Consider the following 230,686-nt stretch of genomic DNA (forward strand, 5'->3'; position numbering starts at 1 on the left):
AAAAGCCCGTTACTAATGTGACGGGCTTTTTGCTGTCTGACGTTTAAAGTTTTAAAATATGAATTAGCGTCGCTGGTTCATAGCGAGTGGGAGTTGTTCTCTATTATGTGAGTCCGTTCCTGCACATCCATGTGCTTACGGCGCTTGCATGTCCTATGCGTCAGTAGCACACAACTCTTTGCCATCCTGGCATCGTTGCATTAGAAAATTCATGCACGTCATTGCTAGACTTCTATTCAGAAAAGTCCGTTATAGATGTAACGGACTTTTTTTGCCTGGCGTTTAAATAACACTTTCAAGCAAATCAAATATCTTTCTATATAGCTAACGAAGATCAATTTCCAACCTTTAATTACTTTAGCAAAGTGGAGTTGTTTAGAATTAAAGTGTCTAGATAATTAAGTGGAACATGCTCTGTATTGAGTTGATATTAATTTAATATTTGCATTCGGCAGCTTTTCTTTTTTATCAGTGATAAAATCTGCCTTATATTATTGAATAGTTATTAAAGATTTATTATGGCGATTAATTGGTTCCCAGGGCATATGCATAAAGCCCAGAAAGAGATTAAAGAAATTTTACCTCAAATTGATGTGGTGATTGAAGTTTGTGATGCTCGTTTGCCTTTTAGTAGCGAAAACCCGATGATCACGGAAATTCGAGGTGACAAGCCTCTAATAAAAATTTTAAACAAATCAGATTTAGCTGATCCTAAAGTTACTGAACTATGGCTTAACCATTTAGAATCTCAGCATAATGTAAAAGCTATTGCACTTACTACCGAGTCACCGTCAGTAGCTAAAACTATTCCTGCTTTAATTCGAAAATTGGTTCCTAGTAAAGATGAAGCAGGCAAGCAAATTAATGCTGTTATTGTCGGTATTCCAAATGTCGGTAAATCTACTCTATTAAACACGCTTGTTGGTAAAGCTAAAGCAAAAGTAGGCAATGAGCCTGCTGTAACCAAAGGTCAGCAAAGAATACGTTTAGAAGATGGTTTATATTTATATGATACCCCTGGCATGCTTTGGCCTAAAATAGTGAATCAAAATAGTGGCTACCGATTAGCGGTTACTAGTGCGGTTAAAGATACAGCCTTTGATCACGAAGAGATTGCCTGCTTTGCTGCCGAATACTTATTAGAAGCTTACCCTGAACGATTAAAAGAACGTTACAAGATTGAAGAGCTGCCTGAACAAGAGGTTGAGCTAATTGAAGCTCTTGGTAAGCGTAGAGGCTGTGTAAGAAGTGGTGGCCATATCGATTTCCATAAAGCCTCAGAGATTTTAATTAACGAGATCCGGGATAAAACTTTAGGCGGCATAACGTTTGAGACACCTGAAATGGTGGCTAAAGAAATAGTTCATTTTGAAAAGGTTGAAGCAGATAAAGTTGCCGCACGAGAAGCTAAAAAATTAGCACGTGGTAGAGGGCGCCGTAATAAGCGCTAATATGTATAACTTGCAAGGTATTAATATGAATTCAGAATTTGTTTTACACCCACAATTAGCAAATGATTGTTTTGTTATCACTGACTTTCCGTTGTCACGTTTACTATTATGCAATGATAGTGCGTATCCTTGGTTTATATTGGTACCTAAAATTGACAATGTTCAAGATATTTATCAATTAGATTGGCAAGACCAACAACAGCTATTGAATGAGTCTAGTATGCTTAGTGAAGTACTGATGCAAGAGTTTAATGGCGATAAAATGAATGTAGCTGCATTAGGTAATGTTGTACCGCAACTGCACTTTCATCATATTGTTCGTTATAAAACTGATCCTTGTTGGCCTAAGCCTATTTGGGGGCAACAAAAATTGACGCCGTACACTGATGCAGAGCTTATTGAAGTGAAAGAGCGTTTAATGTCTAAATTGGTAGCCATACTTGCTAGTTAAAACTAATCGAAACAAAGTTAATGCACTAGGATTTTCTTATCTCCCCTACTTATTGATTAAGTAGGGGAGATAAGCCGTCAGGGTTACTTGAATAAAAAGCCTAATCTATAGCAGTTATGCAACAGCTCTTTTATCTGCAGCAACCTCAATTAATGTTAATGATTGTTCCAAATCAGCCAATAGATCTTCAACATTTTCCAATCCAACAGATATTCTAATTAAGCTATCGCTGATGCCTGCGGCTAGTCGCTCCTCTTGTGTATAAGGCGAGTGTGTCATTGACGCAGGATGCTGAATGAGTGACTCTGCATCACCTAAACTTACAGCGATAGAAAATAACTTCATTCGATTAATAAATTGACTGCCGCCCGCTAAGTCACTATTAATTTCAAATGCAATAACGCCACCTGCTGCTTTCATTTGTTGGCCGATAAATTTATTGCCCGCGTGGCTCTTCAGTCCTGGGTAATAAACTTTAGATACTTTAGAGTGCTGTTCCAGAAATTCCGCAAGCTTTTGCGCATTACTACAATGACGTTCCATGCGAATAGGTAAGGTTTTTAGGCCTCGCATAATTAGCCATGCATCATGTGGACTAATAGTAGCGCCAATATCTTTTAATACAGTCATTTTAATATTCATGATCATTTCGCTACTGCCACAAATAATGCCAGCAACTACATCGCCGTGACCGTTAAGATATTTGGTTGCACTATGAACAACAATGTCGATACCGTATTTTTTAGGCTGTTGTAATACTGGTGTTAGAAAAGTGTTGTCGACAATTGAGATAATCCCATGTTTTTGTGCAATTTTTCCAATAGCTGCTAAATCGTATACTTCAAGATTGGGGTTTACCGGAGTTTCTAGAAAAATAACTTTGGTATTTGGTTTTATTGCCGCCTCAACTTCTTCTGGATTTGCCATATCTACAAAGCTAACTTCAATGCCCCAGCGTGTTAGTTGGTGGTTCATTAGAGCAAAAGAACAACCATAAACTGCTTTTGAAGAAATTAAATGATCACCACAAGATAAATTAGTTAACAAAGCTCCTGAAACTGCGCCCATGCCAGTTGCAGTTGCGGCAGCATCTTCCATATCTTCCATAGCTGCAACACGCATCTCTAATTGCCTGGTTGTTGGGTTGCCTAAACGACTATAGATATAACCATCAGCTTCACCTGCAAATCGGTCAGCACCTTGCTGTGCATTGTCAAAGATAAATGTTGAAGTTTGATAAAGTGGTGTAGCCAATGAGCCAAATTGTTCATCATTGATACGACCTGAGTGAATCGCTTTAGTTTCAATATGCTTACTATCAGACATGATTTTCCTTCTCTTTCAATATTATTGTTTTTGTTATAATCGCACTAACGCTAGCGGAAATCGCTATTGAATTTACTAATAATCAGTACAAGCAAAAAGATTGCCATGATTTATAGTCAATATAAATCAATAAGTTACGGAGTGTAGGTCTTTAGTTTGTCTATTGTTGTAATAAAAGTATTACGGTAGTGTGGTTGGGGAGCTAAGCCTATTCACCTCGTTACAATGTTTTAGTGAATTTTGACAGAAATTTAAGGAACTTAAGTTGTTTTTGCTTGTTGTAATAATTATGGTACATTGTAATTTATTTATTACATGTTGTTTAAAAGTATATTATGCGTATCGAAATAGCGTCAGAAGATAGAATTGGTATAAGTCAGGAAATTTTAGCTGCACTCACGTTACTTAAGCTTGATATAAGTGCTATGGAAGTCGCTACTCAACGCATATTCGTCCACCTTGCATTTACTGATATAAGCTTTGCTGATATTGAAAAAGCATTATTAGGTATTTTGGGAGTTAACAATTGTCGAACGATTGATTCATTACCAGCAGAAAGCCGAGAACGGCATCTCAGAGCATTATTAAATCGTTTACCTGATGCGATTATAGATATTGATGAAAGTGCCTGTGTGATGGCGTTGAATTTAGCTGGAGAGAAGTTGTTAATTGCCCATCAGAAAAGCAAAGGTGTAGATCCTATATCTGTGACTAAGCTAAAAGGCTCTCAAGTTACCAGTTTACTTGATATCGAAATAGAACAACCATTGCTTGATAAAGTGAGCTCGCAAAGTATTGATATTGCGGGGCAAAGTTATATCGCTGAAATTAGCCCAATAAGCGAAAATGAAAGTAATTCAGGGGCGGTAATATCGCTAAAATCGATAAGCCGCTTAGGTCGACAAATTGCCATTATACAAACCCGTGATGAGCAGGGCATCGACCATATCATTGGCCACTCTGCGAGTATTCAACTATTAAAAGAGCAAACAACTCGATTTGCTGAATTAGACTTACCTGTGCTGATTAATGGTGAAACGGGTACTGGTAAAGAGCTTGTTGCTAGAGCTCTGCATAATGCAAGTTATCGCCATCGTGCGCCGTTTCTTGCGGTTAATTGTGCGGCACTACCTGAGCATTTGTTAGAAAGTGAACTTTTTGGCTATGCCACGGGCGCATTTACCGGAGCGCAAAAGGGTGGCAAACCAGGACTTTTTGAATTGGCTGAAGGCGGTACGGTATTCTTAGATGAAATTGCTGAAATGTCGCCTTATTTACAAGCTAAATTATTACGTTTCTTGCAAGACTTTAAATACCGCCGTTTAGGCGGTACTAAAGAGTTGCATGCAAATGTACGCATTGTTAGTGCTACGCATCAAAACTTGTTAACAATGATTGCAAAGCAGCAATTTAGGGAAGACTTGTTTTATCGACTTAATGTCTTGAATTTAAGCTCGCCACCTTTACGAGAGCGTTCGGAGGATATTGCGCTATTAGCTGAACACTTTGTAATATTGGCAGCTAATCAAATGAATTTGCAACAGCCAATGATCGACCGTGCAGCAATGCAATTATTAGTTTCATTTCCTTGGCCGGGTAATATTCGAGAATTGCAGAATGTTTTGTTTCGCGCGGTTGCATTGAATGGAGGTGAAAATATTTCCTCTCAAGGCATATCTATTGCGCTTGCACAATTTACTCAAAATGAAACCAGTATTGACGCTGTTATTGAAAATGAGGTGAGTAACTGGGCGAGTGCGCAAGCGCAGTTCGAAAGAAAACTAATTACCGAATTATATCCACATTATCCTACCACACGTAAACTTGCTGAACGACTGCAGGTCTCGCATAATAAAATTGCTATGAAGTTAAGACAGTTAGATATTAAGTTATGAATGTTAATATCTAACTGCATTTTCAAGTGATTTTGGGATATAAAATATTATTTGTTTAATCTTCTAGAATTTTATAAAGAATTTTTTTAACGTTTTGTGGCTCAAATGGTTTGTCACACATTGCGGTGACGCCTTCTGTTAGGATATTTGCTAAGTGGGTGTCATTGCTTTCACTTGTTACCATCAACACTGGCAAGTGTGATTGCTCGCTTTCATTTCTTATATACTTGGTTAGCTCTTTACCATCGACTTCTGGCATATTGTAGTCAGTAACGACTAGGTCATACATATTACCTTTTAATAAGCTGATAGCTTCGCTACCATCGGCAGCTTCAGTGATTTTTAATAGGCCCAAGTTATTTAATACCCGTTTAATATGATTTCGAGCCAGGCGGCTATCGTCGACTAATAATACTCTAACTTCATGAACATCAAAATATTCTAGCTCAAGCTCATCAGTAGAAAGTAGGTCAATAGTTGTATCAATAGCGGTTGCTAAGTGATCGGGAGTAAAAGGTTTAGGTAGTAGAGCAATAACACCAGATTGCTTAAACTCTTCTAAATGCTCACGGCGATGCTCACTAGTCACTAGCATAAAAGGTGTGTCAGCAATGGTCGGGTTATTTCTAACTTTTTTCAACAAGTCAATCGCCGTACCGTCATCAAAATACATCGCACTGGTAATGAGATCTCGTGGGTGTGTTTCAGCGCTAGCATAAGCCTCTGCAATGCTTTTAGCCTCTGATACTTGGGTAATACCTTGCTGTTTTAGTTGCTTTATAATGATTTTTCTTTGTAAATCAGAAGGCTCAACAACCAGTAAGGATAATTCGTTTGGATTCATAATATGACTCATTATTGTTATCAGAAGAGTGTTTATCTAGCCACCAACAAACTTGACTTTAAAACCGTTTTTTTCAAGTATTAATTTTATCTCTTCGCGCTTATCACCCTGAATTTCGATAATTTCGCCAACAACACTACCGCCTGTACCACAAGTTTTTTTTAATTTTTTGGCCAGCTCTTTTAGTGCTTTTTCATCAAGGCCAAGACCCGAAATGGTAATAACGCCTTTACCTTTTCGTCCTTTGGTTTCACGACGTACTTTGGCAAAACCGTCTGATGCTGTTACCGTTTTTTCTGTTGATTGTTTAATCCTTCCTTGTGAGGTTGAATAAACCAAATCATCATTATTGCTAGCTGAACTGTTATCGTTATCAATAGTTTTGCCAAAAGCGCCGGCTAAATCACTAAGGCTAGAAAATGTTTTTGTCATAATAGACTCTAATCACCATATTTTAGATAAAATAAAACCACTACAAGAGTGGTTTTATTATACATGATTTTTCAGGTGAGAATATTAGCTTAAAGCTTACTTTCTAATTCAGGAAGAGCGTCGAATAAATCAGCAACAATACCGTAGTCCGCTACTTGGAATATTGGCGCTTCAGCGTCTTTGTTGATAGCAACAATGATTTTTGAATCTTTCATACCAGCTAAATGTTGAATAGCACCTGAAATACCAACGGCAATGTATAAGTCAGGGGCAACAATTTTACCTGTTTGGCCAACTTGCATGTCGTTAGGTACAAAACCAGCATCAACAGCGGCACGTGATGCACCAATAGCTGCGCCTAGTTTGTCTGCAATACCATCAAGAAGCTTGAAGTTATCGCCATTTTGCATACCACGACCACCAGAAATAACAACACTAGCAGCACCTAAGTCAGGTCTTTCAGATACTGAAAGTTCGTCGTTTACGTGGCTAGACGTACCAGCATCAGTTGCTTTATCTAAAGCAACAACTTCAGCACTACCGTCAGTTGCTACTGCGTCAAAACCAGTAGGGCGAACGGTGATTACCTTTTTACTATCTAAACTTTGCACGGTAGCAATGGCGTTACCTGCGTAAATAGGACGAACAAATGTGTCGCTACTTTCTACGGCAATAATATCTGAAATTTGTGCAACATCTAACAAGGCAGCAACACGTGGCATAAAGTTCTTACCCGTTGTTAATGCTGTTGCAACGATGTGGTCATAGTCAGCTGCTAATTCAGTAACTAACAATGAAACGTTTTCAGCTAGCTGATGTTCGTATGCTGCGTTATCAGCAACTAATACTTTAGCTACGCCGTTAACTTTGCTTGCTGCATCGGCAACAGCTTGACAGTTATAGCCAGCAACTAACAAGTGAATTTCGCCACCCATTGCCTGTGCGGCAGCAACTGTTTTTAAGGTATCAGCTTTTAATTGGCTATTATCGTGTTCGGCAAATACTAATACGCTCATGAGATCACCTTCGCTTCATTTTTTAATTTTTCTACTAATTCATCAATACTTTCAACAACAATTCCTGCTTGACGTTCAGCAGGTGGCGTTACTTTTAATAAAGTAGTACGTGCTGTTAAGTCAAGGCCAAAGTCAGCCGCTGGTTTAACTGCTAGTGGCTTACGCTTTGCTTTCATAATGTTAGGTAATGAAGCGTAACGAGGCTCATTCAAGCGTAGGTCAGTAGTAACAATAGCAGGCAAGTTTAGAGCAACAGTTTGTAAACCACCGTCAACTTCGCGTGTTACGTTTACTTTCTCGCCATCAACATTAACTGCTGAAGCGAATGTACCTTGCGCCATACCGGTAAGTGCTGCAAGCATTTGACCCGTTTGGTTATTGTCGCTATCGATTGATTGCTTACCAAGAATTACCAATTGAGGCTGTTCTTCTTCAACAACTTTTTGTAATAATTTAGCTACATGTAAAGAGTCTAAGTTTTGGTCTGTGTCGATTTGAATCGCACGATCAGCACCTAGTGCTAATGCTGTACGTAGTTGCTCCTGACATGATTTATCGCCAATTGATACTGCGATAACTTCTGTTGCTGTTCCTGCTTCTTTTAAACGAACCGCTTCTTCAACTGCGATTTCACAAAATGGGTTAATTGCCATTTTTACATTAGCAAGATCGACATTTGAGTTGTCTGCTTTAACACGTACTTTTACGTTATAGTCAATAACGCGTTTGATGGGTACTAATACTTTCATCGTTGCCTCTGATTGTGCTTGTTGTTGGTAATATTGGTTAAACTAAATAAAATTCAGCTTAACGCTATAATTATGGTTTGAAAGACTACTTGTAGATTACGTTTACGTCAACGTCTTCTGTCGATATCGTCAATCAAATTGCGCTTAAACAAATATTATCAGTAAATATTGCAATACAGGATAGTATTTACTTCGAAAATATCTATAATGTTGGATGTTATCAAACAGGTGTTTGAAAATCAAACGTGTGTTTGAATTCTTCATAAAAAATTGAATGATGGGAGATGTTATGGAACGCGAATCAATGGAGTTTGACGTTGTAATTGTTGGAGCTGGTCCTGCAGGCCTATCGACTGCTTGTCAATTAATGAAACTTGCACAAGAAAAAGAACAAGAATTAATGGTGTGTGTAGTAGAGAAAGGCTCGGAAGTTGGAGCTCACATACTATCTGGTGCTGTTTTTGAACCACGAGCGTTAGGTGAATTATTTCCTGATTGGAAAGAAAAGGGCGCACCTTTAAATACCGCTGTAACAGGTGATGATATTTATTTGTTTAATGGCGAAAATAGCGCTGTTAAATTACCTAGTTTTGGTGTCCCTAAAACTATGCATAATGAAGGCAACTACATTGTTAGTATGGGCAATGTTTGTCGTTGGTTAGCAGAACAAGCAGAAGAACTTGGTGTAGAAATTTTCCCTGGTTTTCCTGCACAAGATGTTATCTACAATGAAGATGGTAGTGTTGGCGGTGTTATCACTGGCGATATGGGGTTAGATGCTGAAGGTAAAGCAAAAGATTCATTTATGCCGGGTATGGAGCTAAAAGCGAAGTACACTGTTTTTGCCGAAGGTTGTCGTGGCCATTTAGGTAAAGAATTGATTGCTAAGTTTTCTTTAGATGCTGATAAGTCGCCGCAACATTACGGTTTAGGCTTTAAAGAAATTTGGGATATTGCGCCTGAAAAACATCAAGAAGGCTTAGTTGTACATTCTGCAGGTTGGCCTTTAGAAAAAGATACAACGGGTGGTGGTTACTTATACCATGCGGAAAACAATCAAGTGTTTGTTGGCTTAATCGTTGATTTAAATTACAGCAACCCGCATTTAAGCCCGTTTGATGAATTTCAACGTTATAAGCATCATCCAAAAATTGCCCAATATCTTGAAGGTGGTAAGCGTGTTTCATATGGCGCTAGAGCAATGGCAAAAGGTGGTTTTAATTCTCTACCTAAAATGACTATGCCAGGTGCTGTATTAGTTGGCTGTGATGCAGGTACGATTAACTTTGCAAAAATCAAAGGCAATCACACGGCGATGAAATCAGGCATGTTAGCCGCTGAGTCGATATTTGAAGCGCTAGCTTCAGGTGATGAAGGTGGTAAAGAACTGACGAGTTATACGGAAAAATATAAAAATTCGTGGCTATATGATGAGTTATATAATACCCGTAACTTTGGACCTGCCATGCATAAATTTGGCACATTCATTGGTGGTGCGTATAACACGCTTGATCAAAATTTCTTCGGTGGTAAATTACCGTTTAATTTTAAAGACGATACCTTAGATCATACCCAATTAAAACTGGCTAAGGATGTACCGGTGATTAATTATCCGAAACCTGATAATAAATTGAGTTTTGATAAACTGTCATCAGTATTTTTATCAAACACTAACCACGAAGAAGAGCAGCCATGTCATCTGAAGTTGGCTGATAGCAGTATTCCAATTAGTGTCAACTTGGCTAAATACAATGAGCCGGCTCAGCGATATTGTCCGGCAGGCGTTTATGAAGTTGAAAGTACCGACGAAGGCGATAAGTTTGTGATTAACTCTCAAAACTGCGTGCACTGTAAAACTTGTGACATTAAAGACCCTGCGCAGAATATAACCTGGGTAACACCTGAAGGTACTGGTGGGCCAAATTATCCAAATATGTAATTGGCTAGTAGGTTAAGTGTCTGCAGCACATCGTCACTCTTTCGCATCCATGCGATCATGACATACCGCTCATCCTGAACATAAAAAGCCTGCAATTGCAGGCTTTTTTGTACTTGTCATAAAATAAAATTAATTGGTTTCTATTAAATTGAATTCAGACAAGGCTGGAATTTCAAGCTGTAATCTATTTTCTATTTCATCTAACGCTATTAGTCGAGCACAGATTTTTTCAGCTTTAACTTCTAAAGCATTCGCTTGGTTGCTTATTCCTAGCTTGATGTCGTTAGCCATGGTTTCTATACGTTGATCAAACGTTTCAACACGCTGCTCACTACTTTGCTCTTCACGATGTGTCATTGCTTCACCGACGGCTATTAAAATAGTGCCAACTGAGTCTGAAACAATAGATTCTATTTCTTTTTCAAACTCACCTGCAAAAATTTCATCAAAGTCATCAAAGTCTTGTGGCGCAATATAGTAGCTGTCATCACTATGATTAAATCTGGCACGTAGACGCCATTTCATTTCATCAAATTTTTCTTGAAACTGTTGGTGTGATGCACTGTTTTCGCCGGTTAAGCCACTAATAACTTTATTAACTGCTTTTAAGCCAAGCTCTACACCTTCAATAGCAATTGAAACAATCGCCGGTACTTGCTCTCTGATACCTGCTGTGTATTCACTTAATTGTACTTGTTGCTCTGCATTTAATTTTACTTCACGACCATTTACAAATAGTTGGTGTTCGCCATTAACTTGCACATAGGTTTGTCCTTGACTAACAATACGAATATGAGCAGGGTCAATAATGACACCATGAGCAAAGTTGATGTCACATTGCTGTGCTTGCACCGTACCTATAAACATACCGATAAATAATAAACTGCGAGAAATAAATGTCATGGCATACTATACCTTTAAATAGTCGTAATAATTAGAGCAAAACAAGGGGCCAAAATGTTATGTTGTAATGATGGGGTTGACATGAATTTTTCGTTCTTTGTACACTAATCGGCTTGGGCCATATTCGCGACGAGTTTTGTCATGAAACTCACCAACGTTGAGCTCTACGCCATGGTATACTTTTTCAGTTGCTTCAACATAAACACTTATCATATATTCTTGCAGTACTTCTTCAAGTGACTCTTTTTCTAATAAGTACTTGCCCATGATTTTGGCATGATATTGATAAGTTGATAACACTTTAGTTAACATTGCTTGGTTAGCTTTATCTTTCGGAAGTTTTTTAAGTTTATTTGCTGCTGCTTGTAGTTCAGAAGTCTTACTAGATTCATGAGTAATTAAGTTATCAAGGGCCGAAATTTGTTCCAAGTATTGGTTTACTTTATCTTGAAAAGAAATAATCGTTGAACTACCGGCTGTTGCCCCTACAATACCTGCTGATACGGACTCTCCTGCGCGAATATAACCAGCAATAAGTTTACCATTCGCTTTTTCTTCTGTACCAACCCAGAGTGTAGAGGTAACATTTACGATATTGTGCATCAATTGATTTTCAATGCGTAAAGAGTCGCAAGTGATCTCAGCATACTGACTATATTTTGCGAATACCTTACCGCCAGCTTTAATGTTTGCACTCATGTTAATTTGCGAAACATCTAAGTCATCAACTTCTTGTTTTTTACCTATAATACCGGTACCTATAGTTATGTCACCACCTGCCTCTAAGGTAGCCGACTCAACAAAGCCACCAATAGATATATCACCCGTGGCATGCACTTTCATACCTTCACAAACATCGCCATCGATAATAATACTGCCCTGAAAATCTACATGGCCAGTGCTAATGTCAACATTTTTTATTTGGTAGATATTGTCAACTTCCATACCGTTTTCAATAATTCTAGGTAAGCCAACTAAAGTTGAAACTAAGATACTATTATTTTTTGAGCTTAAAGTTGTGCCATCTCCAACATGCATTTCTAAGTCTTCACCAGGTGTTGGCTCTAAAATATCGCCAATAACGGTGTAACCTTTAATACCATCGGTTAGAGGGATTTTCTGGGCTAGTGGGTCGCCAACTTTAACACAGATAATATCACCGAGATCACGCATATCAACACTGCCATCCTCACGTTTTTTCGGTTTTAAAATACGTTCTTGTGCACTTTCAACTAATAGCTTTATTCGAGAGTCCTTGCCATCGATTGGTAATTTCCCTTGCGATATTTCGCCTTTAACTGTTGAACCAGCGGGCTCTTTAGCAGCTTGTTTGGCAAGCTTAACTAATTGTTCTTTACTAAACCCTTTGCAAACGCCTGCATCTTGTGCTGCATTTAAAATGCCTTTTGCGCTCATGTGTTTACCACCGAGCGCGGTAGATACTTCTGCAGAGGCGGACATACTATCTTTTTCTATATTGATAGAAACAGTAGCATCACGACGTTCAAGAATTTGATACTTTATTTCGCGACCAGGCTGATTTTCCTGCAACGGTTTTAGTACGCTGTTTAGCTCGGCAATGGCATTTTTAATGTTGCTATTGTCGACATACAAGTTGCTAAATTCAGAGTCTTGAATTAACTCATGAATAGACACTTCAGTTAACGGTGTTTTCGTTTTAACTGGAGATAGTATTAAGTCTATATTATTTTTATTATTTGCTACTAAACTTGCCTTACTCACACGCATATAACTCCATTACGTTGCAAAAACAGCTATACCTTAAATATAATTTTCTTGATGGACTTTGATAAAGTTTGCGCTGCCGATTTTTGAGTAGTCAATTTTATATTCTTTATTGTCTAGTGCTTGCACGAATATCAGAGTTTTTTCTTCGCCAAAAACTTCAGCCATACTAACATCAACAACTTCTTGATAAGCTTTTTTAGCTTCAGAGCGCTTTTTAGGAATGATGCCTGTATACAAACCCATGCCGACATTACTTACAACAACAACAGGGTGAATGCCATTAACAATGAGTAGATCAATTTTTTTGTTTTTATGAATGATGGTATTTCGACCACTGGTTATATAATTTTTATCAATCAAAATATTCTCCTTTTGAGAGCTAATTACTTACAGATTATAACTGTTAAACGGTGTTTTTTCTGAAATTAACAGTTAATTACACCGAATATATAAAGATTTTAATTACTAAGCAATAGAAAAGCGATTCAGCATGGCATTATATCGCTTGAATTCACTTTAACTTATCATTATGAAGTATTTCATTACTTTCTATTAACATTTTTCTGACTAAGTTTAGACTACGTGCGCTAACACTTTGCTGAAAATGCTTTCTTGCTGCTGGGATGCAGTAATACCTTGCTTGTAAGTTATCTCTACTTCCCCACGCTATCCAAACTGATCCAACGGGTTTTTCTTTACTACCGCCATCGGGACCAGCAATACCTGAAACTGCAATGGCAAAGTCAGCGTCAGCACTTATCAAAGCGCCTTGCGCCATTGCCAAAACTGTTTCTTCGCTGACAGCACCATGCCGAGTGAGGGTTGACTCAGGCACATCAAGCATTTTTATTTTCATTTCGTTTGAATATGTAACGAAACCTGCTTCGAATATCTCTGACGCTCCAGCTATTGCGGTAATTTGACTAGCAATTAAGCCTCCTGTGCATGACTCTGCAACAGTGATTTTTTGCTTGGATTTTATTAACAGAGGAACAAGGTAGTCGGCAATGGTGGTATTTTCATTAGTACCACTTCCTAAAATGTAATCAGTTAATAAAGGCGCTAATTTCTCAAGCAATTGCGGCAGTAGTCTTTTACCTTTTTCACAATGGGTTATTAATTTTAATTCGAGAATTGGCATGGCAGCTCGAAAGCCAATAGCTATCACTTTTGGCCAATCGGGAAAAGTCTGATTAATTAACACTTGTAGGCTAGATTCACCGATACCAAAAAGGTGGAAACGTTGTATTTCTGTATAGTTAGGGCTAGAGAAGCTATTTTTTAATAGCGGTACTATCTCCTCTTTTAACATACAGGTTAGTTCACTCGGTACGCCAGGTGTGCAGATAATAATACATTGATTAAATTCGACACTAAAGCCGACGGCACTACCTATTTTATTAGCTATTACAGTGCTATTTTCTGGCAGGTAGGCTTGTTTTAAATTAGGTGTATTTAATATGGTTTGCCTTTTTTTAGCCCATATTTCAAGATGCTGATGAGCTTGCTTATGAAGGACTAAGTCAACACTACAAGCAGTTGCGAGCACTTGAGCTGTTAAATCGTCTACCGTTGGTCCAAGGCCACCGTTTATGATTAACACGTCTGACTCTTGGCTGAGTAGTGCAATTTCTGTGGCAAGTAAGTCTTGAGCATCACCAACAGTGACCTTTTTATCAATATTCAAGCCAATACCATTTAAATGCTTAGCAAATACCACTGAATTAGTATCAATGACGTCACCATTCATTAATTCACTTCCGGTTAGAAGTAAGCTTACTTTTGTCTTCATAGTGCAACTAATCTCGATATTATTTAGTCTCGTTATAGTAGCTAAAAACGGTTGGTATTACCTTGAATATAAAATGATATTTTTTATATATATTAATTTTAATTAGTTTTAAACCTTTTTGATTAATTGAGTTACTAACTAGTTAAACAATAATGATTCGATAGCAATAATCAAAATACTAGGAAATATTATGCGAACTTCTTTTATAAAATTAATTTCAACTACTAGCGTTATTACTTTATTAAGCTTATCAGCGTATGCAGACGTGACTGACGAAATAGAAAAATCGTTTGCTGTTAATGAAAACTCTTCATTTAGACTTGATAATGTTAACGGCTCAGTGCAAATATCGTCATGGGATAGAGCCGAGGTTAAAGTGGTTGCTGTCATCACTGCCGATAACCAAGACGATAGAGAAAATATTGTCGTAGATATGCAGCAAACCTCAGTTGGTGTTGCCGTTCAAACTCGTTATAAAGAACGCGAAAAATGGGGCAGAAACAGTAATTCGGGTAAAGTTGAATACACTGTTACAGTGCCAAGTGGTATCTCATTATCAGCTATTGATTTGGTCAACGGCTCACTGAAAATTGATGGCGTAAAAGGTGAGGTTAATGCAGAACTTGTTAATGGCTCAATTAAGGCGCACGGTTTAGCAAGTAACAGTGAACTCAGTTCAGTTAATGGCAGTATTAAAATTACTTATGATGAATTTGCAAAAGAGTTAGACCGCATTGATGTTGAAACGGTAAATGGTAGTATTAAAGTGTCAGTGCCTAAATCACTTAGCGCGACAGTTAATGCTGAAACCATGCATGGTAGTATTAAAACTGATTTTGGCTTAGTAGCTGAGAAAAATATGTTTACCGGAAAGCATTTAAGTGGTGATGTTGGTAATGGCGACATAAAAATCACCATGGAAAGTGTAAATGGCAGCGTTAAACTGATGAGCCATTAAATTATCTGTATAGTGTTATTCTATATGAACTGAAGCTAAGAGAGCCATTCGTTTAATAACTGAAGAAAAGCGAGTTATAACTCGCTTTTTTTAATTCCATTATTTGGCTAATATATTTCGCGATTTAAGCGTATAATGGAGGAAAGTGAGCTTTTCTGGATTTTCAATTGAAACAAGTTATAAATACTAAACGATTGATTGTATTTATTCGATACATAATAGCTTGTTGCTACCTTTCAATAAGCACCTCTCAAGCACAGGAATACATAATTGGCGTCGAAGATATTAGCTATTATCCCTTGTATGATTTCGCGCAAAAACCCTATAACGAAAGTTTTACCAAAGAACTCTTAAGTGCTTTTTTCCATCATAAAGGTTATCAATTTAAGTTTGTGGCATTACCATTAAAACGTTTTGATAAATGGTATACCGAAGATGCAATCGATTTTAAATTTCCTGATAATATCCGTTGGCGTAGTGAGCAATCTAAAAACTTAAATATTTCTTATAGTCAGCCAGTTATTCAGTTAGTGGCCGGTTCATATGTCTTAAAGAATAATAATAGTAAACCTGAAAGTATGACTAGCCTAGGCACTATTTTAGGTTTTTTTCCTACACTTTGGTATGACAAAATTAAGTCAGGGGCTGCTGAATTGGTTGAGGTTACTTCGCCTTATAGTCTTATTAAACATTTACTGCGTGGTAATGTAGATGTCACCAATATTGATAAAAATGTTATTAACTATAATTTGAAGTTGTTAGGAAGAAAAAGCAATGACATTGTTCTTAATGAAGACATTAAAAATGAGTCATATGCTTACCATTTTTCATCGATAAACCATCCCGAAATTATTAAGGAATTTGACGAATTCCTAAATGAAAATCCTAAAATCATTGCTCGTATTAAAACGAAATACAGCATAATAGAAGCAGACCCTACCAAATACCATAATCAATAATTTATAGAGAGTTTCATACGTATGACAGATCAAATCGAGTGTTATCATCGATCCTTCTTATTTGGCAAATGGTATCGAAGTGAACATGATGAAGCAGGCAATGCTTTTACTGAATATGCACAATTGTCAGACGATGGTCATTACGAGTTCACTTTTATCCAACATGATGATGTTGGTAATATTAGTGAGCAAACTGTTGAGTCTGGTGATTGGGGACTTGTTGGCGATATTCACTTTACTATCAGTAAAAGTGAATTTATTGATAAAGAGCATTATGCTGCAGACTTAACCCATGAAGATAACTATCATGCTTATCGCGTATTAACGTTAAATAGCCAAATATTCGAATATCAGCATATCTTAACTAATGAAGTGTTTATCCTACGCCGAGTTATTGATAATATCGCACTCAGTTGAGACCTAAGTTAAAGTCCACACACTTATTACCCGTTTATATTAATTATCTTGTTGAGAATTCGAATGAAGCAAATTAAAGCTGCCAGTTTAATTACTGCGATTAAAACACCGTTTAACGCAAAAGGTGACATTGATTTTAATACGTATGACCAATTAGTCGCTCAACAAGTAAAAGCTGGTGTTGATGGTATTGTTGTTGGTGGTACAACTGGTGAAGGGCACTTACTAACTTGGGAAGAACATTTAATTCTTATTGCCCACAGTGTTCATAAACACGGTAAAGACTTATTAATTATTGGTAACACAGGTAGTAATAATACGCGTGAAGCGATAAAAGCAACGCAACATGGTTTTGCAACAGGTATGGACGCAGCACTGCAAATTAATCCATATTATGGCCGCAGCTCTTTTGCTGGCGTTAGCGCACACTTTGAAAAAGTGCTCGATATTGGTCCGGCATTTATCTACAACGTACCTGGTCGAACTGGGCAAGATTTAACGCCAGACTTAATTGAACCGCTTTCAAAACACAAGAATTTCATTGGTGTTAAAGAATGTGCCGGTAATGATCGTATTGCTTATTACGAAGCGCGTGGTATTGCTTGTTGGTCAGGAAACGATGACCAATGTGCAGTAGGGCGTCATCAACATGGCTCACATGGTGTTATTTCGGTAACTTCTAATATAGTGCCTGGCTTAATGCGAAAATTAATGGATACGCCAAACGAAGCATTAGATACACGCATGCAACCGTTAATGAATTGGCTGTTTTGCGAGCCAAACCCAATTGCGATTAACACCACCTTGATGATGACTGCAGCGGTAGCACCTATATTTAGAATGCCTTATAAAGCATTAACTAAAGCACAACGTGAAGAAGGCTTAGCGTTATTAGCTGAGCTATCTCAAGATGAACGCGTTGGTGAGCAGTTAAATTTAATGACAGATGAAGAGTTCAAATATAGCTATTAGCAGTATTTATTTAGCTAGTAAGTTATTCTTTAAACGGTGAGCCTATGCTCACCGTTTTGCTATCTGAAAAACTTATTCTAAGCCTAGCTTTGTAAATTGTGGACGCAAATTTGCTGGTAATGCAAAGTTATGATCAATATTATGAATCGGACAGGTAAATTTAAGCTCAACCGCGCAAAGTTGCAAATCAACTTGCTGGTCTAGTACCTCACTGTGCTCTTTACTAGGCTCATTAACTATTGTTAGTCCGTGAAGCCTGTCGCCAAGTACGGGTAAACCTATGCTTGCTGCATGAATGCGAATTTGGTGCTTACGACCTGACTCAATATTAACTTTCAATAATGATAAGTCGTGCTTCATATCATAATCAATATGCGTAAAATGACTACAAGCGGGTTTACCACCTACTGCTGATCCAATAGTTTCTGGTTGTGGGCGTTGTTGGTGATTACCGTGAACAATAATCTGGTAGGTTTTTTCTAATTGATGCTGCTCAAACATCAGGCTTAACGCTCGCGCTGCTTTTTTGCTATGAGCAACCAAGATTAATCCTGTCGCTGCACGGTCAAGTCTATGTACAGAGAAAACGGCTCGTTCAGGTAGTAAGTTTTTTTGTGCCCAGCGGGTAATAGTGCAATGGTCGCTCCATTTCGAACCCTGAGATAACATGCCATAAGGTTTATACCAGACACTATATTCTACTAAGTCAGCTATTAATATTGCCGGAGTAGGGAATTGGGACAAAACAGTAAAGTCGTAATAAAAATGTAGCTTGTCACCAATATGTAGAGGTTTCTTTAGGCGGCGACAACGTTGTGTTGTTTTACCGCGACTATGCCACAGTGCGCCTTTATCAATCGCCTTTTTTATCTCGCCAACACTCAAATCACATTGAATTTTTAATGCTTCAATGATGCTAATATTACGATCAATGTTGATATGACATTCAAATTTTTTCAAAACAAGCTTACCTAATATTTTATTGCAGTTAGTTTACCAAATTTATTCAGTGAATTGGCACTTGAATCGATAACACTTACTTTGGCGCGGTAAAACGAAATTAAAATGTTATTATCTGTTATATTTTGCACAATTGAGCTTGGTTTTTAGTGTCATAGAACGATAAAATGGCGGCAATGGTAAACCTAATTGAGAGTACAAAATGCAACGTAATGAAGAATTATTTCCTTTAGATAATGTCGGTAACGCTTTGTGGCAAATGTTAGAGAGTGGAGATGATCTAACTATCGAAAGAGAATTTGAATTCTCAGTTATTTTTTCTGATCAAGAGCAAGCGTTAAAGTTTGGTCAATTGCTATTAGAGAATAATCAAAAACTCTCATTTTGCCCGTATCAAGGTGATGATGCCTTCCCATGGGAAATTACCGCTTATCCATTCATGTCGGCAACATATGAGAATATTGCCGCATATCAAGAGCTCTTAACCACAAGCTGTACGCCGTTCTCAGGTAAGTATGATGGTTGGTACTGTATAGACTCAACAAAATAAGTTTATTATCGATTTACCGAAAACTTAGGAAATCACATGGATGAACAACAATTTAGCCGACTAAAAAAAGTTAGTGCTAAATCATTTAATGATCAAAAAGCCTTGATAAAAAAGGTGTTAGCAGGGCGAAATATCGCCTGTCAGCAATGTGGAACACCGATTAGAGTAGTTCTACCTGAAGACAAGAAAACAACGGGGTTATATTGTGCTAAAGGTTGCACCAATATTGCTTTAGATTTCGTCCTATAAAATAGTGAAGGAGCTAAACGTTAATAAACGTCACGCTACTTCACTTTTTCATTAGTGGCTCACTACAAAAATGTTGCGATATCGTTGAGAGATTTTTTTGTCGTTGCGTGATGAGGCACAGTGGCATCATCGCTCGGGTAGCCGGCGATTAATAGCATATATGGTCGACTATTATCTCCTTGTCCACAGACTTTGCTTAGAAATGACATTGGTTTTGGCGTATGAGTCAGTGTCACTAAACCACTTGAATGCAAGGCATTAATTAAAAAACCTGTTGCGATGCCAACCGACTCATGGACATAGTAATTAGTATTTTTGTCTTCAGTCGACAAGCCCCCTTTCTTCTCACTAAATATCGCAATTAGCCAAGGCGCATGTTCTAAGTAAGGCTTATTTGCATCTGTGCCTAAAGGTTTTAAAGCTTCTAACCATTCATCGCCTGCACGTCCTTGATAAAAGTTTTGCTCGTGAATTTCTGCTTGCTCACGTATTTTCTTTTTTACATCAGTACTGTTGATAGCAACAAAATGCCAGGGTTGGTGATTAGCGCCATTTGGAGCGGTACCTGCCGCTTTTATACAATTTTCAATAACTTCTTTAGCAACAGGGCGGCTACTAAAACTTCGGATACTATGGCGTCGCTTAATGTTTTGATAAAAATCTTCTGAACGCTGTAGCATTTCTTCGCTAGAGTATTCTATATAATCGTTCAATGGTGAAGCGTCGTGGTCTTGCATAAATATTCCTATTATTATTTTTTATAGATTATCGATAACCAGCTTAAAAACGCAAGTTCGTACAAGTGTTACAGATATTTAATGTGTAGAAAATTCTGTACGGTAAGCAAAGTTGCTATGTAACATTCAAATAGGTGATGAAAAATTATTAGTGGTGTAAATGCTTTTGTTGACGTAATTTTTCTTGGTACTGTATTAACCCCTCTTTACGGCGAGTTGTTTCTGCTGCATAAATGCCAATAGAAAATGAAAAGAGCATAATTGAGATAATAAGCAATATATTAACCTTCTGAAAATAAGCTGAAGCCAGTGCAACAAGCAACGCGCCAACCACGCAATAACTTAGCACAATTCGGAACCATAAAATGGAAGATGTTAAAAAATGCTTAAATTGAATATAAGATTTCAAAGTATATAAATTAATGGTTAAGGTAACTAACAAGTATAATTTACAAAATTAGAATATATAACCTATTATCTATTCAATATTAATATAAGAAAGAGTCATAATTTCTATTCAACATTTGTCATTGTTTGTTGGTAGCCGAAAATGGACTGTTAGAATTGAGGTAGCTTAAAAATAAGGGGAAGTTTTTAAACTAAGTTTTCAAGTGGTTTTAGTATAGTTGTCGTGTATGAAAGCTAATAAATAAAAAAAGCGCCACCGGCGCTTTTTAAAACCTTAATTTATTGGCAATAAACTTAGCCGATAAATTTACGTGCGTTGCGGAACATGCGAACCCAAGGTGAATCTTCTTGCCATTCATCTGGGTGCCATGAGTTGGCTACAGTACGGAACACACGTTCTGGATGAGGCATCATAATAGTGACTCGACCATCAGTTGTTGTTAATGCCGTAATACCGTCAGGTGAACCGTTCGGGTTAGCAGGGTATGTTTCAGTTATGTGACCATAGTTATCCACATAACGCATGGCAACCGTACCTGATTCATTGGCAGCATCAATAGCATCGTCAGAGCTGAATTCAGTACGGCCTTCACCGTGAGATACAGCGATAGGCATACGAGAGCCTGCCATACCATCAAAGAAGATAGATGGATTTTCTTGAATTTCAACTAAACTAAAACGCGCTTCAAATCGTTCAGACTTGTTTTGCACGAAACGTGGCCAAGCTTGTGAGCCTGGGATAATTTCTTTCAGATTTGACAACATTTGACAGCCGTTACAAACACCTAAAGAGAAAGTATCTTCACGTTCGAAGAAAGCTTTAAACATGGCTTTAGCATCTTTGTTGAACAAAATTGATTTTGCCCAACCTTCGCCAGCACCTAATACATCACCGTATGAGAAACCGCCACACGCCACTAAACCGTTAAAGTCAGCTAAATCAGTACGACCAGACAATATATCTGACATGTGTACATCAATTGCCACAAAACCTGCACGATCAAATGCTGCGGCCATTTCTACATGAGAGTTAACACCTTGCTCACGTAAAATTGCGATGCGAGGATTTGTGCCGTTTTGCGCATCTTTAGCGATAAGTTCTGCAACAATGTCTTCATTAATGTCGAAACTTAACTCAGCGTTTAAACCTGGATCTTCCGTATCGTATTTTACATCGTGTTCTTGTTGTGCACATTCAGGGTTATCACGTAATGATTGCATTCTAAATGTGGTTTGGGCCCATAGCGTACGGAAGTAAGTACGAGAATTTTCTAATACTACAGCACCGTCACGGCTAAAACGTAGCGTATCTTCGTTATTAATACGGCCAATATCAGTACAACAATCTAAAATACCGTGCTCAGCTAATACCGAGTGGATAGCATCAACATCGCTTTCACGAATTTGAATAACCGCACCCAACTCTTCACTAAATAGTACATCAACATCATTACCTGACGTCGAAGTTAACTTAGTTAAGTCAATATCAACACCGGTATGGCCAGCAAATGCCATTTCAACAACCGAGGCAAATAAACCACCGTCAGATCTATCATGATAAGCAATAAGCTTTTCGTCACGCACTAAAGTTTGCATGGCGTTAAAGAAGCCTTTTAATGTTTCAGGGCTATCAACGTCTGGCGTTTCATTACCGAGTTGTTTGTATACTTGCGCTAAACATGAACCACCTAAACGGTTTTTACCTTTTGATAAGTCGATAGCAACAATGCGAGTATCGCCTAAGTCAGTGCGTAATTGTGGTGTGACGGTTTTACGAATATCTTCAACAACACCAAAAGCGGTGATGATTAATGACATAGGTGATGTTACTGACTTTTCTTCGCCATTTTCGTCCCACTTGGTTTTCATCGACATAGAGTCTTTACCAACAGGAATAGTTAAACCAAGCGCAGGACAAAGTTCTTCACCAATAGCTTTAACTGCTTCGTATAAACCCGCATCTTCACCCGGGTGACCAGCTGGAGACATCCAGTTTGCAGAAAGCTTAATACGGTTTAAGTCTCCGATATCAGTACCAGCAATGTTGGTTAATGACTCGGCTACAGCTAAACGAGCAGAAGCACCAAAGTTAAGTAATGCCACTGGCGTACGTTCACCTAATGACATCGCTTCACCGTGGTAAGAATCAAGCGCTGAAGCAGTAACACCACAGTCAGCTACAGGTACTTGCCAAGGACCAACCATTTGGTCGCGATTAACCATACCCGTTACCGAGCGGTCACCAATAGTAATTAGGAAAGTTTTTTCAGCAACAGTAGGTAAAGATAAAATTCTGTCTGCAGCATCACTTAGAGTAATATCAGCAACGACTAACTCATCACCAGTTGCAGCTTCAGTCGTCACGTCTTTAAATATTTTTGGCGTTTTACCTAATAATACATCTAATGGTAAATCAATTGGTGTGTCTAACTTGTCGTTGCCGGCAAAATGTTCATCAGTTACCGTTAAGTGTTCTTCTTCTGTTGCTCGGCCAACAACAGCATAAGGAGCACGTTCACGAGCACAAATATTTTTAAAGGTATCAAGGTTTTCATCTGATACCGCAATAACATAACGCTCTTGAGATTCGTTACACCAAATCTCATGTGGTGCCATGCTGCGCTCATCGTTTGGTACGTTGCGAAGTTCAAATACACCACCGCGCCCACCGTCTGAAACTAATTCAGGGAAAGCGTTTGATAAACCACCAGCACCAACATCGTGAATAAAGGCGATAGGATTTTGCTCACCTAATTGCCAACATTTATCGATAACTTCCTGACAACGACGTTCCATTTCCGGATTTTCACGCTGCACTGAAGCAAAGTCTAAGTTTTCCGCTGATTGACCTGAAGCCATTGAAGAAGCAGCACCGCCACCTAAACCAATGTTCATTGCTGGGCCGCCAAGGGCAATTAAATGTGCGCCGACAACAATTTCACGTTTTTGTACGTGTTCATCACGAATATTACCTAAACCACCGGCAAGCATAATCGGCTTATGGTAACCACGTACTTCGCTGCCGTTGAAAGAGTTAACTTCTTCTTCATAAGTACGGAAGTAACCTAAAATAGCAGGACGACCAAATTCGTTGTTAAATGCCGCACCACCTAATGGTCCTTCCATCATAATATCGAATGCTGAAACGATACGACTTGGTTTACCAAAGTCTGATTCCCAAGGCTGTTCAAAATTTGGAATACGTAAATTCGATACTGAGAAACCCACTAAACCAGCTTTAGGTTTAGAACCAATACCAGTTGCGCCTTCATCACGAATTTCACCGCCAGAGCCGGTAGCGGCACCAGGATATGGTGAAATAGCGGTAGGGTGATTGTGAGTTTCAACCTTCATCAAAATTTGAATGTCTTCATGGTTGTAACCATAAACATTCGTTTCAGGATGTGGGAAGAAACGACCGCCTTTGTTACCAACCATAACCGCTGCGTTATCTTTGTATGCACTTAAAACAAAGTCAGGGTTTACTTCATGGGTATTGCGGATCATTTTAAATAATGATTTTGGCTGTTTTACGCCATCAATAGTCCAGTCAGCATTAAATATTTTATGACGACAATGTTCAGAGTTTGCTTGAGCAAACATATAAAGTTCGATGTCGTGCGGGTTGCGACCCAGTTTACTGAAGTTTTCGAATAAGTAATTAACTTCATCTTCAGCTAATGCTAAACCTAAATTAACATTTGCTTGTACTAGTGCGTTTTTACCACCATGTTCAATATCGATCGCGGTTAATTCGCCCGGCTCAGCTGTGGAAAATAGACTAGTTGCTTGTGCCATCTCAGTGAAAACGGCTTCCATCATACGATCTGAAATTAAGTTATCTAACTGTACTTGTTGGTCAGCGGTTAATGTATCGCCAACAATGTAGTAAGCAATACCGCGCTCTAAACGAGAAACTTTTGCAAGACCACAATTGTGTGCAATATCGGTAGATTTTGATGACCAAGGCGAAATTGTACCTGGACGAGGTGTAACTAATAAAAATTGCCCAACAGGTTCATGTTCTTCAATTGTTGGTCCATACTTAAGAAGTTGCTGTAAAACTTGAGATTCTTCAGCGCTTAGTTCTTCTGTAATATGTGCAAAGTGGGTAAATTCAGCATAGATATCCGTGACGGGCAGTTGCAGCTCAGAGCACTGATTTAGTAGCTTGTTTACTCTAAATTCAGAGAGTGCTGGCGCACCGCGAAGGGTTTTCATCAACATCGACATAGTCTATTTCACCGGTTAGATTAATTAAGGATAAAAAACGCGCGTATTATAGATGAAACGGCTAAATTATAGAAATGATTTGTCTCGTTTTGGCTAATTTTTTAGTGCTAAAAATCATAAATATTCAAAAAGAGCTTTTTTAATAAATGAATTCACGTGACAATGGAGGCTATGATAAAAAAACAAATGAAATCATTTACTAAGAAAGCTGTTGGTAATCAACTATTAGCGGTGTTATTTCTACTATTCTCACTCTTGCTATCGGGCTGTAAATCGGAACCATCACCTGCTAGTTTGCAGCGTATTATTGATCGCGGCTACATTACTGTAGGTACGCTTTATGGCAATACCAGTTACTATCTTGACGCTGAAGGACCTGCAGGTTTTGAATATGAACTAGCGAAGAAGTATGCCGCCCATTTAGGAGTGGAATTAAAGATGATGCCGAGCTATAACCTCAACGACTTATTTGAACAACTGAATAGCGGTGAGGTTGATTTACTCGCAGCGGGGTTATCGGTAACGAACGATCGTTTGCAACAGTATCGTTTTGCGCCAAGTTATGATGACGTTAGCCAAAAGTTGGTGTTCAAGCAAGGGAATATCAGACCGAGAAAATTAAGTGATTTAACTGGCAGCTTGGCGATTGTTGCGGAGTCGAGTCATGTTGAAAACTTAACACGTTTAAAGCAATCTAGCCCTGAATTAACTTGGACAGTAAGCCATGAACTAGATAGTGAAGAATTATTACTAAGTGTACTAGCCGGTGAAATTGACTACACCGTTGTTGACAGTAATACCTTAGCCATTAATCGTCGTTATTATCCGGAAATTAGTATCGGATTTACTGTACATAAAGCTGAGCCCCTTGCTTGGATGCTTGACAAAAATAGTGATGATAGTATTTTGGCTAGTTTAGTCGAATTTTTTGGTCAAGTTCATCACAATGGTGTGTTATTAGCTTTAGATGATAAGTATTACGGCCATATTGAAGAGTTTAATTATGTTGATACACGGATGTTTATTAAGGCGATTGAGGGGAAGTTGCCTAAATATCAGCCATTGTTTGAGAAGTACGGCCAAGATATGGACTGGCGCTTATTAGCCGCGATTAGTTACCAAGAGTCACATTGGGAGCCTCATGCTCGCTCGTTTACCGGTGTACGTGGCATGATGATGCTAACCTTGCCGACGGCTAAACAAATGGGAATCAAAAGTCGATTAGATGCAGAACAAAGTATTCGTGGTGGTGCAAAGTACATTAAGCAATTAGTTGAACGAATGCCCGCGAGAGTACCTGAGCCCGACCGTTTATGGTTTGCCTTAGCTTCTTATAACATTGGTTTAGGACATTTAAATGATGCTCGCACCATAACCAAGCAACAAGGCGGTGACCCCGATCGTTGGGTAGAAGTAAAAGAACGATTGCCGCTATTAAAGCAAAAGAAATATTATAAGAAAACCCGATATGGTTATGCTCGAGGTGATGAACCCGTGAACTATGTAGAAAATATTCGCCGTTACTACGACACCTTGATTTGGATGGATAATCAAACTAAAAAATTAACACCTCAACCAGAGTTAGCGGTAAACGTTGTTGACGAGTAGCTAAAAATAATACTATTGATTGGAAGCTTGAATTTTTTTTTTATTTGTTTAGTAAAAATGTAATCAAATGAGGTGCTGTCATTAAACTGTCATTATTACTGTTTATGCTAACGAAGATCAGGAAACAGCACAAAAACATTAGATCAAAATAAAGTATGCGATTAGGCATACTAAAGAGGTAAAATGAAAACTAGAAAATGTTTATCAAATAATCAGAGAAAAAGAACATTACATCGCAATAAAGTAAAACTTGCTAACCGACGCCAAACGCAGTTCAGTGTTGAACAATATAGTAACGAAGAGTTATCAGTTAGTGACCGCAACTAGCTAATGCATTGCTAACTTCACTTACAAAAAAAATAAATTGTTAACTGAAAACTTTAGTGGCAAAGAGAAAAGGTTTGGATATTCCCCCGCTTTTAACCGCTATATGTGAGTAAATGGAAGCAATTTTTACTGGCATTTACCACACTGTTTTTCATATCTAGCTATTCCTGCAAAATTAAACAATAAAATGGTGAGAAAACTCCATTTTTTCAACAAACACCTTTACACTTTGATCATCAAATAAAATACTGAGAATATCTTTGTTGCTATCTAATAAAGTGACAATACGCATTAAAAAAATACTGTGGATTGATTGTCTAAATTTATTTATGGACTTATTTTCTGTATTAAATTGGTGTTAAAAATGTAGCACGTTATATAGTTTAGAGGTTATTTATACTTCGTTTGGCTAGATAATTATAAAGTAAGATGTGCTTTAAGTTTAGGATAGTTATTGTGTCATCTTATATGACAAGGTAAAGTAAAATTGAATATTATTCTATTTTGAGGTGTTACTATTTCTTCTTCAGTAAGAGAGCAAGTATTTAAGCTGTCAGATTTAGTGGGCGGCCCGTTAGATTTAGCTAATCATTTGCCATTTCGCGTCGCCGTCGTAAGTAACTTGTTAGCGCTTAATCGTGATCTGAGCATTTGCTGCTTATCTGATTTAGAGCAAAGAGAGATGCGAGTGTTACTTAATATTGGCTCGTACATGCCGATAAAGTCTGCTGATATAGCTTATCAATCTAGAATCGATTCATCTAATGTTAAGCATGCAGTGAAAGTGTTATTAGCAAGAAAGCTGATCAACGCAAAGCTCGATCCTACGAATGAAGACATTCAATATTTATCCTTAACTGCTTCAGGTACTAGTTTGTATAAAGAGTTAATCGAGATACTTGAGCCTAGAGCTCAAGCACTTGAGAGTGTATTGTCAGAAGAGGAAAAAACAAGCTTCTTTCAGAGCTTAGCAAAAATTGAAGCGAAAGCTGAACAATTACTTTCTCAGCAAGCATTGTCATTTGTCAACCAAGGTATTGAGATCCCAGCAGAGCAAATAGAATTGTTACGTTGGTATAAGAAAAGTCAGGAAAAATAGGATACATGCTCAGCGCCCGTCAAGTTTTTGTGGTTGAATTTTGTTCAAAATAAAAGCATTTTGATTGAGGTGATTAGCGTGTAGCCTGGTCATGCTAAACAAATACTACTCACAGTTCCTGCAACTCGTTTTTCGCAGAATCTTTTTTACAGTGGTTGTTGGAGGTTTTTACAGTGTTATCACCTTTTTATGTGCGGCTATCATATAAAAGGCTTCGCCTGGTATAAATGCCTAACAAACCGCTGTAAAAAAACTCGAAAGATCAACAAACCTTACATTTAATTACAGTCATGGAGTGCCTTATGACAATTGAACATGGAAGCTATTCCGTCACTCTTGATGGTAAAGTTCTGAGCGTTACTTTATCAGGTATGTTTAATGAGTTTGCGACAACAACCGTTTGCCAAAAAATTAAAAACCAAGTGGACAGTCTTAACAAAGAGAACTTTGGAATATTACTTAATTGCGCAACCTATGAAGGCAGCACGCGTGAAGCACACAAAATATCTAATTTGTTTCTATTATGGCTGAATAAGCAAACTTGCAGCGCTAGAGCTATCATATATAGTCAAAAGCTTTATTTTGATATTGTTAAAAATGAGCAGCCGGCGCTATTTGAATTGCTAAATCGCAAAGAGTTTTATGATCTAACTGAAGCAAAAGCTTGGCTAGCTTCACAGCTTTAAGTTACCCTGTTGTGCTTCTTTCAAGTAAAACAGCACCTGAATTATCATCACCTAATTTATCTTCGGGGTTATAAATAGGACAGCTTTTCATTGATAAGCAACCACAACCTATACAGCCATCAAGTGAATCTCGTAACTTTTCTAAATAAGCTATTTTTTGGTCTAAACCTTTTTGCCAATAACGGGATAATTGCTGCCAGTCATCTTTGGTAGGGGTTCTGCTGTCAGGTAATTTAGCAAATGCTGCTTTTACTTCTTCCAAACTGACACCCATTTTTTGTGCAGCTTTAATGACGGAAATTCGCCTTAATACTTCGCGCATGTAACGACGTTGATTACCTTGGTTTCGTAAACTTTTAATCAAGCCCAAGCTCTCATAGAAATGTAAAGTTGATACTCTAACGCCACAGCGTTTTGCCACTTGCCCAACACCCAAGTTTGCTTCTTCTAACATAAATATCCCTTTTAATTTATTTGAAAATAACGCTTTACCTCAAGAGTACTTGAGGTTTTATGCTTGATTTCAACATTAACACAGGAGACTAAATAATGAAAAAACTAGTGGATAAGAAAAATAGTAATAACGTTAAAGACAAACTAACGACCAATAAAAATATGGTATTACGAAGGTTTTTCCAAGTCTATAACACAACCTTGAGTAATAAATAACGCTACCTCATTAAGAGAGCTACTAAGAAACGATAATTGAAATAAATAAAAGGAAAGTATCATGTTGTATTTAGAGCATTTAAATTTAGTGGTTAGAGATATTTCTCAAGCTTTAGCATTTTATCAAGCAGCATTTCCACATTGGCGTATCCGTGGAGAAGGGCGTTCTACGTGGCGTGGAAAACCTAGGCGTTGGTTACATTTCGGTGATGATTACTTATACCTTGCACTAAGTGATCATGGCGAAAGTAATATTCGTGACAATAGCGGCTTTGAAGTTGGTTTAAGTCATTTTGCTTTCGTTACCGATGAGCTAGAGCAAGTAACACAAAGATTAGCTGATGCAGGTTTTATTGGTGAGAAGGGGGATGGGGCACCCGGAACTCGTAATAATACCTACTTTATTGATGCTGATGGTTATGAGATAGAGTTTGTTGAATATCTAACGAAAACTATCGAGAAAAGAAATGATTATTAATATACTTAATCTGAAACCTGGGTAATAAAAATGAAAAATATAATTATTTCAAAGTATTACTAAGTTTCAATCTATAATCGTAGAATTAGACTTTAACAGCGCTGCTGTAGCATTTTGCTTATCCTTCGTCAAAGTACCTTTTATAGCATTAAATTCGAATGCTATAAAAGGTAAGTAGTTAATATCCAGAGTATTAGTGGCAATGTCACAATTGATAGCAAGGTTGTAACCACTACTACACCAGCAGTGGTATCTTGATGCTTGTCTTGTTGTTTTGCGATTAGATAGGCATTCACACCGGTAGGGCTAGCACTTAAAATAACTAATGTAGCGGTTATTATTGCTGGAAATTGCCAGAGCAGTTGACAACTTATAAAGACTAAAGCTGGCAGCAAAAGTAATTTTAAAATGCTAGCAGAGAGTATAAACTTAACTTCACTACGAATATGATAAAACGCTAATGAGGCACCAAGTAAAAAAAGTGCCAAGGTAATTGCGGGCCGACCTAATAACAATAAGCTGTCATTGATCATGTTGGGTAGTTTAAATCCAAGTAAATTAACGATAAAACCACCGGTTATTGCAATCAATAACGGGTTATAAAAAGTTTGTTTTAAGAACAACCGCCAATTAAATTGTTTATCATTTGTCGCCAAAATACTGGTGAGCCCAAATAATAAAGCACTATGTAAACTTACGACAAGGAATATGGTCGGTAAAACTCTATCGCCAAGTACCATGAGAGCTACAGGCATGCCGACAATTACGTTATTTGAATAGCTGGCTGCTAAGGCATAAACGGCCGAAGCAGGAGCGTTAGCTTGTAACTTTTGATGAAAATAGAAATTGAAAGCCCACCCTAGCCCATAAACCAATAATACTGGCAAATAAAATGCCCCATAAATTGATAAATCTACCGTGGTTAAGTCAGCATTAGCTAACTGCTGGAACAAAAAAGCCGGTATCGCTAAATGAAAGGTGAATTTACTTAATGCGTCAATTTGTGCTTTGTTGAACCAATTTTTTTGGGCTGTTAAAAAACCAATTAAGCCAACCATCACTAATGGGCTAATAATTGAGATGATATTCATAAGGCTTTTATACCAATTTGGTTAAATTATTGCTCGCCAGACCTTGTTAAAATAGCTCAGTTAGCGTTGTTCTCAATCTTAATAGCTTACTATTACTTAATTGAGCGCCGTGCCCTGAAATATTTCTACTACGAATAGCAAGTTCATAAACTTAATCAAACTGGCGCTATTCACTTAGTATTGGCGATGAAAAGAGGATTATAACGCTATTTATTACAATAGCGTTTGATAATTTATGTGCGACTTAGTTATGAATACTGACTCTCAAAGAAACTTTCAATAATCAATTTTGCTGACTCTGCGTCAATATTATCTTTTTTAAGGTTACGATAACCACCTTTTGCAAAGAGTGCTTCTTTTGCGGTTGCTGTAGTTAATCGCTCGTCTTGAAATTCGACTTTAATACCAAATCGACCAGCAACACGGTTACCAAATTTTTTCGCATCAAGAGTCAGTTGTTGCTCGCTACCATCCATATTTAATGGCAAACCGACGACAATAAAATCAGGTTGCCATTCATTAATAAACTTAGCCATGCTATCCCAATGTGGAATACCATCATTGGCTTTAACTGAGCCTAAAGGTGAAGCTGAACCTGTTAACTCTTGACCAATAGCAACACCGATATATTTTTTACCAAAGTCAAACCCCAGTATCGTTCTTTCTCCAATGGGAGCTTTACTTACCATTACGCGTGTCCAATTTCGTTAGATAAATGTGCTAAATCAATACCTAGCATAGTCGTTGCTTTTTTCCAGCGCTGTTCAATTGGGGTGTTAAATATAATGTCGCCGTCAGCAGGGGTGGTTAACCACGAATTTGCTTTGATTTCCTCTTCTAATTGGCCAGGGCCCCAACCGGCATAGCCTAATGTCACCATATACTTTTCGGGTGCTTCCTCGGTACCTAAGGCTAATAAAATGTCTTTTGAGGTAGTGATCATCACCTCATCACTCAGCGCTAATGAACTATTCCAACCTGCTTGAGTACTGTGTAAGACAAACCCACGGTCTTGAGAAACTGGGCCGCCAGTTAATACTTGCTGATCTAACTCAGGTGACTCAGCTTTGTCTTCATCAATTTGTGTTAATAGCTCATTTAATGAAACGTTGATAGGTAGATTGATGATCAAACCCATCGCGCCTTCGGCATTGTGCTCACAAATATAGGTCACGGTTTTATTAAAATAGGAGTCGTCTAAACTGGGCATAGCAATTAATAATTGATTTTCTAAACTGTCCATAAAATTCCCCTGTCGCTAATAAAATAAAGTTGAAGAACGCTCTGTAAAGAGCGTTCTAATCTAGATTAGTTTAATTCTTGCGGGTAATGTTTTGTTCAATGGCGTCCATCAGTTTGCCACTAATATTTATTGGATATGCAGCTTCTATTTCACGGATACAAGTCGGGCTGGTGACATTGATTTCAGTAACTTTATCGCCAATCACATCTAAGCCAACAAAATATAAGCCACGTTTTTTCAATTCTGGAGCAATGGTTTCAGCAATTAGTTTATCACTGGCACTTAGTGGGCGGGCAACACCACGACCACCAGCCGCTAAATTACCGCGTGTTTCACCTTGTGCAGGAATACGCGCTAAGCAATATGGCATAGGTTCACCATTAACGATTAATATACGTTTATCACCATCAACAATTTCAGGCATGTACTCTTGAACCATAGCATACTGCGTTGAATGTGCTGTTAAAGTTTCGAGAATTACGCCAACATTTGGATCATTTTCACCGATACGGAAAATTGAAGAGCCTCCCATACCATCAAGCGGTTTGATGATTATATCTTTGTTTTCTTTATGGAATTCTCTGATTTTTTGATTGTTACGAGTCACCAATGTTTTTGGTGTTAACTCAGGAAACCAAGCAGTAAATAGTTTCTCATTACAATCACGTAAACTTTGTGGCTTGTTAACAATCAAGCAGCCTGCAATTTCTGCACGCTCTAACATATAGGTAGCATAAATAAATTCGGTATCGAATGGCGGATCTTTACGCATCAGTACAGCGTCTAGGTCAGCAACATTAATGTCTTCTTGCTCGCCCAACTCATACCAGTGTTCAGGATCATTAAATACTTTAACTTTTGCTGTTGTTGCCCGACAAACACCTTGTTCTAAATAAAGGTCTTGCATCTCCATATAGTAAATTTCATAACCACGGGCTTGTGCCTCAAGCATCATTGCCATTGAAGAATCTTTTTTTACATTGACCTCAGAGATAGGGTCCATAACAACGCCAATTTTTATGCTCATGTTTTTTCCTACTGTTATTTTTATAAATGCTAAGGCATTTTTGAATATTTACAGACAAGTAAATATCTAATTGTCTATTTAAGTCTACGGAGCAAGTTATGCTAAATCACCGTAACGACATTGTAGCGCGGTTATTGCGGTTAATGCTGCTGTTTCAGTTCTTAGTACCCTTGGTCCAAGTAAAACATCTTTAAAATCAGCGTTATTTGCACGATAAATCTCATCATCACTTAAACCGCCTTCTGGGCCGATGAGTAAACGCACACGTTGATTCTCTATCGGCAAGCCCATAATCGAATGTTGTGCTTTTGGATGCAAATTTAACTTCAATGCACTGCTTTCTTGTTCTAGCCATTGATCTAAATAAATCGCAGGTGCTACAACTGGGACCGTGCATCGGCCACTTTGTTCACAGGCACTAATAACTATTTTTTGCCACTGCTCACGTTTTTTCTCTAAACGTTCATCATTTAGTTTTACGCCACAGCGCTCAGTAAATATTGGCGTTATAGTATTTACACCTAATTCAACTGACTTTTGTAAAGTAAAGTCCATGCGTTCGCCGCGTGAAATACCTTGTCCCAAATGAATATTTAATGGTGACTCATTATTAACATGTTCTTTGGCCAATATTTCAATATCAGCACGTTTCTTACTAACGTTGCAAAGCTTTGCTTGATATTCAAAATAACAATTTTGTTCGCCACTTTTTTCAACGAGGCCATTAAAGAGGGTGATTAAATTACCTTCTTTAAGTCTAAGTACTCTAACCGTGTGACCAAAAGCGTCGTCACTCAATGGTTGTACTTGTCCAACAGTAAAACTTTGGTTTTGATAAATTCTAGGACTACGCATAAATATTATCCATGGTTATACTAGTTGCACATGATGAATATTTTAATTTTTCGTGTGCGCACAGATGATGAAAATCAATATTCGCTTATAATAACCTTGTTTGGCAAGGGAAGTTAGGCGTTAATTCACTTTGTTGACATAGCCAGTAAGTAAGGGCAATTTACTGCAAATTCAATTGTCTCTAGAAAAATAGTTCGATATGTTGTGATCTTTGCACAATATTTTGTTAAAGCTGCAGTAATAAAGTACCAGCTCATTACCTTCTGAACTAATGTCTCGCCTCAGAAAGTCAACACTTTACCAAGTACGATTACAGCTTATATTAAGGCCTAAGCTATATTTTTGGGAATAAAAAAGCCGCCCGAATGGGCGGCTTATTATTTGGGATTACAGAAAAGAGAGATTAGTCTGCTTGCTTAGTCATTTCCGCAGGCGCTTTACCACCACTAACGAAGTATTCTCGAGTTAATTTAATAACCATCGGACTTAACAACACTAGCGCAATAAGGTTTGGAATTGCCATTAATGCATTCATCGTATCAGCAAGTAACCAAATGAACTCTAATGAACCGATCGCGCCTACTGGCACAACTAATATCCAAAGTACACGGAATGGCATAATTGCTTTAACACCGAAGAAGTACTGTACACATTTCTCACCGTAAACACTCCAGCCTAAAATAGTTGTAAAAGCAAAAACAGTAAGTGCAATCGCAACAATATAGTTACCGTAAGGAATGGCTGTCGCAAAAGCATTTGATGTTAATTCAGCACCAGTTGAACCCGATGTCCATTCTCCAGAAACAACAATAGCTAAACCAGTAATAGTACATACAACAAGTGTGTCAATGAATGTACCCAACATGCCAACAAGGCCTTGAGCAACAGGGTTGTTAGTTTTAGCCGCCGCGTGAGCGATAGGAGCACTACCTAGACCAGCTTCATTAGAGAAAACACCACGTGCGACACCAAAGCGAATTGCAGCCCATACAGCAGCACCAGCGAAACCACCTTTAGCAGCTGTTCCTGTAAATGCACTTTCAAAAATTAATGCGAAAGCGGCAGGGATTTCATTGGCGTGTACGAATAATACAACAACACCCGCACTGATATAAAATATAGCCATTAGCGGTACAAGCTTACCAGCAACATCGCCGATACGTTTTATGCCACCCATAAGCACTAAGCCAACAAGTATCATTAGAATAATACCCGTCGCAACAGGTGCTATTCCAAAGTTACTTTCAAGAGCGTTGGCAACAGAGTTAGTTTGTACAGTATTACCAATACCAAAAGCTGCAATCGAGCCAAATAGTGCGAATGCGCCACCTAACCAGCTCCATCGGCTTGATAAGCCGTTTTTGATATAGTACATCGGGCCGCCAATGTGGTTGCCATTTGCATCAACTTCACGATAACGCACAGCAAGAACTGCTTCCGCGAATTTAGTAGCCATACCAACTAATGCAGTACACCACATCCAAAACAATGCGCCTGGACCACCAAGAAAAATAGCCGTAGCAACACCTGCAATATTACCAGTACCTATAGTAGCTGATAGTGATGTCATTAATGCATTAAAAGGACTGATTTCGCCTTTAGCATTCTTATCTGTGTCTGGAATTCGACCACTCCAGAGTAGCTTAAATCCTGTTCCTAAATTAATGATAGGCATAAAGCGTAAGCTAACCATTAAGAATAAACCTACACCCAGTATCATAATTAGCATGGGGACACCCCAAACTAAACTATTAAGACTGGAAATCAAACCCGTTAAAAATTCCATAATAACCTCATTGCTGTTGTAATTTTATTTTTTAGTACTAACTTTTATTGTTGGTATTTTTGTGATTATTCAACAAATCGAAAACATGTTTTTTCGTTTCCAATAAGAAACAAAGTAAATACTTAGGAAAAAATAAGCAACCTTTAATTACAGTTTATGTACATTATTTTACATAAAAATAAAAAAATGGAATTAAAACATAATCTTATTATTTTCGATAAAGCTGTTATAAATTCTGTTATTTTCTCTTTAATCAAATTTATTGCGTAATTATTCATGTATATTGCCATGGCAATATAATAAGGCAGTGTTTTAATGATCGTTTTTAAGCTGAACATGTACTATTGAATAATAAACAAATAATATAGATGAACAATGCTGCCTTCAAAATATAAGAAGGATATTTAATAGAATTAATTTCATGTTTTTGAAAAGAGAATGCTTATTTTAAATTTTAAATAAGCTTTTAAATTTTTTTTAAGACTAACACGCGCACTTGAGTTGTTGTATTTTATGGTTTTTTGTTAAAATTTGCGTGCTAGTCTGCAGTTACCCACAGAATAACGGCATCTTCTTCGCTCACTGAAATAACTAAATGCCCCATCGTGGCATCATAATAGACATTATCTCCTTTACTGAGAGTCATCGGCTCATAAAACTCAGTAAGTAGTTGAACCTCTCCTTCCAATACCAATAAAAATTCCTCTCCTTCGTGACGAACCCATTCGCCAAAATCTTCAAAACTTCTGGCATATACGCGGCTTTTATAAGGCATCATTTTTTTATTACGAAACTGTGTTGCAAGCAGTTCATGCTCATAAGTTGACGTTACGTGTGACTTCCCTGTACTTTTTAGTGTTATATCTCTACGTCCCGTTGCCTGCCTTGCTTTAGGTTTAGTAAATAACTGAGGGAGTTCTATATTAAGGCCTGCAGCGAGTTTTTGCATAACAGTAAATGTTGGTGATATTTGCTCATTTTCTATTTTTGATAAAGTAGAACGTGCTAAACCTGTGCGCTTACTTGCTTCTTCAAGAGTTAACTTATTGTTAGTACGAATCGCTTTTAATTGCGCGCCAATAGTAACCTTCTCAACTGCGCGAACATTTTCTTGGCTGTCAGCCACTACCATAGAAGGGTATATATCTACCTTGTTTTGCTCACTCATTTTATTTACGAACCTAAAAAATACTGATGACCTAATTGTTACATATCCTAAGCAGGCAAAAAACCCGAAACATCAAAAAATAAACAATTAATAAAATCAATGCTTAAGCCCTATTTTAGTGGATAAAATTTCCAATAGGAAATAAAGTTATTGAAATGGAAAGTTCTGGCTGCTATGTTTTAAAAACGTTGCGGGATTGATCGTTAGCATAAATATTCGGAGTTAGGTGTGGCACATAGTATTTTCGATTTATTCAAAGCCAATATTGAGCTATTAAGTTCATATACTTCTAAGCCTATGATTGCTGATAATTGTTTTATCAAACTGCTTACTAAACCTCCCGTACTTACTCAAACATCTAATATACAAGCTAATCCTTATAACTCATTGGCATTAACTGGCAAAAGTCATACCACTGATATTGCTTGTACATTGAGTTTAATACCTCAAACACCAGACCTTGCGAGTTCAGATAAAATTCCCGGTCTATTAAAGAAACTAATGTTTAGCCTCTTTGTCGATCAAAACAAGGCATTAAAGTGATTTAGGTATGGTGAGTAACTATGAAGAAACCATCAAAAGATGGTTTAGCGATAGATGTTGTTGCCTGTTAAATAATATTCAATGCCAATTGTGTTGGCACACTCGTTAAGCATTTTGATGTTTAGCGGTTTAAATAAAGGATAGTAAAGATGAAAAGTCATTATACGTCTCATGAACTAGAACAATTTTTTTCAGCTAAATTGCCTGAAACTGATGGCGCTATACAAGTGGCTATAGATTTAGAAATTAAACGTCAAGAACAGCAAATTGAACTTATTGCTTCGGAAAATATTGTTTCTAAAGCTGTAATGGAAACACAAGGTACAGTATTAACTAATAAATACGCAGAAGGTTACCCAGGTCGTCGTTATTATGGTGGTTGTGAACATGTCGATTTAGTTGAAAAATTAGCTATTGATCGTGCAAAGCAAATTTTTAATGCAAAATTTGTTAATGTTCAACCACATTCCGGTGCACAAGCTAACGGTGCTGTAATGCTCGCATTGGTGCAACCGGGCGATACCATTCTAGGTATGTCATTAGATGCTGGCGGTCACCTTACTCATGGCGCGCGCCCAGCACAATCAGGCAAATGGTTTAATGCAATTCAGTATGGTGTTAAAAAAGACGACATGCGTATTGATTATGATGAAGTGCTAGCATTAGCCAAAGCACATCAGCCAAAATTAATTATTGCTGGCGGCTCAGCTATTCCTCGTCAAATCGACTTTTCAAAGTTTAGAGCTATTGCTGATGAAGTAGGGGCGCTATTGATGGTTGATATGGCTCATATTGCTGGCTTAGTTGCGACAGGCAACCATCAAAATCCATTACCGTATGCTGATATTGTAACTACTACAACGCATAAAACACTACGTGGTCCACGTGGCGGACTTATTCTAACTAATGATGAAACCATCGCGAAAAAAATTAATTCAGCTGTTTTCCCTGGTTTGCAAGGTGGGCCATTAATGCATGTTATTGCTGCTAAGGCCGTTGCATTAGGTGAAGTACTTGAACCTGAATTTAGCGCCTACATTAAAAAAGTGTTGAGTAATGCTAATGTGCTAGCAGCCACTTTACAAGAGCGTGGTTGTGACATTGTTACCGATGGTACTGATACTCATTTAATGCTGGTTGACTTAAGACCTAAAGGCCTAAAAGGCAATGCGGCAGAAGAAAGTCTAGAGCGCGCAGGCATCACCTGTAATAAAAATGGCATCCCATTCGATCCTGAAAAGCCTATGGTGACATCAGGTATTCGACTTGGAACGCCAGCGGGCACAAGTCGAGGGTTTGGCAATAATGAATTCGAATTAATTGGCCAACTCATTGGTGATGTATTAGACGGACTAGCCTTGAATCCAGGCGATAATAGTGTTGCTGAAAAAGCAGCACTAGAACATGTCAAATTGCTATGCGAGAAGTTTCCTTTATATAGCTAATTAGCACTAAAAGTTGACGCGTTAATTGGCGCGTTAACGTAAATTCCTCGCCCTACTAAAATGATAATAAATCATTGTTGAAGGGAGCCATAACTTAATTTTGGAGTCAATCATGAGTACAGTAGAAAAAAATTATAAATTTGCCACTAGTCATGAATGGGTTAAAGATAATGGCGATGGTACGGCAACACTTGGTATTTCTAATCATGCACAAGAACTATTAGGTGATGTTGTTTTTGTCGAGTTACCGGAAGTGGGCGACGTAATAACTGTTGGAGAAAGCTACTCTTTGGTTGAGTCGGTTAAAGCTGCATCTGATGTCTACGCACCTATTTCTGGCGAGGTCGTTTCGGTAAATGAAGCGTTAGATGATAGCCCTGAAATGGTTAATGAAGCACCATTCACCGAAGGGTGGATTGCTAAAATTCGATTTGTAAACCATGCTCAACTAGATAAATTGCTAGGTAGCGATGCCTATTATGCAGGTATTGAAGAATAATTTTAGTCACCTTTTTAATTATAACGATAGATTAGCTCATAGAGGCTATTGGAGTAATCATGAGTAATGAAAGTTTATTAGCGCAATTAGGTGATGACTTAGATTTTATCGATCGCCATAACGGCCCAAACCTTGCTCAAAAAGAATCTATGTTAAGTGCGTTGGGTTTGGCATCAAGTGGTGACTTGATTGATGAAACGGTGCCAGAAAATATTCGTCTTCACCATCCAATGTTACTTGCTGATCCCTTGAGTGAAGTTGATATGCTTGCAACATTGCAATCTATCGCAAAAAAAAATATCGTCAATAAAAGTTTTATTGGACAAGGGTATTACGATACTCATGTGCCGAAAGTAATCTTACGAAATGTATTTGAAAATCCTGGTTGGTATACCGCTTACACGCCATATCAGCCGGAAATATCACAAGGACGTTTAGAGGCATTACTTAATTATCAACAAATGATCACTGACTTAACGGCTATGGAGTTATCTAATGCTTCATTGCTTGATGAAGCGACTGCGGCGGCAGAAGCGATGAGTTTATGTAAAAGAGCCGGTAAAAATAAAAGTAATAATTTCTTTGTTAGTGATGATGTTCACCCTCAAACATTAGATGTTATTCGCACTCGTGCTCGATATTTTTCTTTTGAAATCATTGTTGCGCCAAGTAGTGACTTAGATCAATACGACGTTTTTGGTGCGTTGTTACAGTATCCAGGTACAACGGGTCAAATACAAAACTTAGAGTCATTGATATCTCAAGCACATAGTAAAAAAACATTAGTTGCTGTAGCAACTGATTTACTTGCCTTGACACTATTGAAAGCGCCAGGTGAAATGGGGGCAGATGTTGTCATTGGTAGTGCACAACGATTTGGAGTGCCTATGGGCTATGGTGGTCCTCATGCTGCGTTTATGGCAACGAGCGAAAAATATAAGCGAACTATTCCAGGTCGTGTGATTGGTGTATCCATCGATACTAAAGGCAAGTCTGCCTTACGTATGGCTATGCAAACACGTGAACAACATATTCGTCGTGAAAAGGCGAATTCGAATATCTGTACAGCACAAGCTTTACTAGCCAATATGGCATCATTTTTTGCTGTATATCACGGACCTGATGGTCTGAAAAAAATTGCCCGTCGCGTAAATCGTTTAACTTCCATTTTAGCTAAAGGTCTAGAACAAGCTGGTCTCAGCCTTGTTCATGAACACTTCTTTGACACTATCACCATACAAACCAATGAAAAAACGGGAGCTATCTATCAGCGAGGACTCGATAAAGGACTTAATCTACGTCGACTTCCTGAGCAATTAGGTATTAGCATTGACGAAACGACTACTGCGGATGATATTGAAGCCTTATTATTTGCCATTACTGAGCAAGTGATAAAAGTAGCAGAAATAGAACCATTATTGAGCGAAGAGTTTCACTATATTCCAGAGCTGTGCCGCCGTAAAAGCGAGTTTTTAACTCATCCAGTATTTAATAGTTACCATAGCGAAACACGTATGTTGCGCTATTTAAAAAGCCTTGAAAATAAAGATTTTTCATTGACTCATGGCATGATCCCACTTGGCTCATGCACAATGAAGCTTAATGCGACTGCACAAATGATCCCAGTAACTTGGCCCGAATTTTCACGCATGCATCCTTATGCACCAAATGAGCAATGCTTAGGTTATCAAGCATTGTCAGACAGCTTAAGCGAAATGTTATGTAATATTACGGGATACGATGCTTTTTCCTTACAACCTAACTCAGGTGCACAGGGCGAGTATGCAGGACTAATTGCCATTCAACGCTATCACGAGTCTCGCGGTGATCATCATCGTAATATTTGCCTTATTCCAAGTTCAGCACATGGCACCAACCCTGCGAGTGCAGCCATGGTATCAATGCGTATTGTGATTGTTGCTTGCGATAATCTCGGTAATGTTGATATGGATGATCTGGCGAGTAAAATTGAACTCCATGAAGAACAATTAGCAGCGATTATGATCACATACCCTTCAACACACGGTGTGTATGAAGAGAGCATTAAAGAAATATGTCAACAAGTACATGATGCTGGCGGCCAAGTTTACTTAGATGGCGCCAATATGAATGCACAAGTAGGAATAACATCACCTGGTTTTATTGGCTCCGATGTTTCTCACCTTAACTTACATAAAACATTTTGTATTCCGCATGGCGGTGGTGGACCGGGTATGGGACCTATTGGGGTTAAATCTCATCTGACTGAATTTCTTCCTGGCCATTGTACCGAGAGCTCTTCAGGTGCAGTTTCGGCGACAGCTATGGGAAGCGCCTCAATTTTGCCTATCTCATGGGCATATATCGCGCTCATGGGAACTAAAGGTTTAACCGAAGCAACTGAGTTAGCCATTTTGAATGCTAACTATATTATGGAAAAACTAAGCCCGCATTATCCGGTGCTATTTCGTGGTCATAAGGGTCGTGTTGCGCACGAATGTATTATTGACTTGAGACCAATAAAAGAGTCATCAGGGATAAGTGAAGAAGATGTTGCGAAGCGTCTAATGGATTTTGGTTTTCATGCACCCACTATGTCATTCCCTGTTGCGGGTACACTGATGATTGAGCCTACCGAAAGTGAGTCGCTTGAAGAGCTTGATAAGTTTATTGATGCCATGGTTACTATTCGGCATGAAATAGCGAACGTTGAAGATGGTACATGGACTTTAGCGGATAACCCCCTTGTTAATGCTCCACATACATTGAGTGACTTAACCGAAGAACAATGGCCACGCGCTTATTCACGCATGACAGCATGTTACCCAAGCAGCACGCCAGATAAAGCCAAATTTTGGCCGTCAACAAACCGCATCGATAATGTTTACGGAGATAGAAATTTAATTTGTGGCTGTCCGGGTATTGATACCTACAGCGATTAATTTATATGCTCATTAGAGCACTTAACTAGAAGCAATAAAGTGTTTAACACTGAAGTTGTAGTAACTGTAAAAACAGAGGAAAGAAAATGAAAAACATGAAACTAAAGTTTGTATTACTCCCTATTGCTTTGGCAATAAGTCCAACATTTATGGCTCAAGCTGCTGATGCAGATACACAAAGCCAAATAGAAGCCTTGCAAAGACGTTTAGCTGAGCTTGAAAGTGCCGACAAGAAAGAAGAAGCAAGAAAAGAAAATTATGGTGTTACTGTTTATGGTAGTTTTCGACCAGCGTTAACCTATAATGACTTTGGCAATGGTGATAGTAGTACAGATGTAACTGATTTTTTCTCTCGTATTGGCTTTAAGGGCGATATTAAAGTAAACAATGATATTACTGCTTTTTATCAAGGTGAGTGGGATGTTGATGTTGAAGCTGATGCTGATTTTGGTGATGCACGTCTAGGTTTTGTTGGCTTAGAAGGTAGCTTTGGCCGTGTTGCTCTTGGTAAGCAATGGAGCCCTCATTACAATATCGTTGCTGAAGCAACAGATTTATTTAACAATCGCTCGAGCCCATTTGGTTATGATGAAGCAAGTCCTTTCCGAACAAACCAAATGGTTACCTACTCATATACTAGAGGCGGCTTTAAGCTAGATGCTGGTTTACAGTTTAACGGTGACACTGAAAATTCTGCTGGCGGTGATAATTCAGAAGCAAATAGCACTGAGCATGTTGATTCTGGTTCAATCGGTGTTAGCTATAGCTTTGGTGATTTTTATGTTGGTGCATCTTATTTAGATCAGCAGCTAGGTGACAATGACGAAAGAGATTTTCGTGCTGTTGCAGGTAGCTGGAAGGTAAATAAAGATCTTTATGTTGCTGTAACATACCAAGATATCGAACGTACTATGGGTACTGCTGTATATGACCAATCATCATTAGATATTGCTGCATCATACGCTTTAACTGAAAAATATACCTTCAAAACTTCTTATTTTGATTGGGATGGCGACGGTCAAGGCCGTACGTTTGACGGCTACAACTTTACACTTGAAAATCAACTCAATGATTCAGTTCGAGTGTTTGTTGAATGGTTAAGTCGTGATTTTGAAGGCGCTGATACACAAAAGAGTGTAAGTGTTGGTATGCGTTATGATTTCGAAGGCTTATTTTAATAGAAAATGTTAAAAATTAATGCTCGCGCATAAAAAAAGTGGCTGAAAAGCCACTTTTTTTTATTCGAAAGAAGCCCGAACCTTATGGCTTCGACAAGGTTAGTGTCGCTCTTCATGATGATAGTGTCGTGTATTGCTTAATCCGAGCTGAGGTTATTTCATCAGATATAAAAAAACCGCTCAATGAGCGGTTTTTTGTTTAGTTAACTCTTAACCGTTAGTTAAAACGATTAGATACCAGAAGAAAGGCGAAGCGCCTCCGCTTTATCCGTTTTTTCCCAGCTAAAGGCTGTGAAAGTATCATCACCAACAGTCATCTCAAATGGTTCGCGACCAAAGTGACCGTATGCCGCAGTTTGCTTATACATAGGGTGCAAAAGGTCCAACATTTTAGTGATACCGTATGGGCGTAAATCAAAATGTTCACGTACTAATTCAACTAAACGCTCTTCTGATACTTTACCTGTACCGAATGCGTCAATTGAAATTGACGTAGGCTCAGCAACACCAATCGCGTAAGAAATTTGAATTTCACAACGATCAGCTAAACCGGCAGCAACAATGTTTTTCGCAACATAACGACCAGCATACGCTGCACTACGGTCAACCTTTGATGGATCTTTACCTGAGAAAGCACCGCCACCATGACGAGCCATGCCGCCATAAGTATCAACAATAATTTTACGGCCTGTTAAACCACAATCTCCAACCGGACCACCAATAACAAAACGACCAGTAGGGTTTACATGATATTTAGTTTCAGGTGTTAATAGTTCAGCTGGTAATACGTGTTTGATAATATTTTCCATTACCGCATTGACTAGATCTTCTTGTTTAATATCCGGGTTATGCTGAGTAGATAGTACAACCGTATCAATTGCTACTGGCTTATTATCTTCATAGATAAAAGTAACCTGAGATTTAGCATCTGGACGTAACCAAGGTAGAACCCCTGATTTTCGGGCTTCAGCTTGGCGCTCAACTAAACGGTGAGAATAATACAAAGGAGCAGGCATTAACGTTGGTGTTTCGTTAGTCGCGTAACCAAACATTAAACCTTGGTCACCAGCACCTTGTTCTTCAGGTTTATTACGGTCAACACCTTGAGCAATCTCCGGAGATTGTTGGCCAATTAAATTCATAATGCCACAGGTTTCACCGTCAAAACCAACATCAGATGAAGTGTAACCAATTTCGCTAATAACGTTACGCGTTAGCTTTTCTAAATCAACCCAAGCGTTAGTTGTTACTTCGCCAGAAATAATCGCAACACCTGTTTTAACCATAGTTTCACAAGCAACACGTGCATTTTTATCTTTAGCGATAATAGCATCTAATACCGCATCAGAAATTTGATCGGCAATTTTATCTGGATGTCCTTCTGATACTGATTCAGAAGTAAAAAGGTGTGTAGACATAAACCCTCTGTATAAATTAATTGAAAAACAATAGCTGCTTTTAATAGCGACATTCTAACTGTTTAGTTAATATTTTCCTAGAGTTATTTACGCCTAGATGGCTAAACGTCTTTGTGCTGAGTCAAATTTATCGCAAAATCTCTGAATTACTCTCGTACTTAGCGCAAAAAATAAGCTTATGGAAATTTATGCAGTGAAAGTGATTGCTGCCATATATGCGAAAAAAGTTGCTGTTGTGAAATGCTATTTTGAGAACTATAAAAAGTAGCACTCCCTACATGAGTTGATAAATTTATGAGCTGGTGAGCTATTAATTGACGTTGTAATTGCTCAGTTACTGGCTGTGCTGTTTCCATGATCGTAATGTTATTGCCGCATATTTCATGAATTAAGCTTGTTACCAGTGGATAATGGGTACAACCCAAGACAATAGTATCAACACCTTTCTCTATTAGAGGTTGTAAATAAGCTGTTAGCATTAATTCGCAATCCAATGAATTTTTTTTATCTTGTTCTATAAGTTCGACCAAACCAGGACAAGCTTGAATATAAATTTCACTGGTATTGCTATATTGTTGTACTAAGGCTAAAAAACGTTGATTTTCAGCCGTTGTTTTAGTGACCAATATAGCTACTTTTTTCTGCTTACTCTGTTGAGCTGCTGGTTTAATTGCAGGCTCCACACCTATTACGGGAATAGCAAGGTTTTGGCGTAATTGATCAATTGCGCTCACTGTTGCTGTGTTACAGGCAACAACAATTGCTTTGGCATTTTTCGCTACAAACCAATCAGCAATGTCATTGACTCGTTGCTGAATAAATACTGTTGATTTTTCACCATAAGGCGCATTTAAAGTATCTGCGACATAAAGTAAGTTCTCATTGGGTAGCTGTTGCTTAATGCAGTGCATAATCGATAAGCCACCAATACCTGAATCAAAAACCCCAATAGGCCGAGAACTGGTATTTTGCTGCTTCACTAAATCGCTAGTGATAAAAGTGTGAGTGTTTGCTTTTGGCTGTGTGGGCATTAAGTCTACGTAGGTTAAGAGCTGAAGTAAGTTTGTCTGCGTTAAGTATATTATTAACAGGCAAACAAGGTCTATCAATTAATTATAAAGTTGTCTGTACTATTACATACAAGGCAGAAATGCATATACTTGAATGTGTTTTTCTAAATAATGTGCGGCAATATTAAAGATATTTTTTGAGAGTAAGAAAAGATAGTGACTTCCAAAGTGCCGCCGTTTACATTAGTTCTGAATATAGGGTGTTTACTCAGAGTTGCGCGGAAATATTGTTGAGATTGTTTGTCTTCAATTGAAGTAGGAAAAATTTTAAAATAAGTAGAATATTAGAAAGAGATATGACTTCCAAAGTGCCGCCGTTCACATTAGTCCTGAACATCGGGTGCTTTTCTAGAGAGTTGCGCGGAAATATTATAGATATTTTTGAGAGTAAGAAAAGATAGTGACTTCCAAAGTGCCGCCGTTCACATTAGTCCTGAACATCGGGTGCTTTTCTAGAGAATGCGCGGAAATATTGTTGATATTGTGTGTCTTCAATTGACGTAGGGAAAATTTGAAAATAAGTAGAATATTAGAAAGAGATAGTGACTTCCAAAGTGCCGCCGTTCACATTAGTCCTGAACATCGGGTGCTTTTCTAGAGAGTTGCGCGGAAATATTATAGATATTTTTGAGAGTAAGAAAAGATATGACTTCCAAAGTGCCGCCGTTCACATTAGTCCTGAACACCGGGTGTTCAGGGCGGAAATATCATTTTAACCGTAGGCTTCCCGATACGAGCCGGGCTTGCACAATAGCTAATAATCAACATCCTTAGTTAAAACTTATCGGCTCAGGGACATAGTTCACAAACGAACACTCCAGAAGACAAATTCATTATAGCTAATAATGTCAGCCGTATTAAGTCTTTTATCACTTGTAAGACCTGAATGCTTAATGCTTGAACAGATTGAAGTTTCTTTGAACAAAAATATTAAAGACAAAAATATATCAGATAAATGCTGATATTAATTAAGCACTTTTTGGTGAATTAACGGCTTGTTCTATAGTGGTTTGTAGCAATTCAATTTTGCTTTGCATTTTTTCACGTTCTTGCTCAAGTTCAGAGCGAGCTTGAATTAAGTCGTTGGCAAGGTTAAGCGACATCATTACCAGTGCTTGTTCGGGGCTCTTCATTACAGCACTTTTTTTAGTGTCTTTTTCTAAACGTTTGTTGATTTCTTCCGCCGCTTGTAAAAGCGCAGATTCATGACCAGCAGGACAAGCGATTTTTAATCGTTTGTTGGCAACATTAATTGTTACTGTGTGTTGGCTCATTACGTCACAATTCTCAAAACATTAACTTAGTTCATTGAGTAAAATACTCAATATAATTTTGCTGTTGGTGATTAATCGTTTACAGCTAACACTAAGAAAAGTAAATGAATACTAAAACTCAATGTACAATAAAGAGGAACTATAACGGTGAGTGTTACACTATGCAAGTGATCTCTATGGTTTTTTCTGGAATCGAAACAATGCCAATGTTACGATAGCGGCTAATATACACCCTATTGAAATTATATTTTTATGTCTGATAGCAGTTCTTTAGATTTTCCCTCTGCGCAAGCAATTTTAACCAGTGAAAGTGTTGAAGCACATGCCGCTGAAATCCACGGTGTACTTACCGGCCTTGTTTCGGCAGGCTTTGAATTTGAAAGCAGCGATTATATTGCCATGGTTAACGATATGCTTAATAACGCTGAAGGGCTACCAGTACGCGTTAAAAGCTTAATAAAAGATATGTATAGCGACATTTGGCAACAAATTCTTGATGAATCATATAGCTTTCAATTGATGTTGCCAGATGATGATGACTCCATCGTTGAGCGTGGTCACGCATTAAGTAAGTGGGTAGAAGGTTTTAATCTCGGTTTTGGTTTACAGCAAACTAAAACCACTACTTTTTCTGATGATGTAAAAGAAGTACTTGCCGATTTTGTTGAAATCGCTAATTTGTCTGATGAAATGGAAGAAGACGAAGATACCGAGCAAGCTTATTTCGAAATTGCAGAATACGTTAGAATTTCTGCCTTACTTTGCTTTACTGAATTGGGTGCTCCGCCAGAGCCTAAAGATAAAGAAGCAACGCTACATTAGCCATAAAATAGTTTACAGCTAAGTAATCAAATACGTACAGCTGAAGTACACTCTAATAAATTAATTTTACTAAAGAAATTATTTAGCTGTAGATAGACCACTATTAAATACTGACCAATATGATCAAAAATACTTTATTACCTGCTGCTGAGTTTTGTCAGCGTAGAAGTGATTTTATTACGAAAATGCCAGCTAATACTATCGCATTAATTTCTGCGGGAAAGGAAGTTACCCGTAGCAACGATACTGAGTACCCATTTTGCCAAAGTAAAAACTTTTATTACCTGACTGGTTTTAATGAGCCAGATGCAATTTTAGCGTTGGTAAAAGGAGAGGGTGTAGAAGCAGAGCAAAGTGTTTTATTTTCTCGTGAAAAAGACAGTTTTCAAGAAGTATGGCATGGCCGACGCGTTGGTCAACTAGCTGCAGTTGAAAACTATCAGTTTGATTTATGCTTTAGCTTAGCTGAAGTTAGTGAGCAACTTTTACCATTAATTGAAGGCAAAAGCTCGGTGTTGATTTGTCAGCAAGAGCATGGCGTATTTGAACAACAAGTGTTGTCTTGGTTAGCTGAGATCAGAAAGTTAGCTCGCACTGGTGCTAAAGCGCCAAAATCATTAGTAGATTGCAGTGAAATAATACATGAAATGCGTTTGCACAAGTCAGATGCCGAGCTTGATATTATGCGTCAGGTTAATGTTATTAGTGGCGCAGCCCATCAAAGAGCTATGCAGCGAACATCAGCTGGTAAGTTTGAATATCAAATTGAAGCTGAACTCTTGTATGAATTTGCTAGCAATGGTGCGCGTTATCCTGCGTACGGCTCTATTGTAGCTGGTGGCGATAACGCCAATATTTTGCATTACACTGATAATGATGAAGCCCTTATCAATGGTGATTTATTGTTAATTGATGCGGGTGGAGAATTAGCCGGTTATGCCGCGGATATTACTCGAACATTCCCTGTTAACGGTCAATTTAGTGTTGAGCAAAAAGCGATTTATCAACTGGTACTTGATAGTCAAAACTTAGCAATTTCAGCGATAAAGCCGAAGCAAACATTTGCTGAACTTAATCGTTTAGTGTGTAACTTTTTGACTCAAGCTTTATACGACTTAGGAATTTTAAAAGGCGACATAACGTTATTGTTAGCCCAAAATGCCTGTAAAAAATACTTTATTCACGGCCTTGGTCATTGGTTAGGGCTTGATGTTCATGATGTTGGTGACTATCACTCTAATCAGCAACGTGAGCAATTACGCCCGTTTGCGCCAGGCATGGTGATGACGATTGAACCGGGAATTTATATCCCACTCAGCGATAAATCAGTTGATGAAAAATGGCGTGGTATTGGCGTTCGCATTGAAGATAATATTGCGGTAACCGAATCTGGTTTTGAAAACTTAACTGTCAATGCTGCAAAAACTATTGCTGATATTGAAAAGGTGATGGCTAATTAGTGTTCCTTTGTGCGTAATCCATTGATTAAGCACAAAGTGATAACGCTGATAGCAAGTTAAACTTAGCGTCATTAACGACAGAAAAATAACAATAGGTTAACGATGAACAACAGTGAGCAAAACGCTAGTACTAGCAACACCAAAGATGCACAGCACTTTGACGTAGTCATTTCTGGTGGTGGTTTATCAGGTGCTTTAATGGCATTAAGTTTATCTAGCCTAGTTACTCATCAACAAACCCCTTTAAAAATCGCCATTATCGAAGCTAATCCGGTATTGACTGACCCGTCACAAAGTTTTGATGATCGCGTGTTAGCCTTATCACATGGTAGTGCTGCTTATTTAGAAAGTGTTGGCGCTTGGCAATATCTAAAAAACCATGCTGAGCCAATTAAAAATATTCATATTTCAGACCGTGGGCATTATGGCAAAGCGCGACTGTATGCTAAGCATCATCAAGTTGACGCCTTAGGTTATGTTGCTGAAATGTCATTTATTGGCTCGGCATTATTAAAAACCTTAGCGACTAAAAACAATATCACTTGGTTTGCCCCTGACAGTATTGCCAATGTGCAATGGCAACCTGAGCAAGTCAATGTAGAGTTAAATTCTGCTACGCAGTTAACTACCGCGCTATTGTTGGCTTGTGATGGTGCGCAGTCTGCGTGTCGAAAATTTGCTAATATTTCCACCACTAGTCGTGATTATCAGCAATCGGCATTAATCGCTAATGTTGCTACGGCAATTCATCATAAAAATATTGCCTATGAACGTTTTACTCAAACTGGCCCTATTGCCATGTTACCGCTTTCAACGTTGCCACAGTCAAATTCGACTAGTGTAAATGGTCAACAAAGCAGTGCAGGGCGTTGTTCACTGGTGTGGACACTAACGCCAGAGTTAGCCGAAGACATGCTAAATTTATCTGATGATGAATTTGCTGCACAATTAGAAAAATCGTTTGGCCGCTGGTTAGGTAATATTACTCAAGTAGGTAAGCGCGCGGTTTACCCATTAAAATTATTACAAGCAACTGAGCAGGTTTATCACCGTATGGCGTTAATAGGAAATGCTTCTCATACTATTCACCCTATTGCTGGCCAAGGTTTTAACTTAGGTTTACGTGATGTCAGAGATATGACTCAAGTGATAAAACAAGCATTAGCGAATGGGCAAGACATCGGCTCATTTAGTAATTTGATACAATATGCCAAATCTCGCCAGCAAGACCAAAAACAAGTGATCGGCCTAACAGATTCACTGGTTACCTTATTTTCTAATCAATTACCGCCGTTAGTTGTAGGGCGCAACATTGGTTTGAAAGTAATGAATTATTTACCTGTGCTTAAAAATGCCTTGGTTAAGAAAACTATGGGCTATTGATGTGTGGGCGATTAATACGTGAATTACTAGCAAATTACGAAAAGAAAATACAAGCGGCTCGCAATATTATGCGAGTTACTAGACATAAAATGAATGTGAAAAACAATGCAAAAATTTGATCTATTAATTGTTGGTGGTGGCATGGTTGGCTTAACGTTAGCATTAGCTATTCGCCAACAAACTGAGCTTAGCATCGCTATTGTTGATAATACACCTGTCGATGAACTGGGCAGCGAGCCTGAAGTGCGCGTTAGTGCTATTAATGCAGCAAGTCAACAAATGTTCAATAACCTCAATGTTTGGCAAGATATAATTGCACAACGTGCGCAGCCTTACCATGACATGCATATTTGGGATAAAGCGGGGTATGGGCAATTAGATTTTGCTTTAAAAGATGTTAGTAATTCAATGGCCACTAGTAACCTTGAACAGCTAGGCTTTATTATTGAAAATAAAGCCATTCGCAATGCCTTATGGCACAAAGCTGAACAAGACAGCGGCATTACCTTTTTTACTGATAACAAATTAGATCAGTTAAATTTTAGCGACAGCGAAGTGTTTGCTACTTTTGCTGCGAATAGTGATACGGACAAGCCACAAATGCCAGTGATGGCAAAACTTGTTGTTGGTGCAGATGGCGCTAATTCATGGGTACGTCAGCAAATGAATGTGCCATTAATATTTCGTGATTACGACCATCACGCCATCGTTGCCACTGTTAAGTGTAAGCAAGGGCATCAAAATACCGCATGGCAAGTGTTTCTAAAAAACGGTCCATTAGCTTTACTGCCTTTATATCAAGACAACTTATGCTCAATTGTATGGTCAACAACTCCTGAAGAAGCATCGCGACTAAGTACTTTGTCAGCCGAAGACTTTGCCAAAGAAATAACAGCGGCCAGTGATGGTAAGCTTGGTCAAGTATCACTGGAAAGTGAACGCTTTACTTATCCTTTAACTATGCGTTTTGCTCAAGAATTTGTAAAAGGGAGTACTGTTTTAGTTGGTGATGCTGCTCATACCATTCATCCATTGGCGGGGCAGGGAGTTAATTTAGGTTTGCTTGATGCCGCCGCATTAGCGCAAATAATTAGTCAGCAAGTGAGTAAAGAACAGCAAAAGGGTAGCCTTGATGATAACGCATGGTTAAGCGATAAGTCGTTGCAGCAATTCGCTCGCTGGCGCAAAAGCGAAGCGGCAGAAATGATCACCGCAATGGAAGCCATTAAGCAAACTTTCACGCCACAGCAAGGGGCAATAAAGTTAATACGTGGTTTAGGTATGTCACTACTCAATAATATCAAACCCGCTAAAGCCTTAATGATTAATCAAGCATTAGGTTTTAAAGGTGAGTTGCCAGAGTTAGCTAAGCCTATTCAACGGCAACAAAAGTAAGCTCTTTCCGCTATTTTAATTGACCATTCAGTCAAGAAAGCCCCACTTTTACCAGCTAATTTAAGTAAAATTAGCTGGTCGATACCTTCGTTAAGTTAATTCTTTACATCAATTTAAAATTTTTATTTGCCACAGAGGATGTTTGCATACTTGTTGGTGAATTATATTTTTAAAGGTGAGTTATTTGGAAATATAATTTGGAATATTTTTATTTGTCCATTTTAAATTTTTTAAAAGGCGTTTTATCTGTTGAATCAACAGCAACACACAGTTATAATCTTGGTCACTTTTTGTAAATCTTCCGTCTTTATCCTAGTTTTACATGAGTATATGTCAGTGGTGTGTTTCCTTAAAACACACTGAAACTACGATAAAGCAACTAACGTGAGTGAAACGAACGATGACAAATAAAACAGTATTACATGCTAAGCACATAGAAGCCGGCGCTAAAATGGTTGATTTTTACGGTTGGGAAATGCCTATCAATTACGGTTCTCAAATTGAAGAACATCATGCGGTGCGCACAGACGCTGGCATGTTTGATGTTTCGCATATGACCATTGTTGATGTTAAAGGTGCAGACGCACAAGCATTTTTACGTAAACTAGTTATTAATGATGTGGCTAAATTAGACGTTGCTGGTAAAGCGCTATACACAGGCATGTGTAACCACGAAGGTGGTGTTATTGATGACTTAATCGTTTATTTTTTCACTAATACTGACTACCGTTTAGTAGTTAACTCAGCGACACGTGTAAAAGATTTAGCATGGATTGCAGAGCAATCTGCAGGTTTTGATGTTGCCGTTACTGAACGTCCCGAGTTTGCCATGATTGCTGTTCAAGGCCCGCAAGCAAAAGCGAAAGTTGCAACACTACTTAACGCAGGCCAATTAGCAGCTGTTGATGGTATGAAGCCATTCTTCTCAGCGCAAGCTGATGATTTATTCATTGCAACAACAGGTTACACAGGTGAAAACGGTTATGAAATCGCTTTACCTGCTGACCAAGCCGCTGATTTATGGCAGCAACTACTTGATGCTGGTGTTAAACCTTGTGGCTTAGGTGCTCGTGATACTTTACGCTTAGAAGCGGGTATGAACCTATATGGTTTAGATATGGACGAAAATGTTTCTCCGCTAGCGGCGAACATGGCATGGACAATTAGCTGGGAACCAGAAGATCGTAACTTTAACGGTCGTGAAGTTATTGCGGCACAACGTGCTGCTGGCGACCAACCTAAACTTGTTGGTTTGGTACTTGAAGAGAAAGGTGTATTGCGTACCGGTCTTAAAGTTGTATCAGCAGAAGGTGAAGGTATTATTACTTCAGGCACTTTCTCACCAACATTAGGACACAGCATTGCCATGGCACGCGTTCCTCGCAGTGTCAAATTAGGCGATACTGTTGAAGTTGAAATGCGTAAAAAGCTAGTTAAAGTTCAAGTAATTAAGCCAAGCTTTGTACGTAATGGTAAGAAAGTTTTTTAACAACTTTGCGTTAAATCAACTTTCATTAGTTGCTTTGCAAACTAGCTTAAAAACACTGAAATTTAGGCTATAGTATGAACTGAGTGGCGCAGGCCAAACTTTGTACTATAGAGATTTACATAATAATTTAAAAATACAAATTAGGAACAAAATAATGAGCAACATTCCTTCAGAATTAAAATATGCAACATCACACGAATGGGTACGTAACGAAGGTAACGGTGTCGTTACTGTTGGTATCTCTGAGCATGCACAAGGCCTTTTAGGTGACATGGTGTTTGTAGAATTACCTGACGTTGATGATGAAATCAGTGTTGGTGACGACGTTGCAGTAGCTGAGTCTGTAAAAGCTGCTTCTGATATCTACGCACCTGTTTCAGGCAAAGTTATTGCTATCAACGAAGATCTAGAAGATTCACCTGAAACTGTGAATGCTGATGCATTTGGCGACGGTTGGTTATTTAAAGTGCAATTAGCTGACGAAGCTGAATTAGACGCATTATTAGATGCTGAAGGGTATGCAAACTCGATCGACGAAGACTAGTTTAACGTCGCTAATCGATTTATGCTGCATTGTCTACATGGATGTAGGTAGTTAGGTTAAGTTTGGAACAATTAGCCTGTGCCTAAAAGTCGATTATCTTAGTTAAGCAATATGTTTAAGCCTCGAAAATTCTTTTGAACATCGAGGCTTTATTTTAGAGTCTGTTGATCTTTCGAAATTTTTTTTGCAGCGATTTGTTGGGTATTTATACAAGGCAGAACCTTTACCATGTGGTTGTTCCACATAAAAGGCGATAACGTTGTAAAAATGTCTAACAAACACTGTCCAAAGGATTTGGCTAAAAGCTCTTTGTTGAGTAGTACTTGCTTAGAATGACTAGGCTACACACTACTCGCCTTGAATAAGCGTTTTTATCTCGAACAAAATTTAATCGCGAAAGATCAACAGATCCTATTTAAATATTTTTAATTACGATTAACTTACGTTAATCAGTAAACTATTTTATAGAGAAGCTGTTTTATGACTACTCAATCATTAAAAGACCTAGAGCAAAACCAAGACTTTATTCGTCGTCACATTGGCCCTAATGCCGAACAAACTCAAGCCATGTTAAATGATATTGGCGCAGAGTCTGTTGATGCGCTTATCGACGAAATCGTTCCTTCAGACATTCGCTTAGCAAATTTACCAGCGATTGAAGAAAGTAAAACAGAAGTACAAGCACTTGCTGATTTAAAAGCAGTGGCGAGCTTGAACAAAGTAAATGATACCTATATTGGTTTAGGTTACTACGGCACATTAACGCCGAACGTTATTTTACGTAACGTATTAGAAAACCCAGGGTGGTACACCGCTTATACACCTTACCAACCAGAAATTGCTCAAGGTCGTTTAGAGTCATTATTAAACTACCAACAAATGTGTTTGGACCTTACCGGTTTAGACTTAGCATCAGCATCATTGCTTGATGAAGGTACTGCAGCAGCAGAAGCTATGTCATTAGCTAAGCGCGTATCTAAAAACAAGAAATCAAACCTATTTTTTATCTCTGATGACGTATTCCCACAAACTATTGACGTTGTTAAGCAACGTGCAGAAATGTTTGGCTTTGATATCATTGTTGCGCCAGCGGCAGACGCAGTGGAGCATGATATTTTCGGTGCTCTTATCCAATATCCTGGTGCTTCAGGCGAAGTAACTGATATCAGTGAATTGATTGCTAAAATTCACGAGAAAAAAGGCATTGTTGCTGTTGCTGCCGATATCATGAGCTTAGTGTTATTAAAAGCGCCAGGCGAGCTAGGTGCTGATGCCGTAATCGGTTCAAGCCAACGCTTTGGTGTACCAATGGGCTACGGCGGGCCACACGCAGCATTTTTCACCACATCAGACAAATACAAGCGTTCATTACCTGGTCGTATCATTGGTGTATCAAAAGATACTCGTGATATGCCAGCATTACGCATGGCAATGCAAACACGTGAACAACATATTCGCCGTGAAAAAGCCAACTCAAACGTGTGTACTGCACAAGTATTATTAGCGAACATGGCAGCGTTTTACGCGGTTTACCATGGTCCACAAGGCTTAAAAACGATTGCTAACCGAATTCATCGCTTAACTGACATTTTATGTTTAGGTACTGCAACGAAAGGCTTAACCGCTATTCATGCAAACTACTTCGACACATTAACGTTCAACGTAGATAACAAAGAAGAAATTATCACACGTGCATTAGCTGCTGGTGTTAACTTCCGTACTGATGTTGACGGTCAAATTAGTATTTCATTAGATGAAACCACAACTCACAAAAACGTTAGCGGTTTATTTGATATTTTATTAGGCGAAGGACATGGCTTAGACGTTAGCGAACTTGATGAGAAAATCATCGCGAGCGGGCATTCTTCAATTCCTGCATCACTTGTACGTGAATCAGCAATTTTAACTCACCCAGTATTTAACTCATACCATAGCGAAACAGAAATGCTTCGTTATATCAAAAAACTTGAGAACAAAGACTTAGCATTGAATCATTCAATGATTTCTTTAGGCTCATGTACGATGAAACTAAATGCAACAGCGCAGATGATCCCAGTATCATGGCCTGAGTTTGCTAACATGCATCCTTTTGCACCAATTGACCAAGCGGTTGGTTACAAGCAGATGATTGATGAGCTAGCACAGTGGTTAGTTGAATTAACGGGTTACGACAAAATGTCAATGCAGCCTAACTCAGGTGCACAAGGTGAATATGCGGGTTTAATCGCTATTAGCAAGTATCACGAAAGCCGTGGTGACTCACACCGTAACATTTGTTTAATTCCTGCTTCTGCGCACGGCACTAACCCAGCGTCAGCCATGATGGTTGATATGAAAGTTGTGGTAGTTGACTGTGATAAAGAAGGCAATGTTGACATGGCCGACTTAACTGCGAAAGCGGAAGAGTTACGCGATAACCTTGCTTGTATCATGATCACATACCCATCTACGCATGGTGTATATGAAACAACGATTGCAGAAATTTGTAATATCATTCATGACAATGGTGGCCAAGTTTATCTTGATGGCGCAAACATGAATGCACAAGTAGGACTAACTTCACCAGGTTTCATTGGTGCTGATGTTTCTCATCTTAATTTACACAAAACTTTCGCTATTCCACATGGCGGCGGTGGTCCAGGTATGGGTCCTATCGGCGTTAAATCGCACTTAGCGCCATTCTTACCTGATCATGCATTAATCAATGTAGATGAAGAAACTAAAGGTAATGGTGCGGTTTCAGCAGCACCTTACGGTAGTGCTGGTATTTTATGTATCACTTACCTATACATTGCCATGTTAGGTAAAAAAGGTGTTACAGACGCAACTAAATACGCAATTACTAACGCTAACTACTTAGCAACGAAGTTAAGCCAACATTACCCTATTTTATATTCAGGTAAAAATGGCCGTGTTGCACATGAATGTATTATCGATTTACGCCCAATTAAAGCTGAATCAGGTATTACTGAAGTAGATATGGCTAAACGCTTAATGGATTACGGTTTCCACGCACCAACCATGTCGTTCCCTGTAGCGGGTACGTTCATGATTGAGCCAACTGAATCTGAATCAAAAGTTGAACTTGACCGTTTTGTTGAAGCTATGGTGTGTATTCGTAATGAAGTACGTAAGGTTGAGTCTGGTGAGTGGTCAAGCGACGACAACCCATTACACAACGCACCGCATACACTAGCGGATATTACTGATACTTGGGATCGTGCTTACTCGATTCAAGAAGCAGTATTCCCAGTGCCTGCGGCAGCAGCGAATAAATTCTGGCCAACAGTTAACCGTATTGATGATGTGTACGGGGACCGTAATTTAATTTGTAGTTGTCCACCTGTTTCTAGTTATCAAGACTAGTAACTAGTTGATATAAAATAAAAAAAGCGAGCTACGGCTCGCTTTTTTTGTGTTTGTATGTCAATAATACTATAGCTTATCTCATACGTTTTCGTGAAAGCATAATCTAATACTCATGGGGAATATCTGTAATGTCACAAATCATTTTTAACTGGGAAGACGAAATTGATTGTAAATTTACCAATGAAAAAATACCTGCTGATTCGCTCGGAAGAACTACCTTGGCAAACTTTTTAGATAGGCACCTTCAAAAGTATAAAGGCACTTCGTACGTATTAAATTTAAACGGAGATTGGGGGGCTGGGAAAACGTATTTTATAAAGCGATGGGCGAATTCAATTCATTGCAAACACCCAACGGTTTACTTTGATGCATGGGCTAATGATTTTCACAATGATCCTTTAGTGTTAGTTGTGAGCCAAATTGTTGAGCAAATAAGTAGTTTAATTGAAGGGAAAGGCCAAAAGGAAAAGAAAGATAAACTAGTAAAATCCACAACTAATTTATTCAAATCAGTTGCACCTGAGCTATCAAAATCACTAGTGAAATCTCTATTAAGAGTCGACATTGATGATATAAATGGAAGAATAGAAGAAACTCAAAACTCTGGTAAAGATCTTGAAAATATTGTATCAGCAGCAACTAAAGGGTTATTAAATCTTCACAATAAGCAAGCTGACTCCATTAAAGATTTAAAAAACCTAATTAAAGCAACGCTTGAAGATGTCATTACTAAAAATAATGAAGATAAAAATAAGCGCTGGTCTCCGATGTACATATTTATTGATGAGCTAGATCGTTGTCGGCCTAATTTTGCAATTGAGGTGTTGGAAGTTATTAAACATATATTTGATATTGAAGGGGTTGTATTTGTAATTGCTACAAATACAAATGAATTACAACATTCAATTAAATCAGTGTATGGAAGTGGCTTTGATGCAAATAAATATCTGATGAGGTTTTTCAATCGGACATATGAGTTACCTGCTCCTGATTTGTCTGGCTTTCTAAGTTCTTTACCCTCTTTCCAGTATATAATTGAGCGAATTGTTAATACAAATAAATTAGAAATTATTGATTGGAAGGAGGAAGCCATTATTAAGGTTGCGAGTAACCTATTTAATGCTCTTAATATTGATTTAAGGTCAACAGCTCAAATCTCAGATCGAGTATCAAGTGTATTAGCTATGAATCAGAGTGAAACAGGAGCCCTATGGATATTGGTTCTTGAATCTTTACGTGTCTCTCTTCCTAATTCTTATAAAATGATGGTTAATCAACAGCTTAGCTCTCAGTCTTATGAAGAGAATGGCCTTAGTCGAAAAATATTTATCCCCCTAAGAGAAAAAGCGAAATCGACCGAATACATATCAAAATCTGAAACACTAGAACAACATGAAAAACTATATGGTAATGATTTTTCTCATCATGTGAATAATAATCGTACAAAGACTCCTAAAGTTTTTAATATGGATGTGAGTATCAGAGAAATGATTACTAATATTCAAAAACATATAAAAGATCTGCAAATAAGTTCTAGACAAAGTCAGTCTGAATCTTTGATAGAGTGGTATATGGTTAAAACTCATAGCGATGTGAGGGTGTTTATTAATTACATCGAACTTGCTTCTCACCTAGAATAAAGCACTGTATGAATTTCAGTACCTGATATATCGAATTGAGTGTTATTGTCGCGGTGGCGACGGCACCCAAAGAGGGCTATACGCCGAACCCTCTTTGGAAACTCCCAGCGCTGCTAACAAACTATTATCTTCAATTAATAAAAGTGTATTCGACACTTATTTAAGTAATAGCGCTGAACGCACTGCGCTCCTTGCCATCCATGGCACCGCGCTTTACCGTTCATCCTGAACATAATCCATGCCCTACATCGCTTTGTTCATCATCCCTGATGAACATACGTGAACGCTTTTATTAATATCAGCGTTTGTTCAAGAAGACTTTGGTGACCGCAGCTTTTTTCGTATTCCTATTAGCGGCTTGGCTTGCTGGACAGTTTTAACGATCACTAAATCCCCGTCTCAGCGCTGAAATATTAATTTTTAACGGCAGTTTATCGAAGACAGCCATGGATGGCTGGAACTGACGTAGCGCAGGGACGAGCATTCGTCAGGAATCGATAACTGCAAAAATTATTATTTTAGTGTTAGCTGAGCAGGGCACAGCGGGGGATGCAAGGGGGAGATCTGTGTCTATCTCCCCCTTGCGTGTAGTCGGCACCCCGACGCCAAGCAGTTAATCAAACTCCAAGCAAACTATGGTGATCGCTAATCTTCCGTGATCCTCTTAATCTAATTATTCTCACGACCGAACAATGATCACCAAATTCCCATCTCAGTGAATAAAGACCTATTTTGATTAGCGTCAGTCAATTGGAGCCATGGCCGATCTTAGGTATCCATACCTTCGCGGCATTAGTGCATCCCTGCACGTCGACGTCGAGGGCTGCCGTTGTTCATGGATGATAAATCGGCAGGTATCGTGGTTTACGCTAGTTGATGGTTAAATGTTTTGCTGAGTAGGGCGCCATGGGGAGTCCAGAGGGGCTTTTGGCGTGCAACGCTCCTCTGGGTGTTGTCGCCACCGCGACGCCAAACAGAGAATAAAATCCCAAGCGGGCATTGGTGATCGTTAGTTTTCCGTGTTTCTCTGCTGGTAGATTTAGGCACTCAAGAGTAACGATCACTAAATTCCCGTCTCAGCGCTGAAATATTAATTTTTAACAGCAGTTTATCGATGACAGCCATGGCCGCTCATAGGCATCCATACCTTCGCGACATTAGTGCATCCATGCAGTCAACCCCGACACTAAGCAGCTAACTAAACTCTACATTGTTGATGGTTTCGCTCTAATTAATAGGGCATATCACAAGTAATACGCCTATTTGTATTGTGATATAAATTACTACTTAGAAACTAATTCTGCTTCTTTTAACTTTTTAATAAAACTGCTAACTTCTTCAATACCTGGGTTTTGTACTCTAGCAATTGATTCTGCAGCAACCTCAAGGCCGACTACTGTTGAACAGGCAGCGTGGTATTGTAATGCATCTCTAATCGATGCATTTAGTGAGTAAGATAAAGCAATTTTAGACTCCGTTTTTATCTTCTGAGTTTCTTTGTTTTTTAACTCAATTTTTTCTGTTACGGCTTTTTGCGTGCTATCAACTGACAAATTCGTTCTTTGTGCTAAATACATATTATGCTGCTCTCTGCGCAAAATAATATTTTTAAGTATTTCTGATCTACGGGCGTTGATCCCTGTAGTAATAACTTCAATTGCTTTGTTTGCAAAATAAGCTTGTTGAAATTCAGAGTTAATACCACTAAAGACAGCACCACCAGCTGAAAATGCTTGCGCTGTTGGCATGTGAGATAGCACCGCCCCAGCTCCAGAAAACAATGTTGATAGACTACCCCAAAAAACTTCGGTATCACCTTTTTGAGCAAAAAGAGCTCTCATGTAATCTCCGCACTTTTGGTTTGACGATGCTAAAACTCTATCTTGAACTTCATCACGAATTATTCCAAAATCAGCAATAAGTAATTTCTCATGATCAATACTACAATCAGTTTTGCTTGAACTAGAATCATTGGTAAAACCATAATTTTTTAGTAACTTACAATAATCTAATGTTCCAAAGCTATCGCTTTCATCGCTTAATGAGAATACTTTTGGTTCATAAAATATACTACCGGCCCCCGCTATATTTGTTCTATTACTATCTCTGTCAGTATAAATAGCTGAACAACCAGATGTTACTGCCGTTATTATCACAATATTTAGTAATTTCATAAAATCCCTCTCTAGAAGTGTCCTGGTTAAAAAGTGAACAGGTGTAAATCTAGCGTAGTTTGAGAATATTTCAACTATCCTGCTGCTTTTTGGGATTAGTGGGGAGTTTGTGTCAACATTGATATTGATCGGTTTGGTTAAATAAATGCGGGCAGGTTGAATTTAATAGTAATGTTGCATTGGGTATCCCAAAAAAATAATTGTTATGCGGGGGATGCAAGGGGGGAGATCTGTGTCGGTTACCTAAACTTATAGGCCTCTTGTGTGCATTCGCCTCGGCAACTGCTCTTCGATAATTGCTCCTGCATTATTCTCCTTCCGCACGTCCTGTGCTGACAGGTTGCTCTATCTTCTGCATCCATGCATCCATGCAGTCAAGCCCAACGCCAACTAGTCAGTAAAATTCCAAACGTTAGCTACTGTGGCAATTAACAGGACACTCGCTTTAAATTGAACTAAGAAAGTGTACTAAAAATTAGTCGTTAAACGCTTGCCGATAAATGTAGACAACAACCTTTTCCTGCAAAAGTTAACTGATAACCTGGCTCGCTATTGCTAGCAGATGGTGAAACTTTTTCTAACATGCCTTTTTCGATTAAAAAGTCCAACATGTTGGTAGATAGCTCGCCTAGTCGAGTCTTCGCGGTAATTTCCATTTTGGTCGCTACCCCCTTGAAAGAATACATAGCTTTGATGATTTTAGCCTCTGCTTCAGACAACTTTGGCATGCTGCCTGTGTATGATGGATACTGGTGTAATGGAAATTTACCTCGAATAGTTTTGTAAGAAGCTTGCATTGCTTTAATGTCATCCTCTTTGTTCTCAGTTAATTTAAAGGTATGAAAAACGCCAGACTCTTTACTTAAGTAATCTACTTTGGCTAAAAAGATTGGTAATCCACAACCTTGGGCAACGTGGTAAAAGCCTGTTTTCCATTTAGGTACTGCGCCGCGGGTGCCTTCAGGGGTAAATAAGAAGAATACTCTCTGCAACTTTTGGCTGTCGATAAAGTCTTTTATCTGCTGAACTTGGCCAACACCTTTTTCTGAACGGTCAATTGGAATAGCACCTAGGTACATTAGCCAAGTGCCTAACACTGGAACTCGGCAGATACTGTCTTTAATAGAGAAATATATTTTCACATCTTGTTGTATGGCGGCACCAAGTGCGTAGAAAAAATCCCAATTTGAAGTATGAGGTGCTGCAATGGCAACTCCTGCTCCTTCTGGCGCGTTTTCGCAAAGCTTCCAACCCGCTATTTTAAACCAAAGCGTGAAAAGAAACTTTAAGAAATATTTTGTGAAAATACCGTCGAAGATAGTTTTATCACGAATGATGAGTGGTTTTTTGGCCATAAGAATAGAGATTTTTTCGTTGAACATAGCTAATATTCTAGCATGTAAGCAGTAGAAAACATTGATATAGTGTAAAATTTTGTGGTGGTTTTTTTTTGTTCATCAGAGATTGATTTTAAGGGAAAAAGCGCTTTTGTAAGAGTCAGTAACCACGTAAATATTAGAGCTATCGTTTTATTGCGCGGTAAGCATCAATTATATGTTGAACGTTATTTTCTTTACTCTTTAAAGTAGCCTGTAGAGAGCCTTGCTGAATACGTTGATAATGGCTAATCGTTTTCTGCAAATATTTATCAACAACTTCAGCTTGTTTACTTGATGTTGACTGCCAAATTTTATTGCCAACGGCGCTTATTTTGTTGTGTTTTTTATCTAAACTCTCGTCTAATTTTTCACTTAGGGATGAAACTAGCAATATTTCATAAAAGCGCCGATTCTCTTCAATTAGCACTTCGTCTTTCAGGGTAAAATCAAGTTTGATTAACTTTTGACGTAATGAGAACTGGTGATGGACAGGGCAGAGTAAAAAATCAATATTCAAGTTTTTGTGTTGCTGATGAATCGCTTCAATGAATTTAATCATCAAATCACCACCAACACCGGCAATAATAATCAGGTGTTTGCCCTTGTATTGGGTTAGCGGCAGCTTCGCTACATCGAGGCAGTGAGTTTTCCAAACTGAATTCGGGTAAAAACGCTCAAGTTTTTTTTCTACATCAGCCATAAGTTCAGCAACGATATCGACAAAATGAACCTTGCTGTTAGCTTGGCTTGATAATAATGCAAAGCCTAATAAGCCATGATCACAACAACAATCCCAAATATGGTCGTATTGTGATATCACCATTTTTTCAATTTGCTGCAAACGGTTGCTGATTTTCAAGATAAGTCTCAGGTAAGTATTTTCTAATAATTTAAAATGGCAATATTGTATCGCTTAGTGGCAGCTTAATGGCATTGCAAATAAAGGTTGTCTGCTTATTGCTCATTTTGGGACTCTTCATCAAGAATAACGACTCTATTAACAGATATCATTTTTTTGGGCACCGTTGTGTAACCTAGCTCTTCGCTATAACCCACTTCTACTTGTGCAATAGCCTCAAGTATCTCGTAACCTTCAATCACCTCGCCAAAAACAGCATAGCCCCATGAGCGTCCAGGATCTAAATTGGTATTGTCATTGAGGTTAATAAAGAATTGGTTAGTTGCTGAATGAGCATCGTTGAGCTGTTTGGCCATTGCAATAGTACCTTCTTTATTTTTTAAGCCATTACCTGACTCATTAAAAATAGGCTCATCGTGTTCGACATCGAAATAGTTAGTCATAAAGCCACCACCTTGAATAAGGTATCCTTCTTCTACACGGTGAATAAGTGTTTTGTCATATTGTCCTCGGGTTACGTACCCTAAGAAATTATCAACCGTAATCTTTGCTCGATATCGGTCAAGTTCAATAACGATACTTCCCATTGAGGTTTCTATTCGAACTTTTGGAGATAAATTATTTGGCTGAATATACTGTCCCTTGGTATTGACGGCAAGTAATTGAAATGACATTAGTGCAGAGATAATAAAGATGAAAAGTCTGATCACGGTGACGCCTTTTGTTAAAATGCGATATAAAAAAATAATATTTTAACAGCTATTATCTTTGCTTATCAAAAGTATTTAAAAACGATTAAAATAGTGGTGATTCATGAGTTACAGGTTAATTATCTTCGCTATTATTGCTATATCACTCTATTTTATGACTTTATTTATCAACCTGAGTTGTAGCTTGTTAAATAAACAAAGAATAAAAAACATTAAAAACTTAAGCGATTACAAAACCATAACTGTCAGTTATATTTTGTTTTGTCAAAAAGTAAATAAATTAGTCATTGTTTAAAGTCACTTGCTTGTTTATATTGACAAAGATTTTACAAATATAGTTTTAAGGGATTAATGACAGTATCAACACAACAAGCACCATCAGTATCACACGGCTTTGAACTTCAACCCGGAAAAGTAGTTGATGTAGAAATTAACCATCCAGTTAAAGTTCGTATTAAAGTGCCGTTAATTGGCTACGAAATGGGCAAGTATATTATTTTGAAACACCCAGTTTCGTCGAGGCCAAGTGATTATCAAGATGTTCTAGTTGACGGTAATGTGGTAATAGTTCGTTATATTTTAGAAGGTGAACATGGGCAATGTTTTGCTTTTCGTTCGACAATAAAACATATCACTAAATACCCTGAAAGCTTTATTATTGTAAACTACCCTAAAAAAATTGAAAGCCGTCAATTACGCTTGCAACAACGCATTATTACCCATTTACCGGCAAGTATAATGGTTGACTCAGAAAATGGTGACCAAAAAAGTCTCCGTTTAAGTGGTGTTATTGGTGATATATCGACAAAAGGCTGTGGTTTCGCTTTTAAAGCCGATAACGCTAAAATAACAGTAAACAAACGCGATGTTTTTGTTTGTATTCAGCATCCTAATACTGGCGAAGTTAAAATCCCTGCCACTGTTTGTAATAGCCGAAATGAACAAGGCAAGGTAAGTGTTGGTATCAAATTTTTTGATGATGATGAACAAGTTGGTAGTTTACTTGAGCAACTATTCATTGATCAAAATATGCTGTAAAACACTAACCTTTGAGAGAGTAGAGTTTTCGTAAACCTGAATGCCGCTTAAAATAGGGTGTTCAGTCATAATGTTTTTACATATTTATCATAATTCGACTTATCATTTAGTCATTTTACAAACTAATAGAATGGCACCAATTGTTAAAGACAATTATCACCATTCTTACCATCTCAATTTATTCGTAATTTTTGCTTATAGTGCCAATTTAAATTCATCTGCGTCTAGAAATGCAGGGAAGTCATCTTTGAATTTGTTGAGCTTGCTAAAGTCGAGTTGTGTGGTAATTATTTGTTGTTGATTGTCAGTGGCGGCAACTATGGTTTCACCGGTAAAATCAATTATGGTTGTCCCTCCTGAATGAGCGGTATCAACACCATCTGCACCGACACGATTAACGCCAACTACAAAACTTTGATTTTCCATTGCTCGCGCTTTTAATAAGGTGTCCCAAATATGGCGTCGTGCTGCTGGCCAATTAGCAACATTAACCATCAGGTCGTAGTCTTGGCGGTTGCGTGACCAAACAGGGAAGCGCAGATCGTAGCAAACTAATGGCAGTATTTTAATGCCATTAATAGTGATTACTTTCCGTTCTTGGCCTTGTTCAACATGGTTTTGCTCTTTACCTAAACGAAATAGGTGGCGTTTGTCATAATGCTCAACTGTGCCATCAGCAAACACCCAATAAAAGCGGTTCGCCTTTTTATCGTTTTGGCTAACTAAAACACTGCCAGCAACAACACAGTTATATTGCTGGGCAATTTTTTTCAGCCACACTAAAGCAATACCGCCATTTTCAGGCTCTTGTACGTCTTTTCTGTTAATACAAAAGCCAGTTGAAAATGTTTCAGGTAGTAGCAATAAATCAACAGAAGTGTTTGCTTTAAAATAGTCTGAAATTAGCCGCTCTAAATGTTTAAAGTTCGCTTGTTGATCTAACCATTGAATATCGTATTGCACTGCTGCTATGGTTAAAGTTGACATAATATTTCCGCCGCTTTTAGTAAAGTATCGTCATTTTTTGCAAAGCACAGTCGAATGACTTTATTATTTTTATGATATTCCTGCCTTTGTTCAGCAGGGTATAGTGGGCTAAGCGGAATGGCTGCTACGCCTGCTTCTTTCGTTAACCATTGACAAAACTCACGGTCATTAAGCTCTGATATTGCTGAGTAATCTAACAATAAAAAGTACGTGCCTTTTGATGGCAGTAGCGTGAAACGAGAGCTTTTCAAAGCATTAGTCAGCACATCGCGTTTTTGCTGATAGAAGTTCGCTAACTCAGTAATATGTGATGGTTGCTCTTTAAGCATTTGCGCAATGGCAATTTGTGCAGGCGTAAATGAGCAAAAGGTCACGTACTGATGAATTTTTCTAAACTCGTTCATCAGTTCATTAGGCGCGGCGCAATAGCCCATTTTCCAACCAGTACAATGAAAGGTTTTACCAAAGCTAGAAACAACAAAAGCACGTTGAAATAATTCAGGGTAGCGCAATACACTTTCATGACGTAAACCATCAAAGGTCATGTGCTCATACACTTCGTCGCTGATGACATATAAGTCATACTTTTCAACTAACCCTTGCAAAGTATTCAGATCAGATTCACTTAATATAGAACCGGTTGGATTGTGCGGGCTGTTAACAATAATGGCGCGAGTTTTTGCATTAATGCTTTGTTCTACCTGTGACCAATTTATCGCATAACTTGGCGTATCAAGCGTGATATGGCGACATGTGCCGCCCGCAAGTTCAATCGCTGGTTCGTATGAGTCATAAGCAGGATCAAATATAATCACTTCATCGTTTGGCCTTACAAGTGCTTGTATAGCAACCCATAACGCTTCAGTAGCACCTGAGGTAATGGTTACGTTATTTAATCCATTAAGTTTTTGTTCATCGGTTAAATGTGTTTGATATTGTCGGTGTACCATATCGGCAATTTGCGTTAATAGTTCAGGCAAACCGTTTGACGGTGAGTATTGATTTCTCCCTTCACTGATCGCCTGATTAATTTTATCTTTTAAAAAAGCAGGTGTATCAAATTCTGGAAATCCTTGGGATAGGTTAATCGCCTGATGTTGATTTGCCATAACTGACATTTCGGTAAAAATACTCGTTTCTATATTGGGCATTTTGCTGGTAAAAGAAGATGACACAAAAAACTCTCTTAATTTAATTAATAGCTACACTTGATTCATTTAAAAGACAATGAACTGAATAAGAGGATGTTAAGGCTAACGGCTGATGAGTTCAATTGTTATCAACCGTTAATCACTTACTGGGTGTAAATGACTAACTAAATAAAATCAGTAAAAGGGCGTTTTTCAATAAGTGACAGCGATAAAATGCTATTTTAGTGTTACTAAAAATGAGGGCAGTTGAGTTGCAAGGGCGGCACAATGATATACCGCCACCAACAACCGCTAAATTTTTATTAAACAACTAGCACGCTCTCTTATCGCTGTGCTTTTCTAACTGTTACTTGGAATAAAGCGCGACTTCTTCGTCAAGAACACTTGCTAATAATGGACTTGATTCTGAGCGGGCAAAGGCGTCATCAATATTTTTGAAGCGTTTTTGCAGCACTTTGCGATAATTCGGGTGAGTAAAAATATAAAGTTCTTTATTGTTAATGGCTTCTACAACACGCTCACCGACAACATCCGGAGATAAACCGTTATCAATCACCGATTGCATATGCTTCGCCATTGGTGAATTGTTCATACTTTTAGTATTTTTTTCACGTTCACTTTTCAGTGCCTCAGGTTTATTACGGGTAGACAAATTAATCCGTGTTTTAACAAAGGCTGGGCAAAGTACAGAAACTTGAATGTTGTGTGGTTTAAGTTCTGCGTACCAACTTTCAGACATGCCAACAACGGCAACTTTAGTGGCGGTGTATGCGCCAGCACTAGGCACACCCACCATGCCAGCCATTGAGGCAACGTTGATTAACCAACCGCCTTCGCCGTGTTGTTTCATTAATGGCACCATGGTTTGTGTACCATAAATAACGCCCATTAAATTGACATCAAGCACCCAGCGCCAGTCTTTTTCGTCGGTATGTTCAATGTTGCCTGGCATACTTCCAACACCTGCGTTATTCACTAACATGTGCACTTTACCAAAGCGCTCAACAGCTTTGTTTGCTAAGTTTTCCCATTGGCTTAAGTCAGTCACATCCATTGTTACTGTTAATACGTTAATGCCTTCATTTACCAATGTTGTGCGTGAAATTTCAAGCTGACGGGCATCAATATCGCCTAAAACAACATTCATTCCTTGCTTACCCATTGCTCGTGCAATACCAAAACCAATGCCTTCTGCACCGCCACTGATGACGACTGTTTTACCTGCATATTGACTCATGTAAGTGACCTGTTCCTTGAATTTATTGTTGGTTATATACTCCCATAGCCAACAATAAATCAAAAATTCTAATTCTTGATACATGGTTATATGTATTAAGAATAGAGCAGAGGAACGTACACTTAATGTAAGTGATTAAAGTTGGAAAAACTGGCGTGGGTTAACTCAGTGAGATCTTTTCGATTGTTTTAAGCATAGGAAGCGGGGTAAACAGGGATTACTCACCAGAACAACGAAAGTAGCTGCCGTTGTTCTGGTATCCAGTTAAATTTAACTGAGTTGAGCTACAACTTTATTTTATGATCTTTCTTGATTGTTATCTTGCGTAATAAGTTTAGCGTTGCTAACCACCATTTTAATTGTGTTAAAAACTTCTGTATTTGGATAACCGTCAGCAATCAATTGATGTTGTAATTGAAATGATCGAATAGCATGTCTACTTTTAGGCCCCCAGATACCGTCAGGCTCGCCAGTTTCAAAGCCTAATGAATTAAGCAGGCTTTGTAGGTTTTTCATTTCTACAACGCTATAAGGCTGCACTTTATTTTTTTCTTTTGTTAAAAAATCAATGCCTTTAGCGCCAACTAATTCATTTGCTAATGCTCCGACAGAAAGCGCATAACTCTTTGACAGATTCCACGTCATGATGACATTAAAATTTGGATACAGTAAAAATGCAGGACCTTTATGGCCAGAAGGCAGGTAAAGTTCCGCCCGAACATCATAACTTGGCAATGCTTGCTTATTAGTTTGTTGAACACCTAGCTGCTGAAAATAACTAAGTGGGTAGTATTTATCAAAAGAGACTTTATCAAAGGCAAAGTTTTCAGGTAACTTCACTTCTCTGCCCCAGCGCTCTTTGCTTTGCCAGCCGATCTGGTTTAGGTAATTGGCGGCGGTTGTTAAGGCATCTACTTCGCTTTGCCAAATATCTACCTTGCCATCGTTATCACCATCAACGGCATATTTTAAAAATGCGGTTGGCATAAATTGCATATGGCCCATTGCGCCTGCCCAGGAGCCTTGTAGCTGATCAACAGAGACTTGTTCGCTTTCAATTAGGGTGAATAAGTTCAATATCTCTAGGGTGAAAAATTCACTACGGCGCTGGTCGCAGGCTAGGGTTGCTAGCGAGTTCAGTACTGACATTTTGCCTTTATGTTTGCCAAAAACCGTTTCCAAGCCCCAAAATGACACCAAATACTGCCGCGGAATACCGTACTCTTTTTCTAACTTGTCGAACAATTTCTTGTTTTGTTTTAATTTTTCTCTTCCCACGCGAACATGATAACTGGTAACTCTGGCTTTAATATATTGCTCAAAAGTTTGGGTAAACTCGGGCTGCTTTTTATCTAAGCTGATCACGCGTTTAATTGGTGAAATATTATCAATAACAGTGTTGGTTATATAAGATGAAAACCCTGCATTTTCAGCGCGTTCAGCTAAATTAATTTTACACTGATCGAAATTTTCATCGGCAATAGTTGCATTAGCAAAGATAGGAGAAAGTGCGGCGACAATAATAAGTTTTCGAAAATGAAAAAAGCGGCCTATTTGCTTAATAAAAGTGTGAGATGACTTCATGAATGAGTATTCCTAATTAACACTGAAATTTGAATAAGTAGTATGCACTACACCATGGCTAAATTTTACCTTGATGACAATAAATAAATCATGGTTTTCATTAAAATAAAATTAATTTCTAAATGTGAGACGTATCTCTGTTAGCCTTGAGAACATTACCTTTGGTGATAACAGCCTAGCCGTTTATTTATAAATGATATTAGGGCGTATGCAAAATACTTAGCAACTGAGTTAAGTTCTTTTGATAAAATATAAGCAGAATTCTGCATCTTGACGTAGTTTGGGTATATAATGTTGCTCGCTCTAAATAACGTTATAGGTACTGAGCAACAAATTTTCACTAGTTTGATGCCTCACATATGATGTTTATACGCAGACGTTATGGGGTTTATAAAACCGCGAATAACACTAAAATAAGAAACAAGCCCGAGTAGTATGGCATGCAGATATTAGAAAAAGATTATCAAGTCAATAGTGTCCGTAAAGCGATAGATGCGGGAGTTAACTCCATTATTGCCTTGCCTACAGGTGGTGGTAAAAGCATCTGTATATTGAAGTTGTGCCAGGCAATGCCTGATAAAAAAGTTGTGGTTAGCTTGAGAAATGCAGCCTTAGTTCCGCAACTATTACACACCCTTACGGTAAATGGTTTGTCTGTTAGTGTTGTTAAATCAGGCTATAAGTATGTAGCTGGTGGTGATGTTACTCTAGTGATGGAGCAGTCATTTGGCCGAAGAAAACACTTAAACATACAATGTGATGTGCTGTTACGTGATGAGTATCATGTTGGCTGTATGGGGGGCGTCTATATTGCCATGCGTGAAGAGCTATCTCCTGAATTAGTTATCGGACTGACAGCGACCCCAATTGACAGACTGGGTGTCTATATTGATCAGTCGATGGAATTGATTGAAGAAACCACCACTAAGTTGTTAATTGAGTCGGGTGAATTAGCCAAGCCAGTTTATAAAGTACCTCGTTTATCTCAAGAGATAGATTATAGCGCTGTGAAAATGTATCGCGGTGACTTTAGTGTCTCAGGCTTAGACCTTATATTATTAGAGCATTGCTCTCTTGTTGCTCAGCAAACTGTTGACAATGCGCTCTCTAAAGGTCGCAAAGTTATGCTATTTGCTAACTCGATTAACCATGTTGAAGCGCTGTCCGAAGCTTTTCATCTTCTCGGTATTAAACACGAGCGTGTTCATTCAAAGCGTTCGATTGATGATAATGATGAAAGTATCCGCCGCTATAAATCAAACGAAGTTAGGCTAATTATCAATATGTCGATGTTAACCATAGGCTTTGATGATCCAACCACTGACTGTGTTGTTTTAGCTAGGCCAACTAAAATATTACGGTTGTATTTACAGATTATCGGTCGATGTTTACGTGCATCAAAGGGTAAGAAAGATGCACTAATACTGGATTTAGCACAGTGTATTTCTACTCATGGCTTTGCTGAGGATTATCGCGATTTTACCCGAAAAACAGCCAAGTCTGCGGCAATCATGTCCGAACGCCTAAGTGTGACTAATATTGGCCAGTTTGTTGATGGTGAGTTTGGTTATAGTGAATCAATAGAGCGTAAAGTTATTAAGAAAAAGCCAACAGTTCGACGCATTAAATCCCGGCCTAAGCCTGTTAGTAGTAAGAGAGTTGTTGAGAAAGCGTCGAGTAAACGTGATGAAGCATTACTTAGGCTTAACCCAAAAATGGAAAAACTTGTGAGCACTATTGAACTCGTTAATGCCGTTTATGAACAGCAGAATGAAAGTTATAAAATGCTTGATGAAGCAGCTATGGTTAAGTTGGTTGCGTTAATGGGGTTCGCTTACAGTGACTCATTAGCTGACAATTGTACTAACTTGGTTGAAGGTTTACATGAGCAAAACAAATCTATTGGCGGCTTATTACAGAGAGTAAGCACCTTGATAACAGCTATAGCTAAAAAAGAACTTGTTGGCTAGTTAAAAGCTGAATTTATGTGTGTAAACCTAATTGGTATAATTAAAACATGAACAAAACTATCCCTAGCTGCCTCAAATGTGCATCTGAATATGTTTATCAAGACCAGTCACTATTCATTTGTCCTGAATGTGCCTTTGAGTGGAACCCATTAGAAGTTGCCGCAGAAGATATAATTGAGGTTAAAGATGCAAATGGCGCTTTGCTTAGCGAAGGTGACAAAGTTACCGTCATTAAAGACTTAAAAATTAAAGCGAGTTCACAAGTGATAAAAATTGGTACTAAAGCACTGATCAGGCGTATTAAAGATGCTAAAGATCATCAGCTTGATTGTAAAGTTGACGGTGTTGGTGAAATGATGGTGACCGCCAAATATGTAAAAAAGGCTTGAGTTAACTTTATTGCTTTTAAAAGATAGAAAATTGCTTATGATAGTAAAATGTTTGCCGATAAGTGATTTTTGTCATGTTATTTTCACCAATTGTACAGTTCGATAAATTCAAACAATTCAAACAAAATTTCGCTATGATCAAGCTATTTCTGCTGGCTTGTAGCTTATTGACTCCCTCCTTTGCCTATGGCGCTGATTTACCTAAGACAATTTCTGAAGAAATAGCTAACAAAACAAATGTCGAGCTTTATATTGCAGATTCCGGCATTCCTTGGGGAATGGCGTGGACACCACAAGGCGACATGTTTATTACCATGCGTGGTGGAAGCTTAAAGTTAATTAAAAGCGGGCAAAGTAATACAGTAAATATCGCAGGCTTGCCAAAAATATCAACGGGTGGTCAAGGAGGGCTGCTTGATATTACTTTGCATCCTGATTATGCCAACAACGGTTGGTTATATTTTTCCTATGTGAAAGCCGATAGCAAGGGCAATCGAAGTACCGCGATAATGCGAGCCAAGTTAAATGGCACTAATTTAAGTGATCAAGAAGATATTTATGTCTCCGATGCCTATAGCAGAAAAGGCTCTCACTTTGGTAGTCGGCTAGCTTTTGATAACCAAGGTTACCTGTATTTCTCTATCGGAGATCGCGGGCAAAGAACTATTAACCCGCAAAATATCACACGTGATGCCGGAAAAATTTATCGAATCCATGATGATGGTCGTATCCCAATTGATAACCCATTTGTTAATGACGATAGTGCTAAAGCCGCTATATATTCATATGGACATCGTAATCCGCAAGGTATGGCAGTGCATCCGTCAACAGGAAAAATTTGGAGCCATGAACATGGCCCTCGTGGTGGTGATGAAGTTAACTTAGTTGATAAAGGTAAAAATTATGGTTGGCCGATAATTAGCTATGGCATTAACTACTCGGGTAGTAAGTTTACTGAGCTAACTAAAAAGCAAGGAATGGAGCAACCACTTTGGTATTGGAACCCGTCTATTGCGCCATCAGGAATGACTTTTGTAACCAGTGACAAGTATCCAAATTGGCAAGGGAATATGCTGGTTGGTTCACTTAAATTTGGTCAAATTGTTATGTTAACTTTAAATGGTGAACAAGTTATTAAAGAAGACGTTGTTAAAGATAACCTGACCCGTGTTCGCAATGTTAAGCAAGGCCCTGATGGTTATATATATGTTGCGGTGGATGGCAAGGGGATTTATCGATTAATCCCCAACTAAATTCTTTTAGTTTTTATGGTTTAGTCAGCATTTGATCTTACAAATTCAAAAAATAGAGTTTTAGATAAACTGAAAATCATACCTCTTTTTCGGTTATTAAAAGGGCCGCTATTCTGGCTTTGCAGTCATTAAGTTTTTGTGAATACACGTTCAAACTCAAGACAATTCTAACTAAATTTAACTGCTTGTTTGTATGACTGTTTTAAGCTAATTACTTGTTAATCTTGAGCCTTGAAGGCAATATTCAAACAGGGCCTTTCACGTATAAAGTCGAGAAGTAATTGATATTAAGTATTAGCTTCTTAACGTTAATGTGATTAAGACAATGCCATGGTCGGTACTTTCGCCGTCACGGTCAAAAATAGGATTTATCAAATGTCGATCGTAAGTGTCATAGCCACTAACTTGATAAAGACTGTCGTGATAACTGGCATCGAATTCACATGACAAAAGCACATAATCAAGCACTGAACTAGTGGTGCCAAAATAATGCGTTGGTGCTCGTGGCGCTATTACTTTCCGACTAGTTTCATTTTCTTCATTGCCTTCATTGGTTAGGGCAACTTCAAATAAATTCCAGGCATCATTTAAACAATATTTAGCAAGGTAAGCGTCACGGTCAATGTTAGAAACAAAACGTAATGTGTTGGTGAGTAAGTGACTCAACACCCCGTCGGTTAAGGTGTTATTAAAGTCACCCATTAATAACATTGGGTTATTTGTCGCCTCGCGCCGTTCTATCATCTCAATCATCAGCAGTGCGGCTTCACTACCGCGTTGTATAGTTGACCCCCAACCACCAGCCACACTTGCTTTCAAGCTTTCAATAATAACTTTCTCTGGTGACCACTCATTGTTTATTTCATCGACTTCAATCATCGAACGTTTAGATTTAAAGTGCACAACATAACAGTCACAATTACCAATATGTGGTGCGTGAATTGTTGCTCTTACGACTTTTCGACTAAAACAAAAGTCATCGGCTAAGCCTAAGGTTTGTGCAAGCTTTGCATTAGCTTTTACTGCAGCAACATCAACAATTGGGTAACGTGAGGCTATGGCAACAACCGGGCTACGATAAATGAAATCATCAATAACTTCAGGTTGATCGACAAAAGCAAAGTAATGATAACCCTGCGTAGCGACTAATTCTTTTAACGACTCAGGGCTAAAAACTTCTTGAAAACCAATAATGTCAGGTTGATATTCACGTAAATATTCAGCGATCCACTTTTGCTTTTTAACCCATTGCTCAGCACTATAAATGCGCTCAAAATCGTAATAGGCATTAGGTGGCTCGAGATAATTAAATAAATTAAAGGTAGCAATTTTAAGTTGGGTGTTTGCAACCGATACCACAGGTTCTTTAGAAGCGGGGAGTGGCTCTATTACTTTTTTATCGTGGTGACTGATGATATTAACTCGAATAAATGATGTGAAATAATTATACCCTATCGTTTATAATAACAAGCAATTAAAAACCAGTAACATAAATTAAAGTCCCGCTAGCAGCAAAGCAAGTAATTAATGGTTCAACATAGCGACGGTATGACTTTAACAAGAGTAAATATAATGCAGTTAGAAAGACAACTTAGTAAAGAAGATATTAGAAAAACCAAACCAACAAGAGAAGAATACCTAAAGCAGCCAAAGTTACCACTTGTATTGGTATTAGATAATGTTACCAACAGCTACAACGTAGGCTCTTTTATCCGTTTAGCGGATGCTTTTGCGATTGAAAAAATTATTGTTTGTGGCGAGTTAACTATTTCAGATAAAAAGCTTAGAAAAGCGTCGAGAAATGAAGCTAAATGGGTTTGTGTTGAGTATAGCGATAGCACAACGCAAAGTTTACAGACGTTAAAAGACAACGATTACGCAATTTTTGGCGTAGAGCTATGCCATGAGTCTGTTGATTATAAGGATATCAACTATCCATCACGCTGTGCCTTAGTCTTAGGCAATGAGCGTAAAGGTGTGAGTGAAGCTGCATTAAAATTAAGTGACCAGCAGATACATATTTCTATGTTTGGCATGGGTAATTCATTAAATGTTTCTACAGCGGGTGCGATTGTTTTAGCTGAGTGTGCCAGTCAAATTAGAAAAAATATTACGGTTTAAATAAGCTAATTTCATAGCTATGGCTATTTAAAAGTATGCCTGTCAATAAATACGGAAAGTGTGAATGCAAATATATTCATTGAAGGTATTGCTATTGCATTAGCGTAAACTTTATTGATTTAAAGATTTTTTGGCCTTGTGCAAGATCAACTGAATTTTTAAACTCGATTAGCATCGAAAATCGAACTTTGCCTGATACGCTTGGAATAGTTAACGCCATTTTTTTATCCTGTAGCAATAGCTTGCCATGGTGGCCATCAATAATGATTGGCTCAGAAACCGCATTAGTGAGCTCTTTAAATTGTGAAGAGTACCAGCCTAAATCATAAGTTAAAGTAATGTTACTATCATTTAGTTGCCCGGCAATAGAGTCGATACTTTGTAAATCAGCAGGTATTAAACTTTTTGGGTGCGTAAAGCAAAATTGGTCACTTGGACAAAGTTCAAGCCATTGTTCTAGTTTTTGATTATTTTTGCTATTTGAATAGGCGATATAAAGTAAAGCAAAAAGAGGGACGATTAAAAGAAGTTTGTTAAATTGCATTATAATTCCGTGGGGATACCAACACTTATTGAGAGTTTACTATAACAAGTGTTGGTTTAGCGCATAGCGTTTTTTACTTACTTTTTTTCAAGCCATTTTTGAATAAAAAGCTAAACGAGAGTAGCAATAGTATTAAAGTACTAGGCTCAGGTACTGGCAGGGGATTAGTTGCGGTAGCAACAATAAGTATAGGGTTAATATCAATCCAAAAATCTCGACCATTAGTTTGTACTAACGGACTGTTATGAATACTACTAACTTCTTGCGTTGTTAATGTTGTAATGTTGTTTAAAGTGCCATCCATTAGAAAAGCACCTGACATATGATCTAAGCCTAAATTATGTCCTAACTCATGTGCTAATAATTCGCTACCATGACTGCCTGCAGCTGCGGAAGATTCAACAACGAAATCATTACCCGGAGTTTCACCACAACCAACAATCCCCGTAATTACAAAGCTACCACATGCACTGATGGTATCTATAAAGTAAAAGTTAACAACATTAGGGCCGCCAATATGAAAATTAAATAACTGATTCACTTCAACGTCGGTTGTAATATCTAGAAAGTCAGGAAGAACTAGTTCAGATGCTGCGCCAATACGTATATCAATTGGTTTTAGGCCAAAACTGGTCTGTGAAAATATTGCATCGAGCGCTGATTCATTAGTGGTGATAAATCCAGCTTTTGCATGAGATGCGATTAAAAACCCCGCAACTAATAATAACACTTGTAATATTTTCAAATTTAATCCTTAAAGTTAACAACTTGTTTTTCTATCTTACTGATTTTAAGCAAAAAATAGGCCGTTGTTTTTTTGTTTATTTAAAACAGTCTATTAGAAAAAGCAAGTTTCTAATTTTTTTTAAAGTGTTAAAAATGATGACAATAAACCTATGTTTTTAATGTGAATTATAATTTTTATTTTCTAGTCGTTACTGCGATTATTCGCGTGAACTACTCTTTGTTGGTCTGTTATTGTCTAAATGCTCGTACTGTTTATAAAATAATCACTTAAATGTGAATTTTAGATGGGGCTCTTGGGTTTATTCCTGTATAATGCGCGGCCTTATTATGGTGACTGAACAGTTGTTTACTTTGAACAATTACTGGGTTATCGGAATTTACAGTATTAACTATCCATTTAAAGCTATCCGTTAGCTATAACTAGTTAATGATTTTAGTTAACGGAAAATAGGAAGACTTTCTTTGATCACTACATCGAATATTACCATGCAATTTGGCGCTGAGCCTTTATTTGAAAACATTTCGGCTAAATTTGGCAACGGTCATCGCTACGGTTTAATCGGCGCTAATGGTTGTGGCAAATCGACATTTATGAAAATACTTAGCGGTGAGCTAGTACCAAGTTCGGGTAATGTATCAGTTAGCACTGGTAATAAAGTAAGCACCTTGGGACAAGATCAGTTTGCCTTTGAAGAGCATAATGTTATTGATACGGTGATCATGGGAGATATGCCGCTATGGAAAGTCAAACAAGAGCGTGATGCTATTTATGCGCAAGCTGAAATGAGTGAAGCTGACGGTATGCGTGCGGGTGAATTGGAAAGCGAATTTGCTGAAATGGACGGTTACACCGCTGAAAGTCGTGCTGGCGAAATTTTGCTGGAAGCGGGAATTGAAGAGTCGTTTCATTACGGGTCTATGCAACAAGTAGCTCCTGGTTGGAAACTACGTGTACTACTTGCCCAAGCACTTTTTGCTAATCCAGATATTTTGTTACTCGATGAGCCTACCAACAACTTGGACATTCACACTATAAGTTGGCTAGAAGGTGAGCTTAATAAGCGTAAATGCACCATGATTATCATTTCTCACGATAGACATTTCCTTAACTCTGTTTGTACTCATATGGCTGATATTGATTATGGTGAGTTACGTGTTTATCCAGGTAATTACGAATTTTTCTTACAGCAATCGGCGTTATTACGTGAGCAGTTATTATCAGGTAATGTTAAAAAAGCGGAAGAAATTGCTGAGCTACAAGATTTTGTTAATCGTTTTGGTGCTAATGCTTCAAAAGCCAAACAAGCCAGTTCACGTGCTAAAAAAATGGATAAAATTAAACTTGATGATGTTAAATCATCAAGTCGTATCACGCCAAAAATTGCTTTTGCACCTGGTAAGAAAATGCATCGTCAAGCGTTAGAACTTGAAAATCTTGGTCATGGTTTTGATGGCGAAGTATTATTTAAAAATGGCGAATTATTATTAGAAGCAGGCGCTAAGCTAGCTATTATCGGTGAAAATGGTGTCGGTAAAACCACATTGTTGCGTTGCTTAATGAATGAACTAGAACAGACCGAAGGTGTAGTTAAATGGTCTGAAAATGCTTCTGTAGGTTATTGTCCACAGGATAGCGGTCATTTTTTTGATAACGATTTAACCCTAATGGATTGGATGTCGCAATGGCGTAGACCTTGTCATAATGATTTAAGTGTTCGGGGCATGTTAGGTCGAATGCTATTCACAGATGACGACGCTAACAAAAAAGCCCGTAATTGTTCAGGTGGTGAAAAGAATCGTTTGTTATTCGGTATGTTAATGATGGGGGACGTTAATGTATTGATGATGGATGAGCCAACGAACCACATGGATATCGAGGCCATTGATGCGCTAAATAACGCATTAAAAGACTTTGAAGGAACCTTGATTTTTGTTAGCCATGACCGTGAATTTGTTTCAAGCTTGGCAACTCGTATTATTGATATTAAAGATAAAAAATTAGTGAATTTTCAAGGTTCATTAGATGAGTATCTTGATAGCGAAGCTCAAGTGGAAAAATAATATAGTAGTGAAAGTTAACTAACGTAAACTATAGATATTTAAAAGCAAGGTAACGTAAAGTGGCCTTGCTTTTTTTCTTATCATAAGAAAATATTATTCACTATGCTCATTGTTATTTTATTGCTTATATAGGCAGGAGGGCAGCTAAAGACTATTTGGTTTGTTGCTCGGGAGTTATTGTGTGGCATTAGATTAATCAGCAGTAAATATATTATTCACTGCTGATTTTTCATCTGTTATTTATAATGATTGATATGATCTTAAACTCATCATGCTATTACACAATAAACTTAGATGTTGCATCTTTAATTAAAGTAGCATTACCATCTAGCTGATTTGCTACCTCGCCGATTTCTTCAACAGCAAGGCTGGTCGCACTAAAGCTTTCGTACATATTTTCAATGTTACTCACTACAGTTTCTGCAACGCTTGATTGTTCTTCTGTTGCAGCAGCAATTTGATTGTTCATTGAGCTGATATGTCCAATTTGTTCTTTAATCTTAGTTAATGAGTCATCAACCTCTCGTGAAATACTCTCGTTACTATTAGCTTTTTCTTTTGCCGATTCCATTGATGTTACTGACATGTCTGCTGCTGAAATAAGTTTATCAAGTAACTCTCTAATTTCAGTGGTAGATAGTGCTGTTCTTGATGCTAAATTTCTTACCTCATCGGCAACAACCGCAAACCCTCTTCCTTGTTCGCCGGCGCGAGCTGCTTCAATTGCAGCGTTTAACGCTAGTAAATTAGTTTGCTCGGCAATACCATTGATAACATCTAGTATTGTATTCATATTTTGTGAATCTTCAGCCAGCTGATTGACTACACCAGAAGCGTTAGCTATTTCTTCGGTCAATTCACCAGATACAGACAACGAACGCATAACATTTTCCATGCCTTGATTAACTTCCTGCTCACCTGACTCGGCAGCATTTGCGGCTTGCGAAGCTGATTTTGCAATATCGCTGACACTGTATTGCATTTCAATCATTGATTGTTTTGTGGTTTCAGCAATATCTGATTGACTTCTCACGTTATTATCAACTTGCTGTACTTTGTCAGCAAGTTGTTCAGCACTCAAGGTTAATGGTGCAACAACAGCAATTACTTCTTTAACAATGGCACGTAACATTTGCGTAAAAATATTAAAGTGAGTTACAACACTGCCTAGCTCATCTTTGCTTTCTACTTCAAGTTGATTGGTTAGGTCGCCATCACCTTCCGCTAATTCTTTTAGTGAGCGGTCAATGGAAATGACAGATTTACTAATTAAACGAGCAATAAAAATACTTAACACAGTCATTAGTGCTAATAGAAATATTCCAAGTAAGATGCTTAAATCTCTCGACTCATTAGAATTCTCAACCGTTTCTTCGACTAAGTCACGGAACATTTTCGATGCATCTACTTTGTCTTTACTTAAGGTTTGAGAAACGTCTTTGAATAGACTTGATTTTTTCTCTATTGAACCTTGTGCTGATTGAAAGTCGATTTCTTCGTTAATAAAACCTAATGATATCTTACTAGCAATAGCATTATATTCAGTGGCTTTATTTATAAGTTGATTAATATTTGAAAATGAAGGATCCAGTGCTTGAATTTTATTTAAGTTAGAGAGTAAATTATCAAGAGCGTTACCGGCGTCAGTCAATAAATCTTCATCTCCAAATGAAACACTTTGAGTATATAGCTCGTCAATTCTCTGCCAAGCAGTAACATTTTCACTGGTTAAGTTGACTAAGTTTATACTGGTATCTTTTATTGTCTGTAATAGGATTTGATTCTTGGAAATAGCGGATATATTTATGGTTAAGTTGACCACGAAGCTCAATATGGCAACGGCTAAAATGGCAATAATTTTATGGAATATCTTAAGCTTTTTAAACATTATTTGAGTAGCCTCTAATTTTGCGCAAGCCAATATTTACTAAAACGTCTAAATCCGTTTGTTATTGTTTTAATAAGGTATAAAGAGGTCGCTATAGCAGTGACCTCTTACGTTAGTATAGATTAAAACTTAGCAATTACTTTAACATCACCAGTAACCGCGCTACTGTCAACAAAACCAATAGTCGATACGTCTGCTTTAACTGCATTTAGCATATCGGCAGCACTTGCTAATTCTTTAGCTGGTGTACCTTTACCAGTGAAAGCAAGCTTTGACCAATAAGACTTAAACTGACTGTTAGACTTTTTCAATGCACTTTGGCGAAAGCTTTCGGTTGCCGGTGCATCATCTTTTAGCGTCAGTACGGTTACTTTGCTGCCACTAGGAAATGCTTTCATTTTACCTAGGTAGATGCGCTTAATTGTTTTAGCATTAAGTGTATCGGCATTGGCATTGTTCACGATAACTGAAACTTCAGCAAAACTGGAAAAACTTACGAGTAAAACCGTAGCAGTAAATACTTTCTTTAATAAATTCATTTTACATGGCTCCTTAATAAACAAAGTCTATGCCAAAAGTAACTAAATCGGCATTTTCATTTGATAAATCATTATTAATACGAGTGTATTCGAGTTTGTATGCAACGCCTTGATCAGCGTCATATCTTAAATGAATACCTTGGGCATCGTATGGAAGAGGTTTAAATAAGCTATCAGTTGTCGCTTTAACAAATGAGTTGACATACGGATCAGAGGAGTTTGCTTGTTCATAATCAAAGTTATTATCTAAATCTTGGTGAACAAATGAGACTACGGCTTTATCAAAACGGTAACCAACGGAGAAGTACATAACTTCTGTTTGTTCACTAAATGAATCATCAATTTCATAAGAGGCATATTCAGCATTTACTAACCAGTTGTTGTGATCAATGGTGACGCCTGTTGACCAGTAAAGCGTAGAATCTTCATCGGCATATAAGTCATCCATGTTGTAAACAGCTGTGCCTAGTGGGTTGTATGCCATGCCGTTTCTTAGTTCGTATCCTGCGCCACCTAATGCAGCATTAAACCCAGCATCAAAGCTAGCACCAATAGTAGTAAACGAAGCATCTGCACTTAATATACCCGCGAAAATCGAAAACCATTCATAGGTATATTCTGCTGAGCCTTGAATGATATTATCAAGTTCGAAACCAGAGTTGTTAATTTCGCCTGAGAAAGAGCCGAATGAGCCTTTAAGAGTCAAGTCTCCGTCACCGACAAAGGTACTATGCATGATGCGAATACCTTCGATGATGTCATACTCTTCGCCAAGGTATACAGACGTTGGCAAACGAGTATAGTTATGACTGTAACCAATGTCCTGTGTATCTGAATTTCTAAAGTATGGTAAGGCAAATCGGCCGAAAGAAAGTGTAGTTTCAGGCGATAATTCGTAGCTTAAATAAGCCCAGCGTGCTTCAACATCAAAATCCTCTTCACCACGAGCTTGTAGTACAAGAGTAGCATTCCATTTTTCATTTAGGGTTGCTTTGGTTTGTAAGGCAAAAAGAGATTCGTTTTTAAAATCTACTTTGTCATCATACCCATAGTATCTTGGTGTGATGTCGTCGTTAACTAACAAGCCACCACGAATTGACCCGTAACCACTAAAGTTGATATCAGCTGCTTGAACAGAGCTAGCTAAAATAGCTGTTAATAAGCTAGATGCTAATAGTGTTTTTTTCATTTTTGACCTCGCGTCATGATTTATAAAATTTGTGTAAACAGTCAAATTCACTGTTTAAAATATGCTTATTATTATTATTATGATGCGGTTATCTATTCAGAAAAGTTTATTTTTATGTATCTCACTCTACTAACTAGATAGCTTGATTCCATTCAAAATGGGTATTTTCAAAGTGAATGTTAATACCCCAATATTGCGATTTTCTACACTAACAAATTATACATTACTTATATGTTTATGCTTCTTTTTTTTAAAAAAAAAAGCTGTAACCAACTGCATTTAAAAAATAAATTAGTAAAAACCAAGTAATTCACAGTAATCGTAATAAGACTGATTTTTGTTTGTGCGATTTATTTTGTTTTTCTTTTTTGTACAATATGTAGTGCAGCCGAGATATGTGATAACTAGCACGCTATGACAACCAAAATAGACATTTCTATCTGACTAATAGTTGCACAAGTTGTAAAAAGTTAGATTAACTCTTGGCACTGAACAACAGTGCACATGCTGCTGGTATATGCCGAGATTTATGATAAATATGGATAATCTATTTGAGATGAAACGGGAGTATTAGGTGGCTTTTTGAACCGGTATGAGAAGAAGGATGAGGTGGGTGTCAAGTCATCATCTTTAGAATTTACAATTAAGTTATGACGTAATGCTTTTTTGAGTGGTAGCTACAATGTAAAAACAGTAAATTTTGACTTGAAATACCTCATCTTTAAATACTATTTGCTGTAATTACTAAAGGTTGATTTACTGTTTTTTAGTTTTAACTTTATAGAAATATTATTCCCAAACTCATACGCTCTGATCAAGAAAACACCATTCAGATAAAAGCTCAGGTAGGTAATCGTTGAATTTTAGGCAAAAAAAAGCGTTTACTAAAAAGTAAACGCATTATAAAAACATGAAACACTAAGGGAAATAAAAGCTTCTCGTATACTATGAGTGCTGTGTTTTAAATTAGTTCAAATTGTTTTTAAATTTTATCTGAAATGTCGCTTTTACTTTTTCTATTGTACTTCAACAATAGAAAAAACTTGATATTTTATCGATGTGTACGCACCTATATAAATAGGTTTATATAATTTATGGTGTTTTATATCGCTATGCTGTCCTACTTTCTTCCTGTTTTTATTGGCGTGGTATTAATTGCTTTTTTAGCAGGGAAACCTTATTGGCATGAATACAAGCGTTCACTTATTAAGCGCAAGCCGTTTAAAAAACAATGGCGTAAAATTATTCAGCAACGCATGCCATATTTTCGACAAATGCCTGCTGATTTGCAACTGCAATTAAAGCAACATATTCAAGTATTCTTAGCAGAAAAAGAGTTTGTTGGCTGCAATGGCGTGGTGATCACCGACGAAATAAGAATAACCATTGCGGCGCAAGCATGCTTATTATTGCTAAATCGAAAAACAAACTATTACCCTAAATTACGTACTATATTGGTTTACCCAAGTGCATTCGTAAAACAACAACAAACACGCAGTGCTGACGGCGTTCAGTTTACCCAAAAAGTGGTGTTAGCTGGCGAGTCTTGGGATTTTGGTAAAGTAGTTTTATCATGGCAAGATACACTTGATGGCGCACAAATTCCTGATGATGGTCGTAATGTTGTTATTCATGAATTTGCTCATCAGCTTGATCAAGAAAATGGCCCAGCTAATGGCGCGCCAATTTTAGATGCTCAACAAAGTTATCAATGTTGGTCAGAAGTTTTTTCAGCACAGTTTGCTGTTTTACAACAACAAGCAAGAGTAGGGGCGCCGTCGTTATTCGATTATTATGGTGCAACGAATCCTGCGGAGTTTTTTGCTGTCGCCAGTGAAGTATTCTTTGAGCAATCACAACAACTATCCCATGAACATCCTAAGCTATATCGCCAGTTAACTCAGTATTACACTATTGACCCTATGCATTGGTAATTGAGTTTAGTTGCTAACCATTCTGCAAAGCTAAAAAACGGGCAAAAAAAAGCGTTTACCTAAACAGTAAACGCATTATAAAAACATGAAACACTAAGGGAAATAAAGCCTCTCATATAGTATGAGTCGTTATTTAAAAGAAAGTTCCAGTCAGTTGAATTTAATTTTCAATTTTTAGTCATTTCTTATGTTTAAGCCTCAACAGCTCAGTTAACTATTTCTGTGAGGAGAGGCTTATTTTAATCAAAAGACTTAACGGTATTACCTTCATTCAAGTACTTACAAAGCCATTGATGAATTTTTTATCAACATCATTTAAGGCATAAACTTCAGCTATAGCAGGTAGTTCATCGCTAGAATCAAAAATCAAACCAACATCATAAAAAAAATAGAATGTTATCTTCAAGTTAATCAATTTTAGAAAATACATCTTTAGTTCCATACTCCATTTCAGTTATTTAAAAGCAACTTTTAAAGACATGAGGAATTAATAATGCTTAAAAAAACACTCTCAATGACAATCGCAGTCTCAGTCGCCATCTCTACAATGGCAATGCCTTCTAGGGCACTAGCTGAAAATGGCGCGAAAACCAATCAATTTTGGTGGCCAGAACAATTAAACCTTAGTCCACTACGTCAGCATGGCGTGGAGTCTAATCCTTACGGTGAACAATTTAATTATGCCGAAGAATTTGCCAAGCTTGATTTAACACAGCTCAAAAAAGACATTCAAACAACATTGACTGACTCTAAAACTTGGTGGCCTGCTGATTGGGGACACTATGGTCCTTTAATGATTCGGATGGCTTGGCATAGTGCTGGGGTTTATCGTGTACATGATGGTCGCGGCGGCGCATCAGGTGGTCAACAACGTTTCGACCCACTAAATAGCTGGCCAGACAATGTTAATTTAGACAAAGCTCGCCGACTACTTTGGCCAGTAAAACAAAAGTATGGTCGTCAAATTTCATGGGCTGATTTAATGGTACTTTCAGGTAATGTGGCACTTGAATCAATGGGCTTTAAAACCTTTGGTTTTGCAGGTGGACGAACTGATGATTGGGAGCCCGACTTAGTCTACTGGGGCTCAGAAAAAACTATGCTGACGGACGAGCGAAGAGATAAAAAGGGTAAATTAAAAGGTCCTCTTGCCGCAGTTGAAATGGGCTTGATTTATGTTAACCCGGTAGGCCCACACGGTAACCCTGATCCACTTTTAGCCGCGAAAGATATTCGAATGTCTTTTGGCCGTATGGCGATGAATGATGAAGAAATAGTCGCATTAAGTGCCGGTGGTCATACTTTTGGTAAAGCACATGGTGCGAAAAAACCAGATAAGTGTATTGGTGCTGAACCTGCCGTAGCCGCTATTGAAGAGCAAGGTTTAGGCTGGAAAAATAAATGTGGCAGCGGTGTTGGCGCAGACGCCACAGGTAGTGGTTTAGAAGGTGCTTGGACCGTTACTCCAACGCAATGGTCAACCAATTATTTAGATAACTTAATGAACTTCAACTGGGTAAAAACTAAAAGCCCAGCAGGTGCTATTCAGTGGAAACCTGATAGCAAAGCCGCAGCTAATTTAGTGCCTGACGCGCATATTCCAAATAAGCGTAATGCGCCTATGATGTTTACTACCGATATTGCCTTAAAAGAAGATCCTAAATTCCGTGAAATTGTTGAACGATTTAGAGCTGACCCAAGCGAATATGAAAAGTCGTTTGCAAAAGCTTGGTTTAAATTAACCCATCGAGATATGGGCCCTCGTGCAAGATACCTTGGTGCAGAAGTACCAAGTGAAGTACTGACATGGCAAGACCCTATTTCTGCGGTTGATTACCAATCGATCACAAGCAAAGATATCGCAAGACTTAAAAAACAAATACTTAACTCAGGTTTAAGTAATGCAGAATTGGTTAGAACAGCATGGGCCTCGGCCTCTAGTCATCGTGTAACCGATATGCGCGGTGGTGCCAACGGTGCTCGTATTAATCTTGAACCTCAAAAAAGTTGGGCTGTAAACAACCCTAAAGCGTTGAATAAAATATTGAATAAGCTTAAGTCTATTCAAACTGCATACAACAAAAAGTCGTCAAAAAAACAAGCGTCTTTAGCTGACTTAATTGTATTAGGTGGTGCAGCGGCAATAGAAAATTCAGCTAAAAAGGCCGGTCATAAAATTGAAGTGCCTTTTATCGCTGGTCGTGCTGATGCAACACAGGCACAAACCAGTGTTAAATCATTCAATTACTTAAAGCCAAATGCTGACGGTTTCCGTAATTACTTTAATGAAGACAGTTATATGTCTCCAGCGGAAATGCTTATCGATAAAGCGAATATGCTGAGTTTAAACGTACCTGAAATGACCGTACTTGTTGGTGGTATGCGAGCACTTGATGCAAACTACGATGGTTCATCTTATGGTGTTTTCACTAATCAACCGGGTGTATTAACGAACGATTTCTTTGTCAACTTATTAGATATGTCTACCGTATGGACTAAAAATGAGTCTAAAGCAGGAGTTTATATAGGACACGACCGAGCTTCTGGCAAAGAAAAATGGCAAGCAACACCCGTTGATTTGATTTTTGGCTCTAGCTCGGAATTAAGAGCCATTGCGGAAGTTTATGCGTCAGCTGATGCCGATAAAAAGTTTGTAAATGACTTTGTTAACGCATGGGTGAAAGTCATGCAGTTAGATCGCTTTGACTTAAAATAGTCATTCATTATCGTTAGCACGTCAAATAGTCGTGCTAACGATTTCACCGATTTCATCCATACCACCTTGGCATCGTGTGAATTACTCCTCGACAAGAAACTAAAGGTCTAAGCTAACAAGCCTGATCTAAAAAACTTAACCTAAAAAGCCTAATCTAAAAAGAAGAACATTATGATAAAAAAATCACTATTACTGCTTATTCTATTATCTGGAAGCGTCTTTGCTACTGAAAAATTAACGATAATTCCCGAACTATCGAGCGTTAGTTTTGCGACAATTAAAAAACAGTACGTTATTGAACCCGCTGTAGTCGACAATATTCAAGGAGAATACTCTAATAATACGTTTAATTTAGCTATAAATTTTAAGCATATAAAAACAAACATACCTATCAGGAACAGCAGGGTTAATGACATTTTTTTAAAAACAAATCTATATCCGTTAGTAAAAATTAAGGGATATTTTGAGATGGAATCAATCGTAAAACCGATAACGAAAACAAGCATAAAGGCTGATGTTGATTTTTATGGGCAGATAAAAACATTTGAAATACCGGTGATTATTCATAAATCAGCAGGTCTGCTGAGCGTTAATTCTTATAAACCGACAATTGTTAAAGCCAGTGATTTTGGTATCCCGACAGAAAATCTTATAAGTTTAGCTGCTACTGTCGGTGGAATTAGTATTTCAGATACTATTCCATTGAATATTAATCTAACGTTTAGCGCTACTGCTCAATAGCTTGATAGAAAGTGAGCTTTAAATTTTTCACTTTCTTAAAAGCTAATACATGCAAATTAAATGGGCTTGCTAAATGTTCGACGATCCCATTATTTTCTTACTTTTATTGCCATTGTTCGCGATGACTAAAACAACTGACTGAAGTTAACTTATGAGTAAAAATTATTATTTATCAACATTATTACTTGTCAACATTGTACTTGTTTACTTTATGAGTATTAACCAAGGTTATGCGCAATCATCAACACACGAAACGGTGCTATCCTTCTTTGAGCCTCTGCCACGTACCATGCTAGGTGCTGAAAAAGATAGCTTAGCGTTGATTAACTTAGGCAAAAAATTGTATTTTGAAACAGCGTTATCAGTAAACCATACTCAATCATGTAATAGCTGCCATAACATCATTAATGGTGCCTCAGGCGTCGATCATTTAAAAGTATCAGTAGGCGCCTTAGGAAACTTAGGTGAGCGAAACGCGCCTACTACATGGAACGCGGGTTTCCATGTTGTGCAGTTTTGGGACGGGCGAGCCAAAACATTAGCACAACAAGCAAAATTCCCTATTTTCAATGTAAAAGAAATGGCAATGAGCTCTGAAAGTCAGGTCGTTAAACGCCTTAACCGGAAAGGGTATTTAACTAGTTTTAAAAATGCTTTTCCAAATCAAAAACCGCCAATAAGCATAGAAAACATTTCACAAGCACTGGCTGCATTTCAGAGAACATTAATCTCAAAAGACCGATTTGATGATTACTTAGCAGGTAATAAAAATGCGATAAATGAAAGTGAAAAAGCAGGCTTATTGGTATTTATAGATAAAGGCTGTGTCGCTTGTCACAATGGCTCAGTACTGGGTGGTCAGCTCTTTATGAAAATGGGCTTAGTGCATCCGTATCCAAATAAAGTCGATAAAGGTAAAGCGCAAGTAACAGGAAACCCTGCCGATAATTATTTTTTTAAAGTTCCTTCACTACGAAACATATTAAATACCGCACCTTATTTTCATGACGGTGCAGCGGCAACCATAGAGCAAGCCATTATAGATACGGGTTGGCATCAACTAGGTATTAAACTGAATGAACAAGAGGTTAAAGCTATTAAAGTGTTTTTTAATAGCCTTAATAATCAAGCGAAAGTAATTGAGCCGAGTGAAGAAACTGATCTTTCTGAGTTAAATTAACTTGTTATTAATTAATACAGGTAAACCCTTGAATCTGCGGAGAAGACTGACATTTCATGTGCCGGTTAAATAATGTCTTCAGCTCTGAAATCTACATGTGGTCAGTACAAAATAATGCATCAAGCTTATTCAATTACACCTATATCAGCTAGCTGTAATAAAGCGAGTATTTGCAGCTTAGAACTGATGATACAGTTATTGATAATTGATTGATTAGAAGATAGTGTTCTGTTTTTTTATGATGTGTTTTATTCTTTTTAAATCAAATTGTTATGTGTAATTTTTAATGGTAAAGGGTATGGGGCTGGTCTGCTTCGTGTGTATGGGCTAGTATAATTTAAAAAATTGATTAAACTGTGTTTTATGTTCAATAATAACTATCAACAGTACATTTTACAGTGCTATTATGGATAACTATGATCTCATTAAAACAACTACATTACGCCTTAGCCGTTGAAAAAACGCTGCATTTTAAAAAGGCTGCCGATGCCTGCAATGTATCACAATCAGCGTTAAGTACGGCAATTATCGAATTAGAAAGGCAGTTAGGCACGACCATTTTTGAACGTAATAACAAGCAAGTGCTTATCACCAGTAATGGTCAGCTAATACTTAATAAAGCAAAAATGGTTAAATTAGAATTAGACGGGCTGATGCAAATATCTCAGTCAAATAAATCAGCGTTTATTAACCCAATGACTATCGGCATTATTCCAACCATAGGTCCGTACCTTTTACCGAAAGTGCTACCTGAAGTTAGGCGACAGCATCCCGATTTTAAATTAAAAATTATTGAAGAACAGTCACACATTTTAGTTGATATGGTTAGAAATGGTGACATTGATGCGGCGATTTTAGCCTTACCGTTCCCTATTGAAGGCCTAATGAGTTTTGATTTTTGGCAAGAAGATTTTTATTGGGTTAGCCATAAAGATGAGTGTCCAAGTCAACTGCAAGAAATCACCAGTGAAGAGCTAGAGCTTGATAAATTAATGTTATTAAAAGATGGTCATTGCCTTAAAGATCACGCGTTAGCTGCTTGTAGCCTAAAAAACGACAAGCAAGACACTGATTTTGATTCAGCCAGTTTGCATACCTTAATTCAAATGGTGGCAGGGAAGTTAGGCACAACACTTGTACCGCAGATGGCGTTAGATCAACTGATTCATAATGAATCTGAAATTAGGGCTATTCACTTAAATGAACCTGGGCCGCATCGTACGATAGCTTTGATTATTCGTCCTAATTACGTCAGAACTAATGAATTAACGCTCTTACGCGATATATTCAGTGAACAATTAGCGATTAAGTGCTGTTAGTGGCGGATATTTAGCTACCTACTTAAACTCATTAGATGCATCTGTTTTTTAGAATGACTTTATTGATTTTATTAAATTTACTGAATTAGATGAGTAAGCCATTATAGATTTACTGTTAATCAAAGAGGTCAAAATTATGAACCACATCATTGAAAGCATTAAAGCGGTATTACATTTAAATAATGAAAAAAATAGCCATTCAAATAACAGCCATCAGCAATTGGTTGAATGTAACTATGAGAATAACTATTACGGCGACCAACAATGTCAATTGAAGAAAACAAAGTAATAAAGGCTTAATTTATAGCTGTTTATATGGTGTTAACGTGCTTTAATACTCGTTATATTCTTCTAAAAATAAATTTTAAAAATGGCGACTCTTCAGTATTCTTTACCACTAACAGAAGCTGTCAATACGCAGCTTTCTCAAAGTGACGTACCTGCATCATTAACTGTTGAACAATGTGCAAAAGCACTTGCCATGAGTATGACGTCTTTTCGACGAAAACTGGCACAAGAGGAAACTAGCTATAAGCTTATTCAAAACAAGTTTTTAAATGAACTAAGCGTAGAAGCCTTATTGGAAAATCAGGCTAATATTGATGAGTTATCTTTTAAGCTAGGCTATTCGGAAAGAGCAACTTTTGAACGTGCATTTCGTCAACGGTTCGGTACTACACCCTCAAAATTTAGAGAGTTGTCGCTTGTTAATAGCGCACAAAGTAGTTTTTTAAAGCTAACTGAAATTGCACAAAATATTCCGCCGATGTCTGATAGTTGTCAACAGCTACTTGAAGAAAAAGACAAGGGCAACTTGGATTTACAAAGAGTTACTGAAATTGTTGGAAAAGATGCTATTTTTTCTGGTCGATTAATGGGGCAAGCGAGTAAAGCAATATACGGGAAAACGCCTAAAAACTTACAAGAGGCGATAAGCCGTAATTTAGGCGTTGGCACTGTGGTTAATTTTGCCATTATTTACGCCATGAAAGATGCCTTGCAAGATCATGTCGGTCAAAAAATTATTGAGCAATACAGCCAAGCTTTTCTATTAGCACCGAAACTCTTTCAGCGTTTACGTAAATTGCTAAAAAGGCCTGTTGACTTTGATATAGCGTTGACTGAACAAATATTAGTTTTTTCATTACTTGGTATATTCTTGCTTAGCCATAAAGAGACTTACAAACATGAGCTTATGTTACATTCTTTGATTGGCATTGATGATTTACGCTTGTTAAATCATCACATTAAAGAGTCGATGGGGATCAGTATTTTTTCTGCTTCATCATTAATGCTATCGCTATGGCATATAGACGCCAATTTGGTTAAACAGTTAAATCATTTAGAAAAAGTGAGTCAGTTGCAAATTAAGAGTAATGAGCAAAGTGAATTGATTTTGTTTATGTTGTCTTGTTTATATATTGCCGCGACAGATCATGATGATTATAGTGCTTTGGAGCAAAAAGCAGAGTTACTAAATATTAATAGTTTTAGCGAGTTACAAGAGCTGTTAGTAACGGTATCGTGAGATACATTTTTCGTTGAGCTAATTGATATGAACTTTCTCGGCGGCCAAGCAAACTTGGGGGCTGGCTATTAACCGAGAAAGACATACAGAAATTTTTTAGTGCATCCACTTACGTTTACGTGCAACGATGAAGCTTACTCCGATAGCAAACAATATAAGCATCGAAGGCTCTGGTACTGATATTGCTGGTCGTAATGATTGCTGCTGCGTTAACGACACGTTATCAAGTAAACCGCCTAAGGTATTTTGTTTACCGAAAGCGCCAAAGCTTAATGCCATTGATTCTGCTTTGGCAGTAAACATAACAGACTGCAGCGACCAATCTGGTGCTAGCCTCTTAGTACTTTCAGTGCTGAAGTCAACTGACATATTAATATCAAAATCAACAGCAGCGTCATACCAAAAAACATTAATACCATTATCATTCACCGCATTGGTACGAGCTTTATAGTAAAACTCTAATAAATAATTAGAGCCAATCGTTAATGAATCAAGCGTTTGTGTCATTACTGAATTTGATGAGCCATATTGATGTGAGTCTAATTCAACGTGCTGTGAGCCGTTTTGTGAACGAGTAACCACATTCTTTTGCAGTTCAATACCATTGCCATAACTAGTTACCCAACCTGGCAAGGTGTTAAAAACATCCCAAGCACGGTTTTTATTTTGGAAGGCTTGTAAATTGGTATTGGAAACTATGCCAACTGATTGTGAATTGTCAGCAAAGTCTAGTTGTTCAAAGCTGCCATTGGTAATTAATGAGGCATTAGCGAATGTGCTTAATGCCATTAAAGATACCGAAAATCCGATTTTATTGATAAGTTTAAACATGTATTAACCACCGATATAAGTTCCACTATATGTTGATTAGTATGAAGAAGATTGATGATTGAGAGTATGGCTAAACTGTCCAATTTAATAAATTGGACAGTTCGAAATGGATTCAGGTTGTTCAGAGGTTAGTTGCTAATGCTGACAAGAAATTAGTTGGCGCTGTCAGTTGTTAACTTGTGGCACAGTTGTTGGCACGAATTCTTTTGGTAAACGTTTTTTAAATTCTCGTCGCAACAAATAAAAACTTAGTGATGCTTGCAAGCAAACGGTTGCTACTGAAATAGTCCAAAGTTGTTCAATTTCAAAGTTATTTTGTTGTGACAACCAAAGCGCTGGAAAAATAAAAGTGAATAGTCGAGTTGCTGTGCTTAATAAAGCTGGCCATGTGTTACCAAGTGATTGAAACATGCCGGAGCAAGTGAAAACTAAACCAGAGGGTACAAAGTTCCAACATATAATTTGTAAAAACGTAACACTGATAACAATGACGTGTTTATCACTAGAGAAACCTTGTAATAAAAACTCTGCTTGCCAAAGACATATTATTGTTAGCAAGGCCATTAACGAGCAAGTCATAATAGCCGACCAGGTAAAGGTTTCTCTGACTCTATGAAAGTTCTTGGCACCAAAATTTTGCCCGGCAATAGCTGGTGCTGCAAAAGCAATGGCCATTGCAGGTAAAAACAGTGATTGCATCACCCTTGAGCCTAAACCAAATGCCGCTTGAGCGTCGGCGCCAAAGCGTTGAATTAACCAATAAATTGTTGCCATATAAATGAACATTAAAAAGAATTCGCCGCCGGCTGGCATGCCAATGGCCAATAACTTTTTTAAGCATTGTGTATCGACTCGCCATAATGAAAAGTTTACACCGACATATTTTTCTGCCGTTTTAAAGTAGTAAACCAACATCAATACCGCCGCAACAACGGAAAGAGAACTGGCTAATCCTGCGCCAGCAATACCCATAGCATAACCTGTACCCCAGCCCTCAATTAACATCGGTGATAAGATTATATTGACCAAAATAGACAGCATTTGGATCACCATAGTCGGTTTGACTATGCCAGTGCCGCGTAAGGCCGCACTGATGGATACCATGAGAAACTGCAGTGCCATACAGGGAATAAACCAGTATAAATAGCTTAAGCCCATAGCAACTGTGCCGGGGTCTTGAGATACAATATTGAGGTAACTTTCTGCGCCAAAGTAGCCAATAATACAAACTAAGACACCGATAAAACTTGAGAGCATCATCGATTGATTAAAAATGTTATTGGCATTCTCTTGTTCTTTCGCGCCAACAGCATGAGAAATAAGGGTGGCAGTACCAACATTAATAATTTGGGTTAAGGCAAAAATTAAGAACATAGCATTACCGGCCAAGCTCAAGCCTGCCAACGCGGTTGAACCTAATTTCCCAACAAAATAAAGATCAACAAGAAAATACAGAGTTTGAACAAACATGCCTATCATCATGGGCATTGCCATGGTAATTAAGTGCTTTGGAATTGAGCCTTGCGTAAGATCCTTCATACTTTTGAAATCCATTAAACAGTGGGAATTAAAAACTAAATATCGTTTGGTTTTGAAACTAACAACGAAATAGTGATGTTTTTGGTCGATAAGTCTATCGCATTTCTTGTCATTAAACTTGATTAATCAACTTGCTATCATTGCCAATACTCTCACTTCGAAATGACGACATGTTAATTGTAAGATTTTGTTCAGGGCTTGTAAGTTCCACTTACATTAATATCACACTTTATAAATATTAATAATTTGTTAACGATCTACAATAGCCTCAATTGATTTACTTACTCGCAGGAAAAAAAATGAAAACTTTAATCGCTATGGTATTTGTAACAACTTTAGCCGCATGTTCTTCTGTCGCCGTACAACCCCAAGCAAATGGTGTGCGCTTAACGCATAATGAACCAGGTAACGAATGTACTTTTTTAGGTGATGTTACGGGCAGTCAAGGTGACTTCTTTACCGGCGCATTTACTTCGAATGCTGATTTAGAAACAGGTGCTCGTAACGACATCAAAAATAAAGCGAAAAGCCTTGGTGGTGATACTGTGTATATTTTAACGCAAAGAGCGGGACAAACAGGTAGTTATAACGATGATTTTGGCGGCGGTAGTCAACAAACTAATGTAACCTTATCTGGCAATGTTTATAAGTGTAGTAACTAATAAATAAACAGTGCAAGGTAAAGTATTTACGATTTTTTAAGCTGAAGCTTATTCTATCCAAACAACTTAAATAATGGCAGGATAGTTATATTCTGCCATTATTGTATTTTGTGCTAGCTTTATCAACCTGTGTTATTTGTGTGGTTGAAAAGTACGCGTAACGTGCTATTTCTTATTAGTCTAGGGCATAAAACCTTGATGTTACGTGTTAGCAACAATTTTGCTTAACTGTTCACGTTGCTGAGAAAGTAATTCAAATAATTGCATTTGATTTTTTGCCCGCTCCAAATTGTGCTCTTGATGCTTTATATGAAAATAATTGTCGCCGTCAAGATAGTCAGTTAAAAACCGAACCGCCATCATAAAAGGTATCAATAGGGCGCCAACGATTAAACTGTCTTTTTCTATTTTACTTATCTGTTTATCCAGTGTCGAAATATAGCCTTTGGCGAGCGCATTAAATATGTCGAGTCTTACCGTCATTTGTACGAGTGTGGTGCCATCTTCGGGTAAATTCGAGCAACATGTTCGTACCATATCGCCAAAATCATGCATTAAAAACCCAGGCATACAGGTGTCAAGATCAATTACTGCAATGGCTTTATGAGTGTTCGAACTAAACAATAGGTTATTAATTTTGGTATCGTTATGAGTAACTTTTACAGGTAGAACTTTTATTAAATCAGCCACTTCTTTTATAAATTCTTGCTGTTCAAAGCAATAATTAATTAATGCTTGGCAATGTGGTTTTCGTTTTACTTTATCAATGTTAATAGCCTCAGTGAGTTGCTGTAATCTGTGTGCTAAATGATGAAAGTCTGGAATTATTTCGGATAATTGCTCAGCGGGAAAGTCACTTAATGCCGCGTTAAATTCAGCAAATGCATTGGCGACACTTTCCGCTTGCTCTGGTGTTTCTACAACTTCTACAGAATAGCTACAGGGAATAAACTCTATCGCTCGCCAATAACCGCTGTCCAACTGTAGTAGCGTATCATTTTTCTTATTTGTCAGTTGGCTGATAGTGGCTAAAGGGTAATAACCTTGTTGCTTTTTCAATAGCAAATGTTGATTGATAAGATCGGCATTACGAGTAACCAACCAAGGTTGTTGGAATACATGATCATTAATGCGCTGTAATACAAACGATTTTTCTTTCGACTTGATCAAATAAGTATGATTGATTAAGCCATTGCCCAAAAGGGAAGTTGAACGTTCAGTTGAGGAATTTGGGTAGTATTCTAGTACTGTTTCTAATGTTAATTGAAGCTCGTTTTCTATTGTTTTTTTATTCATACATCTACGCTTTAAAATGACTTAGGAGGCGAGAAAATTTGGTTGATTTTGCTATCGACAAATACAGAGTCTGCTGAATAAGTGACGCCAAACCAATCATCTTCAGAAATTAATACATCGACATTAGCTCGTTGTTGCTCTAATTGGCTCATGATAACCGTAGGCAAGTAACATTCTGTTTTATCATCTGCCTTGAGGGTAAATTGATTGATAAGCTCTTGCTCTATAGCGGAAAATATTTTCGGGTTAAATGCCCAAAAATTCATTGATACCAAAGTATTATTAGTAATTGATACTCTTTGTTGTGTGATTGATGTTTTGCCTGAAATTACGGTGTTTTTATCTTTTTTTGAGCGTTGAATATTTTCTACTTCAGTGACCTTTTTAAGCTGCATTTTATCATTATGCTCACATAAACCACGGTTAACGCCACCATGATCAGAGAGTGTATTTTGCACTAGGTAGGCAACCATCGTATAGCTATCGTTTTTAGAACTCGCAACCTGTTGTTTGAGTATGTTAAAAGCTTGTCGGCCATAATAGTCATCAGCATTTATAACAGCAAAATTATCACTAATAACATCTTTGGCGCACCAAAGCGCATGCGCGGTTCCTAAAGGTTTAGTTCTTGTCGGCGAAATATGACAATTTTCAGGTAAAGCATCGAGTGATTGAATGATAATGTTGGTGCTTAAGTTTCTAGGTAAGCGTGAAATAACCTCTTGCTTTAATTGTTTTTTTTGAGAATTTTGAGTGATAAATATTACGTGGTTAAACCCTGCATCCATGGCGTGATGGATATTATATTCCATCAAGGTTAATTGCATTTTCCCAAAACAAGCGAACTGCTTTGCACCACCAAAACGGGAACCATTTCCAGCGGCAAGTATCACTAAGGTATTTAATTGAGTCATTTAAAATACACTTCCGGTGGCTAGGCAATAATGCCAAGTGGTTTAGCGCTTTGCCAAACACCCCGTGTAAAATCTGGAATATCTTTCGAATTACTTCTATCAGTTACCGAGTCAGCGCTCAAAGGAGCAATAGCAGACCATGCAGCAGCATCGTATACATCTTGATCAAGTGCTTCGCCATTTCTTAAACAATAAACCATGCGCCAAAGCATTAAAAAGTCCATACCACCATGGCCCCCGTTACGCTCGGCTTCTTGCCCCATATTTAACCACATAGGGTGATCAAACTGTGCTTGCCATTTTGCAATATCTTCATCCCAACGGTGAAAGTTCTGTAGTTTTGGCTGACGACCTTTACTACCAGCAGCGCGCCATTCAGTTATTTTTAGCTGATATTCTGACTCATATTGAGTCGCTATTGCTGGTGGAATATTTTCTAACGCAATGCGATTTGGAAAGCCAGCGAATACACCATTAATCCCTTGAATATAATTATGACGTGAGTATGGGCGAGGGGTAGTGGTGTCGTGTTGAACCATAATACTTCGGCCTAATTTTGTTTTTATCAGCGTAGTATTCATATCGCCAGCGATATATTTTAACTGGTTTCTTTCATGTTCCGCTGCGAACTCTCTTTTAGCATAAGCTTGTCTGCCTATCGCTGGTGAACTTGTTGAGGTCAAGTAGTCAAACCTGTCACCGCGATTAATATTCATATACTGAGAAACGGGGCCTAAGCCATGGGTAGGGTATAAGTTACCATTAGTTTTAGTATGCCAATAGGTACGCCACGAACCCGTTTTACTGTCAATTTCTTTCATTTGCCAGCGCAACTCATGAATATAAGCGGCTTCACCATGCAATAGGTCGCCGAATAATCCTTGGCGTACCATATTTAGCACCATCAGCTCATCTCGACCGTAGCAAACATTTTCCATCATCATGCAGTTTTTCTGCGTGCGTTCAGCGGTATTGACTAGCTGCCAACACTCTTCAATTGTGGTTGCTGCAGGTACTTCTACAAACGCATGTTTGCCACTTTCCATTGTTTCTACGCACATTGGCGTATGCCAAGCCCATGGTGTGGAAATGATGATAATATCGATATCTTGACGATTTAGCATTTCACGGTAGCTATGTTCTGTACCGGTATAGCGAGCAGGCCGAGGGAAGTTTTTGCTAACTACATATTCAACTGATTTATCTAGCGCTATTTCATTAGTATCACAAATGGCTTTAATTTCTACACCATCAATATGGCAATAATGTTTAACATGACCAGAGCCTCGTTCGCCAACACCAATAAAGCCAATGCGGACAACGTCCATTTTGGGAATTGTAAGCCCCATGACTGACTTACCTTGGGAAGGAATAGCCGGTGAATTTTTTTCAGCGTTATTTGATGAAGAACAACCAGACACAACACCAGCTGCGGCAGTAACCGCGATAGATTTTAAGAAGTTACGGCGGTCAGTGCTAGCCATAGGTATTTCCATATTAATTTTCAGCAATCAATAATTTACGTGACAGCGTTGTCAAATGCAAGCGGCGCAATGTTCTCTATAGTGAAAGAAATGTTTTAGGAGGTGTTAACCGGCGTTAAAAGTGGGTATTCTTAATGTTTCTCTTTTTAGTAAGTTCTCTGCTACTTCTGCAGGGACTTGATAAAACCCGCCAGCATACTCTTCGGCATTTAAGTACTCACGAATTTGCTTTTTAATTCTGCATGGGTGCATGCATTTTAATGAATAAACGACGGTATAATCACCAGGGGTTTTCGCAGAAAGAGCTATTGCATGTTCGTTAGGATCTATTCGCGTACAGCCTATTTTTATTACATCACTAAAAAATGAATGAATCATAACGTAGACGCTACCATAAGATGCATCCCTACACTTCGTTTCCTTTTCTGCCTTTTCCATTATGAAGACAACCTAATGTTATGATTTTTTTAAATGTTATTTAAATGTTCTGCTGAAAATATTATAGCAGTAGTTTTAACATAAATCATATGAAGACTTTAGTCATATTTACTTTTTTAGAAATGAATATTGGTCGCCAATGTTACAATGAAAGTTCAGCTGCACGGTATTTGTTATTAATGTTATAATCCTAATAATTTTGAGGATAACCATCTTTATCCTTATATAGCACACACCTAAAGAGGCCTTTAATGCCATTTTCCCAGCTTGGATTGTCAACTCCGCTATTAAATGCGATAGCTGACTTAGCTTACGTAGAACCTACCGAAATTCAAAAGCAGGCAATACCCGTGGTTTTATCGGGTAAAGATATTATTGCTGCAGCACAAACCGGCACCGGGAAAACCGCAAGTTTTGTTTTACCTTTATTGGAAAGGTTAAGTGCTGCTGAAAATGATGAAGAGCGAAATTTACGTGGTAAACGGGTTCGTGCTTTGATATTAACCCCGACACGCGAACTTGCTATTCAGGTTGAAGCGAGCATTGCGCAATATGGAAAATACATAAATATTAGCTCAATGGCGATGTATGGTGGTACTGAAATAGAGCCACAAAAACAACGTTTGATCTGGGGCATAGATATCTTAGTGGCGACACCAGGCCGGTTGCTTGATATGGCACATCAACGCGCGGTACATTTTGATCAGCTTGAAACTTTTGTGCTTGATGAAGCCGATAGAATGTTAGATATGGGTTTTATTGACGATATTAATAAAATCATTGAACGTTTACCTGAACAACGACAAAATTTATTGTTTTCTGCCACAATTTCTGACGATGTTAGGGCATTAGCAAAGCGCACAATTCATAACGCTAGTGAAATATCTATTGCTAAAAATAGTGCATCAAAACCGAAAATAGCTCAATGGTTGGTGACGGTCGATAAAACAAATAAGTCAGCATTATTGAGTTATTTAATTAAAGAACAAGCATGGCAACAAGCACTAATTTTTATCGAAACTAAACATGGTGCAGCAAAGCTAGTGAGCCAACTAGAAAAGCGTGGCATTAAGGCTGAGTCTATACACAGTGGTCGAACACAAGCCATACGTGAACAAATATTAAATGACTTTAAGGCCGGGGAAATTAACTTTTTGGTGGCGACGGGCATTGCTGCACGCGGTATTGATATCGGTGAGCTTTCGCGAGTGGTTAACTATGATTTACCTGATAAAGTTGATGATTATATCCATCGGATAGGCCGCACCGGTCGTGCAGGTAAAAGCGGAGAAGCGGTTTCATTTGTCGCCAAAGATAACTTTAGAAACCTTTGTGCAATTGAAAGTCACTTAGATCAGGTGATTGAACGTAGAGAGTTTGAAGCATTCCCTGTGAAGAAAATTGTCCCGGTGTCTATTTTAAATTATGTACCGAAAAATAAACGCAGCTAGAAGGTGTTAACGTAAAGTAGATAATCGCTTTTTAAATTGATTATCAAACTGATAGAATATCGGCAATTCGTAAGTGCGAACTTCGTGAAGCAAAATTAAATTAATGTAAGCGTAAATAGGAAATTAGATGAACCCAATTATTGCAATTTTAAAAGAACACAACGTTAGTGAAGAGCAAACCAAAGAAGTTTTTCAAGCACTAACGGAAAATCCGCTAATGGCGATGGCAACAGTGCAACAATTAGGTATTCCACAAGATAAACTACAAGCAATGATGATGTTATTGATGCAAAACCCTGCGTTGATAAAAGAAGCTGTAGATGAATTAGGTTTAGATTTTAGTAAAGTTGAGGCAGCTAAAGCTGCGTTAAATAAATAAGTTATTAAAAACGTTTTAAATAGAACAAGGTGAAAGATCATTCACCTTGTTCTTGATTTACCTAAGGTTCACAGCGATTAACTCGCTTTTAGTCCAACCCTATTCAACACGAATACTAGCTTTAATTATTTTTACTTCTTTTTTCGTTCGACCTGAACGACTGCCTAATTCTTCTATTGTGCTAAGTGTTGTATCTAAACCTTCAACAACTTCACCAAATATAGTGTGTTTACCGTCTAACCAAGGTGTTGGTGTAAAGGTAATGAAAAACTGGCTACCATCAGTATTAGGTCCCGAGTTGGCCATGCTTAGTAGACCCGGTTTATCATGAGTTAATGTGCCGTCAAACTCACCTGCATATTTATAGCCAGGGTTACCCGTGCCGTTTCCTAGAGGATCACCGCCTTGCGCCATAAACTTGTTGATTACGCGATGAAAAATCAAGTCATCATAGAAACCTAAGTTAGTTAAATATATGGTACTTGTTGCGTGCATTGGCGCAGTTTTTGGGAATAATTCAACCACTAATTTTCCTTCGGTAGTTTCTATATCCCAGTAATACTTAGCTTCTGAATTAAACTCAACTATTTCTGGTTTTTCTAACTTAGTTTTCCAGCCATCTTGAGTTTTATCTGTTCTTTGTTTTTCAATATAAGCATTGACTGCTTTCACCGCTGGATCAGGATTAAAACAACCGCTTAGTGTAATTAATAAAACTGTGATTAAGCATGCTTTTACTGATGAAAAATGACTTTTCAGCATTCTATTTCCTTTTATATTCATTTGGCCGATTTGATTTTATTAGCTTTCATGTCGCTTTGAATTTAACGGCTATGTATAACAACAGGCGACAGGTTAGTGAATTGTCGAGCGTTATTCAATAGTAATTTTAATGAACTATAATTGAGAGTACCGATGATTTTAGTAAATATTTATTTATACAATAAAGCTATAGCTCTAGTAATATTTACGTAAATAAAATACTAAACTGTTGTAAGTTTACTGTTAGGTTGAACCAATTTATTAGTGGTAAACTGGTTCAATGTACAGAAGGTAGGGGCTACGGTTTAAATTGAATAGTTTTTTAAACATAGCCTTTTATTGCTTGCTGAAAATGCTATTTAGTCTCAATCCAATTTTATGAATGCCATAACACTCTCATAACTAACATATTACTTCATATAAGATAGTATGTAGGGTATAGACAATCGATTTAAAAATGATTATCTATGTAAACTATTTTATTCAATGTCAATTTTTACAGTACTTGTCATGCCGTCATAAGATGCTGAGATAATAGCAATGCCAGTAGTACTAGAGGTGCTAGTTATTTTATACGTGGCTTCATTTGTTCCTAAATTAATTAATTCGGCATTAATTAGGCTGCTACCGTTAATACTCCATTCAGAAAATTCACTGATATTCAAACTTGTAGGTGTTGAGGTATAGTTGCCCGTTAGTGTTAATTCAATCGAATTTAATGGTGCTAAAGAAATGGTATCATTGCCATCATTAATCTCGATTGTATCAAGATTAGCTTCACCCTTTACTTCTAAGGTTGCTATTGATTGTTTTCCACCACAAGTGCCGATCAACTGCGTAACGCCGGGCTTAAGTGCGAATATAGTGCCTTTATTATCATCTTTGGTTGTTATACCTGCATAGCCCGTCTCTGCTTGTGACCATGAAATAGTATCGTTAATGATAAAATTAGTTGTAGTAACGTCACTGTTTAAACTCGCTTGCCCATTAACTAATACTCGCTCGCCAATGTTAACTGTGATTAAATTAACTGCTTCATCGTCTAATAAAATATTTAAGCTTTCCAGGTTCACAGGATCGGCAGTGACTGTTAATTGCCCTGAAATGTTACCTGTTTTTGCAGTAATTATTGTGTGTTCAATTACTGCTGCTGAAGTGTATAGCGTACCATCAGTCTCAATTATGGCAGAGGTGTCGTTATCGAGACTAAAGTTTATGTCTCTTACTGTGTTTAAAGATGTATAGCCGTCAGCATAACTTACATCGCCTTTAATGCTAGCCTTAATACATGTGTTAATACTGCCTGTCATTGGTTGAATTTGTTTTAAATTGATTGTTGTTACTGCTACATCGCTGACTGACATTTCACCGGTACCAAAAATATCATTAATAGTGGTCCCTGTAATTGTAACTACACCCTGATTGATGGCAGAATTAGCGAGCGCAGTAACTAAGCCTTTACTGTCGACTGTCGCAATGCTGGTATCACTTGAGCTCCAAATGAGCTCATTAGTTATATCTCTAATGTCATCATTACTATCTATTCCAGTTGCGCTGAGTTGGTGGTTTTCTCCAACTCTTAATCGAGTATGGTCTCCAACTATAGTAACGGACTCTATAATAGTGCCTTGTGAACGCTGAGTTTCCAAATCTATTGCTTTCGCTAATTCATCAGAATTATTATCTGATCCACAGCTAGTCAAAAGAGTGCAAGTTAATAAAAGAGCGATAATTGATGATTTAGAGGTGTACTGTTTTTTCGTAATTTTCATTGAAATACCTTTTATATAAGCAAGCTTATATTGGCTAAAATTGGTATGTAAAGCCAAGAGAAATGGCTGTTATTTCGAGATCACTGTCTTTATAAAACGATTGATAGCCAAGTTTAACTTGTGCTCGTTCAAAATAAGGCAATTGTTGATGGATAGCTACTCCCCATGAGAAACCACTATATTGATCTGTGCCGTTAAATGTTTCTTGGGGGCCTGAAACGATTATATCTGTCTTAGCATATCCGAGAGAAACGTCTAGGCCAAAACCGTTTTGAATATCAGATTGCATGACAAAGTAGAGTGCAATACTTTGTTCTAAATCGAATTCTATACGGTAAATGTTATCGGTACTATTAGCCTTGAGATACTGAGCTTCAAATGCCATATTATTATTGCTCGCACCTATCCGCACAGCCGTTGATTTTGGTTTTGCACTTTGATCGACAAGCTCAATGTCTGTCAATACATAATCGATCCCAATGTAAACTGAATCAGCAAAGCATTGAAATGAGGTACTAAACAATAATGCTAGATAGAAAGCTTTGTTCATGTGAGGTTTTTGAAATCCTTATTTAATTATGAGTGTATGGTATATAATCAAGATTGAGATAGCTATTTATAAAACTTTGTTTTATGTAAAAAGGTTATAGTTAACAATGTAGTGTGGGAAATAGTGAAACAACATTACTGTGAGTATAAATGTGTATATAGCTAGCTAATAAATGATAACATCATTTTAATCGATGTATTGAAAATTGATTATTTAAATGATGCTTATTTTTGGAGGGAATTGCTTTTCAATTTTTTTAATTTTAATTTCAAGAGTTTGCAAGCTAAAAGGTTTGACAATAAAGTCTGTAACATCACAGGCTATAATTGCTTTTATACGAGATTTTTCATCTTCACATGAAACCATAAGTACGGGTAGGTCTACTAAATCTTTGTTACTCCGTATTGATTTAAGCAGTTGTCGCCCATCTATTTTCGGCATGTGGTAGTCAGTAATAAGTAGATCGTAGGACTTTTTATTCAATAAACCTAAAGCTTGTAAACCATCGGCGGCCTCATCAATATCTGTATGACCAAGACTTCTGAGCATGTGTAACATAACATGCCGCATTGAAACCATATCATCAACTACTAATACTTTCATCGCAATAATTCCTTTTGCTTGATAGGACATTAATATATCACTCTGGCTAAAGTAAAGTGACAAAGAAATACACCCAATAGTATATGTCTAGCATATTCTTGTTCTAGTACAAGTTTTTCTTGTTATTTTACTAAATGATAATTGACTTTTTATTATCTAAATTATAGCTAATTACCTGTGAAAATTGCTTTTCGCTGAAAGCTTAATTTTGCATGATTATTTAATTCAGGTTGGCCATTTTTTATGTCAATACCTAGAGATTTTAATAATGATAGATACTCAGGGATAGCGTAGCTTGATGAGAATTCAGTCAATAAAGAGCTAAAAATTTTACTTTGGCTTAATTCATCAAGCTTTTTGACTATTTCTTCTACGCTTAGATAGCGATTAAAGCAACACTGTTGTAACTGCTTTAAGGCTAAATCTAATGAATGAGGACTAGCTGTGTTTTTAGTTGATTCTCGAAGCGCAACGTCCGCTTTTAGCCAATATAAAGCACCACTCCAATAAATACGCATATAGTTACGGTTCTGGTCAATATTATCACTGACATAACTCAATGGCTGGTGATTATATTGCTGCTGTTTATTACCGCGCTCGAAACCATTGTAGAGCTTTTGCCACATAGTTTGTTCGTCAAACATTCCTACTCTAGCTTGGGTAATATTTTGGTAATAACTCGCTAACCCTTCTGAAAACCATCTTGCGTCGCCAGCATCATAAGGGATGAGTAAATGACTCAATTCATGGTAAATTGTCCAATCGGCTTTTAAATCCTTTAGTCTACTTTTAGTATTAATAATTAAAGTGACTTCTGGCGGTGAATACCGGTTCACTTCTCCCCAAGGAACCGCAGCAGTTCCTCTATTACTGGCTTTAATTATTGTAATATAGTCATCAACTGGCAGAGTGCCATAAACTGAACGTAAAGCATTTTCAGCGTGATTTACCCAGCTTTTAAGCATGTTTTTTTTATGGTTGGGAACATTATCAGCAAACTTGATTTTTGTGGCTATTTTAGTATTTTCTGTTTTGCTATGAAGTGATTCTGCGTGGGAAGGCGCTATCATAAGTAAGCTGCAAGCAATAGCATTAGAGAAAAATCTATACGCCAGTGATTTTTTATTTTCGATTAAATCTTTCATTTTATCTCTATTTAAGGGCTCCCTTATTTAAATGTTAGTGTAATTTATAATGATAAGCTTTAAATGAATGCAAGCTAAATTGTTACAGTTTTTGTGCAACCAAAGGTTACCTTACCCATTTCACTAAAATTTATAACGATTAAAACGCAACTTTCTTAATTTATTCAATGCTAATCTTGCCGTAATAATCTTACTACTAAGTACTTATAAATTTGCATTTATGGCGTTATTAAGCACACACTAATATACCTAAGTAGATGTTAGTGTTAGTCTAATTGGTATAACCCTTACAAGGAGTTGCAAGCATGACTAAAACTTACTTAAGCGTTTTAAGTGGTTTTTTATTATTACTAACTACTTTGCTTTTTAGCCAAGAAGCTGCGGCTACAGCAGAGTCATCACTCGCGAAAGAAAGTGTTCCCGAAATCCTAACGCCGTGGTTACCTTGGGTGATGAAGGGTAATGAACACTTCACTTGCCCATTTATTAATCGTTCAGATTTCAATAAAAAACAAAATCATGTTTGCGCTTGGCCGAGTACCTTAAATTTAGCGGTGCAAAACACCTCTGCGACTTTTCAACAATCATGGCAAGTACTGGCAAATAGTTTTATTCCATTGCCAGGCAACTCAAAAAACTGGCCTTTATCAGTTAAAGTTAATCGGCAGTATAAACCGGTGGTGTTGCATCAAGGTAAACCTGCTATTGAATTAGAAAAAGGTCGCTATAATATTACTGGACAATTCAACTGGCCTAAAATTCCTGAAAGTATTTCAATTCCCAATCAATATGCCTTTGTACAAATGACTCTTAATGATCGGGTTGTCGTTTTTCCTAAAATTGAAAACAATGAATTATGGCTACAAGCATTAGAGCCGAATCAAAAAAAGCGTGACTCAGTTGAACTTTATGTTGCCCGTAGAGTAGCTGATGGCAGCTACATTGAGTTTGATACTTATTTAAGTCTTAATGTTTCAGGAAAAATGCGTGAAGTTATTTTGGGTGAAGTGCTACCCAAAGGTGTTGAGCTTATTGGTATTGAATCAAAACTGTCGGCATTTTTAGATGCTGATGGATTATTACACGCAAAACTAAAACCAGGGTCTTGGCAAATATTAGTACGCGGTTATGCAAAGCCTGCATTGCTTGAATGGCAACGACCTCAGCAGTCTCATGTTTGGCCAAAAGATGAAATTTGGGTCTTTAAAGGTGATGAAAGCTTACGCCTTGGCAAACTAAGTGGCGCATCAATGGTTGATAACACCCAAGCAGAGATGCCCGATGCTTGGTATGAATTACCGAGTTATTTATTACGTGAAACTGATGTACTTAGCTATGAAATTCAGCATCGAGGCAAGCCACTTCATGTTGAAAATCAATTAGCATTAAATAGAACCTTATGGCTTTCTTTTGATAGTTCGAACTACACCTTTAGCGACCATATTACGGGCGAGATGATCAGTGATTGGCGCTTAAGCATGAACACGCCTTATATGTTGGAGTCGGCTGAAGACCAAGATGGCTCGGTATTAATCACCAGTCAATCAGCCGATGAGCGAGGACTAGAAAATCGATACCCCGGTATTAACCTCAGCGCTCGCGGTGTGTTTGAAGCCGACAGTAATATTGCTATTAGTGGTTGGCAAAGCAATTTCGAACGTGTGTCGTTAACGCTTAATTTACCACCGGGAAATAAATTATTCGCCGTATTTGGTGCTGATAGTGTTTCTAATAGTTGGTGGGGCAATTGGAGCATTTGGGCAAGCTTTATTGTTTTATTGTCAGCCTTTATCGCCAGTCGACTTGTTAGTGTTAGCGCTGGAGTAATTACCGGGTTAATGCTAATTGTGACTTATCAAGAGACTGGCGTACCTCTCATTGCTATCGGTAACTTTTTACTCGCCATCGCGATTAAGAAGCATCAGCCATTTACCTCATTAAAGTCTATTGTGAATAGCTATTGGGCGATCAGTATTGCCATTGCTGTTGGCTCAATCTTATTTTTTAGTGCTACGCAACTAAGAACAGTAATTCACCCACAATTAGAAGCTCATGCTTCTGCTGTTGAAAGCTTCGATAGACGCAGCCAAATGGATATGAATGTTGTGACAGAAATGATTCAATCAAAAACGGCTAAACAAGCCTATTCAGCGATGGAAAGTGTGGAACAAATTGAAGTCACTGGCAGCAAAATTAAAAAAGCTGATTTGTTGATGGAACGTTATCAAACTGATGCTCTTATTCAAGCTGGTTCGGGTATCCCGAACTGGCAGTGGAATGCATATCAAATTAACTGGCATAGTCCGGTGGCAGAAAACCAAATGTTTGATGTCATTGTATTATCAAAAAATAGTTACCGAGTGGTTAAAATTGCTGGAGTTTTACTATCGTTGATGTGGCTAATATTGATGCTAAAAGATTTAATTAAACCGCGTATCAGTGATTTTCGCGCGCAAGCGTTAACTGTAATATTAGCTATGTTTGTATTATTCCCTGGCGCTTCAGTGACTACCGAAGCGGCTGAATTTCCACAACAGCAATTACTAAATGAATTAAAACAACGCGTATTGGCTGCCCCTAACTGCGCGCCATCCTGTGCTTTGATCAACCAGCTTACCGTGGATAGTGAAGAAAAGTCACTTCAACTTACCTTAGTAGTTCATGCGAATGCTGATACTGCAGTGGCTTTACCTCGATCTGAGTTTTGGCGACCAGAGAAATTATTGCTAAATGGCAAGCCGATCAATAGTTTATTAAAGCGCGGCGCATGGATATATATTCCGGCTTCAAAAGGTATATCGACTTTTACTTTATTAGGAAAAATAGCGCCGGTAGATACTTTTCAACTTGAATTTAAAGATATTCCGCAATATATCGAGGTAAATAGCAGTCGTTCATGGCAGGTTGTTGGTAGCCAAGCTAATAGTTTAAGCGGTAATTCCTTGGCGTTTCTGTCTATCATCAAAGAAAAAACAGTCAATAACGAGACAACGTTGGATGAGGGTAAAGTATCGTCTACACGCTACAGTGCTCGGCCTTTTGTTAAAGTGACTCGCGAACTTTCAATCGATCAAATATGGACACTGAAAACCACGGTTGAGCGCATTGCGCCGAGTACAGGGTCAATTAATACTCGTATTGCTACATTAGCTGGTGAGCATGTGATCAGTGCCGATATTTTATTAGAAAATGGTCAAGTAGAAGTTACTTTGCCGGCAGGTAAAAATCAATTTATTTGGCGTTCAACCATCGATAGACAGCAATTATTATCGCTTTATGCTAGCCCTGAATCTGCTTTAATTGAACAATGGCAGGTTATTGTTAGCCCGTCATGGCATGCTGAAATTAGTGGCTTACCGATGATTTTAGCTGAACAAAAAAATAACGACTATTTTTCTTACTTATTTTACCCTTACCCAGGTGAAACACTAACGATTTCCACCACAAGGCCGAAGGCGGTTAAAGGTGATGTTCTAGCGATTGATCGGGTCAAGTATGAAATTGAACAAGGGACTCGTGCCTCTAAACTGAAGCTATCATTTGACTATCGAAGTACTCGCGGTGGTGAACACATTATTGATTTGCCACAAAACTATCAGCTAAAAGAAATTAAAACTGATAGTAAATTAATAAATTTGCAGCTAGAACAGGGAAAGTTAGCCATACCTATTTTACCTGGTAGGCATAATATTCAGATATTAATGCGAGCAAATATTGCAGACCAACTAGTTCTCACTGCACCAATAATTAACTTGAATGCTCCAATTAGTAATATTACCAGTGCGATGAATTTAACTCGACAACGCTGGGTGCTGTGGGCGGATGGTCCTGTGCTTGGTCCTGCGGTATTGTACTGGGGGGAGTTATTGGTGTTTATCTTCTTAGCACTATTAGTGGCTAGAGTTCCATTTTCACCTTTAACCACGATAAGCTGGATTGCCTTAGGTTTTGGTTTAAGTTTAAATAATTGGGGCATATTAATGTTAGTGGCGGTGTGGTTTGCGTCATTAACAGCGAGCACTTATCGACCTAAAACACTTAATCGTAATGCCTTCAATTTTTCGCAGTTATTACTTTATGGCCTGTCGATAATTACACTACTTTCTTTATTAGCGGCTATACCAACTAGCTTGTTAAGCTCTCCTGATATGGGCATAACAGGCAACAATTCATATGGTAACTACTTACAGTGGTTTGCTGATAAGTCTGAGGGCCTGTTACCGGAAATTTCAGTTATTAGTGTTCCTATTCTGTTTTATAAAGGCCTAATGTTAGCTTGGGTGATTTGGCTAAGTTTTTCAGGCTTAAATTGGATGAAATGGGCTTGGAGTAAGTTAGGCTCACAAGGCTATTGGCAAGCAAAAGAAATGGACACAGCAGAAAGCAAAGTATCAAAAAAAGCTAATTAAATTTAGGTCATTATTATTCAGGTGCTGGCTAAGCTAATTGGTTTAACGTTAATCACACTAGAACATTGATCTAGGCTAGTTAGCAATATGCTAAGTAATGCTAGCATGGTGAATGACTTTTGCATGGCAGGCAGTTTCAATGCAAATTAGCTTAGTATTATCGGAGAATAAGGTGAATAATAGTAAAGTAGATACCAACAAAGAAGTGTTTCAGTACGTTGGTTTTTGGGTACGATTTGGAGCCAGTATTGTAGATACCATTATTCTAATTATGATCACTTTTCCTATTCTGTTTTTAATTTATGGCGGCGAGTACTTTTATCGTGGTGAAACAGTTCAAGGCTGGCTAGATTTTATCGTTAGTTATGTATTTCCTATCGCGGCTATTATTTTATTCTGGGTATATAAATCAGCTACACCGGGTAAAATTGCCCTATTAGCGAAAATTGTTGACGTGAAAACAGGCAACAAGCCAAGCATTAAACAATCAATCATTCGTTATCTTGCTTACTATGTTTCATTAATACCTTTGGGATTAGGCTTTCTCTGGATTGCTTGGGATGCTAAAAAGCAGGGTTGGCATGACAAAATTGCTGGCACCGTTGTGATCCGAGTTAGAAATAATATAGATGAAAGTACTTAGTTATATAGCAAGCGACCTTAACTAAAACATCCAAGTATTTCCTTATGTAAATTCATGTTTCAGTAAGTTATTTGACCGATAATACCATCATTCTATCTCATATTAATCGCAGGCTACTTTTAATTGCACTACAGTTTATTTGCGATTTTTAAGGGAGTATCGAAATGATAAAAATAACTAAAATACTTGTCATATTAGGTTGTTGTATTGCGTTTGTTGGTCATGCTAATGCTGGTAGTAAAGAAGATCAGCTCATTGATAAAGTGGTGGCTGCTTACGGTGGCAAGCAATTATTAAAAGTTAAAAGCCTTAATATAAAAGACTATTATAAAGGCTTCAGTTATGGTCAGAGCCATAACCCAACAATGGTTGACTTAGTCAGTTACCGCTCAGATAGTATGATTGACTTGAATAAAAAGCGTAAAGATTTTAAATGGATCCGCGGCGGAAAAAGTAGCTTCTCTACACAACATCAAATATTCGACGGTAATCAAGGCTATCAATTAAATCATACGCTTAAAACATTATCCCCAAACGCTAGCTTAACTTATGCAAGTGCTGATAGACGTCATTTCTATTACTTAGACACAGCACTAGCTATTTTACTTAACGAGAATAGAGCAGATGCCAAGCTCTTGTTAAACGAAAAATCAATTGCAGGTTCAGAAATACAGTTAAGGCTAACGATAAAAGGTTATGAAGAACTAACCTTATATATCGATGAAAAAACGGGCCTTATTGCCAAAATGTCAAAACCTCATTGGGCTCCAGGAAAATTATCTGTCTATAACTATTCAGATGTTAAACAACAACAAGGTGTTCGGTATGCAGGCAGTACTTACGTTACTAAAGCGGGTCAACCGTCTTTTGTTTCGATTTCACGAACATTGGTCATAAACCCTGACACAAGCAATTATTTTAAATTACCTAATGATTATAAAGAAAATGCTCCCACACTGAGCTTTTCTGAAATGATGGTAGAAAAAATCTTTGATAATATTTATATAGCAGGTAAAAGTTGGGGCTTTTCTGTATTTTTAGATACCGGCGACTACTTTATCGGCACTGGCGGTTATGAAGATTTAAAACAACGGTTTTGGGCTGTGCAAAAGTTTGCAAATATGGATAAACCATTAAAATATCAAGTGGTTAGCCATCATCATACCGATCACTTGGAAGGAATGAAAGAAGCAAACGAACTTGGCGTAACCTTCATCAGTGTTGAGGAACACCAAGCCTTGATCAAAGAGCTTGCTCAAGTCGATATCAAACAAGACCGTTTTGAGTTTGTAAAAAACAAAGCAAGCTTTGCTAATGGTGCACTTCAAGTTTTTGACATTGCCAGTGGCCATGCGACGCACAATTTGATCACTTACTTCTCACAGGCGAAGCTACTTTTTACTGCTGATATGTTTTTTTCTAGAAAAGTTAAAGGCTCTCCCAATGGTGGAGCAACTTTACAGTTATTGAACAAGCGCTTGCTTAAAGAGCAGTTAGATGTTGATTATTTTGCTGCAGCCCATAGTGGTCGAGTGTTAACCGCAGAAGATTTTGATTACGCCTTAAATCATATTGTTAAGGCACAGTGTCCTGAAAATTGGCAAATTTGTGAAGGTTACTAAGCTAAATAAAGTTAATCAAAACGAGAAATAATGAAAGGTGGCAATAACCACCTTTTTGCTTTCGTAATCACGATATTGAATTTAATCATTTTAGTTTAAAAAAACAGGATACAAAGAGAACACCAGTAAAGCGGCCATTGAGCCATTGAATATTCTTAAGCGCTTTTTGTTGGTGAGAAAAACTTGCATTTTTTGGCCTAAAACTACCCAGCTACTGATACAAGGAAAGTTAACTAAACCAAATACTAGTGAAACAAAGAGTACTGCACCTAAGTTTTTTGTTGGTGCGTAAACACTAATAGCTGTTAGCGCCATAGTCCATGCTTTAGGGTTCACCCATTGAAACATGGCGGCTTGCACAAAAGTAAAAGGCTTAGCATTGCTGTTGTCTGTTTCAATTGATGAATTAGACATAGCTATTTTTCCAGCCAAATGCAGCAGGTAAACAATGCTTAGTACTTTTAATATTTGATAACTTATTGGGAAAATATCAAATAACTGCATAATACCTAAACCTACTAACGCCACCATCACTGTAAAACCAATTCCGACACCTAATGCGTGTGGCAAGGTTCGTTTAAAGCCATAATTTGCACCAGAGTTCATTAACATCAAGTTGTTCGGGCCAGGTGTTATAGATGAGACAAAAGCGAAAATGGCTAAGGCCGTTAGTATTTCAGCGTTCATAAAGTTCATCCTTTATTGCAGTAAGTGTTGAACAAGTATAAATTGATTTCTACACAAGAACCGTGCAAGTTGTTGGTATAATAAATCTAAATGGACAACAAATGACTAAGTTAGATAGATATAACCGTGAAATATTGCGTGAACTTAAAATTAATGGCCGAATTGCTAATTCAGAGTTGGCGGAAAAGATAGGCTTGTCGCCATCTGCATGTTTACGTCGCGTGCAAGAATTAGAAAATAGTGGCTTGATCAAAGGCTACCGTGCTGTTTTAGATGCAGACTTGCTAGGTATTAACTTTATTGCCTACATAAGTATCGGCCTAGGAGAGCATTCTACCGAGTCGCAGCAAGCATTCGAAAAGGCGATTAATATTGCTGATGAAGTAAAAGAATGCCACAACATGACTGGCGCATTTGAGTATTTATTGCGTATTGAAACCAAAGATATTAAATCTTTTAAAGCCTTTCATGCCAATGTACTTGGCGCCATTCCACAAGTTCGAACCATTACAACTCACGTGGTAATGGACTCACCAAAAGATGAAAGAATGTAACTTTTGCTTACTATGTTTCATATCAATTCGTTCAAATTTAGTCAGTAATCAAGTAAACTGCGGGTCATCTGCTACTAAATAGTTACACTCATTTATGTCGAATAAATCTATTCTAATTACTGGTTGCTCATCAGGCATTGGCTTACACGCCGCACTTACCTTGTCTGCACGCGGGTATCAGGTATTTGCCACGGCGCGTAAAGAACAAGATGTGGCAATGCTGCAAGAAAAGGGACTAACAGCATACTTGCTTGATGTTACCAAAACAGAAAGTATTGCAGACACACTTGCCAAGGTACTTGAACAAACAGACGGGCAGTTAGACTTCTTATTTAATAACGGTGCATACGGACAACCCGGCGCGCTAGAAGATTTATCGACCGAAGCACTAAAAGCGCAATTTGACACTAATGTTTTTGGCTGGCATGAACTAACCAAGCAGGTTATTCCCGTGATGAGACAACAGGGGCATGGCCGTATTATTCAATGTAGCTCTGTTTTAGGTTTTGTTTCTATGGCTTACCGTGGCGCTTATAATGCTTCAAAATATGCCATAGAAGGGTTAACCGATACATTACGACTAGAATTAAAGTTGGCAAATATTGATGTTGTGCTTTTACAACCAGGGCCTATTAATACACAGTTTCGTGCTAATGCCTTAGCAGCATTTCAGCAAAACATTGATATCGATGCTAGCGCACATAAAAAAGAGTATCAGCAACAAATTGAGCGCTTAAGTAGTGGAAAATCAAACGCTGCTTTCACGCTAGAGCCCTTAGATGTTACTAAAGCACTTATTCATGCATTAGAAAGTAAACGACCCCAGTTGCGTTATCGCATTACCACGCCTACGAAAATTTTTGCAGTATTTAAGCGTATTTTACCAGCGCGTTGGTTAGATTTTATGCTGGCAAAAGGTTAGTTATTTTTTATAAACTTTAGCAATATAGGCATTATTCTATATGTCTATGTTGTCCCATTCTTACTTGTTAGTCTGCACATTTAAATTCCAGTTAAATTAATGCTGTTAATTTTATAAAAAACCACTAATATACAAATCGTAATACGAACGATTATTAATAAATAAGTGAATTTAAATGGAACTTACCGTTTTTTTAACCTGGATTGCCTGTCTTTTAAGTTATTCCGCCTCTGTAAATCAAAAATTGTTTGATAAACCGCTCAACAAGCGCTTCGCCTGGGCTGGTTTTATTATTTTAGTCAGTGTTGCCTTGTTGTCAGCATTGCAGTGGCATATCGCTGTAACAGCATCGTTTTATGTTCTTGCGTTGGTGATGGCATTTTGGGGGATTGTTATTTTTATGCATGGCCATATCAGTAATAAAAAATTTCCCTCAGCTATTACTGCCGTGATGTTTTTATCAGTATTAGTCAGTGCTGGAGGGCAATATGCTGCATAAAACACTGGTGGCTATTTTGGCGGGTTGTCTGTTCTCTATCTCAATTATGCTTAACCTCAATTACCTTTTGCCGTTAAATATTGATCAGAAGTTGATTATTGGTTTATTAGTGGCTTTTCCTATGTGGGCGATTGCTATGGTGATGAGTTATTCATCGAAATCTGCGAAACAAGCGTGGAAACGATGTGGTTATCCGTTAGTGGTATCTACGTTTATTAACGTTTTTTACTTTATGGCTTAAGCAATGAAAAAACATACTTTAACAAATTTAACAGACGCACATGGCTGGATTGGCATTATCATCTCCAGCTTACTTTTTACTATTTTTTTTGCGGGCTCTGTTAGCCTTTTCCGTGATGAAATTTTTCAATGGTCGGTACAACCAACACAAGCAGTTGAACAAGGTGAAATATTATCAGTAAGTGAAATTATGCAATTGGCGATAGCGGGTCGCCCGTTTAATGCCAAAGAACATTTAACCATAATTCCACCTTCAGAAGAAAACCCTTACTATCAGGCATATGTAGACTTAATCGAGGAAGAAGCAGGGCGAGAGTATATCGGTTTGCTGATGGATCCTGTTAGCGGAAAAGTAGTAGGTGAGATTGACCAGTTTATTTTAGCTGAATTCATTTATCATCTTCATCGTGATCTAAATATTCCCTATGGTGTTTACCTGCTTGGCTTTGTTACGTTATTTTTCTTTTTCATGCTGTTATCAGGTATTTTGATCCACGCGAGAAAGTTAATCGGCAACTTCTTTCAGTATCGAACTCAGTCGAATTCGCGTAGTAAACTGCTAGATATGCACAATGTTATTGGCACTATTAGTTTACCGTTTACTTTAATGTATGCACTCAGTGGCCTAATTTTTAATTTGGTGATTATTTACCAAATAGCTTTTGCGGTTATTTTGTATAAAGGTGATCAAGACGCCTTGCTAAAGGATGCAGGTGTACGCAGTGTTGAAGTTGAATGGCAGAGTCAGCCGTATCAATATCAGAATATTGATCAATTAGTTGAGCGATATAGCCTTGAGTTTGGCCATATGCCAGTAGTCATTCGTATGTATAATTATGGCGATAAAAGTACAGCCATGCACCTAATAGGCCTAGTTGACGGTATGTTTGCGCAACGTTATGAAGTGGCACTTAACCTAATTGATGACTCGATCATTTTTAAAGATGATGCAGAGCAACATAGTGAAGTCCGTCACGGTATAGATACTTTAAGCGAATTGCACTTTGGCGGTTTTGCGGGCTTAGACTTACGCTTTATTTACTTCATCTTAGGCATTGCGGTTTGTGCGTTGATTGTTACAGGTAATATGCTATGGATTGAGAAGCGCCAGAAACGCCTGAAAGCGTCACAACGTTCAGTGAAAATTGTCACCCATACTACCTTAATCAGCACGTTAGGTGTTGGGTTAGCGTGTTGCGTAGCCTTTTTAGCTGAACGACTATTACCCGTTACATTAGTAAACCGTGCCGACTATGTTATTTATGCTTTTGTGGCTTGCCTAGTATTGTCTGCAATTGTCGCCGTTTTTGTTAAAAAACAAACCTTACTCGTTGGTAGCTTTGCGCTGGCCAGTGCGGTGTTGTTACTAACAATATTAAGTGATTGGATGATGTACGCTAAAAATCTGCAATTACTTTGGCAAGCTGGTGAATTAACAGCCTTTGGCACGCAAGCAGGGCTTGGCTTTGTTGCTACGTTCTTTGCTGTCGTTGCTTATAAGTTGACCAATAAAAAACGTTCAAGCCGAACAGAAATTAATAGCAAGAGCAGTAGTGATAACGAGCTCGCTCCTGCATAAAAAAGTTCGGTAAATATAATCACGATAAAGAAGGGACACTTCATCGTGATTATTTATACTTGCATATAAACTTTACACTCCAATACTTCTTTTGAAACCTCACCGTACTCTCCATTGTTATTTTTAGGTACGTGATAGAACTCGACCGTTAGGTGCTTCTGCAGACAAAGCATAATGTACGAAAGATGCGCAAATCAGAAGTTAGAATTCCGTTATATCTAATGCTTATTCTAAGTTGTAACTGCCATCGAGCTTTGATCTTTAAACACGATTTATTCAAAACTGCTGGCTAATAGCTTGTTCATTTTAGGAAAAAATCTAAGCAATAAAATACAAAAATAAAAAACTATCGCTAAGTTTGCATTAATTGATTCTTTGTTAAATACTGTCTTATATTGTTACATAGAATATAACCACATAAAATATAAGGAATAATATGAAGGCAAAACTTTTTAGCCTAACACTTTTTTCAACGATAATTTTTACTACTTGTACTCAAGCTGCTGAGAATGCAAAACATATCCCCGGAGTATTTATTGGTGCTACGCATATTGAAAGTGAAACTGAATTCACTTTTGGATTTGAGTATGAATATAAGTTAAATAAACAATGGGGTGTAGGCGCAGTTTTTGAGCGTACAAATAAAGCACATCACAATGATGGTGTTGCTGTGGCATTAGCATCAATTTATTACCATCCAACGAAAAACATTCGTTTAGGGGCAGGTATAGGGCAAGAAAGAATTGGTGGTGGACATCCGCATGAAGAAGATTTATATCGAATTAGCGCCGCTTATGACTTTCATGTGAAAGATTTTGGCATTGCACCTACAATTGCTGTTGATTTTGTCGATGATGAAGAAGCTATTGTTTTTGGCATTGCCTTCACTAGACCTTTTTAAACGCAATAAATAAGATAATTTTAATGAATAGACATGGATGTTTTTCTCTCGCTTAATTTTGTAAATTCACCGGTAGGAACATTACATGCTCTCTAGATTAAAAATCACACAAAAGGTTTACCTGTTAGGTGTTACCCAATTAGTATTAATGCTTGCGATGGGGCTAATATCCCTTTCTCAAATGAACAAAATTGGTAATGAATTGGTTGATATTGCGGAAAATGACATTCCTTTATCCAATAGAATTACAAAAATTGCAGAGCACCAATTAGAGCAAACTATTCTATTTGAACGTTCTTTGTTAAAAGCAAACTTAAAAGAAAGCAATATTTCAGGTGCCTCACAGGAGTTTACAAAACTAACAAGTGAGCTTACAACGTTAAGTAAAAAAATTAATAACGAATTTAGTGAAACACTGAGCTTCATTAATAGCTCCGTCAACACATTACACTCCACTCAAGCAAAGGAAACTTATCGGCGTTTAGAGACTAAATTAAAAGAAACAAACGCTGAATTTACAGCACTAACGCTAGAGATTAATGAAGTATTATCTCGTACTGAGCAGTACAAAATTACAGAGCTATATAGCGATATAAAAAAAATAGGAGTGCATGAAGATAAAGTTGAACACAGCATTATAGAAATATTGGATAGCATTCAAAAATTCACCTTAGAAGCAGCATTAAAAGCTGAACACGATGAATTGGCAGGTATAAAGCTTATTAGCTATCTGTTTATCTGTGCACTAGTTATAGGTGCGGTATTGCCCACAATTATAAGCCGCTCAATCACAATTCCTATCAATAAGCTACAAAAAGGGCTTGTAGAAGTTAGTGAGGGTGATGGTGACTTAAGTTTTAAGCTCAATGAGAAAGGTAGGGATGAAACGGCTAAAGTTGCTATGGCCTTTAACAATTTTCTATCAACACTAAAAAGTACAATTCAAGAGACTAACCAGCAAGCAAGCGCATTAGGTGGTTCGTCAGATATAGCAACTCAGATAATGCAAGACACGCTAATTAACATTGAAGCACAGCAATTAGAAACTGAAATGGTATCTACTGCGGTTGAGGAAATGAGCAGTACAACCATAGATGTTGCTAATAATGCGCGTAGCGCTTCAAAAGTAACAGAAGATGTTCGCAAGAAAGTATTGCAAGGAAAAGCGGGCGCAAAAGAAACGCAAGATATTATTGAGCGTTTATCTCATGAAATAAATGATGCAGCAGTCGTTATTCAATCTTTAGTTTCTGAAACTAATAATATTGGTAGTGTTTTAGCTAATATTCAAGGTATAGCAGAGCAAACAAACTTACTGGCATTGAATGCCGCCATAGAAGCCGCTAGAGCAGGAGAAACTGGCCGAGGCTTTGCCGTTGTTGCCGATGAGGTAAGAACACTTGCACAACGAACACAAACCTCCACTGTCGACATTCAAAGCTTAGTTGAGCGATTACAAAGTGAAGCTAATAATGCTGTTAAAAGTATGGAAAAAGGCACTGATATTGCGGGGCAATGTTTAGCAAAAAGTGGTGAGACATTCACAATATTTGAAGATGCCTCTCAAGCCGTTGATGAAATCTCTGAATTGAATACCCATATAGCAACAGCGGCCAATGAGCAATCTCATGTTGCAGAAGAAGTTAACCAAAACCTTGTTAATATTACCGAAATAGCCAATAAAACTACTCAAGGTGCAAGAGATGCTTCAGAAGCTAATGGCAATATAGCAAAAAGCCTTGTAGAGCTTTATGAAAACCTGAATAGGTTTAAAGTGTAAGTATTTTATTTATTGCAAAGTACTTAAATAAAATTAACAGAGAATTTATTTGTTGTGACTAGTTTATGTTGGTCGTTTCGTTATATTTTCTAATCGCTAAGGAGCCGAAAACGTCATAAAATAACGTTTCCAATGTCGCTAGCGCTGAAGGAAGCGACAAGAGGGTGAAATTTAAGCAGGCATTCATTTTTAGTTACTTTGCTTCTGTTACTCACAAGTTAGCCAATATAAAAAGCGCTCAAATTGAAATTAATAGCAAGAGCAGTTGTGATACCGAATTCGCTCCTGCATAAAGAAGTTTGGTCAATATAATTACGATAAAGAAGGGACACTTCATCGTGATTATTTCTATAAAAGTATAAGGATTACAGGCCAATACCTCTTTTGAGATCTTACCGTATTCTCCATAGCTTTCTTTTTATGATGCATGAAAGGCACCTACTATTTCTTACATCTGCAAGCAAAGCATAGTGTTCAGCGTTGTACGCTAAGCAGAAGCTAGTAACTTGTTAATCCTAATACCTGTTGTAAACCATTGGAGTTTCGTTTTTTTTTGTACTCACGGTAAGCCGAAAGTAAACAATATTTTTATATAAAAACTGCTGGTAAAAGCGGTTTGTTTAATAACTAAACTTAGATGGCCTTGCGCAATCTTATTTCGTTTTAATTTAAAAAACTTTATAGGACATTGCAACTTTCCCTTTTTTAACCTTTATCATGTCAGTGGTATATTTTTCAGGCACTTCCATTACATAAGATAAATAAGGTTTCATACCGGGGAATGATGCATTGTCGGCATAAATTAATGCACCGTTGCTGAGCCTAGGCTCTAATAGTTTAAGTATTGGAAGATAGAGGTCGCTCCATCCATCAAGTATTAATACGTCAATATCATTTTCCAAATTAGCAAGCGTTTCTAACGCATCACCTTCTCTTAACTCTATATACTCAGTTAAATCGCATTGTTTAAAGTTTCTTTGTGCTACTTTGCACTTTTCAGGCAATAGCTCAGATGTAATGACTTTACCGCCAGTCTCTTTTGCCCCTGCTGCTAAATAAATTGTTGAAATACCGAAGGATGTACCGAATTCAACGATGCTCTTTGACTTATTTGAAACAATGTAATCATATAAAAATTCACCTTGATTCCTATCGAGAGGCAAATAAGCATTTTGACAATCTACAGGTTTCAGTTTTCGAAATAGAAATTTGAATATTAAAGGAAACATTTTTTTAAAGTCTTTTGAAGCATCACGATAAAGTGAGTCTAATGTATTCAAAATTAATGTATCTTTGATGTATTTCATATAATTACCTTAAACATTTTTAATGTACCTCTAGACTTATCTATACAAGTTCTAATATAGTTGACTTCGCTCAACTATAATTATGATTTCAAAATAGTTGATGCAAGTCAACTAAATTTTTAAGAAGGTTATATGAATCAATTTAAACTTGTCGAATCTATATTTAAATTTATGAAACAATTTCGTACACGATTGGATGAAGAGTTAGTATTGGCTGAAATTGATTTTTCGCCTGCTTTTATGAAAATTTTAAAAATGGTTGAAAAAATACCTGATTGTAACGCTCAAAAGATAACCTCAATATTTGAAAAAGATAAAGCGTTAATTACGAGAATTATTAAGGACATGGTAAGCCATGAGTTGCTTACACAAAACCGAGATAAAAAAGATAGCAGAGTCAAGATATTGTGCCTTACCGACAAAGGTATAGATACATTAAAAACATTTCGAATAATTGAAGATAAAATAGAGAAGTCAATGGTTTTGAATATTTCACCTGATGATTTAGAAATATTTGTAAATGTGTTAAATAAAATCAGAAATGAATTATCTTAAATGTATCTTAAATACCAAATTAAAACACAGACAAATACTTAGCATTAATGTCTACTAGGTAAGAGGACGGCCTTTAGTGGGAAAATATTCAATAACCGCTATGGTGGCTAAACGGGCTGTTTATTGTGATAAATTCTTGGAGGGATTAGGTCCATTTTTTGCTGTTGTTCGTTTCCATAGCGAAAAAGGCCGATGCTTTTTTTAATAGCTGATTGTCACTTTCTAATTGCTTAACTTGTCACTTTCTAATTGCTTAACTTGTTTTTCTAATGCTTGAATGCGTATATACTCTGGCGTTAATGCATTTGGTTTCGGTGCAACACCTTTTTATTTTTTGCGATACAAGCCCATCCAGCGTTGAATGGATGATAAGCCCACATCCATCGCTGTAGCAGCATCTTTATGTTTATAACTACTAACAATGACTAGCTCTGTACATTCACGTTTAAGTTCGCTTGATAATATTTTCTTTGGCACGTTGACCTCGTTATTTAAAGTAATAATATCTCTAACGAAGTCTCTAGTTAAACTGTACAGTTAATAATGTTAAAAGATGTTTCTTTGAAAACGAGTCGGCAGGTCACTTTAATGTTATTCGTCGCAGTTAGCGTACCGAGTATCGTAAATTTTGATGAACACTAAATCAATCGATACTTTCAATGAGTATCGACAACATGAAATGTTACATTCAAGAATGAATTAATTTTTTCATTTTGCGTATCTTGTTAAAATACATGAATAACAAAACATGATGGTGTAATGGATCAACCGCTTAAAAATTGGTTTACGCAGGAAAAAATCTCTAAAGTCATCTGGCAATCAACCTTGCCGATGTTTGGTGCGATTTTAGCGCTTCTTGCATACGATTTATTAGAATCAAGCTTGCTAGCCTTTAATGGCGAACAAGCGTTAACGGCACTTGGCTTTACGTTGCCAATTACCACGGCAATTACCGCTATTGCTATTGGTATGAGCGTTATCACTAATAATAAAGTGGTTAAGTATGCTTGCTTGCACAGTAATAAATTGGCTAAAACAGTGGTTATTTCCTTGTTACAAGCCAGCTTCTTTACGCTGATACTTGCGATCATTTTTTATTCGGCTAACGAACAGTTACTGGCGTTACTGGGCAATCGTACTTGGTCATCAGGACATATTGGAGATCCGCTAATTGAGATAATTCATAGTCAAATGAATTATCTTGATGCGCGTTATTTTAGTTGGGTTTTTCTGGCGATTATTTGGCAAGTTAATGCTATTTTTCGAGCTTTAGGCAATTCTAAACTTGCTAGCCGTATTATGATGTCTTGGTTAGCTGTCAAAAGTGCTTTAGCGGTATTACTACTTACGCCAGAAAGTGGTTATTATCTCGAAAATTTGGACGGGCTAGCGGTGGTTCATAGCAGTGTTGATAGTCTATTTTTCGTTATCTCAATATTACTTTTACATAAGAATCTTAATCTAGTTTGGCCTTCATTTAGTGAACTACTCCGAGCAATATTTTCTACCAAATTGAATAGCGTTGTTATTGTATTGCAGCAGCTTATTACGCCTTTAAGTATTGCATTGCTGACGATCATTGCTGCCAAAATTAGTTACTCCTACGTTGCGGCATTTGCTTTTATCTTTCGAATGGAGTCGATATTCCTTTTATTACCTATGATGCTTACAACGACAATGCCAAGCATTATCGGCATGAATTATTGGTTGGGGCATTTCAACCGCGTTAAGCAGGCATATTATATTGCCTTTATCTCGGTTGCTGTTGTTCAATTGCTAGTGGCAACTTTATTATTAATAAATAACAATATGTTGTCTTATTTTATCTGCCCAGAAGGGGAGGTTGCGGAGTTATTGACTATTTATTTAACTTGGGTTCCTTTTGGCTATATTGGTGCCGGCATCGCTATTGTTTACCAGTCGTGTTTGAACGCTGAAGGCAAACCTTTGCAAGCGTGCTCTGTCGGTATTATGCACCGCTTGGTGTTGTTATTACCATTTGCCTTTGTTGGTGGACTTATTTCAACAGACTCAAGTTTGTTTCAAGCACTTATGATTGGTCACTTTACTGCGGCAATTTACGTTATTTATCTCTTTAAAAAAAGAAAGGTCAGTATTCAAAAGCAGGCGCAAGAATCAGCGGTACCAGCGCTACTTAATCAATCTCAAAATGGTAATTTAGGAGAACAATTATGAAAATAAAATCAGCAATTTTAAGTTTAACTATATTAACGGCTTTAACGAGTACAGTGGCGGTAAGTCATGATACTAGTGATAGCGCCTTTGCAAAAGCGTTGCAGTCAGAGCAAAGATCTCAAGCGGATCGTGAGCGAGATGCTGGCCGTATGCCTGAAAAAGTAATGGAGTTTTTTGGCATTAAGCCAGGTATGACAGTGCTGGAAGTACTTTCAAGTGGTGGGTACTATACCGAAGTTTTGTCACATCGTGTTGGTCATAAAGGCAATGTTATTGCGCAAAACAATAACTTTATTCTAGAAGTTTTTGATGGCCGATTTGCAAAAGAGTTTGATAAAAGAACGGCTAAGCAAAGGTTACCGAATGTTAAGCATTATAAAAAAGAATTTGGAGAGTTTGATTTAAATAATGAAGTGGATGTAGTGACTGTGGTGCTAAATTATCATGATCTTTATTCTGCTGCTTCAAAAGAAAAGCGTATGAAAATATTAGCTCAGTTGAAAAAAGCACTAAAACCCGGTGGTGTACTAGGTTTAATTGATATGCAATCAACTGCTAAGGATCATGATCCTAAGCTGCATCGTGTCAATGAAATGTATGTGAAGCAAGAATTAGCAGAAGCGGGCTTTGAACTTGACTCAGAAGCTGCATTTCTTAGAAACCCAAATGATGATTACACTAAAGTGGTTTTTGATCCGACAGTACGCGGTAAAACAGATAGATTTGTTTTGCGCTTTAGAAAACCTGTTTAATACTAGCCTTAAATTAATAGGCTTAGCTGTACTGATGGGAAAGTGGACTTTATTGCAACATGGTACTTTGAGAACCTTGACGTAGGTACAGGTGAGCAAGAAATAATGGCGATAAAAGCAGGAGAACGTATTGATTTTGAATTGCGTTTTATTAAGCCATTTGAAGCCAATGAACCTGCTTTTATGACAACAACCCGTATTGCTGAAAATAAGACTAAAGTGACTCGGGGCTTTAGTGGTCATATGGATTATCCAATGAATATCATGTTTTTATTTCTCGACTTTGAACAAATGATAGGCGATGACTTGCAAACAGTCTTAAATAACTTAAAAGTGATTCTAGATAAGCAATAACTTGGGATCAAATCACGTTGAAGTCCTGAAACTTGCTCTTTGAAGTAATACGAAGATATAACTCTCGCAGCATTAGGAGCTGTTAAGCTTTATTTCTATTCTCAGTAATAGGCTGACTTTAGTGCTAGTAAAGCACAATGAACGAGGTTTACTTGTTCTAAATAAGTGAAATTCTAATGCAGCTAGGGTTAAAATGAGCCATGCGCAAGCGCAGAGACTAAAGTTGTCTTACTTTATATTGAAAGTAGCTGATTTAGATGACTAAAGTACGCTACTTCACCTTAATTAAGTTGACTTTATCTATCAGTTGAATTGTTAAACAAAGATCAATAGCCCCTAAACTTAGCTATATTTCCTCAAAGCGACTAGAGGGTGGTTTTTGTCATGGTATGGCTTCATTTTTGTGTAAATCTTCAAGTCTAAAATGAGCTAGTTCTCCCCAGTCGCATTGACTTATTTCAGTAAGCCATAGTGGAGCTTGCCCTTGTTGGTAAGCTTGCTTAGGTAACTCAATGTTTACATTAAGTTCTTTGGCAAAATGTTTTAGTAATGAAAGCTGCAATTTTCGATCTTCGATGTTGTACAAGCTTTTTTCGAGCTGTAATAGCATGTGTTTGTTGAGTGTTAGCCCTTGTCTGGTTTTAAAGACAGTTTTTAGCCAAAATAGGGTGCTTTTTCTTGTCTCATTAGGAAAGGCCTCTGTTAATCTAGTAATCGAAGGGGATAATCGTTGATAGTTCTGCTGCTGGTTTCGAATTAAAAAAATTTGTAGTAAGTTTATGCCACTAAGAACATTGCCTGAACGGTTTGAATTAAGTTGATACATGGCAAGCGCATTACGAAAGTAAGATTCTGCCATAATAATATTATCGCTCTCTAAAGCTAAAACGCCTAAATTGTTTTCAATTGTTGCTAGCAATGTGGTTATATTTTTATCTTTCGCAATATGTTTTGCTAAATTATAGGCCTTAATAGCGTTTTCGTTTTGGTCTAAATGTCTAGAAACAATAGCAAGGCTTGTCAGTAATTTCACTTTTTTGTTATCAGATTTATTATGCGTAAGAGCACAAAGTAAGGTTTGTCTAGCCTGTTTTAAATAACCTGATTTTCTTAACCAAATTCCAACGCCACTTAATATTGACACTATTTGATGCTCAAACTCAGCTGAGGATTTATGTGCCAATAGCTGTTTGATTGAAGACTCAATAAGAGGCAAGTTATTGAGTGAAACTGCAGCCCTTATGATAGTAATATGCCAGCGAAAAAATTGTGACTCTGATAACAGAGAGAGGTCGGACTTAATTGATAACATTGCTAGAGATTTTGATGGCTTTACCGATAAATAATCTTCAGCTTCTAATAAAACCAAAGAAAGTTGCCTTTCATTGGCCGTATCACTCGCTTGTACTACAGTGATAAAGAAAAGCACGATGATTAAAATTATCTTTGGCAAGCTCAGTGTCCTATATCAAAAGTATTTGATCCGTTATTACTGTAATCAACGTAATGAAAATCCTTTTTATTGGAGCACTGTCAATAGGCTCTTTTTGTTAGCTCATCTCCCTTGTACCTTCATTTTATAATGATAGCAGTCGTCGATGTTCTTTCACAGAAAGTACATAATATATATGACTCAAACTTGAGTTAGACAAATTTCATTTTATGTCGCTCGAAGATTATCTTTTATTTCAACTCATCATTCATACTGATAACTTATGAGTTAGACTATAATTAACTAGTGAAGAAAATAAAGGTGGTTAGACCACTATTTACATTTTTATTTAAGGTTTTATAATTAAGGGTCAACCTTTAAAATTGAACAATAATTGTATTTTGAAGAAAAATTTATTCATTCCAGAGGTGTCTATGTACAACCTACCATTAACAATAAAACAAAAAATAATAATGGGGTTTACCACGATAGGGATTTTATTAGTTGCAGGAAGCATCTTTTTTTATAACTCACTAACACAAATCAGCACAGCCAATAGTAATGTAGAACGTTTAGCGGTACCTGTGCAAAAGCAAAGTAGCGCTTTGCAGATTAAACTACTAAACATGATTAAAGTTGGGGCGCTGGGCTTTACCCAACAAAGCATGCCAAACTTAGTGAAAAGTGAGCAAGAATACAAACAACTGAATCAAGAATTTAAATCTGCAGTTGCAGTGCTTCGCAGCAAAGTGATGGATCAGCCAAAAATGTTAAAGGCCTTGAAACAGGCTCAAATACATTATCAGGAATATGTTGCGCAAAGTGAGCAATTTTATTTAGCGAAGAAAAACGTTGCTTCTGCGAATGATGCATTTACTGAACACTATCAATTGTTTATAGATAGTCGTGATCAAGCCAGTAATTATATGCTCGATCTTGAACTTATAGAGCTCCCTGGAAATACTCAATTACTTGACGATATTATTGGTAATGGTGCTCGTATTGACGATATGTTGTATACCTTAAAAAACACCATGTCGGGCTTGAATCAAGTTTTTGAACTCGATACTTTGGCACAGCATCAAGAAGATGTTGGTTTTTTATTAGCGAATGCTAAAAACAACTTTGATTTTATGCAACAGCTATTTGAAAGTATTGATGATAAGTCCTTATTAGATGACTTTGCTAAGCAATACGTTATTTTAACTGAGTTGCTGGTAGAGCCAGGACAACTTTATCAACAAAAACAGCAGAGCATTGATGATGCTATTAACGCCAATATCGCTTACAACAATTCAGTTAACAGCTTTAATGCTAGCTACCATCAGCTAACTTTACTACTGTCATTAGCTGAAGCACGGTTTGATGAGTTGCAATTAATGACCAAAGATAAAGTTGAAACAGGTGAGAGTCTAGCTGTTTATATGGTTGTAGTATTTTTGGTATTAGCAGCATTTATTGGTGTAATGACGACGAGAGCAATGTTGGGTCCTTTAGCTAAAGCGAACTCATCGCTTGCATTGATAGCACAAGGTGATTTAACACGTAGGTTAACTATTGAAAACCAAGATGAGTTTGGTGACTTGTTTAAAAACATTAACAAACTCAGTGATGATTTAACCTCATTGTTGAAAAACATAAGTCAGAATTCTTATTCACTTGATGAGTCAGCAAAGATTACGAGTGAACAGAGTCACCGTATTGCTGAATCTACGTCTGCACAAATAACTCGAGTAGATGGTGCAAAGGAAATAGCAGAGAAAATGTTTGCTAGTTCTACTAGTGTTACCGATGAAGCTAATTTAACTGCTAATAACGTATCTGAGGCTTCGAAGCATAGTTTTGAAGTTCGTTCTATTGCTGATGATAATAGTAACAGAATAGTTTCACTGTCGGATCGCTTGAGCGAGTCGGTTGATGTTATGGCGCGATTGAGTAAACACAGTGATAGCATTGGCGGCATTCTAGATACCATTGGTAGTATTGCGGACCAAACCAATTTGTTAGCGTTAAATGCTGCGATTGAAGCGGCGAGGGCAGGAGAGCATGGTCGAGGATTTGCAGTCGTTGCGGATGAAGTGAGATCGCTAGCATCTCGCACTCAAGCGTCAACTGCGGAAATTCAGCATATGATTGATTCCTTGCAAAAAGAAACACAAATGGCGGAACTAGCTATTTCTCAAGGACAAAGCCAAGCGGCTGAATGCGTCTCGCAAAGCCAAGAGTTGAGTAACGCTATTAAGCAAATTGAAAGTGCATTGCATACCATTGATGAAATGAGTAAAAGCATTAGTATCGCTTCTAACGAGCAGCTTGGTTTTAGTCAAGATATTGAAGCTACAATGAGTGAGGCAGCTGAAGCGGCTACACACAATGCCGCAGAATCACAAGACCTCTCAAATCGCAGTGAAGATGTTAATAGATTAGCTGACTCGCTAACGGCTTCAGTAGCTAGGTTTAAACTGTAAGCATAGGCTATGCCTGAAAGAGTAATAAATTTGAAACTTATTACTCTTTTATTGCTCGCCTATTAACTGTTACTAGTTAATGTATAACCGTTCTCAGGCCGTTGGGTTTTGCTCCGGGTGAATTCAAAAGATGTCTCTCCATAAGGAAGTGTCTGCAGGCCTTAGAACAAAGTACTTTTAATCGAGTCGTGTAAGCTCATTATTTTTTGAAAACCAGCGTAATTCACAGTGTAGATTAAAGCGCCAATGGTGATAAGAACTGGTGATATGCTTATAACTTTACCTTTTTCTGCTAATAATTGTGTACATCGATGTGTGCATATATTAAGAAAATCCCGCAGTTTAGATGCTTTGTCCATAATGACATTAATATTATTTAAATTGGCTTGCACACTAATGTATTTTTCTGGTTTGACAACGTCTCTTTTTAAACCTGAAAACTCCCGTGTTGTAGAGAAAACATACTGTTGCTCTAGCGTAAAAAACTTTACTGATGTGTATGCCTGAGTTGATAGTAGGTTATTTTTAGCTATTAATTGATTATTAATTTACTCTTAAGTCGCTCTATAAATATTTATTGAGTAAGCAGGCAAATGCTTGTTAGCATTTAGCCAGCATTATTAATGCAGAGTAAGATTGTTTAATCTGAATTCAGGGTAAGCGCTGCTGTAGATATAAAGCTGGTAATGCCTTGAAATAATTATGTCTTTCATTATCATTATTTCGAGTTCAGGCTAGTTAAGATGTTTGTAAACTAAGATACAAAAAATGGCTCGAAGATATTGTTCCCCAAAGTAAAATACCAAACTAGTTTATTGTTAGTTCACTAGCTCTTTGTTATGGCTGACGTAGGTAAACTTCACTCCTGATTAAACCAATAGTCAGCCAAATAAAGAGAGTGCTCCCTGATATGTACGTTCAGGAGAAACATGTACTCTTGTTAAGTGTTTTCATCAAAGTTTAAAATACTATTTAAATTGCTATCTAATGCACTTTGCCAACCTTTACCTGGTACCGTACAAGTGTAGGTTAAGCTGTTATTCATCATTATTGCCAATGATTGTAATTGGCTTGAAGATAGTTCAGACTCTAATGCCGCGTCACTGCGATACAGCTTAGTTTTACTATTGAACAAATAGCCACGCTGTTTACCATTAATAACACCCAGCGCGATTAAATCGCATTCTGTTACCTCACCACCAAGAATTTTTGAGGTAAACGGTGTTTTTGCTCGCTGTTCGAGTAACGTCACACGTTTAAGCACGCTAGTTGATGATTGACTGCTTAAAGTAATTTGCTGGCCAACAATTGGCGCTAAATCATTATCAAACTCCATCATATAATCCACTAGACCTTGGCGAGTAGCTTCATCAGGAATACCAACTTCTCCTTGGTTAAAGTGACAGCCATAGCGTTCATCAGCGCCTTCTGGACATCCGGTTTCACCATTATCGAATACAGCACCTTTTAAGAAGTTTAATAACTGGTCTGTAGCGCCATCATGTAAGAAGCCAAAGCCTCGGATTTGGTCACCTTGATGTTGCTTAGTATGTGATGGTAAGAAGCCTTCTCGGTCAGGCAGGCCAAACATACCAACGCGAGTATATAAATTTCTTAATTGTGGCACTTTTAATATTTGAATTTCACCACCGTGAGCAATTTCGCCACGGGTTCCGTAGAAACCTTTACTGTGGTCAACGCCATGACAACCTTGACAATTTACGCCATCTGCAGAGCCACCATTAATTGGTGTGTCATTTTCAGCACCGTCAGAACGTCTTGCGCCATGAAAGAAGTCAGCGCCTTTTTGCGCCGAAGCTGAAAGGCTGTTATCAAAATTTCTAATCGGGTTGGGTGGCAAAGCAACTTTTAACATAAAGTTTGCAAAATCATCTATGTCATTTTCAAGGGCAATAACATCAGCGCTTTTATTGCTTACTTCAACAGATTTTGGCAGATCAATATCTAGGCCAAGTAGGCCCTCAAATGCGACAATAAAGTTTTTAAACGAAGTATGTTCATCAAGTGTTTGTGCTTTATCATTGCCAAAATAGCCAGTTGAGCGATCGCCACGCCAGTGCATATGACCATGGTTATGCATACCACGCATGGTTTGTGTACCCATAGGACCTTTCATAGAGGCAAATGTTCGTTTATCTCCATCACCGTTAATAATTTCAAGTAACTGACAGCTTTCGTCTTGGGGGCCTATTAATGTACAGCCCAGCTCAGATAGATTCTCGGTCGGAAATGGTTGTGGATTTTTACCGCTATTGGCGTCCGGATTACCTAAATTCCAACTTAGGTGATCGGTATCTCCAAAAATATGGCAACTAGCACAAGCGGATTCACCGTTTGAAGAGGATCGATTAGCGTCATATAACATTGTACGGCCGGCCATAAACTCTGCAGGCTCAGGCGTGTCCAATGCAATACGCTGACGCTCAACGTTATTAGTTAAGTCTATGGTGACGATGGCATTGTCGAAACGAGTAAAAACATATAAACGTTTTTTACTTTCATCAAGTAACAAACCTGCGGGACCGCCAGCTACGTTTAAATAGTTTTTACTTAGTACTTTAGGATCAAATTCAATTCTTTGACTATCCCAATAGCTATCTTGCTCTAATTGTTTTGTTGGCAATTTAGCTATTTTATTTGAGCCAATGATCGCGCTATACAGTGTCGAACCGTCAGCAGTTACCGCCATTTGTAAGGGGGTAGATAAACTATGTTGCTTAACTGCAGTATTACCTTTTAAATCACTGTAATCAATGTGACGATTTAAGTGACGCGGTTTAATACTATTTGTATTAGGGTTAATCACGGTAATACGACTTTGAGCTATATTTCCTTGCACCGTCGATTTTCCAAAACTGCCGTTGCCTTCAAATCGAGTATCATTGTTGGCATCAAGGTTACTAACATAAATATTGCCATTAGCTGGGTTAACGGCAAGATTAAATAATGTTGTTCCAACATGTTTAAAAGCTGATGTTTGCTCAAGGCTTTTGCTATCGATAGCAAATACGTCTAAATCAGGTAAGTTAAAGCGAATACCGTTAGAAAAATTTCGCCCTTTAGTATCAAGCCATTGACCGGAGTCGTTATCATATTTTACGATCATACTTGTCCATGGTTGTGGATCGCCATTAGCATTAATACCAGGTGCTGTTCTTCCGCCGGGCAAATAACCATTTTTAAGACCATTTGGGCTGCTAATTTTGTCAAGGACTTGGCAAGGATATGCACCATATTTGTCATCTTCAAAGCCATAACATAAAACGGACTCATGTACTGCCGTTGTTTGGTTTCCTGAATTTAAGACACCTGCGTAGACGGTAGATTTATCGGGGGTTACCGCTAATCCTCGCAAAGTATCACCGAATAAAGACATTATTTTTAGTGGTTTACCGCCTAAAGTATTGCCTTGCTCTGTTGCATCAAATACCCATATATCAGCTCGCCCTCGGCTAGCCTCATGTAGTTCTGGATCGCCAGCACCTTCAACATGAGACAAGCTTGGATACATTCGTTGTTGTCCACGGTGTGCGGTTGTTATAAAAGCTTTACTATCTGCAAAGACAATATCTCTAGGTTCATCACCAACGAGTAAAGTTCTAATTAACTTTGCTGGTCTTGTTGATATATCAACAAGACTAATTGAATCAGAAACATGGTTAACAACCCATGCAGTTTGATTATGGATAGCAACGGCGACAGGCTCTAATCCAACAGGTAATGATTGAATTAAATTAAGTTCCCCTTCCCTATTTGTTGAAAATATTTCTAGGCTGTTGTTCGAAGTATTAGTGACTAAAACTATGTTGCTATCATTTGAGTGCGCAATAGGTCGTACAGGCGCTGATTCAAAGCCTATGAAATCTGCTGATTGTTTTGGTGGCTTAACCGTTGGTGGTGTTGGCGGTATAGGGGACGTTGGTGGTGCTGTTGCAATTGGAGGCACAGGTGTTCTTATTGGCTCAGATTTGCTTATTGAACCACCACAAGCTGAAAGTATAGAAAGCGTGGTTATTAAAATTATTTTTTTCACTAAAAACTCCTAGTAAGCTATAAATTTTCATTTTGACAATTTACAGCTTATGTTGAAAGTTAATATATTGTCAAGATGACAATATTTATTTTGTAAGATATGATGGCTGCATCTATGAATGAAACACATAAAAGCAAGGAGACTCTTTATGGCACGCCCAAGTATGGCTGGTCAGCGAAAAGAAGAAATTTTGGATGCACTTGAAATTTGTATTTTAGAAAAAGGAATTCAAGCCACATCTTTAGAATATTTAGCTGAAACTGCAAAAATGAAACGTACTATTTTACGCCATTATATTGGTAATCGAGATGAAATAATTTGCGCCTTAAGTGCCAGGTGGACAGCAGCATATGCGCAACAATGGCAAGATACGTTAACTTGGCTACCAACCAATAATCGCGCTGATGCGCTGATAGATATATTGTTTTCCTCTCGCTCATCTGAACATATAAATAAAACTATTATTGGCGAAGCCTTATTTTCAGAAGCTAAACGATTGCCAGAGATTAAGCTTGACCAAGAAAAAATAATGGCAGAGTTTACCTCTCATTTAATTACAGAGTTAAGTAGCCAATATCCAAATGCCGTAGATGAAAAAGTGGAATTAGTGGCTGTTGGTGCCTATGCTAACTATTTAATGAGTGAATCTTTATTACCGCTAGCAATGATAGATGAAGTGATTACATTAAAGAAATCAACTCTACTTTTACTTTCTACACTCGCTTAGTTTTAAAACATAGTTGTTTGTCATATTGACAATCAACTATGTTTTCTGTATATTCTACGCATCTAAACGTATTTTATGAGTATTCTATGAGTTTATTTACTTCGATTCTAACCAGCATCATTATTGTACTAGCCGTGTGGTTTGGTGTGATTTATCAACCGACACCATCCTATGCAAAACCGATCGCATCATCTACGACTACAGAAGCCACTGAAAATAATGCGGCAAATGAATCGGTGTTATCTCAGGCGAAAGCTATCAGTGATAAGGCAAAAAGAAGTTTGAAAAATCAGGTAAATAATACACCTGTTAATAATATCGCTGGCGTTCAGCAGCATATGATGATTAGTGATGTTGGTAAGCTTTGGTCTCAATTTGATCGTAATCAATCACTACACTCAAAACTTAAGGATTACCCGTCAGCAATTTATGTTTTATATCGAAATATTTCGAAGGACTTTACAAATGCTGATATTACTATTGGCTACAGCGACCTTGAATTGAAAGCGTCAATGAGTATTACTATTGTACCTAACGGAAATTATCAAAATGTCATTTCAGGTAATGAGCTTTCCGCAATTCAGCTAGAAACAGCATGGAAAAAGTTAGATTTTAATCAAAATGTGGTAGCAGTTATTGAGCGTCATCAATTGAATAAAAGTGCTGATGTTATAAATGTCACTATGCAAGTTCTTTATAAGTAGGGGGGAGACATGGAAAGCTTATCGAATATTTTATCTACTGATTTTATCTATGGTTGGCAAGTATGGTTAGATGACTGGTTTCTTGTATTTGCCTTAGCGCTATTCGTTATTGAACTACTTAGATATACCATTAAGAAAAAAATGTCATGGAACCTATTGGGGGATAGTGTTGCCAACTACGCTACGTTAGCAATGTTTATTGTTATTGTTGCGTTAATAGCTGGGGTATATGCCGGTGTTTTCTTTTATGTTTATGACAATTTTCGATTGGTGGAATTGCCACTTACTGGTTGGACTATTTTAGCCTGTATTGTACTTGCTGATTTAGCTTATTACTGGGAGCATCGATTTTTACATATGAATGGTTTTGGTTGGGCAACACATACGGTTCATCATAGTTCGCCACACTTTAATATTTCAGTTGCCTATCGACATGGTCCAATGGATTGGTTTTTTCCATTATTCTTCTACTTGCCACTTGCGTTGCTAGGCTTTAACCCTGTTATTATATTTTTAGCTGAGGTTATTGTGCAAATTTATCAAACGTTATTACATACTGAAGCTGTGAAAAAATTACCTAAGCCAATAGAAGCTATTTTTAACACACCGTCACATCATCGTGTGCATCATGCAACAAATAAGCAATATTTAGATAAGAATTATGCTGGCATATTTATAATTTGGGACAAGATGTTTGGTAGCTTTGCTGAAGAAAAAGAAACGGTAAACTATGGCGTGTTTCCAAGGATTAACAGTGTTAACCCTCTGAAAGTTTTCTTTTCGGGTTATGGTAAGTTTATTCAGCGTTTATGGCATGCGCCATCGTGGTCGTATAGATGTAAATTGTTTTTCAAATCGCCGACGTGGGCATGGCAACAAGAGCAACAAGAAAAAAAGCAATAACAATTTGGCTTATGAGCTAAGTTTGTAAACCAGTAAAAATAAAGCCTCAATTAATCGTTGAGGCTTTATTTTTTTGAGCAGCTTAAAGACAAAATAATTTATCGTGGTGCGTTTGAGTAAGGGTCAAACGACTTATTGCTATTTGAGTTATCACTTGATGATTCACGAGAAGTTGCTTTACTATCATTACGCGATCTTTCAGGGCGATTATTTTCTCGATTACGCCCTTGGTTATATTCTTTTTTATGCTCAGGTTTACTGCGGTGAGTTTCTTTAAAGCTATCTTTGCTTAACGGTACAATAGCTTCACCTTTTACTAATACTTTTGGCTCTTTGGCTTTTATATGCAAAGGAATAATACGCTGACGTGGTGGAATTTCGAATTCATCTTCACCTGGCTCAGGTAAGTTCTTATAACTATATAAGTAGAAGCGTTCGAGTGTTTCTCTTGCCCACTCAGTTTTACGTAAAAACTTTAAGCTTGATATAACGCTGGGGTTATTTTTAAAACATTTTATTCGCGTGTACTCTGCCAAAATATCAAAGCCATAATGCGTTATTAGTTCATTTAGCAAAATGTCTAATTTTAATCCGTGTAAAGGGTTATTTAATTGTTCGTTTTCTTGACTCATTGTTGACTTAGTTTGGCTGAACTTGTCGATATTATACACCTAAATGCCAGTGTTATAAGCGTTGATTTTCTCTCAATGTTAAGTTGTTGTGAAAATTAAGCCTATAAAGCGTTATATCCCCTTATGTTAAATGTTGTACACTAAGTTATTAACTAAATAATAACTTATAAAATCTACGGAATTCATTATGAAAAAACTTATCGTGCTATTAACTATTTCAACTTTAAGCACTTCTGTACTTGCACAAGAAACAAGCTGGCTAGATAGTTTGAAAAACTTGGTTGGTTTAGGTGAAACTAAAGAGCAAAGCGTAGACGCTAATGCTTCAGCAATGCCAAGCACTGATGGTTTAGTTGATATGTTAACAGGTTCATTAGATGTTAATAGTGATCAAGCGTCTGGTGGCATGGGGGCTATTTTAAATTATGTTAAAAATAATGTTTCTGCAGAGCAATTTGGCCAACTTGCTAAATCATTACCTGGCGTAGAAGGCCTTGTTGGTCAAATGCCTGATATTAGCAAGCTTAGCTCTGGCGAAGGCTTAGGTGGATTGCTTGATAAAGCGTCAGAGTATAGCGATTCATTAAAATCAATTAATGACGTAAAAAAACAATTTGAAGCATTAGGTTTAAAACCAGAAATGATCAGCAGCTTTATTTCTAGCGCTCAAAGCTACTTAGATACTGAGCAAGGCCAACAAGCTAAACAAGTTTTGACCGACGGTTTAGGTAAATTATTGGGTTAATTTCGCCTTTGTGTTAACTAATCGTTTTTATAAGATTACTTAGTTAGCTATTAACTTAATTCGAAAGCACGCTGTGGTAAATTATTTTTACTACAGGGTGCTTTTTCATTTTATACACAGTAACAAAACTTATTAGATGAAATGCAAAAAGGAAATAATGATGTTAAGACGGCGTTTTATAAAAAACCTTGCAGGTTATAGCTCCATTTCTATTTTAGGTGGCTGTTCAGCTACTTCGTTTTCAAGGGCTTTACTATCTGACCCACTAAGCCAGCAGAGCCCAGCTAGTAAGTCTAAACGACTTTATGTCGATGGTTTGTCATTTATTCCTGAAGATGTTTTAGATGTGAAAGCATCACAAGTTGATAGTTATATCGCGGATATCTCTGCCATTGAAGAAGTACAACTAGCTGATGGTAGTGTAAATTATAAACGTACTTATCAGGCTTGCATGAAAAGTATCAAAGAAAAAAGGGCACAAATGTTGGCGAGCCCCAATATTTATCAAATAGCGGAAACGGGTAGTGATATTCTTGTTGCGAAAGCAGATGATAAATGCGCGGTTTTTTTTCAAATTCAAGGGGCTGATTGTGTAGAAGGTAGTCTTGAACAAGTTGACGAATTTCATCAGCTTGGTTTAAGAGTGTTACAGCTAACCCATCATTATAATAATTTATATGCCGGCGGCGCACTAAGTCTTGAACAAAAAGGGTTAAGCCAACAAGGTTTAGCGTTAATTGATAAGTTAGAAAGCAAAAAGATGCTGATTGACTTATCACATTCAAGTGCTGTCAGTGCTGAAAATACGTTAGCAAGGGCAAAAGGACCTATAGTTCAAACACATGGGGCGGCTCGAGCAATTATTAATAACGCTCGCTGTACACCTGATCATATTTTAAAAGGCATTGCTGATAGCGGCGGTGTATTTGGCGTGTTTATGATGTCGTGGTGGTTAACTAATGACAAAACTCCAAGGCCTGAACATTATATAAATCACTTAAAGCATGTGCGCAATGTTGCGGGTATTGATGCCGTAGCCATCGCTAACGATTACCCGTTACGTGGTCATGAAAATGCCTTAGCATCAGGCAATAATAATGCCGTTGCTATTCAAGGTTATGATAGCTGGTGGCAAGGTTTAGGTAAAAAAGGCGTGTTAGGTTTTGATCAAGATGTTAGTCATATTGTTATTCCTGAGTTAAATCATATTAAACGCATGCGTTCAATTGAGTATCAACTATTAAAAGCGAAATTTACCCATACAGAAATAGACAAAATTATGGGGAAGAATTGGCAGCGGGTTTTGGTTGACGTTTTGGGCTAGATGGAACGTTTTCTCAAAAAGTCTTCGTCTTTATAGGTTTGGTTTCGTCTTACAGGTTATTCCTATAGGAGATTAGATTTTATGAAATTTGAAGAAAAGAAAAGTGCAGCACAAAATAGCTTTATTCGTAATAGCCAATCAATGCTAAAAAATATTTTTGGCACCACAGACGTTACACCGTTTTGGATAGCAGATATGGATTTTACAATCGCTGAGCCAATTCAAAAAGAATTACAACGACTTGTTGAGCGTAACCAGTATGCCTATGAGTCTGACACTTGCGGTGTTTTTGAAGCCATCACCAATTGGTATCAGCGCCGACATAACTTAACTTTAAACGTTGAACATTTTGTACAAGTGCCTGGTGTCCTTGCTGGTATTGCTTTGCTCATTCGTGAACTTACAGAAAAAGGTGATGGGGTTTTGATCCAAACGCCTGCATATCATCAGTTTTCAAAAGTTATCAGTAGTGCTGGCCGCGAAGTGGTAAAAAGCCCATTGCAATTAGTGAACGGTAATTATGAAGTTGATTATGATGACTTGGCACAAAAGTTAAGTGCTGAGCATGTGAAAGTGATGATACTTTGTAATCCACATAACCCCGTTGGTCGAGTTTTGCGGAAAAGTGAAGTTGAAAAAATACAGGCAATAGCTGAGAAGTATGACGTTACCATTATCAGTGACGAAATTCATGCTGATATTATTCACAGTGGAAATCGATTCAATAGTCTAATGGCATCTGGCGCTAATAAACATGTTGCTATGATTGGTTCTCCTGCAAAAACCTTTGGCATGCAAAGTATTTCAAACGGTTATATTTATACGGAAAATCAAGAAATATTCGATACTATGCGTAATCTAACGCGATCACTATACCTTGACCACGGTAATGCGCTAACAACTTTTGCCACCATCGCGGCCTTTAACCATGGTGATAGCTGGCTTGATGAGTTGTTGCAATATTTACAAGAAAGCATTTCTTGGATAACGTTATTCTTATCAGAGCAATTACCCAGTGTAACCATGACGCCAGTTGAAGGTACTTATCAAATTTGGTTAGACTTTTCGGGCCTTGGCTTTTCAAATAATGGTTTAATAACGTTATTTGCTGACGCTGGCTTTGCCTTATCTCCGGGTAGCTGGTTTGATGATGATGCTGGTCAATTTGCTCGAATGAATATTGCAGCGCCTAAAGTCGATATTGAAAATGCCTTCAAAAGGCTGAAAGAAACCATTCTTTCGTCGACGGGGCAGTATTCGGCGTGTAGTGGTGCGTCTTCGTCAGGCGGCTGTTGCTAAGTGACTCTGGTTTGTACGCTTAAAGTTAAGTTATTATAAAGTTAATCTAAAGTGATACTGGGCAGTAATTACTGAGTCAATATAGTAATTACTGAGTCAATATAGTAATTACTGCTTGCGCATATAAAACTATTTTAACTGATTGATTTTTTATTTCCTTATAGTAAATAACTGAAGTAACTATATAAAAAGGGTTTAACTTTTGACGAAAATTTCAGCAATGTGTAATGTTTTAATTACTTTTACCATTATTCTCTTTAGTGGCTGCGCTTCCGTAACTCAAAATCACAACGAACTGCTTCAAATCGTTGGAGACTACTTTAATGTGTATTCTCAACGCGATGACTTTAAACGTTTCATGTCTTTTTACGCTGATAATGCACAATTTGAAGATATTATCTATGGTGCTAGCTTTGAAACTAAACAAGAAATCAAAGAATTTTTAGACTGGGAGCGAGGTGAGTTTTCTGTTCCATCAGACGAGCGAATTTTAACGATCACAACACAAGTACTAGAAGGGAATACCGCAATAACACAAGGCTTTTTCCATGAATTTAACTACGATGGAAAAAAACTGGGCCCATGGCTATTTGTCATTATTCAAGAGTTTAATCCCCAGAACAAAATTATTAAGCAAACAGATTGGATTAATTATACACCTAAAGAGGATTTTTTAGGGGGGGAGAATATGAATAATGTGCTAATTAATAAGTAGTTACATCCAAGCTAGCGCTTAAAACTGAACTGTTAAAGGCTTGTTCAATTTAGCTTTATTTAAGGAAATTTATTAGCTGTATTATCTCTTTCGCTAAGGTGAAAAAATGAATTCTGATTACTAGCTCACGATTAAGCTGCTAATTTATATTAGCAGTAAAAGTTATGATAAATAACATTGCTTTAAATGATAATATTCATCGTTGTTGGTACTAAAGTAGCATTCTCCTATCATTAGATTTTCGACAAGATTAACCTCTTATATTTAACCTTATAGCGATGTCATTTCTATGCTTAATTTATCTAGAATACTAATGTTGATGGCTTTTTCATTAATATTGTTTAGTCAAAGTACATTGGCAAATTTTACCAAACTATTAAATTTTGACAGCAACCCAGGTGAGTTAACTGCAAGCTATTTCCCCGATAATAGTAATAATAAGAACCTTGTTGTTTTACTACATGGTTGTGTGCAATCAGGGGAGGCTCTAGCGAAGCAAAGTGGTTTTCTTGGACTAGCCGAAACATATGATTTCTCATTGTTAGTACCGCAACAAAGCCAGAGTAATAATATTAAAAATTGTTTTAATTGGTTTTCAGAACAAGATACTAATAAAAATAGCGGTGAAACGCTTTCAATCGTTAATATGATCACGGCTTTAAAGCAAAGGCAATTAGCTGATAATGTTTATATTGTTGGCCTATCTGCTGGCGGTGCGATGGTAAGTAGCTTATTGGTTCATTATCCTGACTTATTTACCGCAGGTGCGGTGATTGCTGGTATTCCATACCCTTGTGCTAATAGCTTGATTAAAGCCATTTCGTGTATGCGTCAAGGACCGCCACAGTCAGCTAGCGAGCTAGTAAAGGAAATCAATGAATTGATATCAAACCGTAAAAAATTGCCGTCGCTATCGGTCTGGACTGGCGATGTGGACAATGTTGTTAACCCGTTAAATGCAGAACGGCTGGCCAACAGTTGGGGTATGATAATAAGCCCGGACGCCACTCCCGTAAAAACATTTCAGCAAGGTTATCAACGTACGCAATGGCGTGATGATCAAGGAAAACCTCAGGTTGAGCTAGTTGAAATAGCAAATCTTGGCCACGGTATTCCCGTCAATTCATCAGAAAAAAATGGAGGCAAACAGGGCGATTTTTTACTGGAAGCACCCGTTAGTGCCGCAAAAAGCATTATTGATTTTTGGCAAATCAACAAATAAATAATAATAAAATGATTTTATAATGCCTTAAAATCAATCTGTTAGAGGTGTTTTTGGTTGGTATGGTACTATAGTAGAAATTATCTTTAAAATAAATTGCTATAGAGTTTTACCCATACCAATAAGTTCGTCAGCTGCTAAATAAGCAAGCCAATAATAATTAAAGAATATGGGGAATAACATGAAATATGCAATTAAGCTCAGTACCGTCGCATTGGCTGTCGCCAGTGCAATAACTAGCCCGATAACGATAGCAGAAGAAAAAGAGGCAGGTTTAGAGGTTATTGAGGTTACCGCACGTAAAACTGTTGAAAGCCTGCAGCAAGTACCTGTAGCAGTAACATCAATTAGCGCTGATGAGCTTAATGAAAAAGGCATTGAAGTGCTTACCGAAATTCAGCAATTCTCTCCAAATACAACACTTCAGCGCAGCCGCGGCACTAATTCGACTATTACCGCTTTTATACGTGGTGTTGGTCAACAAGACCCTCTTTGGGGCTACGAACCTGGTGTTGGCATTTATATTGATGATGTTTATATGGCACGACCACAAGGTGCAGTGCTTGATTTATTAGACATTGAGCGAGTTGAAGTGTTGCGTGGCCCGCAGGGAACCTTGTATGGCAAAAATACTATCGGTGGCGCGATTAAATACGTGACTAAAGAAATGTCAGGTGATGCAGAGCTAAATTTACAAGGTACTATAGGGAGTTATAACCAACGTGATGTAAAGTTAACAGGGCAGTATCCGGTTATTGCCGATAAGCTTTATGTTGGCTTTGGGTACGCGAACTTACAACGTGACGGTTATGGCGAATTTCTCCAATCAGATCTTTCAGGTCAAGATAAAGAGAACTATAACAAAGACGTAGTATCAGCGCGATTGTCAGTTGAATATCATCCAACTGACGCACTGTCATTAAAATTAAAATGGGATAAAACTGAAGATAAGTCGAACTCAAAGGGGGGCTACCGCTTATTACCCAGTATTCTAACCGATGCGCCAGTGCCAGATAGTGTTTATGATTCATACACCAGCTTGCCTACTTGGAATAAGGTTGAAGTGGAGGGCGTTAGTTTTACCGCGAATTGGGATGTTAATGATACAACAAGCTTGAAGTACGTATTCTCTGATCGAGAAAGCTACTCGCCAACCAATATTGATTTTGACAATACCGCATTACGTATTTTTGATGTGCCAGCAATTTATGATGATGAACAAACTACACATGAAATTCAGTTAAATAATAGCGGTGATAATTACACCTTTGTTTCTGGATTGTATTTTTATGACGGTGACTCTTGTGGACAGTTTGAAGCAATTTTAGAAGTACTAGGGCAAGGTGCCTTTGGCGCGCCTGGTTTAACTCGGGAAGTTAGTGGTTGTAATAACTCAACCAGTAAAGCGGCCTACGCACAGTTAAGTTACGATTTCACGGAGAAGTGGTCACTGACTGCAGGTGCTCGTTATACCAAAGATGAGAAAACCGCTAAAGTTAACAACGGCTTAATCTTTGATACCGTATACCCAGAGTCGGGCTGGATAGATGGCTATATTCGTCCAGACGGTGATTTAGTGCCAACGGTATTAGATGATAAAGAAGATTGGTCTAAATTTACCCCACGTATCGGCGTAGAGTATCAAGCCAATGATGATGTGATGTTTTTTGCAAGTTTTTCTCAAGGATTTAAGTCAGGCACGTTTAATCCACGTGCATCAACCGCAGAGCCAGCAGTAAAACCAGAAGATGTTAACTCATATGAAATTGGTGTTAAAAGCCAGTGGTTAGAAGATAAGCTCCGCGCCAACGTAACTTTATTCTCACTTGATCATAAAAATAGGCAATATATTTCAGTGTTGCCTGGCGATACCGCGGCCGATCTTAATCAACGTTTAGGTAATATAGGTACCTCAGATGCGAACGGTATTGAAGCGGAATTCACCTATTTAGCAACAGAAAATTTGATGTTGTCAGCAAGTTTTGGTTACATTGATACTGACTTTAAAGAAGTTATTGATACTGACCCCGCAACAGGGGAGTCATTTGATAAGTCGGATCGTTTTACTATTTCTAATACCCCAGAATATACCTTTAATCTTGGCGCGAATTACACCATAGAGTCATCGGTTGGAGATTTTATTGTTAATGCTAATTATTATTACCGTGATGATTATGTGTTATTTGAAGAAGATAGCCTGTTAACACAAGATGGTTATGGTATCGCCAATTTAAGTCTTAATTGGTATAGCATTGAAGGCGATTGGAGCGCAGGTTTGCATATTAAAAACTTAGCTGATGAAGAATATATGGTTGGTGGTTATCAATTTGTCGCACCATTGGATGATGGTGGTTACGCTCCGGGATTAGGTGGTGACAATACGCTAATTGCTTACTATGGCGATCCAAGAACGGTTTCACTAACCATAGGTTATCAATTTTAAAACGTAAATTTACCGTTTGATAAATGAATAGGTATAAAATGAAAGAGCTGGCGAGTGTCAGCTCTTTTTCTCATAATAGGCACTCGATAAAAGTTATTGGAGGTTATCATGACAAATTCTGTGGCGATTGAGCCTAAAGTTATCATCGCGGATGATCATCCGTTATTTCGCACGGCACTAAAGCAAGCAATTGTTGAGTGTATTGATGATACTAATACTTTAGAAGCGGAAAGTTTTTCAGAGCTTTTGACTATGATTGAGCAAACACCATCGCTTGAAATTGTCTTTCTTGATTTGCATATGCCAGGCAATAATGGTTTTACCGGTTTAACGCAGTTACAAAACCATTATCCTGATTTAGTGGTGATTATGGTGTCCTCTGATGACAATAGTGACACTATGCAAAAAGCGGTTAATTTTGGTGCTGCCGCCTTTATTCCAAAATCAGCTGATTTAACAGTGATTGGCTTAGCCATTGATACCGTGCTCGATGGGGAGATTTGGTTACCTGAAAACATTGAAGCTAACATAGATGAGCAGCAAGTTATTGCGCATCAAAAGCTTGCTAAGCAGTTAGCGCAATTAACGCCGCAGCAATATATCGTTTTAACACAAATTGCTGATGGTCAGCTTAATAAACAAATTGCCTATGATTTAGACATCAAAGAAACCACAGTGAAAAAACATGTGTCGGCAATACTATTAAAGTTAGAGGTTAATAATCGCACTTTGGCGGGTTTAGCTTATCAAGAGCTAATGCTAGCAAGTGCAGAGAACCCACAAACTAGCCAAGCAATGGAAGCGTAAGCTATTTTTATCTTATGCTAATAATTGCCGTATAGTGCGCTTTAGCGCTAAGGCTTTTACTGGCTTACGCAAAAATTGAAAATTTGCGTCGCTGGTATGTTGTCTAACGAGTTCTGAAGGATCGGCAGAGCAAATAACACAGGGCACTTGCCAATTGAATTTAGCAAATAAATTTTGCAATAAATCGACACCATTTTTATCATCATCTAAGTGATAATCAGCAACAATAAACGCTGGTTTTATTGCTGAAATTTTAAGTTTACTTTCCGCACTAACCTGATCTTTTGCTGTGACAACTGTAAAGCCCCAATCTTTCAATTGTGATGCCATCGCGGTTAACATCAAGCTGTCGTTGTCGATAACTAAAATTGGCTCCGATAACGGGTTAAATCGCTCAGGTTGTATTTCACTGCTAACCTCTCGTGGTTTCTGATAAGTATTAATTTCTGCTGCACCGCGTGGTACATCAATCATAAAAACAGTACCTTTGCCTTCAATTGAGCGTAATGATATTTGCAAACCGAGTAACTTAGCGATGCGCTCAGAAATGGCTAAGCCAAGGCCTAAGCCGGGTACTTCTCGGTTTTGTTCTAAGCGCTCAAATTCCTGAAATATCCGTTGTTGATGACTGGGTGCTATACCAGGACCATTGTCCCACACTTGGATACGAAGATGATGTTTTAGCTGCCTGACACCAAGTAGAATTTTATTCTTTTGTTGTGCTTTGCTGGCATTTTTGTCATTACAATAATGTACGGCATTTGATAAAAAGTTTTGAATGATACGACGCAACATACGTTTGTCGGTGTTGACATAATGCTTGCTTTCAACATAATGAAATAAAATCTGCTCTTGTTCAGCGAGTAAGGTAAATTCATTTTTTAATGGTGTTAGCAGTTCATTGATGGCAAAGTCTTTGTTATCGACTGACAGTGATGTGCCGTCTAATCGCGATATTTCAACTAAATCAGACAGTAACGCTTCGACCACATTGAGTGAATCATCAATGTGGTTAGCTAGGTCCGCTAATTCGTCATTTTTTACTTTCTTTTTTAGCATTGAGGTAAATAATGATAAGGCATTAAACGGCTGCATTAAGTCATGACTCGCTGCTGCTAAAAATCGCGTTTTACTACTGTTTGCCGCTTCAGCTTCCGCTTTGGCCTGTTGCAATTGTTCTGTGCGTTGTGCGACTCTTTTTTCTAAGCTTTCATTTGCTTGTTGTAGTGCTTTTTCTGCTTCAATATGAGCTGTAATATCGGAAAAAGTACTAACAAAACCACCTGCTGGCATCGGTTGTCCACGTATTTCTAAGACAACTCCGTTGGGCATCGTACGTTGAAAATGATGTCTGTTGCCTTGGCGCATATGTTCAAGACGACGGGCAACAATATTATGTGCTTCATCACCTTTAATTACGCCCTGGTCAATATTGTAATGGATCAACTCCTCAATCGGTTTGCCTGCATTAACTAAGCCCTCAGGATAATTAAGTAAATGAATATAGCGTTGGTTCCAGGCAACAACGCGCATATCAGCATCAACAACACATATGCCTTGTTCAATATTCTCAACACCCGATTGCAACAATTCACGATTAAAACGAAACATTTGGTTGGCTTCATCAACAATACTGACCACATCTTCCAATGGCACATCGTCTGAGGTGGAAGCTGCTTTCATCACCATTCTAGTTGAGGCAGAGCCTAATACGCCTGAAAGTTGAATACGGGTATATTCAATGAGTTTATGGTGTCTGTTGTCAGTCTTATTCGTATGCTGACTTTCTGTGTTTTTCGTGTAACTTAGAAAATCGTCAGCGGCGTCTTGGTCGATAAAGCGCAGCAATAAGCTATATAAATCATCTATGCTTAAATCGCGCTCAAATTGGCGTTGGCTTTTGTTAACAAATAATTCTGCTTGCAGCTTTTCACCAACGCTGCGATGGCCAAGTGTGGAAATTGAAAAATAGCAGAGCACATTTGCCAATAAACTCAGGAAAACGCCGTGACTCACGGCATCAAAGGCGGTAATGCCAAATAGCGAGGTTGGTTTGAGCCAAAGTAGTCCAAAAGCACCATTTTCTAACCAAGTAGCTTCTGGCATTAACGCTGGGATAATGGCGGGTAATAATAGGGTGTAGAACCACATTAGACTACCAACAATTAAGCCAATAAAAGCGCCTTTTGTTGTTGCTTTTCGCCAGTATAGTGCGCCTATTGTTGCTGGTGCTATTTGTGCTAACAACACAAAAGAGAGTAAGCCAATACTGGCAAGGTGATTCTGCTGATCGAGTATCCTCTCGAAGGCAAAAGCTAACAGGAGAATTACCGCGATAGATATACGTCTTAAATTAACAAAAACCTTTGATAACTGGCGGCTTGGTTGCCGTTGAAATAAGCGTAATTTTAAAATGGCAGGGGTTAATAATTCTGTTGAAATGACCGTGCTTAAGACAATAGCAGCAACGATTACCATACTTGTAGCCGCTGCTAAGCCACCAACAAAAACTAATACGCCAAGCCAAGCTTGTTGATAGAAAAGAGGAATAGTTAAAACATAAGTATCTGCATCAACACTACCTCCCGGAAAGGTTAGTTGTCCCGCAATGGCAATGGGCAGTACAAAAATATTTATCAGTAATAAATAGCCAGGATACAGCCAACGAGCACTTTTTAGCTCTTGTTGATGATGGTTTTCTATCATCATCATATGAAACTGTTGCGGTAAGATAAAGACCGTGATGGCGCCAAGAGTAGCTTGTGCAATCGCCAAATAGAATGAATTACTGCCAGTTAATGTGTCGGTTGCTTTCCCTAAATTTTGCTGTTGAGTCAGTAAGTCATTAAAACCGTCAAAAATAAAGAAAGTGGCGAATATACCTATAGCTGTTAGCGCTAATAATTTTACTACTGAGCTAAAGGCAATCGCTAACACTAAGCCCTGATTTTGCTTACTGGCGGCAATTTGTCGGGTGCCGAATAAAATACTAAAGACGATTAGAACTGTAGTGACAATAAATGCGGTACTGATACCTGATTGGTATGTTCCGGTGAGTAAATCAAAGCTTGTACTAATGGCTCTAAGTTGTAAGGCAATATAAGGAATAGTCCCCACTAATGCTATTAGTGCAACGGTTGCAGCAATTTTGGGGGATCGGTCGTAACGAAAAGCAATAAAATCAGCAATTGAAGTTAAATTTTGCTGCTTAACTATTTTTAGTATTTTAAGTAGCATTGGCCAAGCCAGCACTAAACATAAAATAGTGCCAATATATATCGGTGCTAACCATGCACCAGTGGTGGCAGCTTGACCAACTGTGCCGTAAAAAGCCCAAGAGGTACAACTGACACCAAGAGATAAACTATAAATCCACGGCTTGCTTTTCCAGTGCTTTATTGACTGGTTCTCACCCCAATAGGCAACAACAAATAGTGTCGCCAAATAGGCGATAGCAATAAATGAAATAAACCATGTATCGAGAGAGAGCCAAGCTAACAAATAAAGTCCTATATGTTAAATACTGAAAGTTAATTGAATCTAAGTTCTTTAACTAAAATAACAGCATACCATTTATTGGCTAGCTCAGTAGTGAACTAAGGTAGTAGTTATTTGCTAATCGTCATACGTTAATCTATCTGCTGTTTGTTGCCAAGGTTAGATAGAGAAATATGAGAATAAATAACAAGTACTTGATAGAAGCATTAGTTTTTACAAGTTATGTATTATTTGCCATGGCCTGGGTCGGCGGCGCAGCCAGTATGGCGCAAATAATGGCATCATTAAATATAGAAAGTTTAGCGGCGGCAAGCTTTATAAGTGGCGCAGTGACTATTGCTAAAATTGTAGGTACTTTCGTCGCGGCTTGGGTTGCAATAAAGCTAGGCGTTAAATACGCATTTTTCTTATCCAGTGTATTGATTGTTATCGGTATTTTTACACCTTATGCCGCCAACTATGAATGGCTATTGATCAGTCGTTTTTTAATGGGACTAGGTGGCGCTTTTATGATTGTTTACTTCAATCCTATTGTTATGCGTTGGTTTGAAGTGAGTGAACGCCCCATTATTAACGGCTTAAATGCCGTTGCTTTTAATGTCGGCACCGCTATTATTCTTTGGTTTATGCCAACAATTAATGTTGTGACTGGGAGTTGGCAGAACAGTTTGATTTTGTTTTCTATCGCTAGCATTGTGGTGGCATTAGCTTGGCTTCTTGTTGAATTTACGCCAGAGAATTCAGATAGAACGAATAGCAACATTGCTTTAGATAACTACTCTTATATCGATGGTTTAAAAGATAAATTTAATTGGGCTTATGGTTTAACCTATTCAGGCTTGTTGGCATTTTATATATGTTTATTTACCTTTTATCCAAAGGCAGGCATTAGTCAAAGTAAATGGGTGATAGGTTTTGGCATTATTGGCACCTTAGCTGGAATTGTTTACAGCAAAAAAATTTCAGCTAGATTGCCCGTTATTCGTTGGTCAGGCGTAGTTATTGTGCTAACAATCGCGGGTTTATCCTTTAGTCAGTCAACATTAGTACAAACCATTTCAGCGATGATATTAGGTTTTTTTATCTTCTTTCCTATCACTGCGTTAGTTTCTATTCCACATGAATTACCCAATATGACAGGGCAACGAGTCACGGTTGTTTTTAGTTTGTTCTATTCAATTAGCTACTTAGTTTCTACCTTCATTTTGTGGTGGTTTGGAAATTTAGTTGATAGCAATAACGGCAGTTACACTCAAGCTTTTACATTAATTACTATTTTAAGCTCAAGCTTTTTTATCGGCAGTTTTTTCTTACCTGAAACTGGAAATAAAAACATTAATACAAGGATGAAACCATGCGAGGAATAGTCAGTGAAAAGCTAAGCGAGTTTATTGAACAAGTTAATATTGCAGCTTCAGATGCTCGTGCTAACAACGTCAATTATTCACCCGAGTTAGTGCGAGCCAACTTAAACAAGTTGTCGGCGTTTCTTGATCCAGGCCCAGAGCTTGAATTTGTTGAAGATCGTGTGCTAGTGACTGCTAGCCACAATATTAAAGTGCGTATGTATAGTCCGGCAATAGCTGAAAAGTTACCGGTTGTTTTGCACTTTCATGGTGGCGGCCACATGTGTGGCGGTATTGATTTATACGATCCTATTAGTCGAAAAGTAGCGAAGCAAGGCCACTGCATTGTTATCTGTGTTGATTATCGTCTTGCGCCAGAGCACCCATTCCCGGCAGGTATAGATGACTGCGAGCATGTTTTGTTAAACTATCAAGAAGTTTTACAAGGCTTAAATTTCTCTGGACAAGTTTATACTTTAGGGGACAGTGCAGGGGGGGCAATTTGTAGTACGCTTGCTATGCGCTCAAGCCATAACAGGGCAATAAAAATTGATAAGCAAATTTTAATCTACCCGAGTGTTGACTACACCATGCGTTTGCCATCGGTTGATGAAAATGGCAGTGGTTTCTTATTGGAAAAACCACGTATTCAATGGTATTTCGATAATTACTTCCAAAATAATGAATCACGAATAGATGCTTCTCCATTATATAATTTGCACAATAATTTACCTAAAACTTTAGTGTTAACGGCAGGCTGTGATCCGCTAAGGGATGAAGGTGTTGCCTATGTTAATTCACTACGTGAATTGGGTGTTGATGTTGTACATCACCAGTTTGACCATATGATCCACGCTTATATGTTGCTTGAAAGCATGGTGAAAAGTGAATGTCAGCAAAGTTACAAAATTATCGCTGATTATATTCAAAGCTAAATAAAACAGAATCTTCAAGAAACACTTTCATAAATTGGCTATACCGATAACGTTGCCGGTATAGCTAAAACTATCTCCTTGCTATTACCGTTTTTTAATTGATCAAGTCGAACTGTTTAGTCGCAGTGTATGTTTGTAGGCCAAAATGTCCTAATGCATAGCTGTAGCTAGCATCTTCGTTGCTTATTTGACTTGAGTGAATACCACCAACCGTGCAAACACCACTGCCGCAGATAACTTGATCACTCCAACTTTTAATTGAGTAAACACGACTAGCGATAGTTTTTCCGTCTAACCAGTCTAAAAATGGGCTCGAGACAGACAGGCCGTTTACCCCGCAGGTGGGTGTAGAAAAATTCCAAGGGTATACGCCGCATGTCCACAATCCTCGATATGCGCCAGCTATACCTACAAAGGCATCAACATTGGAATTTTCATTTAATTTGATAACTTGTTGTGCAGCTAGTGTGACGCCCATTGAATGGCCAATAATGTCAATTTTTCCAGTGCAGGAGTTAGCTATTGCATCGGTAATCGCATTTCTTACAGGCGCTTCTTCCGAGCCACTGTGATTATTACTGCTAGCGAAAGCGCTACCCCAAGACGGACGGTAGATATTATTACTTTGGTAACCGTTAGTTATGAGTTTATCGTAGGTATTGTCCCAATCAGAGGGGGAGCCGGCATTGCCATGAACTAAAACAACATTATCAACACAGGCGGCGTAGGCATATGCTTGTGCGAAAATAAGTGTGAGTGAGCCAAGTAGCTTGCTAAGTTTAGTCGTTAGTGGATTTTTCATGATGACCTTCTTATTATTGCTAAGTTAATTTTTTGTTCGATTATTAAACAGAACTAACTGTAATCAAGAAGGCTCGAAAAAGAAGTGCTACCTTAGTGCTACTACCCTTTATCAACTGCGGCTAAAATAATAAAAAAAAGCCATGTTAAAAATTACATGGCTTATAGGAAAGGTAGAGCGTATATCAATTCACTCTACATGGAAAAGTACTGAAATTTATAGTTAGCACGTTATTGTGCGGTCCAAGCACCATCCATAGGCAGTGATGAACCGGTAATCGCGCGGGCACTATCGCTACATAAAAACAAAATAAACTCACCTATTTGTTGAGGTTGCATCATTTCTGGCAGCGGTTGCTTAGCGGTAACAAGGTTATATTGTGCTTGTTCGAAACTTAACTGGTCTCTGGCGGCAATATCGATGATTTGTTGTTTAATTAACGGTGTATCAACCCAACCTGGACAGATGGCATTGACTGTAATGTTTTGTTCTGCATTTTCTAATGCTACTACTTTCGTTAAGCCGACAATGCCGTGTTTTGCCGCACAATAGGCCGATTTATTTACAGACCCTACTAAACCATGAACTGACGCGATGTTAATGATACGACCCCAATTGTTCTTTTGCATTGCAGGTAGCGATTGTTGAATGGTATGAAATGCTGCAGATAAATTTATTGCAATAATATCGTTCCACTTAGCAGTAGGAAATTTAACCGCACTTTCAGTGTGTTGAATACCGGCATTATTGATTAAAATGTCAATATTCCCTAATGCTAACGTGACGCTATTGATAAATGCTGTTATGGCAATAGCATCTCTTAAATCAGCATTGCTAAAGTGCACTTTTACAGCGTATTTTTCTGAAAACTGCTGTGCAAGATCTTTACCTTCTTCATCAGTTAATAGACCATGCAGTGCAAGGTTAATCCCTTGGTTGGCAAGCACATGAGCGGTTGCTAGCCCAATACCGCTGGTTGAACCGGTAATAAGCGCCACCTTTCCTGCTAAAGCTTGTGTTGTCATTTAACATCTTCCTTTTAGAGTGCTTTATACGCTGAATGCAAAGCGGTAGCTGAGCTACAAGAATTTTAATCGTTAAAGTTTACAATAAGTAGAAGTTGATTTAATTGGCACCTTAGTACCATTGAAAATATATGCAATTACAGCGTTTATTGAATTTTTACTTGTAAATAATATGAATAGACAAACATTTATTGCTAGTTGAATATCTGAAAATTTACTGCTAACTTGCTAAATACATTATGAATTGCCATTTTTCTGAACTAATTTAATCAGTGCTTTGTGCTTTAATTCATATTGTTGATTACACGCTTAGGTTGGTAAAACTCCACTAATCGAGCGTATAACTTTATTGGAGTTATTAAAAAAAGGATGTACAAGTGAAGAGTGTTTTTTTCTTTGATTCGATGTTGACCCCGAAAATAATTACCTTTGTTTACTGGTTGATGCTGTTAGGCTCTTTAGTTTCAGGTATTGGATCTATGTTTACTGAATATGGTGGAGGTTTCTTTACCGGTTTAGCTATCATTATCGGTGGTGCTATTGGCGCAAGGATCTGGTGTGAGTTATTAATAGTTTTATTTAAAATTCATGAGAATTTACAAACAATAGCAAACAGATCAGAAGAAAATAAATAAGATTTTTTGCTGAATAATCACAGTTGGTGGTAACTTTCAACTAACTGTGATTTATAGGGTTTAACTAGTATTTAAGTGCCACATGTGGCGTTATATTTAAGGATGAGTTAATTTGAAGTGTTTTTGTTGTAAGTTGTTATATTTGTTTGCTTATCTATTAATTTTTTGTGTTGATGCTCAGGAGTTTGTTGAAAAGGAAGAAGGGGTTAATATTAATGATAAAAGTTTCCCTTGGGAGTTGGTTATTGACCGAGGAAAAATATTAGGCTGCGTGTATGACAATAGATACTATACCTTGGGTTCTATTCTCATTTTAGAGTCACTTCCTCGAAAGTGCGGCTTAGCAACTGATAGAAATGGTGTTTGGCAGCAGTTATCCGAGCCAGAAATGCTTCACTTCAAAGAAAGTATTGAAATTCAGCAAGCATTAGAAAGAGAGTCAACCTACATAGGTAGCGACCCAATCAATAGAGAAGAGGCTAGATTGATTCGATACTTACGTCGTGTTAAAGAGTTTGCGGATAAGGATAAAGGTTAATTGCCACTAAGCTTACTGAATTGTTGAGTATTTGTTTTTATTTAAAAAAAAACAACAGGTTGGTTGTTATTGCTATTAACTTGTTGAATCTATTGTGAAATTATAAGTAAAAAGATTTTTTAGTGAGAATGCCTATTATTGCTTTGTCGCTAGTTTCTTTATGCAGCTCTGCTGGTGATTATCAACCTGCTGCTGGCTTAGGGCAGCAATATGGTGATGTTTTAGGTACACAGTTTGCGTATACAACTGAGGCAAGTAAATACTTTGTTTCTTTAGGTTTAGTTGGCTTTTCTGCAGATTGTTCAAACAACGTTTAGTGAAAATCCAAAGCGAAGATGGCTTTATTTTTGCGACTTATGATTATCATTTTAATGGTTTTTCTAATCCTGGACTGGTGATTGGAACCGGAATAGGCATTACACGTGAAGACGAAGGTGGTTTTTTTTCAAATGCAGGAAAAACAGAAACATCAACGTCTCTGACATTAAATATTGGTTATAAATTTTAATATTTAACACCTTATTAAAATAGAAATAAAGATGAACTTATTTCGCTTAATTTTATTGTCAAATAAGGCTTATAAAAAGTAAGCCTTATGTTTATTTGATTACTGGCAATATTCACTCTTCATCTTGAAAGATTTCTTCAATACTAAGCTTGAATAGCCGTGCTGCTTTAAAAGCTAGCGGTAAACTTGGGTCAAACTTACCTTTTTCAATGGCATTAATGGTCTGACGTGAAACCTCTAATGCGTCAGCAAGTTGTGCTTGTGTCCAGTCTCTTTCGGCACGTAATACTTTAAGTTTATTTTTCATTGGTAATTTCTACTGCCAATAAACGTGGCGGTTAAATAGGTAAGACCCATAAAAATAACTAAATGAGATATTTCAGCATGAAAGCTGATCAAGTTTACCACATTTAAGTTCGAATAGGTTAAGCCAACGATTAAGCTTAACCCAAGTGTGATGCCCATGGCGTTTAACTGGATTCGTTGCTGCATTTCATCTAACCCTTTAATATGTTTAATATTTACTAACACCATTTTTAGGCCTAATGCTAAATTTAATATCACAGCTGTTATTGTTAAAACTTGGTCAAAGTCCCATAAAAATCTTGGCCCAAAGTTGGTGAGTGCCATTGTTAAAACCCATGTGGCTGTCCAAAAAGCAAGTCTTGCGGTATTTATTTTATTTGCTTGCTGCCAGTCTGTAGGTTTGCTTCTAGCGTTATTAACATCGTTTGTCATGTTTTTAATCTCCGTGTCCGCTTTCTTTTACTAAAAGTTAAGTGTGCTTTACATCTCTAGGTTAGAAAAGAAAACACCCTTTGTCAAGTGTGCTTTACTTTTTGTTTGTTCTGCTTGATTTGTACCTGATAGATTAAGTAAATGAATAGCGATAAGTAAGAATAAATATCAAGTGTAGTGGTTTGGGGGGGATAGCTAGACGTTAATTAGAAGATTTTATGTTTACTTGATATTATTCTTTCTGTATTCCCCCGGTTTTTGACTGGTTAATTTATTAAACCAACGATAAAACGATCTTGGCTCTGTAAAGCCTAGTTCAGTACTTATTTCGTTTAAGTTTAATATGCTCTTCACTAAATGTTGTTTTGCCAATTTAAGCCTAACTTCATCCAATAGGGTTTGAAAATTTAATCCTAGTGCGGCTAAGCGACGCTGCAAAGTCTTTGCGCTAATATTAAATTGTTGAGCTATTTCTTGTTGATGAAAATTTCCTGATTTTAAAGATTTTTCAATGGCATTTTGTAGTTGAGTGATAATATCAGTCTCAGTACTTAAATCAGAAATTAGTGCTTGTGCATGGCTTTCTAGTGTCGACAATAGCTGCTGATCGCCTTTATTTAAGGGTAATGAGAGTAAAGCTTTATCAAAAACAATCGCATTTTCTTTCTGGCCATAGCTCACGGGGCATTTAAAGATTGCTTGATATTCATTTTGTTGATCAAGAGATGGCTCTTTTCGGCTCAATAATATTTCACTTGGGTTACTTTTTTCACCAACTAAATAGCGTGCAAAGGTTAGCCAAGAGCCTAAACAATTGTCGATCATATGGCGCTTAACAATAGGGTCAGTAAACTGACAATGCCAGCTTATTTTTACCTTATCACCAAATGATGCAAAGGTTGTGGTGCCCATATCACCCACCAATTTCTCGAAAGGTTGAATTTTGGTGATTGCTTGCCCAAGATTTTCACAATTCATTGAGATGTAACCCAAAACGCTGTAAGAGCCTGGCTGTACATGCTTCGCAGTATGCAGGCCAAACAAGTCATCGCTAGACAGCGCTAGTAACGTGGCAATAAGTTGTTGAAACTGCAGGCCAGTGATCTGCTTGCTATTATCCGATAGTAAGTGTTGATCTAAGTTGATAGCTTGGCATATTGCCTCTGTGTCTAATGCTTGCTCTGCAGCCAACTGTAAATACTGATTAACTGCCGGTACTGACGCTTGTCCTAAATTTTCATCTAAACAAGCATCAGCTGCCTCAGTTAAACGCTTATGAACTTCATTATTTGCAGTATTCTTGAACTCAGTCATTGTTGTCCTACTATTGCCGCATTTCTTTATTTATTATCATTATTTTTTGCAATATGGTGACAATACATCCGTTATTGTCCATAAATGTCACCTTGACTGTCTTTTTAGGACATTTTGTCACTACGTTCTTCGTTTTATCATAACTGATAATGAACTAATAGTTAATTAACCTAATTGGGTTAAAAGGGTAATAAAATGAGACGTTGGAATGGCTGGGGTGATGAAAGTACCTCAATGGATTTACCACCATCAGCAGGTGTTTTTTTAACGCAGTTAGTCGGTGAAGGCACATGCCTTGTTGATGCTGACTTAGGTAATGTTATTAAAACTGTTCCGCAAACACGCTTATTAGCACATCCGTTAATTTCTGTAGATGCTGAGCAACGTGTCCGTCATGCAAAAGGGCAATCATTACCCGACTGGTTAGCCATGCACAGTGGTGATATTAGTTGCTTCCCTGATGGTGTTTGTTTTCCTGAAAACTGCCAAGACGTTAAAGATATCCTTAGCTACGCGAAAATAAATAATGTTGATTTAATTCCCTATGGCGGGGGCACAAGTGTTGCAGGCCATATTAACCCTAAACAATCTAAGCGCGCTATATTAACCGTTAATATGAGCCGAATGAATCAATTGCTGCATCTTGATGAACAAAGTCAAATTGCTACTTTTGGCGCGGGTACGCCAGGGCCTATGGTGGAAGCACAACTATTAGCGCGTGGTTATACTTTAGGGCATTTCCCACAATCTTTTGAGCTTTCAACTATTGGCGGTTGGGTAGCAAGTCGTTCAAGTGGTCAGCAATCATTACGCTATGGCCGTATTGAGCAATTATTTGCTGGCGGCAATATTGAAACATTTTCTGGTTCACTTGATGTTCCAACGTTTCCAGCATCATCAGCGGGCCCTGACTTACGTGAATTACTCTTAGGCTCTGAAGGACGCTTTGGTATATTAACTGAGGTGAAAGTACGGGTTAGCAAAGTCGCAGAAAAAGAAAAGTTTTCGGTGATATTTTTCCCCAATTGGCAATCCGCTAGCCAGTTTTGTAAAGAGAGTGTGCAGCAACGCATCGCCTTATCCATGTTAAGAGTTAGTAATGCGGTAGAAACTCAAACTCAGCTAAAGCTAGCGGGTCATGAAAGCTCAATTAAATGGTTAGAACGCTATTTATCATTACGGGGTTGTGCCGATGAAAAGTGCATGTTGACCTTTGGCTTAACAGGCACTAAACAGCAAATATCAGCCAGCCAAAAGCAATTAAAGTGCTTTGTTAAGAAATTCAAAGGCGTCAGTACCGGTGAGTTACTAGGTAAAAAATGGCAAGCGAATCGCTTTCGTTCACCTTATCTGCGAGAAGCCTTATGGGAAAAAGGTTATGTGGTAGACACTTTTGAAACGGCGACCGACTGGGCCAATGTCGATAATTTAATGGCAAAAGTTGAATCAGCAGTACGTGATGGATTAAAAGAAGAAGGCGAAAAGGTACATGTTTTTACTCACCTTTCTCATGTTTACAGCCAAGGTTGTAGTTTATATACCACTTATGTTTATCGAAATTCAGCTTCTTATCAAAAAACGCTGGCGCATTGGAAAAAATTAAAACATTTAGCAAGTGAAACAATCGTTAGCAATGGCGGTACGATTAGCCATCAGCACGGTGTTGGTAAAGATCATGCCCCATACCTTGGTGTTGAAAAAGGTGAGCTAGGGATGAAAGTATTAGAAAACTTGGTTGAACATTTTGATGCCAAACAACAACTTAATCCAGGTACACTATTGCAATAAATTGCAGGGATAAATGTTGGATAATGGGTGTGATAAAGGAGAAACCATCACTGTGAATACGCTTAATGAAGACCTCAAGAAGGCAAACGTTGCAGCTGACGTAACTGAAGGTGAGGTTAAGCAGCCTACTAGCGAACTTAGCCTTAATGTTGTGATGACACGTGAGCAGCGTATTGCTGATATTACGGATACGCCTTGTTGGGATTTGGTGGTTATTGGTGGTGGTATTACTGGCGCAGGCATTTTAAAGCTTGCCAGCCAAATGGGTTTGAAGGTTTTATTATTAGAACAAAAAGACTTTGCTTGGGGCAGTTCAAGCCGCTCTTCTAAAATGGTACATGGCGGTTTGCGTTATATGGCGCAAGGGCAGGTGGCATTAACCCGAGAATCTGTTACTGAGCGTCAACGGCTGCTTAAAGAGGGGCAACCTTTGGTGAGTAAGCAAAGCTTTGTGATGAGCCATTATAAAAAATCTTTTCCAGGGCCTTGGGTATTTAATCGATTATTGTCATGTTATGACTTTATCGCGGGGGCTAAGCAGCATAAGTTTTGGCCTAAATCGGCTTATTTATCATTAGCACCGCAAGTTGACGAGTCAGAATTACTGGGGGGAACACAGTTTTTTGACGCCTTGACAGAAGATGCTCGTTTGGTGCAGCGATTGATCCAAGAATCGTTACAGCTTGGCGGACAAGCGATTAATTATGCCAAAGTATCTCAACTAAATTCATTGGCATTTGATAACCAAATAACCGTTGAGTTGGAGGGGCATGAATTAGCATTAAAGCTTAATGCTAATGTTGTGATAAATGCTTGCGGCGCGTGGTCCAACTTACTTGAAAGCAAATACACTGAGCTGCAAGGTTCTAACTCACTAACAGCCAAATCCGATAAAAAACCATCGATGCACATGAGACCATTACGTGGCAGCCACTTGGTGATAGCTAATTGGCGTTTACCTGTGGCAAGTGTTATTTCTGTTCAACATGCAGAAGATAAACGCCCAGTGCAAATATATCCTTGGCAAAATGTCACTATTGTTGGCACTACAGATGTTGAACATAACGCTGATATGTCTTTTGAAGCAAAAATTAGTCAACAAGAGTTCGATTACTTATTGGCAACCATTAAGCAGCAGTTTCCATACGCTAATATAACGAAAGACGATATTATTTCGACATTTTCTGGTGTTCGTCCGGTGATCACAAACAGTAGCTCAAAAGTAAGTTCAAAAGCTAATTCTAAAGCACCATCGAAAGAAAAACGTGAGCACCATATTGAACAACAGCAAGGTATTATCTCGGTAACCGGCGGTAAGCTAACCACTTTCAGATTGATTGCGGAGCAGGTATTAACGCTTGTTTGCCAGCACTTAGATAACAAAGGTAAGTCTTACCACACAGAGCTTAATAGTTCGCTAAAAGCCGCTTGTCAGCAACCGATACTCTCTCAATTGCCCAGTAATGTAGGCTCAGTGTTTCGTGATGATATTAAACAGCAAATATTGGCTTGTTATGGTGAGTTTAGTGCGTTATTTGCTAACACGAGCAGCAAAACTGAATGTCAGCCAATACGTTATAGCAAACATTTATGGGCGGAGTTAATTTGGTCTGTACGGTTTGAACAAGTACAACATCTTGACGATTTATTGCTGCGACGCACACGCCTAGGTAATGTTCTGCCACAAGGTGCTCGTGAGCTTTTACCGAAAATTAAAACGTTGTGTTCGCCTTACTTATCTTGGAGCGAGCAAAAGTGGCAAGAAGAAGTTAGTCGATATTTAGCCATTTGGCAAAAGGCTTATAGCTTGCCAAGCATTGAAATTTCAGAAAAATAAGAAAGTCTATGACAAAAAATAGCTCGACAGAAGCACCGACGAAAAATCTCGGAGATTTAATTTTAACGATAGATAACGGCACGCAAAGCGTTCGAGCTTTGATATTTGATTTACAAGGTAACTTAGTCGCTAAAAGCCGCATTGAACTTGAAGCCTATTTTTCAAATAATCCTGGTTGGGCTGAGCAAGAAGCTGATTATTTTTGGCAAATGTTGGCGCAATGTTGCCAGCAATTATGGCAACAAAATGATGTTATTGAAAATGGCTACCGAGAGAGAATTACAGCAGTAACAGTCACCACACAGCGTGGCACAGTGGTCAATTTAGATAAAAACGATAAACCGCTGCGTCCGGCAATTCTCTGGCTTGATCAACGTTTATGCCAACAAAATAAGGCTATGCCTTGGTATTGGCGAGCGGCTTTTGCCACTATTGGCCAAAGTAAAGTTATTGATTACTTTCGCCGTAAGTCGCAAGCTAACTGGCTAGAGCAAAATGAGCCTAGCGTTTGGCAACAAACAGAGAAGTACCTTTTATTGTCGGGTTTTTTAACGCATAAATTAACCGGGCAGTTTAAAGACTCTGTTGGCAGTATTGTGGGTTACTTGCCATTTGATTACAAAAAACAAAATTGGGCAGGGCGTTGGGATTGGAAATGGCACGCCTTACCCGTAAAACCTTCTATGCTACCAACCTTAGTTAAGCCCGGTGAAGTTCTCGGCACAATTACCGAAACAGCGGCTAAAGCAACAGGTTTAAAAGCAGGAATAAAGCTCATTGCCTCAGCGTCAGACAAAGCTTGTGAGGTCTTAGGCTCTGGTTGTATTAGTCCTGATACTGCGAGTTTAAGCTACGGTACTACTGCAACCATCAATACAAATAATGCCAAATATGTTGAACCACAAGCTTTTATTCCTCCGTACCCGTCAGCAATCCCAGAGCATTTTAATAGTGAAGTGATGATTTATCGCGGTTTTTGGATGGTCAATTGGTTTAAAAAAGAGTTTGGCCAAAGCGAAATTGAAAAAGCACAAACTTTGGGCGTCAGTGCTGAGAGTTTATTTGATCAATTGGTTGCACAAGTACCACCTGGCTCGATGGGCTTAATGTTACAACCGTATTGGTCACCAGGCTTGAAAAATTTAGAAGCAAAAGGGGCTATTATCGGTTTTGGCGATGTTCACACTCGTGCTCATATTTATCGCTCAATATTAGAAGGTTTAGCTTATGCGTTACGAGAGGGAAAAGAAAGTTTAGAAAAACGACAAAAGAAAAAAATTACCCGTTTAATCGTTTCCGGCGGCGGCTCTCAGTCGGACGCTGCACTGCAGCTTACCGCCGATATATTTAATTTACCGGCGCATCGACCACATACTTTTGAAACTTCAGGGCTGGGCGCTGCAATTAATGCTGCGGTAGGTAAAGGCTACTTTGATAATTATCAACAAGCCATTGATGCAATGACGCGTATCGAACAATCTTTTTTACCAAATAAACAAAATGTCCAGCTTTATAACAAACTATACAGCCGAGTATATAAAAAAATGTATCGACAGCTAAAGCCGATTTATCAAGATATTAAAAAAATAACGGGTTATCCCGAATAAGTGTTAAAAAATAAAAGTGTGAAAAATTAGCATTGTAATATAAAAGCAATAAGGCATTTAATAACTGTCATAAAACCAACTTAAAATGCCGAAAATTTAGAAAAAACTATAACAATAATTAAATAATGAGTAGGAAGGGTCTTAATATGATTTATAACCGTCGTAAATTTATAAAAACTTTAGCAGTAAGTGCTGGCGTAGTCGTGACATCAAGCCTGATTGGTTGTGGCAGCTCTGATAAAAAAGCCGATGTTGTTGAGCCCGGTCCTGTTGAACCGAGCCTTTTAGATGGCAGCCAATATTTTCCACAATCAGTTGTTTCAGGTGATCCAAGAGCAGATTCTGTTATTCTTTGGACTCGTGTCGATGATGCTTCTGGCGCTGATATTTCATTAATGCTGCAAGTGGCAACCGATGAAGCTTTTGCTAGTTTAGTCGTTGAGGAAACTTTTGATGCACTAGCGACTTATGATAATTGTTTAAAAATTCGTGTTACAGAGTTAAATGCTGGTCAACACTATTATTACCGCTTTGTTTATCAAAGTGACGGTAAAAATTACTCAAGCCGGATTGGTCGTACTAAAACTGCGGCAGCGCCAGACAGCGATAGTAAAGTAAAGTTTGCTTATGTTTCTTGCCAAGATTATATCGGTCGTTACTTTAACAACTACCTATCGTTATTAGACAAACGATGATTTAGACTTTGTTGTACATTTAGGTGATTACATTTATGAAACTACAGGTGACTCACAATTTCAGTCCGTTGGTGGAGCTCGTAGTATAGAGTTTACTGACAATGAAGGAGCACTAACGATAGGTGTTGGTGATAATAAAACTCAAGCAGCCAATAGCTTGGATAACTATCGTCAGCTTTACAAAACTTATCGTACTGATGAACTATTACAACGTGTACATGAACGCTTTCCTATGATCGCGATTTGGGATGATCATGAATTTTCAGATGACAGCTGGGGCGATACTGCCACCTATTTAGATGGTGCGGGTGATGAAAAACAAACCCAACGTAAGAAAAATTCTGAAATTGCCTATTTTGAGTTTATGCCAATTGATCACGAACAACCGCATACTCAAGCTGGTTTAGCCGCTGGTGCAATTGGTATTAATGAAGAACATTTATTCCCGAATACTCGTATCTATCGTGATTTTCAATTTGGTCAGCATTTACACTTAGCCATGACTGATTTTCGTACCAACCGTCCAGATCATATTTTGCCAGAAGATGCTTTTCCTGCCGCAGTAGCGATGGACCAAGCTACCTTAAGTACCTTTTTATTAGGCGCAGGTATGGCACAAGCGAGGGTTGACGGTATTGTTAGTCAAATGTCACCGTATGTGAATATTGATGATGCTATGTTTGCACCATACAAAGCGACATTCTTAGAGGTGTTTACTGGCCTTTATATGCAAGAATTAATGGCTCGTGTTGAGTTAAGTCAAGCAGATGCATTCGCACAAGCACAACAACGAGCGGTTGCTGCTGTAAAAGGTAACTTAACGACAACTTATTTGAATCAAGTACTCGCTGGCGCTAAAGCAGCTCTACCGGCAGAGCATCCGATTCAAATGTTACCGGCTTTGCCTGAAACAGATATCGCGCAAGGTTTAGCATTTTATACTATGGGTAAAACTTCATTGTTTGGCTTTATCGGTAGCCGTTACTTAGTGGTTAAAGACACATACGATATTTATGCGGGTTACCGCGAATATGTTGCGAACCTTCAAGGTGGTACAGCACAGAAAGCCTTTGATGATAGACAAACTAACTGGCTAGCACAAACCTTTGGCACTTCAACTAGCACCTGGAAAATGCTTGGTAGTTCGGTATCGTTCTCTCCTTTGATCTTTGATTTATCAGCAAGTCGTGCCGATAGTGGTTTAAGCTTACTAGAAGGCGTACTTGACTCTGAAGCAATTCCTGCGGCGTTAAAGCAGCGCTTTTATCTTGAAGCGGATCAATGGGACGGTTTCCCGCAGTTTAAATCAAGTTTCGTTGATAATGTTATGAGCCAATTTGGCGTGATTAGTTTAGGTGGCGATGTACACAGTAGCTATGTCACTGAGCACAAACCGAATGCAGTTACCGGTAAAAGGTCATTTAACTTTACTACTTCGTCAGTTTCATCAGGCACATTTGGCTCATTTTTAGAAAACGGAATGAATCAAATATTTGCGCAATTAGGCGAGGTACCAGCAGCATTGAGTGATTTACCTTTTTACTTTGATCCATTAGTGCAAAGTGCGACTAAACGTGATGACATTACTGATGATATGGTGTTTTCTCGTATGTGGGAGCATGGCGTTGCCATTGTTGAGGTTGATGCTGAGCAAGTATTAGTAAATTTCCATAATACAGGCAGTACATTTCATAATATGGACACTGTGACACGCAATTATTATGATGACGCTGAGAGCTTCTTATCGAAAGTGCGTTTGTATAAGTTTAAAGTTATGGATGGCGTGTTAACCCAGTTGTAATTCTCAGGTTTTATAAGAATGAGAGGAAATCAAATAGCTCACATTAGTGTGGCTATTCTCTCAAGAAGGGCTGTTTATTCTTAACGTAAACAGCTCTTTTTCGTTCTAAAAATTAGGGGAAGCGTGTAGAGGAATACCACCGTGAAGTCGCTTAGGTGTATATTGGTTAATGGCAAAGTAAGAGTCAGAAAATTGCGTTAAGATTTGAACCAAGAAAATATGGTACTTGAGGTGTTCTTATCGGCTAGAGACGGCAAATAGCATCAATTACTAATGATTTAAGTTTAAAAGTAGAGTAAACATGATGACATTTAAAAATGTACTGATCACGGGAGGGTCAAGCGGAATAGGACTGGACTTAGCTAAAGCTTACGCGAAGCAAGGTGCTAACGTAATGTTGCTTGCTCGTAATCAAAGCCGTTTAGAAGATGCTGCAACAGCATGTACAGCACTGTGTTCAAGGGCTGACCAAAAGGTTATAGCGTTTAGTGTAGATGTTGGTAATAGTGAAGCATTTAATCACTTGGTTAATGATATTAAAGCTCAAATAGGCACCTTAGATTTAATTATTTTAAGTGCCGGTATTGTTCAAAGCGTTAAGTTCATGGAACAAAGCGAGCAAGATTTTAATGACATTATGTATACCAATGTGGCGGGTAGTCGTATCGTAGCAAAAGCATTTTTACCTGATATGATCACACAAGGAAAAGGACAGGTTTGTTTTGTTGGCTCATTAGGCGGATTAATCGCTACTTATGGGTATAGTGCCTATAGCGCATCTAAGTTTGCAGTAGTAGGTATGGCGGGTGCATTACGACAGGAACTTTATTCTTCAGGTGTTGGGGTGTCAGTTTTGTGTCCCCCAGAAGTGGATACGCCTATGGTGGCTAAAGAAGCGAGTCATATTTTACCTGAAACACGGTTCGTGAAAGACATTGGTGGTTTATTGAATACTACTACCGTAACAAAAGCTGCTATTAAAGGAATTAATAAAAATCAATTTATTATTGTGCCGGGCTTCAAGGGAAAGATGTCTTATATACTAGCTCGCTATATGCCCAATATATTTGCTTGGGCGATACAAAAGCTAGTTGGTTTGGCAGGAAAGTTTATAAAGTAGCATTATTTCGCAACGACAAAACTCAGTGAAGTGGCGCTGCAAACGTAACTAGTTATAGAATTTTGATTTCTTCAAGCAATATTAGGCTGTCATGACTGATTTTAAATCACATTTCAGTTTATTTTAACAGCAAGGAACATTACTTTTTAATTGTTGATATAGCGCTATCGTGTTTTTACTTAGTTGCTCAGGTTTAATTTCCTTTAAAAGCTGCTTTGCTTGGCTATTTTGGTTATTTTTTTGTAATGTTTCGATAAGCCGTAGTTGGGTATAATTTTTAGCTTCGATAGAATAATTTCCCATTTTTACTGCTGGTATCATCCACTCAAGTGCTTTCTTAAATGCTGGGATAGCTTGGTCGTAAGCTTTTTTTCCCTGTAAAGCTCGTGCAACATTGTGATAACCCTCAGCAGTTTCCAAATGATACTTTGTTTCAATAAAGCCAGTTAAAGCATACTGATAATGCTTTAATGCTAAATCATAATTGGTAACATTAATATAAGTATGAGCAATGGCTGTTTGTAGTTTGGGAAAATAATGGGGAGGCCCCATATTTTTGATTTGCTGATTAATCCATTGGATAAATTCAGTAATACGTTCATGCTGACTCAATTGGCTGTATAAAATAATGATTTCTGCATATCTGTCAGCATCGAAACTAACGTTATTCACTTTCTTGATTAATTCAACGGCCCTGTTAGCGTATAAAGTTCCTTGTTCTTCATTACCATCAGTAAATAGCATTTTTGCATGCAATGTATATAAAGTGGTTAGAAAAACAGGTGGAGCATTTTTTAAGTCTACATATTGATGAAGCTCTTTTTTTAATAATTCAGTATCTCTAATCTCCCAAATGGCTAACATTTTAAAATTAATTAGACGATACCATTGTCTACTTTGCTTTTTAATCTTTCCGATATTTTCATCTATTTGCTTCAGACATAAATGAGGAGATGCAAGGCATGATTTTTTATTTTCGAGATAGAGGGACGTACTATTGTAGACAGATGCAGATGCTTGAATGGCTAAGAAGAGCCACGAGCTATATATAAATATATAAGTAGGCTGTAAATACTTCATATCATTTCACCCATCATTAATACAACATTCGCTTTTGATCAAGTTAAAAAATTATGATGCACGCGGGAACGTTATTCTGCAAGATAATTATTTGTTTTTACACGTATTTGATCGAAGTATCAATACACTAGATGTGAAGTATACTTTATCAATAAAGCTAATTTAAAGTGGAAAGCTCAGTTTTTTGATAATAATAGAATCCTATCTATTCCTTTAGACTTTTGAATATAGCCGAACATAATGGTAGCCGTTAATAGGAAAGAGCATAATTTATTATTCGTAGATGTCAGTTTTTTTTACAATTAATCGGCTTTAGTGAAATGTGCTGTAATTATTATAGCGACAGTATTGTTATATGCTTGCCACAAGACTTTCAGAGATTAATAGTAGCGTTAATTCATTGTCTTTCATGGAGTTGATGACGATTTTTTAATTAAATATCGTTAAATCTATTTGAACTGTAATACAAAATAAGGGATATATTATGTTAAAAAAACTACTCACTGCTGGAATATTGCTTTGCGTTAGTTTATCAATGTCAGCTAATGCTGCCTTAATGGGGATCAATGGTTCTTTTGATGTTTTTGGTTTGGGTGAAACAACATTAAATGCAGCAGGAGAAGTTACAGATGTAGATTTTTCATTTAATTCTTTTGATTTAAGACCTCAAATTATTTCAGGCGATTATCAGGGGTATTTTGATAACAACTCAATTTTTTCTGTAAAAAATCCTCTAGTTTTAAGTAACATTGTTGGTGTCGACTTATGGACAGTAGAAGGTTTTACTTTTACGGGTACTTCTATTCGCGAAAATAAAACTACGGGCACAAGTACCGGTTTATATATTATTGGTAATGTTTCACATGCCGATTTCATCACAACGGAAACCCAATGGTTTTTTTCAACTCAAGGCTTATCAATCAACGGAACAACGTTGAAGAGCTTTTCCTCGACAATAACCTCTCCAGCTCCAAGTGTTGTATCTGAACCAGGGACATTAGCATTATTTGGCTTAAGTTTTCTTTTTTGTGGTTTACGCCGTAATAAAAAATAATTTTAATCTAGTTTTCTCAATAGCTCTATTTAGCTAGCGGCAATTAAAAAACACCAGGCTTATAATCTGGTGTTTTTATCTTTCTACAACTTACTTATTTTCTATCTCCTGACGGTAACAACATCATAAATTGACTCGCCGCTCTAAGTTGTTTTAGAGAGCTAATTGAAATTCAGGCATTGAAACCTCTTGATATGATGTACTAAGGCGTATTGCTATGTAGTGCGATACGGTTACCTTCAGAGTCATGAATAATGACGCGAAAGCCATGTCCACCCATTGATATCTTCTCTTCAACTAGTCGGCCACCGTGCATTTCAGATTGCTTTACCGCATCATCTAATCTGCCATTTACATTGAAATAAATAAGTGGACCGGTGGTAAATATTTGCTCGGGTGGGGAAGGAACTAAACAGCCGGAAACATTGGTTTCGGCATGAGGTAATATGCCAAAGGTGAAATGATCAAACTCTTCTATTTTAATCTCGCCATTTAGTAAGGCACTATAAAACTCGCTAGCACGGGTGAGATTTATCACGGGAATATCAACCCAGACAATTTGATTTTCCATATTGCTTTCCTTTGTTGTTTATTTTATTAACTTTCAAACAAGGGCAATGCTTATGTATTTTTTTCTAATGCTTTAGTGAATACCTTATTAAAGGCATAGAGCAAGTATAGTTGAGGAATTTAATAAGCCATATTTGTCATGCCTTATTAGACTTTTTTGTACAATAACAGGCAAAACATCATTGCTTGCTAACTACCCTCTACATAGCTTTCTTAGCTAGTTAGTAGCAAGCTTGCCGCATAGTCGGTAGAATAATTGCTTTGGTTTTTATGACTTTGGCGTTTCCCTCAATTATGCGAATTATTCACACTTCCGACTGGCATTTAGGTCAACATTTTTACGGCAAAAGTCGAGCACGTGAACATCAACAGTTTTTAAATTGGTTAGTGGAACAATCACAAAGCCAGCAAATAGACGCCATTGTTGTCGCAGGTGATATTTTTGACACCGGCACGCCGCCGAGCTATGCCCGTGAAATGTATTTTGATTTCATTGCCAAGTTGCATCAAGTGCAGTGTCAATTAGTGGTGTTAGCAGGTAATCATGACTCGGTTGCTATGCTGTCAGAATCACAAAACTTATTACAGCAACTATCAACACGGGTGATATCAGCAGTTAGCGAAGATATAGACCAACAAGTTTTTGTCCTTAAAAGCCTTAAAACTCAGCAGCAAGCGGTGATATGCGCTATTCCCTTTATTCGTCCGCGCGATATTGTTAAAAGTTACGCGGGTCAATCGGCAGACGAAAAACAACGTTCTTTACAACAAGCTATTTCTGCTCATTATCAACAACTGTTTGAACATGCGCAGGTATTGTCAAACGCGAATCAAGTTGACGGTAATCGATTGCCGATTATTGCTACCGGGCATTTAACCACTATTGGCGCAACCACCAGTGACTCTGTGCGCGACATTTATATTGGCACGCTAGAAGCCTTTCCAGCTAGTGAGTTCCCTAATGCGGATTATATTGCTTTAGGCCATATTCACAGACCGCAAAAAGTAACGAAGAGTGATCATATTCGTTATTGTGGCTCGCCTATCGCATTAAGTTTTGATGAAGCTAAAACCCAAAAGAACATTGTGATTGTTGAATTTGAACATGGCGAGTTTAGCAACGTAGAGTTAAGTAATATTCCCTGTGTACAACCATTAGCCATGGTAAAAACTAATTTAGAAAGTTTATCTGACGATATTGCTGCGGTAGTCAAAGATAACAAAGCGTTAGGAGGACTTGATAGCACTAACGAAAAAATTTGGCTCGATATTGAAATTGAAAGTGCGGAGTATTTACAAGATTTAACTGCGCGTATTGAACAAATTATAAAAGAGTTACCTGTTGAAGTATTACTGGTTAGGCGCAGCAAAAAATCTCGTCAACAAATGCCAAGCCAGCAAGAAAAAATAACCTTGAGTGAATTGAGCGTGCAAGAAGTGTTTGATGCCCGTATGGCATTAGAAGAGTGGCAAAGTGAGGAACAACAAAACCGTAAAATGCGGTTAAATAGTTTATATCTTAATATTGCTGAGCAAACACAATTAGCACTTTCGCCAGAGCCTTTATCTGTTGAAAAACCATCAAGTAAGCGAGCTGAAATTGATAGCAACTCAGATAAAAAAGCGGAGCAAAGTTCATGAAAATATTATCGCTTCGCTTTGAAAATATAAACTCGTTGAAAGGTCATTGGAAAATTGACTTTACGCAATCACCATTTGATACCAGTGCGCTTTTTGCCATAGTTGGGCCAACGGGCGCAGGTAAAACTACCATACTCGATGCCATGTGTTTGGCGCTTTATCATCAAACACCACGCCTAACTATTTCCGATAAGCAAAATCAACTGATGACTCGCCATACCGCAAATTGCATGGCGGAAGTTGAATTTGAAGTGAAAGGCCAAGCTTATCGAGCATTTTGGAGCCAACGCCGAGCGAAAAATAGTATTGAAGGGAACCTGCAAAAGCCTACTGCCGAACTAGCTAAGCTATTATCGCCGGCTAATGGCGATGTTGAAAGTGCGGTTGAAGCGGGCGAAGCTGAAGTTATTGCCACAAAAGTTTCTGATATTCGCACTGAAATAGCACGACTAACGGGTTTAGATTTTTCTCGATTTAGAAAGTCGATGATGCTATCGCAAGGTGAATTCGCTGCCTTTTTAAATGCACCTGCCAACGAGCGGGCTGACTTGTTGGAAGAGTTAACTGGCAGTGAAATATACGGTGATATTTCTAAAGCCGTATTCGAACAACACAAAGATGCGAATAACCAATTAAAGCTATTACAAGCCAAAAACTCTGGCATGCAGTTACTGACTGAAGAGCAACAACAAGAAATTAGTCGTGAACAAAGTGAAGTTACTGCACAACAACAACCAATAGAAGCTCAATTAGCTCATTGGCAACAGGTTCGACAATGGCTAGTGAATATACAAGAAGCGAACAAGCAGCAAGAAACTGCTGAGCAACAGAGAGTTTCTGCCGAAAAATTACAGCTTGAAAATGCCGAACAACTGCAAGTATTATCCTTGTCTGAGCCAGCAGAGCAGTTGCGCGCGCAGCATCAAGAATTACACCATTTTAACCAGCAATTATCACAACTTAATGACCAACGTAAGTTACTTGAAAGCGATGTTACTAAAAATAATGCCGCTGTTGATGCTGCGAATGAGTCATTAACTGCTTTTATGCTTGAGCATGAGAAATTTATTGCCCAACAACACAGCACAGAACAATTAATTGTTGAACAGGTATTGCCGCTTGATCAAAAAATTACTCAGTTAGAAGAACAGAAAAATAAGCAAGCCAGTCGATTAGTATCGGCAAGTAATGAGACTGCGCAGAGCAAAGCAGCATGTGAAAAATTAGCGGTTAGTAAGCAATCACAACAAGAAAAAATGACCAGCGTCCAAGCGTTTATTCAGCAGCAACAGTATTTAGCGGCATTGCCTGAAAAACTACCTTTATGGCGTAATATATTAGCGCAATTGGTTAATGAGAAAAAGCTAACCTTTGAGTTGCTTGCACAAGATAAAAACATGCAGCAGCAAGCGGATAGTTTGGCAAATAACCTAACCACAGCGCAGCAACAGTTAGGTCATTTTGAAACTGAGTTTAAACAGCAACAAGTAGAATTAACGGCGAAAGCAAATGCTGTTGGAGAACTGTTAAACCAATATCAATGTCAGAATGAGCAAGAACTTACGCAGCAATTGCATAACATGCAATCGACAGTGGCAGAGCAAGCGCAAGTATTAATTAATGCCCAACGTTATCAGGCATTAAGCACTGAATTACATGAAATTGATAAAACGCTTCATGCTAATAATCAGCAATTGACGCAATTAGCGCAGCAACTAATTCCATTGCGTGAACAATATAAACGCCAGAAAATTGCGTTAACCGACGTTCAGTTAATTGTTGAACAGCAAAAAACTATCATGTCGTTAAGCCAGCACCGAACTAATTTAAAAGCCGATGAAGCTTGCCCGTTATGTGGTTCGAAAGAACATCCTGCGATAGCTGATTATCAAACGCTAAATCACGAAGCTGGTAACGAACATCAACTGCGCTTAAAGCAATTAATTAGCGAACTAGAGAAACTTGAACTTCAAGGTAAAGGCTTATCTGCAGAGCAAGATAGGCTAAAAGAAAAGCTTATTCTAATAACTGAAAATCAAGGTGTTAAACAACAAGAACAGCAACAATTGACCGACAAATGGTTACAACAACGTGAGTTATTACAGCTTAACCTTGAGTTGTCTGCTTTCGATCTAATTAAAGAAAATATTCAAGCTCGACAACAGCATTTTGAACAACTCAATAATGCTAATAGTCAATTACAACAAGTAAAACATGCTCACCAGCAACAGCTTGAAGTTGTCTCTTCACAAGAGAAAACACTACTTAATCAATCGAACTTAATTCAAACACAAACCGTGCAGTTTACTCAACTTCAGCAACAAGTTGAGCAGAACAAGCAAAGCATCAAACATAAACAGGCATTGGTTGCTCAAGAATGGCAGAAATTGTCAGAGGCTATGCAAGGCGCTCAGCTTGCTATTGCTGAGTGCTTTGGCGTTTATGGTCAAGCAACAATACCTGACAATGAGCAAACAATAGATAATAGCGTGACAGGTAGTGAAATTACGGAAAATGCATTTAATGAACTAGTGCAATTACAACAAAACTGGTTCACTGAAATTGAACAGCAAAGTAGTCATTATCAAACCGCATTAACTGCAGTGAACACTGATAATGAAGTGATGCAGCAACTTCAGCAGCAATTCGCCATTACCGAGAGTAAAGTTCAGCAATTAACATTAGCTGAACAAAGTCTGCAAGCTGAATTATCGCAAATTGAAAAGCAATGGAGTGGTGATAAAGCGCAGCGCCAGAAATTATTTGCAGATAAAGATGCTCAGCAAATGCGTCAACAATTAAAGCAGCAATACTTAGAGCAAGAGCAGGCACTTACTAAGCAGCAAAATGCTGTTAATGAACAAAAAATTCAGCTGCAAAATTGTGCCGGTATGCTTCAAGGTAATGTCGAAGCAATTAATAATATTACACCGCAGCAACAAGCGGCTGAACAAGCTTGGCAAGCAGCCATTGATGAAAGTGTTTTTGCGACACATGAAGATTTTGTCACGGCATTATTAAGCCCTGAGCAACGTAAACAATTACTTAACGTGAAAGCGAATATTGAGCAACAAAGTCAGCAAGCACATGCGCAACTGCAACAAGCTCAACAACAGTTATTGTCATTAACGCAAACTAAGCTGGCGTTAGAAGAAAGGACTCAGCAGTTAGTTGCATCGTTGCAAGCTGATAAGGCGGATGGAAAGATTGAAGACTCTTTTTTAACCCCGCTGTTATTTGCCGACAATGCAGCATTAGCTGAGAATTTAGATGTTAACGCTTTTGATGCTAAAGCATTAGCGTGTACTGAAATGTTGAAGCAATTACAAATGCGTCAAGGACAATTAAGTCAACAAATTAGTCAAGACGAAAAACAACGCGGCGAACAACAAAGCTTATTGGCTGAAATTGTTAAGCAACAAGATGAACTCGATGATTTATCGCATCTTAATGGTTTAATTGGCGCAGCAGATGGCGCTAAGTTTAGACGTTTTGCGCAAGGTTTAACACTTTCGCATTTAGTGTATTTAGCTAACGAGCAGTTGAACCGTTTACATGGTCGCTATCAATTGCAACGTCAACAAAGTGATAGTTTAGCGTTAGAAGTACTTGATACTTGGCAGGCGGATAGCGTACGTGATACGAAAACTTTATCAGGTGGTGAAAGCTTTTTAGTAAGTTTAGCCTTGGCATTAGCTTTATCAGACTTAGTGAGTGCGAAAACCAGTATCGACTCACTGTTTCTTGATGAAGGTTTTGGTACGTTAGACAATGATACTTTAGAGATAGCTTTATCAGCACTTGATTCATTAAACGCCAGTGGCAAAATGATTGGCGTGATAAGCCATGTTGATGCGCTTAAAAAGCGTATTGATGTACAAATTGAAGTGAAAAAGCACAGCGGTTTAGGGGTTAGTGAGCTTGCTGAACGTTATAAATATACCCAAGTCACTTGAAACTGCATCTTCAAGTGATTTGGGTATATATAGCTACCGCAAGTGAATAGTTACTGTTGCCTAGGTCAAAGACAAGTGTTTTTTAGCACTTGTCAGTACTTTGCCTGATAAGCTCTGATAAAGGCGTTTAGACTTGGTTGCTTAACAGGGTATTAGCGATTTAACTCTCAGAGCAACTATCTGAATAATTTTCAGAGTAACTCTCAGAATAACTCTCGACCAAATGATCAATAAAAGCCCTGATGCGTGCGGTTAAATGACGATTTGGTGGGTAAACGGCATGTAAACCAATACTAGAAACTTCACTTTCTTGAAATAGCACTTTTAAACCGCCATTTTCTATATGTTGCTGGACAGTATATAAAGGGCAGCGACCTATGCCCATACTACTTACCGCCATGTGTGCAACTGCTCGTGGTGAGTTTGCGCGAAAGTTGCCGCTTACTCGAAAGCTTTTCCTTTGCTTGTTAATCAAAAATGTCCACTGTTCAGGATCTGTCATTGCTGATCGTGTTAAACAATTGTGTGTGACTAATGCATCGGGGTGTTTCGGCTCTCCGTATTTTTCCAAGTAATCAGGAGAAGCAACCACCACAACTCTCATATTTAATAGTTTTCTCGCAATTAATGAAGAATCTTTTAGTTCACCAAAACGAATGGCTAAGTCAAAGCCGCCATCAACAATTGGCACTAATTGATCCGATAAAAACAAATCAATGTCGACTTCAGAATGGGCTAATTGAAAGCTTTTTATCGCCTCAACAAGTTCTTTGCCGCCAAAGCCAGTTGGTGCGGTAATTCTTATTGGGCCTGCCAATTTAGACTGTCGAGCCTGCACTAAGCCTTCTAGCTCATCGAATTGATCAAGCAAAGGCGCACAACGTTCCACATAAGCTCTACCAATGTCCGTTAATGTAACGCTACGAGTTGTTCGATTAAATAACTGCGCACCTAAATGTTGTTCTAGCTGCTGCACATATTTACTGGCTAATTTCGTTGTTACACCGAGTTGGTTCGCACCTTTGGTGAAAGAGTTTTGTGACGCCACAGCGACAAATGCACTCATACACTTAATAGTATCCATAATACTTTTTCCTTAATAACTCTATACGAACTAGCTTGCCATTTATTGTCTCTGTTTTGTACATAAAGATTCCATATTTAGGCTTATTGTCTCTATTGTTTGCTTGTACTATATTTCTAACCGAACAGAAAATAACTTAATTATTTGAGGATAAAATTATGTCAAACGCAATTCGTATCTACAGCTTCCCACTATCAGGACATGCACATCGTGTTGAGTTATTCGCTAGTTTAGCGGGGATTGTTCATGAGATTATTAATGTAAAACTTGCTGAAGGTGAACATAAGCAACCAGCCTATTTAATGATTAATCCTGATGGGCAAGTACCTGCCATTAAAGATGGCGATACGGTTATAACCGATTCAAATGCAATTTTAGTTTACTTAGCACGCAAATATGCTCCATCTTATTTACCTGAAAACCCTGTGCAAGAAGCTGAGGTGCAAAAGTATTTAACCATGGCTGCTGGTGAGCTTGCTTATGGTCCCGCCGCTGCGCGCTTAATTAATGTCTTTAATGCGCCACTTGATGCAGAATTTGCCAAGGCAACGGCTGTAAAACTATTAGCTAAACTTAATACGCATTTAGAAAATAAAAACTTCCTAGTGGGTGATAAGCCCAGTATTGCTGATGTTGCCATATATAGTTATACAGCTCATGCGCCAGAAGGTGGTGTTTCGCTAGAATTTTATCCCAATGTAAAGCGCTTATTATCGAACATTGAAGGGTTAGCTGGTTTTAAACCAATGCCTGTTACTAATGCTGGCTTAGTTGCTTAATGCAGGCAACATTGCTCGCTTATATCAACTAAATGTACGCCGAAATATTTAAGCGAGCTATACCCAAACTACTTGAAGATGCAGTTTCAGAGTTAAGCTAGGAAATCAGCACAAGGCGAAGCAGGCAGGTAATGGTTACTCCCTTATCAAGTGCTGCAACGCTGAACTTTTTTCCTAGCTTAGCTCCCGTAGGGCAAGGCGATAAAGGGTCATCTCCGGCGTTATTGATTTTTACAATGGAACAACCATTCTATTCAATCAATGTCTTGGTGCTAATCCTTATCCCGTATCTTCAAGTAGCTTGGGTATATACTATTGCTAAGATATATAAAGTATTGAATAACTCACGGGGTGAAAGATGGAAAGCAAAAATCAAAGTCGGCTCACAAATACATCTTCACCTTTTCATGCCGGTGAACAAGAGCTGCAGTCTAGGTCAGGTAAACGTGATGCTATGGAAAAGTTCGGTCAGCGTGCCATTCGTGCCTTTATGCCTGATCAACACCGAAAATTTTTTGCACAATTACCTTTTATAGTTATTGGTAGTGTTGATAATAGTGGTTGGCCTTGGGCTTCAATTTTACCGGGCCGCCCGGGATTTGCATCTTCGCCAACACCAACAAGGTTAGATATAAATATTCAACCAATTAATGGCGATCCATTGGCACAGAACATTCAAAATGATGCCGCGCCATTGGGCTTGCTTGGCATTGAATTACATACTCGTCGAAGAAACCGTTTGAATGGCCGCGTAGTGCAAAATAATACAAGAGGTTTCTCTGTAGCTGTTGATCAATCTTTTGGCAATTGTCCGCAATATATACAACACCGCAGTGTTGATTTTATTCGAGAGCCTAATAAATCAAGTCAACTAAGTAAGACTAAAGCTTTCAGTAAATTTTCTTCAGATGTTACTGCCATTATTGGTAATGCTGATACGTTTTTTGTCTCTAGTTTTGTGCAAAGTAAAGATCGACCAGACATTGAAGGAGTCGATGTTTCTCATCGTGGCGGCAAGTCTGGTTTTGTAAAGGTTGATGGGAATACCTTAACGATTCCCGATTATTCAGGAAATTACCATTTCAATACCCTAGGTAATTTCTTAATAAACCCTAAAGCAGGGCTCATTTTTACGGATTTCACCACGGGTGATATTCACATGCTAACAGGCACCGTAGAAATTATTTGGGATCTTGATGAAGAACTATCAACGTTTCAAGGGGCAGAGCGTGCATGGAAATTTACCTTAGATCATGGCTTAACGCTGAAAGATGGTTTGCCCTTTAGAAGTACCCTCGGAAATTTTTCACCAAATTCACTATTGACCGGTAATTGGGCTGAAACTAAAGCATTAATTGCAGCAAAAAAATTGAAAGGTGCTTGGCGGCCATTTAATGTCACGAGAATAGAAGATGAAAGCGACAACATTCGCTCTTTCTATTTTCAAGCTAGCGACAGTCTTGGATTGCCGACTTTTGAAGCTGGCCAATTTATTACCTTGAAAATTACGCCTGACAATGTATTAGGCAAAGCGGCAAAAGATATTATTCGCACATATACTGTTTCTTCTGCGCCTGGCGAAAACTACTACCGAATTTCTGTAAAAAAAGAGTCTCAGGGTCTTGCATCAAAATACTTACATGAATTAGTAAAGGTTGGCGATGTTATTGAATTAAAAACACCTCGAGGAGAATTCTTTATTGATTCCTTAAAAGAAAGGCCTGCAGTTTTAATTGCTGGTGGTGTTGGCATTACCCCTATGATGTCGATGGCACAACATATTTTCAATGAGGGTGTTCGCCGTCGCCACTTAAGGCCTTTATTTATTTTTTACAGTGCAAGAACAACAAAACAACGTGCTTTTTCCGAACAGTTAAACGAACTACAGCGTCGTAGTGATAACAAAATTAAGTATTATTCATTCATTACCGCGCCCACTGCAGGGGAAAAGGTCGGTGTTGACTTTAATAGTGATAATCGAATTTCAATAGAGGTATTACAACAAGTATTACCACTTGATGCTTACGATTTTTATTTGTGTGGTCCTACAGGTTTTATGCAAGATATGTATAACAAACTTCATTATTTAGGTATTGCTGAACATCGTATTTTCGCTGAATCATTCGGCCCTGCGGTAATATCTCGTTCAACAGAAAACTCACCGACTACTGTAGCCAATTCAATAGAGCCTGAAGAAGCAGAAGAAAGCATAATAACGTTTGCTAAGTCAGCTTTTGAACAGCGCTGGCAACAAGGGGGCAGTACACTACTTGAAGTGGCTGAAGCTCATGGTTTAACACCTGAGTTCGGCTGTAGAACGGGCGCTTGCGGCGCATGTAAAGTCAAGCTTAACGAAGGTAATATTACTTATAGAACAAAGCCAACGGCAGAGTACGGTAAAAATGAAGTATTAATTTGTTGTGCTGTGCCAGAAAAAAACTCTGAAAATATCAGTATTGATTTATAAAGTGGTTGCTTAACGTATTAATTGTGCGGCTGCATTAAAGAAGTAGCCGTACAGCATCATAACTTTGGCGAGATTTGACTGACACCAAAATTTAGGTTGTTTAATATTATTATCAATAAAAGTTTACTTTGTGTTCAATTAACTATATAGTCCGCGGCGTTAATTATTCCCATCTAGTTTATTTAACCGATTGTATGCTGATATTGGCAAAAATATAATCGCGTTTTGTCTTTCCCTTTCACAGTTAGTCATTACATAATTTATTAAGCTTAAATTATTGTTAGTTTTGCGAGCAAGTGTTTCGTAAAAATTGTTATTCTTTAAAGTTTGATTTTGAAAAATTAAACTTAAGAAATATCAAAGTTTCACGCCACAATAATATAGCTTTTGTTATTTATGCGCATAGGCGCACATTAAAAGAGTTTATTATGTCTTATACATATCAAGGTACGATCTATTCGATCGCATCACCGGTTCGATCAATTTCTGTTAACAAAAACAATGTAGCAGTGACAGATCAGCAGGGCACAAAATTAATCCAATTTACTAACGTAAATGATTCAAAATCTTTTTTAGCATGGATTTACCAAAGCTAAAATTACTAGGCTGATTAATGAGTAAATCAGCCTGAAGCACCGACATCGTGCTTTATTGAATTATTCACCAAGAAAATCTATCTACTAAACAGCATTTACCGACTGAATAGAACCCGTTTAAGTTTTGTTTTTACTGAGCGCCAATGAGTTACAGGTTTGGTTGGCGCCAAGTTAATCAATTTTTGCCATTCGTTATCTGATAATTGCACTTTATCGCCATGTGCCAATATCAGTGATTGAGCATTCAGCGCTTTAATTTTATTTAGTGATGAAAGATATTTTTTCGGATAAAACACTGGGTAGGGGGGAATAAATGCTTCTCTCACTTTAACCATTAAATCTGCAACATAAATTTGATCACTAGGCTTATGGTGTAGCGATATATCTCTATCGGTATGGCCTTGCGTAAAATGCACCTGCCAATCATCAAAGCCAGGTAAATAAACTTGATCGCTCAAGTAATAATCAGGTGTTAAGGTACTTGGGTAATAAACAAACTTTTTCGCTTTTTTCTTACGACCAGCTACCCACAAGGTTAGCAATACATCCGTCAAGTGCATTAACTTGCCATCAATTCCTGAATACCACTGTCCAGCCACGTTAGATACGGCTATTTTGCAGCCATACTTTTTTCTTAAAAAACTTGCAGCGCCCGCGTGATCTGGGTGCATATGCGTAACAACAATTAGCGCTAAATCAGTCATTTTTCGATTGAGTTTGTTGACAATAAAGTCTTCAATAACGTCAATGTCAGCACGACAACAGCCATCAAGTAAAAGTAATTTATCGTGGTATTCAGCAATTAAAATACGCTGAATGTAACCATCAAGTGAATGAAGTTGATGCATTAAAACCTTGGTTGTTCAGTAACTAGTGCTTTTAAACTACCTTGTTTTTAATTTTCATTCAACAGGTTAGACCAGTGATTGGCTATTGCTTAAGCTCTACTTGGCCAGTGTTCAGTAAATTAGTTAGTCGAGTTACCTGTATTCGTTGTACTTTATCAACAATGGGAGCAAGTTTGGTCATGCCGCCGCTAACGTAACCAGAAACTTGATAATGGAAAGTGATTTTAGTGTTACTTTCATCAATGGCTTCGAATTTCCATGACATGCCGCCATTGACTCCCATCATTTGCAATGGGCCTAATCCACCAAGCATTTTTATTTCGTTGTTTGGGTCAACGTAAGATACGGTCATGTGATTGGCTTGTTTTTCATTGTCCTGTTCGCAAAAACAGCCGCCAACTGTCGGCGTGATTGTAAGGTTCTCAGCTTTGCCAAACCAAGTATGATCAGGGTGCCACCATTGATCGACTCGCAAAAACTGCTGATATGCCGTTTTTTGATTAACCTTAACTTGGCGTTCAATTTTAATTTGAAAACCATGGTTATCACTGCCAATAACCTGAGCGAAGCTAATGAAAGGGGTAAGTGCGAGTAATAAAAGTAAGCGCATAATTTATTCCTATGGGGGATATAAGCGATTGGCCAAACGGATAATGTAGCAGGCTGTTGGAAGTACTGCTAGCTTGACTGCGTTGATAGTTACAGGATAACGCTTCTATATAGATGATTTTAATATTGAATATGTCAACCCAAGTACATTGAGTCATAGTATTTGTGATCGCTGAATCATACAATGGTTATTCATACATTTTTGTAGGTTGAGGATTGCTTGGAAATTTGGATTTACTTCACTTTGCTTGCCGCTTTAATGCAAGCAATTCGCACGGCTGGGCAAAAGCAGCTGACACAGCACTTGAATGCGATGGCAACAACAGGTGTTAGGTATATTTATGCTTTGCCGTTTGCCTTGTTATATTTATGGTGGATGTTAGATTATCGTGAATTGCCGATGCCGACATTACATGGGCAATTCTTGCAATATGCACTTATCGCCTGTGTCATGCAAATTATTGGTACGGTTTGTTTGGTTGCAGCATTTAAGTATCGTAATTTTGCTGTGGCCACCAGTTTGGCTAAAACGGAAGCTATTCAGGTAGCTGTTGTTGGTGTTGCACTTTTTTCAGCAAGCTTGACGGGACTAGGCTGGCTTTCGGTGGTTATTGGCGTAATTGGTGTATTGCTAGTTTCAAAAGTTAAATTTACCTTGCGCGATATTTTTCAAAATCCAGGTGCTGGCTTTGGCCTTGCTTCTGGTTTAGCTTTAGCCATAACTACTTTGCTAATTCGTCAGTCGAGCCTAGCGCTTAATACCGATTTAATGTTGAGTGCAGCGGTAACCTTGGCTTTTATGATCACAGTGCAATCGCTAATTTCTGTTATTTACATCTTTGTTCAAGATAAACAACAATTCATCACCATGTTTAGTCAGTGGCGATTGTGTCTATTTGTTGGCATTACCAGTGTTATGGGGTCAATTGGCTGGTTTACCGCGACAAGCTTTCAAACTGCCGCCTATGTAAAAGCATTAGGGCAGGTAGAATTTTTTATTACCTTGTTTATTACTTATCGTATTTTTAAAGAGAAAATATCGCTTGTAGAATATGTAGGTATGTTTCTTATCATTGCTAGCGTGGTGATTTTATTACTTTGGGCCTAGTATGATTAGCTCTGATGTATGCTAGGTAATTGATTGTGGTGCGGCTAATAGTATTTTGCTAAACTCTCGGCAAATATTTTCACCATTTTTATGGTGAGCGACGAAAACTTGTTTGGAAATAAAATGAAAATTACTGATAAAACCGTTGTTCAGTTTCACTACACTCTTAAAGATGAAGCTGGCGTTGAAATAGAAAATTCACATGCTACAGATCCACTAGCTTATCTACACGGTTATAAAAACATGTTAGTTGGCGTAGAAAATGCGTTAACAGGCAAAGAAACTGGCGAAAAGTTTTCAGTTACATTACAACCAGCAGATGCATACGGCGAACGCCAAGAAGACGCGATTCAACGTGTACCAGTCAAGCACTTGCAAGGTTTACCTACGCCAAGCGCAAAATGGAAAGCAGGAATGACTGCAGTAGTAAATACTGACGGTGGTCAACGCCAAGTTACTGTTATTAAAGCAGGTAAATTCATGATCACGGTTGATATTAATCCGCCATTGGCAGGTAAAGTATTAACTTTTGACTTAGAAGTTGTTGACGTACGCGAAGCAACTGCTGAAGAAATTGAACATGGCCATGCCCACGGCGCAGGTGGTCACCAGCACTAAGCAATCCATTGCTTTATCGCTTATCAAACCGGCAAATAGCCGGTTTTTTTATATCTTAGAAAAGATATTTTTAAGCAAACATTTTTGCTCTTTACTTGGCTTAAGCTTTCTTAATTGTTGTTTAGCTGAATAAACTTTCAGTTTATCGAATTCACTTGAACATTTTTTTGCCATACTGTTATTGTCTCTATTACATTCCGATCAAAACAATAACAATAAGGCTTAGCAAATGTTTACATTCAAATCTTCAATGACAACGATAGCGCTATTAGTTAGTGCAGCATTGTCTCCGTCAGTTTTGGCAGATACTTCAGTTATTCATGCAGGAGAGTTGCTGGTTGTTGCAGGTGAAGCTCCACTAAAAAAGCAAACGCTAGTGATCACCGACGGTAAAATATCAGCACTTAAATCGGGTTTTGTTGCGGCAAGTAACTTTGCGAATGATGCGCAGTTAATTGATTTATCATCAAGTTTTGTTATGCCTGGACTAATGGATATGCATGTTCATCTACAAGGTGAACTTGGGCCAAATAATGATAGTGAAATGGTCAATATGTCTGACGCAGATACGCTAATGAAGAGTGCTTATTTTGCCAAGAAAACATTGATGGCTGGCTTTACTACCGTACGTGACTTGGGCAGCAGTGCAGAACAAAGTTATGCTTTACGTGACGGTATTAAACGCGGCTGGGTTGAAGGGCCAACCATTGTTGCTGCAGGATCAAGTGTTGCGGTTACCGGTGGCCATGGTGATGTAGATGGTATGGCACCAGATTTAATGGAGCTTCACACTGCAAAAACCGTTTGTGATGGACCTTATGACTGTCGAAGAGCAACACGTAGAGCAATAAAATTCGGTGCTGATGTTATTAAAATCACTTCAACTGGTGGTGTATTGTCTGATACCGATACCGGCACAGGCCAACAAATGGCTGATGATGAAATTAAAGAAGTGGTTGATACTGCTCATTCACTTGGGCGTAAAGTTGCTAGCCATGCCCATGCAGCTGCCGGCATAAATGCAGCTTTACGTGCAGGCGTTGATAGTATTGAACATGGTAGTTATGCCAATGAAGAAAGTATTAAATTATTTAAAAAAGGTGGTGCTTATTTAGTACCTACGCTGATGGCTGGAGATACCGTTGTTAATTTGGCTAAGACAACTAATTTTATGTCGCCGGAAATCAAAGCAAAAGCCATCCGTGTTGGTGGTGATATGATAGAGAACTTTAAACGCTCTTATAAAGCAGATGTGAAAATAGCATATGGTACTGACAGCGGTGTTTCAAAACACGGTACCAACGCCAGAGAAGCAGAGTTGATGTTTGAAGCTGGCATGACACCGCAAGATATTTTGGTTTCAGCAACACTTCACGCTGCTGATCTTATCGGAAAATCAAAAAGCTTAGGTACACTTGAAGTTGGGAAGGTGGCCGATATTATTGCCACCGATGCTAGCCCATTAAATGACATAAAAGAGCTACTTGATGTTGATTTTGTGATGAAGTCAGGCAAGGTTGTTAAACAGCAATAGTTGAGAGAGTCAGTTACCTTTATGTGACTGATTAAAAATACTTGATAAACATTAGGTTAAAAAGAAAGGCTGTTTTAATAACAGCCTTTCTTTTTTAGCCTCTTTCCAACGTCCTGTCTTTCGAGGCATTAGTGTATCCATGTATGTTGATGAACAGTTATTTTTGTTATCGATATAAGTACTCGACTACTTTATTTAGCAGATACCCTGATGCTATAGATGGTAAGAAATGATTATGTGCTAAGCGACATCACCTTCGTTTAATGACACCTGTGGTTAATGCCACGCCAATAAGTATTACCACACCACCAAGTAACATGGTTAAGCTGATCTTCTCGTCTAGAAATAGCGCGCCCCAAAGAATACCAAAAGCTGGAATTAAATAAGTCACTGAAATGGCTTTTGCAGGGCCTAATTGCGCGATTAAGCGGAAAAATAGGATATAAGCCACGCCAGTACAGATAGTACCAATTAACAACACTGAGCCTATGGCTGCGGAGCTTGGCATTTTTTCAGGTATAAAAAATAAACTAATCGGTAAAAGAATGGCGGTCGCAGAAATTTGGCTACCAGCGGCCAGCGCTAAAGGTTTAATACCTGTGAAGTGCTTTTTGGTGTAGTTGGCAGAAATACCGTAGCACATGGCGGCGAGAAGGGCGGCTAATGTCGGAACCAAGGCGTTAGTGCTATTACTTTGTCCTGCGGAATCACCAAAGTGTAAGTTTTCTGAGACCAATAAATAGACGCCGATAAAGCCAATAATTAAGCCGATGGTCGCACTGAGTGTTAATTTATCTTTTAGCCAAAAATACGCAACGATAGCGCCGAACATTGGCGTTGTTGCATTGATAACCGATGTTGTCCCTGCTGTTAACGTAAGCGTAGCATAACCAAATAATGCGAAAGGAATTGCCGTGTTTAATGCGCCAACCACGAAAATCTGTCGCCATCGTCCTGCCAAGGCACTAGTTTGTTGATACTTGATTAAACAAAAATATAAAAACAGCGCGGCGATACCAGTGCGTAATGCGGTAAACAGAAAAGGCCCAAACTCAGGGCTACCAACACGCATAAACATAAACGAAGCGCCCCATAAGGCAGCTAAAGTAACTAATTCTATACCTGATTGGTAATTTTGTAGTGCTTTCAATGCCGAGGCTCTCTTAAAGTTAATTACAATTTAATAAACGTTTGAATTGTTGCACCAAGTGTACAGCTTATTTCTAATCAACTAAGCGATAATCGGACAGAACATCTTATTTAACCTGAACTCTGGATAAGCAGCACTTGCACAACATTCCCTTTTATCACATTCTCAGCGTTAAAACGTCGATAAATAGCCCGCTATTCAGAAACGTTTTGCCTTGGTAATGGAATAAAATGATACGTTGATAGTGATATGCTTGCTTAGTTTTTATTGTATTTTTTATTAAACTACATAAGACATTGATTTTACTTAAACATCAAGCACTCATTATCCAGAGTTCAGGTTATTTATACTTCTATGCTTTGAAAATAATATAATTGCTAGTTCAATTTTCAGCTGTTGGCTCAATGTTTTTCACTACTAAGCAGTTCAGGCTGACCATTTGCCAAGTGATATTTAAATCGTACAAAGCCATGCCATAAACTTTATCGTCAACTTTTTGATGTTTATATGCTGGGCGAGGGTCTTGGCTTAATACCTGCTCAATAAGCTGCTGCAATTTGGGATGTTGCTTTGTAAAGTACTCTACAGCGGCAATGGCCTCTGTTGAAAAAGCTATCTGAATTTCACTCTCAGGTTGTTGATGGGCGTAACCACCTTGCGCATTTTCAATAATATCGGCATAAGGCACATAAGGCTTAATATCAACAATTGGCGTACCATCGAGTAAGTCTAGCTCGTTAATATGTAAAATTACTTGTGAGTCTCTCTGTTCAATAAGATCAAGCTTAACCACTGACATTCCGATAGGGTTAGGCCTAAAGGTAGAGCGAGTGGCAAGAACACCGAGCTTTTTGTTACCACCTAAACGAGGAGGGCGTACTAAAGGTTTCCAGCCTTGATTTTGGGTGCCATGAAAAACAAATAGCAGCCAAATGTGGCTAAATTGCTCTAAGCCTCTAACTAGCTCAATATTGTTTGCTGAGCCCGTTAAACGCAGCTGGCCTTGGGCAGCAGTGACAAGGCCAGGCTGGCGAGGAATAGCAAACTTTTCTTTGTATGGTGAATCGATAGTGCCAATAACATTAAAATTAACGCTTTCAGTCATTACTTGGTTGCTCAACTTGGTACGCGCGGCCATAGCAAACCGTTGATGCTACACAATACTTGGAAGCTTGATCTGCTTCTATCATCACACAACGACTGAAAATAATGGCGTTAGCTTCTAATTCGTAAGCTTTTCTTCGGGCTTGTGTACGAGCATCAATTTCATTTGGCGCAGCATGATGGGCTTTTGCTTGACAAGACTCACCTTCAACAAGTCCGACAAACTTGTACTTCCCCGTTAACTCTTCTTCACTTTCAACAATATTTACTTTGGCGGGAGAGAAGTAATGCTTGAAATTATCGCGGTCAAGGTTAGTTGATATATCGTTAATTTTTGCACAGCCAACCGCTAGCGAAGAGACAAGTATTACGGTAGCTGTATTACGTTTGCTAAGCATTATGTTTTTGATTTTTCTACTGAGGTTTGCTTTTACATTCATTGTTTTAAATTCACTTTGCTTAATGTTCTAATTTGATTAATTTAACTTTATTTAGACTATATACAGTTGCTATTCGGTCTCAGGCAAAACAACTAAGCTGGAGTTACCTTCAATCCAATAGTTGAATAATTTGTCAATAGTTTTGCTTTGTTGTTTCATTGAGATCCAATTACGCATAAATAGTTCAAAGGCGTGGTCATTCTTGTTAATTGGAAAAGCCATATACAATGGCGCTAATTCAGGTTTTGGCACCACAACGGTATAGTCAGGGTTAAGTAGTGTCCATGCTGAAGATGCTGCTGCGCCAAAAACCATGGCATCAATATGCGCGTATTCTGGTTTAAAAAATAGTCGAGGTGTTGATATCTCCCACGCTTTACCTTTAGTAAAATTACGTGCTACAGCCTTTTGATAAAAAAATGTTTCTGGAATACCTAAGGTGAGATCTTCTCGCTGCAATATTTTTTCCCACTCAGTAAATTCTGCGCGCCTTTGATCTTTAACCACAATAGCAATGTTTTGTGAGCTATAAGGCATGGTAAGCGTGAATTGCGCCATGTTATCAGGAATAACGGGCACGCCTGAAGTAATATCTAAATACCCTGATTCTAGTAATGGCTTTGCCTGATGATGGAATATTTTGACAAATTCGATATCAACATTTAAATCGATAGCAAGCTGATTCATAATTTCAATATCAAAGCCGACAAGTTTGCCGTTATGATTATGGAATGAATAGGGTAGGTCGTCACGAAAGTAGCCAACACGTATAAAACCACGCTGTTTAATACGAGTTAATACGCCAACAAAAGGTTGTGCAGTATTACTGTTAGCTTCTGGTTCATTGAGGTAGCGACTTTCAACGTTTTCCATTAAAAAATCTCGTTCAATAAACTTACTATAGCCTTGGTATTGATAGCTAATAGCGCTAAATGCGAATTTTAAACTGATAAAAGCAACAATTGAAAGTAGCGGAATAACGGCAAGGTTACGCACTAAAGCAACTTTTTTAATTCGAAAGGCTTTCGCCATACTCGTGGCAATAAGTAAAGGTAAACAACTGGCAAAAGTGACTGATAATAAAGCAGACAATCGGCCAACGGCTAGGTTTTCCGAGACAATGAAAAAATCGAACATTGAATTGGAAACATTAAATAACTCTAACAAGTTATGCATGGCTAATGTACTGGTACCGAATAGCTGAGGAACGCCAATAATTACCAACTTGATGTAATCTTCTAAGCCAATATAGGCTCCCGAAAACCAAGCAGAAAACAAGACAAACAGTAACGATAATAGTTTGCCACCAACAGGCAGACTAAAGGTAATTGGTACGACAACTTCAGATACCTTATCAGCATCGTTGCTATGCGGATATTGCTCGGTGATTAGCTGCTTTGTTTTCTTAACAATGATAGGAATAACCACAAAAAAACTACCAGTAGCAAAGGCGGTTACCATGGCTTCACGTGATGCTTTTAAAATAGCTCGGTAACTAAATGGAGTAATGGTGGCTAATAGGGCGGGAAACACCACGAAAGACAGTAAAATGACGAGCACCATAGCACTGGCAACATAAATCATTAAACCATCAAGCTGAGAGGCATCAAGCGTTGATGCTGCGCGCCAACCAATACAAAAAACACCAATCGGCGCAAAACGCATTACCAAGTTACTGATGTTACTAACAGATTGTTGCAAGCTGCCAAGTACGGTTAAAACCTGACGCTTATTTTTTAATGGCATTAATCCGATACCAATAAAAACACTAAATAAAACGACAGACGGTATAACGGCATTTGCAAAAGCATTAAATGGATTTGACGGAATAAATAATTCGATTAAGTTAAATTCTTGGCTTACTTTAATGGTGCTAGCACTATAAAACTCGGCGCTTTGCCAATAAGGAAATGATAACGGTGCTAAAAGTATAAAACATAGCATTAAGGCAATAAGTATTAATAACCAGAGTAAGCTACTTTTTAAAGCGCTTTTGGCTTTATGTGCCGACAAACTGCCAATACCAACCATTAGTGATAATGAAATATAAGGCAGTGCCGTCATTTGTAATAACATGATAAAGGCATTCGCTAAATGATCAACCGTTGAAAATAGCGAGGTTCCCACACCGCCAATAATTAGACCGAGTGCCATCGCGACAATCATACGAACAGATAATGGTATTTGGTTAAATTTGAATTTGCTCATAGTTGGCTAAGGCTATGTCTTATTTGAGTTATTATTCGTAGATTATAGTAAAGCTAAGGGAATAAATATACTTAAGCCATGCCTAATGAGTACTTTGGTATTCAAAGGCTATCAACGACCGTGTGATCATGAAAGAGCTTACATAAATTAGTTAATATGTGTTCCCATCAAAAATATTCCATTCAAATATTAAGTTAAGGTTTTTGCAAATGACTGAAAAATTTCATAGTCTAAAGCAACGATTCAGTAATGAATGCTATTACATCAAATTGGATTTATTGGTTAAACTCTATTCAGATAAAATATATCGTTGTTTTAAAAGAAAAACATATGTTATTTCGCTGAGCTGTGGCATAACTAAATATAGTAAAATACTCCTACGATTAAAAAGGATTTACGTTGTGAGAGATAAGGAAAAAATCGCATTATTTATTGATGCCGATAATGCGCCAGCCGCCAAAATAGACATCTTCATGGTACTACTGGTCACGAAGATGTGTTCACTGATTACTGCGAGCATCAACAACTGAAACGACGACAAAACTTGAGTCATTGCAATAAACTCTTTGTATAAACAGTTTACTCATCAAAAAGCATCAAAACTTTTAATTAGGCTTATCCTGATGACTATTGCTTATAAATAGCTAATCTCGGTTAATCAGAGTAAAAAAGGCTACTTTAGCTTATGGTATATGACTAAATACCCACCTTACTTATGATTTCTGATGGGTTATCTAAATACTGATTGTTGTGCTGTTGAGATAATTTAGAGTGAGTGATTATAAATTTTTTTCATTTTTATTCCTTATAAGATTATTCTTTTGATGCAGCAATACTGTTAGTACTTTTATAGGTTTGGCTGTATAAAACTCGCAATATCCAATAGAGCATCGATAACAGCACGATAACGACAGGAAGAGCGAGATATTCAATTTTCCTTACAGGTTCTGGAATTAGCTTGGCTTGACCAAGAAAAAAAGCAGCTGTTGCCATAAACATGGGAAAACACATACGCCAAAGGTGACGAATGATTCGATGTTGCTCTCTAATACCTTGGTTAAATATCATTTTTAGATCTAGTAACGCTGCAACAGTTGCTACAGCTGCAAAAAAGTAAAAGACTTGAGGCCCAAAACCATTTATTTTTCCTTCAGGGCTTTGCGACGCTTCTGTACCAAAATTAACTAACATTCCTGCGATTGTTATCGCAACAAAGAAAGCGAACCACTCGAATTTACCAATAGTTCCTGCTTTACGCCTAACTGCCATCCATGCGGTAGAGACGAAGTAGCACAGAAATATACCATTTACAAAAGAAAGCATGATAGAACGTGATAAAGCTATATAAATACCTGTAAGGCCGAGAAATAAAATTGCTAATACAAAAATATTACCTACTGTACGATGAGATTTTGTACCCTTACATGATGACAATGCCGCAAAGCCAGACAAAATAGCAATTGATCCTGCAATAGTATGAATAATTATTAATAGATATATGGCCATGCCTTATCCTCCAAAAAAATTTTAAATTAATCCTAATTATTTAATGAAATATTGGCTTCATTTTTGATAGGAAATATTGTGAGTACGTGTACCCATAATTCCTTTGAATACATGCACCAACAGCCACACGATAAATAAACTCTTTATTTGAATTTTAAATATTTAATTCATGCGCTTTAGAGTGCAGAGCAGATATAATGCCAATCTTGTAACATCTTGATTTTAATTGGTAAAGTTGTGGTGAGGCAGTTGTAATAGACCTGTATCCCAAAAATGGGAAGAAGAAAGAGGTAAAATCCTAAAAATGGGACTAAGAGAGGTGCTTGATATGATCATTCGTCGACAAATAGTTGAGTTGGCTCAATTACGTAGGAGCCGAACGAGATATATTAGTTAAAGATAACTATGATTTATTTACCTCGTTATAATCTAATAGTATTGATATGGGATCTCAGTTTTAAACAGAAAATTGAGTATATGCACCACTGAATTATAGTTTTTAACACGCTTTGAGGCGTTAGTGTCATAGAGTTGATCTCTCTAATAATTAGGTCGGCTTTGTGGTAACACTGAACATAAGAGATCAATCTCAGCTATTGACTCGATTCTCATTATTTATGATATCTCAACATAACTACTCAAAAAACATGTAGGTACTTAATTTTTGTCTGTAACATAATAATTGATCGTAATTCGACGTGCATGTTCTTACATGGATGTAGGTACTTAATTTTTGTCTGGAACATAAAAATTGACCGCACATCCTGTACATAAAAAGGCAAACCGATATTACGTTTAATCTACGTAAAAGGTTTGCCTTAATAATTTTCTTTTCGCTGTTTAGGTGTAACGCTTTAGTTATTACTTAACACGCATACCCGCTTTAGCACCGTCATCTGGATTTAATATCCATAAGTCTTTATCACCAGGACCTGCGGCTAATACCATGCCCTCAGACATGCCAAAACGCATTTTACGTGGCGCTAAGTTAGCCACCATGACTGTGTGTTTACCGATTAAGTCTTCTGGGTTATAAGCTGATTTAATGCCGGCGAAAACTTGACGAGTTTCTGTGCCTTCTTCATTAAGAGCTAAAGTCAGCTGTATTAATTTATCAGCCTTTTCAACATGTTCAGCATTAATGATTTTAACGATGCGTAAATCAATTTTGGCGAAATCATCAAATTGAATTTCTTCAGAAATTGGGTCTGCAGCTAATGGATCAGCAAGCGCAGCTGAATTATCAACTACCTTAGCAGCCTTCTTTTTCTTAGCTGGTTTCTTTTCTTCTTCTGTTGCAGCACCCGCTAAACTGTCTTTTGAAGCATCAGTCATCGCATTAACTTTATCCATATCAACACGTTGAAGCATCGCTTTAAATTTATTGATTTTATGATCAGTTAATAAGGTTTTGTGTCCTTCCCAAATAAGTTCGTCATTCAAGAAAGCCGCTGTGCTATCGGCAAGTACCGGTAGTACAGGTTTCAAATAAATCATCAGCGTGCGGAACATGTTGATACCTAATGAACAAATGTCTTGCACTTCTTGCTGCTTGGTTTCGTCTTTAACAAGCTGCCATGGTTCCTTAATCGCGATGTATTCATTTACTTTATCAGCAAGCGCCATTATTTCGCGCATACCGCGGCCAAAATCACGTGCTTCATAATGGGCTGCAATACTATCACCTGCAGCCATGACTTCATCCGCTAATGCTTGGTTATCAATGTTAGTTGATAACATGCCGTCAAAGCGTTTAGTGATAAAGCTTGCGCAACGAGAAGCGATATTAACCACTTTACCGACTAAGTCAGAGTTAACACGTTGAACGAAGTCTTCAAGGTTTAAATCTAAATCATCAATTTTGTGAGTTAACTTAGTTGCATAATAATAACGTAAATATTCTGGGTTTAAATGTGCTAAATAGGTGCTCGCTTTAACAAACGTGCCTTTAGATTTAGACATTTTTTCACCGTTTACGGTCACAAAACCATGAGCGAAAACAGCCGTAGGTTTACGGAAATCAGCGCCTTCTAACATCGCAGGCCAAAACAGGCTGTGAAAATTAATAATGTCTTTACCAATAAAGTGATATAGCTCAGCGTCTGAATCTTTATTCCAGAAGCTGTCAAAGTCGATACTTGAGTCTCTATCACATAGATTTTTAAAGCTGCCCATATAACCAATAGGCGCATCTAACCATACATAGAAAAATTTACCTGGCGCATTCGGTATTTCAAAGCCAAAGTAAGGAGCGTCGCGGCTAATATCCCATTGCTTTAAACCTTGCTCGAACCATTCGCTAAGTTTATTCGCTACTTCTTCTTGCAAAGTGCCACTGCGTATCCAGTCGGCTAACATGTTTTCAAAAGCAGGTAAGTCAAAGAAGTAGTGTTCAGAATCTTTTAATACTGGTGTAGCACCTGAAATTGCTGAGCGTGGGTTAAGCACTTCTGTTGGTGAATAAGTTGCACCACAGTTGTCACAGCTATCGCCATTCTCATCTTCACTTTTACACTTCGGACAAGTACCTTTTACAAAGCGGTCAGCTAAGAACATGCCTTTTTCTGGGTCATATAATTGTGAAATAGTGCGGGTTTTAATATGGCCTTTGGCATGCAAAGCATTGTAAATTTTTTCAGAGTACTCTTTGTTCTCATCGCTATGCGTTGTGTGGTAATTATCAAAGCTAATGTGAAAGTCAGCAAATTCTTTAATACGTTCTTCACGCACACCTGTGATCATTTCTTCTGGTGTTATGCCAAGCTCTTGCGCTTTAAGCATGATTGGCGTGCCATGAGCATCATCGGCACAAACAAAGTAAGTTTCATGACCACGCATACGTTGGAAACGAACCCAAATATCAGTTTGAATATGTTCTAATAAGTGGCCAAGGTGAATTGAACCATTCGCATAAGGAAGGGCACAAGTAACTAAAATTTTACGTTTATCTGCAGATGGTACAGATGACTTTGATAAAGACATATAAAGTTTACATATTATTGGTGGTAATTATGCAGCGAATGGTACAGAATTTGTCGTAACTTTTCATTAAGAATTATCGCCTTTATGTGATAAAGGTTAGATAAAATGCGTTTTAAAAATGTTATCAAATCTTTTCTCCAAAAATAAAGCTGCCAAGCATGAGCTTGAAGCTGAAATTCAGCAAAAAATTAACCACTTTCTTGATGCATATCGCTCGGCTACTTTCCCATTAGGTTTTCTCAATGTCTGCGAATCACTTAGCATGGCGATGATTAAAAAAGACTTAGTTATTGAAGCCTTATTACCTTTCCCTTGTGATGGCGAGTTAAATGATATTGCAGAACAATTAACTGAGTTAGTGCAACTACCCGTTTATTTTGAGGTTAATTATCAAGTTCAGCCCGTGAGACAACATGCGATAAAAGGTATTAAGAATATTATTGCGGTTTCATCAGGTAAGGGCGGTGTGGGTAAATCGACTACTGCTGTAAACTTAGCTTATGGTTTAATTGCTGAAGGTTGCAGTGTTGGTATTTTAGATGCCGATATTTATGGTCCATCAATTCCAACCATGCTGGGATTGAAAGGCGAAAAGCCAACATCAAGTGACGGTAAGTTAATTACGCCACTTGAAGCGGATGGCTTATGTGCAATGTCGATTGGCTTTCTTGTTGATGATGCTAACGCTACAGTTTGGCGAGGACCCATGGCAAGCAGAGCGTTCTCGCAGTTATTGAACGAAACGGACTGGCCTGAATTAGATTATTTGATTGTTGATATGCCACCAGGTACAGGCGACATTCAATTAACGCTGGCACAACAAGTACCTGTTGCAGGTGCTTTGGTTATTACCACACCGCAAGATATTGCTTTAGTTGATGCCGTGAAGGGTATGGCGATGTTTGAGCAAGTGAAACTGCCGGTATTGGGCATTATTGAAAACATGAGTTATCACCAGTGTGATAATTGTGGCCATCATTCACATTTATTTGGTGAAGGTGGCGGTGAACGTATTGCTAACAGCGCTAAAACACAGTTATTAGGGCAATTACCGTTAGATATTCGTATTCGAGAAGATGCTGACAATGGTAGCTGTTTAATAAATGAAAATAGCACTGGTGAATTGGCGCAGCTCTATCGTAAAATAGCGCGAAATGTTGCCGCACAATTATATTATCAATTGGATATGCGCAGCCCCACAACGCCGAGTATTGTTGAAAGCTAGCATTGAAAGTTAACGTTGACAATAGCGTTTAAAGCTAAGTCTTTTATTATACATACTTAATGAAAGTGTAGAAATTTACTATTTTAAGCAGGCGTTTGGCCTGTTTTGTTAAACCTCAGCCTAAGAAGAATAATCATGAGATTGTGCGACAAAGATATAGAAGAAAGTATTAGCAAAGGCGAGATTAAAATCTCGCCAACACCTGACAGCAGTATGATTTCAGGCGTTAGTGTTGATATTCGTTTAGGTAATGAATTCAGAGTATTTCAAGATCACACCGCGCCATATATTGATTTAAGTGGCCCGAAAGATGAAATGCAAAAAGCAATGAATTCAGTGATGAGTGATGAAATTTTTATTCCTGATGGTGAAGCGTTTTTCCTTCATCCTGGAGAGCTAGCATTAGCCGTGACTTATGAGTCAGTGACTTTGCCAGATAATATTGTTGGCTGGTTAGACGGTCGTTCATCATTGGCGCGTTTAGGCTTAATGGTACATGTTACTGCACATAGAATTGATCCCGGTTGGTCAGGGCAAATTGTTTTAGAGTTTTATAACAGTGGTAAATTACCGCTAGCATTGCGCCCTAAAATGAAAATAGCGGCATTGAACTTTGAAACTATGTCATCAAGTGCCTTAAGACCTTATAACAAACGTGATGATGCTAAGTATAAAGATCAAGTTGGCGCTGTTGCTAGCCGTATTAGTCAAGATGAAAGTCAGAAGTAAAAACGCGTAGTTTGCGTTAGAAACAAAAAACCAACGAGTTCTCGTTGGTTTTTTGTTTTATTTTTTATTAAACAACTTAGTTTTTAACTCACCGCGCTGACTTGTATTGGCTTTATTTCATTTTTTGCTTTTGAAATGCAAGCGTTGAGCGCAGAAATTAACTTATCACGACTATGGTAATGACTAACCGTATCACTGCTTAATTCATGATGACAGACGCTTATACGCTTTGATACCACTGCTTTATCATGGCATATCGCGCTATCAATAGGTAAACAGCCTATATTTTCTTCAATCCATGCTAATTTTTCATCTAAAGTTAAATCTGCAGCAGGGCTATTTTCGGCAACAATATTATCAATAAAAACTCGATGAGCAGAGGTTTGTTTTAAGGCATTACTAATATCACGTACCAGTAGTGGCGGTATAATGCTGGTTAAAAAGCTTCCTGGACCTAAAATAACTAAATCAGCATTTAGTATTGCATCAATACAGCTTGGTAAAGTTTTCACTAATGGGGCTAACATTAAGTTTTTCGGCATTACAGGCATTTCATCAACGGATAACTCGCCGACACGGCAGCGTCCTTCAGGATAAAAAGCCATCAGATCTGTTGGGGTTTCAGACATTGGAAATACAGGGGTTTTAACGCCTAATAAACGTCGAACCAACTTTATGGACTCAAGCGGACGAGAATGTATTTGTCCCAAACCATATAGTATTAAATTACCCAGGTTATGACCGCCAAGTTCGTCTTCACCGTCAAAACGAAAATTGAACAGTTGGCTACCGACTGACTGATCATCAACTAATTGAGTTAGGCAATTACGTAAATCGCCCCATGCAATGGAACTGTTGCGCTTTCTCAACCGACCCGTTGAACCTCCATTGTCAGTTGTAGTGACAATACCAGTAAGTTGATTGCCTAAAAAGGAGAGGGTTGAAAGTACACGCCCTAGACCGTGTCCACCGCCGATGGCGACAACATTGAGCTCTTTTAGCTGCATATTACTATTATTTTTTTCAATTGAGCATTAACCATAACGCTAAGTATACGATAAATAAAGCGACAAACCACAGTTTCTAAGAGAATTGCTAGAGAAACAGAACGTTTAGCGTGTATTATTCGATTAAAGAGATGAATTACCAATAAATTTTTATTTAATCACTACGCTTTTATCTAAAAGTAACTAATATAAATAGTTGATAAGACAAAATTTAGTCAACTTGTTCTATAAGTAATCACTTAGATAGATTCTTTTAAAAAAATGCATTATTTTTTTAAATAAGTGTTGACAGTATCATGGTCGCTGCTTAGAATGCGCCTCGCTTTCAAGGAGTAACTCAGTTACTTTCCTGGAGGAGAAATAGAATAGGTATTAGGCCACTTGTTTTATTTCGATGTGTTCTATGTGGGGCTATAGCTCAGCTGGGAGAGCGCTTCGCTGGCAGCGAAGAGGTCTGCGGTTCGATCCCGCATAGCTCCACCAATATTATTTAGTAGTGTTAGTAATAACGCTAAGATAGTTAAAAAGATAAACGTAGTTGGATGCACCTTATAGGTTGTCGGATTACATAAACAAGCCGTAAGGTTTTGTTTTATCGTTTTAGTGTCCCTATCGTCTAGAGGCCTAGGACACCGCCCTTTCACGGCGGTAACAGGGGTTCGAATCCCCTTAGGGATGCCACTTCTTCGGAAGACTTCTAAGGAAGTAAAAAAGAAAATGAGTTCGTGTTTTAGACACAAACAAGAAATATATATGTAAATCATAAGTTCACTAGGCTAGAGCTTTATACGGTTTTATTATACTAAGTGTTTCGAGTTTATATGTGTCCCTATCGTCTAGAGGCCTAGGACACCGCCCTTTCACGGCGGTAACAGGGGTTCGAATCCCCTTAGGGATGCCACTCATTTTTAGTTAGAAAAAAGTTAGATAAGTTAATGGTAAGTGTTTTTTGACACATGCTATGAAATATATAAAATTGCCATAAGTTCACTAGGCTAGAGCTTTTTACGGCAACGTTATAACTAAGTATTTCATTTGGTATTGATGTGTCCCTATCGTCTAGAGGCCTAGGACACCGCCCTTTCACGGCGGTAACAGGGGTTCGAATCCCCTTAGGGATGCCACCATTAACTTAGATTGATATTTACTTTTATAGTATTTAACAATCAGATACAAAACGTGAGGTAGTTAATTTAACTATTATCATTTTGTTTTAGTGTCCCTATCGTCTAGAGGCCTAGGACACCGCCCTTTCACGGCGGTAACAGGGGTTCGAATCCCCTTAGGGATGCCACTTTTTATTTTACTTTTAGTAGATAGTCAGTGCATAAAAGTGAAATGAAGAAACCGACTTATGTCGGTTTTTTTATGCCTAAAATTTGGTGGAATAAATTTACTCGCTGTTGAGCCTTATCCCATTAAGGTTACTCATTTAGCACCTAGTTAGGATCCTTTGATCTTTCAACTGTTATCGTTAGTAAGACCGTGTTTTGAGTCGCTTGCACTTCATAATTGAATCGTTGACCGCTTTCATGAAAACCCTCTACAGCGGTGCTGCTTTAAACCCAAACCGGTACTGATAAAAAATTCCGTTAACGATAAATCACCGTCACCATAAGATACTTGGAATGCAGTAAAGCTGTGCCTAAAGCGCTTACGCCATTAAAAGGGAAGGCTGCTCTGAAAAAACAATAGGGTAGGAGTGCGATGCTATTTGAGTAATGTACTTGCAATACTTGCGTGAGATTCTTGTCGGTTCACTATCACTTTAGTAAACCGACATAGTATTAATGGAGAGTTAAACGCGGCTGGTATTGATTAAGTTGATACTTTCCTCAGCAAAACCGACACCTGCTTCATTGTAGAAGTTAAACACTTTATCAACACCAAAGCTTTCTAATGCGATACGCTCATCGTCGTAACGGGCAATTGCGGCTATTTTACCTTGATAATGCGTACGCTTTATTTGTGAGGTGATATTCATGATATCTTGCACCGAGGGCAGTGCCAAAAGAATCAATTCTATTTTACTATGATCGATAGTTTCCCAAAAATCAGCATCTTCAGCGTCACCTAAGTAGGCTTGAACTTTATTTTCATTTAGCCATTTTATCTTGTTTTTATCGGTATCTAAGCCCCAGGTTTGATTTTCACTTTGCGCATTTAGGGCTTTATAAGCCCCCATACCAACGCGTCCCATACCAATAATGGCAATAGGAGCCTCACAAGGTTGGTCAAAGTTATCTTCACTTAAACGCTTTTTACTTTCAAAACGTTTAAATTTTTCTTTGTTATTGGCAAAGTAACTATGGGCAAAGTTATACAAGACATTGGTCATGATAAAAGACAATGAAACCGCTAATGATAGTATTACTAACCACTCAGGCGATAACCAACCTGACTTGCTACTAAGTGCAGCAATGATCAATCCAAACTCGCTGAAGTTACTTAATGCCAAAGCAGATAAAAATGCTGTTCTGCCGCGTAAATTGAGTTTTACTAAAATAAAGAAAAACAACAAAAATTTAATCGGTAGCAATAAGGTTAATATCGATGCTATGGCTAACATCTCGATTGTTGGCAGGGCGGTAAAACCGATTGAAAGGAAAAAACCTATCAAGAATAAATCTTTGAAGCTGAGTAACGACTTTGTTATTTCACTGGCTTTACTATGCGAAGCTAAATACATGCCAACAAGCAATGCACCTAAATCACCTTTTACTTTTACCAATTCAAATAGTTCATAGGCGCCAAAAGCCAAGAAAAAGCCCATTAGAGGAAGAAGTTCACCATGCCCAACTTTATCAATTGCTTTGTTGATATATGGCTTTAATGGAATGAAAAGCAGCAATAGTGCCGCCCAAGCACTTGGTACTTTGCCGGTGGCAACAACTAAAAATATCACCGCAATAATATCTTGCATCACTAAAATACCGATGGCTAGCTTGCCATGGCGTGTGCGCATTTCACCATGATCTTCCATCAGTTTAACCACACAAACCGTACTACTAAAACTTAATGCGAATACAATAAGTGCCGATGTAGCTAAACTTAAGCCGCTAACAAAAGGAATGGTAACCAACGCTATTGCTTTTAATATCACTAAACCGACTAATAACCAAAGCACGGTATGGCTTAAACTACCTAGCCAAACTTCAGGTTTTATTAAATCTTTTATATTTAACTTCAGGCCAATGGTAAATAGCATCAGCGTGATGCCAATATCAGCAAGTGTGGTGACCATGCTATCAGCTTGATAACCTAAAAAATGTAGGATAAATCCTGCGGCTAAGTAACCAATTGATGGCGGCAATGAAATAAGCTTAGTTAATAAACCACAAGCAAAGGCAAAACCAATCCAGATAAATTCCATTTGAAATTAAGGCTCCATTAGTTCGTTAAGTTGCTGCTCAACATAGTCAGCAATTATTGGCTGTGCTTGTGCATTTGGGTGAATACCGTCGGCTTGCATTAAGGCTTTATTGGTTGCTACAGCTTCCATAAAAAATGGTAATAAGGTGATGTTGCTTGCTTTGGCAACGTCTTCGAAAACTTGCTCAAACATTTTATTGTAACGAGGACCATAGTTTGGCGTGATTTTTATCTTAATCATTGAAACTTTTATGTTTTTATCTTGTGCTAGCTTGATCATTTGTAACAAATTATTTTTAATTAACTTAGGTGAATAACCGCGTAAACCGTCATTTCCGCCTAATTCAATTAGCAAATGGTCAACTTTTTCATTGGCTAAAATGCCTGCTAACCGAGATAAACCACCACTCGTCGTTTCACCACTAACACTGGCATTTATAATTGTGTAAGGTTGTTTCTGTTGTGCAAGTGTTCGGTTTAATAAATGAACCCAACCTTGAGTGGGTTTCATCCCATAACTTGCGCTGATACTATCACCTAATAATAAAATATTGGTCGTTGGGTTGATACCTATGTCGTTATCAGCCGTATTGGTCTGTTTATCCTGCACAGCTGCGTTAGTTGTCGAGATAAGTAATAAGCTAATAAATAATATAAAAAGTGGATAATTTTTCATGCATGTAAATTCCGAGAGTATTTTAAGCGTTAGTAGCTTAACTAAATCAGTTCAAGTTGAAGATAAAACTTTAACCTTACTTCAACCACTTAATTTAAGGGTTGCTGCAGGCGAGTCAATTGCAATTGTTGGATCTTCTGGTTCTGGTAAAACAACGTTATTATCAATTTTAGCAGGATTAGATCTGCCAAGCTCTGGCGAAGTGTATCTTAAAAACCAACCATTACACCAGTTTAATGAAGAGCAACGCAGCCAAGTTCGAGCGCAACATGTTGGTTTTATTTTTCAGCAATTTCTATTGATTAATAGTTTAACCGCGCTTGAAAACGTGATGCTACCCGCGGAATTAGCAAACTTACCCGATGCACAAGCAAGAGGTGAAGCACTACTTGAGCAAGTTGGCTTAGCCGATAGACTTGATCATTATCCATCACAACTTTCTGGTGGTGAGCAGCAACGTGTTGCCATTGCTCGCGCTTTTATTTCTAAACCGGATATTTTATTTGCTGATGAACCAACCGGTAATCTTGATAGTAAGACCGGACAGCATATTACTGATTTAATATTTGATTTGAATGCCAAAGAAGGCACTACCTTAGTGCTGGTGACGCATGATCCTAAGTTAGCTGCGCGTTGTCAGCGTCAAGTTGAAATGGATAGCGGCATATTAAATGAAAAGGCAAATGCTGTTGTAACCGAAAATGTTGATGTAGAAAGTGCATCTGCTAACGATGTGACTCCCGAAACCTCTACGTCACAAGTAGGTTAACCATGATTGCTGTTAATCAAAAAAAATCATCAATGTGGTTAGCTCAGTCATTACGTTTATTACATCATGAGCTTCGTCGTGGTGAGCTAACCATTATATTTCTTGCCATCGTTTTAGCGGTTGCAACGGTATTTTCATTAACGGGTTTTTCAGGGCAAATTAAACACGCCATTGTTGCCAATAGTACCAATACTATAGGTGCTGATAGAGTTTTACGATTATCCACTGAAGTTGATAAAAGCTTTATTGATAAAAGTCAGGCAATGTCGTTAAACCACGCCCGTAAAATTGAAACAGAATCGATGGCATTTGCCGGTGACAATATGTTGCTCAGCGAAATTGATGCGGTTTCTGAGACTTATCCACTGCGTGGTGAACTGCGCATTAAAACTGCTTTAACGCAAGAAAATAGCGTTGTAGTGAATGCGCCTAAAGTCGGCACGGTTTGGGTCGAACCAAGCGTGTTAAGTCGATTAGATGTCAATATCGGCGACATTATTGAAATTGGTGTTGCGCCGTTAACCATCGCGGGCATTGTTACTGATATTCCTGATCGCTCTTATCGCGCTTTTATTGCTGGTCCAACGGTGATCTTAAATATTGCCGATATGCCAAAAACAGAGTTGATACAGCCTGGTAGTCGCATGACCTATAAGTATCTTTTTGCTGGTGAAACTGATGACGTTGAAGCGTTTGAAGACTGGGTTAAGCCACAAATTAACGAAGCTCAACGTTGGTACGATGCAAAAGCGGCGCAAAATCGCTTATCAAGAATTTTAGACACAGCAGAAAAGTTTCTCTCTTTAGCGAGTATGTTGGGCATTGTTTTAGCTGCGGTTGCGGTTGCGGTTGCAAGTCGTCGTTATGGCCAACGTCATCAATCAACGGTATCTATTTTCAAAGCGATGGGGGCATCAATTTCTCATGTGAGAAAGTTATATTGCTTACATTGGACGTTATTGAGCTGTTTAAGTATTGCTACCGGCTTAGTGGTTGGTTATGGCTTGATGTTATTAGGTGTTAATGCAATTGCGAGTTACTTATCACTAGCAGATGCACCGTTAACCTTTACGCCATTTTTAACGGCAATTTTTACTGGCTTATTGTGTGCAGTCGCTTTTGCTATTCATCCCATTAGTGTTTTAGTTAATAGTTCACCACTAAGCGTTATTCGTGGCTTTAGCCAACAAAAAGTTGCGCGTTTTGGTTGGCATCAAGTGCCACCATTATTAGCACTGTTCATTTTACTATTCCTATTCAGCCAAGATGCGGTAATGAGTGCTGCTTTGTTATTTGGTGGCATAGTCGTTTCTTTTATGCTGTTGCTATTCGGTCGAGGCTTAATGAGTGCGGGTCGCAGCGTTGGCACTAAAGCGGGTAAGTCATGGCATTTGGCATTAGCTAACTTAAAACGTCGCGCCAGTGAAAACAGTGTGCAGCTGGTTAGTTTCACTATCGCGATTAAGTTATTGTTGTTAATTACCGTGATGAAAAGTTCGATTTTATCGGAATGGGAACAGCAATTTCCTGAAGACACGCCGAACCATTATTTAATCAATATTAGCGAACATGAAATTCAGCCGTTACAACAATTTGTTGATGAAAACAATGTTGCTAACCAAGGCTTTTACAAGGTGTATCGTGGCCGTTTAGCGGCAATTAACGGCGAAAAAACTATTCGAGAAGAAGATGACTCGGAGCAAGAGCAAGAACAGAACGCAGAATCTGCCAGCACTGAAAAAAATTCTGAAAAAAGCACCGAAGAAAAAGCTGAGCAATCAACAGGAAGACGTGGTGCAGGGCGAGAGTTAGGGTTAACTTGGCGTGATGAACTTTCACCTGGCAATGAAGTGATAGAAGGCCAGTGGTGGCAGCTTGATGATACCAAGCCACAAGTTTCTATCGAAAGTTCAATGGCAGAGCGTTTAGAAATAGCACTTGGCGATAGCTTAACATTCACACTTGGCTCTGATGAATTTACTGTGCCGGTGACGAGCATTCGAAAAGTGAACTGGCAAAGCCGACAGCTTAACTTCATTATGGTGTTTAACCGTAGTGTGCTTGAACAGTATCCAACAACCGCTATTTCAGCATGGTCTGTTTCTGATCAAGATCGCGATATGGTTTATCGATTCATGGCTAATTACCCAACGGTAACCTTAATGGACTTTGCCGCCATTATGGCGCAGCTTAATAATATTATTGAGCAAGTGTCAGTGGCTATTCAGCTTATTCTTATTTTAGTGGTGCTTGCAGGCAGCTTAGTGCTGATTGCTCAAGTGCAAGCGAGTATGGAAGAACGAGAACGTGAACTTGCTATTTTAAGAACTTTGGGCGCTCGTGGGAAGTTGTTACGTAACAGTGTGTTATATGAATTTGTTGCGCTAGGTGCCATAGCAGGCTTAATGGCTAGTATCGGTATGGAGATTGCGGTTTACATTTTACAAAGTCAAGTATTCGAAATGGCTGGCAGTTTTCACTTTCAATATTGGTTAGTCGGTATCGGCGCAGGCGCATTATTTGTTGGCTTAATTGGTATGTTAAGTTGTTGGCGATTACTTAACTTATCAAGTGTAACCTTGATCCGCAGAACCATGTAATTTCATTTCAATCAAGACTATAAGCGTTTAATACTAGCTACTCAGCTATGAAATCGCTTATAGTTTTAATCACTTATATTTAATTTAATAATACTCAGGGTTTAGAAAATGGGTTTACAAGGGAAGTCAGACGGTGCGGTGAAGTTCTTATTAGTCACCGCGGCATTATTTGTTGTTTTAGCGGGTATAAAAACTGCGGCAACATTATTAGTACCATTTTTATTGTCGGCATTTATCGCCATTATTTGCAACCCGTTAGTAGTCAAAGCGGCACGTTACAAAATACCTAAACCGATTGCTGTCATCTTCATTATTGGTATTTTTGTGTCGATTGCACTATCACTGGCAGGCTTAATTGGTAATTCATTAAATGAACTGTCTCAGCAATTACCGGTCTATCGTGCACAATTACAAGAGCAGTTTGTATGGCTAACTCAACAGCTTGATACTTATAATATTAAGGTTTCATCAGCATTGTTGATTGAATATTTTGATCCTGCTGCCGCTATGGGTTTAGCTACTGATATGCTTAGTGGTTTAGGTGGAGTGATGGCGAACTTATTTTTGATTATTATCACGGTAATTTTCATGCTATTTGAAGCCTCATCAGTGCCGCATAAATTGCACTTGGCACTTGATGATCCTACTGCTCGAATGAAACAAATTGATCAATTTTTAGAATCAGTAAATAATTATTTAGCGATTAAAACCTTGGTTAGTATTGCTACCGGTATTTGCGTTTCATTAATGTTGTGGGCTTTTGGCTTAGATTTTTTCTTGTTGTGGGGCGTGTTAGCCTTTTTGCTGAATTACATTCCTAATATCGGTTCAATTATCGCTGCTGTGCCAGCAATGTCGTTAGCGGTATTACAGCTTGGACCTGCTGCTGCGGGGTTTATTGGTTTAGGTTATTTAACCATAAATACCGTTATGGGCAATGTGGTTGAACCGCGATATTTAGGGCGCGGTTTAGGGCTTTCAACGTTAGTAGTATTTATTTCATTAATCTTTTGGGGGTGGTTACTAGGCACCGTAGGAATGTTGCTATCGGTACCATTGACCATGATCATTAAAATAGCATTAGAAAGCTCTTCAGAAGGGCGCTGGTTTGCGGTGCTGTTGTCGAGCGAAGAAGGCTAATTTACGCCAACAAAAAACATGATAAAAGGTAGCGTTTGCTACCTTTTTATTTATCTCAGCTCCAAACATATCAGATACGCTTCTTACACTTTTTAACATTACGCCTTTGTTAACTAACAGTTTCCTTACTGAATTGAACACTCGTTTTCGCTTATTATTATCTTATTGATATAAAGCTAGACAAGTTCAAGGAAGCCGATGTTAATACTAAAAAAATTCCATAGCACAATGATAGTTCCCGTGATCAAATTTATCGTTACACCTTTACTGATGATGATATTTTTAGTTGTCTTTAGTGCTAATGCCTATCAAAGCCCTAAGTTCGGACTTTTCATTAAAAATGAAGTTAATGACAATGATTACATTTCGGGCATTGGCGCTGAGATGTGGCTTACCAATCGTGATTCGAACTTTGGTGTTTCAGTGCTCACTTCAATTGGTAAAGCTGAAGTAACAGACCAAGATAACATTCAGCACGACTATTTTGCTTGGGAAGCGGGATTAAAGCTAGGCTATTTTTCCAATGTCTTCGCTTATGCAGAAGTTGGTTTTGATCTCGGTGAATTAGCCTTTCAAGACAGAAATGAAGATGACGGTTACCACGTTTATTATGGAGATGAAGACAATGACTTTGTTAGCGTTAACAGAAAACGTTACGACGATTCAAATAATATTGATGGTTATGTCGGTGTTGGTACCGGCTTTAAGTTTGATCATTTACAAATTGAAGGCTTTGTTCGATTAAGGCAAGTTGACGGCGAGTATTGGAAGGCAAATAACCAAGTATTTAGCGGGGCGAAGCTGTCAGTTGTTTTTTAATGGTGAATTTTTCTAATGGTAAACTTTTATAGCGGTAAAACAAGCTAACTTATAGCAATAAATTGAGAGAGAAAAATTTACCAATTTATTGCTATAAAATTTTATTTATTACGCTTTGTAGCCAATTTTAAAATAACCCGTCGAAAGAAATTGTGTTGCTTCTTTACGCTTTTTAGCAATCAAAATAGCGCCATCATCCATAAACAAAAAGTTTTTCCAGCAGCGCTTAAATATAGCCCACGTGGTTTCAATGACATTATCACGTGCAGTACAATAATAAACTACTGTGTTATTGTCCCATTTCAGGTGCTCTAGAATTAGCTCTGGTAAAGCTTCTGTCTCGCTATCCCAAATAGTTTCCCACTTTCCGTTGTCAGTCCATGAACTGCTATTTTCAGGCCAATCACCTTTTTTAAAAAAATCAGGATGATCAACTTGTTTGCTAATATTGGCATCCCAGAGCATTTTTGCTCGGCTTGTCACCATAGGTTTTATTTTTGCTTTATCATTATCGCTAATAGGTAAGCTCTTATGCTTGAAGATCCAAGCGTTTTTTAATTCATCAACAGATATGTAATTCATAATGAGTATCGTAGTGACTTTAATGGCAATATAACAATAGTGCACATTATCTCATTAATTTATCGTAAATTGCAGCTTATGAAGCAAATAAAAGCACTCTAAGTAGCCGTTTAAGGTATTTATAAGGTTAGGCGCTAATTAGCGCCATAAATAAAGTGTTAATAGCTAGTCATTACTAAAGTATTTTTTTTATGTGCCGATAAGGCGATGAAAGACAAGCATAGGAAATGATGAGGAAAGTAAAAAATGGAATTACATGCCAATAAAATGCAACTAAGCATTCGTCAATCACAGCAAGAAATAGCCATAGCATCAAAACAAACCATTACCAATGTTGAAAGCTCTGAGGCTAAAGCTACCGGCAGTTTAGCTGAAGATAAGGTAACGATTTCTAGTGAAGGCCATGAAAAGAATGCTAACGATAAAAACCAAGCGGCATTTCGTAAAATGATGGGCCACGAAGAAGTAGAAAATACTAAAAAAAGTGATGGTAAAGCAGATATAGATGAAAAAATTGCTGAATTGAAAGAAAAAATTGACAAGTTGATGGAAGAGCTTAGCCAACTTCGTGGTAATTCAGATGAAGAATCAGAGCAAAAAATCAAAGTATTAGAAATGGAATTAGCCTCTCTAAATGCTCAAATGCTACAATTAGTGGAGCAAAAGTTGGAATCGAGCAAAAAGAAATAATAATTAAGCGCTATATGAAATCACTTCATCGGTTGTTATTTTGTGCTGCTTTTTTCTCTAACATTGTTAACTCACTACTGTGTCTGTCTTGTTGCTGGCAAATACTGAATAAATCATCGATAAAATAGTTAAAAGTACCGCGTTCAATTTTTTGTACTGAGCTTTGCTGCTTTTCAGTTAGCATGTGATACATCGTCGCTGCGTCAAAGTCGCCAACTATAATATTAGCGCTTTCATCAAATAGGGTGTTATGTGCGTATAAATCACCATGGCACACCTGATTTAAATGCAAGTGCTGAAAAATATCTCCCATTTGCGTCACTATCTTGGTTATTTCTTTCATAGTTAAGCTAAGCCCTTCGAAGAAGGTATCTCGAGAGCAGGTTTGAAAGCAAGGGGCTGCCCTAAATTGGTATAATTTTCAGGTATCAGTTCCATGATTAAAACTAAATAGCCACTTTCATTGACTTGTGCCAACGAGCGAACAAGGTTGTTATGATTGCCGGCTTTTAAATAAGCTTGTAGGTCATCTTCAGGATAGCCGTCACTGGTCACCGTACCTTTAAAAACTTTTACGGCAATTTCTTCAGGGAAAGCGGTTTGCTTATTAGCCCAAGTGGCTCGCGAAATAACACCAGATGCGCCTTGTCTAAGTACATTACGCAAAGTGTAACTTGACGCTGGTAATGAAGAAACCGAATCAATATTTACTATCGACTGGCTAAACGGGTTGCCAGAGAAAGCAAACCAAGCAAGCTTAGGTAAATTAAGTAGTTGTACTGGGCATTTACTTAGTTTATTAGCTGAAATTCGCATTAACTCTAGATTAGTCAATTTTGACATGGTCAAGGGCAATGTGGTTAACTTATTCCCTGCTAAGGCTAGTTTTTGTAGCTTTAGCCGTTCGCCTAATGTATCTGGTAAAGTATCAATCAAGTCATCGGTTAGTATTAACCAGCGTAATTTTTGGGGGGAATGAATTTTCTGATACATGGCTAATTTTATTTGATTTGAAGCCAATCATTTCCAAATTTTTACAATCGCCCAATACCTCAGGTAATGTTTCAAACGGGTTATTTGAGGCAAAAAATGTTTTAAAGTTTTTTTAGCTGTGCCAACTCTTTTGGTAGGGATGTTAATTGATTGTTAGATAAGTCGAGAATTTCTAAGCTACCGACTAATATGAGAGCCTCTAACTGAAACGAGGCTAAATTTTCAGATAGTGATAAACGCTGAGCGCCAATTAAATCACCGGACTTTAACTGAGAAATAGTGGGCATAATAGGTAGGCGGCGACGATAGAGATGCCAGTAAACTCACTTTGCAAGGAATAAGTCGCAAAACATAGTGTCTGGTACTAGTTTAAAGCGATGGCGTTTTATGATCTTTTACTAAATTAAGCGTGTTAGAAGTTTTAAGACATAAAAAAACCGAAAAGCTTATTAATAAAAACTTTTCGGTTACTTATCGATTCACAATGGAATCTGAATATGGTGCTCGCTACTGGACTCGAACCAGTGACACCTTGCATGTCATGCAAGTACTCTAACCAACTGAGCTAAGCGAGCTTATTGAGTTTTATCTCAACGGGCGCTATGTTAGCGATCTGTTTTATTATGTGCAAGTAGTTTTATGTAAAATAGAATCTGTTTGCTGTTTAATTCGGCAGACTGGCTTATATCTACGCATATTACTATGCAAGTGCTGCTTGCTCATCATCAAAGCGCTTTTGAATCACTTTTAAGCGCCATGCTAATAAAATAGCAGCCACTGTTAGGCCAGATATAAAACCAATCCAAAATCCGTAAGGACCTGTTGCAGGTACTATCCAATCAGTTAGCCCCAATACTAAACCAAATGACAAGCCAACAACCCAGTATGAAAAGAACGTGATATACAGAATCGATTTAGTGTCTTTATAGCCGCGCAGTGCGCCGGCAGAAATAACTTGTATGGCATCGGAAAACTGAAATAAGGCGGCTAAAAACATAAGACTTGCGGCTAACTCTAAAACTTCAGTTTCTATGGTATAAATTTCGGCAATTTGATGACTAAACAGCAAGGTTATTGCTGCAGTCACGATTGCAATGACAAGCCCTAATATCACCGAATAGCGACAAAGTTCTTTCGCTTTTTCTAAATTTTTATTACCTACTTCAAAACCGACTTTGATAGTAACAGCCATCGCCAAACTTAATGGCACCATAAAGACTAAACCAGAGAAGTTAATGGCTATTTGATGACTAGCGACAACATTGGCCCCAAATGGTACTAATAAAATGGCGACAGCAGCAAATAAGCTCACTTCGAAGAGTAATGAAAAGGCGATTGGAACACCTAAGGCTAAAATGGTTTTCATTTCATTCCATTCTGGCCAGTAAAACTTCTTAAATAATGGAGCATGCTTTAAGTGTTTTGAAAAATAAGCGTAAGCGAACATACCAGCAAACATTACCCAATAAACGATTGCAGTTGCAATACCACAACCGGCACCGCCAAGTGCAGGCATACCAAATTTTCCATAAATAAATATATAGTTGGCCGGAATGTTAATAAGCAAACCTAATATACTTATTATCATGGTTGGACGTGTATGAGATAAGCCTTCAGAATAATTACGTAGCACTAAATATAAGCAGTAACCCGGCCCGCCCCAAACAATGTAGCCCAAATAATCAAACATTAATCGTTTTAATTCCGGCTCTAATGAAAGGGAGTCAATCAGCATAGGAGTAGCAATATAATAAAGTATTATGATTATTACTGAGAAAAACACAGCTATCCATGCTGTTTGATATGTGGCTTTAGCGACATCATCAAAACTTTTAGCGCCCGAAAGCTGTGAAATAATGCTGGCTAATGCCATTACTAAACCAGAAATGGTCAGGATTAATGGCAGCCACACGCTACTGGCAACGGCAACCGCGGCCATGTCGGTGGCACTAACGCGACCCGCCATAACGGTATCTGCAAAACCCATTAAATTTTGGATCAATTGGGCGATTAAAATTGGATACGCCAACTTCATTAGATTTTTGCTATTGGAAAAAAATCGATTAATGCTCATTTAGGTAATTATTTCGCTGAACGTTATTGTTAGAATGAAAAAAATATTTATTTATCTGGATGATATATGTTTACAGGTATTGTGCAATCACAAGCTGAAGTAATTTCAATAATTACTAAAAATAATGCGATAAGCTTAAAAATTGCTGTTGAGCATCAATATGTGCAGAATCTTGAAACGGGAGCAAGTATCGCAATAAACGGCGTGTGTTTAACGGCTGTTGAGTTTGGTGTATTAGATGCGGAGAACAGTTTTATTGTTTTTGATGTTATCGATGAAACCTTACGAGTATCTAATCTTGCTGATATTGAAGTAGGTTCAAAGGTTAATATTGAGCGCTCGTTAAAAGTGGGCGATGAAATTGGTGGTCATATGCTAAGTGGCCATGTTCATACTCAAGCGAGTGTGAATAAGCGTATTGAAAGCTCTGATAATTGCACTTTGAGCTTTGGACTAGCAGTTGAATATCAAAAGTATATCTTTGCTAAAGGCTTTATCAGTATTAACGGCATTAGTTTAACGCTTGGCACTGAAGTTGGAGAGCACTTTTCTGTGCACTTAATACCTGAAACCTTAGCTCGAACAAATTTACAAAATGTGGTTGTCGGTGACAAAGTTAATATTGAGTTTGATCAACAGACCATGACAATTGTAGAAACCATTGAGCGCATGAAGCTTAACCTTTCATCTTTGTAAAGAGCATTTTGATAACACCGATGTTGTTTAAAATAGAGCTGTTCAAAGTAATACCAAAAAATAATTGTTAGTATTAAGGTAAATTAATTATTGCCATTTTGTTTTACTGAATCTTAAAATAAGGAAAACCAATGAAAATCAGCATAATAAAACGCATGCAACTGATGTTTTTAGTGGTTGTAGCTATCGTAATATCTGGTTGTGCAACGCTAGACCAAGGGCAATGCGTTACCGCTAATTGGTATGACATGGGTTATCAAGATGGTAGTTCAGGGAAGCCAAAAAACGGTATTGCAGACTATGCTAACGATTGTGCAGAATATGGCGTAAAAGTAGATGCAACGGCTTATCGCGATGGTTGGAGTAAAGGTATTCCACAATATTGTACGGCGAATAATGGCTACCGTGTGGGCTCTTACGGTAATTATTACGAAAATTCATGTATGGGAAGTTTAAAGGATGCTTTTTATAGTGCATATCTTCTTGGTAGTGCGGTTTTTGATGCACAATCTCGTGTGAACAGGTTACAAGAAGAAATTGATGAACTTGGAGATAAAGCTGCTAAAAATGATATATCTGATGAACGAAGAACTCAGCTTCGCAGAGACCGAAAGAAACGTAAAGAAGATTTACAAGATGCACGTTTCGATTTGTTGGCTGCAAGCCTTAGGGCGAATGAAAATGGTTTTTAAACTCACTTAATGGCTCGCAGGTGGTGTTAAATGAACAAATATTTATTTAAAATATTTGTTCATCATCACTATTTACCGTGAGTTGAATCTTTTGACGATATTCATCAACATGTAAATTTAAGTGCATTTCTCTGCAACAAGCAGGGCATTCATCATAATAATCCTGGTCACCTTCACTGGCATCTAATGCAATACGAATATTATGGCCACAATTGGGGCATTTGATAGGTTGTTCTTTGATTTCACTAGACATAATTTTTCCTCGATTTATCAAGAAAAGCTCTATTTCTAGTATGGTCAATTTTAGCTAAAGTGCGAACTTTTCAGTTTTACGTAAAATTTATTTTTGCTGTGGTGTAAGTGACCTAATGCAACGCCAAAATACGAGTTAAATTGGCTTTGCACTGTTCAATATAAATACCGCCAAATAAATTGGCATGATTAAGAATATGATAAAAGTTATAGACCAACTTACGCTTATCGTAATCATTATCTAATGGATATGTGTCTTGGTAACCTTGATAAAATTCATCAGGAAGTTGGCCAAATAATTCGGTCATCGCAATGTCTACTTCTCGGTCACCATAATAGCTTGCGGGGTCAAAAATAAAGACACCATCATCGCTAAAGCCTAAGTTTCCTTGCCAAAGGTCGCCGTGAACTAAGCACGGAGTCACTTGGTGATGTTGCAATATGTCATGGCAAGCATCAACGATATGCTTGATATCGCCAAGGTTAATCGACTTTTCTGCCAGTAATTGTAATTGCCAACCAATGCGCTGCTCTGCAAAAAATGTTCGCCAGTTACTTTGCCAGTCATTAGGCTGAAGTGTTGTACCAATGTAATTATCGTGCTGCCAACCAAACTGACCATGAGGTGATGATTTGTGCATCTGTGCTAATTGTTCGCCAAAATTGAACCATTCTCTCGCAGAAGCCGTTTTAAAGGGCAGGTATTCCAGCACTAAGTAGCTTTTATCTAATGTTGTGCCGGTAGCAATAACATTTGGGCATGACATTGCATTAAGTTGCTTAATTTGCGCAAGAGAATAGGCTTCAGATTCAAATTGCTGTAGTCGAGATTTATCGTTGAGTTTTATGAAGTAGTTATGCTGATAATCACTTAACCAATAGCATAAGTTAATATCACCACCGGTAACGGCTTGTTTGTGTTTAATGCTGAATTGCTGACCTATTACTTGCGTAATGTTTTGTTCAATGGCTCGCCACATTTTTTTCACCAAGTCAGAATAGACTATTAGCCATTATAGCTGAAGATGAAAAATAACGGTAAATTGGTAGCTTCTGAATGTGAGAAAAATCAGGGGAACAATGAGCAGGTAATGTATTTATTCAAACTCAGTGATTAAGTTTACTATTTTATTCGGCACGCCATCCCATTGTTCGGCATCATCAGGCGCGGGGATCACGTCAGTGATAACAGGCCAGTTTTTTGCTAATTCGGCGTTTAATTCAATAAAGTCTTTCTGATCGTCGGGCACATTACTCTCTTCATAAATAGCCTCCGCAGGACATTCAACAGGGCATAAATCACAATCGATACATGAATCAGGATTAATGACCAGGAAATTTGGTCCTTGATGAAAAGCGTCAGCAGGGCAAACCGCAACACAATCGGTGTATTTACATTGAATACAATTATCAGTAACTACAAAAGCCATTTTTTCTGCTCATTTTAGCTACTCAACTTATTAAAGTGACTAGCATACTTACATTGAAGTGCGGATCATACCTAGCTTATGAACAAATTCAATTGTTGTTTTCTGTTTGTATTTGGTATCGCTAGCACTATCAGGTAAAATGGCGCCAATTTTTACCCTTGTCTCGTTTTGGATACATATTATGTTGCGTTTAACTAACGTCAAATTACCGCTTAATCATCAGCCTGAAGAGTTAGAGCAAATCATTCTAGCTCTCTTACATATTAAAGCTGAGCAGTTAACGAGCTTTTCAGTTTTTAAACGCGGTTATGATGCGCGTAAGAAGAGTAATATCATTTTAATGTACACCTTAGATGTTGATACTACGGTAAATGAACAATTATTACTTCAACACGCTAAAAATCAAAATATTAAAATAAGCCCTGATACGAGCTATAAATTTGTTGGTCAAGCGCCTGAGAATTTTACCGAGCGTCCTGTTGTTATTGGTATGGGGCCTTGTGGTTTATTTGCTGGGTTACTTTTAGCGCAAATGGGCTTTAAGCCTATTATTTTAGAACGTGGTAAAGAAGTTCGAGAGCGTACCAAAGATACCTTTGGCTTTTGGCGTAAGAAAATTCTCAATACTGAATCTAACGTACAGTTTGGTGAAGGTGGTGCAGGCACGTTTTCTGACGGTAAACTCTACAGTCAAGTAAAAGACCCTAAGCATTATAGCCGTAAAGTGCTGCATGAATTTGTTGATGCCGGTGCTCCCGATGAAATTTTATATGTCAGTAAGCCTCATATTGGTACTTTTAAGTTAGTGACTATGGTTGAACAAATGCGTGCTGAAATAAATCGTCTAGGTGGTGAAGTACGTTTTGAGCAACGAGTCGAGGATATTCATTTTGAAAATGAAGAGGGCGATCCCGACAATATGCAAGTTACTGGTTTGACGTTAGCATCAGGTGAAGTGCTAAAGACTAAGCATATTGCTTTAGCTATTGGCCATAGTGCTCGTGATACCTTTGAAATGTTGTATAAGAAAGGTGTCTTCATAAAAGCAAAGCCGTTTTCAGTTGGCTTTAGGATTGAGCATGAGCAATCGGTAATTGATGACGCTCGTTTTGGTAAAAATGCTGGTAACCCTATCTTAGGTGCCGCGGATTATAAGCTAGTTCATCATTGTACTAATGGCCGTTCCGTTTATAGTTTTTGTATGTGCCCTGGTGGTACGGTAGTTGCCGCAGCTTCAGAAGAAGGGCGTTTAGTAACAAATGGTATGAGCCAATACTCTCGTCATGAACGCAATGCTAACAGTGCTATTGTGGTGGGTATATCGCCGGAAGATTATGATGAAAATGGCAGTAAAGATAACGTGCTTGCGGGTATTGAATTTCAGCGTCGATTAGAAGAAACTGCTTTTAAACTTGGTGGTGAAAACTATGATGCTCCAGTGCAATTGGTTGGTGATTTTCTAGCAGGACGTAAAAGTGGGGAGCACGGAGCGGTAACGCCATCTTACAAGCCGGGTGTGAAGTACTGTGATTTAAGTGAAACGCTACCAAAGTATGCTATTGAGGCAATTCGTGAAGCATTACCGGCATTTGAGCGGAAAATTAAAGGCTTCTCAATGGCTGATGCAACATTAACTGCCGTTGAGACTCGTACCTCTTCACCCATTAACATCACGCGTGACAAAGAAAGTTTAGAAAGTGTTAACACTAAAGGTTTGTATCCTGCTGGTGAAGGTGCAGGTTATGCTGGTGGTATTTTATCGGCAGGCATTGACGGTATTAAAGTAGCTGAGGCAATGGCGCTTTCAATGCTAAAAAGCCAACAATAAATCAGCAACAAGTTATTTTTGGTGAATAACTAAAAAGTAACAGCTTAAATTCGAGCCTTTTAACGTATGTTAAAAGGCTTTGTCTTTTCTAAGAGTTAATAATTCTTTTGCATAAACTTCTCGCGGTATTAATGCCGTTCTTTAATACCAGGTTTATGTACTTGTTGCCACTTACTATTGGGTAATTGTTCTCTGAGGTTATTGAGTGTGGTCCAAATGCCATTAAGCGTCATTGGTTTAGTCAGCCATTGAGGAATATTCCCGCATGGGTCTACGACAAATTGATATGTAACTTCTATTTGCCCGAGCGCCGTGGGAATAATTTTCCAGTGAGCACTGTGTACTTGCATACGAACAAAGCCTTTATTTTTCTCAATACTCGTACCTGCATCATCAACGGCAATTTCAACTGACAAGTCATTATTTTGCCAATAACGAGAATGCACTACCATTTCACGTGCGGACACCGGCCATAAACCATTAAAGTGGGTGATAAAAATGTTTTCATTAATCGTTATTTGCTCAATGATGCTTGCTGACTCAGCATTATCTAGCCACAAAGGCATTTGTTTAAGGTCTTCAATAAAGTAAATGAAACCTGAGAGACTTGAGGTAAGTTTCGCGTATGCTTTAATTTCAATTAAATTTTTATATTGGCTGGAACGATAAACAACACTCAACTTATCACTCTCTTTCCAATTTTTCCAAGAAGTTGAATCATTTGCTTGAGCGTTACTTGCGGATAAGATCCCATAGGTTAACATTACATAACTGAAGGTTTTTAATTTGTCAGTTAAGCTTGCGATAATAAGCTTACAATAAATACTGTTCAAACATCTATTCCTAGACAAATTAATGTCATTTAGCAAACGACCGATGGTTGTTTTCAATACTCACCAATTTCGTTGCTTATTAACTTTAGGTTAATTTAACGAAGTAATACATTAAGCACTACATTAATTAGCATGACTCATGATACTCGATGTTTTAGGCTTCCATACACCGGCGCCGTTGTGTGCAAGGTGCCCAACTCCCTGTTTTAATACCTTATTGCCTATATTAATTGAGCTTTCAGGCGGGCTAATTAAAAAGCCTTGAATGTGTTCTACACCTAACGATTTTAATAATTCGAATTGAATGATGTCTTCAATGCCTTCAGCAACAACTTTTAAATCTAGTTGGAACGACATATCGACAATAGATTTTAATATTTTTTTATACTTGACACTTGTCGTTGCTTCATTAATAAACATCCTATCAATTTTTATCACATCAACAGGTAATGTTGCCAAAATAGCTAAAGAACTAAATCCAGTGCCAAAATCATCAATAGCTATGAATATACCTGCTTGCCGAAGTTTCTCTAGCTCAACAATAATCTCTTCAGAGATATCAAGGAAGCACGACTCTGTAATTTCTAGCATCAAGGATGTTGGTGGAAGTCCAGTTCTAGCCAGTGTATCCATCACCCATTGATAAAGAGGTCGATGCCTTAACTGAATAACAGAAACATTGACGGATATCTTAGTTTTAGTCATTCCTGCACTGTGCCAAGCAAACATTTGACGACATGACTCATCTAAAATCCAATCACCTAAAGGAAGAATTTGATTAGACTCTTCTGCAATGGGAATAAACTCCATTGGAGAAATCATACCTTCTACTGGATGCTGCCAACGTGCCAGTGCTTCAAAATAACTTATAACACACCCTTCAGTATGAACTATAGGCTGAAACGTTAAGTAAAAATTATTACTAGTGATTGCTAATCTCATTTCTTCTAATAAGTAATGATAACGCTTAAGTTGACTGCCCATTTCAGGAGAGTAAATACGATAAATTCCCCGACCATCTTTTTTAGCGCGATACATTGCAACATCTGCCAATTGCACTAAAGCATTAGGTTTGTCCGCACTGTCCGGGTATAAAGCGATGCCAATGCTGGCGCTAATTTTAATGAGTTTATTACCTAGTACAAAGTCTCGCTCAAGCTCTGTTAAAACGTGCTTGGCAATATCAATAGCGGACTCTGAATGCTCTATATGTTGAATGAAAATGGTAAATTCATCACCACCTAGCCTTGCTAGATTCTTTTCAATACCTACGTTGCTTTGATTGAAGCTTAATCTACCACTGCGAACAATTGATTTTAGTCTCTCAGCTACTTGAATTAAAATTTCATCACCGAAAGAGTGACCAAAAGAGTCGTTAACCTGTTTAAAACCATCTAAGTCGATAAATAATAAACCGCTTTCTTTAGCTCCTTCATTGAGACTCAACTGCTCCTCGATGTGCTCAAGAAAAGTATGTCGATTGGTTAACTGGGTTAACTTATCGCAAAAAGCACCTTGCTCTGTCACCATTTTATATTGCGTAGCGTACTTTGCTAAGTTATCTAAAGCAAAGCTCAAATTCGAAAGTCGCGAATAAGATTGAAGAGGCAACTTTTCTTGGCCAAATATGCTGGCGATTTCGTCGGTAACATCACATAAATGGCGTAGAGTCTTTCGCAAAACTCTTTGTTGATAATTGGCAATAATGAAATAAGAACAAATGGCTACAATAGATAGTGCCATAATAGGATAGAAAACGGCCAATATTGCGTGAAACAGTACTATTTTTAATGGTGTAACAAACCAAATATCGTCTTTCTTAAAAATCTTTAAAACTAAACGTCCGTCGTTCTTTGTGACATTATCGAGTAGTAATAAGTCAATTAAATATTCATCTGAACTCGACATTTTTTGTTGTGCATTTAGCTCATATGCATCGTTAGGGGGAGTTAATCGTAAGTCATTGGTTTCTTTAGAAAGTACTGTAACGAAAAGTATATAACAAGAAAATGAATATAACATGATAAGTAGGCCAATCGTTTTCCAGTAACTGCCTGCATTGCTAACCATAGATGTTTCCTTGTGATTTTTATGTAATTAAGTTACGAAGCGCGATTAAGCTTACTAAAAAATTTAGTTCAGAAATTGCCTTCTTACAGTCATGCTTTATTTTTTTGTAGTAAATTTATACGTAATCGAATTATCGTAGCGTATAAACTTTACTTCAAATAACTAAGGGTATTTACCCTAAGTATCGTGCGATAGAGCAACTTAACTCACTACAATTATCGAATGTAATAATCGTTAATCTATCTATTACACGCGCATAAGACCTGCAAAAGCATAGTTTTCGTTCAACTATCTAAAATTATTGCTAAAAAAGCTGAGACTAAAGCCGCTTAACTTTGCGTTAAAATAACTAATTTAGGTGATTAAATTACGTCACTTTCGCCTTAATCTCAATAATGTAGCTAAGTAGCTTTGATAAGCTAAATGCAATAAAGACGTCGCTAGGCACTGTACATAAAAAGTTAATTCGGTTAATCTAGCGCGAAATTATCTTTGTTAACTTGCTTTTAATTAAAGTTTGAATTAGCAAGAACATATAAATTACTAAAAACTCAAGCGTCACTTAGTATGTGACGCCACTGAATAAGGAAAATACATGCCTGTTATTACTCTCCCTGACGGTTCACAACGTTCTTTCGATAACGCAGTATCTGTAATGGATGTTGCTCTTGATATTGGTCCTGGTCTAGCAAAAGCGACTATTGCCGGCCGTATTGATGGGAACTTGGTTGATGCTTGTGAATTAATTACTCAAGATGCTGCTTTACAGCTTATTACCAGTAAAGATAGCGAAGGTCTTGAGATTATTCGTCACTCTTGTGCACATTTATTAGGGCATGCGATAAAGCAATTATACCCAAATGTTAAAATGGCTATTGGTCCTACAATCGAAAACGGTTTTTATTATGATGTTGATTTAGAAGAATCAATTACCGAAGACGATTTAGTCAAGCTTGAAAAGCAAATGACTACGTTGGCACGTACGGGCTATGAAGTAGTTAAGAAAACTGGCTCTTGGCAAGATGCTTACGACGCATTTACTGAGCGTGGTGAAACTTACAAATTACAAATTCTTGATGAAAACATCGAGAAAACAGATGCACCTGCTTTATATCATCATCAAGAATACATCGACATGTGTCGTGGCCCTCATGTGCCAAGCATGCGTCATTGTCATCATTTTAAATTGATGAAGGTTGCTGGTGCTTATTGGCGTGGCAATTCAGACAATAAAATGCTGCAACGTATCTACGGCACAGCATGGGCTGATAAGAAACAACTTAAAGCTTATATTGTGCGTTTAGCGGAAGCTGAAAAGCGTGATCATCGTAAAATTGGTAAAACATTAGATTTATTCCATTGGCAAGAAGAAGCGCCAGGAATGGTGTTTTGGCACAATGATGGTTGGACAATTTACACTGAGTTAGAGAAATTTATTCGTGAAAAATTACATGAATATGATTACGACGAAGTGAAAGCACCAATGATGATGGATAGAAGTCTTTGGGAAAAATCAGGTCATTGGGATAAATATGCTGATGGCATGTTTACGACTGAATCTGAAAAGCGTGAATACGCGATTAAACCCATGAACTGTCCGGGTCATGTACAGATATTCAACCAAGGTTTGAAGTCTTACCGTGATTTACCATTGCGTATCGCCGAGTTTGGCTGTTGTCATCGTAATGAACCTTCTGGCTCGTTACATGGTTTAATGCGCGTACGTGGCTTTACTCAAGATGATGCCCATATTTTCTGTATGGAATCACAAGTTCAAGCTGAAGTGACGAAATGTATTGAAATGGTTTACGACGTCTATGGCTCATTTGGCTTTGAAGACGTTGTGGTTAAACTGTCTACTCGCCCTGAAAATCGTATCGGTAGTGATGAAATTTGGGATAAAGCTGAAGCAGGTTTAGCGCAAGCATTGACTGACAGCAATATTAAATTTGAATATTTGCCGGGTGAAGGTGCTTTTTACGGACCGAAAATTGAATTCACTTTAATGGATTGCTTAGGGCGCGCTTGGCAATGTGGTACAGTGCAGCTAGATTTTGCCTTACCTGAGCGTTTAGGCGCAACTTATGTTGGTGAAGACAACGAAAGATACACTCCAGTGATGATTCATCGTGCAATTTTGGGCTCATTAGAACGCTTTATTGGTATTTTGATTGAAGAGTACACAGGTAAATTTCCAACATGGTTATCGCCAATTCAAGCTGTTGTTATGAATATTACTGACAAACAGAGCGAATATTGTGAAAAAATTGCAAAAAAACTCAAAGAAAATGGATTTAGAGCAAAACTAGACTTGAGAAATGAGAAGATAGGCTTTAAAATCCGCGAGCACACTTTGAAGCGTGTTCCGTATTTGTTAGTTGTTGGTGATAAAGAAATGGAAGCCGGCGAAATTGCAGTACGAACTCGAAGTGGTGAAGATTTAGGTAAAATTCCTGTTGATGACTTTATTGCACAGTTAACTGAAGAAGTTAAAACGCGTAAGTCGTAAACGAAAATGACACTGTTTTAATTATTTAGGTTATAAATGCTTTATAGCCTAAGTAATCATATATAAGTTTATAATAAAAGTTCTTTGGAGGAACATGGCTATTAAAGGTGGACAACGAGGCGGGCAGAAAGAGCCAGCACATCGTTTAAATGAGTTGATTACTGGTATTGCAGGTAACGAAGTTCGTTTGATTAAATATGACGGAGAACCTGGTGGTATCGTCACATTAGATGAGGCAATGAACCAAGCTGAAGAAGCTGGTGTAGATCTTGTTGAAATTAGCCCAACAGCTAAACCTCCTGTTCTTAGAGTTATGGATTACGGCAAGTTTCTTTATGAGAAATCTAAAGAACAAAAAGAACAGCGTAAAAAGCAGAAACAAATACAGGTCAAGGAAATTAAATTCCGTCCTGGTACAGATGAAGGCGATTATCAAGTTAAACTACGTAACTTGAAACGCTTTTTAGAAGGTGGCGATAAAGTTAAAGTTACTTTACGTTTCCGTGGTCGCGAAATGGCCCACCAAGAACTCGGTTTAGAGTTGTTAACTCGCGTTAAAAACGATTTAGCAGAACTAACAGTAGTAGAATTCTTCCCTCGTAGAGCGGAAGGACGACAAATGGTGATGGTACTAGCACCTAAAAAATAATCAATATTTGGTATATGCAAGTAGCTAGCATTTTCGAATGTTAGTTCACCAGTATTGTTTTTAACGGGTAAACTTAGGCCTGCAAGTAGAATCTATAACTGTTTACAGTGACAAGATTTTCGCCTAATTTACTAAATTTCAATGGCAACACCTTAAATATGAAGATATTTATTGTGTGAATGCGGAGTAATATTCATGCCTAAAATGAAAACTAACAGTGGTGCTGCAAAGCGCTTCAAAAAAACAGCTAATGGCTATAAGTTCAAACAAGCTGGTCTTCGTCATATCTTGACTAAGCGCCGTACTAAAGTAAAACGTCACCTTCGTGCAAAAAGCATGATTGCGGCTGCTGACATTAAGTCAGTTAAAAAACTTTTACGTCACGGTTAATAGGAGAGAAATAGAATGGCAAGAGTAAAACGTGGTGTACAAGCGCGTGCACGTCACAAGAAGGTTCTAAAGCAAGCTAAAGGTTACTACGGTGCTCGTAGTCGCGTTTATCGCGTTGCTTTCCAAGCTGTAACTAAAGCTGGTCAATACGCATACCGTGACCGTCGTCAACGTAAGCGTCAATTCCGTCAACTTTGGATTGCTCGTATTAACGCAGCAGCTCGTCAAAATGGTTTATCTTACAGCCGTTTCATTAATGGTCTTAAAAAGGCTTCTATTGAAATCGATCGTAAGATCCTAGCTGACATCGCAGTATACGATAAAGCAGCTTTCACATTCTTAGTTGAAAAAGCGCAAGCTTCTTTAGCATAAGTTTGAGATATTAGCTCTTTGAAAAGGACGCCCTAGGCGTCCTTTTCTTTTTTCAGGATTTAAAAACTTGACTAAAAAGTCAGGAAAATAAAACCATATTGGAATGAGCTGTTAACTAAGCAGGTTCTAAAGGCGAATTAAGTCTGCTTAGTTAAAAGTTTAATTTAATCTCTAATGTAATTATAGGAATCAAAGGTCTTATTATGAGTCTAGCTGATCAAGTTTTAGCGGTAAATAATGATTTGCCTATTCGTACTGACGCCCCCGTGCACAGCGGTAAGGTACGCTCGGTATACTGGTTAACAGCATCTGACAGTCGTCGATTAATTGAAGAAAAAAGTTATGATGTTGCCGCAGATACACCGTTAGCTATTATGGTGATCAGTGACAGAATTTCTGCCTTTGATTGTGTTTGGCGTGGTGAAGGCGGCATGAAAGGCGTTCCAGGTAAAGGGGCAGCATTAAATGCTATTTCAAACCATTGGTTCAAGTTATTTAAAGAGCAAGGTTTAGCCGATAGCCATATTTTAGATATTCCACACCCATTTGTTTGGATAGTACAAAAAGCTAAACCTGTAATGATTGAAGCGATTTGTCGTCAATATATTACTGGCTCAATGTGGCGTTCATATACTAAAGGTGAACGTGAGTTTTGTGGTATTGAGTTAGCTGAAGGTCTTGAAAAAGACAGCAAGCTATCTGAATTATTACAAACACCATCAACTAAAGGTATTTTGGAAGGTATTCCAGGCGTACCAGCGGTGGACGATGTCAACATTACTCGTAAAAATATTGAAGATAACTTTACAGCATTTAACTTTAAATCATTAGACGATATTACGCTTTATGAAAAGTTCCTAACTGAAGGTTTTGACGTGATTTCTGACGCGTTAGCAAAGCTTGATCAAATTTTTGTTGATACTAAATTTGAATTTGGCTACGTAAAAGACCGCGACGGTAATGATAAGCTAATCTATATGGATGAAGTAGGTACGCCTGATTCGTCACGTATTTGGGATGGCGAAGAGTATCGTGCTGGCAAGGTTGTTGAAAATTCAAAAGAAGGCTTCCGTCAGTTATTACTGAATCATTTTCCTGATGCCGATATTCTTTTAAATAAAGATCGTATGCCGGAACGCGAAGCACTAGCTCGTGATAACGAATTGCCGGCATCAGTATTGATGGCTGTTTCGGAAACCTATACCGCGATTGCAGAAAAAATTACTGGTGAAAAAATTGTTTTATCTGAAAATCCGAAACAAGAAGTGATTAATATTTTGCGTGATGAATATCAATTAGTAGATTGATTTTTTAGTTTAATATATTTTTGATGGCCTCGCAGTTGCGGGGCTTTTTTATGTGATAAGAAAGAGTTTTAGTAAAAACTGAAGAGCCAGTATACAGTTTTGATGTGACTTATTAGTATACAAGGGAATATTTAAAATACTATGGTGAAAATATTTTTAGCGCTACCACCAATAATTTCAATTATTCATGTTTTCATTTCGTTAGCCATATATTATTTCGATATTAAATTTCAAGGCAATATATTTTTATTTGTCGGACTTCCTATATTATTCGTATTAGTGATACACATCATTATTGTCTTTATTGATAAATCAATGGGACTCACGGAACGGATAGGTTATGCGTTAATTCATATACCATTTTCTTTGGTATTCTCTATGTCTAGTTTGCTAATACTTAACTTAAGCAGTATTGACGCCAATGAAGCAAAAAGTACGCTCAACCAATGTGAAGGTAAAAGTAAGGTTCAGTGTATGAATAGCTTTTATCAACGTAGCGACGACACCTAGTACAATTATTCTTTACTCCTTATGGCTGGCGGATAAAAGCGAAAACGAATTTAGTAGTTAAAGGCCGTAATCATTTTTTCGCACCATTTGACTCAAAATAATCACTTTGCACCAATATTGCACTTAGTCACCATCCCTATGCACTAAATTGGTGCTTTAATATTTCTTTTTTATTTTTGTTTGTTATTAACTCTTTGTATTTATTGTTATTTTAACTGTGGGTATAGATGGTGCTTAGTACTTTCCAAATAATAGATTTAAAAACCTAACTAGATTGTCAATGCACTGAAGGTGAGCGAATGAAATTAGTAACCGCAATTATTAAACCGTTCAAAATGGATGATGTCCGTGAGGCTTTAAGCGAAATTGATATTGATGGTATGACTGTTACTGAGGTTAAAGGCTTTGGTAGACAAAAAGGCCATACCGAGCTTTATCGAGGTGCTGAATACTCAGTAGATTTCTTACCCAAAATTAAATTTGAAATTGCTGTAAAAGATGATTTTTATGAACGTGTTGGTGAAGCCATTGTTAGCTCCGCTCAAACCGGAAAAATAGGTGATGGCAAAATTTTTGTCACCAATATCGAAAGCATCACACGTATTCGGACCGGTGAAACTGATGATGAGGCTATTTAAACTTTGTAGTTTGACTGATTTATGTACCAAAACTTTGCTAGTTATAATTGAAAATTAGAATGTGGATGTAAAATGAAAAAAATAATGATCACACTGTTCGCTTTAACTTTTTCTTTACCCGTTATTGCGGAAGGACCTGCGCTTAATGGCGCTAATACTGCGTGGATATTAACATCTACAGCGTTAGTCTTACTGATGACTTTACCAGGACTTGCCTTGTTTTATGGCGGTTTGGTACGTAGAAAGAATATTTTGTCTATTTTGATGCAGTGTTTTGCAATTGCCGGTGTCTCCTCTATTTTGTGGTTTATTATCGGTTACAGCTTGGCTTTTGGCGAAGGTAATGCGTTGATAGGTGACTTTAGTAAAGTACTTATGGCTGGCATAACAAAGGAGTCGCTTTCTGGCGATATTCCAGAAAGCCTTTTTATGCTATTTCAAATGACCTTTGCAGTAATAACTCCTGCGCTTATTATTGGTGCATATGCGGAAAGAATGAAGTTCTCCGCGGTATTAATTTTTTCAGGGTTATGGCTACTAGTAGTTTATGCCCCAGTAACACATTGGGTGTGGGGTGGCGGCTGGCTTGCACAAATGAGGGTTTATGACTTTGCCGGTGGGATTGTTGTACACATCACCGCAGGTGTTGCGGCATTAGTTGCTGCGGTTGTATTAGGCCCGCGTCATGGTTTTCCGAGAACGCCGATGTTACCGCATAACCTTACGATGACGGTTACTGGCGCCGGTATGCTTTGGGTCGGCTGGTTTGGCTTTAATGGCGGTAGCGCTTTAGCTGCTAGTGGGGATGCTTCCATGGCAATGTTGGTAACACACTTATCAGCTTCTGCTGGAGCACTAACTTGGGCAGCTATTGAGTGGAAAAAATTTGGGAAAGCCAGTGTTTTAGGTGCGGTTACCGGAATGGTTGCTGGTTTAGGCACTATCACACCCGCTTCTGGTTTTGTTGGACCAGGTGGCGCTTTAGTTATTGGAGTTGCTGCCGGTATCGTTTGTTTCTATTCAACGGTCTATATTAAACAAAAACTTAAAATAGATGATTCTTTAGATGTCTTCCCTGTACATGGTGTTGGCGGTATATTGGGGACATTGCTCGCTGGTGTATTTGCTTCAACTGAACTTGGCGCTTTTAGTGGCTACGGTTATGCTGAAGGTATCAGCACTATGATAGGGCAGGTTAGCGTACAGTTGATCGGTATTGGTTCAACTATAGTTTATACAGCAATAGTATCTTACCTGCTATTTAAATTAGTTGCGCTTATGACCAAAGGTTTACGAGTGTCAAAGGAGCAAGAGATCACCGGACTTGATTTGATTGAGCATGATGAGTCTGGCTACAACCTTTAAATCATAACTTGAATGTTTACATGCTGAGAATAAAAGGCTTCTATAAAGAAGCTTTTTTATATTTTAAAGATGCAGCGTATGGCAGGTAGCATACGGACGAAAATTCTGAAGGACTTAAAGCAATGAAATTATCTTTAAATTTATTACTTATTTTTGTGTTTAAGTCGCAATAAGTGCTAATTCTTTTCTTTTTATAAATATAAAAGTTAACTAGTACTAACTTTTTGTTAAAAAACGTAGATTTACTCTACTTTCTCGACTGATTTTTGTGTAAAATCATTCACCATTTTATTAATCGAAAAAGTCTAGCTAAAGGCCATAATATTGGCCGATGTTAATGCGTTGTATTTCTATACTATTATGAATATAGCGGCTTTAAACACGCTTTAGAGGAACTCATGAATTTAGACGATATTATATTGCAGGCAGAACAAGCAATTGCTGCGGCAACTGATCCTGCAGAACTTGACCAAGTTCGCGTTAACTTTTTAGGGAAAAAAGGTTTGTTCACGGAACAGATGAAAGGCCTAAGTAAGTTACCAAAAGAAGAAAAACCCAAAGCGGGTCAAGTGATTAACATCGCTAAACAAAAAGTACAAAAGCTTTTGACTGAACGTGGTGAATTATTACGTGCCGAAGTTATTAAGCAGCAACTTGCTGCTGAATCTATCGATGTAACGCTGCCAGGGCGTGGTGACGAACTAGGTGGTTTGCACCCAGTTACTCGCACGATTGAACGAATTGAAAGTTTCTTCGGTGATTTAGGCTTTTCAGTTAAACAAGGTCCTGAAGTTGAAGATGATTTTCACAACTTTGATGCCTTGAATATTCCTGAACATCATCCTGCACGCCAAGATCACGATACTTTTTACTTTAATCCTAAATTAGTGCTGCGTACGCAAACATCTGGCGTACAAATTCGCACCATGGAAAAAGAACAGCCGCCTTTACGTATTATCTCTCCAGGTAAAGTGTACCGTAATGATTATGACCAAACTCATACGCCGATGTTTCATCAAGTAGAAGGTTTAATGGTTGATAAAGATGTTAGCTTTACGCATTTAAAAGGCGTTTTGCATGATTTTCTACATCATTTCTTTGAAGAAGAGGTCGAAATACGCTTTCGCCCGTCTTACTTCCCGTTTACAGAACCATCAGCAGAAGTTGATATTATGGGTAAAAACGGTAAATGGTTAGAAGTACTAGGTTGTGGCATGGTACATCCTAATGTTTTACGCAGCGTCGGCATAGACCCTGAAATATATACTGGTTTCGCCTTTGGTATGGGAGTTGAGCGTTTAACCATGCTACGTTACGGCGTAAATGATTTACGCTCATTCTTTGAAAATGATCTTCGCTTCTTAAAACAGTTCAAGTAGGAAAGCCATATAATGAAATTTAGTGAATCTTGGTTACGTGAGTGGGTAAACCCTGCTATATCTTCAGATGAATTAGCTCATCAAATTACCATGGCTGGCCTTGAAGTTGATGCCGTAGAACCTGTAGCTGGAGAATTTTCTGGTGTACTGATTGGTGAGGTTGTTGAGTGTGGTCCTCATCCGGATGCAGATAAATTACAAGTAACAAAAATTAATTTAGGTCCAGATTTTAATGATGGCGAGTTAGTCGACATTGTTTGTGGTGCTAAAAATTGTCGTTTAGGCTTAAAAGTTGCCGTTGCAACTGTTGGTGCAGTACTGCCAGGTAACTTTAAAATTAAAAAAGCTAAACTTCGCGGCGTACCATCACACGGCATGCTGTGTAGTGAATCAGAAATTGGCTTAGCTGAAAGCGCTGATGGCATTATGGAATTAGCTAATGATGCACCACTAGGGCTGTGTGTTCGTGAATACCTTGACCTTAATGACGTAACTATTGATGTTGATTTAACGGCTAACCGTGGCGACTGTCTAGGCCTTAAAGGTTTAGCACGTGAAGTTGGCGTATTAAATAGCTTAAGCGTAACTGAACCAACAATTACTGCGGTAACACCAACAATTGACGATACTGTTGCTATTACCTTGGCAGCAGAACAAGCATGTCCTCGTTATTTAGGGCGTGTGATTAAAAATATTGATGTAAATGCACAAACACCTTTATGGATGATAGAAAAGCTACGTCGTTGTGGTACACGTTCAATCGACCCTGTAGTTGATGTAACTAACTATGTGTTGTTAGAGCAAGGTCACCCGATGCATGCATTTGACCTAGCTGCTATTGATGGTGCTATTAACGTACGTTATGCAAGCGAAGGTGAAAAGTTAGTTTTACTTGATGAAAACGAAGTAACACTTTCAACACAAACATTAGTGATTGCTGATGACAGCAAATCTTTGGCTATGGCCGGTATTTTTGGTGGACTAGCATCTGGTGTAACTACCGAATCAAAAGATATCTTTTTAGAAAGTGCTTTTTTTGCGCCATTAGCTATATTAGGTAAAGCACGTCAATATGGTTTACACACTGATGCGTCACATCGCTATGAGCGTGGTATTGATCCGCAATTACAACGTGATGCAATGGAACGTGCTACAACTTTATTATTAGAAATTGTTGGCGGTGAAGCCGGTCCTATTGTTGAAGCTGTATCGAAAGATAATATTCCAGCAGAACGAACGGTAGCATTACGTCGTGCAAAATTAGATGGTCGTATTGGTCATCACATTAAAGATGCAACGGTAACTGAAATATTAACTCGCTTAGGTTTTAATGTTGCTGAAAGTGGTGAAAACGAAGATAAAGTATGGACTGTTGTAGTACCAGCTTATCGTTTCGATATCAGCATCGAAGTTGATTTAATTGAAGAAGTGGCGCGTATTTTTGGTTACAACAACATTCCAAATATTTCTCCAAAAGCTACATTGGCAATGCGTGAGCAAAAAGAAGCGGTGTTACCGGTAAGTAAATTACGTAACGCCTTAGCGAATCGCGGTTACCAAGAAGCGATTACTTACAGTTTTGTTGACCCTAAAATACAAGTGCAAATTCATCCTGGTCAAGCAACGATGACTTTGCCACACCCAATTTCGAGCGAAATGTCAGAAATGCGTGTGAGTTTATGGACGGGATTATTGCAGTCAGTTATTTATAATCAAAATCGTCAGCAAGGCCGTGTACGTTTATTTGAAACGGGTTTACGTTTCATTCCTGATGAAAGTGCTGAAAATGGTGTTCGTCAAGAAAACATGATCGCTGGTGTGCTTAGTGGTCAACGTAGTGAAGAGCATTGGGATATTGAAAAAGCCGCAACTGACTTTTATGACATAAAAGCTGATGTTGAAGCATTATTAAGCTTAACTAGCAACGTTAACGCTTATCAATTTTCAAAAGCAGAAATTGATGCTCTACACCCAGGACAAACGGCAGCTATTCATAAAAATGGTGTGCTTGTTGGTCATATTGGCGCGTTACATCCTGAATTAGAACGAAAATTAGGACTAAACGGTCGCACCTTGGTTTTTGAGCTTTTATTAAGTGAAGTTTGTGTGCGAAATATCCCGCTATCGCTTGATATATCTCGCTTTCCTGCGAATAGACGTGATATAGCCGTTGTTGTTGAAGATCAAGTTAGTGCAAATAATGTTCTACAACTTATTGAAAAGGTTGGCGGAAATTATTTAGTTGATCTAAACTTGTTCGATGTATACCGAGGTAATGGTATTGAATCTGGTTTTAAGAGCTTAGCAATTGCGTTGACATTGCAAGATATCGATAAAACCCTAGAAGAAAAGGATATCACTGACGTAGTTGACCGAGTGGTTGATACATTGAAAACTGAACTAAATGCATCTCTGAGGGATTAAAAAATGGCGCTAACTAAAGCAGAAGTAGCAGAACATTTATTTGAAAAAGTTGGGCTTAGCAAGCGCGACGCAAAAGATATGGTTGAAGTGTTTTTCGAAGAAATTCGTGAAACTTTAGAGTCAGGCGAACAAGTAAAACTGTCTGGTTTCGGAAACTTTGATCTACGCGTGAAAAGCGAGCGCCCAGGACGTAACCCTAAAACAGGTGAAGATATTCCAATTTCTGCACGTAAAGTGGTAACGTTCCGCCCAGGTCAAAAGCTTAAAAGTCGCGTCGAAGACGGCAACGGCAAATAAGTCAGCAAATCAGTTTTGCATTTTGTACAGTATAAAAGGTTGCTTCGGCAGCCTTTTTTTTGTGCTGGTTAAAATAACCCAAGGCTGCGTTGCTCACAAGAATGTGAGTACTTAGGTTTTGTCTGGAACTAAAAACCTGTGCTTTCAGTCCCAATAGCCAGCTATTGATCAATCAATTACCTAATTTGGGTTAGTTTTTCCTACGCACAACAAGATCACAAACTTAATGAAACCGGTATTATTTATAAGTGCTAGGTTTGCTATCAGCTATTTCACTTCATCGACAGGTTTGGTTTTAAAAGGAGCTCTAACGGCAATAATTAAAAGCTCTTTTAATATTAAGGTTGTTATCGCTAAAGTAACTCCGGTGGCTATAGCTTGCAGTTCAAGTGGAATGGCCATTGAAAAACTTTCTAAGGTAGCTACGGTGATTTGCTTATCTAAATGCCAAATAAATTGGTAAACGCTAGCTAAATAATCTGTTGCTTTGATCTGTTCTAAGTGAGCGTTTAAATATTCTACACGTATTGATAATCGCTCAATTAACTCACCGGTATTGATAATAGACGCTTCACTATTTCCTTTGTAGCGTGTAATCATAGTCGTCAAGCTGCCTTCAAAGTGCTGTTGAGCTATATCTTGAAATTGAGCTAATTGTAGTTGAGCTTCATTCAAATGACCAGAAAGGCGCTGTTGATACTGCTGCATAAACTCAGGAAGTTGCACACCTAAAATAAACGTGATTGTGAAAAAGCAGCGATCAAGTATGTTGTTCATTAATGCGAGCATATGACCTTATCGAAAAGTGTTGTAAAGATTGAAATAACCCTCTATTGCGTTAGCACAGAGCAAAAAAAAGATCATAAATAGCACTATAACATTGTATAAGCACTTTTTTGTAAACGCTATTTAAGCATCGAAGTTTTAAGAATTATTTCCCTAAATAGTGCTAATATAGCGATCTTTACTTGAGTAATACATTGTTGATGTGTTGCTAACATAACAGTCAGGATTTTTTATTAACTATGCGCAGACCTATTCAATCCGAACAGGAAGTAACGACCTTTAATTGGCGTGTAGTTAAGCTACTACTACCTTACTTATTTGAATTTAAAACCCGTATTTTCCTCGCGCTTGCCTGTTTGATTTTAACCAAAGTTGCTAGTGTCTATTTGCCGTTTATTCTAAAAGATATTGTTGATATTTTAGATAAACAGGAAGAAAACCGTGTTTTTCTTGTGCCATTCGCATTGGTGGGGGCATATGGTTTAATACGTCTTACTATTGTTTTATTTGCAGAAATTCGTGATACCTTATTTGGTCGGGTCACTGAACGTGCAATTCGACGTATTGGCTTAAAAGTGTTTCAGCACTTGCATAAGCTAGATCTCGACTTTCACTTAAATCGCCAAACAGGTGGTTTATCACGAGATATTGATCGCGGCACCTCGGGCATTAGTTTCTTAATGCGCTTTATGATTTTCAATATCATTCCAACCTTAATTGAAATTATTATGGTGGTGAGTATTTTATTGATAAATTACGGCATTTGGTTCGCGCTAATCACTACCATGTCAATTGTGCTTTATGTTGGCTATTCCGTATTTGCTACCGATTGGCGTATACGCTTTATTCGCGCCGCAAACAAGGCTGACTCTTCTAGTAATACTCGAGCCATTGATAGTTTACTGAACTATGAAACCGTTAAATATTTTACCAATGAAGAGTATGAGGCTAAGGCTTATGATAAGCAGCTAGAGAGTTGGGAAACTGCTAAGATGCAAAACCGTTTATCGTTATTTGCGCTAAATGGTGGTCAAGCGGTTATTATT

The 230,686-nt window shown here is 37.9% G+C and carries 195 protein-coding genes, 6 tRNA genes, 1 other RNA gene and 2 pseudogenes (1 of these 204 cut by a window edge); 116 read left to right on the forward strand and 88 right to left on the reverse strand.

All coding sequences use genetic code 11. From position 1 onward, the window contains the following. The first annotated feature begins 518 nt into the window (after positions 1 to 518). Both ylqF and B7C41_RS13565 read left to right on the forward strand, forming a co-directional pair. Positions 519 to 1,451 (forward strand): ribosome biogenesis GTPase YlqF, encoded by a 933-nt coding sequence (gene ylqF / locus B7C41_RS13560; protein WP_085299479.1) that lies wholly within the window; start codon positions 519 to 521, stop codon positions 1,449 to 1,451. Positions 1,452 to 1,476: 25 nt separating this feature from the next. Then, positions 1,477 to 1,902: an HIT domain-containing protein gene (locus tag B7C41_RS13565; RefSeq protein ID WP_085299884.1), complete on the forward strand. Its 426-nt coding sequence runs from the start codon at positions 1,477 to 1,479 to the stop codon at positions 1,900 to 1,902. Between the two features lie 114 nt (positions 1,903 to 2,016). Here B7C41_RS13565 and megL read toward each other — a convergent pair whose 3' ends face one another. After that, positions 2,017 to 3,228 (reverse strand): methionine gamma-lyase, encoded by a 1,212-nt coding sequence (gene megL, locus B7C41_RS13570; RefSeq protein WP_085299480.1) that lies wholly within the window; start codon positions 3,226 to 3,228, stop codon positions 2,017 to 2,019. A 335-nt stretch (positions 3,229 to 3,563) separates the two neighbouring features. Here megL and B7C41_RS13575 point away from each other — a divergent pair, with 335 nt between their 5' ends. Then, positions 3,564 to 5,123, forward strand: coding sequence for a sigma 54-interacting transcriptional regulator (locus tag B7C41_RS13575; RefSeq protein WP_085299481.1), 1,560 nt, complete (start codon positions 3,564 to 3,566; stop codon positions 5,121 to 5,123). A gap of 55 nt (positions 5,124 to 5,178) precedes the next feature. On the opposite strand, the gene B7C41_RS13580 is transcribed toward B7C41_RS13575, so the two are convergent. The 4 genes from B7C41_RS13580 to B7C41_RS13595 form a co-directional block, all read right to left on the reverse strand. Continuing rightward, entirely contained in the window at positions 5,179 to 5,979 is an 801-nt protein-coding gene (locus B7C41_RS13580) for a response regulator (protein WP_085299482.1), read from the reverse strand. Between the two features lie 24 nt (positions 5,980 to 6,003). Further along, positions 6,004 to 6,399, reverse strand: a complete 396-nt coding sequence (locus tag B7C41_RS13585; RefSeq protein ID WP_085299483.1) for a translation initiation factor — start codon at positions 6,397 to 6,399, stop codon at positions 6,004 to 6,006. An 89-nt stretch (positions 6,400 to 6,488) separates the two neighbouring features. Beyond that, positions 6,489 to 7,415: an electron transfer flavoprotein subunit alpha/FixB family protein gene (locus B7C41_RS13590; RefSeq protein WP_085299484.1), complete on the reverse strand. Its 927-nt coding sequence runs from the start codon at positions 7,413 to 7,415 to the stop codon at positions 6,489 to 6,491. After that, positions 7,412 to 8,164, reverse strand: a complete 753-nt coding sequence (locus B7C41_RS13595) for an electron transfer flavoprotein subunit beta/FixA family protein (RefSeq protein WP_085299485.1) — start codon at positions 8,162 to 8,164, stop codon at positions 7,412 to 7,414. The genes B7C41_RS13590 and B7C41_RS13595 overlap by 4 nt, the downstream gene beginning before the upstream one ends. Before the next feature lie 289 nt (positions 8,165 to 8,453). Here B7C41_RS13595 and B7C41_RS13600 point away from each other — a divergent pair, with 289 nt between their 5' ends. Next, on the forward strand, positions 8,454 to 10,103 hold the full coding sequence (locus tag B7C41_RS13600; protein WP_085299486.1) for an electron transfer flavoprotein-ubiquinone oxidoreductase: 1,650 nt from the start codon (positions 8,454 to 8,456) through the stop codon (positions 10,101 to 10,103). Positions 10,104 to 10,232: 129 nt separating this feature from the next. Here the strand turns inward: B7C41_RS13600 and B7C41_RS13605 are convergent, their stop codons facing one another. The 4 genes from B7C41_RS13605 to B7C41_RS13620 form a co-directional block, all read right to left on the reverse strand. Then, a complete protein-coding gene (locus B7C41_RS13605) occupies positions 10,233 to 11,006 on the reverse strand; it encodes a DUF2884 family protein (RefSeq protein ID WP_085299487.1) in 774 nt (257 codons plus the stop codon). A gap of 57 nt (positions 11,007 to 11,063) precedes the next feature. Then, complete coding sequence (locus B7C41_RS13610; RefSeq protein ID WP_235839716.1) at positions 11,064 to 12,755, reverse strand: DUF342 domain-containing protein; 1,692 nt, start codon at positions 12,753 to 12,755, stop codon at positions 11,064 to 11,066. 33 nt (positions 12,756 to 12,788) lie between these two features. Beyond that, positions 12,789 to 13,115, reverse strand: a complete 327-nt coding sequence (locus B7C41_RS13615) for a hypothetical protein (protein WP_085299488.1) — start codon at positions 13,113 to 13,115, stop codon at positions 12,789 to 12,791. Between the two features lie 151 nt (positions 13,116 to 13,266). Then, positions 13,267 to 14,547: a CinA family nicotinamide mononucleotide deamidase-related protein gene (locus B7C41_RS13620; protein ID WP_085299489.1), complete on the reverse strand. Its 1,281-nt coding sequence runs from the start codon at positions 14,545 to 14,547 to the stop codon at positions 13,267 to 13,269. A gap of 190 nt (positions 14,548 to 14,737) precedes the next feature. Between B7C41_RS13620 and B7C41_RS13625 the strand changes: the two genes are divergently transcribed. The 4 genes from B7C41_RS13625 to dapA all read left to right on the forward strand — a co-directional run bounded on the left by B7C41_RS13625 (position 14,738) and on the right by dapA (position 17,853). Further along, positions 14,738 to 15,505, forward strand: a complete 768-nt coding sequence (locus tag B7C41_RS13625) for a DUF4097 family beta strand repeat-containing protein (RefSeq protein ID WP_085299490.1) — start codon at positions 14,738 to 14,740, stop codon at positions 15,503 to 15,505. 167 nt (positions 15,506 to 15,672) lie between these two features. After that, positions 15,673 to 16,464, forward strand: a complete 792-nt coding sequence (locus B7C41_RS13630; protein WP_143764398.1) for a type 2 periplasmic-binding domain-containing protein — start codon at positions 15,673 to 15,675, stop codon at positions 16,462 to 16,464. Between the two features lie 21 nt (positions 16,465 to 16,485). Beyond that, positions 16,486 to 16,881: a hypothetical protein gene (locus B7C41_RS13635; RefSeq protein WP_085299492.1), complete on the forward strand. Its 396-nt coding sequence runs from the start codon at positions 16,486 to 16,488 to the stop codon at positions 16,879 to 16,881. A 63-nt stretch (positions 16,882 to 16,944) separates the two neighbouring features. Beyond that, complete coding sequence (gene dapA / locus B7C41_RS13640) at positions 16,945 to 17,853, forward strand: 4-hydroxy-tetrahydrodipicolinate synthase (RefSeq protein ID WP_085299493.1); 909 nt, start codon at positions 16,945 to 16,947, stop codon at positions 17,851 to 17,853. Between the two features lie 72 nt (positions 17,854 to 17,925). Here dapA and B7C41_RS13645 read toward each other — a convergent pair whose 3' ends face one another. Continuing rightward, positions 17,926 to 18,813: a pseudouridine synthase family protein gene (locus B7C41_RS13645; RefSeq protein ID WP_143764399.1), complete on the reverse strand. Its 888-nt coding sequence runs from the start codon at positions 18,811 to 18,813 to the stop codon at positions 17,926 to 17,928. A gap of 202 nt (positions 18,814 to 19,015) precedes the next feature. Between B7C41_RS13645 and B7C41_RS13650 the strand changes: the two genes are divergently transcribed. Continuing rightward, a complete protein-coding gene (locus tag B7C41_RS13650) occupies positions 19,016 to 19,363 on the forward strand; it encodes a ribonuclease E inhibitor RraB (RefSeq protein WP_085299495.1) in 348 nt (115 codons plus the stop codon). A gap of 36 nt (positions 19,364 to 19,399) precedes the next feature. After that, on the forward strand, positions 19,400 to 19,612 hold the full coding sequence (locus B7C41_RS13655; protein WP_085299496.1) for a hypothetical protein: 213 nt from the start codon (positions 19,400 to 19,402) through the stop codon (positions 19,610 to 19,612). Between the two features lie 62 nt (positions 19,613 to 19,674). Here B7C41_RS13655 and B7C41_RS13660 read toward each other — a convergent pair whose 3' ends face one another. From B7C41_RS13660 to purL, 3 genes are all read right to left on the reverse strand, one after another. Continuing rightward, positions 19,675 to 20,349, reverse strand: coding sequence for a nitroreductase family protein (locus B7C41_RS13660; protein WP_085299497.1), 675 nt, complete (start codon positions 20,347 to 20,349; stop codon positions 19,675 to 19,677). Positions 20,350 to 20,497: 148 nt separating this feature from the next. Beyond that, entirely contained in the window at positions 20,498 to 20,698 is a 201-nt protein-coding gene (locus B7C41_RS13665; RefSeq protein ID WP_143764400.1) for a hypothetical protein, read from the reverse strand. Positions 20,699 to 21,051: 353 nt separating this feature from the next. Then, positions 21,052 to 24,978: a phosphoribosylformylglycinamidine synthase gene (gene purL / locus B7C41_RS13670; protein ID WP_085299886.1), complete on the reverse strand. Its 3,927-nt coding sequence runs from the start codon at positions 24,976 to 24,978 to the stop codon at positions 21,052 to 21,054. 183 nt (positions 24,979 to 25,161) lie between these two features. On the opposite strand from purL, the gene mltF reads away from it, so the two are divergent. From mltF to B7C41_RS13685, 4 genes are all read left to right on the forward strand, one after another. Next, complete coding sequence (gene mltF, locus B7C41_RS13675; protein WP_235839717.1) at positions 25,162 to 26,598, forward strand: membrane-bound lytic murein transglycosylase MltF; 1,437 nt, start codon at positions 25,162 to 25,164, stop codon at positions 26,596 to 26,598. 183 nt (positions 26,599 to 26,781) lie between these two features. Continuing rightward, a complete protein-coding gene (locus B7C41_RS20165) occupies positions 26,782 to 26,925 on the forward strand; it encodes a hypothetical protein (protein WP_158089135.1) in 144 nt (47 codons plus the stop codon). A 562-nt stretch (positions 26,926 to 27,487) separates the two neighbouring features. After that, entirely contained in the window at positions 27,488 to 28,024 is a 537-nt protein-coding gene (locus B7C41_RS13680; protein WP_085299500.1) for a MarR family winged helix-turn-helix transcriptional regulator, read from the forward strand. Positions 28,025 to 28,326: 302 nt separating this feature from the next. Beyond that, on the forward strand, positions 28,327 to 28,710 hold the full coding sequence (locus B7C41_RS13685; RefSeq protein WP_085299501.1) for a hypothetical protein: 384 nt from the start codon (positions 28,327 to 28,329) through the stop codon (positions 28,708 to 28,710). Between the two features lies 1 nt (position 28,711). On the opposite strand, the gene soxR is transcribed toward B7C41_RS13685, so the two are convergent. After that, positions 28,712 to 29,164, reverse strand: coding sequence for a redox-sensitive transcriptional activator SoxR (gene soxR / locus B7C41_RS13690; protein WP_085299502.1), 453 nt, complete (start codon positions 29,162 to 29,164; stop codon positions 28,712 to 28,714). A gap of 276 nt (positions 29,165 to 29,440) precedes the next feature. Between soxR and B7C41_RS13695 the strand changes: the two genes are divergently transcribed. Next, positions 29,441 to 29,857, forward strand: coding sequence for a VOC family protein (locus tag B7C41_RS13695; protein ID WP_085299503.1), 417 nt, complete (start codon positions 29,441 to 29,443; stop codon positions 29,855 to 29,857). A 161-nt stretch (positions 29,858 to 30,018) separates the two neighbouring features. Here B7C41_RS13695 and B7C41_RS13700 read toward each other — a convergent pair whose 3' ends face one another. The 7 genes from B7C41_RS13700 to B7C41_RS13730 form a co-directional block, all read right to left on the reverse strand. After that, positions 30,019 to 30,948, reverse strand: coding sequence for an AEC family transporter (locus B7C41_RS13700; protein WP_085299504.1), 930 nt, complete (start codon positions 30,946 to 30,948; stop codon positions 30,019 to 30,021). A gap of 248 nt (positions 30,949 to 31,196) precedes the next feature. Further along, the gene (ruvX, locus tag B7C41_RS13705; protein WP_085299505.1) at positions 31,197 to 31,637 is read right to left on the reverse strand and encodes a Holliday junction resolvase RuvX; all 441 of its coding nucleotides are present in this window, start codon (positions 31,635 to 31,637) and stop codon (positions 31,197 to 31,199) included. Then, the gene (locus tag B7C41_RS13710; protein WP_085299506.1) at positions 31,637 to 32,191 is read right to left on the reverse strand and encodes a YqgE/AlgH family protein; all 555 of its coding nucleotides are present in this window, start codon (positions 32,189 to 32,191) and stop codon (positions 31,637 to 31,639) included. The genes ruvX and B7C41_RS13710 overlap by 1 nt, the downstream gene beginning before the upstream one ends. Before the next feature lie 70 nt (positions 32,192 to 32,261). After that, positions 32,262 to 33,218, reverse strand: coding sequence for a glutathione synthase (gshB, locus tag B7C41_RS13715; protein WP_085299507.1), 957 nt, complete (start codon positions 33,216 to 33,218; stop codon positions 32,262 to 32,264). Positions 33,219 to 33,314: 96 nt separating this feature from the next. Then, entirely contained in the window at positions 33,315 to 34,073 is a 759-nt protein-coding gene (gene rsmE / locus B7C41_RS13720) for a 16S rRNA (uracil(1498)-N(3))-methyltransferase (protein WP_085299508.1), read from the reverse strand. Between the two features lie 403 nt (positions 34,074 to 34,476). Continuing rightward, positions 34,477 to 35,859, reverse strand: coding sequence for an alanine/glycine:cation symporter family protein (locus B7C41_RS13725; RefSeq protein WP_085299509.1), 1,383 nt, complete (start codon positions 35,857 to 35,859; stop codon positions 34,477 to 34,479). 538 nt (positions 35,860 to 36,397) lie between these two features. Next, entirely contained in the window at positions 36,398 to 37,027 is a 630-nt protein-coding gene (locus tag B7C41_RS13730; protein WP_085299510.1) for a helix-turn-helix domain-containing protein, read from the reverse strand. Positions 37,028 to 37,255: 228 nt separating this feature from the next. On the opposite strand from B7C41_RS13730, the gene B7C41_RS13735 reads away from it, so the two are divergent. The 5 genes from B7C41_RS13735 to B7C41_RS13755 all read left to right on the forward strand — a co-directional run bounded on the left by B7C41_RS13735 (position 37,256) and on the right by B7C41_RS13755 (position 43,613). Then, positions 37,256 to 37,570, forward strand: a complete 315-nt coding sequence (locus tag B7C41_RS13735) for a serine dehydratase beta chain (protein WP_085299511.1) — start codon at positions 37,256 to 37,258, stop codon at positions 37,568 to 37,570. Between the two features lie 149 nt (positions 37,571 to 37,719). Continuing rightward, complete coding sequence (locus tag B7C41_RS13740) at positions 37,720 to 39,015, forward strand: serine hydroxymethyltransferase (protein ID WP_085299512.1); 1,296 nt, start codon at positions 37,720 to 37,722, stop codon at positions 39,013 to 39,015. Between the two features lie 112 nt (positions 39,016 to 39,127). Beyond that, positions 39,128 to 39,514 carry a glycine cleavage system protein GcvH gene (gcvH, locus tag B7C41_RS13745; protein ID WP_085299513.1) on the forward strand — a complete coding sequence of 129 codons (387 nt, stop codon included), beginning with the start codon at positions 39,128 to 39,130 and terminating at the stop codon, positions 39,512 to 39,514. A gap of 59 nt (positions 39,515 to 39,573) precedes the next feature. After that, on the forward strand, positions 39,574 to 42,435 hold the full coding sequence (gene gcvP, locus B7C41_RS13750) for an aminomethyl-transferring glycine dehydrogenase (RefSeq protein ID WP_085299514.1): 2,862 nt from the start codon (positions 39,574 to 39,576) through the stop codon (positions 42,433 to 42,435). Between the two features lie 86 nt (positions 42,436 to 42,521). Continuing rightward, positions 42,522 to 43,613, forward strand: a complete 1,092-nt coding sequence (locus tag B7C41_RS13755) for a porin (protein ID WP_085299515.1) — start codon at positions 42,522 to 42,524, stop codon at positions 43,611 to 43,613. 230 nt (positions 43,614 to 43,843) lie between these two features. On the opposite strand, the gene metK is transcribed toward B7C41_RS13755, so the two are convergent. The 4 genes from metK to B7C41_RS13775 all read right to left on the reverse strand — a co-directional run bounded on the left by metK (position 43,844) and on the right by B7C41_RS13775 (position 47,375). Beyond that, positions 43,844 to 45,031, reverse strand: a complete 1,188-nt coding sequence (gene metK, locus B7C41_RS13760) for a methionine adenosyltransferase (protein WP_085299516.1) — start codon at positions 45,029 to 45,031, stop codon at positions 43,844 to 43,846. 176 nt (positions 45,032 to 45,207) lie between these two features. Then, a complete protein-coding gene (gene murI, locus B7C41_RS13765; RefSeq protein ID WP_085299517.1) occupies positions 45,208 to 46,062 on the reverse strand; it encodes a glutamate racemase in 855 nt (284 codons plus the stop codon). Positions 46,063 to 46,746: 684 nt separating this feature from the next. Next, positions 46,747 to 46,928, reverse strand: a non-coding RNA gene (ssrS, locus tag B7C41_RS13770) — 6S RNA. A gap of 141 nt (positions 46,929 to 47,069) precedes the next feature. After that, complete coding sequence (locus B7C41_RS13775; protein WP_085299518.1) at positions 47,070 to 47,375, reverse strand: cell division protein ZapA; 306 nt, start codon at positions 47,373 to 47,375, stop codon at positions 47,070 to 47,072. 252 nt (positions 47,376 to 47,627) lie between these two features. Between B7C41_RS13775 and B7C41_RS13780 the strand changes: the two genes are divergently transcribed. From B7C41_RS13780 to gcvH (B7C41_RS13805), 6 genes are all read left to right on the forward strand, one after another. Next, positions 47,628 to 48,197, forward strand: a complete 570-nt coding sequence (locus tag B7C41_RS13780; protein WP_085299519.1) for a UPF0149 family protein — start codon at positions 47,628 to 47,630, stop codon at positions 48,195 to 48,197. Positions 48,198 to 48,316: 119 nt separating this feature from the next. Beyond that, positions 48,317 to 49,657 carry a Xaa-Pro aminopeptidase gene (gene pepP, locus B7C41_RS13785; protein WP_085299520.1) on the forward strand — a complete coding sequence of 447 codons (1,341 nt, stop codon included), beginning with the start codon at positions 48,317 to 48,319 and terminating at the stop codon, positions 49,655 to 49,657. A 102-nt stretch (positions 49,658 to 49,759) separates the two neighbouring features. Further along, complete coding sequence (ubiH, locus tag B7C41_RS13790) at positions 49,760 to 51,040, forward strand: 2-octaprenyl-6-methoxyphenyl hydroxylase (RefSeq protein WP_085299521.1); 1,281 nt, start codon at positions 49,760 to 49,762, stop codon at positions 51,038 to 51,040. Between the two features lie 105 nt (positions 51,041 to 51,145). Next, complete coding sequence (locus B7C41_RS13795; protein WP_085299522.1) at positions 51,146 to 52,435, forward strand: FAD-dependent monooxygenase; 1,290 nt, start codon at positions 51,146 to 51,148, stop codon at positions 52,433 to 52,435. A gap of 400 nt (positions 52,436 to 52,835) precedes the next feature. Continuing rightward, on the forward strand, positions 52,836 to 53,924 hold the full coding sequence (gcvT, locus tag B7C41_RS13800) for a glycine cleavage system aminomethyltransferase GcvT (protein WP_085299523.1): 1,089 nt from the start codon (positions 52,836 to 52,838) through the stop codon (positions 53,922 to 53,924). Between the two features lie 154 nt (positions 53,925 to 54,078). Next, positions 54,079 to 54,468, forward strand: coding sequence for a glycine cleavage system protein GcvH (gene gcvH, locus B7C41_RS13805; RefSeq protein WP_085299524.1), 390 nt, complete (start codon positions 54,079 to 54,081; stop codon positions 54,466 to 54,468). A gap of 102 nt (positions 54,469 to 54,570) precedes the next feature. On the opposite strand, the pseudogene B7C41_RS20435 reads toward gcvH (B7C41_RS13805), so the two are convergent. Next, positions 54,571 to 54,817: pseudogene (locus B7C41_RS20435) on the reverse strand (hypothetical protein). 131 nt (positions 54,818 to 54,948) lie between these two features. Here B7C41_RS20435 and gcvP (B7C41_RS13815) point away from each other — a divergent pair. Continuing rightward, positions 54,949 to 57,834, forward strand: a complete 2,886-nt coding sequence (gene gcvP, locus B7C41_RS13815) for an aminomethyl-transferring glycine dehydrogenase (RefSeq protein WP_085299525.1) — start codon at positions 54,949 to 54,951, stop codon at positions 57,832 to 57,834. A gap of 131 nt (positions 57,835 to 57,965) precedes the next feature. Continuing rightward, entirely contained in the window at positions 57,966 to 59,477 is a 1,512-nt protein-coding gene (locus B7C41_RS13820) for a KAP family P-loop NTPase fold protein (RefSeq protein ID WP_085299526.1), read from the forward strand. A 1,283-nt stretch (positions 59,478 to 60,760) separates the two neighbouring features. On the opposite strand, the gene B7C41_RS13825 is transcribed toward B7C41_RS13820, so the two are convergent. The 4 genes from B7C41_RS13825 to B7C41_RS13840 all read right to left on the reverse strand — a co-directional run bounded on the left by B7C41_RS13825 (position 60,761) and on the right by B7C41_RS13840 (position 64,599). Then, a complete protein-coding gene (locus B7C41_RS13825; RefSeq protein WP_085299527.1) occupies positions 60,761 to 61,651 on the reverse strand; it encodes a hypothetical protein in 891 nt (296 codons plus the stop codon). Between the two features lie 482 nt (positions 61,652 to 62,133). Continuing rightward, positions 62,134 to 63,033: a 1-acyl-sn-glycerol-3-phosphate acyltransferase gene (locus B7C41_RS13830; protein ID WP_235839718.1), complete on the reverse strand. Its 900-nt coding sequence runs from the start codon at positions 63,031 to 63,033 to the stop codon at positions 62,134 to 62,136. A gap of 139 nt (positions 63,034 to 63,172) precedes the next feature. Next, positions 63,173 to 63,889, reverse strand: coding sequence for a tRNA (adenine(22)-N(1))-methyltransferase (locus B7C41_RS13835; protein ID WP_235839719.1), 717 nt, complete (start codon positions 63,887 to 63,889; stop codon positions 63,173 to 63,175). A gap of 95 nt (positions 63,890 to 63,984) precedes the next feature. Continuing rightward, on the reverse strand, positions 63,985 to 64,599 hold the full coding sequence (locus B7C41_RS13840) for a peptidylprolyl isomerase (protein ID WP_235839720.1): 615 nt from the start codon (positions 64,597 to 64,599) through the stop codon (positions 63,985 to 63,987). A 351-nt stretch (positions 64,600 to 64,950) separates the two neighbouring features. On the opposite strand from B7C41_RS13840, the gene B7C41_RS13845 reads away from it, so the two are divergent. Beyond that, a complete protein-coding gene (locus tag B7C41_RS13845; RefSeq protein ID WP_085299529.1) occupies positions 64,951 to 65,637 on the forward strand; it encodes a PilZ domain-containing protein in 687 nt (228 codons plus the stop codon). Between the two features lie 195 nt (positions 65,638 to 65,832). On the opposite strand, the gene B7C41_RS13850 is transcribed toward B7C41_RS13845, so the two are convergent. The 4 genes from B7C41_RS13850 to B7C41_RS13865 form a co-directional block, all read right to left on the reverse strand. Beyond that, positions 65,833 to 66,624, reverse strand: coding sequence for an amidohydrolase (locus tag B7C41_RS13850; protein ID WP_085299530.1), 792 nt, complete (start codon positions 66,622 to 66,624; stop codon positions 65,833 to 65,835). Beyond that, positions 66,612 to 67,775 (reverse strand): methionine aminotransferase, encoded by a 1,164-nt coding sequence (locus B7C41_RS13855; protein ID WP_085299531.1) that lies wholly within the window; start codon positions 67,773 to 67,775, stop codon positions 66,612 to 66,614. The genes B7C41_RS13850 and B7C41_RS13855 overlap by 13 nt, the downstream gene beginning before the upstream one ends. 346 nt (positions 67,776 to 68,121) lie before the next feature. Then, the gene (locus B7C41_RS13860) at positions 68,122 to 69,012 is read right to left on the reverse strand and encodes an SDR family NAD(P)-dependent oxidoreductase (RefSeq protein WP_085299532.1); all 891 of its coding nucleotides are present in this window, start codon (positions 69,010 to 69,012) and stop codon (positions 68,122 to 68,124) included. A gap of 297 nt (positions 69,013 to 69,309) precedes the next feature. Next, positions 69,310 to 70,596 (reverse strand): lytic murein transglycosylase, encoded by a 1,287-nt coding sequence (locus B7C41_RS13865; protein ID WP_085299533.1) that lies wholly within the window; start codon positions 70,594 to 70,596, stop codon positions 69,310 to 69,312. A 440-nt stretch (positions 70,597 to 71,036) separates the two neighbouring features. Between B7C41_RS13865 and B7C41_RS13870 the strand changes: the two genes are divergently transcribed. The 3 genes from B7C41_RS13870 (at position 71,037) to B7C41_RS13880 (ending at position 74,208) form a co-directional block, all read left to right on the forward strand. Beyond that, positions 71,037 to 72,566, forward strand: coding sequence for a DEAD/DEAH box helicase (locus B7C41_RS13870; protein WP_085299534.1), 1,530 nt, complete (start codon positions 71,037 to 71,039; stop codon positions 72,564 to 72,566). A gap of 47 nt (positions 72,567 to 72,613) precedes the next feature. Then, positions 72,614 to 72,955: a zinc ribbon domain-containing protein YjdM gene (locus B7C41_RS13875; RefSeq protein ID WP_085299535.1), complete on the forward strand. Its 342-nt coding sequence runs from the start codon at positions 72,614 to 72,616 to the stop codon at positions 72,953 to 72,955. Positions 72,956 to 73,029: 74 nt separating this feature from the next. Further along, positions 73,030 to 74,208: a PQQ-dependent sugar dehydrogenase gene (locus B7C41_RS13880; RefSeq protein WP_211279532.1), complete on the forward strand. Its 1,179-nt coding sequence runs from the start codon at positions 73,030 to 73,032 to the stop codon at positions 74,206 to 74,208. Between the two features lie 294 nt (positions 74,209 to 74,502). Here B7C41_RS13880 and B7C41_RS13885 read toward each other — a convergent pair whose 3' ends face one another. After that, complete coding sequence (locus B7C41_RS13885; protein WP_235839721.1) at positions 74,503 to 75,567, reverse strand: endonuclease/exonuclease/phosphatase family protein; 1,065 nt, start codon at positions 75,565 to 75,567, stop codon at positions 74,503 to 74,505. A gap of 213 nt (positions 75,568 to 75,780) precedes the next feature. Here B7C41_RS13885 and B7C41_RS13890 point away from each other — a divergent pair, with 213 nt between their 5' ends. Further along, positions 75,781 to 76,329, forward strand: coding sequence for a TrmH family RNA methyltransferase (locus B7C41_RS13890; protein ID WP_085299890.1), 549 nt, complete (start codon positions 75,781 to 75,783; stop codon positions 76,327 to 76,329). 91 nt (positions 76,330 to 76,420) lie between these two features. Here B7C41_RS13890 and B7C41_RS13895 read toward each other — a convergent pair whose 3' ends face one another. Further along, positions 76,421 to 76,873 carry a hypothetical protein gene (locus tag B7C41_RS13895; protein ID WP_085299537.1) on the reverse strand — a complete coding sequence of 151 codons (453 nt, stop codon included), beginning with the start codon at positions 76,871 to 76,873 and terminating at the stop codon, positions 76,421 to 76,423. A gap of 73 nt (positions 76,874 to 76,946) precedes the next feature. Continuing rightward, on the reverse strand, positions 76,947 to 77,618 hold the full coding sequence (locus B7C41_RS13900) for a PEP-CTERM sorting domain-containing protein (protein WP_085299538.1): 672 nt from the start codon (positions 77,616 to 77,618) through the stop codon (positions 76,947 to 76,949). Positions 77,619 to 78,082: 464 nt separating this feature from the next. Between B7C41_RS13900 and B7C41_RS13905 the strand changes: the two genes are divergently transcribed. Beyond that, on the forward strand, positions 78,083 to 79,681 hold the full coding sequence (locus B7C41_RS13905; RefSeq protein WP_085299539.1) for an ABC-F family ATPase: 1,599 nt from the start codon (positions 78,083 to 78,085) through the stop codon (positions 79,679 to 79,681). 277 nt (positions 79,682 to 79,958) lie between these two features. Here B7C41_RS13905 and B7C41_RS20170 read toward each other — a convergent pair whose 3' ends face one another. The 3 genes from B7C41_RS20170 to B7C41_RS13920 all read right to left on the reverse strand — a co-directional run bounded on the left by B7C41_RS20170 (position 79,959) and on the right by B7C41_RS13920 (position 83,297). After that, positions 79,959 to 81,569, reverse strand: coding sequence for a methyl-accepting chemotaxis protein (locus B7C41_RS20170; RefSeq protein ID WP_085299540.1), 1,611 nt, complete (start codon positions 81,567 to 81,569; stop codon positions 79,959 to 79,961). Between the two features lie 122 nt (positions 81,570 to 81,691). After that, positions 81,692 to 82,108: a phosphate ABC transporter substrate-binding protein gene (locus B7C41_RS13915; RefSeq protein ID WP_085299541.1), complete on the reverse strand. Its 417-nt coding sequence runs from the start codon at positions 82,106 to 82,108 to the stop codon at positions 81,692 to 81,694. Between the two features lie 13 nt (positions 82,109 to 82,121). Next, complete coding sequence (locus B7C41_RS13920; protein WP_085299542.1) at positions 82,122 to 83,297, reverse strand: porin; 1,176 nt, start codon at positions 83,295 to 83,297, stop codon at positions 82,122 to 82,124. A gap of 1,112 nt (positions 83,298 to 84,409) precedes the next feature. On the opposite strand from B7C41_RS13920, the gene B7C41_RS13925 reads away from it, so the two are divergent. Further along, on the forward strand, positions 84,410 to 85,231 hold the full coding sequence (locus B7C41_RS13925) for a M90 family metallopeptidase (RefSeq protein WP_085299891.1): 822 nt from the start codon (positions 84,410 to 84,412) through the stop codon (positions 85,229 to 85,231). A 271-nt stretch (positions 85,232 to 85,502) separates the two neighbouring features. On the opposite strand, the gene B7C41_RS20175 is transcribed toward B7C41_RS13925, so the two are convergent. Then, positions 85,503 to 85,661 (reverse strand): hypothetical protein, encoded by a 159-nt coding sequence (locus tag B7C41_RS20175; RefSeq protein ID WP_158089136.1) that lies wholly within the window; start codon positions 85,659 to 85,661, stop codon positions 85,503 to 85,505. Between the two features lie 63 nt (positions 85,662 to 85,724). Here B7C41_RS20175 and katG point away from each other — a divergent pair, with 63 nt between their 5' ends. From katG to B7C41_RS13950, 6 genes are all read left to right on the forward strand, one after another. Then, on the forward strand, positions 85,725 to 87,947 hold the full coding sequence (gene katG, locus B7C41_RS13930; RefSeq protein WP_085299543.1) for a catalase/peroxidase HPI: 2,223 nt from the start codon (positions 85,725 to 85,727) through the stop codon (positions 87,945 to 87,947). Positions 87,948 to 88,118: 171 nt separating this feature from the next. Further along, positions 88,119 to 88,688 (forward strand): YceI family protein, encoded by a 570-nt coding sequence (locus B7C41_RS13935; RefSeq protein ID WP_085299544.1) that lies wholly within the window; start codon positions 88,119 to 88,121, stop codon positions 88,686 to 88,688. A gap of 151 nt (positions 88,689 to 88,839) precedes the next feature. Continuing rightward, positions 88,840 to 89,868: a cytochrome-c peroxidase gene (locus B7C41_RS13940; protein ID WP_085299545.1), complete on the forward strand. Its 1,029-nt coding sequence runs from the start codon at positions 88,840 to 88,842 to the stop codon at positions 89,866 to 89,868. A gap of 416 nt (positions 89,869 to 90,284) precedes the next feature. Then, positions 90,285 to 91,187 carry a hydrogen peroxide-inducible genes activator gene (locus B7C41_RS13945; RefSeq protein WP_085299546.1) on the forward strand — a complete coding sequence of 301 codons (903 nt, stop codon included), beginning with the start codon at positions 90,285 to 90,287 and terminating at the stop codon, positions 91,185 to 91,187. 136 nt (positions 91,188 to 91,323) lie between these two features. After that, a complete protein-coding gene (locus B7C41_RS20180; RefSeq protein WP_158089137.1) occupies positions 91,324 to 91,476 on the forward strand; it encodes a hypothetical protein in 153 nt (50 codons plus the stop codon). An 81-nt stretch (positions 91,477 to 91,557) separates the two neighbouring features. Next, positions 91,558 to 92,715, forward strand: coding sequence for a helix-turn-helix domain-containing protein (locus B7C41_RS13950; protein WP_085299547.1), 1,158 nt, complete (start codon positions 91,558 to 91,560; stop codon positions 92,713 to 92,715). Between the two features lie 96 nt (positions 92,716 to 92,811). On the opposite strand, the gene B7C41_RS13955 is transcribed toward B7C41_RS13950, so the two are convergent. Beyond that, a complete protein-coding gene (locus tag B7C41_RS13955) occupies positions 92,812 to 93,546 on the reverse strand; it encodes a PEP-CTERM sorting domain-containing protein (protein ID WP_085299548.1) in 735 nt (244 codons plus the stop codon). 165 nt (positions 93,547 to 93,711) lie between these two features. Beyond that, positions 93,712 to 95,085 carry an MATE family efflux transporter gene (locus B7C41_RS13960; protein WP_211279533.1) on the reverse strand — a complete coding sequence of 458 codons (1,374 nt, stop codon included), beginning with the start codon at positions 95,083 to 95,085 and terminating at the stop codon, positions 93,712 to 93,714. 299 nt (positions 95,086 to 95,384) lie between these two features. Between B7C41_RS13960 and B7C41_RS13965 the strand changes: the two genes are divergently transcribed. Continuing rightward, on the forward strand, positions 95,385 to 95,747 hold the full coding sequence (locus B7C41_RS13965; protein ID WP_085299549.1) for a DUF4156 domain-containing protein: 363 nt from the start codon (positions 95,385 to 95,387) through the stop codon (positions 95,745 to 95,747). A 201-nt stretch (positions 95,748 to 95,948) separates the two neighbouring features. Here the strand turns inward: B7C41_RS13965 and B7C41_RS13970 are convergent, their stop codons facing one another. From B7C41_RS13970 to B7C41_RS13985, 4 genes are all read right to left on the reverse strand, one after another. Next, positions 95,949 to 97,043: a phosphotransferase enzyme family protein gene (locus B7C41_RS13970; protein WP_085299550.1), complete on the reverse strand. Its 1,095-nt coding sequence runs from the start codon at positions 97,041 to 97,043 to the stop codon at positions 95,949 to 95,951. Positions 97,044 to 97,054: 11 nt separating this feature from the next. Beyond that, positions 97,055 to 97,957 carry a sugar phosphate nucleotidyltransferase gene (locus B7C41_RS13975; protein ID WP_085299551.1) on the reverse strand — a complete coding sequence of 301 codons (903 nt, stop codon included), beginning with the start codon at positions 97,955 to 97,957 and terminating at the stop codon, positions 97,055 to 97,057. Positions 97,958 to 97,977: 20 nt separating this feature from the next. After that, positions 97,978 to 99,441, reverse strand: coding sequence for a Gfo/Idh/MocA family oxidoreductase (locus B7C41_RS13980; RefSeq protein ID WP_085299552.1), 1,464 nt, complete (start codon positions 99,439 to 99,441; stop codon positions 97,978 to 97,980). A gap of 105 nt (positions 99,442 to 99,546) precedes the next feature. Next, positions 99,547 to 99,819 carry a GIY-YIG nuclease family protein gene (locus tag B7C41_RS13985; RefSeq protein ID WP_235839722.1) on the reverse strand — a complete coding sequence of 91 codons (273 nt, stop codon included), beginning with the start codon at positions 99,817 to 99,819 and terminating at the stop codon, positions 99,547 to 99,549. 311 nt (positions 99,820 to 100,130) lie between these two features. Between B7C41_RS13985 and B7C41_RS13990 the strand changes: the two genes are divergently transcribed. Beyond that, positions 100,131 to 101,330 carry a DEAD/DEAH box helicase gene (locus B7C41_RS13990; protein WP_085299554.1) on the forward strand — a complete coding sequence of 400 codons (1,200 nt, stop codon included), beginning with the start codon at positions 100,131 to 100,133 and terminating at the stop codon, positions 101,328 to 101,330. A gap of 127 nt (positions 101,331 to 101,457) precedes the next feature. Continuing rightward, positions 101,458 to 101,709, forward strand: coding sequence for a DUF2999 family protein (locus tag B7C41_RS13995; protein ID WP_085299555.1), 252 nt, complete (start codon positions 101,458 to 101,460; stop codon positions 101,707 to 101,709). A gap of 99 nt (positions 101,710 to 101,808) precedes the next feature. Here B7C41_RS13995 and B7C41_RS14000 read toward each other — a convergent pair whose 3' ends face one another. The 5 genes from B7C41_RS14000 to B7C41_RS14020 all read right to left on the reverse strand — a co-directional run bounded on the left by B7C41_RS14000 (position 101,809) and on the right by B7C41_RS14020 (position 106,541). Next, on the reverse strand, positions 101,809 to 102,471 hold the full coding sequence (locus B7C41_RS14000) for a peptidylprolyl isomerase (protein ID WP_143764401.1): 663 nt from the start codon (positions 102,469 to 102,471) through the stop codon (positions 101,809 to 101,811). A gap of 479 nt (positions 102,472 to 102,950) precedes the next feature. Continuing rightward, positions 102,951 to 104,243: an Ig-like domain-containing protein gene (locus tag B7C41_RS14005; RefSeq protein ID WP_143764402.1), complete on the reverse strand. Its 1,293-nt coding sequence runs from the start codon at positions 104,241 to 104,243 to the stop codon at positions 102,951 to 102,953. 34 nt (positions 104,244 to 104,277) lie between these two features. Next, positions 104,278 to 104,793 (reverse strand): outer membrane beta-barrel protein, encoded by a 516-nt coding sequence (locus B7C41_RS14010; protein ID WP_085299558.1) that lies wholly within the window; start codon positions 104,791 to 104,793, stop codon positions 104,278 to 104,280. 213 nt (positions 104,794 to 105,006) lie between these two features. Next, a complete protein-coding gene (locus B7C41_RS14015) occupies positions 105,007 to 105,396 on the reverse strand; it encodes a response regulator (RefSeq protein WP_085299559.1) in 390 nt (129 codons plus the stop codon). 167 nt (positions 105,397 to 105,563) lie between these two features. Next, complete coding sequence (locus B7C41_RS14020) at positions 105,564 to 106,541, reverse strand: M61 family metallopeptidase (RefSeq protein WP_085299560.1); 978 nt, start codon at positions 106,539 to 106,541, stop codon at positions 105,564 to 105,566. A 305-nt stretch (positions 106,542 to 106,846) separates the two neighbouring features. On the opposite strand from B7C41_RS14020, the gene B7C41_RS14025 reads away from it, so the two are divergent. The 3 genes from B7C41_RS14025 (at position 106,847) to B7C41_RS14035 (ending at position 113,215) form a co-directional block, all read left to right on the forward strand. Then, positions 106,847 to 110,950 (forward strand): hypothetical protein, encoded by a 4,104-nt coding sequence (locus tag B7C41_RS14025; protein WP_235839723.1) that lies wholly within the window; start codon positions 106,847 to 106,849, stop codon positions 110,948 to 110,950. Between the two features lie 139 nt (positions 110,951 to 111,089). Beyond that, positions 111,090 to 111,593, forward strand: coding sequence for an RDD family protein (locus B7C41_RS14030; RefSeq protein ID WP_085299894.1), 504 nt, complete (start codon positions 111,090 to 111,092; stop codon positions 111,591 to 111,593). Positions 111,594 to 111,757: 164 nt separating this feature from the next. Then, entirely contained in the window at positions 111,758 to 113,215 is a 1,458-nt protein-coding gene (locus B7C41_RS14035) for an MBL fold metallo-hydrolase (RefSeq protein WP_085299561.1), read from the forward strand. A gap of 90 nt (positions 113,216 to 113,305) precedes the next feature. Here B7C41_RS14035 and B7C41_RS14040 read toward each other — a convergent pair whose 3' ends face one another. Next, positions 113,306 to 113,902, reverse strand: coding sequence for a LysE family translocator (locus B7C41_RS14040; RefSeq protein ID WP_085299562.1), 597 nt, complete (start codon positions 113,900 to 113,902; stop codon positions 113,306 to 113,308). A gap of 101 nt (positions 113,903 to 114,003) precedes the next feature. Between B7C41_RS14040 and B7C41_RS14045 the strand changes: the two genes are divergently transcribed. From B7C41_RS14045 to B7C41_RS14075, 7 genes are all read left to right on the forward strand, one after another. Continuing rightward, positions 114,004 to 114,456 (forward strand): Lrp/AsnC family transcriptional regulator, encoded by a 453-nt coding sequence (locus B7C41_RS14045; protein ID WP_085299563.1) that lies wholly within the window; start codon positions 114,004 to 114,006, stop codon positions 114,454 to 114,456. 94 nt (positions 114,457 to 114,550) lie between these two features. Continuing rightward, positions 114,551 to 115,378, forward strand: a complete 828-nt coding sequence (locus B7C41_RS14050) for an SDR family oxidoreductase (protein WP_085299564.1) — start codon at positions 114,551 to 114,553, stop codon at positions 115,376 to 115,378. A 175-nt stretch (positions 115,379 to 115,553) separates the two neighbouring features. Further along, on the forward strand, positions 115,554 to 115,877 hold the full coding sequence (locus B7C41_RS14055) for a hypothetical protein (RefSeq protein ID WP_085299565.1): 324 nt from the start codon (positions 115,554 to 115,556) through the stop codon (positions 115,875 to 115,877). Beyond that, entirely contained in the window at positions 115,867 to 116,118 is a 252-nt protein-coding gene (locus tag B7C41_RS14060) for a hypothetical protein (RefSeq protein WP_085299566.1), read from the forward strand. Before B7C41_RS14055 ends, B7C41_RS14060 begins: the two co-directional genes overlap by 11 nt. Before the next feature lie 3 nt (positions 116,119 to 116,121). Beyond that, entirely contained in the window at positions 116,122 to 117,696 is a 1,575-nt protein-coding gene (locus tag B7C41_RS14065; protein ID WP_085299567.1) for a PepSY-associated TM helix domain-containing protein, read from the forward strand. Between the two features lie 436 nt (positions 117,697 to 118,132). Beyond that, on the forward strand, positions 118,133 to 118,597 hold the full coding sequence (locus B7C41_RS14070) for a hypothetical protein (RefSeq protein ID WP_085299568.1): 465 nt from the start codon (positions 118,133 to 118,135) through the stop codon (positions 118,595 to 118,597). Between the two features lie 85 nt (positions 118,598 to 118,682). Then, positions 118,683 to 120,377, forward strand: a complete 1,695-nt coding sequence (locus B7C41_RS14075) for a methyl-accepting chemotaxis protein (protein ID WP_235839724.1) — start codon at positions 118,683 to 118,685, stop codon at positions 120,375 to 120,377. Between the two features lie 668 nt (positions 120,378 to 121,045). Here the strand turns inward: B7C41_RS14075 and B7C41_RS14080 are convergent. After that, positions 121,046 to 121,684: an O-methyltransferase gene (locus tag B7C41_RS14080; protein WP_085299569.1), complete on the reverse strand. Its 639-nt coding sequence runs from the start codon at positions 121,682 to 121,684 to the stop codon at positions 121,046 to 121,048. Positions 121,685 to 121,816: 132 nt separating this feature from the next. Between B7C41_RS14080 and B7C41_RS14085 the strand changes: the two genes are divergently transcribed. Then, positions 121,817 to 122,239, forward strand: coding sequence for a MarR family winged helix-turn-helix transcriptional regulator (locus tag B7C41_RS14085; RefSeq protein ID WP_085299570.1), 423 nt, complete (start codon positions 121,817 to 121,819; stop codon positions 122,237 to 122,239). A gap of 327 nt (positions 122,240 to 122,566) precedes the next feature. Here the strand turns inward: B7C41_RS14085 and B7C41_RS20185 are convergent, their stop codons facing one another. Beyond that, complete coding sequence (locus B7C41_RS20185) at positions 122,567 to 122,716, reverse strand: hypothetical protein (RefSeq protein WP_158089138.1); 150 nt, start codon at positions 122,714 to 122,716, stop codon at positions 122,567 to 122,569. Between the two features lie 282 nt (positions 122,717 to 122,998). On the opposite strand from B7C41_RS20185, the gene B7C41_RS14090 reads away from it, so the two are divergent. Genes B7C41_RS14090 through B7C41_RS14100 form a run of 3 tightly spaced genes read left to right on the forward strand, consistent with a single transcriptional unit; the run spans position 122,999 to position 125,541 of the window. After that, a complete protein-coding gene (locus B7C41_RS14090) occupies positions 122,999 to 124,435 on the forward strand; it encodes an MATE family efflux transporter (RefSeq protein ID WP_085299571.1) in 1,437 nt (478 codons plus the stop codon). Beyond that, positions 124,432 to 125,187, forward strand: a complete 756-nt coding sequence (locus B7C41_RS14095) for a class I SAM-dependent methyltransferase (protein ID WP_085299572.1) — start codon at positions 124,432 to 124,434, stop codon at positions 125,185 to 125,187. The genes B7C41_RS14090 and B7C41_RS14095 overlap by 4 nt, the downstream gene beginning before the upstream one ends. A gap of 42 nt (positions 125,188 to 125,229) precedes the next feature. Next, positions 125,230 to 125,541, forward strand: coding sequence for an SRPBCC family protein (locus B7C41_RS14100; RefSeq protein ID WP_085299573.1), 312 nt, complete (start codon positions 125,230 to 125,232; stop codon positions 125,539 to 125,541). 382 nt (positions 125,542 to 125,923) lie between these two features. Here the strand turns inward: B7C41_RS14100 and B7C41_RS14105 are convergent, their stop codons facing one another. Then, entirely contained in the window at positions 125,924 to 126,994 is a 1,071-nt protein-coding gene (locus B7C41_RS14105) for a hypothetical protein (RefSeq protein WP_085299574.1), read from the reverse strand. A gap of 413 nt (positions 126,995 to 127,407) precedes the next feature. On the opposite strand from B7C41_RS14105, the gene B7C41_RS14110 reads away from it, so the two are divergent. Continuing rightward, positions 127,408 to 129,441: a methyl-accepting chemotaxis protein gene (locus B7C41_RS14110; RefSeq protein WP_085299575.1), complete on the forward strand. Its 2,034-nt coding sequence runs from the start codon at positions 127,408 to 127,410 to the stop codon at positions 129,439 to 129,441. A gap of 940 nt (positions 129,442 to 130,381) precedes the next feature. On the opposite strand, the gene B7C41_RS14115 is transcribed toward B7C41_RS14110, so the two are convergent. Further along, complete coding sequence (locus B7C41_RS14115) at positions 130,382 to 133,495, reverse strand: YncE family protein (RefSeq protein WP_211279534.1); 3,114 nt, start codon at positions 133,493 to 133,495, stop codon at positions 130,382 to 130,384. Between the two features lie 148 nt (positions 133,496 to 133,643). Between B7C41_RS14115 and B7C41_RS14120 the strand changes: the two genes are divergently transcribed. From B7C41_RS14120 to B7C41_RS14130, 3 genes are all read left to right on the forward strand, one after another. Then, entirely contained in the window at positions 133,644 to 134,222 is a 579-nt protein-coding gene (locus B7C41_RS14120; RefSeq protein ID WP_085299576.1) for a TetR/AcrR family transcriptional regulator, read from the forward strand. A gap of 86 nt (positions 134,223 to 134,308) precedes the next feature. Further along, the gene (locus B7C41_RS14125; protein ID WP_085299577.1) at positions 134,309 to 134,926 is read left to right on the forward strand and encodes a hypothetical protein; all 618 of its coding nucleotides are present in this window, start codon (positions 134,309 to 134,311) and stop codon (positions 134,924 to 134,926) included. A 9-nt stretch (positions 134,927 to 134,935) separates the two neighbouring features. Next, entirely contained in the window at positions 134,936 to 135,829 is an 894-nt protein-coding gene (locus B7C41_RS14130; protein WP_085299578.1) for a sterol desaturase family protein, read from the forward strand. Positions 135,830 to 135,927: 98 nt separating this feature from the next. On the opposite strand, the gene B7C41_RS14135 is transcribed toward B7C41_RS14130, so the two are convergent. Next, positions 135,928 to 136,461, reverse strand: a complete 534-nt coding sequence (locus tag B7C41_RS14135; RefSeq protein WP_143764403.1) for a VF530 family protein — start codon at positions 136,459 to 136,461, stop codon at positions 135,928 to 135,930. Between the two features lie 187 nt (positions 136,462 to 136,648). On the opposite strand from B7C41_RS14135, the gene B7C41_RS14140 reads away from it, so the two are divergent. The 7 genes from B7C41_RS14140 to B7C41_RS14170 all read left to right on the forward strand — a co-directional run bounded on the left by B7C41_RS14140 (position 136,649) and on the right by B7C41_RS14170 (position 145,016). Next, entirely contained in the window at positions 136,649 to 137,206 is a 558-nt protein-coding gene (locus B7C41_RS14140; protein ID WP_085299580.1) for a DUF2780 domain-containing protein, read from the forward strand. 157 nt (positions 137,207 to 137,363) lie between these two features. Further along, positions 137,364 to 138,530 carry a membrane dipeptidase gene (locus tag B7C41_RS14145; RefSeq protein ID WP_143764404.1) on the forward strand — a complete coding sequence of 389 codons (1,167 nt, stop codon included), beginning with the start codon at positions 137,364 to 137,366 and terminating at the stop codon, positions 138,528 to 138,530. 81 nt (positions 138,531 to 138,611) lie between these two features. Further along, positions 138,612 to 139,829 carry a MalY/PatB family protein gene (locus B7C41_RS14150; protein ID WP_085299582.1) on the forward strand — a complete coding sequence of 406 codons (1,218 nt, stop codon included), beginning with the start codon at positions 138,612 to 138,614 and terminating at the stop codon, positions 139,827 to 139,829. Between the two features lie 202 nt (positions 139,830 to 140,031). Beyond that, positions 140,032 to 140,544: a nuclear transport factor 2-like protein gene (locus B7C41_RS14155; protein WP_235839725.1), complete on the forward strand. Its 513-nt coding sequence runs from the start codon at positions 140,032 to 140,034 to the stop codon at positions 140,542 to 140,544. Between the two features lie 319 nt (positions 140,545 to 140,863). Next, positions 140,864 to 141,766 (forward strand): extracellular catalytic domain type 1 short-chain-length polyhydroxyalkanoate depolymerase, encoded by a 903-nt coding sequence (locus B7C41_RS14160; RefSeq protein ID WP_235839726.1) that lies wholly within the window; start codon positions 140,864 to 140,866, stop codon positions 141,764 to 141,766. Positions 141,767 to 141,947: 181 nt separating this feature from the next. Then, on the forward strand, positions 141,948 to 144,209 hold the full coding sequence (locus tag B7C41_RS14165; protein ID WP_085299584.1) for a TonB-dependent receptor: 2,262 nt from the start codon (positions 141,948 to 141,950) through the stop codon (positions 144,207 to 144,209). A 108-nt stretch (positions 144,210 to 144,317) separates the two neighbouring features. After that, complete coding sequence (locus tag B7C41_RS14170) at positions 144,318 to 145,016, forward strand: response regulator transcription factor (protein ID WP_085299585.1); 699 nt, start codon at positions 144,318 to 144,320, stop codon at positions 145,014 to 145,016. Positions 145,017 to 145,028: 12 nt separating this feature from the next. On the opposite strand, the gene B7C41_RS14175 is transcribed toward B7C41_RS14170, so the two are convergent. Beyond that, a complete protein-coding gene (locus B7C41_RS14175) occupies positions 145,029 to 148,517 on the reverse strand; it encodes a PAS domain-containing hybrid sensor histidine kinase/response regulator (protein ID WP_085299586.1) in 3,489 nt (1,162 codons plus the stop codon). 170 nt (positions 148,518 to 148,687) lie between these two features. Here B7C41_RS14175 and B7C41_RS14180 point away from each other — a divergent pair, with 170 nt between their 5' ends. Further along, the gene (locus B7C41_RS14180) at positions 148,688 to 149,881 is read left to right on the forward strand and encodes an MFS transporter (protein WP_085299587.1); all 1,194 of its coding nucleotides are present in this window, start codon (positions 148,688 to 148,690) and stop codon (positions 149,879 to 149,881) included. Then, positions 149,869 to 150,795: an alpha/beta hydrolase gene (locus B7C41_RS14185; protein ID WP_085299588.1), complete on the forward strand. Its 927-nt coding sequence runs from the start codon at positions 149,869 to 149,871 to the stop codon at positions 150,793 to 150,795. The genes B7C41_RS14180 and B7C41_RS14185 overlap by 13 nt, the downstream gene beginning before the upstream one ends. 94 nt (positions 150,796 to 150,889) lie before the next feature. On the opposite strand, the gene B7C41_RS14190 is transcribed toward B7C41_RS14185, so the two are convergent. Next, entirely contained in the window at positions 150,890 to 151,597 is a 708-nt protein-coding gene (locus B7C41_RS14190; RefSeq protein ID WP_085299589.1) for an alpha/beta fold hydrolase, read from the reverse strand. A 230-nt stretch (positions 151,598 to 151,827) separates the two neighbouring features. Beyond that, complete coding sequence (locus tag B7C41_RS14195; protein ID WP_085299590.1) at positions 151,828 to 152,622, reverse strand: 3-hydroxybutyrate dehydrogenase; 795 nt, start codon at positions 152,620 to 152,622, stop codon at positions 151,828 to 151,830. Positions 152,623 to 152,999: 377 nt separating this feature from the next. On the opposite strand from B7C41_RS14195, the gene B7C41_RS14200 reads away from it, so the two are divergent. The 4 genes from B7C41_RS14200 to B7C41_RS14215 all read left to right on the forward strand — a co-directional run bounded on the left by B7C41_RS14200 (position 153,000) and on the right by B7C41_RS14215 (position 154,303). Further along, positions 153,000 to 153,257 (forward strand): DUF4282 domain-containing protein, encoded by a 258-nt coding sequence (locus B7C41_RS14200; protein ID WP_085299591.1) that lies wholly within the window; start codon positions 153,000 to 153,002, stop codon positions 153,255 to 153,257. Between the two features lie 142 nt (positions 153,258 to 153,399). Next, the gene (locus B7C41_RS14205) at positions 153,400 to 153,795 is read left to right on the forward strand and encodes a hypothetical protein (protein WP_085299592.1); all 396 of its coding nucleotides are present in this window, start codon (positions 153,400 to 153,402) and stop codon (positions 153,793 to 153,795) included. Positions 153,796 to 153,917: 122 nt separating this feature from the next. Then, positions 153,918 to 154,112: a hypothetical protein gene (locus tag B7C41_RS14210; RefSeq protein WP_143764405.1), complete on the forward strand. Its 195-nt coding sequence runs from the start codon at positions 153,918 to 153,920 to the stop codon at positions 154,110 to 154,112. Further along, positions 154,112 to 154,303 (forward strand): hypothetical protein, encoded by a 192-nt coding sequence (locus B7C41_RS14215; protein ID WP_085299594.1) that lies wholly within the window; start codon positions 154,112 to 154,114, stop codon positions 154,301 to 154,303. Before B7C41_RS14210 ends, B7C41_RS14215 begins: the two co-directional genes overlap by 1 nt. 112 nt (positions 154,304 to 154,415) lie before the next feature. On the opposite strand, the gene B7C41_RS14220 is transcribed toward B7C41_RS14215, so the two are convergent. From B7C41_RS14220 to B7C41_RS14230, 3 genes are all read right to left on the reverse strand, one after another. After that, complete coding sequence (locus B7C41_RS14220) at positions 154,416 to 154,610, reverse strand: helix-turn-helix transcriptional regulator (RefSeq protein ID WP_085299595.1); 195 nt, start codon at positions 154,608 to 154,610, stop codon at positions 154,416 to 154,418. After that, positions 154,607 to 155,041 (reverse strand): hypothetical protein, encoded by a 435-nt coding sequence (locus tag B7C41_RS14225; protein ID WP_085299596.1) that lies wholly within the window; start codon positions 155,039 to 155,041, stop codon positions 154,607 to 154,609. The genes B7C41_RS14220 and B7C41_RS14225 overlap by 4 nt, the downstream gene beginning before the upstream one ends. A 222-nt stretch (positions 155,042 to 155,263) precedes the next feature. After that, on the reverse strand, positions 155,264 to 156,355 hold the full coding sequence (locus tag B7C41_RS14230) for an AraC family transcriptional regulator (RefSeq protein ID WP_085299597.1): 1,092 nt from the start codon (positions 156,353 to 156,355) through the stop codon (positions 155,264 to 155,266). A 195-nt stretch (positions 156,356 to 156,550) separates the two neighbouring features. Here B7C41_RS14230 and B7C41_RS14235 point away from each other — a divergent pair, with 195 nt between their 5' ends. The 6 genes from B7C41_RS14235 (at position 156,551) to B7C41_RS14260 (ending at position 165,203) form a co-directional block, all read left to right on the forward strand. Then, positions 156,551 to 158,143, forward strand: a complete 1,593-nt coding sequence (locus B7C41_RS14235) for an FAD-binding oxidoreductase (RefSeq protein ID WP_085299598.1) — start codon at positions 156,551 to 156,553, stop codon at positions 158,141 to 158,143. A 13-nt stretch (positions 158,144 to 158,156) separates the two neighbouring features. Then, positions 158,157 to 159,980: a glycerol-3-phosphate dehydrogenase/oxidase gene (locus B7C41_RS14240; RefSeq protein WP_211279535.1), complete on the forward strand. Its 1,824-nt coding sequence runs from the start codon at positions 158,157 to 158,159 to the stop codon at positions 159,978 to 159,980. Positions 159,981 to 159,988: 8 nt separating this feature from the next. Further along, positions 159,989 to 161,587 (forward strand): FGGY-family carbohydrate kinase, encoded by a 1,599-nt coding sequence (locus B7C41_RS14245; RefSeq protein WP_085299599.1) that lies wholly within the window; start codon positions 159,989 to 159,991, stop codon positions 161,585 to 161,587. 146 nt (positions 161,588 to 161,733) lie between these two features. Then, the gene (locus tag B7C41_RS14250; RefSeq protein ID WP_158089139.1) at positions 161,734 to 162,282 is read left to right on the forward strand and encodes a PhoD-like phosphatase N-terminal domain-containing protein; all 549 of its coding nucleotides are present in this window, start codon (positions 161,734 to 161,736) and stop codon (positions 162,280 to 162,282) included. Between the two features lie 31 nt (positions 162,283 to 162,313). Then, entirely contained in the window at positions 162,314 to 164,083 is a 1,770-nt protein-coding gene (locus tag B7C41_RS14255) for an alkaline phosphatase D family protein (protein ID WP_085299601.1), read from the forward strand. 301 nt (positions 164,084 to 164,384) lie between these two features. Next, the gene (locus B7C41_RS14260) at positions 164,385 to 165,203 is read left to right on the forward strand and encodes an SDR family NAD(P)-dependent oxidoreductase (RefSeq protein WP_235839727.1); all 819 of its coding nucleotides are present in this window, start codon (positions 164,385 to 164,387) and stop codon (positions 165,201 to 165,203) included. 123 nt (positions 165,204 to 165,326) lie between these two features. Here the strand turns inward: B7C41_RS14260 and B7C41_RS14265 are convergent, their stop codons facing one another. Beyond that, positions 165,327 to 166,283, reverse strand: coding sequence for a tetratricopeptide repeat protein (locus B7C41_RS14265; protein ID WP_085299602.1), 957 nt, complete (start codon positions 166,281 to 166,283; stop codon positions 165,327 to 165,329). 484 nt (positions 166,284 to 166,767) lie between these two features. On the opposite strand from B7C41_RS14265, the gene B7C41_RS14270 reads away from it, so the two are divergent. Then, positions 166,768 to 167,337 (forward strand): PEP-CTERM sorting domain-containing protein, encoded by a 570-nt coding sequence (locus B7C41_RS14270; protein ID WP_085299603.1) that lies wholly within the window; start codon positions 166,768 to 166,770, stop codon positions 167,335 to 167,337. Positions 167,338 to 167,539: 202 nt separating this feature from the next. On the opposite strand, the gene B7C41_RS14275 is transcribed toward B7C41_RS14270, so the two are convergent. Beyond that, positions 167,540 to 167,908: a VOC family protein gene (locus B7C41_RS14275; protein ID WP_085299604.1), complete on the reverse strand. Its 369-nt coding sequence runs from the start codon at positions 167,906 to 167,908 to the stop codon at positions 167,540 to 167,542. 293 nt (positions 167,909 to 168,201) lie between these two features. On the opposite strand from B7C41_RS14275, the gene sbcD reads away from it, so the two are divergent. Together sbcD and B7C41_RS14285 are read left to right on the forward strand one after the other, a co-directional pair. Beyond that, positions 168,202 to 169,548: an exonuclease subunit SbcD gene (gene sbcD / locus B7C41_RS14280; RefSeq protein ID WP_085299605.1), complete on the forward strand. Its 1,347-nt coding sequence runs from the start codon at positions 168,202 to 168,204 to the stop codon at positions 169,546 to 169,548. Then, positions 169,545 to 173,504 (forward strand): AAA family ATPase, encoded by a 3,960-nt coding sequence (locus B7C41_RS14285; RefSeq protein WP_085299606.1) that lies wholly within the window; start codon positions 169,545 to 169,547, stop codon positions 173,502 to 173,504. The genes sbcD and B7C41_RS14285 overlap by 4 nt, the downstream gene beginning before the upstream one ends. A 160-nt stretch (positions 173,505 to 173,664) precedes the next feature. On the opposite strand, the gene B7C41_RS14290 is transcribed toward B7C41_RS14285, so the two are convergent. Next, complete coding sequence (locus B7C41_RS14290; protein WP_085299607.1) at positions 173,665 to 174,588, reverse strand: LysR family transcriptional regulator; 924 nt, start codon at positions 174,586 to 174,588, stop codon at positions 173,665 to 173,667. Positions 174,589 to 174,746: 158 nt separating this feature from the next. On the opposite strand from B7C41_RS14290, the gene B7C41_RS14295 reads away from it, so the two are divergent. Both B7C41_RS14295 and B7C41_RS14300 read left to right on the forward strand, forming a co-directional pair. Then, positions 174,747 to 175,367: a glutathione S-transferase family protein gene (locus B7C41_RS14295; protein ID WP_085299608.1), complete on the forward strand. Its 621-nt coding sequence runs from the start codon at positions 174,747 to 174,749 to the stop codon at positions 175,365 to 175,367. 358 nt (positions 175,368 to 175,725) lie between these two features. Then, on the forward strand, positions 175,726 to 177,834 hold the full coding sequence (locus B7C41_RS14300) for an FAD-binding oxidoreductase (RefSeq protein ID WP_085299609.1): 2,109 nt from the start codon (positions 175,726 to 175,728) through the stop codon (positions 177,832 to 177,834). A gap of 691 nt (positions 177,835 to 178,525) precedes the next feature. On the opposite strand, the gene B7C41_RS14310 is transcribed toward B7C41_RS14300, so the two are convergent. After that, complete coding sequence (locus B7C41_RS14310; RefSeq protein WP_085299611.1) at positions 178,526 to 179,278, reverse strand: MBL fold metallo-hydrolase; 753 nt, start codon at positions 179,276 to 179,278, stop codon at positions 178,526 to 178,528. An 82-nt stretch (positions 179,279 to 179,360) separates the two neighbouring features. After that, positions 179,361 to 179,888: an SRPBCC family protein gene (locus B7C41_RS14315; RefSeq protein ID WP_085299612.1), complete on the reverse strand. Its 528-nt coding sequence runs from the start codon at positions 179,886 to 179,888 to the stop codon at positions 179,361 to 179,363. 219 nt (positions 179,889 to 180,107) lie between these two features. Between B7C41_RS14315 and B7C41_RS14320 the strand changes: the two genes are divergently transcribed. From B7C41_RS14320 to B7C41_RS14330, 3 genes are all read left to right on the forward strand, one after another. After that, positions 180,108 to 180,995, forward strand: coding sequence for a DMT family transporter (locus B7C41_RS14320; RefSeq protein WP_085299613.1), 888 nt, complete (start codon positions 180,108 to 180,110; stop codon positions 180,993 to 180,995). A gap of 123 nt (positions 180,996 to 181,118) precedes the next feature. Beyond that, positions 181,119 to 181,613: an FKBP-type peptidyl-prolyl cis-trans isomerase gene (locus B7C41_RS14325; protein ID WP_085299614.1), complete on the forward strand. Its 495-nt coding sequence runs from the start codon at positions 181,119 to 181,121 to the stop codon at positions 181,611 to 181,613. Between the two features lie 250 nt (positions 181,614 to 181,863). After that, the gene (locus B7C41_RS14330; RefSeq protein WP_235839742.1) at positions 181,864 to 183,147 is read left to right on the forward strand and encodes a metal-dependent hydrolase family protein; all 1,284 of its coding nucleotides are present in this window, start codon (positions 181,864 to 181,866) and stop codon (positions 183,145 to 183,147) included. Positions 183,148 to 183,397: 250 nt separating this feature from the next. On the opposite strand, the gene B7C41_RS14335 is transcribed toward B7C41_RS14330, so the two are convergent. The 6 genes from B7C41_RS14335 to metG all read right to left on the reverse strand — a co-directional run bounded on the left by B7C41_RS14335 (position 183,398) and on the right by metG (position 192,537). Next, a complete protein-coding gene (locus B7C41_RS14335; protein ID WP_235839728.1) occupies positions 183,398 to 184,297 on the reverse strand; it encodes a DMT family transporter in 900 nt (299 codons plus the stop codon). 382 nt (positions 184,298 to 184,679) lie between these two features. Then, positions 184,680 to 185,402, reverse strand: coding sequence for a tRNA (N6-threonylcarbamoyladenosine(37)-N6)-methyltransferase TrmO (gene tsaA, locus B7C41_RS14340; RefSeq protein WP_085299616.1), 723 nt, complete (start codon positions 185,400 to 185,402; stop codon positions 184,680 to 184,682). After that, entirely contained in the window at positions 185,395 to 185,841 is a 447-nt protein-coding gene (rcsF, locus tag B7C41_RS14345; protein WP_085299617.1) for an Rcs stress response system protein RcsF, read from the reverse strand. Before rcsF ends, tsaA begins: the two co-directional genes overlap by 8 nt. Positions 185,842 to 185,910: 69 nt before the next feature. Then, positions 185,911 to 188,049, reverse strand: a complete 2,139-nt coding sequence (locus tag B7C41_RS14350; protein ID WP_085299618.1) for a cation:dicarboxylate symporter family transporter — start codon at positions 188,047 to 188,049, stop codon at positions 185,911 to 185,913. Positions 188,050 to 188,862: 813 nt separating this feature from the next. Continuing rightward, positions 188,863 to 189,555 (reverse strand): DUF2306 domain-containing protein, encoded by a 693-nt coding sequence (locus B7C41_RS14360; RefSeq protein ID WP_085299620.1) that lies wholly within the window; start codon positions 189,553 to 189,555, stop codon positions 188,863 to 188,865. An 861-nt stretch (positions 189,556 to 190,416) separates the two neighbouring features. Further along, positions 190,417 to 192,537, reverse strand: coding sequence for a methionine--tRNA ligase (metG, locus tag B7C41_RS14365; RefSeq protein ID WP_085299621.1), 2,121 nt, complete (start codon positions 192,535 to 192,537; stop codon positions 190,417 to 190,419). Between the two features lie 118 nt (positions 192,538 to 192,655). On the opposite strand from metG, the gene apbC reads away from it, so the two are divergent. Together apbC and dcd are read left to right on the forward strand one after the other, a co-directional pair. Next, a complete protein-coding gene (gene apbC / locus B7C41_RS14370) occupies positions 192,656 to 193,762 on the forward strand; it encodes an iron-sulfur cluster carrier protein ApbC (protein ID WP_085299622.1) in 1,107 nt (368 codons plus the stop codon). Positions 193,763 to 193,897: 135 nt separating this feature from the next. Beyond that, positions 193,898 to 194,491, forward strand: coding sequence for a dCTP deaminase (dcd, locus tag B7C41_RS14375; protein ID WP_085299623.1), 594 nt, complete (start codon positions 193,898 to 193,900; stop codon positions 194,489 to 194,491). 83 nt (positions 194,492 to 194,574) lie between these two features. On the opposite strand, the gene B7C41_RS14380 is transcribed toward dcd, so the two are convergent. Then, the gene (locus B7C41_RS14380) at positions 194,575 to 195,498 is read right to left on the reverse strand and encodes a gluconeogenesis factor YvcK family protein (RefSeq protein ID WP_085299624.1); all 924 of its coding nucleotides are present in this window, start codon (positions 195,496 to 195,498) and stop codon (positions 194,575 to 194,577) included. 407 nt (positions 195,499 to 195,905) lie between these two features. On the opposite strand from B7C41_RS14380, the gene B7C41_RS14385 reads away from it, so the two are divergent. The 5 genes from B7C41_RS14385 (at position 195,906) to B7C41_RS14405 (ending at position 196,792) form a co-directional block, all read left to right on the forward strand. Further along, positions 195,906 to 195,981: transfer RNA gene (locus tag B7C41_RS14385), tRNA-Ala, on the forward strand. Between the two features lie 122 nt (positions 195,982 to 196,103). Next, positions 196,104 to 196,179: transfer RNA gene (locus B7C41_RS14390), tRNA-Glu, on the forward strand. Between the two features lie 144 nt (positions 196,180 to 196,323). After that, positions 196,324 to 196,399, forward strand: a tRNA-Glu gene (locus B7C41_RS14395). 147 nt (positions 196,400 to 196,546) lie between these two features. Further along, positions 196,547 to 196,622: transfer RNA gene (locus tag B7C41_RS14400), tRNA-Glu, on the forward strand. 94 nt (positions 196,623 to 196,716) lie between these two features. Continuing rightward, a tRNA-Glu gene (locus tag B7C41_RS14405) sits at positions 196,717 to 196,792 on the forward strand. A 504-nt stretch (positions 196,793 to 197,296) separates the two neighbouring features. Here B7C41_RS14405 and B7C41_RS14410 read toward each other — a convergent pair. Both B7C41_RS14410 and B7C41_RS14415 read right to left on the reverse strand, forming a co-directional pair. After that, positions 197,297 to 198,871: a cation:proton antiporter family protein gene (locus B7C41_RS14410; protein WP_085299625.1), complete on the reverse strand. Its 1,575-nt coding sequence runs from the start codon at positions 198,869 to 198,871 to the stop codon at positions 197,297 to 197,299. A gap of 6 nt (positions 198,872 to 198,877) precedes the next feature. Next, positions 198,878 to 199,546 carry an arylesterase gene (locus B7C41_RS14415; protein ID WP_085299626.1) on the reverse strand — a complete coding sequence of 223 codons (669 nt, stop codon included), beginning with the start codon at positions 199,544 to 199,546 and terminating at the stop codon, positions 198,878 to 198,880. Between B7C41_RS14415 and B7C41_RS14420 the strand changes: the two genes are divergently transcribed. The 4 genes from B7C41_RS14420 (at position 199,545) to B7C41_RS14435 (ending at position 204,874) form a co-directional block, all read left to right on the forward strand. After that, positions 199,545 to 200,315: an ABC transporter ATP-binding protein gene (locus tag B7C41_RS14420; protein WP_085299627.1), complete on the forward strand. Its 771-nt coding sequence runs from the start codon at positions 199,545 to 199,547 to the stop codon at positions 200,313 to 200,315. The genes B7C41_RS14415 and B7C41_RS14420 overlap by 2 nt on opposite strands. A gap of 2 nt (positions 200,316 to 200,317) precedes the next feature. Next, positions 200,318 to 202,915: an ABC transporter permease gene (locus tag B7C41_RS14425; RefSeq protein WP_235839729.1), complete on the forward strand. Its 2,598-nt coding sequence runs from the start codon at positions 200,318 to 200,320 to the stop codon at positions 202,913 to 202,915. Between the two features lie 108 nt (positions 202,916 to 203,023). Then, complete coding sequence (locus tag B7C41_RS14430) at positions 203,024 to 204,055, forward strand: AI-2E family transporter (protein ID WP_085299628.1); 1,032 nt, start codon at positions 203,024 to 203,026, stop codon at positions 204,053 to 204,055. A 198-nt stretch (positions 204,056 to 204,253) separates the two neighbouring features. Beyond that, a complete protein-coding gene (locus B7C41_RS14435; RefSeq protein WP_143764406.1) occupies positions 204,254 to 204,874 on the forward strand; it encodes a hypothetical protein in 621 nt (206 codons plus the stop codon). A gap of 108 nt (positions 204,875 to 204,982) precedes the next feature. On the opposite strand, the gene B7C41_RS14440 is transcribed toward B7C41_RS14435, so the two are convergent. Continuing rightward, complete coding sequence (locus B7C41_RS14440; protein WP_085299630.1) at positions 204,983 to 205,456, reverse strand: DUF2947 domain-containing protein; 474 nt, start codon at positions 205,454 to 205,456, stop codon at positions 204,983 to 204,985. A gap of 246 nt (positions 205,457 to 205,702) precedes the next feature. Here B7C41_RS14440 and B7C41_RS20190 point away from each other — a divergent pair, with 246 nt between their 5' ends. After that, positions 205,703 to 206,146, forward strand: coding sequence for a hypothetical protein (locus B7C41_RS20190; protein ID WP_085299631.1), 444 nt, complete (start codon positions 205,703 to 205,705; stop codon positions 206,144 to 206,146). 25 nt (positions 206,147 to 206,171) lie between these two features. Here B7C41_RS20190 and B7C41_RS14450 read toward each other — a convergent pair. The 3 genes and pseudogenes from B7C41_RS14450 to B7C41_RS14460 form a co-directional block, all read right to left on the reverse strand. Then, positions 206,172 to 207,426 (reverse strand): annotated as a pseudogene (locus tag B7C41_RS14450) (leucine-rich repeat-containing protein kinase family protein). A 211-nt stretch (positions 207,427 to 207,637) separates the two neighbouring features. After that, positions 207,638 to 207,714: transfer RNA gene (locus B7C41_RS14455), tRNA-Val, on the reverse strand. Positions 207,715 to 207,839: 125 nt separating this feature from the next. After that, a complete protein-coding gene (locus tag B7C41_RS14460) occupies positions 207,840 to 209,174 on the reverse strand; it encodes an MATE family efflux transporter (protein WP_235839730.1) in 1,335 nt (444 codons plus the stop codon). A 105-nt stretch (positions 209,175 to 209,279) separates the two neighbouring features. Here B7C41_RS14460 and B7C41_RS14465 point away from each other — a divergent pair, with 105 nt between their 5' ends. Continuing rightward, positions 209,280 to 209,909 carry a riboflavin synthase subunit alpha gene (locus tag B7C41_RS14465; RefSeq protein ID WP_085299633.1) on the forward strand — a complete coding sequence of 210 codons (630 nt, stop codon included), beginning with the start codon at positions 209,280 to 209,282 and terminating at the stop codon, positions 209,907 to 209,909. 131 nt (positions 209,910 to 210,040) lie between these two features. Beyond that, positions 210,041 to 210,601: a DUF2799 domain-containing protein gene (locus tag B7C41_RS14470; protein WP_085299634.1), complete on the forward strand. Its 561-nt coding sequence runs from the start codon at positions 210,041 to 210,043 to the stop codon at positions 210,599 to 210,601. 46 nt (positions 210,602 to 210,647) lie between these two features. Here the strand turns inward: B7C41_RS14470 and B7C41_RS14475 are convergent, their stop codons facing one another. The 3 genes from B7C41_RS14475 to fdxA form a co-directional block, all read right to left on the reverse strand. Beyond that, on the reverse strand, positions 210,648 to 210,854 hold the full coding sequence (locus B7C41_RS14475) for a CPXCG motif-containing cysteine-rich protein (RefSeq protein WP_085299635.1): 207 nt from the start codon (positions 210,852 to 210,854) through the stop codon (positions 210,648 to 210,650). Positions 210,855 to 210,966: 112 nt separating this feature from the next. After that, the gene (locus tag B7C41_RS14480) at positions 210,967 to 211,833 is read right to left on the reverse strand and encodes a fructosamine kinase family protein (RefSeq protein WP_085299636.1); all 867 of its coding nucleotides are present in this window, start codon (positions 211,831 to 211,833) and stop codon (positions 210,967 to 210,969) included. Positions 211,834 to 211,950: 117 nt separating this feature from the next. Further along, the gene (gene fdxA, locus B7C41_RS14485; protein ID WP_085299637.1) at positions 211,951 to 212,283 is read right to left on the reverse strand and encodes a ferredoxin FdxA; all 333 of its coding nucleotides are present in this window, start codon (positions 212,281 to 212,283) and stop codon (positions 211,951 to 211,953) included. 181 nt (positions 212,284 to 212,464) lie between these two features. Between fdxA and B7C41_RS14490 the strand changes: the two genes are divergently transcribed. Beyond that, positions 212,465 to 214,111 carry an NAD(P)/FAD-dependent oxidoreductase gene (locus tag B7C41_RS14490; protein WP_085299639.1) on the forward strand — a complete coding sequence of 549 codons (1,647 nt, stop codon included), beginning with the start codon at positions 212,465 to 212,467 and terminating at the stop codon, positions 214,109 to 214,111. A 128-nt stretch (positions 214,112 to 214,239) separates the two neighbouring features. Here B7C41_RS14490 and B7C41_RS14495 read toward each other — a convergent pair whose 3' ends face one another. Both B7C41_RS14495 and B7C41_RS14500 read right to left on the reverse strand, forming a co-directional pair. After that, a complete protein-coding gene (locus B7C41_RS14495; protein ID WP_085299640.1) occupies positions 214,240 to 214,944 on the reverse strand; it encodes an START domain-containing protein in 705 nt (234 codons plus the stop codon). A 123-nt stretch (positions 214,945 to 215,067) separates the two neighbouring features. Next, positions 215,068 to 217,014 (reverse strand): putative bifunctional diguanylate cyclase/phosphodiesterase, encoded by a 1,947-nt coding sequence (locus B7C41_RS14500; protein ID WP_235839731.1) that lies wholly within the window; start codon positions 217,012 to 217,014, stop codon positions 215,068 to 215,070. 595 nt (positions 217,015 to 217,609) lie between these two features. Here B7C41_RS14500 and thrS point away from each other — a divergent pair. The 11 genes from thrS to B7C41_RS14555 all read left to right on the forward strand — a co-directional run bounded on the left by thrS (position 217,610) and on the right by B7C41_RS14555 (position 228,854). Continuing rightward, positions 217,610 to 219,523 carry a threonine--tRNA ligase gene (gene thrS / locus B7C41_RS14505; RefSeq protein WP_085299642.1) on the forward strand — a complete coding sequence of 638 codons (1,914 nt, stop codon included), beginning with the start codon at positions 217,610 to 217,612 and terminating at the stop codon, positions 219,521 to 219,523. 94 nt (positions 219,524 to 219,617) lie between these two features. Then, positions 219,618 to 220,172 carry a translation initiation factor IF-3 gene (gene infC, locus B7C41_RS14510; protein ID WP_085299644.1) on the forward strand — a complete coding sequence of 185 codons (555 nt, stop codon included), beginning with the start codon at positions 219,618 to 219,620 and terminating at the stop codon, positions 220,170 to 220,172. A 195-nt stretch (positions 220,173 to 220,367) separates the two neighbouring features. Continuing rightward, the gene (rpmI, locus tag B7C41_RS14515) at positions 220,368 to 220,562 is read left to right on the forward strand and encodes a 50S ribosomal protein L35 (protein ID WP_085299646.1); all 195 of its coding nucleotides are present in this window, start codon (positions 220,368 to 220,370) and stop codon (positions 220,560 to 220,562) included. 15 nt (positions 220,563 to 220,577) lie between these two features. Beyond that, a complete protein-coding gene (gene rplT, locus B7C41_RS14520; RefSeq protein ID WP_077284679.1) occupies positions 220,578 to 220,934 on the forward strand; it encodes a 50S ribosomal protein L20 in 357 nt (118 codons plus the stop codon). Positions 220,935 to 221,137: 203 nt separating this feature from the next. Beyond that, entirely contained in the window at positions 221,138 to 222,241 is a 1,104-nt protein-coding gene (locus tag B7C41_RS14525) for a phosphoribosylaminoimidazolesuccinocarboxamide synthase (protein ID WP_085299648.1), read from the forward strand. 141 nt (positions 222,242 to 222,382) lie between these two features. After that, the gene (locus B7C41_RS14530) at positions 222,383 to 222,751 is read left to right on the forward strand and encodes a hypothetical protein (protein ID WP_085299650.1); all 369 of its coding nucleotides are present in this window, start codon (positions 222,383 to 222,385) and stop codon (positions 222,749 to 222,751) included. 299 nt (positions 222,752 to 223,050) lie between these two features. Then, positions 223,051 to 223,389 carry a P-II family nitrogen regulator gene (locus B7C41_RS14535; RefSeq protein WP_085299651.1) on the forward strand — a complete coding sequence of 113 codons (339 nt, stop codon included), beginning with the start codon at positions 223,051 to 223,053 and terminating at the stop codon, positions 223,387 to 223,389. 72 nt (positions 223,390 to 223,461) lie between these two features. Further along, a complete protein-coding gene (locus B7C41_RS14540) occupies positions 223,462 to 224,754 on the forward strand; it encodes an ammonium transporter (protein ID WP_085299653.1) in 1,293 nt (430 codons plus the stop codon). 398 nt (positions 224,755 to 225,152) lie between these two features. Beyond that, complete coding sequence (gene pheS, locus B7C41_RS14545; RefSeq protein ID WP_085299655.1) at positions 225,153 to 226,133, forward strand: phenylalanine--tRNA ligase subunit alpha; 981 nt, start codon at positions 225,153 to 225,155, stop codon at positions 226,131 to 226,133. Positions 226,134 to 226,145: 12 nt separating this feature from the next. Continuing rightward, positions 226,146 to 228,557 carry a phenylalanine--tRNA ligase subunit beta gene (gene pheT / locus B7C41_RS14550; RefSeq protein ID WP_085299656.1) on the forward strand — a complete coding sequence of 804 codons (2,412 nt, stop codon included), beginning with the start codon at positions 226,146 to 226,148 and terminating at the stop codon, positions 228,555 to 228,557. A 3-nt stretch (positions 228,558 to 228,560) separates the two neighbouring features. Continuing rightward, a complete protein-coding gene (locus tag B7C41_RS14555) occupies positions 228,561 to 228,854 on the forward strand; it encodes an integration host factor subunit alpha (protein ID WP_085299659.1) in 294 nt (97 codons plus the stop codon). A 267-nt stretch (positions 228,855 to 229,121) separates the two neighbouring features. Here the strand turns inward: B7C41_RS14555 and B7C41_RS14560 are convergent, their stop codons facing one another. Then, a complete protein-coding gene (locus B7C41_RS14560) occupies positions 229,122 to 229,631 on the reverse strand; it encodes a DUF2937 family protein (protein WP_158089140.1) in 510 nt (169 codons plus the stop codon). Positions 229,632 to 229,879: 248 nt separating this feature from the next. Here B7C41_RS14560 and B7C41_RS14565 point away from each other — a divergent pair, with 248 nt between their 5' ends. Further along, a protein-coding gene (locus B7C41_RS14565; protein WP_085299661.1) for an ABCB family ABC transporter ATP-binding protein/permease crosses the window boundary here: on the forward strand, positions 229,880 to 230,686 show its beginning. It continues 978 nt past the right edge of the window; 807 of the gene's 1,785 nt are visible here — the first part of the coding sequence; the start codon lies at positions 229,880 to 229,882; its stop codon lies off the right edge, out of view.

Origin of the sequence: Cognaticolwellia mytili, assembly GCF_002104475.1 — a bacterium.
GTDB classification, from domain to species: domain Bacteria; phylum Pseudomonadota; class Gammaproteobacteria; order Enterobacterales; family Alteromonadaceae; genus Cognaticolwellia; species Cognaticolwellia mytili.

Coding starts and splice junctions, on each gene's coding strand:
- B7C41_RS13950 (WP_085299547.1), top strand. CDS start 91,558: ATGGCGACTCTTCAGTATTCTTTACCACTAACAGAAGCTGTCAATACG.
- murI (WP_085299517.1), bottom strand. CDS start 46,062: ATGCCCACACAGCCAAAAGCAAACACTCACACTTTTATCACTAGCGAT.
- B7C41_RS14165 (WP_085299584.1), top strand. CDS start 141,948: ATGAAATATGCAATTAAGCTCAGTACCGTCGCATTGGCTGTCGCCAGT.
- B7C41_RS14220 (WP_085299595.1), bottom strand. CDS start 154,610: ATGAAAAATAAACTTAAAGTATTACGTGCCGAAAGAGACTGGACACAA.
- B7C41_RS13895 (WP_085299537.1), bottom strand. CDS start 76,873: ATGCAATTTAACAAACTTCTTTTAATCGTCCCTCTTTTTGCTTTACTT.
- B7C41_RS14315 (WP_085299612.1), bottom strand. CDS start 179,888: ATGCGCTTACTTTTATTACTCGCACTTACCCCTTTCATTAGCTTCGCT.
- B7C41_RS13850 (WP_085299530.1), bottom strand. CDS start 66,624: ATGTCAACTTTAACCATAGCAGCAGTGCAATACGATATTCAATGGTTA.
- B7C41_RS14325 (WP_085299614.1), top strand. CDS start 181,119: ATGAAAATTACTGATAAAACCGTTGTTCAGTTTCACTACACTCTTAAA.
- sbcD (WP_085299605.1), top strand. CDS start 168,202: ATGCGAATTATTCACACTTCCGACTGGCATTTAGGTCAACATTTTTAC.
- pheT (WP_085299656.1), top strand. CDS start 226,146: ATGAAATTTAGTGAATCTTGGTTACGTGAGTGGGTAAACCCTGCTATA.
- B7C41_RS14435 (WP_143764406.1), top strand. CDS start 204,254: ATGTTAATACTAAAAAAATTCCATAGCACAATGATAGTTCCCGTGATC.
- B7C41_RS14265 (WP_085299602.1), bottom strand. CDS start 166,283: ATGAAGTATTTACAGCCTACTTATATATTTATATATAGCTCGTGGCTC.
- B7C41_RS14380 (WP_085299624.1), bottom strand. CDS start 195,498: ATGCAGCTAAAAGAGCTCAATGTTGTCGCCATCGGCGGTGGACACGGT.
- ubiH (WP_085299521.1), top strand. CDS start 49,760: ATGAACAACAGTGAGCAAAACGCTAGTACTAGCAACACCAAAGATGCA.
- B7C41_RS13970 (WP_085299550.1), bottom strand. CDS start 97,043: ATGAATAAAAAAACAATAGAAAACGAGCTTCAATTAACATTAGAAACA.
- B7C41_RS14360 (WP_085299620.1), bottom strand. CDS start 189,555: ATGGCCATATATCTATTAATAATTATTCATACTATTGCAGGATCAATT.
- B7C41_RS13890 (WP_085299890.1), top strand. CDS start 75,781: ATGCAGTTAGAAAGACAACTTAGTAAAGAAGATATTAGAAAAACCAAA.
- B7C41_RS20165 (WP_158089135.1), top strand. CDS start 26,782: ATGAAAACTAGAAAATGTTTATCAAATAATCAGAGAAAAAGAACATTA.
- B7C41_RS13660 (WP_085299497.1), bottom strand. CDS start 20,349: ATGCAAGACCACGACGCTTCACCATTGAACGATTATATAGAATACTCT.
- B7C41_RS14275 (WP_085299604.1), bottom strand. CDS start 167,908: ATGGAAAATCAAATTGTCTGGGTTGATATTCCCGTGATAAATCTCACC.
- gcvP (WP_085299525.1), top strand. CDS start 54,949: ATGACTACTCAATCATTAAAAGACCTAGAGCAAAACCAAGACTTTATT.
- B7C41_RS14230 (WP_085299597.1), bottom strand. CDS start 156,355: ATGACTGAGTTCAAGAATACTGCAAATAATGAAGTTCATAAGCGTTTA.
- B7C41_RS14240 (WP_211279535.1), top strand. CDS start 158,157: ATGTTGGATAATGGGTGTGATAAAGGAGAAACCATCACTGTGAATACG.
- thrS (WP_085299642.1), top strand. CDS start 217,610: ATGCCTGTTATTACTCTCCCTGACGGTTCACAACGTTCTTTCGATAAC.
- B7C41_RS13650 (WP_085299495.1), top strand. CDS start 19,016: ATGCAACGTAATGAAGAATTATTTCCTTTAGATAATGTCGGTAACGCT.
- B7C41_RS14410 (WP_085299625.1), bottom strand. CDS start 198,871: ATGGAATTTATCTGGATTGGTTTTGCCTTTGCTTGTGGTTTATTAACT.
- B7C41_RS14420 (WP_085299627.1), top strand. CDS start 199,545: ATGCATGTAAATTCCGAGAGTATTTTAAGCGTTAGTAGCTTAACTAAA.
- B7C41_RS13980 (WP_085299552.1), bottom strand. CDS start 99,441: ATGGCTAGCACTGACCGCCGTAACTTCTTAAAATCTATCGCGGTTACT.
- B7C41_RS14535 (WP_085299651.1), top strand. CDS start 223,051: ATGAAATTAGTAACCGCAATTATTAAACCGTTCAAAATGGATGATGTC.
- B7C41_RS14070 (WP_085299568.1), top strand. CDS start 118,133: ATGAAGGCAAAACTTTTTAGCCTAACACTTTTTTCAACGATAATTTTT.
- B7C41_RS13920 (WP_085299542.1), bottom strand. CDS start 83,297: ATGAAAAAAACACTATTAGCATCTAGCTTATTAACAGCTATTTTAGCT.
- pepP (WP_085299520.1), top strand. CDS start 48,317: ATGATCAAAAATACTTTATTACCTGCTGCTGAGTTTTGTCAGCGTAGA.
- B7C41_RS14560 (WP_158089140.1), bottom strand. CDS start 229,631: ATGAACAACATACTTGATCGCTGCTTTTTCACAATCACGTTTATTTTA.
- B7C41_RS20175 (WP_158089136.1), bottom strand. CDS start 85,661: ATGTATTTTCTAAAATTGATTAACTTGAAGATAACATTCTATTTTTTT.
- B7C41_RS13635 (WP_085299492.1), top strand. CDS start 16,486: ATGACAGATCAAATCGAGTGTTATCATCGATCCTTCTTATTTGGCAAA.
- B7C41_RS14480 (WP_085299636.1), bottom strand. CDS start 211,833: ATGTGGCGAGCCATTGAACAAAACATTACGCAAGTAATAGGTCAGCAA.
- infC (WP_085299644.1), top strand. CDS start 219,618: ATGGCTATTAAAGGTGGACAACGAGGCGGGCAGAAAGAGCCAGCACAT.
- mltF (WP_235839717.1), top strand. CDS start 25,162: ATGATAAAAAAACAAATGAAATCATTTACTAAGAAAGCTGTTGGTAAT.
- B7C41_RS14010 (WP_085299558.1), bottom strand. CDS start 104,793: ATGAACAAAGCTTTCTATCTAGCATTATTGTTTAGTACCTCATTTCAA.
- B7C41_RS14130 (WP_085299578.1), top strand. CDS start 134,936: ATGGAAAGCTTATCGAATATTTTATCTACTGATTTTATCTATGGTTGG.
- B7C41_RS20170 (WP_085299540.1), bottom strand. CDS start 81,569: ATGTTTAAAAAGCTTAAGATATTCCATAAAATTATTGCCATTTTAGCC.
- B7C41_RS13825 (WP_085299527.1), bottom strand. CDS start 61,651: ATGAAATTACTAAATATTGTGATAATAACGGCAGTAACATCTGGTTGT.
- B7C41_RS13700 (WP_085299504.1), bottom strand. CDS start 30,948: ATGAATATCATCTCAATTATTAGCCCATTAGTGATGGTTGGCTTAATT.
- gcvP (WP_085299514.1), top strand. CDS start 39,574: ATGAGTAATGAAAGTTTATTAGCGCAATTAGGTGATGACTTAGATTTT.
- B7C41_RS14025 (WP_235839723.1), top strand. CDS start 106,847: ATGACTAAAACTTACTTAAGCGTTTTAAGTGGTTTTTTATTATTACTA.
- B7C41_RS13960 (WP_211279533.1), bottom strand. CDS start 95,085: ATGAAGGATCTTACGCAAGGCTCAATTCCAAAGCACTTAATTACCATG.
- B7C41_RS14300 (WP_085299609.1), top strand. CDS start 175,726: ATGGAAAGCAAAAATCAAAGTCGGCTCACAAATACATCTTCACCTTTT.
- B7C41_RS13725 (WP_085299509.1), bottom strand. CDS start 35,859: ATGGAATTTTTAACGGGTTTGATTTCCAGTCTTAATAGTTTAGTTTGG.
- B7C41_RS14015 (WP_085299559.1), bottom strand. CDS start 105,396: ATGAAAGTATTAGTAGTTGATGATATGGTTTCAATGCGGCATGTTATG.
- B7C41_RS13590 (WP_085299484.1), bottom strand. CDS start 7,415: ATGAGCGTATTAGTATTTGCCGAACACGATAATAGCCAATTAAAAGCT.
- B7C41_RS13860 (WP_085299532.1), bottom strand. CDS start 69,012: ATGAGTCAATATGCAGGTAAAACAGTCGTCATCAGTGGCGGTGCAGAA.
- B7C41_RS14225 (WP_085299596.1), bottom strand. CDS start 155,041: ATGACAAACGATGTTAATAACGCTAGAAGCAAACCTACAGACTGGCAG.
- B7C41_RS13780 (WP_085299519.1), top strand. CDS start 47,628: ATGTCTGATAGCAGTTCTTTAGATTTTCCCTCTGCGCAAGCAATTTTA.
- B7C41_RS14415 (WP_085299626.1), bottom strand. CDS start 199,546: ATGAAAAATTATCCACTTTTTATATTATTTATTAGCTTATTACTTATC.
- B7C41_RS14475 (WP_085299635.1), bottom strand. CDS start 210,854: ATGTCTAGTGAAATCAAAGAACAACCTATCAAATGCCCCAATTGTGGC.
- megL (WP_085299480.1), bottom strand. CDS start 3,228: ATGTCTGATAGTAAGCATATTGAAACTAAAGCGATTCACTCAGGTCGT.
- purL (WP_085299886.1), bottom strand. CDS start 24,978: ATGAAAACCCTTCGCGGTGCGCCAGCACTCTCTGAATTTAGAGTAAAC.
- B7C41_RS13655 (WP_085299496.1), top strand. CDS start 19,400: ATGGATGAACAACAATTTAGCCGACTAAAAAAAGTTAGTGCTAAATCA.
- B7C41_RS13985 (WP_235839722.1), bottom strand. CDS start 99,819: ATGATTCATTCATTTTTTAGTGATGTAATAAAAATAGGCTGTACGCGA.
- dapA (WP_085299493.1), top strand. CDS start 16,945: ATGAAGCAAATTAAAGCTGCCAGTTTAATTACTGCGATTAAAACACCG.
- B7C41_RS14050 (WP_085299564.1), top strand. CDS start 114,551: ATGTCGAATAAATCTATTCTAATTACTGGTTGCTCATCAGGCATTGGC.
- B7C41_RS14260 (WP_235839727.1), top strand. CDS start 164,385: ATGATGACATTTAAAAATGTACTGATCACGGGAGGGTCAAGCGGAATA.
- B7C41_RS14235 (WP_085299598.1), top strand. CDS start 156,551: ATGAGACGTTGGAATGGCTGGGGTGATGAAAGTACCTCAATGGATTTA.
- B7C41_RS14555 (WP_085299659.1), top strand. CDS start 228,561: ATGGCGCTAACTAAAGCAGAAGTAGCAGAACATTTATTTGAAAAAGTT.
- B7C41_RS14285 (WP_085299606.1), top strand. CDS start 169,545: ATGAAAATATTATCGCTTCGCTTTGAAAATATAAACTCGTTGAAAGGT.
- metK (WP_085299516.1), bottom strand. CDS start 45,031: ATGTCTACACACCTTTTTACTTCTGAATCAGTATCAGAAGGACATCCA.
- B7C41_RS14000 (WP_143764401.1), bottom strand. CDS start 102,471: ATGCTGAAAAGTCATTTTTCATCAGTAAAAGCATGCTTAATCACAGTT.
- B7C41_RS14045 (WP_085299563.1), top strand. CDS start 114,004: ATGACTAAGTTAGATAGATATAACCGTGAAATATTGCGTGAACTTAAA.
- gcvT (WP_085299523.1), top strand. CDS start 52,836: ATGACAAATAAAACAGTATTACATGCTAAGCACATAGAAGCCGGCGCT.
- B7C41_RS14120 (WP_085299576.1), top strand. CDS start 133,644: ATGGCACGCCCAAGTATGGCTGGTCAGCGAAAAGAAGAAATTTTGGAT.
- B7C41_RS13865 (WP_085299533.1), bottom strand. CDS start 70,596: ATGAAGTCATCTCACACTTTTATTAAGCAAATAGGCCGCTTTTTTCAT.
- B7C41_RS14190 (WP_085299589.1), bottom strand. CDS start 151,597: ATGAAAAATCCACTAACGACTAAACTTAGCAAGCTACTTGGCTCACTC.
- ylqF (WP_085299479.1), top strand. CDS start 519: ATGGCGATTAATTGGTTCCCAGGGCATATGCATAAAGCCCAGAAAGAG.
- B7C41_RS14540 (WP_085299653.1), top strand. CDS start 223,462: ATGAAAAAAATAATGATCACACTGTTCGCTTTAACTTTTTCTTTACCC.
- B7C41_RS14040 (WP_085299562.1), bottom strand. CDS start 113,902: ATGAACGCTGAAATACTAACGGCCTTAGCCATTTTCGCTTTTGTCTCA.
- B7C41_RS14330 (WP_235839742.1), top strand. CDS start 181,864: ATGACAACGATAGCGCTATTAGTTAGTGCAGCATTGTCTCCGTCAGTT.
- B7C41_RS13925 (WP_085299891.1), top strand. CDS start 84,410: ATGCTGTCCTACTTTCTTCCTGTTTTTATTGGCGTGGTATTAATTGCT.
- B7C41_RS13940 (WP_085299545.1), top strand. CDS start 88,840: ATGAGTAAAAATTATTATTTATCAACATTATTACTTGTCAACATTGTA.
- B7C41_RS13605 (WP_085299487.1), bottom strand. CDS start 11,006: ATGACATTTATTTCTCGCAGTTTATTATTTATCGGTATGTTTATAGGT.
- rsmE (WP_085299508.1), bottom strand. CDS start 34,073: ATGCGTAGTCCTAGAATTTATCAAAACCAAAGTTTTACTGTTGGACAA.
- rcsF (WP_085299617.1), bottom strand. CDS start 185,841: ATGAATGTAAAAGCAAACCTCAGTAGAAAAATCAAAAACATAATGCTT.
- B7C41_RS13710 (WP_085299506.1), bottom strand. CDS start 32,191: ATGGACAGTTTAGAAAATCAATTATTAATTGCTATGCCCAGTTTAGAC.
- ruvX (WP_085299505.1), bottom strand. CDS start 31,637: ATGGTAAGTAAAGCTCCCATTGGAGAAAGAACGATACTGGGGTTTGAC.
- soxR (WP_085299502.1), bottom strand. CDS start 29,164: ATGTTAGAAGAAGCAAACTTGGGTGTTGGGCAAGTGGCAAAACGCTGT.
- B7C41_RS13990 (WP_085299554.1), top strand. CDS start 100,131: ATGCCATTTTCCCAGCTTGGATTGTCAACTCCGCTATTAAATGCGATA.
- B7C41_RS14060 (WP_085299566.1), top strand. CDS start 115,867: ATGCTGCATAAAACACTGGTGGCTATTTTGGCGGGTTGTCTGTTCTCT.
- B7C41_RS13795 (WP_085299522.1), top strand. CDS start 51,146: ATGCAAAAATTTGATCTATTAATTGTTGGTGGTGGCATGGTTGGCTTA.
- B7C41_RS14250 (WP_158089139.1), top strand. CDS start 161,734: ATGATTTATAACCGTCGTAAATTTATAAAAACTTTAGCAGTAAGTGCT.
- B7C41_RS14310 (WP_085299611.1), bottom strand. CDS start 179,278: ATGCATCAACTTCATTCACTTGATGGTTACATTCAGCGTATTTTAATT.
- B7C41_RS14490 (WP_085299639.1), top strand. CDS start 212,465: ATGTTGCGTTTAACTAACGTCAAATTACCGCTTAATCATCAGCCTGAA.
- B7C41_RS14065 (WP_085299567.1), top strand. CDS start 116,122: ATGAAAAAACATACTTTAACAAATTTAACAGACGCACATGGCTGGATT.
- B7C41_RS14295 (WP_085299608.1), top strand. CDS start 174,747: ATGTCAAACGCAATTCGTATCTACAGCTTCCCACTATCAGGACATGCA.
- tsaA (WP_085299616.1), bottom strand. CDS start 185,402: ATGACTGAAAGCGTTAATTTTAATGTTATTGGCACTATCGATTCACCA.
- metG (WP_085299621.1), bottom strand. CDS start 192,537: ATGTCTTTATCAAAGTCATCTGTACCATCTGCAGATAAACGTAAAATT.
- B7C41_RS14035 (WP_085299561.1), top strand. CDS start 111,758: ATGATAAAAATAACTAAAATACTTGTCATATTAGGTTGTTGTATTGCG.
- gcvH (WP_085299524.1), top strand. CDS start 54,079: ATGAGCAACATTCCTTCAGAATTAAAATATGCAACATCACACGAATGG.
- B7C41_RS13600 (WP_085299486.1), top strand. CDS start 8,454: ATGGAACGCGAATCAATGGAGTTTGACGTTGTAATTGTTGGAGCTGGT.
- B7C41_RS14110 (WP_085299575.1), top strand. CDS start 127,408: ATGTACAACCTACCATTAACAATAAAACAAAAAATAATAATGGGGTTT.
- B7C41_RS13830 (WP_235839718.1), bottom strand. CDS start 63,033: ATGTTCAACGAAAAAATCTCTATTCTTATGGCCAAAAAACCACTCATC.
- B7C41_RS13965 (WP_085299549.1), top strand. CDS start 95,385: ATGAAAACTTTAATCGCTATGGTATTTGTAACAACTTTAGCCGCATGT.
- gcvH (WP_085299513.1), top strand. CDS start 39,128: ATGAGTACAGTAGAAAAAAATTATAAATTTGCCACTAGTCATGAATGG.
- dcd (WP_085299623.1), top strand. CDS start 193,898: ATGAGATTGTGCGACAAAGATATAGAAGAAAGTATTAGCAAAGGCGAG.
- B7C41_RS14055 (WP_085299565.1), top strand. CDS start 115,554: ATGGAACTTACCGTTTTTTTAACCTGGATTGCCTGTCTTTTAAGTTAT.
- B7C41_RS13580 (WP_085299482.1), bottom strand. CDS start 5,979: ATGAGTCATATTATGAATCCAAACGAATTATCCTTACTGGTTGTTGAG.
- B7C41_RS14195 (WP_085299590.1), bottom strand. CDS start 152,622: ATGACAACACAAGCTTTAGCAGGAAAGGTGGCGCTTATTACCGGTTCA.
- B7C41_RS20190 (WP_085299631.1), top strand. CDS start 205,703: ATGGAATTACATGCCAATAAAATGCAACTAAGCATTCGTCAATCACAG.
- B7C41_RS14030 (WP_085299894.1), top strand. CDS start 111,090: ATGCAAATTAGCTTAGTATTATCGGAGAATAAGGTGAATAATAGTAAA.
- fdxA (WP_085299637.1), bottom strand. CDS start 212,283: ATGGCTTTTGTAGTTACTGATAATTGTATTCAATGTAAATACACCGAT.
- B7C41_RS14005 (WP_143764402.1), bottom strand. CDS start 104,243: ATGAAAATTACGAAAAAACAGTACACCTCTAAATCATCAATTATCGCT.
- B7C41_RS13975 (WP_085299551.1), bottom strand. CDS start 97,957: ATGACTCAATTAAATACCTTAGTGATACTTGCCGCTGGAAATGGTTCC.
- B7C41_RS14125 (WP_085299577.1), top strand. CDS start 134,309: ATGAGTTTATTTACTTCGATTCTAACCAGCATCATTATTGTACTAGCC.
- B7C41_RS14245 (WP_085299599.1), top strand. CDS start 159,989: ATGACAAAAAATAGCTCGACAGAAGCACCGACGAAAAATCTCGGAGAT.
- B7C41_RS14430 (WP_085299628.1), top strand. CDS start 203,024: ATGGGTTTACAAGGGAAGTCAGACGGTGCGGTGAAGTTCTTATTAGTC.
- B7C41_RS14145 (WP_143764404.1), top strand. CDS start 137,364: ATGATGTTAAGACGGCGTTTTATAAAAAACCTTGCAGGTTATAGCTCC.
- B7C41_RS14460 (WP_235839730.1), bottom strand. CDS start 209,174: ATGAAGTTGGCGTATCCAATTTTAATCGCCCAATTGATCCAAAATTTA.
- gshB (WP_085299507.1), bottom strand. CDS start 33,218: ATGAGCATAAAAATTGGCGTTGTTATGGACCCTATCTCTGAGGTCAAT.
- B7C41_RS14350 (WP_085299618.1), bottom strand. CDS start 188,049: ATGAGCAAATTCAAATTTAACCAAATACCATTATCTGTTCGTATGATT.
- B7C41_RS13775 (WP_085299518.1), bottom strand. CDS start 47,375: ATGAGCCAACACACAGTAACAATTAATGTTGCCAACAAACGATTAAAA.
- B7C41_RS14080 (WP_085299569.1), bottom strand. CDS start 121,684: ATGAAATACATCAAAGATACATTAATTTTGAATACATTAGACTCACTT.
- B7C41_RS13565 (WP_085299884.1), top strand. CDS start 1,477: ATGAATTCAGAATTTGTTTTACACCCACAATTAGCAAATGATTGTTTT.
- B7C41_RS13730 (WP_085299510.1), bottom strand. CDS start 37,027: ATGAGTGAGCAAAACAAGGTAGATATATACCCTTCTATGGTAGTGGCT.
- B7C41_RS14270 (WP_085299603.1), top strand. CDS start 166,768: ATGTTAAAAAAACTACTCACTGCTGGAATATTGCTTTGCGTTAGTTTA.
- B7C41_RS13845 (WP_085299529.1), top strand. CDS start 64,951: ATGACAGTATCAACACAACAAGCACCATCAGTATCACACGGCTTTGAA.
- B7C41_RS14185 (WP_085299588.1), top strand. CDS start 149,869: ATGCGAGGAATAGTCAGTGAAAAGCTAAGCGAGTTTATTGAACAAGTT.
- B7C41_RS14525 (WP_085299648.1), top strand. CDS start 221,138: ATGAGTCTAGCTGATCAAGTTTTAGCGGTAAATAATGATTTGCCTATT.
- B7C41_RS14140 (WP_085299580.1), top strand. CDS start 136,649: ATGAAAAAACTTATCGTGCTATTAACTATTTCAACTTTAAGCACTTCT.
- B7C41_RS13820 (WP_085299526.1), top strand. CDS start 57,966: ATGTCACAAATCATTTTTAACTGGGAAGACGAAATTGATTGTAAATTT.
- B7C41_RS14500 (WP_235839731.1), bottom strand. CDS start 217,014: ATGGTTAGCAATGCAGGCAGTTACTGGAAAACGATTGGCCTACTTATC.
- B7C41_RS13595 (WP_085299485.1), bottom strand. CDS start 8,164: ATGAAAGTATTAGTACCCATCAAACGCGTTATTGACTATAACGTAAAA.
- B7C41_RS14075 (WP_235839724.1), top strand. CDS start 118,683: ATGCTCTCTAGATTAAAAATCACACAAAAGGTTTACCTGTTAGGTGTT.
- B7C41_RS14150 (WP_085299582.1), top strand. CDS start 138,612: ATGAAATTTGAAGAAAAGAAAAGTGCAGCACAAAATAGCTTTATTCGT.
- B7C41_RS14020 (WP_085299560.1), bottom strand. CDS start 106,541: ATGAAAGATTTAATCGAAAATAAAAAATCACTGGCGTATAGATTTTTC.
- B7C41_RS13915 (WP_085299541.1), bottom strand. CDS start 82,108: ATGAATTTATTAAAGAAAGTATTTACTGCTACGGTTTTACTCGTAAGT.
- B7C41_RS13620 (WP_085299489.1), bottom strand. CDS start 14,547: ATGAAGACAAAAGTAAGCTTACTTCTAACCGGAAGTGAATTAATGAAT.
- B7C41_RS13585 (WP_085299483.1), bottom strand. CDS start 6,399: ATGACAAAAACATTTTCTAGCCTTAGTGATTTAGCCGGCGCTTTTGGC.
- B7C41_RS13855 (WP_085299531.1), bottom strand. CDS start 67,775: ATGCCCAATATAGAAACGAGTATTTTTACCGAAATGTCAGTTATGGCA.
- B7C41_RS14160 (WP_235839726.1), top strand. CDS start 140,864: ATGGCTTTTTCATTAATATTGTTTAGTCAAAGTACATTGGCAAATTTT.
- rpmI (WP_085299646.1), top strand. CDS start 220,368: ATGCCTAAAATGAAAACTAACAGTGGTGCTGCAAAGCGCTTCAAAAAA.
- B7C41_RS13625 (WP_085299490.1), top strand. CDS start 14,738: ATGCGAACTTCTTTTATAAAATTAATTTCAACTACTAGCGTTATTACT.
- B7C41_RS13610 (WP_235839716.1), bottom strand. CDS start 12,755: ATGCGTGTGAGTAAGGCAAGTTTAGTAGCAAATAATAAAAATAATATA.
- B7C41_RS14465 (WP_085299633.1), top strand. CDS start 209,280: ATGTTTACAGGTATTGTGCAATCACAAGCTGAAGTAATTTCAATAATT.
- B7C41_RS20180 (WP_158089137.1), top strand. CDS start 91,324: ATGAACCACATCATTGAAAGCATTAAAGCGGTATTACATTTAAATAAT.
- apbC (WP_085299622.1), top strand. CDS start 192,656: ATGTTATCAAATCTTTTCTCCAAAAATAAAGCTGCCAAGCATGAGCTT.
- B7C41_RS13755 (WP_085299515.1), top strand. CDS start 42,522: ATGAAAAACATGAAACTAAAGTTTGTATTACTCCCTATTGCTTTGGCA.
- B7C41_RS13870 (WP_085299534.1), top strand. CDS start 71,037: ATGCAGATATTAGAAAAAGATTATCAAGTCAATAGTGTCCGTAAAGCG.
- B7C41_RS14090 (WP_085299571.1), top strand. CDS start 122,999: ATGGATCAACCGCTTAAAAATTGGTTTACGCAGGAAAAAATCTCTAAA.
- B7C41_RS13955 (WP_085299548.1), bottom strand. CDS start 93,546: ATGTTTAAACTTATCAATAAAATCGGATTTTCGGTATCTTTAATGGCA.
- B7C41_RS14095 (WP_085299572.1), top strand. CDS start 124,432: ATGAAAATAAAATCAGCAATTTTAAGTTTAACTATATTAACGGCTTTA.
- B7C41_RS13995 (WP_085299555.1), top strand. CDS start 101,458: ATGAACCCAATTATTGCAATTTTAAAAGAACACAACGTTAGTGAAGAG.
- B7C41_RS14530 (WP_085299650.1), top strand. CDS start 222,383: ATGGTGAAAATATTTTTAGCGCTACCACCAATAATTTCAATTATTCAT.
- B7C41_RS14290 (WP_085299607.1), bottom strand. CDS start 174,588: ATGGATACTATTAAGTGTATGAGTGCATTTGTCGCTGTGGCGTCACAA.
- B7C41_RS14470 (WP_085299634.1), top strand. CDS start 210,041: ATGAAAATCAGCATAATAAAACGCATGCAACTGATGTTTTTAGTGGTT.
- B7C41_RS13740 (WP_085299512.1), top strand. CDS start 37,720: ATGAAAAGTCATTATACGTCTCATGAACTAGAACAATTTTTTTCAGCT.
- rplT (WP_077284679.1), top strand. CDS start 220,578: ATGGCAAGAGTAAAACGTGGTGTACAAGCGCGTGCACGTCACAAGAAG.
- B7C41_RS13575 (WP_085299481.1), top strand. CDS start 3,564: ATGCGTATCGAAATAGCGTCAGAAGATAGAATTGGTATAAGTCAGGAA.
- B7C41_RS14085 (WP_085299570.1), top strand. CDS start 121,817: ATGAATCAATTTAAACTTGTCGAATCTATATTTAAATTTATGAAACAA.
- B7C41_RS14440 (WP_085299630.1), bottom strand. CDS start 205,456: ATGAATTACATATCTGTTGATGAATTAAAAAACGCTTGGATCTTCAAG.
- B7C41_RS13685 (WP_085299501.1), top strand. CDS start 28,327: ATGACAATTGAACATGGAAGCTATTCCGTCACTCTTGATGGTAAAGTT.
- B7C41_RS14170 (WP_085299585.1), top strand. CDS start 144,318: ATGACAAATTCTGTGGCGATTGAGCCTAAAGTTATCATCGCGGATGAT.
- B7C41_RS13935 (WP_085299544.1), top strand. CDS start 88,119: ATGATAAAAAAATCACTATTACTGCTTATTCTATTATCTGGAAGCGTC.
- B7C41_RS14135 (WP_143764403.1), bottom strand. CDS start 136,461: ATGAGTCAAGAAAACGAACAATTAAATAACCCTTTACACGGATTAAAA.
- B7C41_RS13875 (WP_085299535.1), top strand. CDS start 72,614: ATGAACAAAACTATCCCTAGCTGCCTCAAATGTGCATCTGAATATGTT.
- B7C41_RS14425 (WP_235839729.1), top strand. CDS start 200,318: ATGATTGCTGTTAATCAAAAAAAATCATCAATGTGGTTAGCTCAGTCA.
- B7C41_RS13695 (WP_085299503.1), top strand. CDS start 29,441: ATGTTGTATTTAGAGCATTTAAATTTAGTGGTTAGAGATATTTCTCAA.
- B7C41_RS13880 (WP_211279532.1), top strand. CDS start 73,030: ATGTTATTTTCACCAATTGTACAGTTCGATAAATTCAAACAATTCAAA.
- B7C41_RS14180 (WP_085299587.1), top strand. CDS start 148,688: ATGAGAATAAATAACAAGTACTTGATAGAAGCATTAGTTTTTACAAGT.
- B7C41_RS13945 (WP_085299546.1), top strand. CDS start 90,285: ATGATCTCATTAAAACAACTACATTACGCCTTAGCCGTTGAAAAAACG.
- pheS (WP_085299655.1), top strand. CDS start 225,153: ATGAATTTAGACGATATTATATTGCAGGCAGAACAAGCAATTGCTGCG.
- katG (WP_085299543.1), top strand. CDS start 85,725: ATGCTTAAAAAAACACTCTCAATGACAATCGCAGTCTCAGTCGCCATC.